Here is a 227,640-nt window from a genome sequence, read left to right as displayed (position 1 = left end):
TGGAGGCGCGCTGCGAATTGACCTCGGGCCCGCAGGTTTCGTTCAATTTCTCCGCCGATGCCGGGGCCATTCCGCTGGAAACGGATGTCGATTTCACAGTGACGCCCGAGGGGCTGAACCCCTCGGCCGTGCCGGCGACGACCCGCGCGACCGAGTTCATCGGCGGCGTTTTCATCGACCGAACACCCACCGACCCGTTCAACTTTGCACTGGTGGCCGCGCCGGTTCTGACCTGGGCGATCGACGGGCAGGCAAGCTTTACCGTCGATGCCAGCGTGAACCAGCATATCGCCGGGCGGTTCCTGTACGAATGCGCGCATTTCGGCAGCCAGCAGCCCGATCCGAACGGGGACATCCTGTTCCCTCTCGCTGCCGAAGCCAGTCCGGGCGGGGGCGATATGGCGGCTGCCTCGTCCGAGCCGGGGGCGATGTCCTGCGATCAGCTGGGGCAGGCCGTATCCACGGGCAGTGGCGCCCCTGTGACGGTGACCTTCGAGAATGCCAGCGATGGCGGGCGCGGCCTGTCCTGGGTGGCGAGCGATGGCAGCGTGCAGGATCTGGGCTTTCTCGACCCCGGCGCGAGCACCGCGTTTCAGACCTTCGTCGGCCATGTCTGGATGATCACGGACGGGCCGGGCAACTGCCTGGAGATGTTCAGCCCCGTCGCGGGGCAGGAGAGGTTCCGCATCACGCGGCCGGGTCAGTTTTTCGGAAACGAATGAGGCGGCGCGCGGCCGGTCACTCGGCCGCGTTATCAACTTGGGCGTCGGAAGCCCCGGCCATCAGCCGGTCGGCCTTCTTGCGGACCAGAACGCTGCGCAGATCGTGCATGGCCAGAAGCAGGCGGTCCGTGACCTCCTCCAGATCCTCGTCCGAGGCCCGGCTTTGCGCCCAATGGGTCGTGAGGTTCAGGTAGTCGATGGCGCGGTGGATGTCGTCTAGATCACGCTCGGCCAGCACGGCGCGGCGTTCCTCCATCCAGTCGGCGATGACCTCGTGTTCCTCGTCGGTCAGGACATGGTCGCCATGGGGTTTGACGCTGCCATTGCGGATGTTGATGACCGCGATCTCGTCCATCTCGATCCGGCGCTGCCGGTTCTCGGTCGATATGCGGAAGACGGCGGCCCCGTTTTCGCGGACGCGGAAATAATATTCGGGCAGGTCGGACATGAACCCTCGTGCTCTGCTCACGCGTTGCGGTGCGGCAAGTATGCCGTTTGGTCCCGCCCTGTCAAAGCCAAGCGTTCCCCATGGTCAATGGTTCGTTGCGCTATCGTTTTTCCGCGACGATCAGGCGGCCGGGCGGCGCGGCGGGGTAGGTGCCGGTCTCGATGATGGCAAAGCCCGCCCCGGTGATCTCGGCCTCAAGCCCTTCGGCGGTCACGAAGCGCATTTGCGGCACCACGCCGGCCCATTGCAACGCGGTGACGATAGCGCGGTATTTCAGCGATCCGCCAAGGCAGACGGTTTTCGAGATGAAGCGCCCGCCCTCCGGCAGGGCCGAATGGATCTGCGCCAGCGTACCGGGCAGGTCGGGCAGCAGGTGCAGCAGGTTGAAGGCGCAGACCACGTCGACGGGGCCGTGCGACAGGGCCTCGTCGACGCTGGCCTGAAGCGGGGTGACATTCGTCGCGCGGGCCTGGTCTATGCGTTCACCGGCGATGGCGCACATCTCGCCCGCGTAGTCGCTGGCGATGATCTGCCCGACATGGGGCGCGAGCTTGAGCGCCGTGGAGCCCGTGCCACAGCCCAGTTCAAGCATGCGGTCGGTGGGGGCCAGATGCGCGATGACCCGCGCCATGGCGGCCTCGTAGGCCTCGGGGTTGCCCATCTGCCGCTCGGCATAGCGGCGCGCGACGCGGTTCCAGAAATCGGGGGGCGAGGTGCGGGGCATGGCGGCCTTTCGAGCGGTGTGCGTTCGGCATACGCTTTTCCCGCCCGGTGGCAAGGTCGGCCGGGGGAGGCATGCTGTCTCTGTCCGGGGAGGGGCGGCGGGGCCTTGCCCCGGTGCCCGGTCGAGAAAGTGAAGCGGCGCCGCCTCGGGTTTGGCGGAGCGGTTCCTTGATGCCCCGGTCGTCAATCGGGGCGGATGCCGGCGGTGGTGCGGGGGATGCTCGGCCCTTTGAGGGGGCTGTCTGCGCAAAGACCCGCGCGAACCGTCCTCACGATGTGGCCACGGGGGAGTTGCTACACCGAAACGTTTAAGAAACCGTTAAAACGGCGCAGATTTCTCGAAGGCGCGCGCGATTACCCGGCGCTTGCGGTGAACACCTGGATGGTCACCGCCGCGCCGTAGATCGCGAGGATCAGGGCGCCTTCCCATCCCATGCGGCCCGGCCCTTCGCGCTGGCGCAACAGAAGGCCGCTGAGAAGGACGCCGGTCATCAGGATCGCGGTCAGCGTCCAGAATTGATCGCTGAGGCCCGCGGCATGGTAGAGCGACCCGTCGCGATAAGCGATGTCGCCTGCCGTCAGAAACAGCGTGTCGAAGGAATTGCCGCCGATGATGCCGCCCACGGCCAGTTGCAGCGCGCCCCGGCGCACCGCGGCGATGGTGGTGACCAGCTCGGGCAGCGAGGTTGCGACGGCGGTGGCCAGCGCCCCCACCAGCGATTGCGACAGCGACAGGCGGTCGGTCAATTCGCTGGCGGTCTTAGCGATGACCCAGCCCGCCATGCCCATGATCACCATGAGAAGCAGGAAGGTGGAAAACAGGCGCAGGGTGCTGATCCGCGCGGTGTCGGCGTCTTCCTCCTCCGGGGTGTCGGTGCGGGTGTCCGCGGTCGACACGGGCCGCCACATCGGGGCCTCGCGCAGCGCGCGCCCGCCGACCAGGGCCATGACGTAGATGATCGGGATCGCCATCGAGACGGGATGGATCGCGAAGAGGGTCACCTCGGGCTGCGAGGCGGCCAGAAGGGGCAGCGTCAGCAGGATCACCAGGACGACGGCCTGGAAGATATTGGTCAGGTCCGCCGCCGCGTGTTCGAGGTTGGCGCGGCGATAGACGGCATCGGCCACCGCAAGAAAGGCGGTTTGCGCCGCAATCCCGCCGATGCTGTTGGAATAGGCCAGCGACGCATAGCCATCGAGCGCCACGGTGATCGAAACGACCGAGCCGCCGAGGGAGGTGGCCGCGCCCAGAAGGACGGCGCCCGCGATGGCCTCGCCGATGCCGGTGCGGTCGGCCAGCCGGTCCACCAGCCCGGTGATCCGCACCCCGCTGGCCAGCACGACCAGAACGGCGGCCGCGAAAGCGGCGAGGATCATCGGAGTGGACCATTCGGCCAGCATCTTGCGCGACTGTTCCTTTCATCGGGGCCGCGCGCTGCCGGTGCGCCGTCGCCGCTCCTCGCGACAACGTGCCGATCCGTGAAACGTTCCGCAGCCGCCGCGCCCGAGGCGGGCGCGACGGGCGCGGGTCAGGTCAGCGAAGCGCAGAAATCCTGGATGCGGGTGCAGGCCTCTTTCAGGTTCTCGTCCGAGGTGGCGTAGCTGACGCGGAAACAGGGCGACAGGCCGAAGGCCCCGCCGAAGACCACGGCCACGCCTTTTTCCTCAAGAAGTGCGGTGGCGAAGGCCTCGTCGCTGTCGATGGTCACACCGCCGGGCGTGGTCTTGCCCATGCAGCCCTCGATGGACGGATAGACGTAGAAGGCGCCTTCGGGAACGGGGCAGGTCACGCCCTCGGCCGCGTTCAGCATCTCGACCACCAGGTCGCGGCGGCGCTTGAAGGTTTCGTTGTTCGGCGCGAGGAAATCCTGCGGCCCGGTCAGCGCCTCCAAAGCGGCCCACTGGCTGACCGAGGAAGGGTTCGAGGTCGATTGCGACTGGATCTTGCGCATCGCCTTGATGACCTCTTCGGGGCCTGCGGCGTAGCCGATGCGCCAGCCGGTCATGGCATAGGCCTTGGAGACGCCGTTGCAGGTGAGCGTGCGGTCGTAAAGGCCCGGCTCGATCTGTGCCGGTGTGACGAATTCGAACCCGTCATAGACGAGGTGCTCATACATGTCGTCCGACATCACCCAGACATGCGGGTGGCGCATCAGCACATCGGTCAAGCCCTTGAGTTCCTCGGCGGTGTAGCCCGCTCCGGTGGGGTTGGAGGGCGAGTTGAAGATGAACCACTTGGTTTTCGGCGTGATCGCGGCCTCGAGTGCGGCGGGCGTCAGCTTGTAGGCGGTGTCGGCGCCCGCCTCGGCGATCACCGGCTCGCCGCCCGCCAGCAGCACCATGTCGGGGTAGCTGACCCAATACGGCGCGGGGATGATGACCTCGTCACCCGGGTTCAGCGTGGCCATCAGCGCGTTGTAAAGGATCTGCTTGCCGCCGGTGCCGACGCTGACCTGCGCGGGCGTGTAAGTCAGGCCGTTGTCGCGCTGGAACTTGTCGCAGATGGCCTGCTTCAGCTCGGGGATGCCATCGACGGCGGTGTATTTCGTCTTGCCTGCGTCGATCGCGGCCTTGGCGGCGTCCTTGATGTTCTGCGGCGTATCGAAATCCGGCTCGCCCGCGCCGAGGCCGATGACGTCCTTGCCCTGCGCCTTCAACTCGGCGGCGAGATTCGAGACGGCGATGGTGGGCGAGGGCTTCACACGGGCCAGCGTGTCGGAAAGGAAGGGCATCAAGTCGCTCCGGGTTGGGCCTGACCCCGCCGATCGGGGTCGTTTGCAATAGGTCGGGCCCATGCTTAGGGTGCGCCCGCGCGGCAATCAAGCCGCCACCGAGAGGAGGAGCAATGTCCACCACCCCCGAGAACGGCCAAGAGACCGACGGCCCCGGCTGGTATGATGCCGAGGCCACCACCTTCGGCGACCGCGTGACCGGCGCCCGCGAGGCGGCGGGGCTGAGCCAGGCAGAGCTGGCCAAGCGGCTGGGCGTGAAGGTCAAGACGGTCCGAGGCTGGGAAAACGACCAGGCCGAACCGCGCGCCAACAAGCTCCAGATGCTGGCGGGCATGCTGGGTGTCTCGATCATGTGGCTGCTCAGCGGCGAGGGCGACGGGCTGGACGGGCCCGACGAACACCATATCCTTTCGGAGGACATGACGGCGGTGCTGACCGACCTGCGCAAGCTCAAGGTCCAGCAGGCGCGCATCGCCGAGGAAATGGGGCGGCTGGAAAAACGGCTGCGGCTGGTTCTGGCAAAGGATCTGTAAAGGACAAGATGGTCGAGGAAACACGAGAGATCCGGGTCAAGCGCCTGCGCATGCGGGCCTGGCACCGTGGAATCAAGGAAATGGACCTGATCCTGGGCGGTTGGGCGGATCGGCACCTCGACGGGGCCGACGACGCCACGCTCGATGCCTTCGAGGCGGTGCTGGCCGAGGCCGACCAGGACCTTTACGCTTGGGTCTCGGGCCAGTCCGAAGCGCCCGCCGATATCGCGCCGATGCTGTTGCGTGTGTCCAGCGAATTCAACGGCTTGCCAGGAGGGGCGGCCGCGGGGCGAGGCGCTTAACGACTTATTTCCATTTTTGACCGAATCTTCCCCGCAAGTCAGATTTGCGGAGTTGAAGATGAGTATGCATGCGCCCCTTGCGCCCTCTGCCCGGGCCGGATTCCTGGCCGGGTACCTGGAATCGCTGTTATTGGTCGAACGCCTGCACCGGCTGCTGCTCGATGTCATCAAGGATGAGTTCGAACGCCTCGGCATCCTCGACATCAATGCCGTGCAGGCGCTCTTGCTGTTCAACATCGGCGATCACGAGGTGACGGCGGGCGAGTTGAAATCGCGCGGCTACTACCAGGGCTCGAATGTCAGCTACAATCTCAAGAAACTGGTCGAGATGGGCTATATGCACCACCAGCGCTGCGAGATCGACCGCCGCTCGGTCCGGGTGCGCCTGACGGAGAAGGGGCGGCACGTGCGCGCCGCCGTGGCCGATCTGTTCGCCCGGCAGGCCGAGGGGCTGGAACGGCAAGGCGTGCTGGACACCGACGGCGTCGACCGCGTGAACCATTCCCTGAAACGGATCGAGCGGTACTGGTCGGACCAGATCCGCTATATTTACTGAGCGATGCGCGGCACGGTGGCCTTAGTCGGTCTCTGCACCAAGCTCGGGCAGATCGGGCAGGCTGTACCCGGCCTCGGCCAGCGCCGGCGCGATCTGGTTCGCGATCGAGCGGCGGGTGATCGGCCCGCGGAAATGCAGCACCACGGTGCCCTCGGGGTCGATGAAGAAGGTTTCGGGCATCGCCACGACACCCCAGTCACGTCCATTGCGCGCCTCGGGGTCGCGGCCCATCGCGTGATACGGGTTGCCCAGATCGTCGAGGAATTGCTCGGCCTGGGAAAGCTGGTCGCGGTAATTCACGCCGTAAAGCGTCACCCCGGCCTCGGCCAGCTCGGTCAGGTTCGGATGCTCGACACGGCAGGGCGGGCACCAGCTGGCGAAGAAATTCACCATGATGATGTCGTCATTGCCCTCCAGCATCTCGCGCGTCAGGAGCGGCGTGCCGTCCATTTCCTCAAGGGACAGCGGCGGCGCGGCACGACCTTGCTGGGCCGAGGGCAGGGCGGCGGTATCCACCCCCTGCTGGCGCGCATCCTGCGTGCTGAGCAGCTGGTAGCCCGCGATCCCGAAGAACCCCAGCGTCACCGCCAGCGGCACGATCATCAACCAGTTGATCTTCATCAGCCCTTCCCGCGCCGTTCTTCCACGGCATCCAGTTTGCGCGCGACGCGCCGGGCCTTCCAGATCGAACCGACCACCAGCACGATCAACAATGCGAGAGTGCCGGCATAGGACGAAAGGACCGGAACGGCGTAGGTTCCAAGATCGGGCATCATGCGGCCATCCTTTCCTGCGCGATCAGCGCCTTCAGGCGGCGGGCGCGAATCTCGGTCCGGGTGCGGTAAAGAACGAGGGTCAGGAACAGGAAACCGAACCCTGCCAGCGAGATGACCAACGGGTACCAGAACACGTCGGCGATGTTTTCCTCGGCATCCAGCGACAGGGTCGCGCCCTGGTGCAGGCCCTGGTTCCAGAACAGCAGCGCGTAGCGCGAGATGATCGCAAAGACCGAGCCCACGAGGCAGAGCACGCTTGTCAGGTCCGCCGCCGAATCCGGGTTCTCGACCGCCTCCCACAGCGCCATGTAGCCGAGGTAGAACAGGAACAGGATCAGGAACGAGGTCAGGCGCGGGTCCCATTCCCACCACGTCCCCCACATCGGCTGACCCCAGACCGCGCCGGTAAACAGCGCGATCAGGGTAAAGATCATGCCGACCGGCGCTGCGGCCTTGGCCGCCAGCGCGCTGACATGGTGACGCCGGATGACCCAAATGAGCGAGGTCACCAGCATCATCAGCCATGCGTTGATCGCCATGATCGCGGCGGGCACGTGGACATAGATGATCTTCACCGTCGATCCCTGGCGGAAATCGTTCGGCGTGAAGAAGAACCCCCAGACCAGCCCGACCACCAGGCAGATTACGGTGATCGCGGTCACCCACGGCAACAGCCAGGCCGAGGTGGCCATGAACTTGCGCGGATTGGCGTATTCCCAGAGTGAAGACATGGTCGCAGTTTTAGGCATGGATGGTCGGTCTCTCAATGGGGCAGGGCCGCGCGGGTCTAGCGCAGATTGACGCGGAGCGCGGCGGCGGCGGCGAAAGGCAGTACCGCCAGCGTGCCGAGGGTGATGCCGGCCAGAAGCGCCAGCGGTGTGGTGGCGTCCAGCCCCTCGGCCCCGCGGCTGACGGCCAGCGCGCCGAAGATCAGGGTCGGGACGTAGAGCGGCAGCACCAGAAGCGACAGCAGCAGGCCGCCGCGCTTGATTCCGACGGTCAGCGCCGCGCCGAAGGTGCCGATCGCGCTGAGCGCGGGCGTGCCGAGCGCGAGGGACGCGATCAGCCAGGGATAGGCGGGGCCGGGCAGGTTCAGAAGCATCCCCAGTGCGGGCGCCACGGCGACCAGCGGCAGGCCGGTGGTGATCCAGTGGGTCAGGGCCTTCATCGCGGCCAACCCCTCCATCGGGACGGGCGAGGTCGCGACAAGGTCCAGCGTGCCGTCTTCCCAGTCGAGCTGGAAGATCCGGTCGAGCGACAGCAGGCAGGCCAGCAGCGCGCCAAGCCACAGGATGCCGGGCGAAATGGTGCCGAGGATGCCGGTCGCCGGGCCAACGCCGAAAGGCACTAGCGTGGTGAAGATCAGGAAGAAGGCGAGGCTGAGGCCGAAGCCGCCGCCCGCGCGGATGGCCAGCGCGAGGTCGCGCTTGAGCAGGGCGATCATGGCTCCACCCCTTCGGCGAAAGGATCGTCGAGGCCCTGGGCGAACGGGTCGTCCGCCCGCAGGCGCTTGGCGATGAAGGGCGAGACATCGAGGCTGCGCGCCGCGGGCAGGCCAAGGTCGATATGGGTCGCGATCACGGCCGAGCCTCCGCCGTCGAGGTGGCGTTCCACGGCGGCCGCAAACCGCTGCACGTTCTCGGTGTCGAGCGAGACGGTGGGTTCATCGAGGCACCAGATGGGGCGACCGGTGACCAGAAGGCGCGCAAGCGACAGGCGGCGCTTCTGCCCGGCGGACATGTCGCCCGCGCGGCGGTCGAGCAGGCCTTCGAGATCGAAGGCATCGACGGCGCGCGTGATCGTGCCAGACGCGAAAACACCGGCCCAGAATTCGAGATTCTCCTGAACCGTCAGCTGCGCTTTCAGCCCGTCGGCGTGACCCGCGTAGGCGATCGCGTCAGGGGGGCAGTCGACGCGCCCCGCAAGCGGCGGGGTAAGGCCCGCCAGCGTGCGCAGAAGCGTGGTTTTCCCCGCGCCATTGGGGCCGCGCAGGATCAGCGCCTCGCCCGCCGCAACGGTGAAGCTGACATCGGCGAGGACCTGCGTGGAGCCTCGGGCACAGGAAAGGTCGGTGACGGTCAAGTTCATTGCGGCCAAGCGGTATCCGATTGCCGCGCGAAGGGGAAGCGCCGAGGCGCCGCGCCGCAATGCCGCGCTGTCCGGGCCCGCGACTCACCCCCGCCCGACGGGCATCAGGCGGGCATTCGACGAGCGGCCGGGCGCGGTCTGCGGGCATGTTCGGGCGCGAAATCGCGCAGCCAGTATGCGATTGCATACAAAAAATGTCGCAGAACCGCTGTGACCCCTTGATTGCGCCTCGCGTCAATGGCAACAGCAGGCCAATTCTGACGCAGCCACGACCGGATTAAGGGAGGCACCCATGCCCATTACCGTCGGCCACGACTCCGCCAAGACGCGCAAGACGCTCTCTGTCGGCGACAAGTCCTACGCCTATTATTCCATTGCCGCAGCCGAGGCCGCCGGGCTCGGCGACTTTTCCAAGCTGCCCGCCGCGTTGAAGGTGGTGCTGGAGAACATGCTGCGTTTCGAGGACGGCAAGACCGTCTCGACCGACGACATCAAGGCCTTCTCGGACTGGGCCGCAAAGGGCGGCAAGAACCCGCGCGAGATCGCCTATCGTCCTGCGCGCGTGCTGATGCAGGACTTCACCGGCGTGCCCGCCGTGGTCGACCTCGCCGCCATGCGCGACGGCATCAAGGCGCTTGGCGGTGACCCGCAGAAGATCAACCCGCTGAACCCGGTCGACCTGGTCATCGACCACTCGGTGATGATTGACGAGTTCGGCAACCCGCGCGCCTTCCAGCTGAACGTGGACCGCGAATACGAGCGGAACATGGAGCGTTACACCTTCCTCAAATGGGGTCAGAACGCGTTCAACAACTTCCGCGTGGTGCCGCCGGGCACCGGCATCTGCCACCAGGTGAACCTGGAATACCTGTCGCGCACCGTGTGGTCGGACACCGACCAGTCGGGCGAGATGGTGGCCTATCCCGACACGCTGGTGGGCACCGACAGCCACACCACGATGGTCAACGGCGCCGCCGTCCTGGGCTGGGGCGTGGGCGGCATCGAGGCCGAGGCCGCGATGCTGGGCCAGCCGATCTCGATGCTGATCCCCGAGGTCGTGGGCTTCGAGCTGACCGGCGAGATGATGGAAGGCACCACCGGCACCGACCTGGTGCTGAAGGTCGTCGAGATGCTGCGCGCCAAGGGCGTGGTCGGCAAGTTCGTCGAGTTCTACGGCGCCGGCCTTGATCACCTGCCGCTGGCTGACCGGGCCACGATTGCCAACATGGCGCCGGAATACGGCGCGACCTGTGGCTTCTTCCCGATCGACGACGAAACCCTGCGTTACCTCACCAACACCGGCCGCGACGAGGACACGATCGCGCTGGTCGAGGCCTATGCCAAGGAAAACGGCTTCTGGCGCGGCGCCGATTACGCGCCGGTCTATACCGACACGCTGTCGCTGGACATGAGCACCATCGTGCCCGCCATCTCGGGCCCCAAGCGTCCGCAGGACTACATTGCGCTCGACCAGGCGGCGAAGGCCTTTGCCGCCTATGTGAAGGGCGAGCGCGAGGGCAAGGACGCCACCCCGAAGGAAGAGGTCCGCTGGGAAGGCGAGGGCGGTGCGCCCGAACCGACCGAGATCCCGGGCGACGAGGGCCACCACCTGCGGGGCTATGTCCAGACCGAGAACGGCCATTACCAGCTGCATGACGGCTCGATCGCGATCGCGTCGATCACCTCCTGCACCAACACCTCGAACCCCTACGTAATGATCGGTGCGGGCCTCGTGGCACGCAAGGCGCGCGAGAAGGGCCTGACGCGCAAGCCCTGGGTCAAGACCTCGCTCGCGCCCGGCTCGCAGGTCGTGTCGGCCTATCTCGAGGCGGCCGAGTTGCAGGACGACCTGGATGCCATCGGCTTCAACCTCGTCGGCTATGGCTGCACCACCTGTATCGGCAACTCCGGCCCGCTGGAGCCCGAGATCAGCAAGTGCATCAACGACAACGACCTGATCGCGACGTCGGTCCTGTCGGGCAACCGCAACTTCGAGGGCCGCATCAGCCCCGACGTGCGCGCCAACTACCTCGCCAGCCCGCCGCTGGTCGTGGCCTATGCGCTGGTGGGCGACATGAATGTCGACATCACCCGCGAGCCGCTGGGCAATGACCAGGATGGCAACCCCGTCTACCTGAAAGACATCTGGCCGTCGCAGAAGGAGATCGCCGACCTGGTCGAGAAGACCGTGACGCGCGAGGCCTTCCAGACGAAATATGCCGACGTGTTCAAGGGCGACGAGAAATGGCAAGGCGTCTCGGTTCCGCAGCAGGAAACCTACGACTGGCCGGCCACCTCGACCTACGTCCAGAACCCGCCCTACTTCCAGGGCATGGGCGCCGAGCCGGGCACGATCTCGAACATCGAGGGCGCGCGCGTTCTGGCGATGCTGGGCGACATGATCACGACCGACCACATCAGCCCCGCAGGCTCGTTCAAGGACACCACCCCGGCGGGCAAGTACCTGATCGAACGCCAGGTGCCGGTGCGCGAGTTCAACTCCTACGGATCGCGCCGCGGCAACCACGAGATCATGATGCGCGGCACCTTCGCCAACATCCGCATCAAGAACGAGATGCTGGACGGGGTCGAGGGCGGCTACACGCTCGGGCCGGACGGGCAGCAGACCTCGATCTTCGATGCGGCCATGGCCTACCAGGAGCAGGGCACGCCGCTCGTCATCTTCGGGGGCGAGCAGTATGGCGCGGGCTCCAGCCGTGACTGGGCCGCGAAGGGCACCGCGCTTCTGGGCGTGAAGGCCGTGATCGCCGAAAGCTTCGAGCGTATCCACCGCTCGAACCTGGTCGGCATGGGCGTCATCCCGTTCGAGTTCACCGGCGGCGACACCCGCAAGTCTCTGGGCCTGAAGGGCGACGAGACGGTGGCGATCCACGGTCTGGAAGGCGATCTGAAGCCGCTTTCCGAAGTGCCCTGCACCATCACCTACGGGGACGGGTCGACCAAGGAGATCATGCTCAAGTGCCGGATCGATACCGCCATCGAGAAGGAATATGTCGAACATGGCGGCGTGCTGCACTACGTGCTGCGCGACCTCGCGAAAGCGGCCTGAGAGCTGCGCGAGGCACTCACTTCGAAGGGACAGTGAGGATGAAGGCCCCCGGTTTCGGACCGGGGGCCTTTTTCATGCGCGGCGAGATGGGCGGTCGACAAGTCGGTACGGGGGCGCGATGACTGCGGCCATGGAAAACCGCTCGATCACTTTCACCCACGCGCTGTGCCGCGCGCCCGCTGTCTCGGTCACCGATGGCCTGCGCGCTGTCGACCAGGGCGACCCGGACCCGGTGGCCTTTGCGCGCGAACACGCGGCCTACGTGGCGGCGCTGCGCGCGACCGGGGCGAGTGTCACCGTTCTGCCCGCGCTGGAGGACTTCCCCGATAGCGTCTTCATCGAAGACCCGGCGCTGGTGCTGACCGGGGTGGCGATCACCCTGCGCCCCGGCGCGCCCAGCCGGGCAGGGGAGGCGGCGGCGCTGCGCCTCGACCTGGTGCGCCATTGCGCCGGCGTGATCGATCTGCCCGAGGGGGCGGTCGATGGCGGCGACATCCTGTGTTCCGACAGCGAGGTCATGGTTGGCCTCTCGGCCCGCACGGATCGCGCGGGCATCGCGGCGTTGCGCCCGATCGTCGAAGATCTCGGCTATCGTCTGCGGCTGGTCGAGACCCCGCCCGAGATCCTCCATTTCAAAACCGAGTCGAGCCTCCTGGACCCCGAGACCGTCCTCGCCACGCCGCGCCTTGCCGCGACCGGCTGCTTCGCGGGCTACCGCGTGATCGAAACCGCCGAGGGAGAGGAGGCAGCGGCCAACGCCATCCGCTTCAACGCGCCGGTGTTCCTGAGCGCCGGTCACCCGCGCACGGCGGAACGGTTGGCCCAGGCGGGCTACGAGGTCGTGGAACTGGAAACGACGCAGGCCGCCTTGGTCGATGGCGGGTTGTCCTGCATGTCGCTGCGCTACTCCATGCCGGACGGGCAGGGGGGCGCATGATCCGCTGGTTGCTGGACGGGCCGCTCAAGGGCTTTCCCGATATCCCGCCGGTCTGGCTGAGCGTTTTCCTCGCCGCGGCCTGGGTCCTGAACGAATACCTGCCGCTGGTCACCGCCTTCGGGCTTGTCTTTCGCGCGGCCGGCGGGCTGCTGATCGGGGCCGCTTTCGGCGTGATCGCGTGGTCCGCGCTGTGGTTCTGGCGCAAGAAGACGACGATCGAGCCGCATCACGAACCCACCGCGCTGATCGTCGAAGGCCCCTATCGCTTCAGCCGGAACCCGATCTACCTTGGCCTTCTGGCGATCCTGACGGGCTATGTTCTCTGGCTTGGATCGCTCAGCCCGGTGCTGTTGCCCTATCTCTTCTACGAGGTGCTGACGCGTCGCTTCATTGAGCCGGAAGAAGAGGGGTTGCGGCGCATTTTCGGGACCGAGGCCAACCTCTATCTCAACCGCACGCATCGCTGGTTTTGAGCCGGACTGTAACGCGCTCTCGCAAAGGCTTGATTGGCAAGAGAGGGGGGATCGGCTTAGCTCTGGGTCAAGTTGGGGACGAATTGAATCATCTGGGGACCATCGCGCATGCGCCTGACACGCAGCTTCGCTTTCCTTTTGGCAGGGTTCGGGATCATGGCAGGCCCGGCCTCGGCACAGGACGGCCAGCCCGTCGTGGTCGAGCTGTTCACGAGCCAGGGCTGTTCTTCCTGCCCGCCAGCGGACACCCTGCTGGGCGAGTTGGCAGAGCGGGACGGGGTGATCGCGCTGGCGCTTCATGTCGACTACTGGGACTATATCGGCTGGGCCGACACCTTCGCCCGGCCCGAGTTCACGCAGCGCCAGCACGGCTATGGCGTCGCGGCGGGCTCGAACGTGGTCTACACGCCGCAGATGGTGATCGGCGGGATCGAGCATGTCGTGGGGTTCCGCCCGATGCAGGTGGCCGACGTGATTGCCGAACATGCCCGCCAGCCCGATCCGGTCGCGGTGCATGTCGCGCCCGATGGAGACGGCTTTGCCCTGACCGCCGAGTGGCGCGCGACACCGCCCGCGCCCGCGATGGTGGTGCAGCTTGTGGCCTATCTGCCGAGTGAAGAGGTCGAGATCACGCGCGGCGAGAATGCCGGGCGGTCGGTGACCTACCACAATATCGTGCGCGACTGGCAGGTGGTGGGCGAGTGGGACGGCGCCGAGCCGTTCTCGGCCCGTGTGGCGGTGTCGGAGGACATGCCGCATGTCGTGATCGTGCAGCACAGCGGCTACGGCGCGATCCTGGGCGCGGCGCGCGTCGACTAGTCGTGTGAGGCGGCTTTCTCGGCCGCGAGGCGTTTTCGCCGTTTCCGCTCAAGCCGCTCGGGCTTCCACCGGCGATGAATCCAGAACCACTGTTCGGGTCGCTTGCGGATCTGCGCATCGAGGCTGTCGTTCAGCGCCTGCGTCATCTCCTCGGGCGTGCCCTGTGGGATCGGCGCCTCGATCTCTACGGTGAAGCTCATTCCGCCCGGCCCGCGCGGGCAATAGATCGGCACCAGAAGGGCATCGTGGCGCAGCGCCATCTCCGCCGCCGACAGCGAGGTCAGTGCCGGCTTGCCCATGAAGCTGAGGAACGCCCCGTCCGAGACGAACTGGTCCAGCATCATCGCCGCTTGCCCGCCGCCGCGCAGGGTCTTGAGAAAGGCGGCCAGCCCGCGTCGGTCGCGGGAATAGGCCTTGCCGCCCACGGCCTCGACCGACCAGACGTAATGGGCATTGGCGTAGGGGTTGTTGAAGGGGCGATAGAGCCCCCCGATCTCGAACCCCTTGGCATTCAGCGCCACGCGCCCGATCTGCCAGTTCCCGAAATGGCCTGTCACGAACAGCATCGGGCGGTTCTGTTCGAGGGCGCGGGCGACGATCGGCCAACCCGGCCCCGTGGGCTCCAGATCCGCAAAGCGCGCGATCTGATCGCGGGGCGAGTAGTTCTCGATGATCGTGCGACCGATATTGTCGAGCACCGCCGTGGCGATCCTGCGCCGCTCCGCCCCGCCCATCTCGGGGTAGATATAGGCGAGGTTTTCCTCGGCGCGGCGGCGGTAGCCGGCCAACGGCCCGATCACGCGCGCCATCAGCGCCCCCATCATCGGAACGCGCCACCGCCACGGGATCAGCCGGATCGCCGCGATCAGCGTGCGCGCGGCGAGGTCGCTTAACCAGTCGATCCAGTTGATACGTTTGCGTTTGGACATCTCGCCGCTCGGCAGTGGCGCCTTCCGCCGCTTGGATCAGCGGGCAGCCGGGGCCTTGACCTCGGCCTGGCGGGCGCGGGTTTCGCGATGCCAGACATAGACGCCGGCCCCGATGATCACAAGCGCGCCAAGGCCCGAGAGCGCGTCCGGCGTTTCGCCGTAGAAGATCACGCCGTAGAGCGTCGCGAAGACCACCCCGGCATATCCGAAGGGGGCGACGGCCCCGGCCTCGGCCACGGTCAGCGAGCGGATCAGCAGGAACTGACCGACCGCGCCGACGGTGCCCAGCACCAGAAACAACAGCGCGTCGATGGGCGGCGGCGCCTGCCACGCGGTCGGGACCAGCAGGCTCGCCACCAGCGTTCCGATCAGCGCGGTATAGAGAAACGAGGTCAGGATCGGTTCATCGCGGCCAAGGAAGCGTGTCGCCAGCGCGTAGGACGCGAGGAAGATCCCCGCCGCCAGCGGCAGGAGCGAGGCGAGCGAGAAGATGTCCGAGCCGGGCCGTATGATCAGAAGCGCGCCGAACAGCGCCGCGCCGATTCCGATCAGGCGGCGGGGCCCAAGCGGTTCCTTGAGGATCAGGGCCGCGCCAAGCGTCAGCAGCATCGGATGCACGTTCAGAACCGCGGTCGCAGAGGCGATCTCAAGGTGACTGAGCGAGGTGAAGAAACACAGCGTCGCCGCGAAAAGCAGACCCGAGCGCAGCAGTTGCAGGCCAAGGTGATGCGTGCGGATCAGCAGGTGCAGCCGGGGCGCGAGAACCAGCATCACCACGGCGGTTTGTCCGGCATAGCGTGCCCAGACCACCTGCAACGGGTCGTATGTCGCGCTCAGCCCCTTGGCCATGGCATCCATGGTCGAGAACAGGAAGATCGCGCCGAGCATCATCACGATGCCCTGCGCGGTGGGCGAGAGCGCGCGCAAGATCAGCCCTGAGATTTCTGGGCGGCGTAGGCAACGAGGTTGGGGCGCAGCCAGTCAAGGCTCTGTCCGGCATCGCGGGCGCGGGTGAGGATTTCGTCGATCTCCATCTCTCCGGCCACGCCAAGCGCCCAGACGATGGTCGAGCGGTTGCCGGAGTTGCAATAGGCCACGACGGGCCCCTCGGACGATTCGATGGCCTCGGACTGTTCCTCGATGATCGGCTGGCTCAGCGCGCCGCCCACGGGGTTGAAGACGAAATTCAGCCCGGCGGCCTCGGCGGCCTCCTGCATGGCGGCGGCCTGGATCTGGGGCGGCACCTCGGCGTCGGGGCGGTTGCAGATCACCGTGGTGATTCCGTGCTCGGCCAGTTTTTCCATGTCCTGCGGCTGCAATTGTGGAGCGGTGTAATACCGGTCTGTGACCTGGCGAATGTCCATGTCGCGTGTCCTGCCTGTTCGCTAACTCAAACGGGGTCGTGTCTGGCGCGACCATGCCGGATGCCGCGCGCAGAGGGAAGGCCCCGCCTCACGGGTTCTTGATCGAGATCAAGGCTGCCGCCCCACGAACGGGACTACGCATATGGGAACGATCCGGCCCAGAGGAAGGCCGGACGCATTCGGAGGGCGTAAGAATGACCAAGGCCGACATGGATCTGGCGAAGCGTCGTGAACAGCTTGAACAACGGCTGTCCGACCTGACTGCGCGCTTGCACGAAATTGATGAAGAACTCGACAGCCACCAGTCCAAGGACTGGGAGGAACTGGCGACCGAGCGCGAAGGCGACGAGGTGCTGGAACGGCTGGGCGTATCGGGGCAGGCCGAGATCCAGCAGATCAAGGCGGCGCTGACGCGCATGGACGAAGGCGAATACGGCTACTGCGTGAAATGCGGCAAGGAGATCTCGGAACAGAGGTTGGACCTGCTGCCGTTCACGCCGTTCTGCCGGGAATGTGCATCTTAAAAGTGTGTAGGGAAACGCGCGAATACCACCCTACAGGGAGTTGACTATGGCGAGCCAAGTACGACCGGAAGACCTGGAGGACAAGATCGCCCGCCTGCTGATGACGCAGGTGGCGGGAAGCCAGGTTGCCGAGAGATTGAAACAAGCCGATGCCGGATGGCATGATCGCGCCGCGATGGCCGATCTGCGGTCCCGAAGGGTCGAGGCCCTTCGCGCAAAGGAGCTTGAAGCGCAGGACAACGTGATCGTTCTGCGCCGCGCCGCGGGGTAATCGGAGGGCCCGACCGGGCCATTTGGCACGATGCAGCGCCATGACTTGCACCAGGGAGGAGAGACCATTGAGTGACAAGGACGACGCCGCGCCGAAGGAAACGCCGGAGCAAGAGGAAAAGGCGCATACCGAGGTTCGACCCCATGGATCGGGAGAGGGGGCTTCGAAAAAGGGCCCACGTCCGAGATCCAAGGTCCAGCCAACCGACCCGGATGATGACGACGACCTGTTCAACGATATGCCGGTCTAGGCGGAGCAAAGCCGCCCGCAGCGGATCATGACGAAGACAGGGTGCAATGAAAAAGGCAGGATGCGCAGATCGCGTCCTGCCTTTTTCATATTGGATCCAAGCTCTGTCGCGAAACCGGGCAGGAATGGCAGCCCTGTCAGCCCAGGAACACGCCCATCACGACCGACATCAGCCCGAGTACCGAGATCAGGAGCGCGCCCATGTTGATCGCGACGATCCGTTGCAAGCGGCCGCGCAGCACGTCGTCCGGCAGGCCCGCGCGCTTGGCCGACATGGCCGCGAAGATGCAATAGACCAATGCAATCAGGCCGATGACCGTCAGTCCCGTGCCCACCCAGATCAGCCAATCCATGGCATGTCCCCTCATCGCTGCGCGCCGCTTGGGGCTAGCCCATCGCGACAGGTCAGGCAAGTCTTGCGGGCCGCGTTGGGCGCGGCTAGACCTCGGGCTCAGCCGGCGCGACCCCTCGCGCGGCGCGATCGCGGGTCACCGCGAGCCACATGTCACACGACCCTGCCCGAGGACCGCCAGATGGACGAGATGATCGAGACCGACGCCCGCCCCGACAGCTACCGCGTCACCGCCGACGAATTGCGCCAGTTCATCGAGCGCTACGAACGGCTGGAGGCCGAGAAGAAGGATATCACCGAACAACAGAAAGAGGTGATGGCCGAGGCGAAATCGCGCGGCTACGACACCAAGGTGATGCGCAAGGTGATCGCGCTGCGCAAGCGCGAGCCCGATGACATCGCCGAGGAAGAGGCGGTGCTGGAGATGTACAAGGAAGCCCTTGGCATGCGCTGAGGACGTATCAGAGACCAGTAAAAAGCGCTATGAATCAGAGATTTAGGGGGCGGTCTTGAAGCGGATCGCCCCCTTTTTCATGGATCGGACGAACCCAGCGGATCGTGGGTGCGCCGGCATGGATCACCTCACCGCTTCGCTGAAACCCGGCCTTTTCCAGCACGCGGCCCGAGGCCGGGTTGGCGGGTCGCACCAATCCGTAGATCGGCCCGTCAAGATCGGGCCAGGTGCAAGAGACGAGCTCCACCATGCCGCGCACGAGCCGCGAGGCGATCCCGCTGCCCCAACGGTCGGGCGTCAGATGGTAGGAGATGTTGAGCCCGGGCACCCCGTCGCGTCGGGTCAAGCCGCAAAAGCCGACGGGCGCGCCGCCATCCAACACGATCCAACGGCCCGTGCCATGGCGTGCCCAATGCGCGATATCCTTGGCGTGCTGGCGGGTGATGTCCCCCGCGCTGTCCGGGGTCGGGTCGGGTTTGTGCGCCGAAAGGGCCGGATCAGCGAACACCTCTTGGCGGAAGGGGAGGTCGTCGGCGCAGACGGCCCGCATGCGCAAGGGGCCGATAGTCCAGTCGCCGGGAAGGCCGCTCACGGCATCAGCAAGGTCACACCCGGAATGCGCGCGACCTCTTCCATGTCGCGGTCATAGGCGAGGGACAACTCGTCGATGAACCCTTCGTCCCAGCCTGGCAGATCCAGTTCCACCTCGACCTCGGTCTCCAGCGCATAGCGTTCGAGGAAGGCGGCCACGATGCGCCGCCGATGCCAGTCGGTCTCTGGCGGGTGGTCGGCGATATAGGCCTGCATCCGCTTGAACCCGGCGGGTTCCATGATCTTCTCGACCAGGTCGTCCACCCCCTCCAGCGACGTGGCCTCTCCGACGCCGGCCATCTCGCGCAGGATTTCCCCCCACAAAAGCGGCGTGTCCTCGTTGCACCAGACGGTGATCGGGCAATCGGGATGCGCCATGTTCAGCCGCCGCAGCATCTCGGACCAGGCGACGGCATGGGGCTGCATGTTTTCCGAGAATTCCGCGAAATTGTTGAAGCGCGACGCCTTGAACAGGGCCGGGATATGGGTGGCGGGATCGCGCATGCCGATGAAGAACTCGACCTGCGCCTCCGGAAAGAGCGCCCGCAGTTGCGCGGTTTGCCGGTCGATCATCGGCCAGATCTGCGCCCGCTGGATCACGAGGCGATTGATGCAGATGAAGCGCGGGTCCGACAGGATCAGCCGCTCGACGTCGAAATCGTCGAGGATCGCGTCCAGCAGCGCGCCCTGGATTTCCTCGCTGGCCGGATGCCCCTTGAGCGCGCGGGCGGTGTCGCGCACGACGGCACGATAGCGACCGGGTGGCGGCACGGACGTCCCCTCGGCCATCAGACGGTTGCGGTTCTTGAGCAGGGTCTGGATCAACAGATCGTTGTCGGTGCAGGGCGCCCCGAGATGAAACACAACCTCCATGATCGCAGATGCCCCGACTGCCCCGTCTGTTTTCCGGAACCCTATAGAAGGACGAAAGCACGTGCAAACGACCATTGCTGCCGCGCCCGGTGCTTGCGCAGCGTCATTTTGCGCAGTATCTGCACGTCAGCGCCCCTATAGCTCAGCTGGTAGAGCATCTGATTTGTAATCAGAGGGTCGGGAGTTCGAGTCTCTCTGGGGGCACCATCTGCGCCGAGAATTCATTCGGTTAAACGCCGCACCTCTGGGCATGGATCGGCATCGGGTCCTTCATGCGTTGCGGTCTTGGGGCGCGCTCCGAATATGGCTCCTCAAGTCCTCAGCCCATCCTCTCCCACAAGGTCGTGCAGACCGGCGGGATTCGTTCCTCGATCGCGCGCATGGCATCGACGATCAGGTCCTCGCGCCACCGTTGGCCCGCGATCTGAACGCCAATGGTCTGTGGGCCTTCGGGTAGATCGGCGATGTGGGTCGGCAGGTTGCCGGCGGGCAGGCCGGTGAAATTCATGATGAACGACCAGTGGGCCTGGCCCAAGGCGTCGCGGGCGCCGTCGAGGCCCTCGGCATCTCGCCCGGCATTGAAGAAGGGCTTGAGCAGGAAGGGCGTCAGGACCAACGGGTAGTCCTGGAGGAACAGGGACCACGCCCGCGCGTAATGGCTGCGTTTGGCCATCGCGCGCAGCAGGTCGGGGCCCTCGTAGGGGGGGAACAGTTCGAAATAGGCGTCAAAGATCGCGTTGACGGTCTCGGAGCCGTGGGTGGCGATGTCAGGGCCCATCAAGGCTTTGACCTCGCCGAGAAGGGTTCTGTAGCCCTCCTCACCGGTCTCGAAGGCAAGCGGCGGCTCGACCTCGGTCACGTCGTAGCCCGCGTCGGACAGCGCCGAGGCGGCCTTGTCGATCGCCGTCGCGACCTCGGGGTGCAGGCCGAAGCCGAAATCGTCCCGGGTGACGGCGACCTTGATCGGGGGGACGGGCGAGGCGCCACGCCACGGCAGCGGCACATGGAACGGGTCGCGTGCATCCGGCGCGATCAGCGCGGGCATCGACAGGTCGAGGTCCTTGGCCGAGCGCGCCAGCAGCCCCTGGACCGACATGCTTTGCGCCAGAAGACCACGCTCGGCGGTCTGGCTCGGGTTCCAGGCCGGCACCCGGCCAAGGCCCGGCTTGACCGTCACGGCCCCGTTGGCCGACGCCGGAAAGCGCAGCGATCCGCCGATATCGTTGCCATGGGCGAGGGGGCCGATGCCCGCCATTACCGCCGATCCGGCCCCGCCCGACGACCCGCCTGCCGACAGGTGCCGCCCCCAGGGGTTGTAGGTCCGCCCGTAGAGCGGATTGTCGGTATCGGCGCGAAACGAGAATTCGGGCGTGTTGGTGCGCCCGATGATGAGTGCGCCCGCCGCCTTGAGGTTGCGCACCACCGGCGCGTCGCCGGGGGCGATGAGGTCCTTCAGGGCGGCGACGCCATTCGTAGTGGCATGGCCTTCCTGGTCGACATTCACCTTGATGGTCACCGGCACGCCATGAAGCGGCCCCTTGGGCGCATCGCTGGCATCCAGGGCGGCTGCCTCGGCGCGGGCTTCTTCGGCGAGGCTTTCGACGACGGCGTTGAGCGCGGGATTGACCGCGTCCATCCGCGCGAGGACGGCTTCGGTCACCTCGCCTGCGGTGATCTCGCCGGCATGGGTCGCGCGGGCGATGTCGGTGGCGCTCCACTGCCACAAGGGTCTGGATGTCGGTTCGCTCATCTCCGGCCTGTCCTTGCGATTGTTGTCTTTGGCACCGGCCGCGCGGACGAGGCAGCGGTCGCTGGTGGCTCGGCGGCCACCTTGCTGCCTGCGTCGGCAGAGGACAAGGGCCGGACCAGTCTCGCAAGCATGCCGGTCGCTGCGGTCAGTCCCTCGGATTGGGCAGGGGGCGGGGCGAGGTGAGGGTTTCGCCGGTCATGATCACGAAATCACGGCCAGACTGGCGATCGGGCGTCGCGGCAAGGTCCGACACGACCAGCACGAGGCCGGGATGCAGCCGGGCCATCATCGCCTGCGAAAAGGCTTCCGGGACCCGCAGGCGATTGAGCACCTGCTCCTCCGGCCAAAGCGGATGATCGGGGTCGTGATGATGGGTGAGGCCCGTCCAGTGCAGCCCGGTCTCGCGGCTGCCCTGCATGACGAGGACATGTTCGCCCAAGGGGCGGTCGTCGTCGATCTCGATCGAGCTTTCGAACAGTTTTCTGCCGTCTTCCATGAGGATGATCTTGCGATCCGCACGGGTGGCGAGCACCGCAGTCACGGGATAGTCCGCGCCGCTTGTCCAGTCGGAGGGGTGGGAGCGCGCATCGAGGCCCGCGACGGCCTCTTCCATGTCTGCCTCGGCGAGGCCGCTGAGCACGAAGCCGGGATGGATCAGCTCCCACGGGTCGTTGCGTGCGCCCGAGATGATGACGGGCGTGCCGATATGGGTGACCTCGAACAGAAGCGCCGAGAACTCCAGCGGCAGGCGGATGCAGCCGTGGCTGGCCGGGTAGCCCGGCAGGTTTCCGGCATGCAGCGCGATCCCGCCCCAGGTCAGCCGGTTCATGTTCGGCATCGGCGCGTTGTTATAGGTCGAAGACCTGTGGTCGGCGTCCTTTTGCAGCACGGTGAACACGCCCGTGGGCGTTTCGTGCCCCGGGCGCCCGGTGGAACAGGTCGAGACGCCGATGCGGATGCCGTTGCGATAGACATGCACGCGCTGCTCGGGGATCGAGCAGATGACCGCGACCGCGCCCTGCGGCTCCCGTTCGGGGTGCCAGGTGAAATCGCCGGGCAGCATGTTGGCCACGTCGAAGACGACCTCTTCCTCCGCGTCGCTCTGCGCCCGGAGGGGGATCACGGGCAGGCCAAGGGCTGCGGCCAGCGACAGGGTGACGGTGCGGCGGTCTGTTTTCATGTCATGTCCTCAGGGTCTCTGACGCCTTAGCCGTCGCTCTCGCTCATCAGGTTCTGCATGAACTCCTCGCATTGCGCGACGGTCGTCGCTTCTGGCGTGGCGTCCATGGTTGCGCCGAGGTCGGCGGCGGCGCGGACCATGACCTGCTCGACCTGCTCGGCGGTCAGCAAACCCTCCTCGGTGGCGGCCATGACGGTGCTGCAAACGCCCGTCGTCATGCCGGTGGCGATCCCGACGCCGGCCGCCGTGCCGCCAAGGATGGCGCCGCCGAACAGCGCGCCGCCGATGAGGCCGAGGATCAGGCCAATGATGCCGAAAAGGATACGTCCCATGATGCGTGCCTTTCTTATTTGTCCGGCCCTACGGCCAGATGAGGTTGAAGATCAGGACGACCACGAAGATCGTCAGGAAAAGGGGCCAGCTGAACCGCGGGCCGCCTTTCTTGTGGGGGACATAAAGCCCCGCCTGTTCCATCCCGATAATTGTCAGGAAGATCAGGACGCCGGTCACCAGGGCGTGGGCGATATCGAAGGTCATGCAGAGCGTCCTTTCAGGAAGCGGCAGAGGCCCCATAGGATGGCGATGTTGAGCAGCGGGGTGAGCACGACAAGCACCGGCGCAGCCGTGTCACCGGCGCCGTCCAGCAGCAGCGACCACGGCAGGCCAAGCGGCAGGATAAAGACCCAGGACAGCGGGTCGCGATCCTGTCCGAACCAGCCATAGGTGCCGATCAGCCCGATGGCCAAGGCCGCCAGGTAAAGCAGGATCAAGACGATCATCAGGATTTTGCAGATGCGGTGGCCCATCCGTGGCCCTCACTCACGCCGGTGAAGGTGCACGGACCCGGAGACGAGGGGCCCCGGATCCGTGCGCAGCGTCATGTCAAAGGTACCCTTCGTTGGTCATCGACATGATGCCTGTGGTGGTGCCGTCGCGATAGGCGATGCAGCGCCATGTGCCGGTGCCGCCGACCAGCATGATGACCTCGGTGCCAGCTTCCGAGAAGGACGAGCTTTGGACCCGCACGTCGGGGTTGCCCGTTTCCGCCCGCGTGTCGCGGACACAGGCGGCGCGCGCGTCGGCCTCGGCCGAGTTCCCCGGGCCGGGGTCCATACCCATATCGCCGCCCATCTCCATGCAGCCGGCAAGGCTGAGTGCGGCAAGGGTGGCCGTGGCGATCGTCATTGGGGTTTTCATGCTGTTCCTCCTTCTGGTGTTGGGGGGCGTCTCGGCTGCTCAGTCGATGCCGAAGATGACGTTGTAGGACACGGTCCGGTTGGTGCGGTTGATCACCTCGACGACATGATCGCCGTCCTGCCAAAGCTGGCCGCGGTACTCCTGCCGGGACGGAACCATGTCGAGCAGGAAGGACCCGTCGGGGTTGAAGATCTGGTAGTCCAGCGATCCGCTCCATGGCGCGACGCGCACGTAAAGGAACTGGCCGTCGCCCGCGCCGAGCACGTAGCGACGGCTGGCGCCCGGGGGCAGGTTGTCGCTGAGCTCGGTGCCGCTGGTGCCGCGGTCGAACTGGACGCGCATGGTATCCGTCTCGCCTGCGCCCGGCGTGCCGCTGGCCGTGCCGCCGCCGCCCGACCCGCCACCGGAGCCGCTGGCCATGATCTCGCAATAGCCGCCCGCGCTGCCCGGCGGCTGGTAGCTGACCAGCAGGCCGCTCCCGTCGTCATTCTGGCTGATGGAATAGGTGACGCCGCGGGCGTAAACCTCGAAGTAGTTGCGGTTGAAGACGGTCACGCTGGCCACCGCGCCGTTGACGCGCACGGTGCCGTAACGATCCGCGTCGATGGTGTTGCCTTGCGGGCATTGCGCGGAGAAGACCGGCATGCTCGAGGTGCCGCCGCTGGCCGTCGCGAAAGAGGACTGGTCGTCGCCGTCGACGAAGAACTCGGTCATCCGCAGGCTGCCGCGGCTGAAGGCGCAGGCGATGTAGGGCGTGCGGCCATTGAGGTAGATTTCGCCACCCACCGTTTCGGTGCCGTCCACGCGGGCCCCGTTGTAGCGCATGTTCGTGCGGGCGCTGGTGGCGTTGAAGAAGCTGCGCGCGGTGTTGGCGCATTGCTCCAGGATCGAGCCGATATCGGCCTGGGCCTGGGCGGGAAGGGGCGCTGCAAGCGTCAGGGCGAGCGCGGCGAGGGCAGAACGTGTCAACATGGGCTTGAGCTTTCTGTTCGCGTGATGGGATGGGGTGGTCCGCCGGGCGCGGGCGCCCGGCGGATCGTGTCGGCCTATGCTCAGCCGCCGGTCATCACGGCCAGCGGGAAGACGAAGCGCGCCTCGCCCACGAAGACGGTGAACATGTCGCCGTCCTGCGTGACCGACATCTCGGCGCCGCCATCGGCCTCGGCCTCGTCGTAGTGATGCGGCCGGTCATTCTGGAAGTAGATGACGCGGCTGCCGCCTTCGGGCCAGAAGACCTGGATGTAACCGCTGCCACCGCCTTCGCGGACGACGCCCGCCTCGCACAGGGCCTCGGCGGCATCGCGGTCCCGCACGCAGGGGATCTGCGTGGTGGCGTTGAAGTTGGTGCCCGGCACGGTGGCGTCCTCCTCCATCGGCGGCGGCGCCAGCGGCAGCTGGACGGCGGCCCCCATGTCCTGGTGCGGCTGGAACAGCGACACCGGGATTTCGAAGCGCGCCTCGCCGATGCTGACGATCCACAGATCGCCCTGCTGCGCGACGATCATCGAGATGTCGCCATCGGCCTGGCTCTGGTCGAAATAGACGGGAACGCCGGCCTCGAAGCTGATCGCCCGGCCGCCATAGCCGCCCTCGGTGATCTGGAGGAAGCCATTGCCCGAGCCTTCGTGGACGGTGCCGTAGCTGCACTCGGCGGCGCTGGCGTCACGATCGGCGTAGCAGGTGAGCGTCCCGGTCATGTCGTAGCTCGGGCCGAAATCCTGCGGCGCCGGGTCTGCCGGTGCAGCGGGCGCTGCCGGGGCCACGGGGGCTTGCGGGGCCAGGCTCGGCAGGTGGGAGGCCACACCGGGTGCAGAGCCTTCGCGCAGGAAGTCGCCCGCGACCCAGCCCGTGGCATCGCCCGAGACCGAGCTGACATAGCACCAGCGGCGTCCCTCGCTCATCCGGCAGCCGCCCGCGTTGCGCAGGGTCGCACCGTCATGGAAGCGGGCGAAGATCGGCGCATGGGTGGAGGGCCGGGTGTGGACGCGCAGCGCGCTGCCCGAGCGGTTGAGGTCGACCTGCCACCAGTCGGGACCACCCGCCATGCCATCGGCGAAGTCGTTCATCACCGGGCGCGGCGCGCCGCTGCGGGTCGTAAGCGCCGCTGCCGGGGGATGGCCGTCGCGCAGGTATTCCGCCGCGACCCAGCCCGAGACGCCACCACCGGCCTGCATCACGTCGCACCAGGTGCGCCCGCCCGAGGCCACGCAGCCGCCGACATTGCGCAGGTCGGCCCCGTCGGGAAGGCGACCGACACGAACCGAGGCCGCGGACGGCTCGGCATGGACGTTCAGATGCCCGCCCGGGTTGGTCAGGTGCACGTGGAACCAGTCCGACGTGGTCGTGATGCCAGCGCGCGTCGGCGTCGCCGGCGTTTGGGGCAGGGCGGAGCCGCGGCGCGGCGGCGTCACCGGCGCGCCCCCGTGATGGCGGGATACCGGCGCAAGGAATTCGCGTGCGACATAGCCCGCAAGCCCGCCGTCATAGGCCATCACCTCGCACCATTCGCGACCGTCGTTCTGTTCGCAGCCGCCGATGTCACGCAGGACGGCGCCGTTGTCGTAGCGCCCGACACGGGGCGCGTCGGTGGATGGGCCCGTGTGCACGTTCAGATGGCCACCGCGCGCGCGCGTGCGAACCTGGAAGTAGCGCAAGGCCGCATCCGGATCGTCGGCATCGGTGGGTTGCAGCATGTCGAACTCGATGGAGTAGGGGGCCACTTCGTCCCGCCGGGCGGCGGCGCGCACCATGTAGACCACGACCTCGTACACACCCGTTTCGGGCAGGGTGCCGGAGAACTCGTTCAGGTCGAGCACCGGGCCGCCGATCAGGCTGCTGTTGGCAAGCGCTTCGTCGCCGGGGCCGTTGCCGGGCGTGTAGACGTTGAAATACGTGCCGGTATGCGGCGTGTTCAGCCGGATGGTCAGCGTGTTCCCCGCCACGCCCTGCAACTCGTAGCGGTCGAAATCACGCCCGACGATCTCGCCGTCGATGGCCGTGCCGGTCCAGCCCGCGAAATCAACGTGATTCCGGTTGAGCATCTGTTGGGCCGAGGCGGCCGTGGCCGTCAGCAGAAGTGCCAAAACGGCACAAAGCACCCTATTCATGATCCACAACTCCCTTTTGCGGCGTCTTGCCAATCACCAGCGCATGGTGCGTTCGGACGGCTGACCGGGGCGGCCTCACGACTGCTGCCAGCCTGGCATGAAGCCTAGACCGCCCCCTCCCGAAGTCGCTTCTGGTCGCCCGTTTTCCGGGTCGCGGATCGGCCATGCGCTCTATCGTTGTCATCGACAAGGATTGCGAAGGGCGGGAAAGGCGTCTATCCAAATAGCGAGGAGGATATCCAAATAGCGCTACCGAACAGCTTTTTTTCGTCCGCCTGCGCGTTCGATCCGCTGGACTGGGTCATGTCGGACGTGCCGCAGGCCGCGCCCGACCACCTTGTTCCCCAGGGCAGGGGGGGATTCCGGCTCAGCGCCGATTATGGCGGCGATGATTCGAAGCTTTACCGCCGTCAGTTCACCGGAAAGGCCGTGCTCGATCTGCACGCCCCCCTGACCGGTCGCGCGGTGGTGGCCATCGGCGACATCGGGTTGATGAGCCTCGCCTATATCCGCTCGACCGGGCATGACGTCATCCTGACCGAGTTGCAGCGACCCAACCTGCTGGTGGTCTTTTCGGGCAAGCTGGACAGCCGAAACCAGCACATGCATTGCGATAGCCTGGACAAACCCTGGCTTTTGACGGGGCGCGGCACGCGACAGACGCGGGTGACAGCGTCGCGGGATACGAAATACGAGGCCTTCGTGCTGTCGATGCCGCCGCAATTCCTCGGGCCGCGGCTGGCGCAGGTGGAAGCGCGGGGTGGCATGGTGTGGGGCACGGAGGCACGCGCAGAAGACCTGCATCTTGCGCGCCTTGTCATGGACCTCGCCGCGCAGGTGACGCTGTCGGGACCGCCCACGCTCGCCCGCAACGTGGCGGATGCGTGGACAACGGTCGTCACCGACCAGATCAATCGCTGTCTCGACGCGCAGCTTGGCTCGGATAGGTCCGATCTGCCGGACGACATCCACGAGTTGTCGCTGCGCCATGTCCGAAAAGCCGAGGAGCTGATCTACGAACGACCGGATGAGATCGGCAGCATTCGAGACATCGCCCGCCATGTCCGCGTGTCCGAACGGACCTTGCAGGCCGCTTTCCGCAAGGTGCGCGGCGCCACGCCCACGCAAGTGCTCGGTCAGGCGCGGCTGCATCGCGCCCGCCGCGCCCTGCTCGATCGCGAGGGTCCCGCCACCGTGTCCGACGTGTGCCGCCTGTGCGGGATCGAGCATCACGGGCGGTTCAGCCAGCAGTACAAGGATGCCTTCGGTGAAAACCCGGTCGCGACCTTGCACGCGCGGGGCAGGGGATAGACCGCGCATTTTCGGCGTGTCCCCGTCGCCCGCGGCCGCTTGCATCTCCGTCCTCATTGCAGGACCCCGCCGGGTCGGGGGCATCAACCTCGACCCAGCTGAACCGATCCTGCGCCAGCTGCGCCTTGCGTATTGCGACAAATTTCATCGGTTGTCATACTCCGGTTACGGAGGATCGGTAGGGACCGCCAGGTTCCACAACATCTTGGGGAGAATCATGAAAGCCTATACAACTCTTGCGGCAGTTGCCGCGCTTGCAGTCGCCTTTCCGGTACAGGCCGAATTCGCGCTCGGCGATCGTTTCACCGATGCCGATGGCGATCTCATCGCGGATATTCCGACCGATCCCGATCAGCTGATCGACCCCGATACCCTGATCTTCGCCTACACGCCCGTGGAAGACCCTGCCGTCTATGCCGAGGTCTGGGCCGATTTCCTCGACCATCTGTCCGAGGCGACGGGCCGCAACGTGCAATTTTTCCCGGTTCAGTCGAACGCCGCTCAGATCGAGGCGATGCGCGCGGGCCGTCTGCATATCGCGGGCTTCAACACCGGCTCGAACCCGCTGGCCGTGGCCTGCGCCGGCTTCCGCCCCTTTGCCATGATGGCGGCCGAAGATGGCTCTTTCGGGTATGAGATGGAGATCATCACCTACCCGGACTCGGGCATCACCGAAGTCGAGGATATCCGTGGTCAGCAGATGGCCTTTACCTCGGAAACCTCGAACTCGGGCTTCAAGGCCCCCTCGGCGATCCTGAATGACGAGTTCGGCATGACCCCGGGCGAGGATTTCGAAGCCGTCTTCTCGGGCGCGCATGACAACTCGATCCTCGGCGTCGCCAACCGCGACTACATGGCCGCCGCCGTCGCGAACTCGGTCTTGGGCCGGATGCTCGACCGCGAGGTCGTGACCGAAGACCAGATCGTGTCGATCTACACCTCGCAGACCTTCCCGACCACGGGCTACGGCACGGTCTACAATCTGACCCCCGAGTTGCAGGAGGCCATCCAGGAGGCCTTCTTCAGCTATGACTGGGAAGGCACCCCGCTGGCCGAGGAATTTGGCCGCAACGGTGAGTCGCAGTTCATCCCGATCACCTTTCAGGAGAACTGGGCCGTGATCCGCACCATCGACGAGTTCAACGGCGTCGAGTACGACTGCGACTGAACCTGTTTGCCAAAGGCGACACACGGGCGGCCCGGTGCCGCCCGTGTAACTTTGCGGGGGCTACCTGAATGTTGAAACTCGAAGGTCTGTCCAAGACCTACAAAACCGGCGACCCGGCGCTGTCGGACGTGACACTGAGCGTGCCCAAGGGCCAGATCCTTGGCCTGATCGGACCGTCGGGCGCGGGCAAATCCACCCTGATCCGCTGCATCAACCGGCTGGTGGAGCCGACCTCGGGCAAGGTGATGCTGGGCGATGTGAACCTTGTGGGCCTGTCGAAGGCCGACCTGCGCCGCCAACGCCGCCGCATCGGCATGATTTTCCAGGAATACGCGCTGGTCGAACGCCTGACGGTGATGGAAAACGTCCTGTCCGGCCGCCTGGGCTACGTGCCCTTCTGGCGCAGCTTCATGCGGAAATACCCCGCCGCCGATATCCAGCGCGCCTACCAGTTGCTGGATCGCGTGGGGCTTCTGGACAAGGCCGACAACCGCGCCGACGCCCTGTCGGGCGGTCAGCGCCAGCGCGTCGGCATCGCGCGCGCCCTGGCGCAAGACCCCGAATTGCTGCTGGTCGATGAACCCACGGCCAGCCTCGACCCCAAGACCAGCCGCCAGATCATGCGCCTTCTGACCGAGATCTGCGCCGAGCGTGGCCTGCCGGCCATCGTCAACATCCACGACGTGCCGCTCGCGCAGCAGTTCATGCAGCGCATCGTCGGCCTGCGCGCCGGGCGGGTGGTCTTCGACGGCACGCCTGACCAGTTGACCGAGTCCACCCTGACCACGATCTACGGCGAGGAAGACTGGCACGAGATGCGCCGGGGCGACCAGGAACAGCAGGAGGCCGAGGCGGAGGCGCGCGACCGCATGGCCGCGTTGGCCAAATGAGCGCGCCCGACCAATACCCCAGCACGTGGCGCAGGCCGCCGCAGATCGTCACCGACCGGCGCTGGCGGCTGGCCCTGCAAATCGGCATCGTCGTCTACCTCGTGCTGGCCATCGGCTCGGTCGAGGTGAACTGGTCCCGCGTCTACGAGGGGCTGGAGCGCGGACAGCGCTTCATCATGGGCTTCCTTCAACCCGATTTCGCCAGCCGCTGGCGCGATATCAGCCAGGGGCTCGTCGAAAGCCTGACCATGACGCTTACCTCGACGGTCGTGGGCGTCGCCATCTCGGTGCCCATCGGCATCGGGGCGGCCCGCAACCTTGCCCCGCGCTGGATCTACTACATCTGCCGCGCGATCATCGCGGTCAGCCGTGCGCTTCAGGAAATCATCATCGCGATCTTCTTCGTGGCGATGTTCGGCTTCGGCCCCTTCGCGGGCTTCCTGACCCTGTCTTTCGCCACCATCGGCTTCATCGCCAAGCTCTTGGCCGATGACATAGAGGAGATCGACGAAACCCAAGCCGAGGCGATCCGCTCGACCGGCGCGTCGTGGTGGCAACTGGTCAACTACGCTGTCCAGCCGCAGGTCATGCCGCGCCTGATCGGCCTGTCGCTCTACCGGCTCGACATCAATTTCCGCGAAAGCGCGGTGATCGGGATCGTCGGCGCGGGCGGGATCGGGGCCACCCTGAACACCGCCATCGACCGCTATGAATACGACAGCGCGGGCGCGATCCTGCTGATCATCATCGCCATCGTGATGGTAGCCGAATACAGCTCCAGCTATCTGCGGAAGTTCCTGCAATGACCGAGATCACCCATTACAGCCAGGTCTGGACCCATCGCACCCCGCGCAAGCGCCTGCTTCTCTGGGGCGGGTGGCTGGCGCTGGTCGCGCTGTTCGTGTGGTGCTGGCAACTGATGAACGAGAACACGATCTGGTTCTTCGTGGCCGACGCCCCGCGGCAGGCTGCCGATATCGGGGGCCGCATGGTGCCCCCGCGGTGGGAGTATTTCCCCGAGCTGATGCAGCCCCTGTGGGACACGATCAACATCGCCACGCTCGGCACCATCGGCGGCGTCATCATGGCCGTGCCGGTCGCCTTCATGGCGGCGCGCAACACGACGCCTTCGGCCACCATCCTGCGGCCCATCGCGCTGTTCATCATCGTGGCCTCGCGCTCGATCAACTCCTTGATCTGGGCGCTGCTTCTGGTGGCGATCATCGGTCCGGGCCTTCTGGCGGGGATCGTTGCCATCGCTCTGCGCTCCATCGGCTTCGTGGGCAAGCTGCTGTACGAGGCGATCGAGGAAACCGACGCCAAGCAGATCGAGGCGATCCAGGCCACCGGCGCCAGTGGCGCGCAGGTGCTGAACTACGGGATCGTGCCGCAGATCATGCCCGCCTTCTGGGGCATCAGTGTTTTCCGCTGGGACATCAACATCCGCGAAAGCACGATCCTCGGCCTTGTCGGCGCGGGCGGCATCGGGCTCAAGCTTCAGGCCTCGCTCAACACGCTGGCCTGGAGCCAGGTTTCCGTGATCCTGCTGTTGATCCTTGCCACTGTCGTGCTCAGCGAGTGGGTGTCGGCGCGGGTGCGTCACGCCATCATCTGACGGCCGCCGGGGCAAGGCATTCGGATAGAGACGAGACACAAAGGCGGGCGCTGATCTCCAGCGCCCGCCTTTTTCGCACTCGTGTCGCAGCGGCCGTCTCAGAGCCTTGGCAGGGCCTCTGTCATCGTCCGAAAGGCCGCGCTGTGATCGACCGCCGAGGTCCGCACGCCGAAGAGTTGCAGGATCAACTCGCCGGTTTCCGTGAACGCATCGATGCTCAGAGCCGGTCCGCGTTTGGTCGGCTTTTCGACCAGCCAGACCTCGGCCACGTGATCCAGCCGCAGATGCAGGTTGAAGCGCGGGTCGAGCACGTTTTGCCACGGCCCCACCTCTTTCAACATGTCGATCGGGCCGGAATGGATCTGGATGCACCCCCGGTTGCCGACGAAAAGCATGATCGGAACCGCCCCGTTCCCGCAGGCCAGAAGCGCGTCGTTCAGGGCCTTGGGCGGCAGCGCCGTGGCAAACGGCGCGCCTGCGATGCGGTAGGCCCCCAGCCGGTTCATCTTCATCTTGGCGACAAGGCGCAGGAACTGGTGCGTGTCGGTCATGCGCGACCACTCGGCGCGCAACGCCTCGGCCTTTTCGGGGCGGGATCGGACGCCCTCGGCCACCGGGGCGGGGTCGAGTGTCAGCGTGTCGCGCGTATCGCCGGTCGCCAAGCCCTCGACCGCCCGGTCCCAGGCGTCCAGATCGGTGCCGTCCTGCGAATACACCTTGTGGATCGCCTCGCCGCTGGCATCGAAGACTTGCAGGCTGCGCGCGGGGCCTTTCCCGCTGCCATTGCGCAGGGCGAAGCCATGCACCCAATGCTTGGGAAAGATGCGCAGGTCGATCTCGGGCCCGAGGATCATCCCGGCATGATCGCCCGGGTGCCAGTCGTCATAGGTGCCGGTCCGCTCGTGCACCGCGCTTTCATTGCGGGTCAGCGCCATGACCTCGCCCAGGGACCGGATCGCGGGCATCAGACGGTTCGGGTCGGCGGGAATGCGCGTGGCGCCATGGCCCACCTGCGCGGCGACCAGATCGGCCTCCGTCACGCCAAGGCTTTTCGCCAGATCGCGCGCCCGCAGGGTCGCATCCTCCAGCGCGGTGCGCAGGTCGGCGGCATCGGGCGTGCGGCGTGTGTCGGCAAGAGTATCGGACTCAGTCATGTCGAGGACCTTTGTTCGGTTCGAGGTGAGGGGGGAAAGGGCTGGGTCAGACCGGTAACCACCTCGGACCTGGCATTTGTTGACAGTTTTTATCGGTTTTCGTAGATGATGCAAGTCAGGCGATGGAAACCAAGCATCGCCCCACGCGCAAGCCCCTTCGGTGCCAGCCAATCATCCCAAAACTTCGACCGCACCGGAGGCTTCATGCGCACCCTCTGCCACCTGACCCTTGCGTTCACGCTCCTGTCCGCCCCCGCTCTGGCCCAACAGGCCGATCAGCCCCCGCGCCTTGGCATCGAGTTGAACCGGGTCGATCAGCTGGACGGCGCCTGCCGCCTGACCTTCATGGCCGAGAACGCCACCGGCGCGGACCTGTCGAGGCTGTCGCTGGAAACCGTGCTGATCGACACCGAGGGGCAGGTGGACCGCCTGACACTGTTCGACTTCGGCGCGCTGCCCGACGGCCTGCCGCGCGTGCGCCAGTTCGATCTGGGGGCGCTCGACTGTGCGCAACTGGGCCGGGTGCTGATCAACGGCGTGGCCGAATGCAGCGGCGGCGCGGATTGCGCGGGGGCGCTCGGCGTCTCCTCCCGCACGGATGTGGAGGTGATCGGATGAGCCTCCTCGACACCACTCTTGCGCGCGTTCAGGGCATCATCGACCTTGGCGGCCCGGTCATCGGCCTGCTGCTGCTCCTGTCGATCATCGCGGTTGCGACCGTGATCTGGAAACTGTGGCAATTCCAGGCGCTCGGCGTGGGCCGGCATGGCGGCATCGCCCGCGCGCGCGCGGCCATTGATGCGGGCCGCCCTGCCGAGGCGGCGCAGATCCTCGCCGGATGCCGAAGCCACCTTGCCCCCGTGCTGGCCATGGCGATCGAGGGCGCCGCCGACACCAGGGCGCGCCTGGTCGCCATGGCCGAGGATCGGCTGGGGCGCGTCGAACGCGGCTTTCGCCTGCTCGACAGCATCGCGCAGGTTGCGCCGCTTCTGGGGTTGTTCGGCACCGTTCTGGGCATGATCGACGCGTTCCGCGCCCTGCAACACGCGGGCGATGCGGTGGACCCGTCGGTTCTGGCGGGCGGCATCTGGGTCGCGCTGCTGACCACGGCGGCGGGCCTTGCCGTCGCAATGCCGACCACGTTGGCCCTGACCTGGTTCGAAAGCCGCGCCGCGCGCGAACGGGCCTGCGCCGATCTCGCTTTGGAGACCGCGTTCCACCCGATGTCGTCGCAAGGCAGGCCCGAGGTCGCGGCACAGCCTGCGCGGGTCGAGGCGATCCATGCCGGTTAGAACGCGCATCTGGCGGCGGCGACCGATCACCCTGACGCCGCTCATCGACGTCATCTTCCTGTTGCTGCTGTTCTTCATGCTCAGTTCCACCTTCACGCGCTTTGCCGAGGTGCCGTTGCAGAATGCCGGTGCCGGGGCCGCGCCAAGCCCGCGCCCGATCTTCCTGCAACTGGGACCCGAGGCGTTCCGCCTGAACGGCGCGCCCGTGGGCGATGCCGACCTCATCGACGCCCTGACCGCGCTGCGGCCCGACGAAGGGGAACCCACGACCCTTCTGGTGACGCTGTCCGAAGACGTCACATCGCAGCGCCTGATCGACCTGTTGGTGATGCTGCGGCCTGTGCCGTGGCTGGCCGTGGCCGTGCTCGGGTAACGCCATGGCCCTTGCCCCTTCGCGCAAACGCCGCCGCCCCGAGCCGATGATCGCGCTGATCAACGTCGTGTTCCTGATGCTGGTCTTCTTCCTGGTCGCCGCCAGCATCGCCCCGCCGATGGAGCGCGGGGTAACCCTCGTGCGCGCCGACCGGCTGGAGGGGCGCGCGCCGCCCGACGCCGCCGTGATCCGGGCGGACGGGACCATGGTCTATCGCGGTGCCGAGATCACCTCCGAGGCCTACCTCGCTCAACGCCTCTCCGAACGCGGGGCCGAGGTTGCGCTACGGCTTGTCCCCGACCGCGATCTGCCTGCGCAGGACCTCGTTGCCATCGCGCGCGAGTTGCGCGCAGCCGGTGCGGCCGAGATCTGGATCGTGACCGAGCGGGGCCTGCCATGAGGAGGCGCGCGCCCTTCGCAGTCGGCGTCGCGGCGCTGTTCTCCGTCACCCTGCATGGCACGGGCATCGTGGCGCTCGGCGGGGAGGAGCGCGAAACCCTGTCCGGTGGCCCGCCGCAGATCGCGATGATCGGCAACAGTTTCGAGGATGCCGTGGCTGGTGTCGCCACCCCCGTGCCGCCTTCCGAGATCACCGAAACGCCCGACCGGATCGACCCGACCGAGGTCGCACGGCCAGACCGGATCGCGCCGAGCGAGGCTGAGCCGGTGGAGCAGGCGACCATCGCCGAAACCCGCCCCGTAGATCTGCCCACCAATCCCAGTCCCGTAATGGCCGAGGTTACCCCGACGCAGCCGAGCGCTGTCGCCGCGACGGTCCCGGTTGCTGCGTCCCCCGTCACCCCCAGCACCGCGCAACCCGCGACCCGGCCCCAGCCGGAACGGGTCGAAGCGCAGCCCGATCCCGTGGTGCGGCGCCCCGAGGCCGACACGCCGCGCCCAACGCCCCGGGTCGCGCGCCCCGCGCCGCAGCCAACGCCTCAGCCGGCGCAACCCGCCCCTCAAGGCAGCGCCGCGACGACCACGCGGGCGGGCGATGCGGCAGGCCAGCAGACCGGGGCAGGGGCGCAAACCGCCGCCGGAGACACGGGCAGCAGCGCAAGCGACGGCCGGGCCGCGGCGCGTTATCCGAACCTCGTCAACCGCCAGCTGACGCGCCTGCGCCGTCCGAACACACGGTTCAGCGGCGCGGCGGTGATCGCCTTCACCATTGCGCCGTCTGGCGGGCTGGCCGCGATCTCGGTCGCGCGCTCCTCCGGCAGCGCCGAGTTCGACCGGATCGCGCTGTCCCACGTGCAGCGCGCGGCCCCGTTTCCGCCACCGCCGCCCGGCGCGCAGCGCAGCTACAGCGTGGCTGTGCGCGGCCGGTAACAGGCTGAGAAAAATCGCGATCTGCTTTCTTGACTAAAACAATCAGGAAATGTAGCGCAGCCTCACGAACGCGCCCCACCCGCAGGCAGGTCCCGCGACAGACAATGCCAAGGAAAAGGGGCAAATCATGCGTCGCACGTTGTTGCTTTTGACGACAGCGCTGGCCACCTCGGGTGCGTCCGCGCAAGCACAGGATCTGGGTTTCGTGCTCGATCCGATTCTCCTGGGGACCGCCTTCCGCGATGAACGCGCGGTGCTCGATACGCCGGCGGCGGCTTCGGTCATCGAGGGCGAAGACCTCGCCAATCGACAGGCCGGCGATTTCCAGGACCTGATCGGCGATCTGCCGGGCGTGTCCATCAACGGCGGCCCGCGTGGCATGTCGCAAGAAATCAACATCCGGGGCTTCTCCGACGACCAGATCGTGCTGCGCTTCGACGGCGGGCGGTTCAACTACAGCCAAGGTCACCGGGGCCGGTTCTTCGTCGATCCCGACCTGGTCGGCAGCGTCGAAGTGGTGCGCGGCGGCGGATCGACCCTCTACGGCTCGGGCGCGCTTGGCGGGGTCGTCTCGGTCGAGACCATCTCGGCGGCGGATCTGCTCGGCCCCGACCAGACCGAAGGCGGGCGCGTCACGCTCGGCTACAGCTCGAACGGCGAGCAGGTCAACGCCAACTCGATGGTCTATGCCGATTGGGGCGACTGGGATGCGCTGCTGTTCGTCGGCGGGCGCCAGATCAACGCCGATCTCGAAGCCGGTGGCGGCGACGACATCGCCTATTCGCAGGTCGACTCGGTAAACGGCCATGTCGCCATCGGGTTCGAGCCGTCGGCCGACAGCCGGTTCGAGCTGACGTTCTCCAGCTACCTGGACGAGGGGCAGATCCCGTCGAACTCCAACGGATCGGTCACCGGGTCGAACCCGCTGGTCGACCGCGAGGCGGAGGTCATCAACCTGCGCCTGTCGTGGGATTATGCCCCGGTCGACTCGGACTGGATCGATCTGTCGGTCCTGGCCTATGGCACATGGCTCGAGATCACCGAAGACCGCGTGACCGCGCCCCGTCTCGACGAAACGCGCTACGAGACGTTCGGCTTCGAGGTCACGAACCGCTCCAGCTTCGATCTCGGCGTGCCGGTGGACCTGGTCTACGGGTTCGAAGCCTTCCGCGACACGCAGGAAGGCGAACGTGACGGCGCCCCGCGCACGGCCTTCCCCGATGCCGAGGCCGACACGGTGGGCGTATTCATGGAGGCCACGGCCTCGGTCAGCCCGTCCTTCGACGTGATCGCCGGTCTGCGCTACGACCTGTACGAGCGCGATCCGAGTGACGCGACCCTCGACGAGGTCAGCGAAGAGTTCCTGTCGCCCCGTCTCGGCGTCAGCTACCGACCGACCGAGGAATGGCAGATCTTCGCGAACGTGGCCCGCGCCTTCCGCGCGCCATCGCTGACCGAGCTCTACAACAGCGGTCTGCACTTCGCGACCGGGGCACCGTTCCCGCCCGACAACTACTTCGTGCCGAACCCCAACCTCGACCCCGAGGAGTCGACGCAATTCGAGATCGGGGCGCGGTTCGAGCGCATGGGCGTGTTCAGCGCGGGCGACCGCCTGAGCTTTTCGGCCAATGCCTATTATGCCGAGGTCGAGAACTTCATCGAGATGGCCGTGAACATCTTTGCCGGCACCACGACCTTCACCAATGTCGATGCCGAGCTTTGGGGCTTCGAGGCCGAGGTCGATTACGACGCCGAGCGCTGGTTCGCGGGCGCAGGCCTCAGCACCGCGCGCGGCGAAGGGGCCGATGGCGACTGGCTGTCGTCGCTGCCGCAAGATCGCCTGACCCTGGAGGCCGGGTATCGCCCCAATGACGACTGGAGCGTCGGTGCCCGGGCGACCTTCGCCGCCGAGCCGATTGCCGACGACACGTTCGACGGCTACCAGACGCTGGACCTGTTCGCCTCCTTCGCGCCGGAAAACGGCGTGTTTGCAGGCAGCACGATCCGCTTCGGCATCGATAACGTCTTTGACGAAGACTACGTGATCTATCCCAACGGCCTGTCTCAGACCGGCCGCAGTTTCGAACTGACGGCGAGTTTCACCTTCTGACCGGATCGTCATTTCGCCAAAAAGAACCGCCGCGCTCCTTTCGGACCGCGGCGGTTTTTTCTGCTCGATTTTGGTTCGGGATCAGGCGGCGGCGTCGCGCGCGATGTGCTGGATCGCCGAAAAGCCCTCGAAACTCGGGCTGCCCTCGTGCAGTTTCGAGGTGGTGCCGGCATTGGCATGGGCCTTGCGGAACTCCTCGGACCGGGTCCAGGCGCGGAAGACCTCTTCGTTTTCCCACACCGTGTGCGAGGCATAGAGGATGGTGCCATCCTCCTTTTCCGGGCCCTTGAGCATGTGGAACTCGACGAAGCCCTCCATGTCTTTCAGGTGGCTGTCGCGGCCGAGCCACAGCGCCTCGAAGGCGTCGGCATTTTCGCTGCGCACTGTGAAGCGGTTCATGGCGAGATACATGGGGTCGTTTCCTTTCACTGTCTTGAAACTGGGTCAGCCCGCCCGGCGGGCCATGTGGGGCAAGAGGAACGTCGCAGCCTCGCCCGGCGTCGCGTTCACGCGCAGCTGGCAGCCATAGGCGTGGCTGAGGGCCGCATCGGTCAGGACAGCGGCGGGGGAACCCTGCGCCATCACGCGCCCGCCCGCAAGCATGGCGACCGATTGCGCGTAGATCGCGGTCAGGTTCAGGTCATGCATGACGGCCACGACGCCGCCGCCCTGCGCGGCGTAATCGGCCATCAGGTCCATCACCTCCAGCTGGTGCCCGATGTCGAGGCTCGACACCGGTTCATCGAGAAAAAGCCAGCGCGGCCCGTCATGCCCGACCGGGTGCCAGACCTGCGTCAGGACGCGGGCCAGTTGCACGCGCTGCTGCTCGCCGCCCGACAATTCCTGGTAATAGCGCCCCTCGAACCCGGCCAGCCCGACACGCTCCAGCGCTTCCGAGGCGCGATGCGGCGGGGCGGGGTCGGCGGCGGCCATCTGGCCAAGGCGCACGATCTCCAGCACCGTGAAGGGAAAGGCGATGCGGCTGGCCTGCGGCAGCACCCCGCGCCGCGTGGCCAGGTGCCAGCCGGGCATCTGCGCGATGTCGTCCCCGTCCAGCCGGATGTCCCCCTCGTAGGGCAGATCCTGCGTCATGGCGCGCAGAAGCGTCGTCTTGCCCGACCCGTTGGGGCCCACGATGCAGGTGACCTCGCCGGGCTGCGCGGTCAGGTCGACGCCGTGCAGCACGGGGCTCGCGCCCAGGTTCACCCGGATGTTCTTGGCGCTCAGCATGATGTCACACGTCCAGAAGGCTGCGGTTGCGCAGCAGGATCCACAGGAAGAACGGCCCGCCCAGCGTGGCCGTGACGATCCCGATGGGCAGTTCCGCCGGCGCTACGACACTGCGCGAGATCATGTCGGCCAGGATCAGCAGGCTCGCCCCCAGAAGCGCGGCATTGGGCAGCAGGAAACGGTGATCCGGCCCGATCACAAGGCGCAGCAGGTGCGGCACGACGATCCCGATGAAGCCGATGCCCCCCGAAACCGCCACCGCTGCCCCGGTCGCCGCGGCCACCATCAGGACGGCGATATTCTTCATTTTCTGCACCGGGATGCCCAGATGCGCCGCCGGTCCTTCGCCCAAGGCCAGCCCGTTCAAGGCACGCGCAAGAAAGGGCGAGGCCGCCAGCGCCAGCCCGATCAGCGGACCTGCGACCAGCAGCTTGTCCCATGTCGCCCCCGCCAGCGATCCCAGCCCCCAGAAGGTCAGGTCGCGCAGTTGGGCGTCATCGGCCAGGTAGATCAGGATACCCGACAGTGCGCCCGCGAGCGCGGCAATGGCGATCCCGCCGAGCAGCATGACCGCGACCGAGGTTCGCCCCCGCGTCGTGGACAAACGGTAGAGCAGCAGCGTGGTGCCCCATCCGCCCAGAAAGGCCGATACCGGCACGAGGTAGAAACCAAGGCTCTCCGAAACGGCCAGGGGCAACAGCCCGCCCAGCACGATGGCCCCGATGGCCCCAAGCCCGGCCCCGGCGCTGACGCCGACAAGCCCCGGATCGGCCAACGGGTTGCGGAACAGGCCCTGCATCACGGCCCCCGACACGGCCAGCGCCGCGCCCACAAGAATGCCGAGGCCGAGGCGCGGCAAGCGAATGTCGAGCAGGATCACCGCGTCGCGAGCCGCGATCTCCTCCCCCCGCAGAAGGTTGGAGAGCGCGTCCCACAGGCTGGTGCCGGACGCCCCGGTGCCGAGGCTCAGGACCGAGGTGACGAGCAAGAGCAGGCTCAGCGCCACCATGGCCTGCGCACCCCGCCGGCAGCGGTCGCCGGGCAGGGCGATACGAGCTTGTGCCGTCATGGCCTGCGACATCGCCAAGGTCAGCTCCCGGTGGTCTGGAACGCGTCGGCCAGCGCGCGCACCGCCTCGGGCGTGCGCGGGCCGAACCCCAGAAGGCGCGTCCCCGGCTGGCGGACGATGCGCCCGGCCTCGACCGCCGGGGTGTGGCGGAGGACCGGGTGGGCGCGCATGGCGTCATCGCCCATGGCGTGATCCCCGGTCCGGTCCATCATCAGGATCACGTCGGGTGCTGCCAGCAACACCGCTTCGTCGCTGATCTGCTGGTAGCCGCTGAACCCCTCCAGCGCGTTCACGCCACCGGCCAGTTCGATGATCCCCTGCGCCGCCGTGCTGGCCCCTGCGGCCATGATCCGTCCGCCCTGCATCGACAGGATGAACAGCACGCGCGGCGGGGTGTCTGTGCGGGCGGCCTCGACCGCTGCCGCCAGCTCCACCTCGACGTGGTCGGCAAGGGCTGCGCCGTCCTCGGACAGGCCAAGCGCCTCGGCCACGGTCTCGATCTTGGCGCGGATCGCGGGCATGTCGTAGCCTTCCGGCACCGTCACAAGCGGGACCGAGGCGCTGTCCAGCACCTCCAGCGTTTCGGGCGGGCCGCTGCCTTCGATGGCGATGATCAGGCCGGGATCGAGCGACAGGACCCCCTCGGGCGACAGGGCGCGGACATATCCGACATCGGGCAAGGCCAGCGCCGCCTCGGGCCAGGTTGAGGTCGTGTCGCGCCCCACCAGCCGGTCGCCCGCCCCAAGCGCATAGACGATCTCGGTCACCGATCCGCCAAGCGAGATGATGCGCCCGCGATCTTCCTGGGACTGCACCGGCCCCGGGAACATCATGAGGACAAGCGCGATGACGGCAAGAAGCGCGGACAATCCGCCGTGGCAATGTCCGGGCGTCAGGCGGAAGGCAAAGGAAAACGGGCGTGAAACCATGGCTTGGGCGATCTCTCGGCGAAGGGTGTCGGGGATCGCTGGCTCTGCAAGGGGGCAGGGCTGGCCAATGCGCGCGGCATTAGTTGATCGAATTAGTCGGAAAATGGATCGCGCGCAAGTGGGCACGCGCCCAAGGCCCGCCGTTCCGCGCATGCTTGCCCATGAAATGGACGGCGTACACAGTCCTGCACCAAACCGTGAGTAATGGGGGCTCAGCCCGCCATGATGGCACCGGGATGCCTGATGACCTCGGCTGCAAGCTCATGCCCGGCGGCCATGGCGCTGACCTCGTCCTGCCCGCGGGCAAGCGCGGCGAGATAGGCCGCGTTGAAACTGTCGCCGGCGGCGGTGGAATCGACCACCTCGACCGGGCTGCCAGCCGGTAGCGTCTGGCCGGTGGCAAGGTCGATCGGCCCCTGGTCGCCGCGTTTCAACGCCCCGCGCGTCGCGCCCAGGGTGTGCAGATGCGCCAGAACGGCGGCGCTGCCATCAAGGCCGGAGAGACGTTCTTCGTCGTCGAGCGAGGGCAGGGCGATATCGGCAAGCTGCCACATCCGGGTGTTGGCCGCTACAGCGGCCTCGGGGCTGTCCCACAGGCGGGGGCGGTAGTTGCTGTCATAGGCCAAGGTGCCGCCCAAGCGGGTGAACTGCTCGGCCCAGTCGAACAGGCGCGCGCGGGTGTGTTCGGGCAGAATGGCCAGCGTGATGCCGCTCAGGTAGACCAAGTCGAACCCGTCCAGTGCGGAAGGGCCAATCTCGCACGGCTCCTCGAACAGGCTCCGCGCCGCCGAGGTGGAGCGCCAATAGCTGAAACTGCGCTCGCCCCTGGCATCCGTGTCGATGGCATAGAGCCCCGGCATCATGCCAACCCGCCGTTCGACAAGGTCGCTTTCCACGCCTTGTCCGCGCAGCGCGTCCATGATCCGGTCGGAATAGGGATCATCGCCCAAGGCGGTCACGTAGCTCACATGAACGCCGCTGCCGCGCAGCGCCCGCACCAGGTAGACCGCCGTGTTGTAGGTGTCGCCCGCGACACCGATCCGGGCCGTGCCATCCGCGCGCGCGATCAACTCGATCATCACCTCGCCCACGCAGGCGATGCGGCGGATGGGGCGTTTGGGATCTGGCATGGCGGCCTCCTCTGGCGGGTCGTCTCGAAAGGGGTAAACGGGTTCCTCCATGTGTGAAACGACGAAAGGGCCATCACGTTCCCGTTTGGGGGATAGTCCTTGATTGACCTGCGCAGGGGGGACGGGGTTTCCTGACCCGGGACGGGAACGTGGCAAAGGGTGAAGCGCATGGGAAGACAGCTATTGGCCGTGGCCCTGGTGGTCCTGAGCGGCACGGGCATGGCAGCGGCGCAGATGGGGCATGGCGGCGGAATGCACCGGCATGGCGCGGGCGGCATGATGGCCCATGACGAGGTCACGATGCCCGGCCTGCGTGGCCTTGATGCCACGCCCGAGGAAAGCGCCGAGATGGCCGTCCTTTTCCGCAACTTCCAGAGCCTCAGCCGCGAGGTCGAAACGCTGCCCAACGGCATCCGCACCGTGACACGCGCCGCGGACCCGGAGGTGATGGACGTGCTTGTGCGCCACGTGGTCGGCATGATCGCCCGTGTCGACGAGGGGCGCGACCCTCAGGTCTTCATCCAGTCACCGACGCTGGACATCTTCTTCGCGCGCCCCGAGGTGATCGAAACGGAGATCGAGATCACCGAAGCCGGGATCGTCGTCACCCAGACCAGCACCGACCCCGAGATGGTGGCGGCCCTGCACATCCATGCGGTCGAAGTGACCGACATGGTGGATCGCGGCATGGCGGCGGTGCATGACCGCATGATGCGCCAGCAGGGGAACTGAACGCTTAGTCCGACCCGGCCCAGGCCTTCGCGACCGGTGGCGCGACGGCCAGCAGGTCCACCGCGCGCCCCGCGATCTGGCGGGCGATCTCGGACACGGTGGCATGGGGCAGGTAGAAGGGCGGGACGGGCGGCAGCACGATGGCCCCCATCTCGGTCACCGAGGTCATGTTGCGCAGGTGGGCCAGCGTCAGCGGGGCTTCCCGCGCCAGCAGGACCAGCCGACGCCGTTCCTTCAGTTGCACGCTTGCCGCGCGGGTCAGCAGGTTGTCGTCCAGCCCATGGGCGATGGCCGCCAGCGACCGCATGGAGCAGGGCGCCACGATCATGCCCGAGACGGGGACCGAGCCCGAGGCGATATCCGCCCCGATATTGCCGATTGCGTGGCAGCGGGTGGCCATGGCGCGCAACTCTCCGAACGCGTCGGGCCCGATCTCCTCGGTCAGGGTGCGTTCGGCGGCGGTGCTGGCCACGAGGTCGATCTCGGCCCCGATGCTGCGCAGGTGCCGCGCGGCCTCCAGCGCCAGAACGGCGCCCGACGCGCCGGCAACGCCCAGGATGATGCGCGCCGGGGTCATGCCGCCCCCCGCAGCCGCAGGCGCGTGACCAGGTCCTCGGCGAAAGCGGCATCCTCGGGCGCGGTTTTCATCACCGTCCCCCAGTCGCGCGTCGTCTCGGCCTCGATCTTGGTGGTGGCGTCGATCCCCATCTTGCCCGCCAGCCCCGGCTGCGGCGAGGCGAAGTCGAGGTAATCCATGGGCGAGTTTTCCAGCAGCATCAAATCGCGGCCCGGGTCCATCCGGGTCGCCAGCGCCCATGCGACATCGTCCCAGTTCTTCGGGTCGATATCGTCATCCACCACGATCACCATCTTGGTGTAGCTGAACTGCGGCAGCATCCCCCACAGCCCCATCATCACGCGCCGGGCTTGCCCGGGGTAGCGCTTGTCGATGGACACAACCGCGATGCGGTAGGAGCACGCGGCGGGCGGCAGCCAGAGGTCGCGGATCTCGGGGATCTGGGCGCGCATCGTGGGCAGTGCGAGGCGGTTGAACACCTCGCCGATGATGGCGGGCTCATCCGGCGGGCGGCCCGTGTAGGTGGACAGGTAAAGCGGATCGCGCCGGTGGGTGATGGCGGTGATCTCAACCACCGGGAAGGGCTCGGCCTTGTTGTAGTAGCCGGTATGATCGCCGAACGGCCCCTCGGGCGCGGTCTCGGTCTGCGACACCCAGCCTTCCAGCACGATCTCGGCCTCGGCGGGCACCATCAGCGGCACCGTCTTGGCGGGCACGAAGCGCGGGCGAGATCCGTTCAGGGCGCCCGCGAAGGTCAGCTCCGACACGGTCTCGGGCAGGGGCAGGGCGGCGGACAGCAGGCTGGCGGGATCAGACCCCAAGACGAGGGCCACCGGCGTCTTTTCGCCCGCCCGCCCCCATGTCCGGTGATGGGCGGCCCCGCCGCGATGTTGCAGCCACCGCATGATGACGCGATTTTTCCCGATCACCTGCACCCGGTAGATGCCGGCGTTATAGCGGTTCAGATCGCCCGGCGCGCTGTCTTGCGGGCGCGTGACGACGATGGGCCATGTGATCAGCGGCCCGGCATCGCCCGGCCAATGGGTCTGCACCGGGATGCGCGAGAGGTCCACGTCCGCGCCCTCGACCACCTCGTCCTGCACCGGCGCGCTTTTCACCGTCTTGGGCCGGGTCGAGAGCGCCGCTTTCAGCATCGGCCAGCGCGACAGCGCGTCACTGATCCCTTCGGGCGGAGTGGGCGCGCGCAGGGCGGCGAGAAACTCGCCAAGCCCGTCGATCCCGTCCAGCCCCATGCCAAGGCCCGCCGCCACGCGGTCCGTCGTGCCGAACAGGTTGGTGACGACCGGCATGTCGAGGCGCGTCGCCCCGTCCACCGGCGCATCGAAGCGCAGGACCGGGCCGCAATCCTCCAAGACACGGCGGTGCACGGCGGTCATGCGATGGCGGATCGGCACAGGCTCCGCGATGCGGGCCAACTGGTCGGTGGCTGCGCACCAGTCAAGGAAGCTGCGCAGGGTCGGAAAGGGGGGCAGGTTTCGCAACGGAGGGGCCTTCGATCGAATGCGTGGCTCTCCGCCTAGCAGCAAAAAACCTGCCCCGATTTGATGGATGTCAATTCAGGTTGACAGGTTCCGGCATAGGAAAGCCGCGTGAGCCCCCTTGTTGTCTTCGCGAAGAGGAAAACGCGTGCCTCCATCCGATGCCCCGATCCCCCGTTTCCCGCAGCCGCTCGCGCTGGGCCTGCGGGTTGCGCCGCTTCTGCCCATGTCGCTGTCGCTGACGGTCTATGCGCGGCGCATCGCGCAAAGCCATCCGGGCCTGTTCAAGCGCCTGGGCGAGTATGACAGCACGCCCTTCGTGCTGGACCCGACCGACCTGCCCATCGTGATCGAGTTGCAGCCCAACAAGGGCCGCCCCTCGGTCCGCGTGGTGCGCGGGGCCGGGCAGGGCGAGGCGCGCATCGCCGGGCCGCTGGCCGCGCTGCTCGGGCTGGTTCACGGGGCCTATGACGGCGACGCGCTGTTCTTCTCGCGCGATCTCGTGATCGAGGGCGACACCTCGGCCGCCTTGGCGCTGCGCAACGCCGTCGATGATGCCGAACTGGACCTGTCCGAGGAAATCGCCCGGCTCACCGGGCCCTTCGCCGCTCCCATCAAACAGCTGATGGCCATCGCCGAACGGCGCACCGGCGTCAGCCTCTCGCGACCCGAGGAGGTCGATCTATGGTAATGGAAATCGTCTGCCCCGCAGGCACCCCCGCCGCGCTGCGCGCCGCCGTGAAGGCCGGCGCGCATACCGTCTATTGCGGCTTCAACGATGAAACCAACGCCCGCAACTTCCCGGGCCTCAACTTCAACCGCGAGGAAATGCGCGAGGGCATCGCCTTTGCCAAATCGCACGGCGCCAAGGTGCTGGTCGCGATCAACACTTTTCCCCGCGCCGGCGGCGAGGAGATGTGGCACCGCGCCGTGGCCGATGCCGAGGCTTGCGGCGCCCATGCCGTCATCCTCGCCGATCTGGGGCTTCTGGCCTATACCGCGAAAACCCATCCCGGCCTGCGGCGTCACCTGTCAGTGCAGGCGGCGGCGGCCAATGCCGACATGATCAATTTCTACGGCACGGAATTCGGCGTGAAGCGCGTGGTGCTGCCGCGCGTCCTGTCGGTGCCGGAAATCGCTGCGATCAACAAGGAGACCGAGGTCGAGACCGAGGTCTTCGTCTTCGGCGGTCTTTGCGTCATGGCCGAGGGGCGCTGCTCGCTGTCCTCCTACGCGACGGGCCGCTCGCCCAACATGAACGGCGTGTGTTCGCCCGCGTCCCATGTCGAGTACGAGGACAACGGCGGCGTTCTGGATGCGCGTTTGGGCGGCTACACGATCCACCGCGTGGGCAAGGGCGAAAGCGCGCCTTATCCCACGCTCTGCAAGGGCTGTTTCAGCGCGGGCGAAAAGACCGGCCACCTGTTCGAAGACCCGGTCAGCCTGAACGCCGAGGCGCTGCTACCCGAGTTGCAGAAGGCCGGCGTCACCGCGCTCAAGATCGAGGGGCGGCAACGCTCGCGCTCTTACGTGGCCGAGGTGGTGCGCAATTTCCGCGCCGCCGTAGACGCGCTGGACGCGGGGCGTCCGCTGCCGACCGGCATGCTGGCGCGGCTGTCCGAGGGGCAGGCAACGACAACCGGCGCTTACAAGAAGACCTGGAGGTAAGGGCATGGAACTGACCGTCGGACCGAACCAATTCTTCTGGGAGGCCGAGCGCTGGGCGGCCCTCTATGACGATCTGGCCGCCGCGCCTGTCGATCGCGTCGTGCTGGGGGAGCTTGTCTGTTCCAAGCGGCTGCCCTTCTACCAGGATCGCATCCCGCAGGCTGTCGAGACCTTGGCGCAGGCCGGGAAAGAAGTGGTGCTGACCAGCCTCGCCCTCGTCACGCTGAAGCGCGAGCGCAAGTTGACCACCGAACTGGCCGAGGCGGGCGCCCTCGTCGAGGTGAACGACCTGACCGCGCTGGCCTACCTGCCCGAAGGCGCGCCCTTCACGGTGGGGCCACTGGTCAATGTCTATAACGAGACCACGCTGGCCTGGCTGGCCGAAAAGGGCGCGACCCGCGTCTGCCTGCCGCCGGAACTCCCGCTCAGCTCCATCGCGGTGCTGGCCAAGGCCGGGGCGGATCTGGGCGTCGCCATCGAGGTCTGGGGCCACGGCCGCGTGCCGCTGGCGATCTCGGGGCGCTGCTACCACGCGCGGATGCATGGCCGGACCAAGGACAATTGCCAATTCGCCTGCGAGGATGATCCCGACGGGCTGGACGTGCACACGATGGATGACCAGCCCTTCCTCGCCATGAACGGGGTGCAGACGCTGTCGGACAGCTACGCCTGTGCCGCGCCGCACGTGGCCGCGCTGGAAGAGGCCGGCGTGAACGCGCTGCGCCTGTCGCCGCAATCCTCGGGCTTTGCGCAGATCTGCGGCCTGTACCGCGAGTTGGTCGACGGCACGCGCGACGCACGGGCAATCACCGCCGAGATCCAGCAGGTCGAGCCGGGCCATTCGCTGTCCGACGGGTTCCTGTCGGGCGCGCGCGGCGTCGATTGGTCGGGCGCAACCCTGCACTAGGCGGGGCTGTCCCCCGGCATCTGGCCCGCCACGGGGGCGACGGGCAGGGGCGCCATGGCTGCGCGCATCTCCTCGCCCGCGTCCCGCACCAGTCCTGCCAGCTCGGTCAATTGCGGGGCCAGCGGGCTGGATTTGCGCCAGATCATCCCGATCTTGCGCGAGGGTTGCGGCCCGTCGAACCGCGCGACCGAGACCTGTGCCGCGCGGGTTTCGACCTCGACCGCCATTTCCGGGATCAGCGTCACGCCGATCCCGGCGCTGACCATCTGCACCAGCGTCGTCAATGAACTGCCATCCAGCAATTCACGCGGTGCGCTGCTGGCCATGTTGCAGAACGACAGCGCCTGGTCGCGGAAACAGTGCCCTTCCTCCAGCAGAAGCAGCCGCATCTCGCGCAGCATGTCGCGGCTGGGCACGGGTTTGTTCGCATCCGAGCCGGGACGCACCAGCACAAAATCCTCCGTGAACAGGTCCACCTCGGTCAAGGCGGGTTCCGAGACCGGAAGCGCGACAATGGCGGTATCCAGCCGCCCCTCGGACAATTCCTCGATCAGTTTCGGCGTCACCGTCTCGCGCACGCGGACATCCAGCGCGCCGTTGCCCTCGGTCAGGTGCGGGATGATGCGCGGCAGAAGATAGGGGGCGATGGTGGGAATCACCCCGATGCGCAGCCGCCCCGCCAGCCGGTTTCCCGTGCTGCGCGCCAGGTCGCTCAACTCCTCGACCCCGCGCAGGATGTCGCGAATGCGCGAGGCGACCTCCTCTCCGAATCCCGTCAGGCGGACCTGCCGCGCGCCCCGTTCGAACAGCGGCGTGCCCATCACCTCCTCCATCTCCTTGATCTGCATGGACAAGGCGGGTTGCGAGATTGCACAGGCATCGGCGGCATGCCCGAAATGGCCGTGGCGGGCCAGCGCCTCGAAATAGCGCATCTGTTTGAGGGTCAGGTTAAGCATAAGATGAACTTATCATGACAATCAGGAAATCCAACTAAAACTAATCGAATACTCATGCTAGAACGGTTCCAGAAAGTCGGGGTGCTGCGCCTCGACCCGTTCACCAACGGAAGGGAGCAAGAAGATGGATGGTAATGCCGTCGAAGGCCAATTGAATGACAGCACCCGGGGTTGCCCGGTCATGCATGGTGGGGCCACGCATCACAATTCGGACGTGATGGACTGGTGGCCGAATGCGCTGAACCTCGACATCCTGCACCAGCACGACACCAAGACGAACCCGCTGGGCCTCGATTTCGACTACCGCAAGGAGCTGGAAAAGCTCGACGTCGACGCGCTGAAGGCTGACCTGCACGCGCTGATGACCGACAGCCAGGAGTGGTGGCCGGCCGACTGGGGCCATTACGGCGGCTTCATGATCCGCATGGCGTGGCACGCCGCGGGCTCCTACCGTCTGGCCGATGGCCGTGGCGGCGGAGGCACCGGCAACCAGCGCTTCGCCCCCCTGAACTCGTGGCCGGATAACGCCAGCCTCGACAAGGCGCGTCGCCTGCTGTGGCCGATCAAGAAGAAATACGGCAACAAGATCAGCTGGGCTGACCTGCTCATTCTCGCCGGGAACGTGGCCTACGAGTCCATGGGCCTGAAGACCTTTGGCTTCGCCTTTGGCCGCGAAGACATCTGGCACCCGGAAAAAGACGTCTACTGGGGCGCCGAGAAGGAATGGCTGGCCCCCTCGGACGAGCGCTACGAGAACGTCGAAAAGCCCTCGACCATGGAAAACCCGCTGGCCGCCGTGCAGATGGGTCTGATCTACGTGAACCCCGAAGGCGTGAACGGTCAGCCCGATCCGCTGAAAACGGCCGAGCAGGTGCGCGAAACCTTCGCCCGCATGGCGATGAACGACGAGGAAACCGCGGCGCTGACCGTTGGTGGCCACACCGTCGGCAAGTGTCACGGCAATGGCGATGCCTCCGTTCTGGGCGCCGAGCCCGAAGCGGCCCCGGTCGAGCTGCAGGGCCTTGGCTGGGATAACCCGAACATGGGTGGCAAGGCGTCGAAGGCCGTGACTTCGGGCATCGAGGGCGCCTGGACGACCAACCCGACCGTGTTCGATGACGGCTATCTCAAGCTGCTCTTCGGCTACGAGTGGGAACTGCGGAAGTCGCCCGCCGGTGCCCAGCAGTGGGAGCCGATCGATATCAAGGAGGAGGACAAGCCTGTTGACGCGTCCGACCCCTCGATCCGGCACAACCCGATCATGACCGACGCCGACATGGCGATGAAGATGGACCCGGCCTATCGCGCCATCTGCGAGAAGTTCGCCGAAGACCACGAGTACTTCCGCGATTGCTTCGCCCGCGCCTGGTTCAAGCTGACCCACCGTGACATGGGCCCCAAGGCCCGTTGGTTCGGCCCCGAGGTTCCGGCAGAAGACCTGATCTGGATGGACCCGATCCCGGCCGGCACCACCGACTACGATGTCGACGCGGTGAAGGCCAAGATCGCCGATGCCGGTCTGTCGGTGGCCGAGATGATCTCGACCGCATGGGACAGCGCCCGCACCTTCCGCGGCTCGGACATGCGCGGTGGCGCCAATGGGGCCCGCATCCGTCTTGCCCCGCAGAAGGACTGGGAAGGCAACGAGCCTGCCCGCCTGCAAAAGGTCCTCTCGGTGCTGGAGCCGATCGCGGCGGAAACCGGCGCGTCCATCGCGGACGTGATCGTGCTGGCCGGTAACGTGGGTCTGGAGCAGGCCATCAAGGCGGCCGGCTTCGACGTCGCGGTGCCCTTTACCCCGGGCCGTGGCGATGCCACCGACGAGCAGACTGATGCCGACAGCTTCGAACCGCTCGAACCGCTGGCCGACGGTTTCCGCAACTGGCTGAAGGCCGACTATGTCGTCAGCCCCGAGGAAATGCTCCTCGACCGGGCGCAACTGTTGGGCCTGACCGCGCATGAGATGACCTGCCTGATGGGCGGCATGCGGGCGCTTGGCACCAACCATGGCGGCACCAAGCACGGTGTCTTCACCGACCGTGAGGGCGCGTTGACGACCGACTTCTTCGTCAACCTGACCGACATGGCTTACAAGTGGGTGCCGGCGGATAACAACCTCTACGAGATCGTCGACCGCAAGTCGGGCGACGTGAAGTGGACGGCCACCCGTGTCGACCTGGTGTTCGGCTCCAACTCGATCCTGCGGGCCTATGCCGAGGTCTATGCCCAGGACGACGCACAGGAGAAGTTCGTGAAGGACTTCGTCGCCGCCTGGACCAAGGTCATGGATGCCGACCGCTTCGACGTGAAGTGATCCGCTGAGAAGATCCCCATTGCGAACAGGGGACCGGGGCCGCGCGTCATGCGCGGCCCCTTTTCATTGCAAGGCCGCGCGCCATTCATCATGATAAATCACCCGATCCCCAGGTGACCGACGACAGCCATGACCGCCGCCTCCGCCGAAAAACCCCGCCGCTCGCGCCCCGTGCGCGTGGCCGACGCGATCAAGGACTGGGTGGTCGAGCGCAACCTGCAAAAGGGCGATCGTCTGCCGTCGGAGGCCGAGTTGATGGAACGCTTCGGCATGGCCAAGGGCACCATCCGCGAGGCGATGCGCATCCTCGAAGCCCAGGGGTTGATCGAAACCCGCACCGGCCCCGGCGGCGGCAGTTTCATCGGCGAGGTCACCGCCGACCGCGCCAAGGCTCTGCTTGCCAACTACTTCTATTTCAACGAATTATCGGTCGCGGATATCTACCAATTGCGCCGCGTGCTGGAGCCTGAACTGGCCGCCTCGCTCGCCGGTAAGCTGACCGACGACCAACTCGCCGCGCTCGAGGCCGTGGTCGCGCAATACCCCGAGCCCGCCAAGACCGCCGAGGAAGAACGCGACCAGCATGTCGCCTCGCTCGCCTTTCACCGGCGGCTGGCCAATTTCTCGACCAACCCGCTGTTGGCCTTCGTGGTCAGCTTCATGGGCCGGATCCTGACCGACCTGACCGTTTACCGGCAGCTCTACGACCCGCCCAACCCCGAACTGTACGAAAAGGGCCTCGCCTACCAGACCGACCTGATCGCCGCCCTGCGCGACGGACGGGCCGAGGATGCCCGTGCCATCATGCGCGCCCATATGGAAACCGCCGAGGCGCTGATGCAGCGGCAGGAGGCGCAGGTATTGCGCCGGTTCATCGCGGAATAGGGCAGGGGTCAGCGTTTCACGGCCGGTGAGGCCTCGACGATCGGCTCGGGCACCTCTGGCACCGCCTCGGAAGGCGGCGCGCGGTAGGGGTCGTCCAGCACCGGCACCACTTTGGTCCAGCCAAAATACGGGTCGGCATGGGCCACGCGATACAGATCGCCAAGCGCGGCCAGCGGCCGGTCGGAATGATCGATGCGCAGCGTCAGGGGCGCCGCACGGCGCGACACGACCAGCAGCGCCGCCGATTTCAGCCCGCGCGCATCGCCGCCCGCCTGCGCCGCGCCATCCAGCGCCACCAGCAGGCGCTCGGCAAAGGGGCGGTCCGCCGCCCCGAGATAGCGCGCCAGGGCGGTCTCGATCACCTCCGGCCCGGTCAGCATGTTGCCCGCGACCACGACGCCCGGCGCTTCCGTCGCATCTGCATAGGCAACGCTCTCGCCGCCGGTATGCGCGCCGGTCCCGCCCCTGGGGTCCAGCGCCGCCAATTGCCGATGCGCGCGGCCCGTGTCTGGCGCAACCATCCGCTCCACCGCATCCGAGGCCGAGGCGCCGTCCCGCATCAGGCGCAACACCCCGTCGCCCCACAGCGTCGAAGGCGCGGTGCCCTGGCTGGCCGACATGCCCGATTCGGCGTCGCCGCGCAGGACCCAACCGCCGACGCACAGGCTGCCTGTGGCCGCCGCGCCGCCCATCAGGCCTGTTTTTTCATCATATGCGAGGATCGAAATCGTCACGCGCCTGCCTCCGCTGCCATGAGCCTTGCATTTATCATGATAATTTGGCGTCATTCAATTTATCATGATCAATACGAGAATGTTTCGACAGGAGAGGTGAAGAAAATGGCTTTGTTGAACTGGACCCGCCGCGCGGTCCTCGCGGGTGGGGCCGCCGTTGCGCTTTCCCTCGCCGCGCTCTCGCCCGTGTCTGCGCAGACGCCGCCCGGTGTCCTGGTCGTGGGACAGGTGGCCGAGCCGCAGGCGCTCGACCCGCACGCGGTCACGGCGGTCAATGATTTCCGCATCCTGATGAACGTCTATGACGGGCTTGTGCGCTATGCCTCCGGCACGCTCGAGGTCGAACCGGCACTGGCCACCGACTGGGAGATTTCCGAGGACGGCACCGTCTACACCTTCAGCCTGCGCGACGGCGTCGAGTTTCACGACGGCACGCCCTTCAACGCCGAGGCCGTGGTCTTCAATTTCGAGCGGATGCTGAACGAGGATCACCCCTATCACGACACCGGCCCCTTCCCGCTGAGCTTCTTCTTCTCGGCGGTCGAAAGCGTGGAGGCCGTGGATGACATGACCGTGCGCTTCACGCTGAACGCGCCCTACGCGCCCTTCCTGTCGAACCTCGCCTATCCGACCGGCCTGATCGTCTCGCCCGCGGCGGTGATGGAGCATGGGGCCGAGTTCGGGCGCAACCCGGTCGGCACCGGGGCCTTCACCTTCGCCGAATGGCGCTCGAACGAAGCCGTGGTGGTCGAGGCGAACCCCGATTACTGGGACGGCGCGCCCGCGCTTCAGGCCGTGGTCTTCCGCCCCATCACCGACGCCAACACCCGTGTGGCCGAAATGCTGTCGGGCGGCATCGACATGATGGTCGAGGTGCCCCCGGTGGCCCTGTCCGAGTTCGAGGGCGACGCCTTCAACATCGTCGAACAGGCCGGCCCCCATGTCTGGTTCCTGATCCTCAACATGCGCGAAGGCCCGTTCACCGACCAACTCGTGCGGCAGGCGGCCAACTACGCGATCAACAAGACCGCATTGGTGGACGAGGTTCTTGAAGGCACCGCCGCCGTGGCCGCAGGCCCGACCCCGCCCGCCTTCGCCTGGGCCTATAACGAAGAGTTGGAGCCCTATCCCTACGATCCCGACCGCGCCCGCGCATTGCTGGCCGAGGCGGGCGTCGAGAACCCCGAGATCACCTTCTACGTGACCGAGGGCGGCTCTGGCATGCTCGATCCGGTCGCTATGGGCACCGCGATCCAGGCCGATCTGGAGGCCGTGGGCTTTGACGTGACCATTGAGACCTACGAGTGGAACACCTTCCTCGGCCGCGTGAACCCGGGTCTGGAGGGCGAGGCCGACATGGCCGAGATGGCGTGGATGACCAACGATCCCGACACGCTGCCCTATCTCGCCCTGCGCACCGAGGCCTGGCCCGAAAACGGCGGCTTCAACTCGGGCTACTACTCCAACCCCGAGGTCGACGCGCTCCTGGAAGAGGCCCGCACGGCCACCGATCAGGCGCGCCGCGCCGAGCTTTACCGCGAGATGCAGGTGATCGTGCAGGAAGACGCCCCGTGGGTCTTCGTCGCCAACTGGGTGCAGAACGCGGTCACCAGCGACCGGGTCGATGGCTTCGCGCTCGAGCCGTCCTTCTTCCTGCTGCTCGACGACGTGGTGAAGAACTGATCCCTTGGCCCCGGCGCGACAGGGTCGCGCCGGGGCCGACCCGGAATTCTCGAGAATTCCGTCCAGAAATTCTCGAGAATTTCTGCATGCCTGTATGCACAGGCTGTGTACGGGGTGTGTACGCCCTGTGACTCGCGTTTTTCGCCGGAAAGGGCCCGATGACCCGCTACATTCTCCGCCGCCTGCTCTCGGCCATTCCGGTCCTTCTGGGCATCTCGGTGATCGTCTTCGCGATCATGGCGATGATCCCCGGCGACCCGGCCACGGCGATCCTCGGCAGCTATGCGACGCCCGAAAACGTCGCCGCCCTGAACGAGGATCTGGGCCTCGATAAGCCCTTGGTGCAGCAGTATTTCATCTGGCTGGGCAACATGCTGCAGGGCGATTTCGGGCGCTCCTTCGCGCTGAACCGCCCCGTGCTGGACGAGGTGCTGGAACGCTTCAACGCCACGCTGGTTCTGGCCGGCACCAGCTTCGTCTTCTGCTCGGTACTCGGGATCATGGCGGGCGTGGTCTCGGCGGCCAATCAATACGGCGCGGCGGACAAGGCCATCACCTTCGTCGTCCTGCTAGGTATTTCTATTCCTTCGTTTTTTCTGGGAATGATGATGATCCTGACTTTCGCGGTGAACCTGCGCTGGTTCCCCGCCTCGGGCATGTGGCCCATCTATGGCGACCGCGATATCTGGGCGCTTCTGGATCACCTCGTCATGCCCGCTTTCGCCCTGTCGGTCGTCGCCACCGGCGTCATCGCGCGCCTCTCACGGTCCGCCATGCTGGAGGTCCTGCGGCAGGATTTTATCCGCACGGCACGGGCAAAAGGCGTTCCGGAGCGCGGGGTTATCTGGCGCCATGCGCTGCGCGCGGCCATGGTCTCGATCATCCCGGTTCTCGGCATCCAGGCAGGTTTCGTCCTGTCCGGCGCGGTCTATATCGAGGTCGTTTTCCAATGGCCCGGCATCGGGCGAATGCTGGTCGACGCGATCCTGCGGCGTGACATCCTGCTGGTGCAGGGCGGCGTGGTCATCGTCGCGGCCTGCTACGTGTTCTTCAACATCGTCGTCGATGTCGCCCAAAGCCTGCTCGACCCGAGGATCAAGACATGAGGGCGTTTCTGGGGCTGCTTGCGCGCAACCGTCTTGCGCTGGCCGGGCTGATCGTCATGGCGCTGGTGGTGTTTTTCGCCCTGATCACGCCGCTCCTGCCGCTGCCCGATCCGGATGTCACGAACACCTCCAACCGCTTCGTGCCGCCCTTTTCCGAAGGGGCTTTGCTGGGCACCGACCACCTCGGGCGCGACCTGCTCAGCCGGTTGATGTGGGGCACGCGCCTGTCGCTCGCCGTGGGCTTTGCCGCGGCGCTGATCGCGGCCACGATCGGGGCGGCCATCGGCATCATCGCGGGCTATTACGGCGGGCGCACCGACAACATCATCATGCGTGGCGTCGACATGCTGATGGCGTTTCCCTACATCCTACTCGCCTTGGCCATCGTCGCGGCCCTTGGGCCGGGCTTGCTGAACGCGCTGATCGCGGTGGCCGCCGTCAACATCCCGTTCTTCGCGCGCAACATCCGAGGCATCACCGTGGGGATTGCGAACAAGGAATTCGTCGATGCCGCGCGGCTGTCGGGCATGTCGGACGCGCGCATCATCCTGACCGAGATCCTGCCCAACGTCATTCCGGTCATCGTGATCGCCATGTCCACGACCGTTGGCTGGATGATCCTTGAAACCGCGGGCCTGAGCTTTCTCGGCCTGGGCTCGCAACCGCCGCAGGCTGATCTCGGCTCCATGCTGGGCGAGGCGCGCTCGGCGCTGATCACCAACCCGCATACCTCCATCGTGCCGGGGATGATGATCCTTGTCATCGTGATGGCGATCAACCTGTTGGGGGACGGCGTGCGCGACGCGCTGGACCCGCGCCTGAAATCCGGCGCGCTGAACCGCCCGCTGCCGGCCACGCTGGTGGCCCGCGACCGCAAGCCGGTCGAGCCGAAGCGCGAGGGCATCCTGACGCTGACCGACCTGGAGACGCAGTTTCGCGTCAAGGACCGCGTCTATCGCGCAGTGGGCGGCGTGACCCTTGGCGTGCGGCCCGGCGAATGCCTTGGCATCATCGGCGAAAGCGGGTCGGGCAAGTCGGTCACGGCGCTGTCGGTGATGGGGCTTGTCGCCTCGCCCCCCGGGATCGTTACCGGAGGGTCCGTGCATCTGGAGGGGGAGGACCTGATCGGCGCACCCTACCGCCGCTTGCGCACGCTCCGGGGCCGCAAGGTCGCCTATATCTTTCAGGATCCGCTGGCCACGCTGCACCCGCTTTACCGGATCGGCGACCAGTTGATCGAGGCGATTTCCGCGCATCGCGCCATCAGCGGGGCCGAGGGGCGCGCCAAGGCCATCGAGTTGCTGGAGGCGGTGCGCATCCCCAACGCCGCCAGCCGGATCGACAACTACCCGCACGAGTTGTCCGGGGGCATGCGCCAGCGGGTCGGCATTGCCATGGCGCTGGCCAATGACCCCGAGGTCATCATTGCCGATGAACCCACCACCGCGCTGGACGTGACCGTGCAGGCGCAGATCCTGTCGCTGCTGGACGATCTGCGGCGTGAACGGGGGCTGGCCATCGTCTTCATTACCCATGATTTCGGCGTGGTCGGGCAACTCTGCGACCGGGTCGCCGTCATGTATGCCGGCCGCATCGTCGAGGAGGGGCCGACGCGCGACATTCTCGACACGCCACGCCACCCTTATACCGCGCGCCTGATGGCCTGCGTACCCGAACTGGGCGGCGGGCGACGGCGGTTGGAGGCGATCCCGGGCCTGCCGCCTGCCGTGAACGACCTGCCGCCGGGTTGCGCCTTTGCCGAGCGCTGCACCCGCGTGCAGCCGGATTGCCGCAAGGGCGACATCGCCCTGGAGCCAAGCGGAGCCCGCGCCGTGCGGTGCCTGCATCCCGTGCCAGAACAGGAGGCCGCCGAATGACCGCCGCCCTGCGTCTCGAAGACCTGTCCAAGACCTTTCCGCTGGGGCGCAGGCTTTTCGGCCCCGAACGGCCGGGCGTGCGGGCCGTGCACCCGATCTCGCTGGAGGTCGCACCGGGGGAAACCCTTGGGATCGTGGGCGAAAGCGGATGTGGCAAGTCCACGCTGGCGCGGATGCTGGTGGGGCTGTTGGAGCCCACGACCGGCACGATCGAGATCGAGGGCGCGGCGCTCGACAATGCCGACCCGGCGGTCTTCGGCAAGCGTATCCAGTACGTGTTTCAAGACCCGATCAGCAGCCTGAACCCGCGCAAGACCATCCGTCAGATCATGGACGCGCCCTTGAAACTGTTGCACGGGATGGACCGGGCGGCGCGGGCCAAGCGGATTTCCGAGATCTTCGACATGGTCAGCCTGCGCGAGGACTTCCTCGACCGCTATCCGCACGAGTTTTCGGGCGGGCAGGCGCAGCGCATCGGCATCGCACGGGCGCTGGCCGCCGAGGCGCGCATCCTGATCCTGGATGAGCCGGTTTCGGCCCTGGATGTCTCGGTGCAGGCGCAGGTGCTGAACCTGCTGGCCGAACTCAAGGCCGAACTGGGGCTCACCTACCTGTTCATCTCCCACGACCTCGCGGTGGTCGAGGCCGTGTCGGACCGTATCGCGGTTCTGTATTTCGGGTCGCTGGTGGAACTGGGCCGGGCCGAAGACGTGTTCCGCGCCCCGCGCCATCCCTATACCAAGCTGCTGGCCGACAGCGCGCCGGTCGTGGGGCGTCCGCTGACCGCGCCCGAGGCCAGGGAAACCGAGTTGCCCGACCCGCTGAACCCGCCGACGGGTTGCGCGTTCCGTGCGCGCTGTCCCTACGCCACCGAGCGCTGCGCCAAGGAGGTGCCGCGCCTGGAAACCGGCGGCGCGGGGCAGGCGGCCGCCTGTTTCCACCCGTTGAACGGTGGCTGATCGAAGTTTTCGATTGAAAAACGATGATACGATTGCACTGTCGGGTGCATGATCAACAAGCTTGAAATGTTCATCGCCGTCGCCCGGGAGGGGCATTTCGGCCGCGCCGCCGAAAGCCTCGGCATCACGCAGCCGACGCTCTCTACAGGGATCAAGCAGCTGGAAGCGATGCTGGGCGTCCAGCTGATCTTTCGCGGCCATCGCTACGGCGGCCTGACGCCCGAGGGGCAACGCGCCTTGGTCTGGGCGCGTCAACTGGTCGGCGATGCCCGCGCCTTCCGCGAGGAGATGCGCGCCGCGCGGCACGGGCTTGCCGGGCATGTGCGCCTTGCCGTGATCCCGACCGCCCTGACATGGGCGGCGGCCTTGTCGGCGCGATTTGCCGAGGCGCATCCGAAGCTGCGCTTCACCATCCTGTCGCGTACCTCTGCCGAGATCCTGTCGATGCTGGAAAACCTCGAGATCGACGCGGGGCTGTCCTATCTCGACAACGAACCCCTGGGCCGGGTCACCACCGTGCCGATCTATACCGAGCGCTACACGCTGGTCTGTCGCGCGGATCACCCGCTGGCTGATCGGGACAGCGTCGGCTGGTCGGACCTTGCCGGGTGCCGCTTGTGCCTTCTGACGCCCGACATGCAGAACCGGCGCATCATCAACCAGAACTTCATGGAGGCCGGCGTCACCCCCGAGGCGCAGGTCGAAAGCAATTCCACTGTCGTTCTGGTGGCCCATGTGGGGCAGGGCGACTGGGTGACGATCCTGCCCGCCGAGATGGCGCGGTTCCTCGCCGAGGGCACGGATTTGCGAATCCTGCCCCTCGACCGGCAGCGCGCCGATCACGCTGTCGGGCTGGTCGCGCCCTTCCGTGAACCGCACACCCCAGTCACCGAGGCGCTGCTGAAAGAGGCCGAAAAGCTCGCCAGGACGGGGGAAACTGTCGCGTTTGCGCGCTGAGACGTCGTGGATGGTTCATTCATTATTTCTATTGCATAACGAAATAACGATATTGAAAACGCATTAAATCCGGTGGACCTTTGTATGCGAAAGTCGACCGGAGCCACGCATGCCTGCCAGCCAGACCGTTTCGCCCGCAGGGGTGGAGGAGATTATCGCGCGACACCTGCATCGCGAGGGGCCGCTGCTGCCCATTCTGCACGACCTTCAGGATCACTTCGGCTGCATCCCGGCCGAGGCGCGCCCGGCCATCGCGGCGGCGCTGAATATCACCCAGGCCGAAGTGCACGGCGTCATCAGCTTCTACCATGACTTCCGCGAGGAACCCGCCGGGCGGCACGTGCTGAAGATCTGCCGCTCCGAGGCCTGTCAATCCATGGGCGGCACGGCGCTTGGTGAGGCGGTTCTGACCCTTTTGGGCCTGGGCTGGGGTGAAACCTCTGCCGATGGGCGCATCACGGTCGAGCCGGTCTATTGCCTCGGTCTCTGCGCCTGTGCGCCCGCGGCGATGGTGAACGGCAAGCTCAAGGGCCGCGCCGAGGCCAAGGCGCTGGTGGCGGAGGTGTCGGCATGAAGCTCTACCTGTCACGCGATGCCGCCGCCAAGGCACTCGGTTCTGAAGAGGTCGCCGAAGCGATCCTGTCCGAGGCCGCCGCGCGCGGGATAGAGGTTTCGCTGACCCGCACAGGCTCGCGCGGGATGACCTGGCTGGAGCCGCTGCTGGAGGTCGAGCGCGACGGGGTGCGCCACGGCTACGGCCCCATGACGCCCGAGACGGTGCCGGCCCTTTTCGATGGCACGCTGGACGGGCTAGGCCCCGTCGAGGCGATCCCGTTCTTCGCCCGCCAGAACCGCCTGACCTTTGCCCGCGTGGGTTTGATCGACCCGCTGTCGCTGGCCGAATACGAAGCGCATGGCGGGTTGAGCGGGTTGCGCCGGGCGCTTGGCATGCGCGCGGAGCACATCATCGACGAGGTCAAGGAAAGCGGGCTTCGTGGACGCGGTGGCGCCGGGTTCCCGACTGGGATCAAGTGGGACACCGTGCGCCTCGCCCCGGTGGAGCGCAAATACATCGTCTGTAACGCCGACGAGGGCGACAGCGGCACCTTCGCCGACCGCATGCTGATTGAGGGCGATCCCCTCAGCCTGATCGAGGGCATGGTGATCGCGGGCCTCGGGACCGGGGCCACGCAGGGCTATGTCTACATCCGCTCCGAATACCCTGACGCGATTGCGGTTATGCAAGAGGCCATCGACATCGCCCGCGCCAATGGCGTGCTGGGCGACGTGATGGGCTCGGGCCGCAGGTTCGACATGGAGGTGCGCGTGGGGGCGGGCGCCTATGTCTGCGGCGAGGAAACCTCGCTGCTCAACAGTCTTGAGGGCAAGCGCGGCGTTGTCCGGGCAAAGCCGCCCCTGCCGGCGCTGGAAGGGTTCCTCGGGCGGCCAACGGTGGTCAACAACGTGCTGTCGCTGGCCACCATTCCCGTGATCTTCGAGAAAGGTGCCGCGCATTACGCAGGGCTCGGGCTGGGCCGGTCAAAGGGGACCATGCCGATCCAGATCGCCGGCAATGTCGCGCGTGGCGGGCTGTTCGAGACCGCCTTTGGCATGCCGCTTGGTGAGTTGGTCAAGGATGTCGCGGGCGGGACCGCCACGGGCCGCCCGGTCAAGGCGGTGCAGGTGGGCGGGCCGCTCGGGGCCTATTTCGCGCCCGGGCAGTTCGACACGCCCTTTGGCTACGAGGAATTCGACGGGGCAGGCGGGCTGATCGGGCACGCCGGGATCGTCGTCTTCGACGACAGCGCCGACATGCTGGGGCTGGCCCGCTTCGCCATGGAATTCTGCGCGGTGGAAAGCTGCGGGAAATGCACGCCCTGCAGGATCGGCGCGGTGCGGGGCGTCGAAACGCTGGACCGCGTGGCGAAGGGCGACGCGTCGGCCGTGCCGCTGCTGGTGGACCTGTGCGAGACCATGAAGGATGGCTCGCTCTGCGCGCTCGGGGGCTTCACGCCTTACCCGGTGCTGAGTGCGCTGCGCCTCTTCCCCGAGGAGTTCGCCGCGCAGCAGGAGGCGGCGGAATGAGCGGCCCGGTGGAGGGAGCGTTTTCCTCAAGGAAAACGGGCGCAAAAGCCAGCTTTTGCAAGACGGAAAACGCGCGTTTTCCGGCCCTTGGCAACCCGGTCACCCAGAAAGGGAGAGGGATATGAAGGATTTCATCATTCCGTGGGATGACGACCGCGACCTTGGCACGCCTGCCAAAACCGGCGCGCCGGTCACGCTGAGTGTTGACGGTGTCGAGGTGACGGTGCCCGCGGGCACCTCGGTCATGCGCGCCGCCGCACTGGCCGGGATCGGGGTTCCCAAGCTCTGCGCGACGGATAGCCTTGAGGCGTTCGGCTCCTGCCGGTTGTGCGTCGTCGAGATCGAGGGGCGTCGCGGCACGCCGGCCTCGTGCACCACGCCTGTGGCCCCCGGCATGGTCGTGCGCACCCAGTCGGAGAAGGTGAAGAAGATCCGGCGCGGGGTGATGGAGCTTTACATCTCGGACCATCCGCTCGATTGCCTGACCTGCGCGGCCAATGGAGATTGCGAGTTGCAGGACATGGCCGGGGCCGTGGGCCTGCGCGACGTGCGCTACGAGGCGCCCGAGAACGCGGCCCTCGCCAACCACGTGACCCCGCGCAACACCAGCGGCGAGGCCAACCCGCTCTGGCAGGCCAAGGACGAAAGCAACCCGTATTTCACCTATGACCCGTCGAAATGCATCGTCTGCAATCGCTGCGTGCGCGCCTGCGAAGAGGTGCAGGGCACCTTCGCGCTGACGATCGAGGGGCGCGGCTTTGACAGCCGGGTCAAGGCGGGCGGACCGCTGGACGATTTCCTGTCGTCGGACTGCGTCAGCTGCGGCGCCTGCGTGCAGGCCTGCCCGACCGCGACATTGCAGGAAAAAAGCGTGATCGAGTTGGGCACGCCCGAACGCTCGGTCATCACCACCTGCGCCTATTGCGGGGTGGGTTGTTCCTTCAAGGCGGAGCTCAATGGCGACGAGTTGGTCCGCATGGTGCCTCACAAGCATGGCGAGGCCAATCGCGGCCATTCCTGCGTGAAGGGGCGTTTTGCCTGGGGCTATGCCAGCCATCCCGACCGCATCCTGCACCCGATGATCCGCGACTCGATCGACGAGCCGTGGCGCGAGGTCAGTTGGGAGGAGGCGATCGGCTTTGCCGCGGCCCGCCTGCGCGGATTGCAGGAAAAGCATGGCCGCAAATCCATCGGGGTCATCACCTCGTCGCGCTGCACGAATGAGGAGACCTTCCTCGTGCAGAAACTGGCGCGCGGCGTGTTCCTGAACAACAACACCGACACCTGTGCGCGGGTCTGCCATTCGCCCACCGGTTATGGCCTCGGCCAGGCCTTCGGCACCAGCGCGGGCACGCAGAATTTCGACAGCGTGGAACAGTCCGACGTCGTGCTGGTGATCGGCGCCAACCCGACCGATGGGCACCCCGTCTTCGGCTCACGCCTGAAAAAGCGCCTGCGGCAGGGCGCCAAGCTGATCGTGATCGACCCGCGTCGCATCGACCTGGTGAAGACGCCGCATGTCGAGGCGGCGCATCACCTTGCCCTGCGGCCCGGCACGAATGTCGCCGTGGTGACAGCGATGGCACATGTGATCGTGACCGAGGGCCTATACGACGAGGCCTTCATCCGCGAACGCTGCGACTGGGACGAGTTCCAGGAGTATGCCGCCTTCGTCTCTGACCCGCGCCACGCGCCCGAGGCGGTCGAGGCGCTGACCGGCGTTCCGGCGGAGGAGCTGCGCGCCACGGCCCGCACCTTTGCCACGGGGGGCAACGGGGCGATCTATTACGGCCTCGGCGTGACCGAGCATAGCCAGGGCTCCACAACCGTGATGGGGATCGCCAATCTTGCGATGCTGACAGGCAATATCGGGCGCGAGGGCGTTGGCGTGAACCCGCTGCGCGGGCAGAACAACGTGCAAGGCTCCTGCGACATGGGCAGCTTCCCGCATGAATTGCCCGGTTACAGGCACGTCAAGAACGCCGATGTGCGCGCCATCTTCGAGCAGGCCTGGGGTGTCGAGATCGACCCCGAACCCGGTCTGCGGATCAACAACATGCTCGATGCGGCGACCTCGGGGCAGTTCAAGGGGCTCTATTGCCAAGGCGAGGACATCCTGCAATCGGATCCCGACACGCGCCATGTGGCCGCCGGATTGGCCGCGATGGAATGCGTCATCGTCCATGACCTGTTCCTGAACGAGACGGCGAATTACGCGCATGTGTTCCTGCCCGGATCGACCTTCCTCGAAAAGGACGGGACCTTCACCAATGCCGAACGCCGGATCAACCGTGTGCGCCGGGTGATGGCGCCCAGGAACGGCTATGCCGATTGGGAGATCACGCAGCTTCTGGCCAATGCCATGGGCGCGGGGTGGAGCTATGCGCATCCTTCGGAAATCATGGCGGAAATCGCGGCCACGACGCCCGGTTTCGCCAATGTGAATTACGAGATGTTGGAGGAGCGCGGCTCGGTCCAATGGCCCTGCAACGACGACACCCCCGATGGCTCGCCCATCATGCATGTCGACGGTTTCGTGCGCGGCAAGGGGCGGTTCATGATCACCGAATACGTCGCGACCGAGGAGCGCACAGGCCCGCGTTTCCCGCTGTTGCTGACCACGGGCCGCATCCTGTCGCAATACAACGTGGGCGCACAGACAAGGCGGACGGAGAACACCGTCTGGCACCAGGAGGACGTGCTGGAGATCCACCCCCACGACGCCGAAACCCGCGGCATCACCGAGGGCGATTGGGTCAAGCTTGCCAGCCGCTCTGGCGAAACCAGCCTGCGCGCGACATTGACCGACCGCGTCAGCCCCGGCGTCGTCTACACGACCTTCCACCACCCCGGAACGCAGGCCAATGTCATCACCACCGATTTCTCGGACTGGGCGACGAACTGCCCGGAATACAAGGTGACGGCGGTGCAGGTCAGCCCGTCGAACGGCCCGACCGCATGGCAGGAAGACTATGAAGACCGCGCGCGGCGCGCCCGCCGCGTGTTGCCCGCGGCGGAGTGAGGATGAGCGCGACCTCCCATAGCGCGCGCGGCTTGGCGCTTGGCCCCGACGGGGCGCGCGAGGTGGCGCGCACCTTGCCCGAGGAGATGCCCGTCGCGATCACCGTCAACGGCTCCACGCAGGCGGTGATGATGGCCACCCCCGCCGATCTTGAGGACTTCGCGACCGGCTTTGCCCTGACCGAAGGCATCGCGCGCCCCGACCAGATCGAGCGCATCGAGGTCATCGACCTGGAGCAGGGGATCGAGGCGCGGCTTTGGGTGGCGGACGAGATTGCCGAGGCCCTTGGCGCGCGGCGTCGGGCGATGCTGGGGCCTGTGGGCTGTGGCCTGTGCGGGATCGACAGCCTCGAGCAGGCCTTGCGCGCGCTTCCGCCTGTGGGTGAGGGCGCGCGTTTCGAAATGGCCGAGATCGCCGCCGCGACCGACCTGTTGCGCGATCACCAGCCGCTGCATGACCGCACCCATGCGGTTCATGCCGCGGGGTTTTTGCTGCCGGGGCAGGGGGTGGTGATGGCGCGCGAGGATGTGGGCCGCCACAACGCGCTGGACAAGCTGATCGGGGCGCTGTTGCGTGCGGGCCTCGACCCGGCGACCGGCGCCATTGTGCTGACCAGCCGTATCTCCGTCGAAATGGTGCAAAAGACCGTTCTTGCGGGATGTGCGACGCTCGTCGCCGTCTCGGCCCCCACCGCCCATGCGCTGCGCCTTGCCGAGGGCGCGGGGCTGACACTGGCCGCCTTCGCCCGTCGCGGCGCGGTCGAGATCTATGCAAACCCAACCCGTATCCGCAGGAGGGACACCGATGTCGCCTGACAAGCTTGTGCGCATGGCGAACCAGATCGCCACCTTCTTTCATTCTCAGCCGGGTCAGGACCAGGCCGAGCGGGTGGCGGGTCACCTCAAGGATTTCTGGGGGCCCGAAATGCGCGAGGAACTGAAGGTCTACGCGCAAAAAGGCCATGACAAGGACCTCGATGTGCTGGTGCGCCGCGCGTTGCCGATGATCTGACGGCTCAGAGCGTTTCGCGGTCGACCACTGGCACCCCGTCGCTGATCGCGTCGCTGGGGTGGGTGATGATGGCCTCGCCGGCCTCCAGCCCGCCGATGACCTGCGCCATGCGCGTGCCGCGCTGGCCGATCTCGATGATCCGCTCGCGGGCGATGCCATCCTCGACCACGAAGACCGCCCAATCCTCACCGCGCCGGAACAGCGCGCCGAGGGGCACCTGAAAGGCCGCGTCCGCCTGCCACTCCACGATCCGCAGGAAGACCGAGAAGCCATGGCCAAGGCCCGCCCGCGCCTCGGGCGGCGAGGCGAGGTCGAAGATCGCATCCACGCGCTGTTCCTCGATCCCAAGCGCCGAGACGCGGGTTTCGGCCGCCGGTTCGATCCGCGTCAGCACCGCGTCGAGATCGACGTCGCCGCCCCAACGCTGCACGATGGCGCGCGTGCCCGGCCCGATGCGCACAGCGTCGGAGGACAGCAGGTCTGCCACGATTTCCAGGTCGCCTGGATCGCCGATGGTTAGAAGCGGCGCGCCGGCCGTCACCGGATGTTCGCTGATCGTCGAGATGGACAGCACGACCCCGTCGGCGGGGGCAAGAAGTTCCACGCAGCAGTCGGTGGTCTGAGCCCCACCGGTTTCCGGGCCCACAAGGGCGGCTTCCGCGCGCTCCAGCGTGCCCTCGGCCATGGTGATGCGCGACCGGGCTGCGGCCACGGCGGCCTGCGCGACGGCGAGTTGCTGGGTGGCCGTTTCCAGCTGCGTCAGGCTGGTGACACCGCGTTCGACAAGGGCCTGCGTGCGGTCGAATTGCATCCGTGCGAAGGCCTCTTCCTCCTCGGCACGGGTCAGGTCCGAGCGCGCAACATCCAGGGCCGCCGCCGCCTCGTCCACCGCCGCCTCGGCCTGCGCCCGGGATCGCGCATCGAGAAGCGACGGGCTGATCGGTTCCACCCGCGCCACGACGGTGTCGCCCTGCACCACGAGGTCACCCACCGCCACCGGGGCGCGCCGCGCCGTGCCTGTGATGGGAGAGGCGACCTCGAAAATGTCGCGGATCCGCGTCTGCCCGTCGGCGTCGATGGTCACGGTCAGGGGGGCGCTTTCGACCTGGTGAAGATCGACGGCCACAGGCTCGGTCCGCGTGGCGACGTAGAAAAGCCCGCCGAGGGCTGCGGCGATCACGCCCATGGTCAGGATCGTCCGGGCATTCCAATGCATCGCGTCACTCCCGCGTTTTCATGACGGCCACCAGGTCCATGCGGTCGATCCGCTGCCGCACCACGAGGACCGAGGCGAGGCAGGCGAAAAGAACCACGAGACTGGCATAGGCGAAATTGTCGGCCTCGAGCACCAGGGGGATGCCGTAGAGGTCCGAGGTGAAAGCGTTCGACATGGCCCGCGCGATCCATGCCCCCAAAAGCCAGCCGACGGGCTGGGCGATCACGGCAAGCAGCATGATCTCGCCCACGAGGATGGCCGAAACCTCGCCGCGGGTGAAGCCAAGGATGCGCAGGCTGGCCAGTTCGCGCGCGCGCTCCGACATCTGGATGCGCGCCGCGTTATAGGCCACGCCCACCGTGATCAGGATGGCGATCGTGGCATAGACCCCGTTCACGATGACCACGTTTTCGTTGATCGTGTCCAGGAAGCCGCGCCGCGTGTCGGTCATCATGATGAGGCCCGACAAGGCCGGCAGGTCCTGCAAGCGCGTATGCAACGCGTCAAGCTGCGCCTCGTCGACGATCAGGTTGGCCACGTTCATGCGCGGCGACTGGCGGAAGGTCTCGTCGAGGAAGCCGGCATCGACATAGGCGCCGAGGCCGAAATACTGCTCCACCAGCCCGGTCACCAGCATCTCGTGCGTTTCGCGCCGCCCGGTCAGGAACTCCACCTCGACCGTGTCGCCCACCGCAAGCTCGAGATGTCCGGCCAGCCGTTCGGCCAGGAGGATGCCGCCCGGCGGCGCGATGATCGGCTGGCCGTCCGCCCCGATCACCCGGCTCAGGCTCGCGTCAGGATGGCGCGCCTCCAGCGAGACGGTCTTTTCGCGCGGGCCGTTGCGCAGAACGGCGGCGTGGAACTGCTGCGGCTCGGCCTGCAACACGCCGGGCAGGCGCTCCACCTCGGCAAGGGCGGTTTCCGGCAGGTCATTGGTGAACAGCACCATCGCGTCCTGCCGGTTCGCCTGGTAGAAGGCGAGGTCCATGATCTCGTCAAGCGCGTCATACATGAAGCTTGACGCCACGATGGATGACACCGCGCATGCCAGCCCAAGGGCCGTCAGGGCCGACCGCACCGGCCAGCGGATCATGCTGCGCAGCACCATGATGGTGCTTTGGCTCAGCCGCATCCCCCGCATGAGCCCATCGAAGGCCGAGCGTCGGAACCTCGGCGGGGCCGGGGGCTGCATCGCGATGGCAGGGGCAAGGCGCGAGGCGGCCAGCGCCGCCCGGACCGCCCCCAAAAGCGTCGTGACCAACGCCACCAGCCCCGACATGGCATAGACCCAGGCCGGCACCCGGAACAGCAGGTAGGGAAAGTCGAAGAACCGCGCGTATTGCAACGCCATGCCGCGCGCCATCAGCGTGCCCGCGCCCCAGCCGATCGCTATACCGAACAGCGCGATCAACCCGGCCAGCATCATGTAATGGGCCAAGACCTCGAGGTCGGAATAGCCCAACGCCTTCAAAAGCCCGATCTCCGACCGTTCCAGCGCCACGATCCGGCTCATCACCATGCCGACAAGGAAAGCCGAGATCGCGAAGAAGATCGGCGGCACCACCATCGCCATGCCGCGCAACTGGTCGATCTCGGCCGAAACGAAACTGTCCGATTGCTGGCGGTCGCGCCCATAGGCGCCCAGCCCGCCATAGGGTTCCAGCAACGTGTCCAGCCGGTCGAGCACCTCGGCCTCGCGCGCGTCGGCCCCCAGCCGCAGCGACACCGCGTTGAACGCACCCGCCATGTCGAAGGCGGCGGCGACGGCTTGCTCCGTCATCCAGATGATGCCGAACGCCTCGTTGTCCGGCATCAGCGCGCCGGGCCCGATGGTGTAGATGAACTCGGGGCTGAGGACCGTGCCCGTGATCGTCAGGTCCCGCGCCTGCCCGTTGATGTTCGCGGTGAAGCCATCGCCGATCTCGAACCCGTTGGCCTCGGCGAAGGCCTCGGTCACCATCACCTCGTCGGGCCGTTCGACGCGCGGCGGCACGCCCGAGCGCAGAAGCGGCACGTTCAGCAGCGGGTCGTCACCCTCGGGCCAGGACAGGATGCGACCGGTTGCCGTTTCCGTGCGCCCGGGCAGGTCGAGGATGGCCGCACCGGTGACCCGTGCCTCGGCCGTGACGACGCCGGGGATGGCCATGATCTCGGGCAGCAGGCTCTGCGGGGCGCGCCGCGCCTCGACGAACACATCGGCAAAGCGGTTGCGTTCGTAATAGGCGTCGCGCGTATCGGTCAGCGCGCTATGCATCCCGAAGGCCGTCAGCAGGATCGCCACGCCGCAGGCCAGAACCATCGCGATCGCCAGCGCCTGTAGCCAGAGGCGCCTGAAATCCCGCAGCAGTTTCTTGTCGAGCGCCTGCATCCCGCTCACCACGCGATCTCGTGCGGGGCGAGACGGGTCTCGTTCACCTCCAGCCCGGCGATCTTGCCATCGGCAAAGCGGATCACCCGATGCGCCATCTTCCGGATCATCGCGTTATGGGTGATGACCACGGTCGAGGTGCCGAATTGGTCGTTGATGGTCTTGAGCACCTCCAGCACCTGCACCCCGGTCTTGCTGTCCAGCGCGCCGGTCGGCTCATCGCAGAGCAGCACCTCGGGCCGCTTGGCGATGGCACGGGCTATCGCGACGCGCTGCTGTTCGCCGCCCGACATCTCGGCCGGGAAATGGTCCAGCCGATGCCCGAGGCCGACAAGGTCCAGCGCCTCGGCCGCCGGCATCGGGTTCGGCGCAACGTCGGTGACAAGTTGCACGTTCTCTCGCGCGCTCAGCGAGGGCACGAGATTGTAGAACTGAAAGACAAAGCCCACGTGATCGCGCCGGTAGCGGGTCAGCGCCCGATCGCCCAGGTCGGTCAATTCCAGATCGCGGAACCAGACCCGGCCGGAACTCGCGTGATCCAGCCCGCCAAGGATATTCAGAAGCGTGGATTTCCCCGACCCGGACGGCCCCAGCAGAACCGCCAACTCTCCCGCGAAGAGTTCCAGGTCCACGCCCGCAAGCGCGTGTACCTTCACCTCGCCGGTATCATAGCTCTTGGTGATCGCTTCGGTGCGAAAAACCGTCTCGGGCATGGGGCGGCTCCTGTGGGGCCAGACATCGCATGCACTGTGCCATGCCGACTTGACCTGTCTCAAGATTTGCTTGACCGCAGCGCAAAACCGCAACGTCACCCCATCTTTATCCCGAAAAATATGCCGGGGGAGCCGCCGAAGGCGGCGGGGGCAGAGCCCCCAACGCGGGCGAAGCCCGCGCGGGGCGGCGGGCCGGAGGCCCGGCGCAACCCCTCAGCGCTTCTTGATCGGCACGCCGTAAAGCTCGAGTTTGTGGCCCTTGAGCCGGTACCCCAGCTTCTCCGCGATCTTTTCCTGAAGCGCCTCGATCTCGGGGTCCACGAACTCGATCACCTCGCCGGAATTCATGTCGATCAGGTGGTCATGGTGGTCGCGCTCGGCATCCTCGTAGCGGGCGCGGCCGTCGCCGAATTCCAGCCGGTCGATGATGCCCGATTCCTCGAACAGCTTGACCGTGCGGTAGACCGTGGCGATCGAGATGCGCGGGTCGCGGGCCGTGGCCCGGGCATAAAGCTCCTCGACATCGGGGTGGTCCGAGGACGACTCCAGCACCTGCGCGATCACGCGGCGTTGCTCGGTCATGCGCAGGCCCTTGGCCTCGCAGCGCGCTTCGATCGTATCGGTCATCGGCCCCGTGTCTCGTCCGCCGCCCGGAACCGGATCCGGGCGGCGCAAAGGATTATGGGATTTGGCCGTGGGAGGGAACCCCGCGCGGGGCGTCAGCCCTTGCGATAGGGCCGTCCCTGTCCCGGCGTCCCCTGCATGGTCTTGCCATGGACCGGTCCGCCGCGCGTGGCCGGTCCCTTGGCATAGCTGTCACGCACGGGGGGCGGGCCCGCCTTTCCCCATGTCTCACTGCCGTAGTCGCGCGCCATGCGCTTGCCGACCGTGCCGCGCGCCTTCTGGTCCACGCCCAGTTCCTCGGCCAGTTCTTCGGCAAAGCGGCGCTCGGCCATGCTGTCGAGATCGATCGCGCTCATCGCGGCGGCGAAGACCTGGGCGCGCAGGCCGGGGTGGTTGGGCACGTCGCGGGCGAAATCGCGGATGTCGATACGCCGATCAAGTTCTTCCTCGACGAAGCGCCGCTCCTGCCGGTCGAGGTCGCCGAGGCGTGACAAGAGGCGTTCTCGTTCCGCCCCGTCGATCCGCCCATCGGCCTTGGCGGCCATGATCATGGCGCGGATCATCAGCGCGGCCATTTCTTCTTCCGCCTCGGTCGGCGGGTCGGAAGGTTCGCGCCCGGTGCGCAGCGACTCGTTCAGGCGCCGTCCGAAGGCATTCTCGCGCCCGCGCTCGCGCCCGCCGCCCAAAAGGCTCCCAAGTGTGCCGCCCGCCGCGCCGCCGGTCAGAAGACCGCCGGCGAGGCCGCCAAGCCCCCCAAGCGCGCCGGAGCCGCCCAGTTGGTCCATCAGCCCGCCAAGCCCGCCATCGCGGCGCGACCCGCCGCCCAGAAGCTCGCCCAAACCGCCGGTGTCGTCCCGGTCGTAGCGGCGCATGCTGTCGAGCAGGCCCTCTTGCTCGTCGTCGCGATCCCGGTCGGCGCGGTTCATCAGCGCGCCAGCGCCTCGCGCCGCGGCGACGCCCACGGCAACCGAGGCCAATGTTCGCAATAAGCTCATCGAAAAATCTCCCCGCCAGAATGAATAAGGTGGTTGGAGCATGGCACCCGTTGTGTCGATTGACCAAGGGGAAACCAACGGCGCAGGGTGCAACGGGCCGGAAGGAACGGGCGGATCGCCTTGACAGGCGGTCGTCCCGGGCGCAGGTCAGGGCACCTTCAGGATCGAGAGGCCCCCATGCCCCGCAAATCGCGCATCGACGCCTTCGGGGCGGTTTCCCTGACAGGGTTCGCAGTGCTCCTGGCCTTCAACCAGGTCGTCATCAAGGTCACGAATGACGGACTGCAGCCGATCTTCTTCGCGGGGCTGCGATCGCTTTTCGGAGCGCTGTGTATCTATCTCTGGATCAGGGCGCGGGGCCTGTCGGCGCGGATCGCGCCCGGGACGGTGCCCGCGGGGCTGTTGATCGGCACGCTTTTCGCGGTGGAGTTCATCTGCCTGTTCCTTGCGCTCGACTACACGACGGTGACGCGCGTCTCGGTCATTTTCTACACGATGCCGATCTGGCTGGCCCTGGCCGGACATGTCCTGATCGAGGGCGAGCGGCTGACCATGATGAAATCCGCCGGTCTGGCGCTGGCCTTCCTCGGCGTTAGCGTGGCCATCGTCAGCCGCGGCGGCGGGGACGGGGAGGCGTCGCTTCTGGGCGATCTGCTGGCGCTGGCCGCCGCGATGGGGTGGGCCGGGATTGCGCTCTGCGCCCGTGCGACCAAGCTCAAGGAGGTGCGGCCCGAGATGCAGCTGCTGTGGCAGTTGACCGTCTCCGCCCCGATCCTGCTGGCGCTCGCCCCGCTTTACGGCCCGCTCTTGCGCGATCCGCAGGCGATCCATTGGGCCGGTCTCGCCTTTCAGGTGGTGGTGATCGTGTCGGCGGGGTTTTTGTTCTGGCTGTGGCTGTTGTCGATCTTCCCGGCGGCCTCGGTCGCGGCGTTCTCGTTCCTGTCGCCGATCTTCGGCGTGGCGCTCGGCTGGGCGCTGCTGGACGAAGCGGTAGGGTGGGAAATCGGCGTGGCCCTGGTTCTGGTCTCGGCGGGCCTCATCCTGGTCAACCGGCCACCGCGCACAGCCAGGTAGGGGTTGCGCCGACTGCGTCGTCGCCGGGGGCAGAAAATTCGGAAATTTTCTGCGGCCTGCGGCCGAGGTGGCGCCAGGCGCCCGAACGGATGGGCATCGGTGACGCCGTCGGCAGGCATATTTGCAGGATAAAGATCGGAGCTGTTTGCCTGGGCGGCCTACGTGCCGCAGAAGGTGCGCGTGACGCGCTCGATCTCGGACGGGGGCAGGGCAAGGTCGGCCTCCGCCTCGCTCGGGGTGAAGGGTGTCGACAGGGCGGAGGTCAGCCGATGGAACGGCGCGAGATCGCCCTGCAAGGCCGCGCTGATCGCCTGTTCGACGCGGTGATTGCGCGGGATCAGGCCCGGGTTGGTCGCTTGCATGGCCGCGATGCGGGCCTCCTCGGGCCGCGTTTCCCGGCTAAGGCGGGCGCGCCAGCGGTCGAGCCATGGTTTGACGGCGTCCGGGGCTCGGAAGCCTTGGGCCATCGCCTCCGGCGTCGGGCCGGAGAGCGTTCGGAACGTGATGGTGAAATCCGCCTCCTGTTTCGCCATCAACTCCAGCAGGTCGAAGGCGAGGGGCAGGTCGTCGGCCTCCCCCTTGGCGAGGCCCAGCTTGGCCCGTAACACCGCGTGCCATGCCGTGTCGAACCGCTCGGAAAAGCCGTTCACCATCTCGGTGAAACGCTCGATCGCGGCATCCCGGTCCGGCATCAGCGGGAGAAGGGCCGTGGCCAGTTGCGCGAGGTTCCAGACCGCGATCTGCGGCTGGTTGCTGTAGGCGTAGCGCCCGTACTGGTCGATCGAGGAAAACACGGTTTGCGGGTGGTAGGCATCCATGAAGGCACAGGGGCCGTAATCGATCGTCTCTCCGGCGATGCTCATGTTGTCGGTGTTCATGACGCCGTGAATGAAGCCGACGCCCATCCAGCGGGCCACGAGTTCAGCCTGCGCGCCGATCACGGCGTCCAGCAGCCCCTCGGGCCCCTCGGCCTGAGGGTAGTGGCGCGCGATTACGTGCGCTGTGAGGGCAGAAAGCGCCTCGATATCCTGTCGTGCGGCGAAATACTGGAAGGTCCCGACGCGGATATGGCTTGAGGCGACGCGCGTCAGGATCGCGCCAGGCATCACGGCTTCGCGCAGGACATCCTCGCCGGTGGCGGTGGCGGCGAGCGCGCGGGTCGTGGGAATGCCGAGTGCTGCCATGGCCTCGGACACGATGTATTCGCGCAGGACCGGCCCTAGCCAGGCGCGGCCATCGCCCATGCGGCTGTAGGGGGTGCGGCCCGCGCCCTTCAGTTGCAGGTCGAAGCGGGCGCCGTCCGGGGCCACGACCTCGCCCATCAGGATCGCGCGACCGTCGCCCAGTTGCGGCACCCAGCCCCCGAACTGGTGCCCGGCATAGACCTGGGCCAGGGGCTCGGCGGCGTCGGGCAGGGTGTTTCCGGAAAAGACGTCGGCGATCTCGGCGTCGCTTTGCGGCAAGGTCAGGCCCAACTGCTCGGCCAGCGGGCGGTTGACCGCGATCAGGCGGGGGGCCTCGACCGGCTCGGGGCGTTGCCGCGTGAAGAACCGGTCGGGCAGGCGGGCGTAGGAATTGTCGAAGCGGGCTTGGAGGGTCATGGCGCGTCCTGTGTCTGTCCCACCAAACCTAGGTGCGCCGGGCCCGCGCCGCCACCCCGTCAGAGCCGCGCCAGACGTCCGGTCAGCAGGTCGAAGAACCCATCCGCATCCACATCCCCCATGAACATCGCGTTCTTCGGGCGATCCGTGACACCCCACCAATCGGCCACCGTCATCCCGCGCGTCAGCTCGGAGGCGGTCTCGATCTCGACATTCACGTGCCGCCCCGAGAAGAGGGTCGGCTTGATCAGGTAGGCGATCACGCAGGGGTCGTGCAGCGGCCCGCCTTCCGAGCCGTATTTCTCCATGTCGAACCGCTCGAAGAAGTCGGTCCATTCCGCCACGGCCCGGCCGACATCCGTATCGAGGTCGCGGAACGCCTCGATCCGGGCGCGCGTGGTCAGCGCCTTGTGCGTCACGTCGAGCGGCATGACCGTGATTGGCGCGCCGGATTTGAACACGATCTCAGCGGCTTCAGGGTCGACGTAAATGTTGAACTCGGCAGCCGGCGTGACGTTGCCCACCTCGAAATAGGCGCCGCCCATCAGCACGATCTCGGCCACGCGCGGCATGATGTCGGGCGCTTTCTGAAAGGCGGTCGCGATGTTCGTCAGTGGCCCGAGGGGGCAGAGCGTGACGCTTCCTTCAGGCTCGGTGCGCAAGGTCTCGATGATGAAATCGACCGCGTGACCGTCCTGCAGCGTCATGGTCGGGTCCGGCAGAACCGGGCCATCGAGACCGGTCTTGCCGTGGATATATTCCGCCGTAACAAGGTCGCGCCCCAGGGGCCGATCGCAGCCCGCGAAGACCTTGACGTCGCGTTTGCCGGCCAGTTCGCAGACGATCCGCACGTTCTTTGCGGTCAGCTCCAGCGGCACGTTTCCCGCGACGGCGGTGATGCCCAGGACATCGACCTCTTCGGGGCTGGCCAGCGCCAGAAGAATGGCCACCGCGTCGTCCTGTCCGGGGTCGGTGTCGATGATGATCTTGCGGGTCATGTTTGCATCCTCGTTTTCGGGCGACCCTTGCGCGGCTGCCGTCCGGGTGCAAGACGTTTGCGGACCGAAGCCCCCGGCATCGGTGTCTTTTCCCAACCCGACCGCAAAGGTGAGGCCGGCTGCATCTTTATCCTGCAAATATGCCCGCCGGAGGCATCCGCGTGCAGCCAAAGGCGCCGCCGAGATTGGCGACGGAGCGGCGCTTACCCCAGGCCGCAGAAAATTCCAGAATTTTCTGCCCCCCACGCGCGGGAAAAACCTGACCCATATCAAGGACGTGTTACGATGGGCACCTAATCTGCCGCCCGACCGGACCACATCACGAAAGACGCCGATGACCATTTTCAACGCCATTCCCTACGACCAGCTGGAGATCGGAATGGAGGCGCAGATCAAGCGGCTCGTCCGTGCCGATGACCTCTATGTCTTCGCCCATGCCAGCGGCAACCTGAACCCGATGCACCTGCCCAAGGAAGACGGCGATGGCGATGGCAAGCCCGAGGCCGTGGCCCCCTCGGCGTGGATTGCAGCGCTGATTTCGGGCGTGCTTGGCAACCAGTTGCCGGGGCCGGGGACGCTGTACTTGCACCAGGATACGGAGTTCTGCGGCCGCGCGCATGCCGGCGAAGAACTGACCGTGACCGTGCGGGTGGCCGAGAAACTCGAAGGCGGGGTCGTGCGCCTGAGCACGCTGGTCGAAGGGCCTTCGGGCGCGGTCGCCAAGGGCGAGGCCCGGGTTATCGCCCCGGATCACGCCCAAAGCTTTGACGGGGCCGATGTGCCGGGCCTGACCGTGCAGCGTCACGCCAATTTCGACCGTTTGCTGGCCCGTGCCGAGCCGCTGCCGCCCGTGAGCACTGTGGTCGTGTGCCCGGAATCGCCGGATGCCGTCGCCGGTGCGATCCTCGGGGCCGAGCACACGCTGATCGCGCCCATTTTCGTGGGCGCGCGCCCCAAGATCGAGGCCGCCGCGGAAGAGGCCGGGGTCAGCATTGCCGGGGTCGAGATCATCGACATCCCGGATCACCGTGCCGCTGCGCTGCGGTCCGTCGCGCTCGTGCATGAGGGGCGCGCACGCGCGGTGATGAAGGGGCATCTGCACACCGATCAGTTGCTCCATGCCATCCTCAAGAAAGAGGGTGGGCTTCGCACCAATCGGCGCCTGTCCCACGTCTTCGTGATGGATGTGCCCGGCCTTGACCATTTCCTTTTCGTCACCGACGCGGCGATCAACATCGCGCCCGACCTCGATTGCAAGGTCTCCATCGTCCAGAACGCGATCGACCTTGCGCGTTCGCTCGGGGTTGAGACGCCGAAGGTCGGCATCTTGTCGGCGGTGGAGACCGTGACACCCTCCATCCCGTCCACCATCGACGCGGCGGTCCTGTCGAAGATGGCGGACCGGGGCCAGATCACCGGCGGCCTAGTGGACGGGCCGCTGGCCATGGACAATGCCGTCGATCTGGGCGCCGCGCGGACCAAGGGGCTGACGGGCCTTGTCGCCGGGCGGGCCGATATCCTCGTCGCGCCGAACCTCGAATCCGGCAACATGATCGCGAAGGAGTTGACCTTCCTCGCCCATGCCGAGGCCGCGGGGATCGTGATGGGGGCGCAGGTTCCGGTGATCCTGACCAGCCGGGCCGATGACGACCGTGCGCGGCTGGCATCCTGCGCGGTGGCGGCGCTTTATGCCCATGCGCAGGCCGGGGATGCGGCATGAGCCGGGCGATCCTGACGCTCAATGCCGGGTCCAGTTCCATCAAGTTCGGCCTCTACCGGGAGGGCGACGACCCGGTGGAAGAGGCGCGGGGGCAGGTCGACGGGATCGGTCCAGATGCGGCGCTCGTTCTGGACGCGGGCGAGGGGGAAACCCGCGCGGCGGTCGCCGCGCCGGATCACCAGGCTGCGCTTACGGCCATCATCGCCGCGCTCAAACCCTTGCTGGCCGGGGACGAGATCGCCGGCATCGGGCATCGCTTGGTCCATGGCGGACCCTATCTCGACGGCCCGCGGCACCTGGACGACGACCTGATCGCCTATCTCAAGACGCTGTCGCCGCTGGCCCCGCTGCACCAGCCGCACAACCTTGCCGGGATCTCCGCCGCCCGCGCGGCCTTTCCCGGCGCGCCGCAGATCGCCTGTTTCGATACGGCGTTCCATCGTGGCCATCCTTGGGTGAACGACACCTTCGCGCTGCCCCGGCGCTTCCATGACGAAGGGGTGCGCCGCTACGGGTTTCACGGGCTCAGCTACGATTTCATCACCTCTAAGCTCAAGCAGGACTTTAGTAGCATCTCGCAGGGCAATGTAATTATTGCACATTTAGGAAATGGATCTTCGCTTTGCGCCACGAAAAAAGGCGTTTCGGTCGACTCGACCATGGGTTTCTCCGCGCTTGACGGGATGCCCATGGGGACCCGCTCGGGCCAGATCGACCCCGGTGTGCTGATCTACCTCGTCGATGCGGGATACGATGCCGCCGCGCTGACCAAGCTCCTTTACAAGGAAAGCGGATTGAAAGGCCTGTCGGGGATCAGCCACGACATGCGCACCCTGCTGGGCTCGACCGATCCACGCGCCGAACAGGCGGTTGCCTATTTCACGTCGCGACTGGCGCGCGAGATCGGGGCGCTGGCGGCGTCGCTCGGCGGTCTGGATGCGCTGGTCTTCACCGGCGGGATCGGGGAGCATGCGGCGCCGATCCGGGCGCGCGCGCTTGAGAAACTCGGCTTTCTCGGGCTGGCGGTCGATGCCAAGGCCAATGCCGCCAACGCCACACGGATCGAGTCGGGGCCGGTGCCCATTCTTGTTCTACCGACCGATGAGGAGCGCGTCATCGCGCGTGCCACCGCAGCGCTTTTGTAACCGATGCGCCCCGCACCAAAGACACCATCCCTTGACCGTCGCTTCCCGCACCCCACCTGAGGTTCCATGCGTATCCTGTTGATCATCGCCGCTCTCATCCTTATCGCCATCGTTGCTGGAGCGATCTATTTTCGCCAGGTCTCCATGCCGGCGGAGGATTGGCACGTCGAGCCGTCCGAGGTGACGCCGCCCTCGACGCCGAATTACGTGCTGTTGGTCGGGGACGACGCGCCGCGCAACGGCGGCTCGCTGTCCGAGACGGCCGCGATCCTCGAACAGGTTGCCGCGGCCGATAACGCGACGCTGATCGCGGGCGACTTGGCCGAGGGCCATGCCACCTACGTCGTGCGCACACCCCTGATGGGCTTTCCCGACGCGGTGTCGATCCGGTTGGTGCCGGAGGGCGATGCAACCCGGGTCGAGATCTTTTCACGCTCACGCTTCGGAACCTCCGACCTTGGCGCGAACCGGGCGCGCGTGACCCGCTGGACCGAGCCTCTGGCCCCCTGACCGCGCGTTGCGCCGCGTCAAGCGCTCTTGACCGCGCGGGCGCTGCACGGCACTTCCACATCCATGCAGCCCGCCAATCTCCCACTCGATCGCCTGCGCCAGATCACCGACCGGTTCGAGTATCTCGAAGCGCAGCTCAATGCCGGGCCCGACCCGGACAGGATCGCCGAAATCAGCCGCGAATACAGCGAGCTGAAGCCGGTCGTGGCGCAGATTGCCGCCCATGATGCCTTGCGCAACGGCATGGAGGAGGCCGAGGCGATGCTGGCCGATCCCGAGATGCGCGACCTCGCCGAGGAGGAAATCGCCCGCATCCGCGAAGAGCTGCCCCGCGCCGAACATGCGCTGCGCCTCGCGCTTCTGCCCAAGGATGCCGCCGATGCCCGCCCCGCGATGCTGGAAATCCGGCCTGGCACCGGCGGGGAGGAGGCCGCGCTTTTCGCGGGCGATCTGCTGCGCATGTACACCCGGTATGCCGAGGCGCGCGGCTGGACGGTCGAGATCGTGGATTTGCAGGAGACCGAGCTGGGCGGCATCAAGGAGGTCACGGCGCGGATCGTGGGCGAGGGGGTCTTTGCCCGGTTGAAATACGAATCCGGCGTGCACCGGGTGCAGCGTGTGCCCGAAACGGAGTCGGGCGGACGTATCCACACCTCGGCCGCCACCGTTGCCGTCCTGCCCGAGGCCGAGGCGGTCGAGATCGACATTCCCGCGCAGGACATCCGCATCGACACCATGCGGTCGTCCGGGGCCGGGGGGCAGCACGTCAACACCACCGACTCGGCGGTGCGCATCACCCATCTTCCCACCGGGATCGTCGTTACGAGTTCCGAGAAATCCCAGCACCGCAACCGCGAGATCGCGATGGGCGTGTTGCGGGCGCGGCTCTATGACCTGGAACGACGCCGCGCCGAGGAGGAGCGTTCCGCCGACCGCAAGGCGCAGGTCGGATCCGGCGACCGGTCCGAGCGCATCCGCACATACAATTTCCCGCAAGGCCGCGTGACCGATCACCGGATCAACCTGACGCTCTACAAGCTGGGCGAGGTGATGGGCGGCGATCTCGATGACGTCATCGACGCGCTGACCGCCGACGCGCAAGCGCAGATGCTGGCCGAGATGGAGGGGCAGGGGTGAAGGCAGGTCAGTACAGCGCCCCGTCGTGCCGCCGCCCCCCGGAGCCGAACCGGGCTGACCACCGGCGCGCGTTTGCAAGAGTCCGCCACGGTGGCGGGCGCAGGCCGGCCCCATGACGATGACGGGTGCAGTCTGGCTGCGGATGGCGGTCGCCCGTTTGGCCCCGTTGATCGGCCTGCCCGAGGCGCAGCGTGATGCGCGCCTGATCCTGCGTGCGGCAACCGGCTGGTCTGCTGCGCGTCTTCTCAGCGAGGCGGGCGACCCGCTTGCAGCCTCCGTCGAAGCGCAGGCAGAGGCGATGCTCGACCGTCGTGCCGCGCGCGAGCCGCTCGCCCAGATCCTCGGGCATTGGAACTTTTATGGACGCGAATTTGCCGTCAGCCGTGCCGTGCTTACCCCGCGTCCCGATACGGAAACGCTGATCGACGTTGCCCTGTCAGCCCCTTTCGCGCGTCTGATCGACCTCGGGACCGGGTCGGGCGCGATTGTTGTCACGCTTTTGGCCGAGCGTCCTGATGCGACCGGGCTTGCCACGGATGCCTCGCCCGAGGCCCTTGCGGTGGCCCGAAGAAACGCCGAGGCCCACGGCGTTGTCGATCGCCTGACCTTGCAGCAGGCCGATTGGTGGGAAGGCGTCGATGGCGCCTTCGACCTCATGCTGTCGAACCCGCCCTACGTGACCGCGCAGGAGTACGCGGGCCTCTCCCCCGAAGTGACCCGATATGAACCGCAGATGGCGCTGACGCCCGGCGGCGACGGCCTCGCGGCCTATCGCGCGATCCTGTCGGGCCTGGGTGCGCATGCCGCCAAGGGCGCCCGCCTGCTCTTTGAGATCGGCGAAAACCAGGGCCCTGCATTGCTGGACCTGATGGCCGGGGCGGGGCTTGCGGATTGTGGTCTCCACCCCGATATTAACGGAAAGGACCGCGTGGCCTCGGCCCGAGTGCCCTAGGGTTACGCGGCAAGCGGTGCCGATCCGACACGCGGATGGGCAAAATGCCGCTTCTCACGGCCAAATATGGCGAAAACGTCGTTTTGGCCTTGTTTCGCGCGGGTTTGCGTGCTTACTCGAGTCAAGCGGGCGACGCGGCCTTGGCCGCCGCCGGCGCATTTGCCAGAAATCGCGGACCTGTGTGCTTGCACGTCGGTTCGTCGCACCAGCGGATCGGGGCATGGGCCTCGTCCCTTTGCAAACCCAGGACAACTGGATCAAAGAACCAACATGAGATCATCTAAGAACCGTTCGCGGTCCAAAGGGAACCGCAACCGCTCGGTCGGCAACATCGTCAACCGTGTCTTTGACAGCTCCGGCCCCGAGGGGAAGGTGCGTGGCACCCCGCAGCAGATCATCGACAAATACAACCAGCTCGCGCGCGATGCGCAGCTGAGCAACGACCGGGTCGCGGCGGAAAATTTCCAGCAGCATGCCGAGCATTACCTGCGGATGCTGGCCGAGGCGCAGCGCGAGCAGGAAGCGCGCCGCGAGCAGCAGCAAAACCAGCAGGGCGGCAACCAGCAAAAGGGCCAGGGCGATCAACGCAAGGGCGATCAGCAGGCCGAGGGCGACGAGCCCAAACAGGACAGCAAGTCCGAAGCCAAACCCGAAGCCAAGAGCGAGGGCGATCAGCAAAAGCCGTTTGACGCCGTGATCGACAATTCGGACAACGACTCCGGCCTTGTCGAAACGCCCGAAAGCAAGCCCAAGCGCACGCGCAGCCGCCGCAAGCCAAAGGAAAGCGCCCCGACCGCCGAGGCCGGCGGCACCGAGGGCGGCGATCAACCGCCGCAAGAGGCCGCTGAATAAGCACAAGCGTCTGACCGGATTGAAAAGGCCGCCTCACGGGCGGCCTTTTTGGTCTCAGCCTTTTGCAATCTCGCGGGCGAGGGCGCAGAACCCCTCAAGGGGCACCTGCTCGGCCCGGTCCGTGGGCTTGATCCCGGCGGCACGCAACCGCTCCTCGATATCCGGGGCCACGCCTTTCAGGCTGGCGCGCAGCATCTTGCGCCGCTGGTTGAACGCCGCGGCGACTACCCGGCTCAACACGTCCGGGTCGGCTGGAAAGCGCGGCTCGGGCAGGGCGGTCAGGTGAACCACGGCCGAGCGGACCTTGGGGGGCGGGGTGAAGGCCTCGGGCGGCAGGCTCAGCGCGATCTTCGCCTCGGTCCGCCATTGTGACAGGATCGCCAGCCGCCCGTAAGCCTTCGACCCAGGCTGCGCCACGATCCGCTCGGCCACCTCGCGCTGGAACATCAGCGTCAGCGAGGTCCAGAGCGGCGGCCAGGCGGGCGGCGTCAGCCAGCGCACCAGCAACTCTGTCCCGACATTGTAAGGCAGGTTTGCCACCACCTTCACCGGCGGGGTCAGATGCGCGGCCCAATCGACCTCAAGCGCATCGGCGTTCAGAACCTCCAGCCGACCCGGATAGGCTGCCGCGATCTCTGCCAGTGCGGGCAGGCAGCGGGCGTCCTTTTCCACGGCCACGACGCGCCGCGCGCCTTCCGCCAATAGCCCGCGCGTCAACCCGCCGGGGCCGGGGCCGACCTCCAGCACGTCGGCGCCTGTCAAATCGCCCGCCACCCGCGCGATCCGCGCCGTCAGGTTCAGGTCCAGCAGGAAGTTCTGCCCCAGCGATTTGCGCGCGGACAGGCCGTGTGCCGCGATGACCTCTCGCAAGGGGGGAAGATTGTCGATGGTGCTCATGCGCCCAGATGCGCAGAAGCCGGTTCCCGGCGCAAGCATCTGCCCGCAGGCTCCAACCTGCTGAATCTTTATCCTTCAAATATGCAAGATGCCGAAGGCGTCTGCGCCGGAAGGGGCTCGATGCCCCTGACGGCGCGGTCCCTCGACGGGCCCTAGCGTCGCGCGCTGCGGGCGATGGCCATCTCGGCCGCCATCTCCAGCGCGGCGATCAGGCTGGCCGGGTCGGCGATGCCCTGGCCCGCGATGTCGAACGCCGTGCCATGATCGGGCGAGGTGCGAATGAAGGGCAGCCCCAGGGTCACGTTCACCCCCTGGTCGAAAGCCAGCGTCTTGATCGGGATCAGCGCCTGGTCGTGATACATGCAGATCGCCGCGTCATAGCGGGCGCGGGCCTTGGCGTGGAACAGCGTGTCGGCGGAATGCGGCCCCGACAGCGCCAGCCCCTCGGCTTTCAAGGTCTCGATCACCGGGCCGATCAACTCGATCTCTTCCATGCCCATCGCCCCGCCTTCACCCGCATGCGGGTTCAGACCGGCGATGGCCAGGCGCGGCGTCTCGATCCCGAAATCGTGCCTGAGCGCGGCGTCGGTGATGCGGATCGTATCCATCAGCAAGGGACGGGTCAGGGCCGCCGGCACGTCGTGCAGCGCGATATGGATGGTTGTCGGCACCACCCGCAGGTCGGGCCCGGCCAGCATCATCACCACGCGGTCGACGCCGCCCAGATGGGCGAGGTATTCCGTGTGGCCCGGGAAACGGAACCCGGCGCCGTCCTGCAAGGCCTTCTTGTGGATCGGCCCGGTCGTCAGCGCCCCGGCCTCGCCCCGCATCACCAGGTCGACGGCCCGCGCGATCGCGTCGATGACCGCAGAGGCATTTTCCGCCGATGGCCGCCCGGGCTCACGCGCGGCGGGAAAGGCATGAGGCAGGACGGGCAGGCCATGGAAGATCGCCGTGTCCGCCTCAGCCGCGGCATGGATCGGCGCGATGGGCACGCCGAGCCCTTCCAGGTGTTTCGGATCGCCCAGAACGAAAAAGGGCAGCCGACCGGACAGGCGGCTCCAGGCCGCGGCGGCGATCTCGGGGCCGATGCCGGCGGGTTCGCCCAGGGTCAGGACAATCGGGGCAGGCTGTGTCACCGACAGCGCCTCAGCCTTCGGTGTAGAAAATGATGGCGTCCGCGCGCAATTCCTGCAGGTAGCTGGATGCGAAGGCTTCCAGCCGCTGCGAGAACAGGGCTGCACGCACCTCTTCATAGGCGGCGTCCGGCACGTCGTAATTGCGCTCGCACAACATGGTCATCAACAAAACCGCGCCCTCTCCGCGTGTCACCTCGGTCGAGAACTCGTTCTCGTCGAGGCGCGACAAGGCCACGGCGATGTCGCTGGGGATCTCGCGCACGGCTTGGGTCACGCGCTCGAACCCGCCCGGCAGCACGCCGTAGAAATCGTCGCAGGTATCCACCTGGTCGCCGAGGCGCTGTGCCTCGGCCAGCGCCTCGGCGGTGCGCCCGCCGGGGATGGCGATGGTCAGGTAATCCACGGAGGACACCTCGGGAGCGGCCACGGTCGGCTCGCTCAGGCCGCGCAATTGGAACAACGCCACGGCGTTGCCAAGGTTGATCGGCTCGGTCACCTGCCCGACGGACATGCTCATCATCATCTGTTGCAATTGCGGCGGAAGGGCCGTCAGCGGGCGCCAATCGGTCAGGCCGCCATTCTCGCGCGAGGAGGCGGCGGAAAACCGGCTGGCGGCTTCCGAGAAGCGGCTGGTCGAGCCCTGGACCTGCGCGCGCAGCCGGTTCAATTCGCTGACGAGGTTCGCCTGGTTCTGCGCCGTGATCGGCACGATCAACTCGGCCAGTCGCACGCGCATTCCGCCGGTGTCGAACCCTGCGGCAACGGCGCGCTCGACTTCATCTTCGCCGACCTCGGCCTGACGTCTAAACCGCGCACCGACGACATTGCGCCAGGTGATCCCGTTCGCGACGAAATCCCGGAAGGTCTCGGGCGCCACGCCTTCCTCGGCCAGTGCGCGGATGAACTGCTCGGGGCCGAGATTGGCGCGGGCGGCGAATTCTTCGACGCCGGCCTCGATCTGTTCTGCGTCCGCAACCAGACCCATCATCTCGCCCGCTTGCCGCTTCAGGCGTTCTTCGATCAGGGTTTCCAGCACCTCGTCGGCGCTGGTGTTGGGGGCGTTGAGAACTTCGAGGAACTGCTGACGTTGCCGGATTTCATAATAGGTGACGATATCGTCATTCACACGCGCCGCCGCCGAGAACGGGCTTTGCGCCGTGACCGGCAGGGCCATCACGAGAAGCATCGCCAACCCCGCCGTCACAAGGGCAAGGAAGGGGATCGGCATGAAGCGCGGTGTCTGGTGAAACTGGGTCATACGGTCTGCTCTTCGTCTGCGGTGCGGCATCGGCCGGAGGCCTGGCCCGGGGCCGCGCCGGCGGTCTTGCGTTTCGTTCCTCGACACATGGCCCTGCAAGGGGGCGCTGTGCAACCCCTCATGACCCATGCGTCATTGTCGGCAGGCGCGCGCCTGACTGCGGCCCTCGCGCGTTGCGCCAAAGCCGCTCAATGATACGGTCAGCCCGAAGGACGTGGCCGGTTCCAGGTCGCTGGCTGTCGTATAGCGGCGTGACATCGTGAATTCGACGTCCACGCATTCGTTCTGGTAGCCGATGGACAACCCGGTGCGGGTCGGTTCACCTTCCTCGAAATCGTAGCGCCAATCGACACCGGCTTGCCAGAAATCGTCGATCCGGTAACTGGCATCGAGCGCCCATTCGGACAGGTCCTCGTCGCGCCCCTCGGCTTGATCGGCCTCAAGCCAGATATAGCTGGAGGCAAGATCGTAGTCCTCATTCGTCCATGTCAGGGCGATCTCGTTCGACGTGAAGTCGAAATCGCTGTCGAAAATCGCGCGGTTGATCAGGCGCCACTGGTCATCAAGGCCGACATGGGCCGCGAAGAGCCAGTCGGACTGCAACCCGTCAAGGCCCGACCCGGCGGTGAAAGGGTTGATTTCCTCTTCGCGCAGAACGAGGCCCGCCGTAATGCCAGCGGACCATCCCAGCGGGTCGGTGCGGGTGTAGTTGAGGCCGATATTGGCCCGTGTGCCTTCCTCGCGCCGGTCGGAGCCGGGGTAACGGTCCAGCGCAAAGAGATTCGCCTCGTCGAATTCCACGATGGCGCTGTCTTCCACGGGGACGCTGTCGCCTGTCGTGCGTGACCATGCCAGCTGAACGACCGGCTCCAACAAGTGGCTGACGCCGTTGGCTGTCACGTTCTGGGTCGGCCAGCGTAGTTCGATCTGACCGTAGGGCGTCACGCGCGTCGTGGTGCCGTTCAGCGCCGGATCTTCGGACACGCTGTAAAGATCCGCGAAGAGCGCGGCCTCGTAGGTCAGCAACAGGCCTGCGGGCAGGACGTGAGAGCGCTGCCAGTCGATGCCCGCCGTTAGGCGCGAAACGTCGGTGCCAAGCGGCGGCGTTGATGGATCGAGTGGGACGGTATAGCCGATCTCGTCAGACGGGCGGGCATAACTCATCGCTTCGAGGCTCAATTCGGCGATGCCGCCGATCAGGTCCGGACTAAAGCGGCGGGTGTAGCTGGCCTGGGCCACTTGGGTCGTCAACTCGTCGTTGTCGACGCCGTCGCGCAGGGAATTGTAGAGCGTGCCACCGGCTTCGAAATAGCTGTCCGCATCGACGCGGCTGATGCGCAGGAAGCTTTCCAGAAGGTCGGGGTCGTCGAAATCGTATGTCGTCAGGTAGCCGTCGTCGGTGACGGCCTCGAGCGCGAAATCCAGTTCAAGATCGCGCGGCAGGTCGAAATGGCCATAGGCGAACACGAAACCGCGCAGGTCGTCGTCGGTCAGGTCGTCGGCGGTGATCGCGCCCGTCGCGCTGATGCCGCCATTGCGGAAGGCATGCCGGTAGCGCAACTCCACCGTCTGGCTGTCGCCGGTGCCCAGCCATGGCGTCAGCGTCAGGTCGGCATGGTCGCCCAGCATGATGAAATAGGGCACCTGCAATTGCGTCCCGGTCACATCATCCGACCGGATCGAGGGCGCGAGGAAGCCGGTTGCCCGGTTCAGCGACGGATCCGGCAGACGCATCTGCGGCAGGTACATGACCGGCACGCCGATCACGCGGAACTGTGCGCCTTCGAAATAGAGCTGCTGTTCCTCGGCGTCATGGATCACGCGTTCGGCGCGGATTTCCCACAGCGGGGTCGGGTTGTCGAAACAGACTTCGCAAGAAGACGCGACGGCCTGGTACATCTGGGTGTAGCGCCCGTCGGTGCGGTCGATCTGCGTGGCCGCGATCTGCAACTGCCGATCCAGCACCAGCCGTGCCGATTGCAGCACGCCGTTTTGCAGGTCCGCCGAGAGGTCGGCGAAATCCGCGACGATAATCGTATCGCCCGTGCCGTCGATCAGGGTGATCGGACCTTCGACCGTGATCTGGTCACCGCTCTGGCTGTACGTGATGGCGCTGGCGCGCAGCCGGGTGCCCTGCCAGAACACCTCGACCCCGCCGCGTGCGGTAATGGCCTGTCCCACGCTGTCGAACTGGATGTCATCGGCGATCAGGGTTGCGGGCACGCCTTGAGCGCGCGTTCCGTCCAAGGGGGCGAACGCGATCAGCCCCGCGGCAAGGGCCGTCGTCACGATATGACGCGCGCGGCGTGTCATCCGTCCTCCGTATGCAACAACAGCCCCACTGCCAGCAGAATGGCAGCCACGGGGGGCGCCCAAGCGACCAGCGTGGCGGGCAGCTGTCCGGTCTCACCAAGAACTTCTGCGAAATCTCGGATAAAGAACACCCCGAATCCAAGTAAAACCGCACCCAAGACCATTATTCCCGTCTTGCCGAAGCGCGTATGCCGCATCGTGAAGCCGGCGCCGATCAGAACCATGGCCGATAGCATCAGCGGATTCGACAATTGCATCTGTAGCCAGATGCGATGTTGAACGGCGGCGAACCCGGCGGCGTTCAACTGCGAGATGAAGCCGGGCAACTCGTAGATCGGCACCGTCTCGGGCGCGCCGAAACTGTCGCGAATCTGCTCGGCCGTGAGCGTCGAGGGCAGGACGAGCCGTTCAAACCGCTCGGCGGCGGCCTGCGGGTTCTCGGCGCCCGCGATGGGCCAGAGCGTGACCCCCGTCAGGTCCCAGGCGCCGTCTTCGAGAAGCGCCTCGCGCGCGGTGATCCGCTGGGTCAGCAGGCCGTTGGCGTCGAACCCGTAAAAGGTGGCGCCGAACAGATGAGTGCCGTCCGAATTGGTCGCGTCGGCATGGATCACCGTCTGGCTGTCGGGCGTGCCCTGCCGCAGCCACAAGCCTTCGTCGCTGACCGAGAGGGTGCGCTCCTCCAGCCCGCGCATCCGGGCGAAGCTCAGATCGTATTGCCGCGTCGTGGCCGCCACGATCGGGTTAAGCACCGCAAGCGCCGCGACGCCCAGCAGGAAGGCCACCGCAACCGGCGAGGCGGCAGACCGAAGGGCCGAGCGACCTGCCGCGCGCACCACAACCAGTTCCGAGGTGCGCGCCAGCCCAAGGAACAAGAAAAGCGTTGCGATCATGACGAAAAGGGGCAGCCAGGCATAAAGCGCGCCAGGCAGGTTCAGCAGCGAAAGCTGGAACACCGCGCCCAGTCCGTTGTCAGGCCCGACGCGCCCCAGGTGTTCGGCAATGTCGATGGGCATCAGGATGCCCACGAAGACCGCCACGACAATGAAGAGCGCACGCAAGAAGCGACGGGCGATATAGAGATGCAGGATCATGCCGGCACCGCCCTGATGTGGCGCATCAAACCGCTGCGCCGCCGTCGGCTTAGCCCCGCAAGCACGAGCAAGGCCAAGGTGATCGCCGCGGCAAGCCCGGCCTGCAAATAGGCCAAGGGCCAGAGCGACGGATCGCGCGTGGCCGTCGCCTCGGACCAGTTCCAGACCACCTGCAAAGGCACGATGAGAACGACCGCGATCAGGATCTGCCGCCAGACCCCGAAGCGCGAGAAATGCCCCAGCATCAGCGTCGCGGCGGCGATCAGGGGCGGAAACATCACGAAGAGCGCGCGCCCGATCCGGTCATGCCCTTCGTAGAGCACATCGGCCAACGGGTCGCGCAGGGCCTCGGCCAGCGTTTCATCGGCGAAGATCAGCGTCAGCGTCGAAAGTTCCCGCGCATCAAGGCGCCGCGTCCCGCCATCGGCGATCAGGGCACCGATATCATAGGTGAAATCGGCAAATTGCACCGTCGAGAGGCGCCCCGTTTCACGGTCCAGCGACTGCGCCATCCCGTCGAACATCACAAGCCGCGGTCCGGTTTCGGACCGCACCAGAAGGGCGGTGGTGGCGGTGTAGGTCACCTCGACCGTATCGGCCGACGCATCTTGCAGGAACAGGTCACGAAACTCGCCCAACTCGGTGATCTCGCGGATGTAGACGGTCAGCCCGTCCGCCGGGTGGATGAACTGCCCCTCGCGCAGGAAACGGCCCGTGACATCCTCGCCCACTTCGGCGCGGCGGTCATTGTATTGGCCGCGTGCCGCCGGGGCGAGGACATTGGCGAGGATCAGCACGAGGATCGTCAGCATCATCCCGAACAGGAACACCGGGCGCAGCAACCTTGCCGCCGACAGGCCGGCGGTCTGCAACACCACCAACTCGCTTTCGTTGATCATCCGGTTGAAGACGTAAAGCGTCGCCACGAAGCTGGATACCGGCAGGACCATCAACATGATCTCGGGCAGGCTGAGTGCGGTGAATTCCAGGAACACCGACAGGTTCTGCCCGTCCGCGATCAGCGCATCGAACAAATCGATCGCCGCCTCGATCCAGTAGACGGAGACGAGGACGAGGCTGAAAAAGCCGAACAGCACCATAAGCTGCGCAAGGATATAGCGGTCATACCGCCCCACGCCGTTTCGCCCCCATCGTCTGGCACTTCCCTTCCTCGGATCGTCGGCACGTGGCGCAAGGACCCCAGATGATGCGCCCGGTGGCAGCCGAACGCGGTTATCTTGTTTTAATCCAATTCCATCGCCGCCGTAAGGGTGATCTGGCCTTCCGCCCATCGCCGCCCTAATGTCGCGACAAGAATGACACGCTGACCTGAGCAGGGGGCCTTGGCCATGACGACGCCGATCACCATCGACTTCACCGAAACCGATCTCGACGCGCTGAAGGACGCCGGGGGCACCCTGGCCGTGATCGTCACACCCGAAGGCAAGCTGGACCCCGCCGCGCGCCGCCTGAACCGCCTGACCAAGGGCATGCTGGCCCGGCTGGTCGAGGCCGATCGGTTCGCCAAGGCCAAGGAAGGGGATGCGATCACGATGGCGTTCCCCGCCGGGATGGCGGCCGACATGCTGGTGGTGCTGAAACTCTCGCGCCGCCCGTCGGTCGAGGACGCGCGCAAGGCCGGGGCATCACTGGCCAAGGTGCGCGGCAAGGGCGCGCTGACGCTCTGCGCCGGATCGACCAACAAGATCGAGGAACTGGCCCTCGGCCTCAGCCTGCGCAGCTACGATTTCACCGACCACAAGAGCGGTGACAGCGACCCTGCCGAGGGCGCGAGCATCATGGTCACCAAACCCGATGCCGCAACCGAGGCCTGGGCCGACAAGGCCGCGCTGGCCGACGGTGTGTTCTTCACCCGCGACCTCGTGAACGAACCCGCCAACGTTCTGACGACCGAGGAATTCGCCGAGCGCCTCAAGGCGCTGTCGGGGCTGGGGGTCGAGGTTACCGTTCTGGAGGAAGACGAGCTTGAAAAGCTCGGGATGCGCGCCCTTCTGGCCGTCGGGCATGGGTCCGAGAGCCCCTCGAAGGTCGTGGTGATGGAATGGAAGGGCGGCGGCGACGAGGCGCCGCTTGCGCTGGTTGGCAAGGGTGTCGTCTTTGACACGGGCGGGATCAGCCTGAAACCCGCGGGCGGTATGGAAGACATGACCATGGACATGGGCGGCGCGGGCGTCGTGGCGGGGGCCATGCGCGCCATCGCGCAGCGCAAGGCCAAGGCCAATGTCGTGGGCCTTGTCGGGCTGGTGGAAAACATGCCCTCGGGCCGGGCGCAGCGTCCGGGCGACGTGGTCAAATCCATGAAGGGCGACACGATCGAGGTCATCAACACCGATGCCGAGGGGCGCTTGGTGCTCTGCGATGTGATGTGGTACGCGCAAGAGAAATTCGCCCCCGCCGGCATGGTCGACCTGGCGACGCTGACCGGCGCGATGATCATCGCGCTGGGGCATGAGAATGGCGGCGTCTTCTCGAACAACGATGCGTTTGCCAATGCCTTCCTCAAGGCTGCTGCCGCCGAGGGCGAAGGCGCGTGGCGCTTGCCGATGGGACAGGCCTATGACGACCTGCTGAAAAGCCGCATCGCCGACATGAAGAACGTGGGCGGGCGCGCGGCGGGCTCGATCACGGCGGCGCAGTTCCTCGGGCGTTTCGTAAAGGAAGACACGCCGTGGATCCATCTCGACATCGCGGGGGTGGCCAGCGTGAAATCCGAAACGATGCTGGCGCCGAAGGGTGCGACGGGCTGGGGCGTTCTGGCGCTCGACCGGCTCGTGCGTGACAATTACGAAGGGTAGGGCGGTTGGGCGCGGCCTTTTTCTACCACCTGACGCGCCAGCCGCTCGACGTGACGCTGCGCAGCCTGTTGGAGAAGTCGCTCCAACAGGGGTGGCGCGTGGCCGTGCGGGGCCGGACCGACGACATGCTGGAGCGGCTGGATGCGCAGCTCTGGCTTGGGCCGTCGGGGGACGAGTTCCTGCCCCATGGACGGTCCGGCGGGCCGCATGATGCCGATCAGCCGATCCTTCTGACCACCGCAGAGGCGGCGGCCAACCAGCCCGATTGCCTCGTCTCCGTCGAAGGGGCTGCCGTGAGCGCACCGGAGGTCGCGGCCCTGTCGCGCGTCATGATCCTGTTCGACGGGCATGACCCGGCGGCGGTCCAGACGGCGCGCGAACAGTGGAAATCCCTGACCGACGCAGGGGCAGAGGCGAAATACTGGTCGGAAGAGTCTGGTCGGTGGGAAATGAAGGCGCAATCCGGCGGGCGAGACGGCGCCTGACGGGCGCGTCAGCGCTCCAGCAGCAAACGCCCGTCGGCAATCTCGATGCGGTCGAACCGTCGCAGGTAGCTCATCCCCAGCAGGCTGTCGCGCATCTCGGCGCCGTTCACCACGACGCGCACGCCGGTGTCCACCACGCCGCCCAGTTCCAGCGCATCGACCCGGACGGGCGAGGTTTCGACGATGCCATTCGCGGTATTGGCGCGGCCCGAGAAGATCAGCGAGTCGAGGTCGAGCCCCGCCCGTTCGGCATCCGATCGGCTGAGCACCACATCGCTTGCGCCCGTGTCGACGACGAAGCGCACCGGTGTGCCGTTCACCCCCAGGACCAGGTAGAAATGCCCGTCGGCGGCCTGCGGCACCTCGATCCGCGTGCCTTCCATCATCACCGATTGGCGCGGGGCAAGGTCGTTGCGGATATCGGTGAAGAGGCCCATGGCGACGATGGCACCGAGGAAAATGAAGATCCAGATCGCCGCGTATTGCGTCAGCTTCCCGATATTGCGGCGGTTCGAGGCCACAAGCCACCCCGCGATCGCCGTGCCCAGCAGGGCAAGGTAGATCAGGCTTCCGATTTGTTCGCCATTCAGCATCAGCACACCCCTTTGCCTAGCATATAGGGTGGGTGCGGCGTCAGATCACGGCCAGGTCGCGCAAACCGTCGATCACGAATTGCACCGACAGGGCGGCCAGCAGCATGCCCAAAAGCCGCGTCACCACGTTGATCCCGGTCTCGCCCAGCAGGCGTTCCAACCGCCCGGCCAACAGAAACAGCGTGAAGACCGCGAGCAAGACGATCGCCATGACCGCATGGATCAGCGCGATGTGCAGCAGGTCGCCCCCTTCCTGCCCGGTCAGCAGGATCATCGTCGCGATGGAGCCGGGCCCCGCGATCAGAGGGATCGCCAGCGGAAACACCGACGGATCGTCCGAATGCTCGGCCTCGGCCTGACCCTGCCGGCGCTGGCTGCGCCGCTCGAACAACATGTCTAGGGCCGTCAGGAACAACAGGATGCCGCCCGCCATGCGAAAGGCCGGCATGGAGATCCCGAGGAAGTTCAACACCGCTTCGCCCGCCATGCCGAACAGCGTCAGAAGGCCGAAAGCGACGAGGCAGGAACGGATCGCAACCTTGCGCCGGTGCACGGCATCCATCCCCGCCGTCAGCGCCACGAAAAGCGGCGCCATGCCGATCGGGTCGATGATGACGAAGAGCGCCACGAAGGCGGGGATATAGGCGGCCAGTTCCATGCTGCGACCCGTGCCGCGCGGGCGCGCAAAGGTCAATGCTCATGGGTCGAAAAAGGGCGGGTCGGGGCGCACGCCTCGGGTGCAAACAAGACACGCGCCCCGGCCCCTTCAGCGCATGAAATCTGCGCTGGTCACGGCGCCATCCCCGTCCTGGTCGATCTGATCGAGCCAGCTATCGGTTCCGGCGATGAACTCATCACGTGTGACGCTGCCGTCTCCGTCGGCATCGTTGGGGGGCAGGCCAAGCCCGTCGGCCACCATCTGCATCATCTCGCGGGCCGGTTCCGGTCCTTCGAAATTCTCCATGTCGGCATTCCGGGCCGCGTCGAAGGCGACGTATTCCTCAGCGCTCAGGACGCCGTCCTCATCGGCGTCGAACATGCCGAAGACGGTGCCGCGCATCTCTTGCAGTTCGGCCAATGTGGCGGTGCCGTCGGCGTCGAGGTCCCATGCGGTCATGAATTGCGATCCCGGCGCGGCGTGCGCATCGGCAAAGGCCGCGCCCGCGCCAATGGCCAGGATCAGAAAGGTCGTTTTCAGGGTGGTCATGTGTCTGTGTTCCTCGGGTCAGGCCACGGGATGTTTCATCCGGGCCATGACGTTGGTTTTCTGAACGAATTGCTGCACCAGCGCGCCCACGACATGGAGTGCGATCAGGGCCAGCAGAACGAATTTCAGGATGTTATGCGCCGTCGCGGCGCCTTCGGCCCCGCCAAACCACGCAACCGAACCCGAGATCGGCATCAGCAGCATCAGGGCATAAAACGCCCATTGCGTCGCGAGCGCCACCTTGGCCTTGCCGGGTGCGCTTTCGGTTCCCGCCGGGGCGGGGGCGCCGTGGCTGAAGCGCAGGGCGAGGCGCCAGATGGTCAGCAGGGCGACCAGCGCGCCCAGAAACACGTGCTGCGCGATCATCGGGTTGAAGGCGATCTCGGCCCCGTTCAACCAATCGGCCCAAGCCTGCGAAATCGCATCCTTGAAGACGTATTGCAGGGCGACGAGGCCCACGATGATCCAGTGAAGGCGGATCTGCGTCCGCGTGTATCCGGCGGGTGTGGCCATGACAGGGCTCCTTCAATTTGCACCTGTCAATAATATACATAAGCAATATATGTTTTGGAATGCGGCCTGCGCGCGGCACGCTGTCGCGCCGCGCGACCAAGACTTAAAACAATTTCCGAGGGTTAGTGGCGCGCTTTAACTCGCGTCCGCCTCTTCGAGACGTTCGGCTGCGGCCATCCAGAGCGCTTCGGCGCGGTCGAGGCCGTCCATCACCTCGGCGTATTTCCTCTGCCAAACCCCAAGATCGCCCGCGCGGTCGTCTTGGTAAAGCGCGGGATCGGCCAGTTTCGCAGCCAGTTTCTCGCGCATCTCCTCGATCTTCTGCACGCGCGCTTCGGCGCGGCGGACCTCGGCGCGCAGTTCCTTGATCTGGTCCTGACTGGGGCGCTTGGGTTTGGGCTTTTCCGCAGCTTTATCGGGCTTTGGCGGCTTGTCCTCGCCCTTCAACAGCATCTGCCGATAGCTGGCCAGATCGCCGTCATAAGGGGCCACGCGCCCGTCCTTCACCAGCCACAGGCGGTCCGCCACGAGGCTGAGCAGATGCATGTCATGGCTGACGAGGATCACCGCACCGGAATAGGCGGTCAGCGCCTCGACCAGCGCCTCGCGGCTTTCGATGTCGAGGTGGTTGGTCGGTTCGTCCAGGATCAGCATATGCGGCGCGTCCAGCGTCGCCAGCAACAGCGACAGGCGCGCCTTCTGCCCGCCGGACAACTTGGCCACCAGAGTTTCGGCCTGGTCCGCGCCAAGGCCGAAGCCCGCCAGACGTGCGCGCAGTTTCGGCGGTGCCTCGGTGGGGCGCTCACGTTGGATGTGCTGGAGCGGCGTCTCGTCGAGGTGCAACTCGTCCACCTGGTGCTGCGCAAAATACCCGACCCGCAGCTTGGACGAGGCGGTGACGCGCCCCTCCATCGTCTGCAACTTGCCCGCCAGCAGCTTGGAGAGGGTGGATTTCCCCTCGCCATTGCGGCCCAGCAGGGCGATGCGGTCATCCTGGTCGATGCGCAGGTTCAATCGCGCCAGAACGGCCTTTCCGTCATAGCCCACCGAGGCCCCTTCGAGGTTCACGATGGGCGGCGACAGCTGGTCCGGCTCGGGGAAGGTGAAGACGGTGCGCGCGGCATCCTCGGGCGCGCGGATCGTTTCCATCTTTTCCAGCATCTTGACCCGCGATTGCGCCTGTTTCGCTTTGGAGGCCTTGGCGCGGAACCGGTCGACGAAGCTTTGCAGATGGGCGCGCTGCACCTCCTGCTTCTTGGCGGCGGCGGCCTGCACCGCGCGCTGTTCGGCCCGGGTCCGGGCGAAGGTGTCGTACCCCCCGGAATAGAGCGTCAGCTTCTTGTCGGTCAGGTGCAGGATGTGCCCCACCGCCCGGTTCAGCAGATCACGGTCATGGCTGATGACCAAGACAGTGTGCGGATATTTCGCGAGGTAGCTTTCCAGCCACAGCGCCCCTTCAAGGTCGAGGTAGTTGGTCGGTTCGTCCAGCAGCAGGACATCGGGCTGCGCAAAGAGCACACCCGCCAGTGCCACACGCATGCGCCAGCCGCCCGAGAAGGCGGAACAGGGCATCTGCTGCTCGGCATCGGTAAAGCCCAACCCCTTGAGGATCGAGGCGGCGCGCGCCTCGGCCGACCAGGCGTCGATATCGGTCAGGCGCGTCTGGATGTCGGCCATGCGGTGTCCGTCTGCCGTTTCGGCCTCGGCCAGCAGGGCGGCGCGTTCGACATCGGCCTCCAGCACCGTGTCGATCAGCGACGTCTCGGACGACGGCACCTCCTGCGCGACGCCGCCGATGCGGGCGCGGGCGGGCACCTCGATGCTGCCGCTGTCCAGCGTCAACTCGCCCCGGATCAGGCGGAAGAGCGTCGTCTTGCCGGTGCCATTGCGGCCCACGATGCCCACCTTGTGCCCGGCGGGAATGGTGGCCGACGCCCCTTCCAGAAGGGACCGGCCTGCGACGGAATAGGAGATGTCTGAGATACGCAGCATGGGCGCGGTGTGACGCGCCGCGTGCGGGCTGTCAATCATCGCCTTTTCAACCCGCAACCCCCGTGTTAGAGGGCGCGCGATCCTTAACCCACCCCGTTTCAACGGAGCGAGACATGGCCATTCAGCGCACCTTTTCCATCATCAAGCCCGACGCCACCAAGCGCAATCTGACCGGCGCGATCAACGCCAAGATCGAAGCCGCCGGCCTGCGCATCATTGCGCAGAAGCGCATCCACATGACCCCCGCCCAGGCCGGCACCTTCTACGCCGTCCACAAGGAGCGCCCCTTCTATGGTGAACTGTGCGAGTTCATGGCCTCCGAGCCGGTCGTCGTGCAGGTGCTGGAAGGTGAGAACGCGATTGCGAAGTACCGTGAAGTGATGGGCGCCACCGACCCGGCCGAAGCCGCCGAAGGCACCATCCGCAAGGAGTTCGCGCTGTCCAAGGGCGAAAACTCGGTCCACGGCTCGGACGCACCCGAAACCGCAGCCGAGGAAATCGCGTATTTCTTCGCCGGGCTCGAACTGGTCGGCTAAACGTCGGCGATACCGGATTGCGAAGGGGCGGTTGCCGGGCTCGGCACCCGCCCTTTCTCGTGCAGGTGCTGCCGCAAGAACGCGATGTTGCGGCGGTTGGCCTTGAACCCGATGTCGAACACGTCGCCGAGCATGGGCACGAGGCCCACCGCGTAGTCCAGCGCATAGGTGCCGGTCATGCGCAGAAGGACGGGCGTCGAGGCCCCAAGCCGCCGCGCCGACAGCAGGATGTAGGCGGCGGGGGCGAGGGCGAGCGTATCGCCGACGCCCGGGATCAGGCCGATCAGCCCGTCATACCCGATGCGGATCCCGGTGAAGGGAATGCGGAACGCGCTGTCCAGTCGGGTCGCCAGGCGATCGAGCCGTTCCAACTGCCTTTGGGTCTCGGGGCCGGTCATCGGCTACACCGTGCGCGGCTGGTCGCGCAGGATGATGTACAGCGCGTGCACGATGCCGGGGATGTAGCCCAAAATCGTCAGAACGATATTGATCCAGAAATGCTTGGTCAGGCCGACCTCCAGAAACACGCCAAGGGGCGGCAGGATGATGGAGGCGAGGATGCGCAGGATATCCATGATGATCTCCCTGTGAAGCTGCATGATTGTCTGTGAAGGGGAACGGTCATGATCTGGATAGGTTCCGACGATCTCCAATTCGCGGGCCGTTTTGACCCGCGCGCGCATGGGCGTGTGGATTTGATGCATCTGCAACAAATCCGATAAATCAGATATCCCAAAAGAAAAGGCCGCCTCGCATGAGGCGGCCTTTGATCTTTTGGGGGACTGCGCGGGGGAAGCGCCCGTCGCAGTCCCCTGATCGGCGCCCGACCCGCCGGGAGGAGGGAGGGGAGAGTGCGCCGAAACGGGTGTTTACATCGGTTCGGGCAGCGGGGTGTCCGCGGTGCGCGTCGGCAGGACCGGGTGCACGACCTCGGGGATCTCGCCGGTCAGCGTGCGCAGGAAGGCGGCGATGTCCGAGATCTCCTGTTCGCTGAGTTCGGCACCCAGCTGGGCCACGCCCATGACGGCCACGGCTTCTTCCAGGTCCCAAACGGCGCCAGAGTGGAAGTAGGGGGCGGTCAGTTCGATGTTGCGCAGCGGTGCGGCGCGGAAGACGTAATCGTCCATCGCGGTTTCCGTCACGGCAAAGCGGCCGCGGTCGCCCTCGGGCAGAACGTTGGCGCCCGGACGCTCGACCAGGCCGAACGGGTAATAGTCCTGGCCACCCATGTTGACGCCCGCGTGGCAAGCGGCACAGCCTTGATCGATGAAGGCGTTCAGACCGGCCAGTTCCTGTTCATTGAGGCTATCGGCCCCCATCAGGAACTGGTCGAAGCGCGAGTTCGGCGTGGTCAGCGTGGCTTCGAATGCCTCGATGGCAAGCGCGAAATTGTCAAAGGTGACAGGATCTTCCTCGCCCGGGAAGGCCTCTTGGAAGGCGTCCACATAGGCCTGCATCGAGTTCAGCGTTGCGATCACGCGCTCGGGCGTGTTGTTCATCTCGACACCGGCCTGAACCGGGCCGGTGGCCTGCTCGGCAAGGTCGGCGGCGCGGCCGTCCCAGAACTGGGCGACGTTGAACACGGCGTTGAACACGGTGGGCGAGTTGCGCGGACCGGCCTGCCAGCCATGGCCAATCGAGGTTTCGAGGCCGTCTACCCCGCCCGTGCCGACATTGTGGCAGGACTGGCACGAGAACAGGCCCGAGCGCGACATGCGCGGATCGAAGAACAGCATCGCACCGAGATCGACCCGCTGGCGAGTGACCATGTTGCCGTTGTCTAGATCGGGGGTCGACAGCGGAATCGGCTCGAACAATTCGTTTGCGTATTCACGCAGCTCATCGTTTGCCAGCGCGGGACCTGCAAGGGCGGTTGCAAGGGCAACGCCGGCGGTGAGCGTGGTGCGGAACATGATCTGGATCTCCATTCGGTTTGCGCGCTTCCCGGAAGCCCGTTGGAATGATTCCAGAGTATGCGAAAGTGCACGGAAAAGTGTTTGACATAGGTCAACTTCCGTAGCGTCAAAAAGGTATTTTTTGGTTCGTTTTTTAACGGCGGGCGCCGGTCCCGATCCGGTCGAGGATGCGTTCGAGCTCGGGGTTGGCGCCGCCGCTTTCGCGGGTCCGTGCGATGATCGCGTCGAAGGTTTCGCGCAGCGCGGCTTTCTCGGCGCCCTTGCAATCGTTCCAGGGGCGTCCTTGCAGGCTCATGACCAAGACGTAGAACCCGATGAAATGCGGCCGGGTGCCGGTTTCGATCATGCGGGCGTAGGCGGTTTCCGCTCCGATCCTTTGCAGATCCGTCGCCGTGTGAATCCCCGCGCGGGCGAGGGCCTCGGCTTGGGCCGGTCCGATGTTGCGGATCGTGGTGACGGAGTCTTCCGCCGGGGTGTTGCTCATCTTCGGGACCTCCCGAAGATCAGCCTATCAGATGCTGGCCCAATCCTTGAAGCGGACCGGGGCCGGGCGCGGTTTTTCGGGCTTCTGGCCCTTCGCCGGGGTGGGTTGAGGTGTTGTTGGCATAATATTGCTCCAAACCGTCATGAAACGTAATTTCATGAAAGTCTTATTCTTGCCACAAATCGAGCAAAACCGGGGAAACAATGTGGCGGAATTGTGTCCGCCGCTGCAACGTTGCACGGCGGACACAGGGACAAGTGCCTGTCAGGCCTTGGATTTCAGCGCATCGTAATTCGCCTTGATCCGCTCGAGGATGTAGTCGCCGGCGGTGATCGGCGGGTATTTCCCGGCTGGGCCACGCAGGACGAAATCCTTGTTGGCCTGTGCGAAGAAGGGGATCGAATAGCGCGGTCCGAGATACTCGTCAGGGCGCGGCATCCGTACGCGGTGCGGGTTCGACAGCAGGCGGTCATCGGACCAGCGCATCAGCATGTCGCCGATGTTGCAGGTGATGATGCCGGTGACGGGCTCGACACTGGTCCAGGCGCCGTCTTCGGCGGCGTAGCCGGGGCAGACCTGCAACCCGCCCTGGCCGGTTTTCTGATGCAAGAGCGTCAGGCAATCGAAATCGGTATGGGCACCGGCGCGCCAGCCCTCGAAATCCTCGGGCTTGGCGTTTTCCATCGGCAGGTAGTGGATCAGGCGCAGCGTGGATTGATACTCGGGCGAGGCCGGGTCATGGGCGCGGGTGAAGAGATCCTCGGCAAACCCCAGTTTCAGAGCGAAGCAGGAGAGCACCTTCATCGCGACCTCCCAGTTGGCGCGCTCGAAGGCCAGCATCTTGTCCTTGAACGCGGGCAGCGCCTCTTCGGCTGGCCAGAGGCCGTCCATGCGGGGCAGGGTGATCTGGTAGCTTTCCTTCTGGTCCGGCGTACCGGTCGAGGGGCGAACCTGCGCCTTGAACTCCCAACCCGCGTTGGTGCCGGGGCGCAGCGGCATGGTTTCCTTCACCTCCATGGGCTGGGCGAAGAATTTTTCGGACAGCGCGAACGCTTCCTCGATCTGTTCCAGCGGGATGCCGTGCCCGGTCAGTTGGAACAGGCCCAATGTCGTCGCGGCCTCCCACAGCTGGTCGGCGATCTCGGCCTTGCGGGTCTCGTAATCGCTCAGGTCGATCAGGGCGACCTGATGCGTTCCCTCGGTGCCCATCCCGCCGATACGGGATTCCCGGTTCAATTCGTCGTAGCTGTAGCTGCCGGTCGATGCGGTCATGGTCGTTCTCCTGTTCCAGGGCCTGGACGGCCTGCGCGTGAAACGGGAGCAATGACCCGGACGCCCTTGCGCCCTGACTGCTTCTACTCCGCGAAAAAGCTGACGATCCGGCCAAGTGGAAGAGAGACGAGGAGGCGGATCGTCAGCCAGTCTTTTCGCGTCGGCGCCTTTGAGATCGGCAAAGGAAGGGAGGAGACTGATCCCGAGGCGTCCGACAATTTGAAGGTCGCACGGGGTCGGCGCTGCGCATAGGCAAAGCGCGCCGCTGCGCCGCGGCATTCGGCATTTGCACAATTCTTGAGCGAAACTTCTGGCGCTGCCCCGCGATATTGTGCGGTTTCGAAGCCGGTTTCGGGCGATCCCCGCGACTCGCAACGAAAAACGCCCCGCCCGAAAGGGGGCGAGGCGTTGACGTGCCAGGCGGGGTGAGCCGCCGGGCAGGCATCTCAGATGGCGAGGTATTCCTCGCGCAACTCGTTGTTATCCAGAACTTCCTTGGCGTCGCCGTCAAAGACGACCGAGCCGGTGTCGAGGATCACGGCGCGGTCGGCCAGTTCCAGCGCGGCCACGGCGTTCTGTTCCACGATGATGGTGGTGATGCCCTGGTCGCGGATCACGTTCAGGGTCTTGGCGATTTCCTGGACGATGACGGGCGCCAGCCCTTCGTAGGGTTCATCGAGCAGAAGGATCTTGATGTCACGGGCAAGCGCGCGGGCGATGGCCAGCATCTGCTGTTCGCCCCCGGACAGCGTGACCCCTTCCTGCTTGCGGCGCTCACCGAGGCGGGGGAACAGCTCGTAGATACGGTCCATCGACCAGCCGTGGGGCGGGGCGATCTGCGCGAGCTTGAGGTTTTCCTCGACCGTCAGGCCCGGGATAATGCGCCGATCCTCGGGCACAAGCGCAAGGCCGTTCTGTGCCGCCTGGTGGGCCTTCATCTCGTGCAGGGGCTGGTGGTCGAGCCAGATCTCGCCATGGCGCAACTCGGGGTCGTCCACCCGCGCGATGGTGCGCAGGGTCGAGGTCTTGCCCGCGCCGTTGCGCCCCAGAAGGGCGAGGATCTCGCCCTCGTGCACGTTGAAGCTGATGCGCTGGACGATGTAGCTTTCGTCGTAATAGGCGTCGATCTCCCAGACCGACAGGAAGGCCGGCGCATGGCTGGCGTGGTTGGCGTTCGGATCCCAATCCGGATTGACGTTCATCTTATTCCCTCCTGCCGGTCCTCAGACCTGCGCTTCGCCAAGATAAGCTTCGCGGACCTTCGGGTGGCCCTTGATGTTCTCGGGGATGTCCTCGACCAGCGGCGTGCCTTGGGCCAGGACCGTGATCCGGTCGGCGAGGCTGAAGACGACATGCATGTCGTGTTCGATGATCGCCATTGTGATGTTGCGCTTTTCCTTGATCTCCTTGAGCAGGTCGATCGTGTTGTTGGTATCGGCGCGCGCCATGCCGGCGGTCGGTTCATCCAGCAGCAGCAGCTTGGGCTTCTGCACGAGGCACATGGCCATTTCCAGCCGCCGCTTGTCCCCGCGCGAGAGCGAGGCGGAATGCATGTGCCGCTTGTCGAGCATGTTCACCTCGTCGAGCATGCCCTCGGCCTCGTCGAGCAATTCCCGCTCGTTTGCGATGGTCTCGTAGGCATGCAGGCGGAAGGTGCCGTCGCGCCGGGCAAAGACCGGCATCAGCATGTTTTCCAGCACCGTCAGATCGCCGAAGATCTCGGGGGTCTGGAAGACGCGGCTGATGCCCATCTGGTTGATCTCGTAGGGCTTGCGGCCAAGCACGCTTTGTCCCTCGAACGTGACCGTCCCGGTGTCGGGGATGAGCTTGCCCACGAGGCAGTTCAGCAGCGTGGACTTGCCCGCCCCGTTGGGGCCGATGATGGCGTGACAGGTGCCTTCCTGCACGCTGAGGTTCACTTTCCCCAGCGCTTGCAGACCGCCGAAGCGCTTGTTGACGTCCGTGACTTCTAGGATACCCATGGCCGTCTCTCCTCACTCGCCGGGTTTCGGGGCAGGGGTGGTCGTGCTGCTGGGGGGCGTTTCTTCGCGGCGCTTGCGGCGGAAGAGGTTGCCGATCCGCTTGCCGCCCTCGACGATGCCGCCGGGCAGGAAGATCACCACCAGCATGAACACGATCCCCAGCGTCAGGTGCCAGCCCTTGCCGACGAAGGGGTAGATGATGGCGACCACGAAATCCTCCAGACCGTCGGGCAGGAAGGCGAACCACTGGTGCAAGATGGTCGAGTTGATGGTCGAGATGATCGACTCGAGATACTTGATGACGCCCGCGCCAAGGATCGGGCCGATCAGCGTGCCCACGCCGCCAAGGATCGCCATCAGCACGACCTCGCCCGATGCGGTCCAGATCATCCGCTCGGCGCCGGCCAGCGGGTCCATCGCGACCATCAGGCCACCGGCGAGACCGGCATACATGCCCGAGATCACGAAAGCCGCCAGCGTGTAGGGCCGCGCGTTCAGGCCGGTATAGCTCATCCGGGCCTGGTTCGACTTGACGGCCCGCAGCATCAGGCCAAAGGGCGACCGGAACAGCCGGATGGCAAAATAGAAGGCGACCGCCATCACCACGGCGCAGAAGTAGTAGCCGGTATTGAAGGTGAACGACCATGCGCCCAGTTCCAGCGTGCTCGATGCGTTCATTTCGAGCCCGAAGAAATGTGGCACCGGGATATTGCCCTCGGCCGTCTGGCTGGTCCCCAGAACGCGCGGGTCATTCAGCGACAGGGTCAGGCCGGTCTCGCCGCCCGTGATCGGTGTCAGAACGGAATAGGCGAGGCTGTAGCACATTTGCGCAAAGGCCAGTGTCAGGATCGAGAAATAAATTCCCGATCGGCGCAGCGAGACATAGCCGATGATCACCGACAACAGACCCGCCGTCAGTACCGAGATGATCAGAGCGGGCACGACGTTCATGGTGAGCAGCTTCATCATCCAGACCCCGGCATAGGACCCGACCCCCAGAAAGGCCGCGTGGCCAAAGGACAGGTACCCCGTCAGCCCGAAGAGGATGTTGAAGCCGACCGCGAAGATCCCGAAGATCACCAGCTTTTGCAGCAAGTCCGGGTAGCCGCCGTTGAACTGAGCCAGGCCCGAACCTTCGGGGAAGGGGTTCATGATGAAGGGCGCGAAGATCAGCATCCCCAGAACGATCAGGTAAAGGCGCAGATCCGCCTTGTTCAATCCGAGCATGGGATCAATCCTCCATCACGCCCTTGCGGCCCATGAGGCCACGCGGACGGGTCAACAGCACGATGATGGCGACCAGGTAGATGATGACCTGGTTGATGCCGGGGATGAGGTCGATGACCTGCGACATGGACGCGAAACTCTGCAACACGCCCAGCAGGAACCCAGCCGCCACAGCGCCGCCAAGGCTGCCCATGCCGCCGACGACGACCACCACGAAGCTGAGCACGAGGAAATCCATCCCCATATGGTAGTTTGGCGACAGGATCGGTGTGTACATCACGCCCGCCAGCCCCGCGACGATGGCCGCGATCGCGAACATGGTGGTGAAGCGCTTGTCGATATCAATCCCGAGGATGCCCACGGTCTCGCGGTCGGCCATGCCGGCGCGCACCACCATCCCGAAGGTGGTGAATTGCAGGAAGGCAAAGACAGCGCCGATGACCACGGCGGCAAAGGCGAAATAGACGAGGCGCCAGTAGGGATACATGATTGCGAAAGGTTCAAATCCAAAGATCTGGCCCAGATCGAAGGACCCGACGAAAGCGTCGGGAGCAGGGGTGGGGATCGGGTTGGCGCCGTAAAAGGCCTTGATGATTTCCTGCAGCACGATCGCCAGGCCAAATGTCACCAGGATCTGGTCGGCATGGGGGCGCTTGTAGAAATGCTTGATCAGGCCGCGTTCCATCGCGATGCCGATCAGCGCCATGATGGGGATCGCCACGATGATGGCCAGTGGCACCGACCAGTCGATGATGGCGGCGCCCGTCTGAGTGCCGAACCAATGTTCGACATAGGGCACCTGCACCTGCATCGGGTTGCCGAGGAAATCTGTGCGGGTCTCGTCAATGACGGAGAATGACAGGTTCAGCACCCGGTTCAGCGTCACCGCGACGAAGGCGCCGATCATGAAGATCGCGCCATGCGCGAAGTTCACGACGCCAAGCGTTCCGAAGATCAGCGTGAGGCCAAGCGCGATCAGTGCGTAGGCCGAGCCTTTGTCCAGACCGTTCAGGATCTGCAGAATGATGGCTTCCATTTTGCGCCCTTGTGGATGTGTCTACGGGGGTCGTGCGCGCGCATCCGGGCGTGGCCGGTCTTGCGCGGTACGTCATGGAACCCGGGCGGTGCGTCGCCCGCCCGGGTCTTCAATCGGCACGTCAGGCCGCGTCAGGCGCCCGGGTTGCAGGTACCCAGCTCGCCGCCCGAGAACTGTGGGTGGTCGGGGGCATAGGTGACCTGGTCCACCGGCGTGACCTCGACGATTTCCAGAAGGTCGTACTCGCTGTCCGGGTTCTCCTTGCCGCGCACCACCAGAACGTCCTTGAAGCACTGGTGATCCTCGGCGCGGTAGAGCGTCGGGCCATTGCCCAAGCCGTCGAACTCGAACCCTTCGAGCGCCTCGACGACACCGCAGGGGTTGAAGGTGCCCGCGCGGCTGACCGCATCGGCATACAGCAGCGTCTGCACGTAGCAGGTATGCGCTGCCTGGCTGGGCGGGAAGCCGTATTTCTCGCCGAAGGAGCGGGTGAAGGCCTGGCTGCCTTCGTCCTGCAGCGACCAGTGCCAGTTGGTCGAGCCAAAGATGCCGCGGATATTCTCGCCTGCACCGCGCGCCATCAGGCGCGAGAAGAGCGGCACGACGATCTGGAAGTCGCGGCCATTGGCCTGGGCTTCGCGCAGGCCGAACTGCACCGCATTGGTCAGCGAGTTCACCATGTCGCCGCCGTAGTGCACCAGCACCAGCGTGTCGGCACCCGAGCCGAGTACCGGAGTGATGTACGAGCTGAAGTCGCCTGCACCCAGCGGGGTGCGCACGGTGTTGACCGTGTTCCAGCCCACGCCCTCTGTCGCTTCCTGGATGGCCTGCTCGGTCGTATAGCCCCAGTTGTAGTCCGCGGTCAGGTAATAGGCGTTGCGGTCTGTGCCATAGGCATTGGCCAACACCGGCGCCAGCGCCGCGCCCGACATGTAGGAGTTGAAGAAGTGACGGAACCCGTTGGCCTTGCGGTCCTTGCCGGTGGTGTCGTTCGAGTGCGTCAGGCCGGCCATGAAGATCACACCCGCCTCTTGGCAGAGGGCCTGCACGGCCACGGCCACTCCCGAGGACGAGCCGCCGGTGATCATGATCGCGCCGTCGCGTTCGATCATCGAACGCGCCGAGGAGCGGGCCGCATCCGACGAGGTCTGCGTATCGCCGGTCACGTACTCGACGCGGCGGCCGAGAATGCCGGTGCCGTCCAGAACCTGGCTGGAGAAGGTGTTGAGCATGCCGCCATCACCCTCACCGTTCAGGTGCTCGACCGCCAGCTGGTAGGCACGCAGTTCGTCCGCGCCTTCATCGGCATAGGCACCGGTTTGGGGCACGTTGAAACCGAGCGTCACCGAGGACGCGCCGGGCTCGTTGGTGAAGCCGTAGGCCTTGCTGGTGAAGATCGTCGGCAGCGACAGGGCGACGCCGGTAGCGGCGCCGGCCTTGAGTAGGCCACGACGCGAGAGATTCTTGTCAGACATATAATCCTCCCATGGATTTTTCGGCCCGGACCTCCCAATCCAGGCGTGGGCAACGGAGACCCACCCTTACGATCTGAGAGATGCAATTTATTATCCAGCGTGCCGTCTGGACGAAATTTAGTTTTGAAAAGAAATTTTCAGAATAGATGGGATTCTGAAAATATAAATATATATCAGCTATGTGGCCCCTTCTCGCGCAGCGGTTGAGTGTGCTGACTTATGCTAACGCCTGCGACGAATGCGGCCTGACACATTTCGACCGTGGTTGGAGAGGGGCTGATCTTGGCACGATTGCCCGCTCCTCACTGCACGATCCTGTATCAAAGAAAGATACCTCACGCGCTGGCGTACCACCCCATGATCGACGCGAAGGTCGGCGAGCGCTTTCGCTGCCGCTTGGCGCCCTCGCGACGAAAGCTGAAGAGGTTTCGATGTGAATATCCGGTGCCAGCCGTTTCCGCAGTACGAATGTTGCGAGACGGGTCCAAAGGGTCTCGTGTTGTCGCTCTCATTGATCGTCTTGCGGCTCTGGCGAAAGGACGTCACAGCTAGCTCATGTCCGAGTACCCTGATCCCGTCATCGTCCGTCACCGTCACCTGGAACAGATCGCGATGGCGTCGCTGGCCGTCGGGCGGTTGTTGATGGAGACGGGGGCCAAATCCTCGGTGGTCAAGACGGGGATGCAGAAGATCGCGGCGGGGCTGGGGGCGGAGTCCTCGCACAGCCGCATCGGCTATGCCTCGATCACAATGACGGTCACCCACGGCGCCAACACCATCACGCGCATGATCTCGATCGGGCATCACCGCGTCGACATGCGCCTGAACCACGCGGTGCGCGACCTCTGCACGCGGGCCGAGCGGGGCGGCATGTCGCCCGAGGATGTCTCGGCCGAGCTGGCGGGTCTGACGGGCCGGGTGCCTCACTATCGCAAACTCGCCATTGCGGTGGCAGCCGGGGTGGCTTGCGCAGCGTTCGGGCGTTTGCTGGGCACGGACTGGATCTCGGTCGCGCCGATCCTCGTGGCGAGCACGGTCGCGCAAGGGGTGCGCATGGCGCTGATCGCGCGCGGCACCAACGTGTTCGTCCTGATCGCTATCGTGGCCTTCCTCGCCTCGGCCATTGCCGGGGTGGGCAGCATCATGGCCGGTAGCGAGACGCTTGGCATCGCCATGACGGCAGCCGTGTTGCTGCTGGTGCCGGGAGTGCCGTCGATGAACGCGCAGACCGACATCATGGAGGGGTTCCCGACCCTTGGCAGCGCGCGCTTCGTGACAGTGGCGATGATCCTGATCTTCATCACCGTGGGCATGGGAGTGGCCCGCATGATCGTGGCGCCTGGGCTGGACAGCCTGCTGGCGCCGCCGGCCTCGCTGCTGCACCAGGCTGTGTTCGGCGGGCTGGCCGCGGCAGGCTTTGGCCTGATGTTCAACTTCGGGATCGGCACCTTGGTCTGGGCGGCGGTGGCGGGGACATTGGCGCTGGCGGTGCGCACGACGGGGCTGGAGTTCGGCTGGTCGCTGACGGCGGCATCTTTCGTCGGAGCGGTGGCGGTGGCACTGTGGGTCGAGATACTAGGGGAGCGGTTCCTGAAGGTGCCCCATGCGGGTCAGACCTTGGCCGTGGCAGGTTGCATCCCGATGGTGCCGGGCGGGGCAGCGGCGCAATGTATCACGGGTCTGCTCGAGATCTCGACCCTGTCGGCGGCCGAGGCGCAGGCCGCGCTGGTGGACTCGGCCAGCGCCGGGCTGGAGGTGGTCTTCACCCTCGGCGCGATCGGCGCGGGTTTGACCATCGTGTGGTCCTTGGCCCCGCGGCGCGAGTTTCCTTGAACGGTGGTCGGCAGGGTGCGAGAGAGGCGGTGAGATGCGAGTCGCTGTGGTCGTCGCCAAGGCCTTCCGTGCGAGCGACGCATGCAGACCGAACACCTCTTCCTAGGCGTAAGCCTGTGCTTCGGGCGGCGGTGGCAGCCATCAGCTTTCAGGAGGTTTGGCCATGTTGTCGCGGCATGCTTTTCCACGACTGTTGCGGATTGCCACTTTTGAAACACGACGTTCCTGTCCGTCGCCAAGTGCCATGACGGATGCCCGAAGGTTGCCCTCTCAGCATGTGGCTTCGCCGCTGCTACTATCGATTGGCTATGATTCCAGACCGAGGTCGATGTAGGTTTCTACCATGGATACCAAACCAAAGCTCAGCGAGATCATGGTTGGTGGCTTTACAGTCACCTACGTGGCGGCCTTCACCATCTGGTTCCTGTCCACCGGCAACTTCGAGTTCATTGTCTACGTCGCGACCATGGTGGCCTTGATGCTTCTGGTCGGGTTGTCGCTTCGCAAGGCCGAGTATCCCACGGCCATGCTTTGGGGCCTATCGATCTGGGGCCTGGCCCATATGGCCGGCGGCGGTGTGCCCGTGTCCGGTTCGGTCCTCTACAACCTGCACCTGGTTCCGATCGTCGACAATGAACGCATGTTCATTCTGAAATACGATCAACTCGTGCATGGCTACGGGTTCGGCGTCACCGCGTGGGTGCTCCATCACCTGTTGACCCGCCACTTTCCCGACACTCGGGGAACGGCGACGGCCTTGATTTATCCGGCCCTGGCCTCGATGGGGTTGGGAGCGGTCAACGAGATGATCGAATTTTCGGCTGTTCTCATGGTTCCCGACACCAATGTCGGCGGCTACATCAATACCGCTCTGGACCTTTGCTTCAACGCGTTCGGTGCGGTCCTCGCGATGATTATCGTCGCGTTCGCGCGTCGCTACGACCAAAGGAGCTAGAGCCGAGCGCATGCTGGCCCGTCGAAACTCGGTCGAGGCGCGAGGAAGAGCGTTTCTCGACGGATCGGACGCTGGGTGTGTGGGCTCTGTGTCAGCCTTGGACATCAAGGCACCATTTGCGGAGCGTGAATAGAACGAAAGATTTGGACCGTGAGCGCCGGTGCGTACACCTGAAGCTCAAGGTGAAAAGCGGTCGTTTGCTGCTTTTTCTCAAATGCCTGAGTGCGGATTAACCAGACACCCCTGTATGCGCTAGCCGTGATACGGTTGCAGCGCTTGTCCGACCCTTTTCATGTTTAAGGAACGGCTTGCAGCAACGTGCTCGTGTAGAGTGTCCATCCGCGCCATTGTGGCAGCCGGGCCACAGGCCGTCCCGAGTGGGATCGAAAATATTGAGTTGCAAAGGGCTTTCGAGGGCTTTGCGCGGCGAGGGGATGGATTGCCGGTTCTGCTGTTCGTTAGCTGCATAGGAGGACAGCGCGTCCAACTACGACGCCTGTTAATGTAAAAAACACTGTTCGTTTCCCCAATGGTTCACTGACTGTGCCGTGCCGGCTTGGTCCAAAGGAATTTGATGGGGTTTTTCCTGATGCTTGATTTCAAGAGGTTCCGAAGTGGCGTCGCGGCTGATACCGGCGGGGCGGCTGGCGACCTGTCAATGAATGTCCAATCGATCAGTTCTGATCGTCGCTGGCACAGCTGGTTGGCGGCGCGGTTCTCGATTTACGAGGATGGAACCGGTGACCTTGCCGAACGCAACGGCCGATTTGCCATCGCCCATGTCGGGGCAGATTACCTGGTCAACGAGGACCTCGCGATCGGTGTCATGGCTCAGGGGGATTGGTCCAGTGAGGATATTGACAGGTATAGCGATATCGAAGGCCGTGGCTGGATGATCGGCCCCTATGTCTCTGGTGCCTTCTCCGAGACCCTTTTCTTCACCGGGCGGCTCGCCTGGGGAGAGTCCACAAATGACGCATCGATCGATGTTTATGACGACGGAAATATCTGGAGCGGCACATTCTCCACCGAGCGGGTGCTGGCGGCAGCCTCCAATTATGGTGTTTATGAACTCGGCGAGGTGCAATTCTCGCCGCAGGTGGATCTCGCTTATATTGAAGAGAGCATCGCGTCTTACAGAGTTTCTGATGGAGCGGGTTCAGTCACGATTGAGAGTGATGATCTGAGCCTCTTGCGAATGTCGCTTTCAGGAGAGATCGAGTGGTTGGATGCCTTTCCTCTGATCGAGGCCTCGGCCTTCTTCATTCCCTCGCTTGATTGGGACATTGCATCCACAGGTTTGACGACGGGCGATGACGGAGTTCGTGGCGGCGTAGAATTTGGCTTGAGAAGCACTCAAGGCGCTGGCTGGCGCGGCGAGGCAAGCATCGCTTATGACGGCATAGGGCAGACCAACTTCAATGCCTGGACCCTACGCGTCGGCGCAGAGTGGCATTTCTGATCTGAATGTCGGCGAAGGATTGAGTGATCGGGAATCGCAGAACGCTTGAAATACAGATCTTTAAAATGTGGTCGGACCAAGCCGGTGTGATTTCGGCTGTTGCAGAGCTCACGAAATAAACCGCCATTCTTTTGTATGGAAAACGCCCGGATTGTTGAAGGACGAAAACGTAAGGAGTGCCTGTTGAAGATATGGTTGCCAGAATGCGGCCAAACAGGGACTCATAACGCGGCCATCGCCTAGCCGATCTTATCGAGGAGGCTCACCTGTCCGCTTCACACCGCTCAGAAGCTCTTGGTGCCCCGAAAAGCAAACCAAACGATCACTGTCTGCTTTGGAGACGCTGCACTGTAGCGATGATCGCCTGGGCCAAGGTCGGCTTTGGGCCGCAATGCGCCACGGCGGTGACATCGAGAGGGGCCGTAAGGTGCCAGAGCCTTGATCGGGAGAGCGAGGGCAGAAGAGCGGTCGTTCGCTGCGCTAGCCATAAAGCATGATCAAATCGCGTAAAGCCGCCATCCACAAAAGAAAACCGTGGCACCATCATTTTATCCCGCGACGCGTTCGTCCCCTAGTTTGGCCCGATCGAGACATGTCCTCAGGACCTGCCCCCGTTCGCCCAAAAAGTGTGCGAAGTACGCTTCTTCTTTGAAATCAGAGAGACCTCCAACTCAAGGATTGCTCTCGATCAAACCAGCAGCAACCGCGGATCGGCGATGAAATCGGCGTATCGCGAAAGGAATTTCGCTGCATCGGCGCCATTGATCACGCGATGATCGTAGGACAGGTCGAGGGGGACCATTGGCACAGGACGCGGACCATCTTCCTCCCAAACCGTCACCGTCTCGGTGCGTGTGATGCCGAGGATGGCCACCTCGGGCGGATTGACGATAGGTGTAAAGGCCGTTCCCCCGATGCCGCCGAGGTTCGATATCGTCATCGATGCGCCGCCCATTTCGTCCGGGCCGATCTTTCGCGATTGCGCACGCGCGGCCAAATCTGCGATTTCGGTCGAGATCTGCCACAGACCCTTGCGATCGGCATCGCGGATCACCGGGACCATCAGGCCGTGCGGCGTGTCCACGGCGATGCCGATGTGAACGTAGTTCTTCAGGATCAGCCTTTCGCCAACTGCCGACAGAGACGCGTTGAACCTCGGAAATTCCCGAAGCGTGCGCGCCAAAGCGGCAACGTGGAAAGCCAGAGCCGTCAGTTTCACCGACCGTGCGCGTGCCTCGGCTTTCCACGCACTGCGCAGATCCTCGATAGCCGAAACATCGGCGCGGTCGTGATGGGTCACCGCCGGAATAAGCGTTTGCGCCGCTGCGAGATTGCGCGCCGCCACCTGCGCAAAGCGGCTCATCGGCTCTTCGGTCACGGGTCCGTATTGGGCGTGATCGACATCCCAATAGGACGTGTCTCCGGACACTGAAGGGGCCGGCGCGCCGTCAAGGTCCTCCGGTCCGATGGTCGTGCGACCGAGCTTGCGCGCATGCGCTTCGAGGTCGACACCCTTTTGCAGGGCAAGCTTGCGGGTCGATGGGCTGGCGGAGATATCGCTCATGGGATCGGCCTCACCATTCTGCCGAGATGTACTGGGTCTCCATGAACTCCAGCATGCCTTCATGGCCACCTTCGCGCCCAAGGCCCGATTGCTTTGTGCCCCCGAAAGGTGCAGCCGGGTCGCTGACCAGCCCACGGTTCAGGCCAACCATGCCATAGTCCAGTTTCTCGCAGACCTGCATGGCGCGTTTGAAGTCGTCGCTGAAGACATAGGCGACAAGCCCGTATTCGGTGTTATTGGCGCGGCGGATCGCATCCTCTTCATCGGCAAAGGTCTGAATCGCCGCGACGGGGCCAAAGATCTCGTCCTGGACGCAATCGGCGGTCTCTGGCACGTTCGAGATGACGGTCGGCGGGTAGAAGTAGCCCGGCCCGTTCGACACCGTGCCGCCGCATTCCAGCTTGGCCCCTTTCGCCAGCGCATCCGAGACGAACTCGGCCACCTTGTCGCGCGTATCAGCATTGACCAAGGGGCCGACATCGACCGAGGGATCGGTGCCATCGCCCACCTTGAGCGCCGACATGCGCTGGGACAGCTTGGCGGTGAAGGCCTCGGCCAGATCTTCATGAACGTAGATGCGGTTCGCGGCGGTGCAGGCCTCGCCCAGATTGCGCATCTTTGCCAGCATGGTGCCCTCGATCGCGGTGTCCATGTCGGCGTCCTTGAGCACCAGTACGGGCGCGTTGCCGCCAAGCTCCATTGCCGGTTTCAGCACCTGATCGGCTGCGGATTTCAGCAGTTTGCGTCCCACCCCGGTCGAGCCGGTGAAGCTGACCACGCGGACCCGTGGGTCGTGCAGCATGTGATCGACAAGCGCGCCGGTCTTTTTCGAGGGCAGAACGTTGACGAGGCCCTTGGGCACGCCGGCCTCTTCCAGCAGCGGCATGAGCGCCAGCATGGTCAGCGGCGTTTCCGAGGCTGGCTTGATGATGACGCCGCAGCCTGCAGCCAAGGCCGGGGCGATTTTCCGTGTGCCCATCGCGGCGGGGTAGTTCCACGGGGTGACCAGCACGGCCAATCCGGCGGGCTTGTGCTGCACGACGATGCGCGCGCCGGAGGCGGGGGCATGGGTGATCATCCCATCGGCGCGCACCGCCTCTTCCGCGAACCAGCGGAAGAATTCGGCGGCATAGGTTGCCTCGCCCTTGGCATCCGCGCCGGCTTTGCCGTTTTCCAGCGTGATGAGATGGGCGAAATGATCGAGCCGCTCGGTCATCAACTCCCACGCGCGGCGCAAAACCTCGGAACGTTCGCGGGGTTTGCGTGCGGCCCAGTCCGCCATGGCGCGTTCGGCCGCATCGAGGGCCGCATCCGCATCGGCGATATCGGCCGAGGCGACCGAGGCCAGCACTTCTTCGGTGGCGGGATTGATCACGTCGAACCGCTCTGCGCCCTTGCGCCATTCGCCGTCGATATAGAGATCGGTGTAGTCCATGCGTGGCACTCCGTCTGTCAAAGCAGGTGGCGGAGCGGCTGCTCCATTCGGCCTGCGAATTCGGTTACTAGGTGGATTGCCGCGCTCGCGTCGAGCTGTGCGGCTGCGCATTCCAGCGTGATGGCAAGGCCAGCCCCGTCATCGGTGATCGACAAGACCGGCGTGGCCTCGGCCCCCATGTTCAGTGAGGCCAGCGATGTTCCCCGCAGGTCACGCACGATCAGCGCCGGGTCGTCATCGGTTTCCGAAACCGCGCTAAGGCTGCGACCGACCGGCACGTGGTAGGTTTGCCGGTTGCCAAAGCGCTCGATGGACACGCAAACCGCCTCGGCCCTTCCAAAGCTGGTCCCGGCAAAGCCTGCCAGAACCGCGTCCGGGTTGAGCGCCCGTGTCTCCCCGGCCCAGACGGCAAAGGCCGACAGCCCATCGGTCGAACACACCGCCGTCAGCCGGCGCGGGGCCTCGGACGGGGTTGCAACGGGTGCCGCCGTGGCGCGCGGCATGTTGCGCAACACCTCCAGATCGGCCACGTGGAAGGGCTGTGGATGGCCAGCCTCGGCCAGGCGGGCGAGGTCCAGCCCTTGTTCAATCGCGAGACGCCGCGCCTTGGGCGAGGCCAGGATGCGCCCGCCAGGGTTTGGCGACGCTGCCGCTGGGGCGACGGTTTCAGTTGGCTGCCCGGCGGTGGCTTCGGGGACTGATGGCGGTGGGGCCGATGTTTCAGCGCGCTTTGATTGGGTGTCCTTCACCGAACGCGCGACCGGCGCGTCGGGTTTGTCGCCCGAGATGATCGCCACCGGATCGCCCACCGGCACCTCTTCGCCGGCCTCGGCCAGCGTCGCGGCAAGCCAGCCGTCGCGGCCCGCCTCAACCTCCATGGTGCTCTTGTCCGTTTCGACCTCAAACAGGATGTCATCAGCCGAGACCCGATCACCCGGCGCCTTCAGCCAATTGACCAACAGGCCGGTATCCTGCGCCATGCCAAGCTGCGGCATGGTCACGGGGTGGCCCTCCGGGATCGTGTCATCTGCGGCGACTGGAGGGGCAGGGGCGGCCTGTGATGGGGCGGGGGCCGGGTCATCTTCGGCGCTGTCCGAGATGCGCGCGATGACATTGCCGACCGGCACATCATCGCCTTCGCCATAGGACACGCCCGTCAGGAACCCGTCTGCGGGGGCCTCGACCTCCATCACCGCCTTGTCGGTTTCGACCTCGAACAGGGCATCGCCCTTGGACACCGGATCGCCCGGCGCCTTGAGCCAGGACACGATCTTGCCCGCGTCCTGCGCCATGCCGAGTTGGGGCATGGTCACGTCATGCGGCATGGATCATCTCCCCCGCGCAGAGTTTACGCGCGTTTTCGACGACCGCCTCGGGCGTGGGGACGGTCAGATCCTCGAGCGCCGGGGAAAACGGCACCGGCACATCCATCGCCCCCATCCGCAAAACGGGTGCATCGAGATGGTAGAACGCCTTTTCATTCAGGCGCGAGGCAATCTCGGCGGTGACGCCATAGCTTTGATGCCCCTCGTCGATCACGATGGCGCGGCTGGTTTTCTTGACGCTGTCGAGAAGCGTCGCCTCGTCCAGCGGCACGATGGTGCGCGGGTCGATCACCTCGGCGTCGATCCCCTCGCTGGCCAGCATCTCGGCGGCCTTTTCGGCGACCTGCACCATCGAGGAGGTCGCGATCAGGGTAATATCGCGCCCCTCGCGTTTCACGTTCGCCTCGCCGAAGGGGATCAGGTATTCCTCTTCCGGGACCGGGGCCTTGTCCTGGTACATCAGCTTGTCTTCGAAGATGACGACCGGGTTGTTGTCGCGGATCGCCGTCTTCATCAGGCCCTTGGCCTCGTAGGCCGAAGAGGGCAGGGCAACCTTGAGGCCCGGAATATGCGCCACAAGCGCCTGCAACGATTGGCTGTGTTGCGCGGCCGAACGGCGCGTGGCACCGAGGTTGGTGCGCAGCACCATCGGCACCGTCAGCTTGCCGCCCGACATGTAATGCTGCTTGGCCGCCTGGTTACACAGCTGGTCCATCACGAGATAGATGAAATCGCCGAACATCAGGTCGACAACGGGTCGCGCGCCGGTCATTGCGGCACCGACGGCCATTCCGACAAATCCGGGTTCGGAAATCGGCGTGTCGACAACGCGGTCGGTGCCGAATTCTTCGACAAGACCGGACAGAACCTTGAAGGGGGTGCCGGCCTCGGCGACATCTTCGCCAAGGATGAAGACGCTCGGGTCGCGGCGCATCTCTTCGGCCAGCGCCTCGTTCACGGCTTGGGACAGGGTGATTTCTCGCATCGGTCTCTCCTCAGTCCGCGTACACGTGCATGTCGACCTCGTTGGCCGGCGGGTAGGGGGCCTGTTCGGCATAGGCCACGGCCTCGGTCGCGTTCTTCTCGATCTCGGCATTCATCGCCTCGATCTCCTCCTCGGTCGCGATCCCCTCGCTGACGAGGAAGGCGCGGAAGCGGATGATCGGGTCGCGATTGTCCTTCCAGTCCTTCTCTTCGTCCTTCGATCGGTAGTATTCGCGGTTGATGTCGCCGACATGGTGCCCGTGGTAGCGGTAAGTCATCAGTTCCATGAAGAACGGGCCCTCGCCCTTGCGGGCCCGCGCCACCAGCTTTTGCGTCAACTCGTTGACCGCCAGCACATCCTGCCCGTCGACCGTATGCGCCTCGATGCCGAACGCCTCGGCGCGGGCCGTGATCGAACCTGCGGCGATTTCCTCGGTCTTGGTGTATTCCGAATAGCCGTTGTTCTCGCAGGCGTAGATCACCGGCAGGTTCCAAAGGGCTGCCATGTTCATGACCTCGTACATCAGGCCCTGCGCCGTCGCGCCGTCGCCAAAGAAACAGACCGTGACGTCATCCTTTCCCATCAGCTTGGCGCGCAGGGCCGAGCCTGTGGCGATCCCCATGGACCCGCCGACGATGGCATTCGCGCCAAGGTTCCCGTGGCTCTGGTCGGCGATATGCATCGACCCGCCCTTGCCCCGGCAATAGCCCTCGGCCTTTCCGAGCAACTCGCAGAACATCTCCTTGAACTCGGCCCCCTTGGCGACGCAATGCCCGTGGCCGCGATGGGTCGAGGTGATGCGGTCGTCATCGGTCAGCGCCTCGCAGATGCCCACGGCGACGGCTTCCTCGCCGGAGTACATGTGGGTCAGCCCCGGCATTTTGGCCGACAGGTAGAGCTGGTTGGCATTGTCTTCGAAAGTGCGGATGCGAACCATCTGGCGATACATGCGCAGGTAGTCCTCGGTATTCGTCTTGGCTTTGGCCATGTGATCCTCCCGGGGTGGGCGGGGGCGGCGGGGTGAACCCTGTCCCAGGCGCGTTGCACCTTAGGGCGGGATTTATCCCGCCGCGCCTCAGTAGCGGTTCGCGATGGGCAGTTCTTCAGCCGGGAAGAGGCTGATCACTTCGCAGCCGGTTTCCGTGACCACGACCTCTTCCTCGATCCGGGCGGCGGAATAGCCGTCGCTCGCCGGGCAGTAGGTTTCCAGCGCGAAGACCATGCCGGTCTGGATCTCCATCGGGTGATCCAGCGACACGGCGCGGCTGATGATCGGGCGCTCGTGCAGGGCCAAACCCAGGCCATGGCCGAATTGCAGGCCGAATGCGGCGTCTTCGTTCGGGAAACCCAGGCTTTCGGCCGTCGGCCAGACCTCGGCCACCTTGTCGGTGGTGACGCCGGGCCGGATCATTTCGATGGACGCATCGATCCACTCGCGCGCCCGGATATAGGCGTCGGTCTGTGACGGTGTGGCACGGCCGATGTTGAAAGTCCGATAGTAGCAGGTCCGATAACCCTGGTAGCTTTGCAGGATGTCGAAGAACGCCTGGTCACCGGGGCGGAACAGCCGGTCGGTGAAGTTGTGCGGATGCGGGTTGCACCGCTCGCCCGAAATGGCGTTGATCGCCTCGACGTCGTCCGACCCCATCTCGTAGAGAAGCTTGTTGGACAGCGCGACGATGTCGTTTTCGCGGACGCCTGGTTTCAGCTCTTCGTAGATCATGTGGTAGACGCCATCGACCATGCTGGCCGCTTGGGTCAAAAGCTGGATTTCGTCCCAGTTCTTGATCTCGCGCGCCGACAGCATGATTTGCTGGCCGTCGACCACCTTGATCCCTTCTTCCTGCAAGGCATGGAACATCGCGGTTTCGGCATAGTCGACGCCGACCGGCATGCCGGCCATCCCGGCCTCCTTGATCAGGCGCGCGATTTCCTTGGCGTATTTCTTCATCAACCCGAACTCGGGCGGGATGGTGCCGCGCATGCCGACCACTCCGGCGAGGCAGTGGTCAGGCTCCAGCCAATCGGAGTACCGCTGGTGATGCACTGCGGCCGAGCCGAAATCCCAGACATAGGGGCTGTCATCGCCGGTCAGCAGGCAGAACCGGCACATCTTGTCCCGTTCCCACTCGCCGATCTTGGTGGCCGAGACGTAGCGGATATTGTTGACGTCGAACAAAAGCAGCGTGCCTGCCTCGGACGCCTGGAGCGCCTGCCGCGTGCGGGCAAGGCGGTAACGGCGCAGGCGGTCATGGTCGATGCGGCGTTCGAAATCGACCGAGGTATGGCCCCAGGCCGGCAGGCGTTCCCGCCATTCCCAATTGGGTTCCAGATCTTGCGGGGTCAGAAGGTTCGGCATCAAGGCGCGAGACATCATAAGCTCCTTTCGGGTGCGTTCTCGCGCACCCACTGAGGTCGGAAAATCAGGGTGTCGGCGATCTACTTCGTGACCCAGCCGCCATCGATGGAGATCATCTGGCCGGTCATGTAGTCGCTGTCGTCGGAAGCGAGGAACGAGGCGGTTCCGATGATGTCCTTGGGATAGGACACGCGCTTGATGACAAGGTTGTTCTCGACGATGTCGTCGTAGGCTTGCCCTTCGCGTTCCTTGAAGCCGATTTCGACGAGATCCTTGTCGAGCTGTTCCCAGAGCGGCGTGACGACCACGCCGGGCGCGTATCCGTTGACGGTGATGTTGTGCTCGGCAAGGCCGAGTGCGCCGCATTCGGTCAGGGCAAGGCAGCCGTATTTCGAGGTGCAATAAACGGTGACATCCACCAAGGGCTTGCGCGATGCGATCGAACCCACGTTGATCAGCTTGTAGGGCTTTTCCTGCGGGCCCTGGGCGATCATCTGCCGGGCGGTTTCCTGCATGCCCAGCCACATCGCCTTGGTATTGACGTTCATGATCATGTCCCAGTTGTCTTCATCGATATCCATGAAGAAACGGGGTTTGTTCAGGCCAGCGTTGAACAGGCCCACATTGATGCTGCCAAACGCATCCACCGTGACGCCGACCGCGTTGCGATTGTCCTCGCGCTTGGTCACGTCCATCTTGACGGCGATCGCCTTGCCGTTGCCGGCTGCATTGATCTTGTCCGCCATCGCCTGCGCTTCATCCCCGTCGAGATCGCCGAGGCAGACATTCGCGCCTTGGGCGGCAAACGCTTCGGCATTGGCGGCACCCATGCCGCGTGCGGCACCGGTGATCAGGATGTGCTTTCCCTTCAGGCGATTGGGGTCCATGGTTTCCTCCCTATTGGACTGATCTTTCAAGGATTTCCTCTGCCTGCGCCTGCAGGCGACGAAGCGCCTCCTCCGGCGCAACGATGCCGCGCAGCATGTCGTGCAATTCCATGCCGCAAAGGTTGATGATGTCGGAAATCTGCGGGATCGGCGGGCGCGGCCAGAATTGCAGCTCGTCGCGCCACGACATCTGGTCCACCAGTTCGAAAATCGGCGACAGGCGTCGCACTTCGGGGTCGGCGCCAACGGAGTAGCGCGGCGCTGTTCGGCTGCCATTCTGGATGTAGAGTTTCTGCGCCGATGGAGACGTGAAGGCGACAAGCGCCTCGACCGCATCATCGACACGTTCCTCACTCAGGTTTGCCGGGATGCACAGCGCATAGCCGCCCACAGGTGCAATCGGGGCGCCGTCGGGTCCGTGCGGGTGTGGCAGGTATCCTGTGTTGCCAAATGCCGGACAGGTTTCGTCCAGTTCGAAATACGGGGCCAGCAGCGTGTACCCGTAAGCCATCGCGACCTTGCCCCCGGCGAAGGGGCGCACGCGTTCGTACCACGACATCGACAGGATGTCGGGTGGAGAGAACTGCATCAGGTCCATCAGGTATTCGGCGGCGTCGCGGGTGCGCGGCGTATCTATCCGTGCCCTGTAATGGCCGCCGGCAAGGTCGCTTGCGTCGAACCCGCCTGCGACTTCGGGCAGTTCGATGATGGGCTGCCCAAAGGCCGCGCTTGTCATCATGAAGGTGTGCCCGAGCGCTGTGCCGCGTGCAGCATTCCAGGCGACCCCATACCGACCATTGCGCGGATCGTGGAAATGGCGCGCGGCGGCGATCACGTCGTCATGAGTGGCTGGCGGCGCCAGACCCTCGCGCGCGAACCAGTCCTTTCGATAGAACATCAATTCCGGTGTGGTCTGGCTTGGCACACCATAAGGTACGCCCCCCCAATGGGTTGCACGCCATCCCGCCGTGTGGAAATCGCTCGGGTCCAGCCGATCGACATCCATGATCTCGGGAAGCGGCCGGAGAACACCCTTGGACACAAACTCCCCGATCCAGGGCAGGTCGACCGCGATCAGGTCATAAGCACTTTTCTTTCGTTCGGCATTGCGCAGGGTTTCCTCGCGCAAACGGTCAATGGAGAAGGCGCGTTGATGAATGTCGGTTCCGACGATCTGTTCGAACTGGCGCTTGAGTGTATCCATGACCATGAAGGTCGGATCGCCATGAACGAGGATTCGAAGCCCTCCGGCCAGCTTGAGCGGCGACAACAGCGCGTTGGGCGGCGCGATTGCCGCTTGGCCTGGCACGTAGGAACCGCCGTAGAAGTAGTCACCGGCATGATCCTCGGCATCGAAGGCCTCGCGAGCGAGACGCCCGACGCGGCTTGCCAGCTGACTGAAGTGGTCCAGCAGGTCTGCACTGGGGTGAAGGGAAAAACTGCGACCAGTTTTCGTTCTGGGTCTTTGTTCGACATAGCCAGCAGACTGGATCTCGGCCAGCTTCCGCATCGCGGTTGCATAGGGAACTCCGGATGCGGACGCCATCGAGGACGCGGATACCAACCGCCCTTCCACATGCCCTCGCAAAAGGTGCAGCAGCATGTTCAAATGCGGGTTCGGCGTTGTAGGGTCGAGCGAGGTGTCCAGTTCAACGGTCAGGTCCGTCAAGAACCCGATGACCCGCGCGAGTTCGGCATCGGCCACGCCATTGGACGAAAAGGATCGGCTCGAGGCCGGACCTTGTCCATTTTGAATGGCGTTGGCAGCTTGACTGAGCATGGTCCCCTTGGCGCCTGACGGTGCGGTGCATATCGGTGGGCGTTTCACTGGATGTCCCCCTGAATTGTTCAAATTGAGAGTAGCTGCGGCCCTCCGAAGATATCCAATTCGGATAAAAAATCATCCAAAATGGATAAAAATGGGTCGTTTGATTGCGACTGAAAACACGCTCGATACAACGCAGATTGCACCGGGCGATTCCCGGGCTGGGAGGACAGCGGCAATCCGTTAGAAAACTGGGAGGAAGAATATGACCCGAATGACCAAGCTATCGCTTGCGTGTTCCACTGCACTCGTCGCCATGGGTGGCGCAGTAGCAGCACAGACCATCACGATCGGTATCACGCAGAACAACGTGGGCGTCGACAGCTACCAGACGACCTATGAGCAGGCCTTCATCGCTGCAGCCGAGGCCAACCCCGATGTCGAGGTTGTCGTGCTGGACGCCGGCGGCGACGTGGCGCGCCAGATCGCGCAGATCCAGGACCTGATCCAGCAAGAAGTCGACGCCATGATCATTTGGCCGACCAATGGTCAGGCTGTCATTCCCGCGGTGCGCGAGGCCTATCAGGCGGGTATCCCCGTCATCATCACCAACTCGAATATCGCCGAAGACGGGTTCGACTTCGTGCGCTCCTTCTCGGGGCCGGACAACATCACGCAGGGTGCCCGCGCCGCCGAGATTATGTGCGAACGGTTCACCGACATGGGGATTCAGGACGAAGCGCAGATTGTACAGATCACCGGCCAGCCGGGTTATACCACCGCGATCGAGCGCGCCGAGGGGTTCGAACAGCGTCTGCCCGAGGTCTGCCCGAACGTCACGCTGATGGAAAGCCAGCCCGGTAACTGGAACCGGGAAGATGCGCAGCGCGTGATGGAAGCGTTCCTCGTCCAATACGACGACATCGACGGTGTCTATTCGGGCGACGACAACATGGGCGTTGGTGCCTTGAACGCTGCATTGGCGGCAGGTCGAGCCGAAGACATCACCTTCGTCGGTGCCACGAATTTCGCGGTTGGCTACGATGCCATGGAGCGCGGCGAATACTGGGGCTCGATCTACCAGTCGCCGGTCGATGACGCCGAGGCGGCGCTGCAGACCGCGCTGGATATTCTTGCAGGCGAGGACGTGCCGTTCCTGAACTATTTCGACACGCCGAAGATCACGCAAGAGAACATGGGCGAATTCGATCGCCCGGTTTTCTAAGATCCTCCCTGTGCGGGGGTGGCCAGCCTGGTCGCTCCCGCATTTTTTCAAGAACAGTCAAGTTTCAGGGGGCGCACCGTGGTCGAACCTCGTGGTGTCGAAGGTCGTGTATGCATTGTAACCGGCGCAGCCAGGGGCATCGGTCGCGCCATCGGTGAGGCACTGCTCGCGGACGGGGCCAAGGTCTGTTTCGCCGATCTCAACGCCGGTCTGGCGGCCGAAGTGGCCGAAACGAATAAGGCACGCGCGGGCGTAGACGACGGTTCGGTAATGTCGGCGGGTGTCGATGTCCGGGACCGGGCGCAATTCCGCGCCATGGTGGAGGCAACCGTGGCAAGCTTTGGCAGGTTGGACGTCATGTTCAACAATGCCGGCGTGAACAAACCGATGAATTTCCTCGATGTGACCGAGGACAATTGGCATCTGATCATGGACGTGAATGGCCTTGGGTGTCTGATCGGTATCCAGGAGGCTGCCCGACAGATGATCGCCCAAGGGGGCGGGGGAAAGATCGTGAACACCGCCTCGATCGCGTCTCGTCAGGGGTTTGACAATGTCGCGCCCTATTGTGCATCGAAATGGGCCGTGGTCAGTCTGACGCAATCGGCGGCACGCGATCTGGCCAAGCATGATATCACGGTCACCGGATTTGCCCCGGGCGTTGTCGCGACCGAGATGTGGGAGCAGGTCGATCAGGACCTGATGGCCATCGGTGCGGCGGAGCGCCCCGGTCAGGCCATGGAGGAATTCTCGGCCGATATCCTGAAAGGGCGTGTCGCGCGGCCTGAAGACATCACGGGAACCACGACGTTCCTTGCGTCGCGCGCAAGCGACTACATGACCGGGCAAATCGTGATGATCGACGGAGGCATGACCTTGGTCTGATATCAATCCCCCGCCGTGGGAAGGGCGAGGGATCTAGTGGGAGGGGCGGCAATGCGCGCCCCAAAGGGAGGATCTAAATGGCCGATCAGGCTATGAAATCGCTTGGCAGTGTGTTGGCGCGACAGGGCATTCTTGTCGCCTTTATTCTGTTCATGGTGAGCTTCACGCTCTGGAACCCACGCTTTATCGATATCGATAATGTGTTCGGTGTGATCCGGTCTTCGGCAATCCTCGGGATCATGGCCCTGGGGGTTACCTTTGTCGTGATCGGCGGCAATCTCGACCTGTCGGTTGGGTCCATGCTGTCCTTTTCGGCCATCGTGGTGCTGGACCTGCACGAAAACCCCGCTTTCGGGCCGGCCCTTGCCATCCCTGCGATGTTTGCGATGACCCTTTGCCTTGGGGCGATCAACGGGTTCCTGATCGGGTATCTCAGGTTGAATTCTTTGATCGTGACGCTGGGGATGCTGTCGGCCATCCATGGCCTGACGCTGACCTACTCGGGCGGTCAGAACATGGATATCGCCAACCAGAATGAAACCTGGTTCGATGTCTTTGGCCGGGGAGAAGCCTTGGGCATCCCCGTTCCGGTGCTCATTTTCCTTTTGCTTGCGGCGTTCCTCGGCATCGTGCTCGCCAAGACCCCGTTCGGCCGCAAGGTCTATGCGGTCGGGGGCAACGGGACGGCGGCGACGTTTTCGGGCATACCGCGCGCCCGCGTGGTTTTCATGACTTACCTTATCTCAGCCTTTTGCGTGGCGACGGCCGGCCTGATCCAGGCCAGCCGCACCATGGGGGCCCAGAACACCGTTGGCCAAGGCATGGAACTGGAGGTTCTGGCCGCCGTCATTCTTGGTGGGGCGTCGTTGCTGGGCGGATCGGGCACGATCTTCAAGACGGTGATCGGGGTGCTCATCCTCGGATTTATCCAAAATGGACTGCTGCTGGCCGGGCTCGAGTTTTACGTCCAGTTCGTCGTCACCTGGATCATCATCATCCTGGCCGTCTGGCTCGATATCGCCACCAAGCGCGGCAAGCTTTGGTCGCCGATCGCCTGAGGAGGGCAGAACATGCAGAACGAGACCCTCAAGCGGCTGATCAAGAACGGTGCGATCTGGGCCTTTATCGTCATCCAGCTGGTTTTCTTCGAGGTGGCCGGTCGCTGGTGGTCGCTCAGTGACAGCGCCTTCATGGACCTCGACAACATGCTGTTGTTGCTCAAGCAGTCGGCCCCGATCGGCATTATTGCCATCGGCATGACGGTGGTCATGATCAACGGCAATATCGATCTCTCCGTGGGCGCGACTTATGCGCTGGCCGGGATTGTCATGCTCGACTCGATGAATTGGCCATTCATGGAGGCAATGGGCGACGCCGCGATCCCGCTCGCCTGGCTGTTCGCGTTGTTCACGGGGGCAATTCTGGGCCTGATCAACGGCGTGATCGTTTGGAAGACCGGGGTCGATGCCTTCATCGTCACGCTGGGTGCGATGTTGGGCTATCGCGGGCTTGTCTTCATGTATAACGGCGAGAACCCGACCTATCACCTGAACTGGACGATGGTCGATTTCGCCGAGGCGGACATACTGGGCCTCCAAACGCCTGCCTTGGTTTTCATCGCCGTTGTCCTGATCGTCTGGCTGATGATGACCCGCACGGTGCATGGGCGCAATGCCTATGCCATTGGCGACAACCGCGAGGCCGCCGTGAATGCCGGTATCCGCGTCGGGCCGCATATCGTCGTGAACTTCGTGTTGATCGGCTTCCTCGCCGCCCTGTCGGCCGTGGCGTTCTACTCGGGCAGCGGGTCGGTAAATCCAAATGACGGAATGCTGTTCGAACTGTGGGCCATCACCGCCGTCGTCTTGGGCGGCACCAAGCTGGCCGGCGGTCGCGGGTCTATCATCGGCACGCTTGGCGGTGTGATCGCCATCCAACTTTTGCGCAAGGGCCTTGGCCATATCGGCGCGGACACCGAGACCGTGAACCTTGTCATCGGCACCATCCTGATCGCGGTCCTGTTCCTGGACCGGCAGCTCAATCGCAAGGGCGCAGAGGAGTTGAAAGTATGACCGATCACACACCGGCACTTCGTCTCGAAGGTATCGTGAAGACCTTTCCCGGCGTTCGCGCCCTCGATGGCGTCAGCTTCTCGGTTCTTCCGGGTGAGGTTCATGCCCTCATGGGGGAAAACGGCGCAGGCAAGTCCACTTTGATGAAGGTTCTGGGCGGGATCTATCAGCCTGACGCCGGAAAGATCTTCATCGAGGAACGCGAAACCGAGATGCGCGGCCCGCTCGAGGCCAAGGCCAATGGCGTGATGTTCATTCACCAGGAACTCAGCCTTGCAGAGGAATTGTCGGTCGCCGAGAATATTTATCTTGGGGAGTTGCCCCGCAAAAGCTTCGGTCGTGTTGACTGGGCGACGCTTTATTCCCGAACCGACGCCATCCTCGAAAAGCTCAAGGTGGGCTTCAATGCCCGGACCTTGGTTGGAGACCTTTCCATTGCAAACCAGCAGATGGTTGAGATCGCCCGCGCCCTCACCGTGGACGCGAAGGCGGTGATCTTCGACGAGCCCACGGCATCGCTGACCGATGCCGAGAAGGTTGTTTTGTTCGACGTGATCGAGGGTCTGAAGGCACAGGGCGTGGGGATCATCTACATCTCCCATCGCATGGAAGAGATCTTCAAGATGACGGACCGCATCTCGGTTCTGCGAGATGGGGAGTATCGCGGCACACTCAACACCGCTGAAACGAACGAGGACGAGATCACGCAGATGATGATCGGGCGGTCTCTCGACATCAGCCGCAATGTCGAGCAGGTGGAGCTTGGGCCGGTCGCCCTGCGGGTCGAGAACCTGTCTTGCGGGCATCTTTTTGAGGACGCCACTTTCGAAGTCCGCGAGGGCGAAGTGCTGGGATTCTACGGCCTGGTCGGGGCAGGCCGCACCGAGATTGCCGAAACCCTGTTCGGCTTGCGCAAACCGACCTCGGGGCAGATCTATCTGAAGGGGGAGGCGGTCAAGATTACCTCGCCGATCGATGCGATAGCGAAGGGTATTTCCCTCGTCCCGGAAAGCCGGAAAGAGCAAGGCCTCGTGCTTGGCATGAATTGCCGTGATAACATGACGTTGCCGCAAGTTGGCGACCTGACAGCCGGCCCTTTCGTGTCCGATGGTGCAGAGATTTCGATCTACGATCAGTATCGAGACCGCCTATCCATCAAAAGCCCCAGCTGGAAAACGGCCGTCGGAAACCTGTCGGGTGGCAACCAGCAAAAGATCGTGATTGGCAAATGGCTGTCGATGCAGCCCGAGGTCCTGATCGTGGACGAACCGACGCGCGGTATCGATGTCGGGTCGAAATCCGAGATCCACAATCTGCTGCGCGGCTTGGCGAAACAGGGTTACGCCGTGATCGTGATATCGTCGGAAATGCCCGAGGTGCTACATGTCTCCGACCGGATCGTCGCCATGTACCATGGCCGTATCATGCGCGAGTTCTGCGCAACGGAGGTGACCGAGGACAGCCTTATCCAGGCGATCTCGGGCATCGAAGGGACGGCCGCATGAGGTACACGCAGCCTCACGAGTACGGCTGCTGACCTGTTGATGGGGTGGTTGGCAAGAGCGCGCTGACCCAGGCTCGCCGACGGCGATAGAAGCACGAGGGGCCAGCTTGGCCTGGAGCGCTGTCAGTTACCGCGATGAAGATGGCGGATAGGTCTGAGTACGGCGCGCAAGTCCGGGCGATCTCTCAGTGTTCCGGCAGCGGCGATCCGGGCCGTGTGGCAAGAAAGGACCTGATCGCGGCAAGCGTGGCCTCGGGTCGGTCCCAGGTGGTGTCGTGGCCGGCCCCCTCGATCACTTCCATCCGCGCCTCCGCGAACATCCGAACGTGCCGGGCCTGAAGCGGCGCGCCGGTCCAGTCGTTGCAGCCCCCTGCCAGGATCAGGACAGGGCCGCCGAAGGCGAGACCGGGGGCCATGGCGTCGAGCGCAGCAGCCGGGGCTTTCCAGAAAGCGTCGCTTGCGCGGCTGCCGAAACGCCAGGCGGGGGCGTCGTAGGCTTGTCCGGGGCAATGGTAGGGGTTCGCCGGATGATTGGCGAAGGCCTGCACGACGGTGCCGACGATGCTGTCCGCCGCCGCGTCCGCATCCCCCGTGACACCGCGCGCGCGGAAACCGGCCAATAGGCCGGCCCAAAAAACGCGCGGCGTGCGAGACAGCGCGGTGCGCCGGGCCTCGAATGTGGCGAGGCCCTCGGCGTCAAGGAAGCCGGGCTCGATCAGCACGGCGTGGGAAACCCCCTCGGGCCTGTGGCCAAGATAGGCTGTCGCCAGCATTGCCCCCCATGAATGACCGATCAGGGCGACAGGCCCGCCGCCATGGGCTACGATCACCGCATCCAGGTCGGCGAGGTGATCGGCCATACCCAACCGCTCGGGCGTCACCCGCTCGGACAGTCCGGCCCCGCGCTGGTCGTAGAAAAGGACACGATGGGTCCGGGTCAGCCCCTCAAGAGCCGACAAGGATCGGTGATCGCCCCCCGGTCCGCCGTGCAGAACCACGGCGAGCGGTGCACCCTCGGGCCCAGCGATACGGCCATGCAGCACTACTCCATGCCCTGCCAACCTTGGCAGCGCGGGATCGTCCGTCACGGTGGCCGGAACCCGCGGCGGCACCCGCGTGATCCAGGTAAGCCCGGCAAAGGCCAGGGCACAAAGAACGAGAAAACCGACGATCGTGCTCAGCATGGGATGCAGCATAGGGTTGTCCTTATGTCGTGTCCCGGCACATTCTGCCCGCGCGCGCCAAGGCGCTATGACCCGGCGCATCATCGTCTTGACCGCAGGAGACTGCCGCATGTCCGATCAGACCATGGCCGCCGGTTTTGCGACGGCGTTCCTTGACTACGCGGTGGCCGAAGGCGCGCCGCGGGACGGGTTGCTTGCGGCTTCGGGGCTGACGGAAGACGACCTGGCCGATCAGGATACGCGCATCCCCGTCGCCGCCTACCAGAGCCTCATCGCGGCGGGGATCGACGCGACGGGCGACACCTCGCTGCTTCTTCGTCACGTCTTGGAGACACGGCTGGACACGATGTCGATCGTTGGCCAGATCGTGCATACATCCGTGTCCTTCCCGCACAGCTTGAGCCAGTTGAACCGCTATGCGCGGCTGATGGCCGATGTCCCGATTCCGGGCGGCGGCGACCGGTTCGAGCTTGAACGCAGCGCAGACGCGGTTTGGCTGGTGGACAACCGGCCTTGTGACGGCAACTGGATGGCGACCGAGGCCAGCTTTGCGCGGTTCATCTCGGAATTCCGCCGGTCCGCGCCCGAACATCCCTTCGAACAGGCGCTGGAGGTGACCTACGCGCCGCCGCCCCACGCCAACCGCTACCCCGAGTTCTTCCGGGTGCCGATCACCTTTCGCGCGGCACGCAATGCGCTGCGCATCAATCCGGTCTGGCTGGACGAGGCGTTCGAGGGCGGCAAGGAGTATGTGTTCGGCGTTTTCACGCGCCACGCGGACGCGCTTTTGGCGGAACTGGCCACAAACGACACCGTGCGCGCCGCCGTCGAGACCCGGATGCTTTCGGACCTGCACGAGGGCACCCTGTCGATGGACCGGATTGCACGCGACCTCGGCATGAGCCGACAAACGCTCTATCGCCGGCTCAAGGACGAAGGCGTCACCTTTGCGCAGGTCCATGACGATCTGCGCCGCCGGATGGCGATGGACTACCTGAGCGCGCGCAAGGTGTCGGTCGGCGAAACGGCCTACCTTCTCGGGTTTTCCGAAGCATCGGCCTTCGTGCGCGCGTTCCGGCGGTGGACCGGGTCAAGCCCGACCGGCTGGCTGGCCGAGCGCTGAACGCCGAGTGATTGGTACCGGAGGTCAAACGGCTGATCCCTGCGGTCATGCCGCCGCCCGGTCGCGACGGGTAGATCCCCCTTCGACACCATTGAACGTCGAAGGAGAAATGAATGAAACCGATGCTGATCACCCCCCTTGCCCTGTCGATCCTGTTGGGGGCCTGCGCCGATCTGGGCACGAATGTGGACCCGATCCTCGATGGCGAACCGAACCCGCAATTCCAGAGTGACCTTGCCGCGTGTCGCACCCTTGCCCGTAATCAAACGCAGCTTGACCGCGAAACGATGGCGTCTGCCGCGATCGGCGCCGGAATTGGCGGCGTGCTGGGCGAGGTGGACGACGATGGCGACGCGCTTGGCGGGGCCCTGGCCGGGGCTCTTGCCGGTGCTGTTGCGGGCGGGGCAGAGGCCAGCGAACGCCGCGAGGCCATCGTTCTGAACTGTCTGCGTGGCCGCGGCCACGCGGTCGTGGGCTGAAGGGGGGGAACACATGCAACAAGCCATCCGCACCCGAATGGGTCGCCTGCATCGCCTGCTGACCGGAGGTGACAAGCAGGTGAGACCGCTTTGTGAATACCCGCCCCGACATCTTTGGGGCGATCTGGGCCGGACCGAGCGGCAGTCGCGCACGCTGCGCCCATGACCCAGATCCTTGCCTATGCCTATGCCTATGCCGGGTTGGCCGCGCTGCCCGTGACGATGCATCTGGCGGTCAGTGCAGGCGCCCCGCTGGGGCGCCTGACGGTGGGCGGCCGTTTTCCCGGCCGTCTGCCACCCGTTTGGCGGGGCCTTGCCTTGGTGCAGGCTGCGCTGCTTGTGGCAATGGCCGGGGCCGTGCTGGCGCGGGCCGGGGTGGGCGCGCCGCGACTTGCCGCGCTGTTCTGGCCTGCGGTCGGACTCACATTGCTGACGCTTGTCGCCAATGCAGCAAGCCCCTCGCGTCCGGAGCGCCGGCTCTGGACTCCCGTCATCGCCCTTATGTCCGCAGCCGCACTTGCCATAGGCTTCGCCTGACCCAAGGAGACAACCCATGCACGTTCTCGTCGCCGGCGCGACCGGCTATCTGGGGCGCTTTCTCTGCGCCGAATATGCAAGACGCGGGCATCACGTCACTGCGCTAGTCCGCAACACTGCGCGCGCCGAGGGCTTGGCAGACCTGCTGCTCAAGGCCGAAGCGACACGGCCAGATACGCTGTGTGGCGTCATGGATGGCGTGGACCTCGTCGTGTCATCTTTGGGCATCACGCGGCAGGCGGACGGGGTCGGATACTGGGATGTCGACTATCAGGCAAACTTGAACCTGCTGCGCGAGGCCGAAGCCGCCGGTGTGAAACGCTTTGCATATGTGCATGTCCTGCAGGCCGAGGCGATGGCGGGCGTGCCGCTGGTCGACGCCAAGGCCGCTTTCGTGACCGCTCTGCAAGCCTCTGACATGCCTGCGACGGTAATCGCGCCAAGCGGCTACTTCTCGGATATGAGCGAGATCCTGTCGATGGCGCGGGCGGGGCGCGTCTGGCTTTTCGGGGACGGAACGCAGCGCCTGAATCCCATCCACGGGGCCGATCTGGCGGCGGCTATCGCCGATGCGACTGACGCGGGGCGGGGCTGGGTGGAAATCGGCGGCCCAGACGTGATGACTCAGAACCAGATCGCGCGCGCGGCCTTCGCCGCCCTCGGCAAGCAGCCACGCATCACGTACCTGCCAGACGCCCTGCGCAGAACCACGCTCGCCGTTCTGCCGATCCTGCCGCGGCGCGCAAGCGGGCCCGCACGGTTCTTCTTGACGGCGCTGGGTTTGGACATGGTCGCACCCCGGTTCGGCACACGGCGCCTTGCCGATCACTTTGCAAGCCTCGCCGCCGAAGCCCCATGCCAAGAAAAAGGATCCCGCACATGACACTTCGCACAGCCGGCGGCCTTGCCGCCCTGACCTGCGCCGCAACCTACCTCGTGGGGTTCGCTCTGCTTGTCACCGTTCTTGCCCCGCTGGGCTTTGGAACTGACGAGGTCGACGCCCGGGCGGTCGCCGATTTCATCGCCGAGCGCCCGGGCGTGATGATCGCCTGGAACACAACGATCTACATCGTGAATGCTCTGGCACTCGTTGTCCTGGTCGTTGCGCTGCAGCGCCAAATCTCTCCAGTCATGCCTGACGCGGCCGCCCTGACCGGGGCAATCGGCCTGATCTGGGCCACCCTCGTCCTTGGTGCCGGAATGATCGCCAATGTCGCGGTCGAGCGCACCCTCGCAGTCGCCGCCGACCCAGAGGCGGCGGCCGCCCTATGGCAGACGCTCCACGCGGTTGAACTGGGCCTTGGCGGCGGCAACGAGATCGCCGGTGGTGAGTGGCTTCTGGCCGTCAGCGTCACGGGGGTTACGGCCGGAACATTCGGTCGCCTCACGGCCGGGATAGGCATCCTCAGTGGTCTTGCCGGGCTGGTGACCATCCTCCCGTCGCTGGGAGAGATCGCCGGCACCGTCTTTGGCCTCGGTGCTATCGTCTGGTTCATCGCTGTTGGGATCGTGCTCCTGCGCGGCGACCGCTCCGCTTTTGCAGCGGGCAACACCGCGTTGACCAACTTGACGCGGCAGTAAAAAACTGGCGTTCAAGCCCGCACTGCCAACCTGTGGCCGCCCGCAATGGTGTTACACGGATGAGTGGCCAGTTCGATGCACGGCTGGTGCCGGCGCCTGACGACGTCACGAGGGAACCCTGTAGTGGGGATTGATGGGCTGAGGCTGGACGCACTTGGCCGTCCGCGCATCACGCGGAGGTCTTGTGCGGCATCAGGGCTAGAGAGGAGCTGATCATGGAAAGATTGCCCGCTCATCGCTGCGCAGAACGATGGGATAGCAAGATACCTCAAGCACCGGGGTAAAACCCAGTGATCGACGCGAAGGCGTGCGAGCTTATCCGAGGTGCAGCATACGGCGGCGCGAGCGATCTCATGCTACGGCAAGCGGTTCCACAGGTAGACTTCATGCTGGGCGGCAGGGCCCCAAGCCCCACCGCCGCGTTGTGGTTCAATGGTCGTCTTGCCAGACCTCATCCATCACGACCGCGTCCAGTGGCAGGCGTTGGCGCCAGCCCTTGAGGGCTAGTTCGGGCGCGGGATAGAAGTCATCCACGAACCCGACACACAGGTAGGCCACGATCGCCACGTGGTCAGGCAGCGCGAGGATGCTGCGCAGGTCGGGCTCGTTGTAGATGCTCACCCAGCCCACGCCGACATTCTCGGCGCGCGCGGCAAGCCACAGGTTTTGTACCGCGCAAACCGAGGAATAGAGATCCATCTCGGGGTTGTGGGTACGGCCCAGAACCACCGGCCCGCAGCGGTCGCGGTCGCAGGTGACGGCGATGTTCAGCGGCGCTTTCAGGATCCCTTCGAGCTTGAGGCCGCGATAGGTGCTGCGGGTATCCTCTGGGAACATCGCCTCGGCCTCGGCATTCGCGGTCTCGAAGACGCGATGCACGGCGCGGCGGCGCCCGAGGTCACGGATGAGAATGAAATTCCACGGTTGCATGAACCCCACCGACGGCGCGTGATGGGCAGCGTCGAGGATGCGCCACAGGACGTCGTCGGGGATCGGGTCGGGGCGGAACTCATCGCGCACGTCTCGGCGATTGCGGATCAGGTCGTGGATCGTGTCACGTTCTTGTGGGGTAAAGCGGCGCGCAGGTGCGGGCGCCGCCGGGGCGGTGTCGGGCATGGTGGCCCTCCTGGTTTGACAGCGCCGCCTCGGGTTCCACGCGGGGCGGCCATCTTGCCGGGCCGGTCTTCTGGCTTCGGGTCATCTGCCCACAGGCGCCTTCCCGGATCGCTCCAGTGGCATCGTGCCTGCGGCATCCCCGTCACAGCGGCGGGCCCGCGCCGGTATCGCACCGACTTCCCGATTCTCCCCAACGTGGTGGGGCACCCGGCGGGCGCGGCATAATCGGGTGATGGGCGGCAGGCAAGATGCCGGCGCGGCCGCAAGACCCGTCAATGTGTGATCACGATGAAGTGGCGGCAGAAGGCCGCGGTTTTATCCGCCGACCTACACCACAAGCCGGGTTCGGCGCAGTTGCGATTAGGTGGCCCATTCGGCGCAAACGATGAATTCTTGCGCGCTGCCGCCGCGGCGGCCCTCCTCAAACTGGCCAAGATCGCTTCTGCACCTCAGAAGTTGCCGAAGGCTTGAGATCAAGGGCGTTTACGCCGTCGTAACTCGGTTGCCTCAACACCGTAGCGGACATACAGCCAAAATCACCCAGTTGAGCCATACTTGGTTTTCAAAGCGGGCGATGAAGCCGACCTTCGCCGCGCATCACACAGATGGCCGGGATGTACTATGGCGCGGCCTTTGAGCGCTCGGTCGGTCTGTCAACTGCCTTGGCTTGGCTGGCTTCTCCCGCGTCGTTAAAAGAAAAAGCGGTAAGCCAATGGAGCCGCATGGTTGCGACCCGGTGAAGCAAAACCGGTAGTTTCCTGTATGCACGTAGCCTGTTTCGTTTAATATTGTATGCAAGTAACGAGAGCTGGACATGACGTCAGATACCCCCAGGCGCTTACTGGGCCACTCGATCGCCGCCACCCTTGAGGAACGTATCCTGCTGGGAGAGATCGCGGCGGGCAGCAAGCTGGACGAGACATCTCTGGCGCGTGATTTCGACGTGTCCCGCACGCCGGTTCGCGAGGCGTTGCAGATCGTCGTGTCCCGCGGGCTGGCCGTGCGCATGCCATACAAAGGGGTGGTGGTCAGCGATATTACACGCGACAGGATCGATGACCTGTTCGAAGCCATGGGCGAGATCGAGGCCCTGTGCGGTCGTTTCTCGGCACAACGGATGTCGATGGAAGAGCGTGCCGTTTTGTTGGGCTTGCATGAAACGATGTCGGACCTCGCACTGCAAGGCGGGGCCGAGGCCTATGAAGCGGCGAATACCCGGTTTCACCAGGCGATCTATGCGGGCAGTCACAACTCGGATTTCGTCGAGATGGCCGAGGCGATGCGCCTCAAGCTGTCTCCGTTCCGGCGCTCTCAATTGGCCGACAGGGCACGTATCGAGCATTCGAATGCCGAACACGCCCAGATCGTCGAGGCGATCATCGAACGCGACGGACAAGCGGCGGAGAAGGCGCTGCGCCGTCATCTTCTGAGTGCGGCGCAGACCATGCTGGAGAAATGGACCCAGACACGCCCCGAGGTCAGCTCAACGCGGTCCAGAGCATCCTGAGAGAGGTCAGCGCAAGGAATACGGCGAAGGCCCGCTTGACCCATTTCGCGTCGAGCGCATGGGCGAGGCGCGCGCCTTGCGGGGCAAGGCTGGTCGAAATCGGCAGGATCAATGCCGCCGCCACGAGGTTCACGTAGCCGAGGGATAGGGGCGGTCGGCCCTCGACGTCGAGGCCCGCCACGATCAGGGCCACCACGGCGGGCACCGCGATGATCAGGCCGAAACTGGATGCCGTGCCGACGGCGCGGTGAACCGGAACGGAAAAAGCGGTCAGTGTCGGCACCCCCAAGGTGCCCCCGCCGATCCCCATCAGGGCCGAGACCGTCCCGATGGCAAAGGCAATCCCTGGCTGCCGCGCGTGGCCGTGCGGCAGGTCTGCTGCCACGACAAGGGTCTTGGGCAGCAGGAAATTCACCGAGACCGCCAAGCCGACAAGACCGAAGACCACCATCAGGGCCGAACTGTCCATCCCCCCCGCCAGCGCGCCGCCCGACAGGGCGCCAAGGGCCAGCCATGGGCCCCAGCGGCGCACGATGCTCATGTCCACCGCGCCGCGTCGGTGATGTGCCCGCGCAGACGAAAACGAGGTGGCGACGATCGTGGCCAGCGATGTCGCCACCGCCATGTGCATCGACAGGGCAGGATCGAACTGCGTGAAGGTAAAGACCCAGAACAGCACGGGCACGATCACGATGCCGCCGCCCACGCCCAGAAGACCGGCCAGCAGTCCGCCCAAGCCAGCTGCGATGATGACGCCGACGATCAGGAGGGCGATGTCTGTATGCGACAAGAGGGTCAAGGTCAGGATCCATTCGAGTGTCAGGAGGTGGTGGGGCATTCGGGCCGCGCCTTGCGCAGCCCGAATGCAGGGGCAGGGGCTTACCAGCCGATGGCTTCAGGCAGCCACAGCGCGAGCCCGGGAAACAGGAAGACCAGCAGCAAAGCGATAGCCTGCAACCCGATGAAGGGGATCGCGCCCTTGTAGATGTCCAGCGTGCTTACGCCCGGCGGGGCGACGCCTTTGAGGAAGAACAGGGCCCAGCCAAAGGGCGGCGTCAGGAACGAGGTCTGCAAGTTCAGGCAGATCAGAACGCCCAGCCAGACTAGATCGACCCCTTCGGCCATGAAGAACGGCAGGAACAGCGGCAGGGCGATATAGGTGATCTCGATCCATTCGAGGAAGAAGCCCAGAACGAAGATCAGGAGAAGCATGAACAGAAGTGCTCCGTTCACGCCGCCGGGCACCCATTCGAACATGCGTTCAACCAAGTGTTCACCGCCCAACCCCCGAAAGGCGAGGCCGAAGACCTGCGCGCAGATCAGGATGAAGAACACCATCGACGAGATCAGCAGCGTTGAACGGGCGACTGTTTTGAGCAGGTCGTAGGACAGGCGCCCGGATAGCGCGACGATCAGCAATGCGCCAACCGCGCCCATCGAGGCCGCTTCTGTCGGGGCTGCCACACCGCCGATGATCGACCCAAGCACCGCGATGACCAGACCGATGGGCGGGCCGACGACAAGGATGATCTTCTTGATCAGGGTGCCTGTGCTCATGGCGTCCCGCTCGGATTGCGGGATCGGAGGCATCAGGTCGGGCTTCCACGCGGCCAGTCCCAGGATGGCGACGATATAGACGGCCGACAGCGTCAGGCCCGGCACCATGGCCGCAGCGAACATCGTTCCCACGGACTCACCAAGGATCTCGGCCAACAGGATCAGCACCAGGCTGGGCGGAATGATCTGCCCGAGCGTGCCCGAGGCGCAGATCATGCCGGTCGCGATCGTCTTGGGATAGCCGCGGCGCAACAACGTCGGCAGGGTCAGCAGGCCAAGCGTGACGATGGTGGCACCCACGATGCCCGTGGCCGCGCCAAGCAAGACGCCCACAAGGATGATCGCCACCCCCATGCCGCCCGCAACGCGCCCGAACATGTGGCCGATGATGTCGATCAACTCTTCGGCCAGTCGCGATTTTTCCAGCATCACTCCCATGAAGACAAAGAGCGGGATCGCCATGAAGGTGTAGTTCGTCACCACCCCGTAGATGCGCGCGGGCAGCAGGTTGAACAGGGCCGGGCCAAAGCCGATGTAGCCAAATATGAACCCCGACGCCGCGATGGCGATGCCGACGGGAATGCCGATGATCAACAGGATGAAGAATGCGGCGACCATTCCGATCGCCAGAAGCTCGGTGGGAGACATGTTGATTGTCCTTGGCGTTAATGCCCGATGGTTTGGTCCGCCGTATCGGCGAGGGCGTCATGTGCGGGGTTCGGCAGGCCGAACCCGTGACGCAACGCATGCGCCAGACCTTGCAGAGACAGCAGGAAGAATCCCATTGGGATCAGGGCCTTAAGCACCCAACGCATCGGCAGGCCGCCGGGGTTGGGGGACGCCTCGTTGCGCATGTAGCTTTGCTCGACCCAAGGTAGGGACAGCTTCAGCACGTAGGCCGCGATCAGCATCAGGGCCAAGCCGCCGATCACCTCGAGCGTGCGGCACAGCCAGGGCGGAAAGCGTTCGAACAGAACGTCGACCCGCACCTGTTCCCCGCTATAGAGCGCGTAAGACATCCCAAACAATGCGATGGGCGAGATCAGGTGCCACTGAAGCTCCTGAAACCATACGGTGCCGGTGCGAAAGAGGTAGCGGACGAACACGTCGCCCGCCACCAGCAGCACCAGCGCCACGCAGGTCCAGGCAGCGATCCAGCCAAACAGCCGGACCGCCCCCTCGATCCCGTTCACAAAACGTGACACGGCGTTCATGGATCAGACCTTGAGAACAGAGCTGAGCCAAGGGCCTTCGCTGACGCCGGCCCACCGGTCGTGGTTGGCCTTGAACGCCATGTAGCTGTCATGAACCTCTTGCGTCAGCGGATCGGCTGCCGCGCGGGTGGCCAGCACATCGGCCGTCGCAGTCCGCAGTGCCTCGACAACCGGTTCGGGCAGAACGGCGGCGGTGACGCCGAAGTTCTCGACCAGATCGGTCAGCGCCTCGCCGTTCACCGCCTCGGACCACGTCACGCTTTCAAGGCAGGCGGCCATGCAGGCGGTTTTGACGATCTGTTGCAGCTCGGCGGGCAGACTATCCCACGCAGCCTTGGAGATCAGCAACTCACCCGTCGTCGCAGGTTCGTGCCAACCGGTCGTGTGATAGTAGCTGGCCGCGTTCTGCAGGCCCAGACGACGGTCCTGGTAGGGGCCGACGAACTCGGCCGCGTCGATCACGCCACGCTCGAGCGCCGGGAAGATCTCGCCGCCCGGCAAGACGCGGGCATCAACGCCAAGGCTGGCATAGACCTGTCCTGCGAGGCCGGGGATGCGCATGCGCAGGCCCTGAAGCTGGCTGATGTCTTCGATCGGTTCGCGGAACCAACCGGTCATCTGCACGCCGGTGTTGTTCATCGGAAACGCGACAAGGCCGAACGGCTCGTAGACGCGCTGCCACAATTCCAGACCGCCGCCATGGAACAGCCACGCCATGTGGCCCATGAAGCTCATGCCGAAGGGGACAGTGGTGAAATACTGCGCGGCAAAGGTCGTGCCCGACCAGAAATAGCTGTTGGCGGCGTTCATCTCGATCACGCCTTGCTGCACGGCGTCGAAGCCTTCCAGCGCGGGGATCAGTTCACCGGCGGCGAAGTGTTGGATGTTCAACCGACCGCCCGACATGGTGGCGATCTTTTCGATGATGTCGGTCGGGCTGCCCGGCCCAACGGTGTAAAAGGGCGAACCCGGCCCGTAAGCGTTCGTCATACGCCAGTTGAACGTGTCTTGCGCCTTGGCGCTGCGGGGTGCCGCAAGAGGGGCCGCGGCAGCGGCGGCGGCCGTTGCAGTCAGAAATCCGCGTCGTTTCATGTCAGACCTCGATGTGTCATCTGTCGGTGAAGCGCTATCCCAGTCTCGCGCCACACCGGAGTGACCTCCCTCGGAGATGAGGTCTAAGGCGACCGTCGGCGACGTATAGCGTCACGGTCGCGCCGAAAGCTCGAAGAAGCTATTTTGTATACAATTTCGCCTCGATTGGAATTTTTTGAACACAAAAGTGGCGCAATCGAAACCTGATCTGCCGCTTGATGGTCCGTGAAACCGTCGGGAGGCCAGACAACGGCCCTGAGTTCGTTGCCACGGCTGTGCGGGAATGGGTCGACGCGGTTGGCACCCTAACGGCCGATGTCGAGCCGGGATCACTCTGGTGGACCGGCTACTGCGAGAGCTTCAGCGCCAAGCTGAGAGACTAACTCCTCAACGACGAGATCTTCTACAGTCTGGCGAGGCCAAGATCGTGATCGAGATCTGGCGCAGAAACTACAACACCGGGCGCCCGCGCTCATCACTCGGCTAACGGCCGCCAGCGCCGGAGGTTTTGCAATGGCCGGCTCCGCCATCCGGAGCCGTTTCGCCGACTGCGCCTACCGTAGCGCCAAGCCACCGGTCATGCACTAAGGCTAAAACCGGACCACTCGATTGGGGCAGGTCAATTACACCAAGGGCACATTTCAGCCAGAAAAGGTTTGATTTTTGGCTCCGGCGGTAGGGGCAGGCGCCAGTGACATCAAGCCACTGATATAAAAGGAAAATTTTCCTCGAGTCCGGATCGAGTCCGACAGTGTGTCATCATGTGTGCCGTACCCTGTGCGCCAGGTCAACAGGTGTACTCAGCGGATTGAAAAGTGCCGGTCACGGCGGTCGGGTCGACTCTTGGATGTTGATACCGGAAAGCGTTCTTGGGCCATTCGTATTGACGTCCCATTCGGTGGCATCGCCGGACAGACCGGCGCGGGCCGCAATCCAGGTGAGGAAATTTCGGGAGGCATAGAGTTCCTCGACCAGCAAAAGGTCGATATCGCGCTCCGTTGCATGGCTCAGGGTCGGGATGTACTCATCCTCAATCATGCATTTCCTTCCTCTCGTTCACGTCCCGACAAGGGCGAACGGCCTTTGGCTCGGCCATTCACCGACCGTGGGCTACAACAGGTAGACACCTTGTGTGGCGATTGTTTGATCCAACGCCCCTTTTTTTGCCTGCCGAGCGCGGAAGGGCTTCAATCTGACAAAGGATCACATCGGTCGCAGGCTGATTTGAAGCTGTGACAAGTCGATGCCCGCTTGCGCAGCGTCGAGGCCCTGGAGAAACGAGATCAGGTCCTCCTGGCGAGGTTGGCCGAATGCCAGGCGATACAGTGCAACGGAGCGTTTGAGCCAACCGAGAAGCACAGCCTCGCGGCTGTAAGGAAGGGAAAGCGCGAAACGTTCGATGCAGGTCGGGCCATCGAGGAGCCAGAAAGGTTCCATGTCGCCCGGTCGAACGGCTTGATCATGCGCAGTACGGAACATGCTGCGCCATGGATCCCTGACGGGCGCCCCGTTTCGGAGGGTGTTCCCAAACTTCGTTGCGAGATTCAATCTGACAGCATGGTTCTTGTAGCGATGAATACGGCCTTCACGCTGCTCGAGGTCCACCGGGTTCGTGGGGAGATTCCAGTGCACGAGCCTGTGACAGTAGGGGTGGAAATCGAGCCCCTCCTGACCGACGGAGGTTGATGCAAGGACGAAGGGGCGGAATGGGGAGTTGAAGGCGGTTCGTACCGTGTCGGTGCGCTGGGCTCCTTCTTCCTGCGCCTGCTGCAAGAGACGCGTGGCGAACCGCCCACGCATCCGCAGTGCGGATGAAATTTCTATACGATCGCGCTTTGCGCGGTAGTGTTTGATTTCGATCTGTGCGGGCTTGAGAGACAGCGCCTCGTCAATGGTTTGTGCGAGTTCGGATACGGCACGGGATGGGTCCGCGTCCATCAGACCTTCGGACTCCATAAGGACATGGACATATTCGTCCATCACGGACTGCAGGTCATGCTCAACGCAGTGATGCAGGACCGATTGCCAATAGACGTCGTCGGATCCGGTCCGTAGCACGGCTTGGCTTTCCGGCTGGTTGAAAAGACTGCGGAAGGCCATGCCGATCCGCGTGGCCGCGTTGAGCATGGCGCGGTCGTCGAAGCGCAGATCGGGCGCCACGCGGTGCAGGGCTCGCAGGGCACAGGTGGCCGGGCTGCCAAGAGCGAGGTCCGTTAGGTGATCCGTAAGGATCTGGCGGTCGGGTCGCCCATGCAGGACATCGGCATCCGCAGCCTCGCCGAGAGCGTGAAGATGGTCGTGCCAGCCGTCTTGCCCGTCAGCCCTGACCACGTCCGTCAGGATATCTCCCGACGTGAGCCATCCGGCGAATGCACTCGACCGGAAATCGAGAGTAGCTGCGCAAGCCCAGTCCCAGGTCATTGCCCGTTCTGAATCTATCTCACCTGTTTCGTGTTCGGCCTCTGATGGACGTAAATGCGGCTCTCCTCTCTGCACCGGCCGAAGCCGTGCCTCAAGGTCGGACACAAGGTCTTGCAACAGCTCGGCCGCGTGCCCCCTCATGGCACCGGCATCGTTCAAGGGACCGTAGGAGCGAAAGATCTCGAGCGGATCAATCGCTGCCGCAAGGGTAGGGGACGGAATGACGAGGGGTAGGGCGCGCAGCCCCGTCAACCTGTCCTTGTTGCGTCGGAAGTTCAACAACTGGGGGTGGCGAGCCGTATAGCTCCGCCCGGTGTTTCCCATGCCCATTTCGCGTTCGCTTTCGTAAGACAGAAGCGCGGCAATTGCATCCGGCACCATTGCCCATTGCGAAAAGATCAGCAGTTTGCTCGCCGTGATGCGCGGACCGAAATAGGGCATGCTGGGCGGCATCCAGAGGCGTTTCGCCATGTCGTCCCTGAAGGCGATGTCCTTGAGCGCACGCATCCGGCCGTTGTTGTCCGGGATGGGTTGGTAGGTCTCGATGGCGTCGGTGTCGAGCTGGGCGCTCTCTGCCTCCCGGATAGCTTCCAGCAGGGCGTTGCCCGGCGCGTCCTTGAGCTGATCCAGGCGCTGGCCCAGCTTGTAGTCGCGCAGGAAACTCAGAAGGTAGGGCGCCGATTTCCAGTATTCCACTGTGCCAGGCGCATCGGCTGCATCCGCGACGCACGCTACCGCACGGGCTTCGATCAGGTCGGCGGGTTCGATGGTGACCGGAACATCCACGTCCCGCATCATGGCGTCCCGCTCGGCTGTCTCGGAGACACGTTCCGTTCGGGCGATAACGCTACGCAAAGTGCCTTCGATGTCGGCCTTGATCTTGCGGGCATCATCGAAGCTGCCTGGAAGACCTTGCATGGCAAGACGGTAGCGACGCATCTCGCCTTCAAGCTCTGCACGCACCGCGGGTCCGCGTTCTCCGAAAAGGAAACTCAGGACATCAAGGAACTCGCGGTAGTGATCTCCTGCATCCGCCTCGTCGTCGCGCAGGGACAACATCCTGTAGGGGGTCGCAGAGAGCAGCAGGACTTTCGACTGGTTTCCATCGGGATCGACGGCATCGAACAGCTTGCGGGCCAGGTCGGCGGCCTCGCCTTCGCCGTGCAGAAGCTCCGTGAACCTCTGGAATTCGTCCAGAACGATCAGGTCGGGCTCCAGCGCCTCGGCGCTTTCCCGGGCCAGGATCGTGCGAAGCTGACCGACAATGCTCTCTCGCCTGCGATTGAGATCGCTGTCGTTTCCGCGCAGGCCCTTGTAGCATTGCGCGCAGGCTTCGAGTTCGTGCAGGAGGTCGGGACGCCCTGCGACGGCGTCCTGGAAGCGCGACACTATCTGCGGCTCGAGGGGCTGCTGATCGATCCATGCTCGGGTTTCCCGCCATCCCGGTGCCCCCGCGTATCCCTGCAGCATCTTGGCCACGGCTCGACGATCTTCCAGCAGCTCCCAGATCAGGCGCAGGATCAGTGCGCGCTCCTGTTTCATGCCGCCGCCCTGCTTGAGGTCCAGCGAGGTTCCCGGGGTCAGGCTGAAGAAGTTCACGCCTTCCCGTTTGATGCCCCCGGACCTGGCTAACTCCAGGCAGAGCATGGTCAAGCGTGTCGGCAGAACCCGTGTGCGTTGGCCGTCCATGACATTCAGACGGGCGACGTTCTGTTTCGCGATGGCCCCGTTCGAACAGATGTAGACGATGTCGATCCGCGGCACGGTGTCCTGAAGTGCCTCGATAGTCCGCGCGATCACGCCTCGTGCCACCATTGTTTTGCCAAGGCCGACCTCGTCGGCGACGAGGAAATGGCGCACCGAGTCGGGATCGCTCAGCAACCTCTTGGCGACATAATCGACGGTCTTTCGCTGGAAGGCCTTGAGAGGCCGAAGCGCGTCGTCGGCCGTAAATCGATCAGTCATTGTGCCGGTCCTCCGGCATCACGGCGCGAAATGTTTCCCACAGATGAAGGAATTCATCTGGGATGATATCGCTTCGCCCCGTGTCAGGATCGCGCAAGCGTGTGACCAGGCGTTCGATATCGCGTAACTGCCGCCCGTCGCCCGCCAGCGCGCGCACCATGTGCTCGAGGATTGGCGCATCCTGGCTGGTGCCGAACGCTCCCGTAAGGCCGCCGCCCTGTCCGGCTGCAAAAAGCGCCTTGGCTGCCTCGGACACGTCGCCCAGCAGCAAACGGATGTAGCGTAGAAAGGCATCGCGGTTCTCGATCAGCGCGCGCAGGATCTCGGCCGTGCGCGCGTCGGGCAGATCTACGAGATCCGTTCCCAGCGTGAAGTATTGCTCAAAACCGGTCTCTTTATCCACGAGCTGGACACCGATCCAGCGCGTCACATCCCTGAGAGGTAGGCGACCGAGCAGGATTTCGTCGGCGCCAAGGGCCGTCAGGCAGATACAATGTTCGATGCCCGCGACGACAGGCCATATCCGCAGGCCGATCCCGTCGGGGATGACAACCTCCGTTTGTGCCGCGAGATGTAGTAGAATGCGCCCCTCGTCGTCTTCCTCGCAACGCAGGGCCGGTCCGGACGTGGCCATCTCACGACGCAGTCCTTCAAGGCGCGCCTCGGCGGCGTCTTCCTGAAATGCATCAACAGGCTCATACGGCACGAACTCCCGCAGGAAACGGCCAAGGCGTTCTGGTGATATCTGGTCTTCCATCGTGCCCAAATCTTCAGTGTAGCCGGTGAGGGTGGCAAAGACCTCGACATTGCTGCCATTGATGAGGGCAGGGGTGGTCGCATTGCCCGATCCCATGGTGATTTCGGTGCTCTTGTAACGTTCCGTGATGAAGATCTTGGCATGCAGCCCCCGGGCGGGGATCGGCCTGCCGGGCGGCTCATCGCTTTCCTCACCGTCCTCTGTTTCGGCCATTTCGTCCAGCACCAGCCGGGTTCCAAAACGGGCAAGCGTTTCGGGGGAAAGCAGCGCCAATTCCTCGGATCGACTGAGGAGGCAGGCATTGGCGGGGTCCACGCCCCGGCTCAAGGTCGACAAGGCACTATCCGTGACAAAGGGTGAAATGATGCCCAGCGTGCGGCCGGCCCGGGGACGCCAGACCTGATCGTTGAGACCGTTCACGGCAAAGCTGATCTTGTTGATGTTCCGGGGATGGTCCCACTTGGCGCGCGCAAGATCTTCGGCCAAGGACGTGACCATTGATGTGACATGCGCAGGAGCAGGCCGACCGGAGGCCATGCCGGGCAGGGCGCGGACAAGCTCGACCAGAGGCGTATTCTGATCGCGCGCGTGGGCGGTCACCATGCCGTCCAGCGAAAGCGACAGGTCCCACGACGCATCGGTCGTAAGGTTGCGCGATAGTAGGGCAAGCCTCAGGCGTGGCTGGCCGAGGCCGCCGATGGGCGAAAACCGCAGGAACCAGAGCTTAGGGTGAAAGGCGCCACCGCGCGGGGCCACGACCTCGGTCACGGTCTCTTCGAGCAGCGCCGTCAGGCGGTTGGCGCCCTTGGGGACGGACTTGATCCGCCCGGCTTCACAGAAGATCGCGATGCGTGCTGACAGGCGTTCCAGCCCTTCAAGCAAAGCGAGCGGCGTATCCAGTGTTTCCTGCCTGTTTTCGGCAGCATGAAAGGCCAGCGTCGCCGGGACCACCAGGGCTGTCTCGAAATCCAGCGTGTAGGTCGTCGACAGCGCGGCATCGAGATCATATCCTGCAGGCACCCGCAGGATCTCGGCATAGAGCGCACGGTTTTCGGGATCGAGCGCGGTTTTATCCTGCATCGACAAGATCCCTGACGTGGTTCGCAACAACCGGCTTCCAGCGGAAGTTGAGTGGCGCTGTCCCTGATGCGCCGCTCCACCTCATCAGCGCTCCGTCGTTGCGAAATCGGGATTTTGCACCTTTCAGGCGGGTTTCTCGGTCGCGGACAAGGGCGCGGGCGGATGGATCGCTCTGAACCTGCCCACGCGTTTCCCGCACGGTATCACGCCATGTCTCGATGAACCTGCGGCTGTGTGCTTTGACATCGTGGATGGTGCCATGCGCCAGAAGCCACAGGTCATGAAGGTCCCAATCGTCGAACAGATCCCTCGGGGTCTCGGTGGCCCAAGTATCGAGCATGGTTGAATAGGTTTCGATACGCTCATGCCAACTGCTGCCATCGGCCCCCTGCATGTGCGCCGCCTTCTCTGACAGCATCAGATTGTAGAGTAGGGAAGCGCCATGCATAAGGCGGGAAAACCGTTCGGCGTGACCGACGATCCTCTTGATGTGTTCGGGCCATTCCGCCCGCGCGGGGTGCTGCCAGATCATGTCGCAGTCTGCCGCAGTCGCGTGGCGGGACAAGAGAGTGAACAGACTTCGCGGCGCTTCCTGAGCCAGCCTGTCCCGAAGGAAACCGGCCTCTTCTGTCCTCAGCGAAAAGGTCGCCGTGCTGTCCGAGGATGACAGGAAATCCTCCGGCGCATGTGGCAGGCCGGCGGCCCAGAGCGCGGCGGCTTCACCTGGGGCCGCCTCGAGACAGGCATTGCGACTGCCCTGAAAGCGCCGGACGCCGAGGGTTAACAACCCTGCCCAGTATACGTCACTGGGCAGGCGTTTCAGCTTGTCCCGTGCCGCACTTCCGATAACGTTCTGTGTCTCTCCGCCTCGAACGAGGGCCTCGATGAGCCGGATCTCAAGGGCCCGCGCAAGCTCGCGTCGCGCGGTTGCCGTGCCTTTGTGCGCGCCGGCCATCCTGTAGGTCCATGGCACGAAAAGCATGTAGCGCAGCCTTGTCTGAATCGTCGAGGTGCCGGGAAACATCAGGTCCGCCAGTGCGTCGCGCACCGAGCCGAGGCCAAGTTCATCCCGGGTGTCTTCCTGTCCAAAAAGGTCCATGATCCGGCGGGTGCGATCCCGGTCGGCCTGGTCGAAGTCGATCCATGCGAGAAAGGACATCAGGCGGGCTCCGTGACCGAGGCGTCGGCAACACTCAGTGTGCCTTCGCTCATCCAGTGAATGGCCACAGCTTGCAACGGTTTGCCCGGCCAATGCCTTCGGGCCATCGCGGCATAGGCGGCCAGTTGCGGTAGATAGGTGGCAAAACGCGCAGTGGGATCGGGGCAGGGGCCGGATTTGTGGTCGATGATCATCAGGCCATGCGGTCCCTCGGCGAGGCAGTCGAGAATGGCGTTGGTTTCCGATCCGTCGTCGGCAGTTTCCTGCAAGGGCAGTTCGAAGTGCAGCCTGTCAAATCCCCGATCTGCCAGCCAGCGGGTCAAGGCCTGCGCCTGCGCAGCGATCTGGGTGATCGTGTTGTCAGGCAAGCCGGTGGCGGCCTTGAGGTCCTCCGCGAGATCTGGACGCTCTGCCGTGACGCGGAAGGCGAGGTGCCAGGCGGTACCGCGTTCAGCCGCGTTGCCGGTGCTGGTTTCGGCAACGCCCTCTGCCAGCTGAACAGTCTCCAGCGGGGCGACGAATGTCGGCTCCTGCGCGTCGAGGCTTGAAGGGCTGCGTCGCCAGAATGTGCGTGTGTTGTCCGGCAGGGCGCGCGGGAGTCCGAAGCGCGGGTAGGTTGCGGCTGCCGCGCGTTCAGGGCTATTCGGTTCATCCGCCAATCCCTCATCGACCTTTGCGGCAAAGGTCTGACCTGCGACGGTCAGCGTTTCCATGTCGGTCTCGAACCCGGCCCGGTCGCGCAGCAGGTCGACCATGCGTTCGGCGTGTTCACGAGGTTTGGTCTTTTCGAGCGGCAACACGAGGATCAGTCGGTCGCGCGCCCGCGTCAGCGCGACGTAGAGCTTGCGCGCCGCGTCGCGTTCGTCCTCGGGGCGCCGGGCCTCGGTGAAGGTTTCCTGATTCTCGGGGGCGGCGAAATCGGGCAGGTAGCCCAGCCCGGCGTGATCCAGCACATTGTCCAGATCGTCGAAGCCGTCGAACTCGGCCCGCATGGTGCCCGGGCGTTCAGCGATCTTCTGGTCAAGTCCAGCGACCACGGTGATCGGCCATTCACGGCCCTTGGCGGCGTGCCAGGTGCAGATTTCGATGCCCGAGGACGACCAGCCGTCAGGGTCTGGATGACGGTCCCAATCCTTGGCCGTCTGACCCGCGATCCATCCGAGAAAAACCTGCACCCCGGCCCCATGAAAGCCGGCGGCGGCACGCAGGTCCTGCGCCATGCTATCGAACTCCTGCGCCTCTGCCTCGAGGCGTGCGAGATCGGCCAGCGCCTGCGCGGGCTGCGTCAGCCCGGCGGCCCAGTCGGGTAGACCCGCCGCGCGCAACACCGAGGCGAGTGTTTCGGCCACCGGGTGCGCTGCGATGCCGTCGTTGACGGCCCGGAGAGGCCCCAGCGAGACATGGGTTTCCAGCACGCCATCGACGGCATTGCGCAAGGCGTCCTCCAAGGACATGCGCGGTGGGCCAAGCGTGAGCCATGTCAGTGCCGCGTGGGTGTCTGCGGGGTCAGCGGCAAAGGCCAGGGCGGCACGGGCGGCGCGCATCACGGGCGAGGTCAGCCAGCCGTCCTGCTGGATGCGCACCGGCAGACCGTGCGCCTCCAGCGCGGCAGCTGCGGCGCTGGCCTTTTTGTGGGTATAGGTCAGCACGGCTATGTCGGCGGGCCGGGCTGGGCGCATCTGCCTCAGCGCCTTGTCGTAGACAGGCGTCCCCGCCTCAAGGATGTCGGCCACGCGGTTCGCGATACACTCGGCCGTGGTGTCCTTGCGCCCCTTGGGCAGGTGCAGCACTTCGAGCGCGGTTTCACCGGTGACCTCGCGTTGTGGAGTCAGCGGATTGTAGGCATCGAAGAACGTGGGACCGAGCGCGTTGACCATCTGCATGATCCGAGGGTCGGACCGCCAGTTGCGATAGAGAGGGGTGACGGTTTCGGGATGCGCAGATTGCAGCGCCTCCGTCAGACGCGGGTCGGCGCCCTGAAAGCCCATGATGGATTGCTTGGTATCTCCAACGATCAGCGCCCTTTTCGCGCCGCGCGCCAACCGCCAGAGCAGGGCGAATTGCACGGGGTTTGTGTCCTGGAACTCGTCGATCACGACGCAATCGATCTCGCCCAATACGGACCGAAGGATTTCGGGGCGGGTGCGAAGAAGGCTCTCGGCCTCGGCGATCATGTCGGCATAATCGATAAGCCCGGCCTTGCGCTTGGCCTCATCATATGCGGACAGCACCTGCTGCGCGCCGGTGACGAGCGCGGTCAGATGGGCCTGCGCATCGGCGAGCGGACCGGGATGGCGGGGCAGGGCATTTGCCGCCTCCATGACGGCCGCGGCGAGGGCATCGTAGCCTTCGGGTGTGGGTGCACCGCGCTTGGACTGCCGCAGAACGCGCAATTTTTGCCAGAGCTTCCAATCACGCTCCAACACCCCGTCGCGTGCAGCGCGCTGCAGATCGCGATGGTTGGTGGAGAAATCCCTGACCGCCGAGGCGTTGTTCTCAAACAGTGGGGCAAGGTTGTCGGGAAAAGCCGCCAGAAGGTCATGCACTGCATGTTGCAGGGCTGCCGTCAGGGCGCCGCCATCCGGCTCGACCTCGCCATACCCCTCAATCAGCGCCTGTTGTGCAGGTGTCAGGATGTCCGGCAAATGCCCGCGCGCGCCGAGACCTCGGATCAGGTCCACCGTCCGCAGCAGGTCCGCGCGGAATTCATCCTCGGCGCTGGACTGGGTTGTGAAATTCCATGCGTAGCCGAACCGGCCGAGGTCCTCCATCAAGGGATGCAAAGCATCGCAGCGCGTCATCTCGAGCCGGATCAGCAGGTCACGTTCCGGCTCGGTCAACAGGCGGCTGTCGGGCGAGTGCCCGGCAGCGAAGGCATGTTCCGTCAGCAGGCGCTGCCCCAGTGCGTGAATCGTGCCCATGTAGGCGCGGTCGATCTCCAATGCATCGCCGAGGCGCCCGCGCGCCATCAGCTCGCCGCGCACGCGGTCACGCATCTCGGCTGCCGCCGCCTCTGTAAAGGTCACGGCGAGGATGCGGCCCGGGGCCACGTCGCCAGCCTCGACCCATTCCCCAAGGGTTTTCTGGATGTGGTAGGTCTTGCCCGCACCGGCGCCGGCGGGCACGAGGGACAGATCGGTCATTGTGCGTCCTCCTGTGCTTGCGCCTCCGGCAGGCTGAAAGCCGCCACAAGTGGGTTTTCCAAGGCGTAGGCCTTGATGCCGCGTTCCTTGTCGAAGGTCTTGGCATCCCCTTCGCGGTTCAGGCGGATTGTGCCTGCGCCGACTTCGGCCAGAACCATCGCCAAGTGCTCCATGGCCTTCACGGCGGCATCCTCGCCTGCCGTCTCGACCCTCGGCACATCGCCACCATGGGCGTCTGACAGGACAGTGCCGTCGCGCAGCATGTGGTAGGCGGTGACGACCTGCGCGCCCTCGGACACCAGCCGGGTCAATGCAGTCTCCTCCGATGGGCGTTCCAGCATGGCCCGATAAAGCGCGACCTGCAGGTCCCAACCCTTTGCCATGCGGTCACGCCGCCCGCCCGCGCTGGAGCGCTTGTGGTCGACCACAAGGATGCGCCCGTCCGGCAGCTGTAGCAGGCAGTCGGCCTTGCCATGCAGAAGCAGCCCACCATGATCGCCCTTCAGTGCGATCTCGTTGTGCAGGACCAAGGCGCCGGTGTCGCGCAGGAACCCGGCCCATGCGGTGCAGATATCCTTTGCCTCACGCAGCAGGCTGGCGCGTTCGGTGGCCCAGACGGCGTCAGTCAGCCAGGCGGCATGGCGGCGGATGGCCCGGTCAAGGGCGTCGGGTACGGTATCGGCAAGCGCAGCCGCGTCCGGTGTCAGAGCACCTTCGGTAAAGACCTCTTCCAGCACCTGATGCATCAAGGTGCCGAGGGTCATGACGTCGAGCGTTTCGGGCGCCCAGACGCGGTCTTTCGCGCCCAACTCGTCCAGAAGCCAACCCAGCGGGCTGACGAGCAGGGTTTCCAGCCGCGATGGTGAATGCGGTAAGGGGCCGTCCTCGGTCTCGCGCAGGCGCAGGAGGTCTAAGCCAGGTTTGTCCGGCGTGGCGAGGCCGCGCTGAATGTGGAGGAGGCCGGTCTCGGGTAGGGCCGGCGCGCCGCCACGCGGCACAGGATCCGGATGGGTGGCGGGCACGGGCCAGTCCTCGGGCGGCATGGCGCGCAGGTCGTGCACAAGGTTGGTCGGCTCTTCGGCCCCCATCATGTTGGCGATCAGGGCCAGCCCGGTCGAGGGTGTCAGCCGGTCCCCGTGCAGGTCCATCGCGGGCACCAGCAGGGTCAGCCCCTCGGTCGCCGCGCCAAGCTGTCGGCGGAACAGCTCAAGCCCGCGTGCCAGCTTCTGCTGGCGTCCTTCCAGCAACAGGCCGCTGTCGCGAATCTGGGTGATCTCGCCCTCGGTGAAGAAAGGGGTCGATCCAGGCAGGCGGGGCCAGTGCTGTCCGGCCATGCCCAGAACGATCAACTGGCGGGCTGGCCGCCAGGGCAGGGCGGTCTCCGTGAAGAGCGAGACCCCTTCGACGAAACGGTCGTGCCCCTCGGCGAAGAGCAACCCCGGCGCGGCGAGGCGGCGCAGCAAGGGCCAGTCGATACTCTTACTCGTGATGGCTTTCAGCGCTGCTATACGAGGGTGCAGATCTGCTTCAGGTGCGGCCCGTGCGATGGCTCCGAGCCGTGCCAACAGCTGCTCCGGCGTGTCACAGGGGCGAAGTGCGTCCAGGAGGTCCTTGGCTGGACCCTCCAGACCAGACGCCGTGCGCGACCAGCCCCGGTCAATCACCTCACGCGCCATCCTCCGACCGATCTCGGGCGGCCAGGGCATCCCCGGCGTGATATAGAGCGACGCCAGCGCCGTACGCGGCGCCGGACCTTGCAGAAGCACCAGCAGCAGCGAGAGAAGCTCGCCGGGCGCGTCGCGACGCACATCTTGGTCCGGCAGGCCGGAGAGCGGCAACCCAACCCTGTCGAAGGCGTCTCGCAATGCCCGCGTATATCCTGGGTCATCAGGCACCAGAAGGCCGATCTGAGCCGGGTTGTCCGTGCGGCCCTCATCAAGCATGGCCTGTGCCAAAGCGGCAGCGAACTCGGCTTCCTCGCGCGGGTCACGCAACCCATAGCAGGCGATGGAGGCATCCGGCGCGCTCTTGTCCGACCGTCGACCGAGATGATCCTGAAGGTGCCGTAAGGCGCTGCCCTCGGTCGCTTTTGTTGCTGCTGCGGAAGCCTCTGCCTGGCCATGATGGGCGCGCAGGGCTTGCGCCAACGCTGCTTCCGCCGGCGAGGCAAACGGGCAGTCATCGCCGATCGGGGGCAGTGGTTCCAGCGCGTCGCCGGCCCTGCTTTGCAAGACGTGCCGCCAAGTGTTCAACGGGCCAGGCAGCATGTCCAGGTCGCGCCACAAATCGCGAAGCGCAGTCAGATGGGTCCGGGCCCGTCCCTCAGGCAGGTTTTCGGGCACCACATCGGCGGGGTCGAGACGCGGCGTGGCATGCGCAAGGGTCAGCAGACCCGCTTCGACCGCCCGCGCGGTCTCCTCCGGGGCTGCATTCAGACTTTCGGACCAGGGAGCACCCGAGCCGAGGTGATCGGTGAGGGAAAAGGCTTGCCTGCGCGGTGCCAGATAAACCTCTGCCAGCAAATCTTCGGTAATATGGCGCTGCGCCCCAGTTACCGGAGAGCGGGTCATCAGGGGATCAATGCGCATGGAGAACCTTCTCGAATCGTTACAAAATCGTCTTAACCACCGTAAAGCCGCGGGGTGGCAAAAACTGACAGGGTCAGGGCAGAGCCGGAAAATCGGCGCGGCGATGGGCGGCCACCATGTCGCGCAGCGCCTTTGGGGCAAGCACCTCGACATCATCGCCCCACTGGTAAAGGTGCCAGGCCATCTCCAGATATCCCGAAGCATCGAACCGTACGATCAGCGACCCGTCGGGTTCGTCGGCCATCTCCTGTGACGGGTGAAAGACGAACGCGCGGGCGACAGGCGCGGCCTTTGGTGAAAAGCGCCATACGACAGGGCCATACTCGGCGGGGGAATGGAACGACCCAAAGGCCTGCGCCGAGAACCGGGTAAGGTCAAATGTTGGGTCGCGGGCAAAGCTGTTGCCGGTGATCTGCGCTTCGCCGATGCGGTCGAGCCGAAAACGCCGCATCTTGTCGTCGCCCCCGACGGGCCGGGCCACGAGATAGCGACGGATGCCCAGCAAAAGCCCGTAGGGTTCGAGCAAACGTTCGGACGTGCGGCCATCGGCCGAGGTATAGCTGACCTTGACTGTGAAAGGTGCGCGCAGCGCCTCGGTCAGCACACCGAGAAGCCGCGCGTTTGTTTCCACACGCGGCCCCGGACGAGAGGCGAACCCTTGCGCCTCCAGCAGCGCCTCGGCGTCCGCCTCTGTTCGGCGTGCCTGCGATGACGGCATCGCGGCAAGCAATCGGTCGCGAAGCCCCCGCAACCGCTTTGCATCATCGGGCGCCCCGTCACGCTCGGCCCGCTTCACGGCCATGTCCAAGGCAGCCAGCTCGCTGTCGCGGATGCCCTGCGCTTGCAGCCAGCGCGGATCGCATCGCGGTAGGCGCCACCGCCTACGACGATCGGCATCGTCCATCACCTCGGCTTGCGGAAAGGTGGCTTCGAACGCCCGTGTCATGCGCTGGGCCGTGCGATGGTCGCAACCGAACTCCTCGGCGATCTCTTGCAAGGATACCCCCTCGAAACGCGCAGTGGCCATATCGGCGAGGCGAAGCAGGTCAGCGGCTTTCGTGAAGGACATGCGGATCCCCAACGTGGGTGACGGATTTTGACATCCTTGTGTGTTTGATTGAAGCTGTCAACGAATCGGCGCGATGCCGGGAGGTTTTGTAGGTGATTTTGTATATGACACGCATGCGGTACGGGCTTGGTGGCCTGTCGGTGTCTCGGACCAAAGGCCCAACGGCATGAAGTTTCTGCATGTGGCCGATCTCCACCTCGACTCTCCGCTCAGAACCCAGGCTGCCCGCGACAGCGCCATGGGCGACAGCCTGCGCGGGGCCTCGCGACAGGTTTTGACACGTCTTGTAGATGCGGCTGTGGCCGAAGACGTGGATGCCGTGCTTTTCGCCGGAGATACGTTCGATAGGGACGTGGCCGATGTCGCAAGCCGGGCCGCGCTGGCCACCGAGCTGTCGCGCTTGGCCCGCGCCGGTATTCCGGCGGTCCTGATCCAGGGCAACCACGACGCGCTGCTTGATCTCGACCGTTACGGCCCGGTGTCAGAGGCGCTTACGGTTCTGACGCCGGACGCGCCCACCTTCCGCCTTGGAGAGGCGTCGTTCCACGGCATCGGGTTCACCACGCCACATATCGCCGAGAGCTTGCTGCCCCGCTATTCACGGCCCGAGCCGGGGCGCTGGAACATTGGGCTGATGCACACCTCGCTGGACGGGGCGGCCGGGCACGACCTCTACGCGCCTTGTGCCTTGGCCGATCTGGTCGGGCACGGCTATGACTACTGGGCGCTTGGGCACATCCACAAACGCAGTGTTCACGAGGCCGACGGGACACTGGTTGTCATGCCGGGCATCCCCCAGGGCCGTAGCATTCGCGAGACCGAGGGCGGGTCGGCCACCTTGGTAGAGATCGACCTGCAGGGCGTGCGCGCCCGGGAGATCCCACTTGAACTGTTGCGTTTCGCGCGGGTGCCGGTCGATTTCTCAGGGGTCGTGGATCAGGCGGGCCGCGATGCGCGGCTGCGGGCCGCCTTGGAGGCTGTGGCTGGTGGCGACGTGATGATCGCAGCCCGGCTGGAGGCGGCCGGTACCCCCGTCGAACTGGGCGATCCCCAGATGCTGGAAGCGCAGGCACGCGAAGCGGCAGAGGCCGTTTCGCGGCTCTTCGTGGACCGCGTCAGACTGCGTCCGACGACCCGGCCGCTGGATGCCGATGCCGCCGAGGATCTGGCCACATTGATGCGTGACGATGCCGCCACGCCAGGGTTCCGCGACGAGGTGCTGGCGCAGATTGCAGAACTTCGCGCGGCACTGCCGGTCGAGATCCGCGACGTTCTTGCCGACGAACGCCTCGACGATCTGATCGAGGCCGGGGTGGAGACGATGGCGTTGCGCCTCGGCATGGGGAGGTCCGAGCCATGAGGCTGCGCCAGCTCGATCTGATCCGCTATGGCCGTTTCACCGATCGCCGGCTGGATTTCGGGCCCGGCGGCGGCGAGACCGACGTGACCATCGTCTACGGCGCGAATGAGGCAGGCAAGAGCACCGCGTTTTCGGCCTGGCTTGATCTGCTGTTTGGCCTGCCGCTTCAGCACCCCTACGATTTCATCCATGCCCGCAAGGACCTGATGGTAGGTGCGACGCTCGACACGGATGATGGCCCGCTGACGCTGTGCCGAACGGGTCAGCGGCAGGGCTCGCTGACCGATGAGAACGGGCGCGCGGTGGACGAGCGGCGCCTTTCCCTGCTGCTCCACGGTCTCGACCGGGACGGCTATCGCACCCGCTTTTCCCTCGATGACGAGGTGCTCCGCCAAGGGGGCGAAGAGATCGCACGTGCCAAGGGCGATCTTGGCCAGCTTCTCCATGCCGGAACCTCGGGCCTGTCCGGGTTCGCCGATCTGCTGAAACAGGCCGAGGGCGAGGTGGAGGCCTTCCACAAGCCGCGCGGTCGGACCACGACCCTTGCCGAGGGGCGTAACCGCCTGCGCGAGATGGATGAGGCCCTGTCAAAGGCGCGGCTGGATCCCCGCAAATTCGACGCCTTGCGCCAAGCCTTGGAACGCGCAGAGCGGGCCTGTCGAGACGTGACACGGGTCCGCGACGACGCAAAGCGCCATCTCGCGGTGCGAGAGGCGGCCGATCGTCGCCGAGACCTGGCGCGTCGCATTGATGAGGCGGAGACGGCGCTCCCGCGTTGTCCTGACGGCCCGACGTTGCCACATGATGCCCTCACGCGGGTGAGCGTGGGGGTGGACGCGGCCGCACGCGCCGAAGAGGCGAAAGCAGAGGCCGGGACCGATATCGAAAGGGCCGAGGGTCTGCTCTCCGAGATGTCGCCAGACCCTGAAGGGATCGCGATCGGCCACATGCTGGCCGAGCTTGAAGCGGCCGAGTTCGACGATGGCGAGTCGCTGGTCGCCCGCGCCAGTCTGGCAGATGCCGATCTTGGCCGGCGCCGTGACGAGCGCGACAAGACCCGAACAGAGGCCCGGCAACTTGCCGCCACCCTCGCTGGTGCAGGCGCCGATCCCGCCGAGGTGGTCCTGCCACGCGACCTGCGCACCGGCATCCGGCAGGCGGCGCAAGACGTCCGCCAGACCGCCCGAGATCTGGATCAGGCGCAAACCGCCCTTGAGGATGCACGCGGCGGTCTGGGCGAGCCTGAAGACATGCCGGAGGGAGCAGAGGCTCTGGCCGATGCGCTCGACGCGTTGGATGACCTCCGGGATGATCCTGAGGAAATGGCCCGCGATCTAAAGGACCGCGAGGCCGAGGCGAGCCGTAGAGCTGCCGGGTTGCCGCCGGCATGGCGCGAATTGGCGGATGCGGGGCTTCCGACCGCAGCTGAATTGCGGGAGGCCGAACGGGCGCTGAAAGCGGTGGATGATAAGATCGCCGAGGCGCAGGACAGGCTGCATGAGGCGGAGGAGAAACTGGCGGCCTCAGAGGCCGTCCTGGACGGCGAAAGGTCGGCTGCCGCGGTGGTGACCGACGACGAGATTGCCGACACACGCGATGCGCGTGAGCGGCTGTGGTCCTCGCACCGTGCCACGCTTGACGGACATTCGGCCGAGGCGTTCGAGGCCGCGATGCGCCATGACGACGATGCCCGCAATCGCCATGTGGCAAGTGCAGAGAGCCGCGTTCGTCTTGCGCGCATGGGGGCGGAACGCATGGTGATCGCGGCTGAGCTCGACCGGCGCCGGGCCGCTGCAAAATCTGCGCACGACGCGCGCAAATCCCCGGCAGAAGCGGCCTCGCGGCTCGCCGCGCGGCTTGGGTTGGAGGCCACGACCCCGCCTGCTGTCTTCGGTGAACGGCTCGACGCGATGCAGGCCGCGCTGGAGGCGACGCTTTCGGCCGAACGCGTGATGGGGGATCTACGCGCCGCGCAAGAGAGGCGGGCGAAAGCCGAGGGCCGTGTCCGCCGCGCGGCAACGGAGATCAACGGCGACCCGCCTGCCGGACAGGATGCTGTTGCCGCTGCCCGGCGCCTGCACAAGGAGCTGGAGGCGCGACGGGCCCGGATCGCAAGTCGGCACGAGTCCGAGAAACTGGTCCGTGGCCTTGAGACACAGAAAAAGGCGAAGGAAAAAGCCAAAACAGATGCTTTAGCCGCCTACCGGAGGCTTGTGTCCGGTCTGTGGTGCGCCGAGCTGCCCGTCGAAACGGTCCTCGGGTTTTCCGACGACCTTGCCGACCTGTCCGAAATGCACGGCAAGGCGCGAGATCTCGACCGCCGGGTGAGCCGACTGGAAGCCGCCCGACGCGCATTTGACCAACGGGCGGCAAAGCTGCGCGACACACTCGGGCTGGGCGAGGAGATCGCAGTGGACGACACGCTGCGCCTTGCCCGGGGCCGCGCCCGGACGGCGGCGGAAGTAGCCGGCCGGATCGAGAAGGCTCACAACGCGCAGGAGGAGGCGAAGCGGATGCGCAACCGCCAGGCCCGCGCGGTGCAGAAGTCCGCCGAAGAGATCGGCACGGTCTTTCGTGGTCAGGGGGTCGATCCCGGCGACGACCCGCTAAGCGCCTTGCAAGTGCTTCTGGAACGGGACCGGCTGCGGGCCGAGCGCGCGGCGCTGGAGGCCGAGCGCGCCAAGGTCGCCGAGGGATTGGACGCAAAGGCGCTTGCCCAAGAAGAGGCCGACACGGACCCGATCCGCACCGAAACCCTGCGCGAGGCCGTAAAGGAGGCCGAGGCGGACCGGGAGAAGGCCATCGGCCATCGGGGCGAGGCGCGACAGGCTTTCAATGCCGCTCTTGCAACCGATGGTGGGGTCGATCAGGGGCAGGCGCGCGCCGCCCTTCTGGAGGAGTTGCGCGAGGCCGCACGCCATGCTGTGGAGACCCGGATCGGCCTGTTGGCTGCGTCCGGTGCACTGAGCCGCCTGCGCGAAGACCGCCGTGGCCCCATGATCGCCGCTGCCGAAAGGGCCTTTGCGCGCATGACTGACGGTGAATGGCCCCGTCTTGAGGCGCAGCCTGCGGGTGCCGGCGAACGCCTCGTTGGCCTAAAGAATGGACACCCTGTTGCCGCCGACGCCATGTCGACCGGGACGCGCGGCCAACTCTATTTGGCGCTTCGGGTGGCTGGCCACGCGGATTTTATCACCCGCTACGGGGCGCTTCCGTTCCTGACCGATGACATCCTCGAAACCTTTGACGACACCCGCGCGGCTGCGGCTTTGTCGCTGACCGCCGAGATGGGACGGACCGGGCAGGCGATCATGTTCACTCACCACCGCCATCTCGTCGATCTGGGGCGTGAGGTGATCCCGGACCTGCATGTGGTGGCATTGGATTGATGTCGGCGATGCAGGCACTCATCCGATGTTGCCGGCGAGTTGGCCTGTGGGGGAGGCGATGCGTCGTAATACATAACACGGCAATACTGAGCCATGCATGAATTGTTTCAGGGTCAATGTCGGTTTCACTTTTGCCATCCTTGGAGTGAAAAAAGAGTATGCGCCTTGTTTCGCTATCGTCGTTTGCTTTTCGACCAAGGACTGAGTGTTTGGCATGAATGTATTTACAAAACCGATCTTGTGTTTCCGCAGATCTGTTGACACGATCGGCTGATGAGGCAGGAAAGTATAATGAGTAGTATTAAAGATTTAAACTCCCTTTGCGGAATTCAGCCCGATGGCCGTCCTTTGCATGCATATCGCTTGGATGAAGAGGACTATGCGCAGCTTGAAATGACAATCGGACAAGGACTAAAGCATAATCGCTTTCGATCAACGGCTGCGCCCTTTGTCCTTTGGGCTGCGGAAAGATATCGCAAGGATTACGATGGCGGGGTATTGTCGTGGGATTTCCTCACACAACCACTGGGCGTTTCGCTTTCTCAGCAGCAGCTGCGTGAAATCACGCGCGAGGGTCTGGTGGGAATGGGGCGCTCTGTTCGGCGGCTGGACAGTGGCGTGCAATATCTGCGCACCATCGCGGCCGAAGGCGGGATTCCGATCCGGCTGCTGAGCGATGAAAAAGGTGGCTATCGTAGCGCACTTGTGGGTTTGGTCGCAGATCTGTCACGTATTGGGTTGGGCTGCCCACGTGATGTGGCCTTGGGGTTTGCCGCACAGCGCACCCGCCGCCTTCCGGTCGGGTATCGCACACAAGAATATTTCGCGCTGTTCGTCGACTTCGCTTTTGAGGTGCTCGAGCTGCGCGAATTGGCGCCCGAGAACATGTCGCGGCAGGATGTCGAATCTTTTCTTGACAGGGTAAAACCGGGTTGGCGCGATCGTCTGTCGCTACGCCTCGATGGGGACGCCGCGCGCAGCCTGCTCTCGGATGCGGTGCTTGTGTCAGCACGACATGGGTTGGTGACAGATCCCATGACGCGGGTGCTGCGCCGGCAGGACGGAGAAGCCTGGGTGCCATGGATCGAAGTCGAGGAGGCAGCGGAAATCGCACCTCAGCTGGTTCAAGGCGTGGACCCGGATCGACGCCGATTGCGCCTCGCGCCGGTGGGTCCGCTTGCCACCGCCGCGCCGGATTTGTTGTTTGCCCTTGATCGAGAAGCACCTGACAGGCCGTGGGAGAGTCGCCGGATCAGCGGTCGGCGCACGGCACGTTTTCGCTTTCCGTTGGATGTCGGAGCGGAATTGATGGCCATGGCTGATGGTGCGTTTTTCGGTCGGGTGCGGCTCGCCGGAGGTGAGGGGATCGAGATCGGTGCTGGGCCGACATTTTGGCGGCTGGCGGAAATGGGTGAGACTGGGGCCGATGCGCTTGCCTATGCGGGTAACGCCGCCTTGCGGACCCGTGATCCGCATGTCTGGCTGCTGGCGGAGGAAGGCAAGACGCCTGAATGCACTGACACTCTTGTCGCTGAACCGGATGGATCGGTGCCCGGTGGGGCGATCTGGCGGCTGTCGGGCAAGGGGCGTGTCCTGGTTGCAGGTGGTAATGCGCGTATTGAAACCGGGGCAGAGGATGATGCTCGCGAAGAGATCCAAGCTAATGGGTCGTTGGAGTATCGCCTGCTCGATGGCCGTGGCTCGCCAGTCCATCGTGGGGTTCCCGAGATCCTTCATCGACATCCCGGTCGTGGTTTTCGACAATTGATAGGAGCACATCTTCGGCATCGGCGGGCAGGGAGCCTACTTTGGCAGAACGGTGCGCCCCCTGACCTGGCGATGGGCCGCTTCACCTTCGCCATTCGTGAGGGTGCCACGGTTGGTGCACGGATCACCGTGAACATGGTGCCTGCAAGCTTCTCTGTGCGGGAGGTGACGCGCGGGGATGATTCGCATCGGCAGATCCGCTTTGAGGGCGTGCCGGAGGGGTGGGTGTTTCGGGTTGCAACAGGCAAGCCCCAGCGACCCGATGCGGATGGCATCGTAGACGTACAGCTGGACGCCTCAACCGCCGAAAAGGCTCGATTGCCCCTGACCTTGGCGTCGCCGGATGGCGCACCGCCTTTGAGTTGGGTGCTGAACCTGCCACGTCCACGTGGCGAGTTTCAGACCGTCGTGGGTGAGGTCTTGGCGGCGGACAGAGACATCTCCATGCAGGCTTTGAAGGATTGGCGGATCGTTCCGGCGGACGGAAGGGCGACGGATCTGCAAATCCGCCTCCACAGTCGGTCTGCCAAAGGGGCGCCCATCGTCGGCAAACGGGTCACGGTTGATCAGCCGCTTTCCGCTTTTCGGCCACTCCTTGAGGAAATGCTGGTGACCGGCGGTGCGGATGCCGAGCTGCGTCTCAGGGTAATCACGCAGGGCGACCAGTCACCGCGGTTACGCCTTCGGCATGGATCTGGGGAAACCCAGCTCTCCGGCGAAGACGTCTTTGTCTTGCATGACCGAACGCCCGTGTACGATCCCGAGCTCGAAATCATCGCGGTCGATCTCGATGATCCCGCTCGGGTGGTCGAGACCGGTGCCAGCGGTCTTTCGCATCTGGGCAATGGGCGTTGGTTCTTGTTGCCCCGCCGATGCGGCGTGCCGATGCGGCCACCGCGCCCTTTTGTATTGCCTGAGCCCGATGAATTGACTGGCAAGAATGCGCCACGCCAAGCTGACCGCATCGCCTACTTTGCACAAAGATTACAGGATAACGACGTTGCAAAGGATCTCTCTCGTTTAGCTAAATTAATGGAAACGCTGCTGGCAAATGGCGTTTCGCCCTCCGCGCTGGACGAGGTGCAGGCCTTAGGACAGGTGCCCTCAGCTGCAATTCGACTGCTTTTTCGGGTTGCGCCGTCCGATCTTGAGGATGCGCTTTCCTTGGAGTTGCATGGTGGGCCGCGATGGTCCTTCATCCACCCCGATGACTGGGCAAAAGCCTTTGCCGAAGAGGCGGAGGCCTTGCGTGTCACTTTGGCGGCACTGCCCGCTCTCGCTGACCAAGCTGATCAACAGGCCCGCGAGGCGGTGACTGCCCGTGCCGCAGACATTTTGCGGTTGCGTCCGGCCCTCGAGGGGCATGTTGCCCTTGCGCTGCAAAGGGTCGATCCGATGGCCGTCGGAACTCTTGCGCAACACCTTGGAGGATTGTCTCGAGGGCTTCAGAGGCCCGAGGCAACGCTGCTGGAAACCGCGCGGGCGATCGTCAGTCGGCAAGCCTCGGAGCCGCCGAAGTTGCATGAACTGGCAGCGCGGCGTCGTCCCGCCAAATATGACCAGTTCCACCCGGATATGCACGGCCTCATCAATGCACCTCTCGTTGTGGCCGAGATTGCCTTCGGCTTGCGTCCGCCACCGACGACCAGAGAGAGGGTTGAGCTTCTGCTCGCGGTACACGCGGATCAGGCCGGATACGAAGCCGCGTTGCCGGCTGCAATCGCTTGGCTGGCACAAGACGGACTCTGAAAGGACGGACCATGACCGATGAAAGCCCTTTGCCGCGATCCGGGTATGACGAAATCCTTGCTCGTGTAAATGATCGCGCAGCCGATGCAGTTTTGGGCAAGGGGCGCGTGCAGTCACGCAGCCTACGCGCCGATCTCTCGGCGCGGTTGCACGGACAGGCGGGCGGGCCTGACTCCTTTGTCGCTGATCCGATCTTTGAAGCGGCGCGCGTGTGGCAGCGGGCGGATAAAAGCCTCGACGATTTGGCTGGCGGTATGTTGGAGGAGGACCTTGTCGCCGCTCTGGACTGCGAAACGCGAAAAGACGGCACGAAAAATGACCGCCGCTGGCCGCGTCGCGGCGATGATGTCGCGCCGTATCTGCATCAGATGCGGGCCTGGGAAGCGGCCGCGGCCGGGCGCAGCTTCATGGTCACAAGCGGAACAGGGTCGGGCAAGACCGAATGCTTCATGATCCCGATGTTGAACGACCTGTTGCGCGCCCACAAACCGGGTGACGCTGGTGTTCGGGCCATCGTGCTCTATCCGCTGAATGCCCTGATCGACAGTCAGAAAGAACGCTTGGGCGCGTGGATGGACCCGCTGTCGAACCGTCTGTCCTATGCACTCTACAACCGTCACATGCCCGATACCGTGCCGGGCCAGAAAACGCGTGGTGCCCAAGTTCTGGAGCGCCGTTTCATGCGCCAGGCGCCACCCTCTCTTATGGTGACGAACGTCACCATGCTTGAATACATGTTGATGCGTGCACAGGACCGGCCAATCCTTGAGAAGTCTCAAGGTACGCTGCGCTGGATCGTGTTGGACGAGGCGCACAGCTATGTAGGCGCACAGGCGGCAGAAATGGCCCTTCTTCTGCGACGGGTGCGCACTGCTTTCGGGGTGCGCCCGGAAGATGTCCGCCTTGCCGCGACGTCGGCAACCATCGGCGAAGGTTCCGAAAACCGCGAGACCTTGCGAAAATTCGTCGCCGATCTGGCTGGGTTAAGCCCGGCACAGGTCGAGGTGGTCGAAGGGCAGGAGCGCGAACCCCAGTTACCACCTCAAGGCGTGGACGAACCGCTCGATCCCGAGGAGATGCCTTCTGCGCCGGATGCGTTGTGGCACAAGCTCGCCGCCAACCCGCGGTTGCGAAAGGTGCGCGCGGCGATGCGCGATAGTGGGATTGGCTTGACGACTGCGGCCACCATGCTGGGGCGCGATGGGGATACCAAAGGCACATTGCGCCTTCTTGAAGCTGCGGCGCAGGCGGTTGATCCAGAGACCGGTGTCGCGCTCGCCCCTTGGCGTCTTCACGTATTTCACCGCGCACAAGGCGGGTTGTGGACCTGCGTCGATCCGGATTGTCCCAAACGCGGCGAAACCCTGATGCAGGAGGGTAGGGATTGGCCCTTTGGAAAGATCCACTTCCACGAGCGAGAGAAATGCGACTGCGACGCACCTGTGCTCGAGATCGCGGCCTGCGACGAATGCGGCACTCCATGGTTGCGTGCCGAGGTCGCCAACGACGGGCCGCACCGTTCGTTGCGATTGGCAAGAGCGGATGGTGTGGATGACGACTACATCCTTGATGTCGAGCCCGACAATGATGGGGCCGAGCAGTCCACATCGCTCCTGTCCGAAAGCGTGGTCGTCGGCCCCGGCAAGGGCGCGGGCGACGAGTTTCTTCGGCTCTCCGATGCGCATCTCTTCGAGATCCCTCAGGATGGCGATCGTGTGCTCGCACTTACCATTGTTACAGAAGAAGATCGTGGGTGTTGCGAACGGGCTGGGCACAAGGGCGTTTCCGTGCGCCCGCAACGGTTCGGCGCGCCTTTCTTAATGGGCAACGCCATGCCGCTTTTGATCGAGGCGGCAAAGCCCAGTTCTCATGACCATCCGGTGCCGTTCGGGGGGCGGCGCCTTTTGTCCTTCACCGACTCCCGCCAAGGGACCGCGCGGTTCTCTGCCAAGCTCCAACAGGATGCGGAGCGCACCCTGACGCGTGCGATCGTGTACCATGCGGTCCAGACCCGAGAGGGCGATCCGGAGAAAGCCGAGGCGTTGCGCAAGGAAATTTCGGCGCTCGAACAGGTCGTTTCGACCAGTCCAGCCCTCGGCGGAACGCTTGAAGAAAAGCGCCAGGCGCTCAATGAAGCCGAAGGATCGCCGAAACCGGTGCCATGGTCCGAGCTTGTGCAGCGCATTGCGCAAAATGAAGAGTTCCGCAATTTTGCCCGACCTGTCTGGCGAAACCGACCGTCGAAGGGGGATGACGCTCTGACCAGCCACCCCACGGCACTGGCCGAACTTTTTCTATACCGCGAATTGTTCCGGCGTCCGCGCCTGCAGAACAACGTGGAAACCATGGGTCTTGCCCGCCTCCTGTTTCCGGAGCTTGTCGCCCAAGCGCGGCTATCCGTACCCGGACCTTTGCGGGAGGCGACGCATGACGAAACGGTTTGGGCAGATTTGTTGCATGCGGCTGTGGATCTCACGTTCAGAACGAACCTCGCCATCCGCCTTCCGCAAGAGCCTGCCGACGTCCGGCACTGGATTTCACCCCGAAGCGCAGTGGCCGTTGTCGTTGAGCCGGGCCTGTCCAAGGAAGATGTTTCTGGCGTCGACAATCCGCGCTTCTTCCCTACGGCGCATTCGGAGCGTTCAAACCTTGTTCGGCTCGTCTATCGCCTGATCGACGGCAGCCCGGATCATGCAGTGGATGTCGAACGGGCCGCATCCGTCCTTGCGGCGATCTGGAACACGTTGCGAAAGGCAGGCGTAATCGTTCAGGTTGCTCCCGGCGCGTGGCGTCTTGAGCTGAAGAAAGCGTCGATTGCACCGATTGAAACAGCGTTCGAATGCCCGGTGACCCGCCGCCTCTTGCCCTACGGCCCGGCTGGCGTATCGCTGAACGCGATAGCCGATCCGATGACCGCCCGGCCGATCGCGATGCCTGCGTTGCCCGACGCGGCGCCGATGGGCACATCGCCGGTGCAGCGCAAGAACTTGCGCATATGGGTGCAAAACGACCCGAATATCGCGTCCCTCCGCCTCGACGGGCATTGGACAAACTTGCATGATCGAACGGTCGAGTTCACGCCTTTCCTGCGCGCGCAGGAACATTCCGCGCAAATCGATCGGCCCAGCCTGCAAACCTACGAAAACGACTTTCGGGACGGTAAAATCAATGTGCTGAACTGTTCAACCACGATGGAAATGGGCGTCGACATCCCCGATGTGGGGCTCGTGGTGAACACCAATGTTCCGCCATCTCCGGCCAACTACCGTCAACGCATCGGTCGCGCCGGTCGGCGGGGAGAGCCATGGGCGATGGCGTTTACCTTCTGCAAGGATCTGCCGCTCGACAATATGATCTTCCGCGAGCCCACGCGGTTGCTCGGCGCGCAAGTGGCCGCGCCGCAGGTTCGACTCGACTCCGCGATCCTCGTGCAGCGCCACGTCAACGCGGCCTTGCTGGCCCAATTTCTTCGTGAAGGGGGCGGGACAAGCGTGAGAACCAACATGGCATCGTTCATGGGCGCGACCGAGGTGACAGACGCCCCGTTTCTGCCTGACAGCGTAGCCGATAACTTCCTTGCCGCGCTTAAGGGCGATTGGGGTGCGCAGGACAGCGTCACGCAAGCTTTGGACACATTGGTCAAGGCAACATGCCTGGAGGATCACAACGGGTTGGTTTCGCGTGCGGAAGACGACTTCGCCACGATGCGCAATCGCTGGCGCAGCGAATATGAACAGCTTGTCGAGGCACAAGCTGCCTATGGCGACACGGATCCGGCCCATTGGCTCTACCGTAAACGTGCCAAGCGCATGCGGGAGGAGTTCATGATGACCGAGCTTGCCCGCCGGGGCTTCACCCCGTCGTACGGTTTCCCGGTGGATGTGGTCTCCTTCGATCATGCCGGGAAAGGCGGCGGCGAGCCGGGGCCATCACGCCCGTTGGACATGGCGATCCGGGAATACTCGCCGGGATGCGAGGTGGTGATCGACGGGCTGGTGCACCGATCGGAGGGCGTTCTGCCCACGTGGGGAAACCGCAACGATCCCGGCTCGGTGGAGGATCTCCGGACGCTGTTCACCTGCAAGTCATGCAATTTGTTTGGCACCACGCGGCATGAGGCGGCGGATTGTCCGCGCTGTGGTAAACCGCTTGAGCGGACGGAACTGCTGCGACCGGCGGGTTTCCTTGGAACCCGGCGGCCGCACAGCGCCTATGAGCAACTGGCCTACGTGCCGCCTGATCCGCCGCGTGTCTCGGCCGAGCCCGAGGCGTGGGTCTCGCTGCCCGATCCAGAGGTGGGCCGCCACCGGACGGCGCGGCAGGGGCGCGTGCTGGTTACGGCGTCGGGGGACCACGGTGACGGCTACGCGGTTTGCATCGCCTGCGGGCGCGCCGAGGCCGAGGTGGGAGATCATGGATCCCCCTTACCTGCGGGCATGGTTGGGCACCGGCCATTGCAGAAGCTGCGTGACAACCCGCGCCACGACGGGCTTTGCCCGGCGAATGATGACGCCTCTCGCAAGATCCGGCGGCATGTAAAGCTCGGGACCGAGATGGTCACCGACGTGTTCGAGCTGCAGCTTGATGCCGTGCCAATCACCGACACGGGCAAGGCACAGGCCGCGGCAATAGGCGCCGCGCTACGCGAGGCCCTTGGCGCACGGCTTGGTGTCGATGCCGAGACGATGGGGCTTGCGGTTGCACCCAGCCTCAGGCCCGACGAGGCACGCCGAAGCTCTGTGTTTCTATATGACAAGGCCTCTGGCGGATCTGGATTTGCCTCTGCGGCGGATCGCGATCTGCCCGGCCTTTTGCGCAATGCGGCGGAACGGCTCGACTGTTCAGCCAACTGCGCCTCGGGATGCCCGGAATGCGTATTACGGCGTGATTTGCAGTTCGGGACTGCCATGGATCGGTCCGGTGCCTGGGATATCTTGGTCAATGAGATCCTGCCACACCTCCATCTGCCGGAAGAACTTCAGCTTTTCGGTCCTGAAACACAGGTGGTGACACGTCCGCTTGACGATTGGATTGGACGCCAGTTGGCAGTCGGTGCGATCGGACGATTGACCCTGTTCCTGACGGACTCGCCTTCTGGCTGGGATGTCGCGGAATGGCCCGGCGCTCGGGTCGCCGAGGAGGCAGGCCGCGTCGGCTTGCCGGTCGCCGTAGTGATGCGATCCGCCGACGTGCATAGTCTTGAAATGTCGCAAAAGCTGGACTTGGTTCGCCTCGTGACCCGGGCCAACGCGACTTTGCACCTGGCCGATGTGCTGCCTTCGGTCCGCGATGCGGCGATCCTCGCTGAGGTGTGCCTCGACGGACAGGATGTGGCGATCGCCTCACCCGACGATCGCGCGGGCCATATCGACCGCCATTGGGGTGACGTAACCCGTGCCCCGGCGCTGTACGGGGCTTGCACACCGTTGGCGGTCAGCGCAGCGCTGTCTTTGGAAAAGGTCACGGCCTATGGCGAGGGCAACTCTGCTCAAAAAGACGTCTCTACAGAGCTGGACGGGCCGGTCGAACAGTTCGGTCGCCGTCTCTGGGGCATCGCGAAGAGCCTGCGTCCACAGCTCTTTGCCGGGTCCGCGCGTTTGGAGAAGGTTACTTATAATGACCGGTATCTCCGCAGTCCTTTCACGGCGCGGCTTCTATTTGAGGCTTGGCGCACGCTGCCATTGCGCGACGACGCCACGCGTCTGGAGATCGTCTCGGAAGCGATTGGGGCCGCCGAACGTCCAGGTTATCTGCTGTGGCACAATTGGGAAACAGACGCGCTACGTCGTGATGTGTTGTCGGCGCTGTTCCCTGGCTCCTCGGTGGTCCTCGGTACAAAATCGGATTGTGCCCATGCACGTTTCTTTCGCTTTACGTTCGAGGATGGATCCGAGGTTTCGTTCTTTCTCGACCAAGGCTTCGGCGCATGGCGCGAAGCATCTCGGCGAACCGCCCGTTTTGATCACAACGCCTACCCCGAGGCACAGGCCCGCGCGCTTCGGGACCTGCGTTTCGACGTGGGGATGCAGGATGGCGGGCGCTTCCCTTCCCCTGTTTGGCTGCGCTGGTAGTGTCCGATCCGGATCAGGAGTCACTTGATGTCACAGAGTTTTTTCGACGCTCCCATTTTGAATTCCCCCTACCGTGTTCCCGAGCGGAATTGGGAATTGGACAAGGATGGGCGCCCGACCGATCGCATCATCGAGCGGCGCAGGAAATCGGATCTGATTTCCGCCATGCCGGGGGCGAAGGCCAAGGGCGGCTCTCAGGCGAGTCTGACATTCGATGACTTGTCGACAGGGGAGGTGGACTACAACCCAACCCCCTACATCAACGAGTTGCGGGATGCCGTCGATACGTGGCGCAAGCTTCCCAATCCGTCGCAATGGCGGGTTTCGCCCATAACGCAACGGCTTTTACAGCATTGGCGGGCGATACAGGCGGACGAGACGGTTCCGATCCGGCCGTTCTTTTGCCAGCTCGAGGCCGTTGAGGTTGCGATATGGCTGGCAGAAGTGGCGCCGAAAGATGGCAAGCGCGGAAAGCGATTCCTCGAATGGCTGAAGGCTTCGAATGCTGCAGCCAACCCTGATCTATTCCGTATCGCTCTCAAGCTTGCGACCGGGGCGGGCAAGACCACGGTCATGGCCATGCTGGTGGCGTGGCAGGTCCTGAACGCCGCGCGTGCACCGTCATCCAAGAATTTCGGAAAAGGCTTTCTGATCGTCGCGCCTGGCATCACGATCCGCGATCGCCTGCGTGTTCTCAAACCCTCGGAGCCTGACAATTACTATGATCGCCTGAACCTTGTTCCATCCGATCTGATGACGGACATGCAGACCGCCAAAATCGTCATCACCAACTATCATGCGTTCAAGCTGCGGGAGAAGGTGGCCTTGGCCAAGGGCACGCGGGCGGCGCTGTCCGGCCATGGAGACGGCCTCCAGACGCTGGAGACCGAAGGCCAGATGCTGGCCCGCGTGATGCCTGAACTGATGTCTTGCGGCCCGATCACGGTGATCAATGACGAGGCGCATCACTGCTACCGTGAACGTCCTGACGCCGAGCAGGAAAAGTTGACCGGCGATGCGAGGAAAGAGGCCGAAGAGAACAGCGAAGCGGCAAGGCTCTGGATATCCGGCCTTGAGGCGGCCAAGCGCCATCTGGGTATCCGCACGGTCTATGACCTATCGGCGACACCCTTTTTTCTTTCCGGGTCTGGTTGGGTCGAGGGTACGCTCTTTCCTTGGGTGGCCAGCGACTTCTCTCTTATGGATGCCATTGAATGCGGGATCGTGAAGCTGCCCCGTGTCCCCGTCGCCGACAACGTGGCAGGCCAGCCCGAACCGCTCTACCGCAACCTGTGGAAGGCCATCGGGAAGAAGATGCCGAAAAAGGCGCGCGGCGAAAAGAAGCCTGACCCTCTGAAGCTGCCGCTGGAGCTACAGACCGCCATTGACGCGCTCTACGGGCACTACGAGAAAACCTATCGCGAATGGGAGAAAGCGCAGGTCGGCATTCCTCCGGTGTTTATCGTGGTCTGCAACAACACCACGAACTCCGAACTCGTCCGAGACTACATCGCCGGATTTGAGCGGGAGGATGAGAACGGCGTTATCGACACCGTTCGGGGCCGCTGCGCCCTGTTTCGAAATTACGCCGATGACGGGGAACGCCTTGATCGGCCCCGCACCATCCTGATCGACAGTGCCGCCATCGAGTCCGGAGGTGAGGTCGACAAGGCCTTTCGCGAGGCTCACGCCGCCGAGATCGAAGCGTTCCGCCGCGATAAGGCCGCGCGCGGCGAAGGGGCCGACCAGATCGACGAGTCCGAAATTCTGCGCGAGGTGATGAACACTGTCGGCAAGAAAGGAAAGCTCGGCGAACAGGTGCGCTGCGTGGTATCCGTTTCCATGCTGACCGAAGGTTGGGACGCCAACAACGTCACCCACATTCTCGGTCTGCGCGCCTTTGGCACGCGGCTGATCTGCGAACAGGTCGTCGGCCGTGCCCTGCGCCGCCTGTCCTATGACGTGAACGAACAAGGGCTCTTCACCACGGAATACGCCGACATCATGGGCATCGACGGGCTGAATTTCTCGGATGGCCCGCGCGTCGCCCCGCCCACGCCGCCACGCGAGGTCGTGCAGGTCCGCGCCATCTCGCCCGAGCGCGACCATCTTGAGATCGTTTTCCCAAGGGTCGAGGGCTACCGCACAGATCTGCCCAACGACACGCTCGCCGTCGATTTTTCCAAGGTCGAACCCTACGAGTTGACCCCGGCCAAGGCTGGCGCGACCGAGGTCACAATGCAGGGTATCGTTGGCGAACCCGCGCACATCACGCTGGAGCATCTCGGCCAGATGCGGCCGTCAGAGATCGCGACCAAGATCGCCTCCCACCTTGTCATGCACAAACTGCGCGATGCCGGCGAGGCGCCGAAGACCCACCTTTTCCCGCGCGCCAAGCGCATTGTGCGGCAATGGCTCGACAGTGACCGCCTGATCCTGACCGGTGGCACGCAAAAGGCGCAACTGACATACAAGCAGATCGCAGACGAGGTCTGCGACACGATCCTGCATGCTCTGACCGTGGACCGCGATGGCAGTGCCGTCATCCGCGCCGTGCTGGAGCCCTACACGCCCACCGGCTCGACCATGGACGTGTCGTTCAACACGTCCAAGACCAGCCGCTTCTGGCCGCGTCCGGACCGGTCGCACATCAACTGGATCATCACCGACAGCGATTGGGAGGCAAAGCTTGCCCAGGTGATCGAGGATCACCCGATGACCCGCGCCTATGCCAAGAACCACAACCTCGGCTTCGAGATCCCCTATCTGGTCGAGGGTGAACCGAAACGTTACCGTCCCGACTTCCTGATCGCGCTTGATGCGCCCGAGCCGACCACCCTGATCGTCGAGGCCAAGGGCTTTCGCGATGCCAAGGACCGGCTGAAGGCCGAGACGACGCGCCATCAATGGGTGCCGGGCGTCAACACCCTGGGGCGCTACGGCCGATGGGCCTATGCGGAGCTGCTCGACCCCTACAGATACGCCGAGGATCTCGACAGGCTGATCGGCGAAACTCTCGGAGAACGCGCATGACCGATATCGAATTTGGGCGCCTGAGCGATTTGCCCCTGCGAGAGGCATGGAAACACGAAGCGCATGACTTCACCCCCTGGCTCGCCGAGAATATCGACCATCTGTCCGAGGCGATCGGCATCCCGCTGGAACTGACCGGCACCGAGGTTGCGGTGGAAAGCTTCTCGGCCGACATCCTTGCCCGCAATCCGATGGATGACAGCGTCGTGCTGATCGAGAACCAGCTGGAAACGACGGATCACACCCACCTTGGCCAGATCATGACCTACCTCGCCGGGCTCGAGGCGCAGACGGTGGTCTGGATCGCCCCCGCCTTCCGCGAGCCGCACCTGTCGGCGATCCGCTGGCTCAACGAACACACCGCAGACGGGTTTTCCTTTTTCGCGGTGAAGGCGCGTGTGGTGCGCATCGGGGATAGCCCCTTTGCCCCGATTTTCGAGGTCGTCGAAAAGCCCGACGGTTGGTCGCGCGCGCTGACGGCAACCCGACGTCAGGCGACGACAGCGGGCGATCAGCACACCGAAACGCGCACGGCCTTCTGGACCCGGTATCTTGAACGCCACCCCGAGGCTGCAACACATGGGGTCAAGGCCCAGAAGGGCTGGAATGCCTATACCGTGCTGGCCGGTGGGGACGTGCGCGTCGCGATCTGGATCGGCGAAAAAACCTCTGGGATCTACGTGCGCGGGGGCTGGGGCGACAACAAGCTGTCGGCGGAACGCCTCCTGATGCCGTATGCCGATCAACTCGAACAAGAGCTGGGTATCGAAGGCATCACCCCGCAACCCAACGGCCATCTCTTCGGGGAGCGGTTGTCGAAACCCTACACCGACCCGGACAACTGGCCGGAGATCATCGACTGGCTGGAAAGCCGCAGGGCGGCCTATGTCGCCGCCATTTCTGACGTGCTGGATCAAGACCAATGACCGACAAGAAAACCCCCATCGCCCCGATCACCCATGACGAGAGCCGCGTGAACATCCCCACGCCGGAACTTGCGCCCTTGATGGACCCCGACGATGCCAGGCCGATCAAGGTCGCCTACGAGGCGCGCAACCCCGACCTCGACCCGCAACTGATCTGGCGCGGCAAGGATATCGACCAGACCGCGATCACCATCGATGCGCCGCCGATCTACCTGCAGGAACAGGTCCACCCCAAGGCGATCATCGAGGATTTGAGGGCAGGGCGCCAACGCAACGGGCAGGGGGGCGGCGTCGACCTGTTCGACCATTTCGGCCTCACCGAAGAAGACCGCGAGGCCGAGATCGAGTTCTACAAACACCAGCAGCGCTGGTCGAACCGGATGATCCTGGGCGACGGGTTGCAGGTGATGGCGTCCCTGGCCGAGCGCGAGGGGCTGAAGGGCCAAGTGCAGGCGATCTATATCGACCCGCCCTATGGCATCAAGTTCAACTCAAACTTCCAGTGGTCCACCACCTCGCGCGATGTGAAGGACGGCAAGCTGGAGCATCTGACCCGCGAGCCCGAGCAGGTGAAGGCCTTTCGCGACACCTGGCGCGACGGCATCCATTCCTACCTGCAATACCTGCGGGATCGGCTTGTGGTGGCCCGGGAATTGCTGACCGAGAGCGGGTCTTGTTTTGTCCAGATCGGGGACGAAAACGTCCACCGGGTGCGGGCGCTGATGGATGAGGTGTTTGGGGAGGAGAATTTTGTGGTCATGATCAACTATGTGACCACAAGTGGCTTCCCGAGCAAAGCTTTGACGCGGGTCGGTGACCACATCGTTTGGTATGCGAAAAATTCTGACAAGCTCAAATACCGGCAACTCTACGAAATGAAAGGGGCCGGAGATGATAGTGCTAAGGAATACAAATGGCTTTTCATGCCGGACGGAACAACGCGAAACCTCAAACCTGAGGAATACAGCGGCCAGAAACCCATTCCGGAGGGCGGAAAGCGTTGGCGATACGGCCCTCTGACTTCTTCAGGTGCGTCGGAAGCGGGAACCGTCGACTATTTTTACGAAGGCCGCATATTTCACCCTGGGAAAGGCAACCACTGGAAAGTGACCACACGCGGCCTCGATACCGTGAAAAAATCTGGGCTGCTGATCGCGAGGCGGAACAGTATCGCTTACTATCTCTTTGCGGAGAACTACCCCGTGAAGCCTATTACGAACAATTGGGGAGATACGAAGTGGGGCTTCGACGCTGCATCGAAGATGTACGTCGTTCAAACCAACTCGAAGATCATTGAGAAGTGCCTCCTCATGACCACCGACCCTGGCGACCTCGTGCTCGATCCCACCTGCGGCTCCGGCACCACCGCCTACGTCGCCGAGCAATGGGGGCGGCGCTGGATCACCATCGACACGTCTCGTGTGGCCCTGGCCCTCGCCCGCGCCCGGATTATGGGCGCGAAATACCCTTGGTATCTGCTGAAGGATTCCGAGGCCGGGCAGCGCAAGGAGGCCGAGGTCACCCGCTCCGCCCCCTCGACCGCGCTCACCTATAACGACATCCGCCACGGCTTTGTCTATCAGCGCGTGCCCCACATCACGCTGAAATCCATCGCCAACAACACCGAGATCGACACGATCTGGGAGGCGATGCAGCCCGCCGTCGAAGACGCGCTGACCCTGCTGCGCGCGGCCCTCAGCCGTCACCCGACGCCCTTCACCGTCGAAACCGGCGGCCGCAAGGGCGACCAGATCGACTTCACACGCACCGGCGAAGAGGTCGAATTGCCCAGCGGAGAGATGGCCCCCGCCGACGGCTTCATGGAATGGGAGGTGCCACGCGACGCCCCCGAGGATTGGCCCGACGCCGCCAAATCCGCGTTGGAGGCGTTCTGGCAGGCCCGCATCGCCCGCCAGAAAGAAATCGACGCCTCGATCGCGGCCAAGGCCGATTATGAATTCCTCTATGACAAGCCCTACGAGGACCGCAAGCGCGTCCGCGTCGCCGGGCCCTTTACCGTTGAAAGCCTGTCGCCCCACCGCACGCAGGCGGTGAACGAACATGGCGAGCTGATCGAAGAACATGACGCAAGCCAGGGCAAGCGTGCGGCCAATGCGCAAGAGGCCGAGAATTACCGCACAGCGATCCTCGACAACCTGGGCAAGGCGGGGGTTCAGCAGGCCGACAAGGCCGACAAGATCACCTTCACCTCGCTGACCGCCTGGCCCGGCGAATGGCTGGCCGCCGAAGGCCGCTACATGGAGGGCGAGACCGAGCGCCGCGCCGGCATCCTGATCGGCCCGGAATACGGCACCTTGCAGCGCGCCGACCTGACCGCCGCCGCGCGCGAGGCGGTGGATGCGGGGTTCGACATCCTGATCACCTGCGCCTTCAACTACGACGCCCACACCGCCGAGTTCCGCAAACTGGGCCGCCTGCCGATCCTGCAGGCGCGGATGAACCCCGATCTGCACATGGCGGGCGATCTGAAATCGGGGGGTGGGAACCTGTTCGTCGTCTTCGGCGAGCCGGATATCGAGGTGAAGCAGGAGGGCGACAGCCTGCGCATCGCGTTGCTGGGGGTCGACATCTTCAAGCCCGCGACCGGCGAGGTCGTGTCATCCGAGCCCGACGACATCGCCTGCTGGTTCATCGACACCGATTACAACGAGGCGTCCTTCTTCGTCCGCCACGCGTATTTCCCGGGGGCGGAGATCCCCTACAAGCAGTTGAAGACGACGCTGAAAGGGGAGGTCGATGAAGAGGCGTGGGAGTCGTTGAAGCGCACGGTGTCGCGGCCGTTTCCGAGGCCGAAATCGGGCCGGGTGGCCGTGAAGGTGATCAATCATCTGGGGGATGAAGTGATGAAGGTGATTGGGGTTTGACGGATGGGAAAGGGTGGCTATCTCGGCGGATCAACCGTCATTCGCGCGTATCCGAAACTGTCTGGACGTAAGGGCCCGAGGAAGGGGGCTCTCGAATCTTGGGTTGAGGACGCGCGCAACTCCGGGGTCTCGATGCCCGAGGGGATCCGCCTGCAGCCAATCGGTCCAGTCAAGTCTGGCGAAGGGGCCTCGAAGAAGAAATTTGTCAAACAGAAGAACAAAAAGCTGAAATCGAAAGCCAAGAAGTCAGCTAAACGAAGACCGAACGAGCCCCTGCCAGAGTATGCGGATCTTGTGCAAGCGCTTCGCGAAAAGTACGCGAAATGACCTTCCGCATCGCCGACACCTTCTCTGACGCGCTGATCAAGCTTTCGGGGCAAGAACAAAAGGCCGCCAAAACTGCAGCTTTCGACGTCCAGATGAACCCCGAAAACCCGGGCCTCCAGATGCACCGGGTCGCCCGGGCCAAGGACCCTCATTTCTGGACGGCCCGGGTGAACCGCGACATTCGGCTTGTCCTGCATAAAAGGGACGGTACCACACTCCTTGCCTGGGTCGGTCACCATGATGACGCCTACGCTTGGGCCGAGCGGCGCCGGATCGACGTTCACCCCCGAACAGGTGCGGCGCAGATCGTCGAGATCCGTGAAACGGTCGAGGACGTGATCATTCAGCGGTATGTCGAGGAGGCGGTGAAAAAGCCGCGGCTTTTCGCTGAAGAGGATGACGATACGCTGCTGTCCTGGGGTGTGCCCGAGGATTGGCTGGGCACCGTGCGTGACGCCACCGAGGACACGGTGCTGGACATTGCCGGCCATCTACCGGTGGAGGCTGGCGAGGCCCTGTTGCAGGCAGCCACGGGTGAACGACCCGCACCCGCACCGCAAGCCGATGATCCCTACGACCACCCCGACGCCGCGCGCCGCTTCCGCCTCACGACGACAGAGGCAGATCTTGCTGCCGCTCTGGAGGCACCGTGGGAGAAATGGACGGTCTGGCTGCATCCCGCGCAGAAAGAATTCGTGGACCGGGACTTCAATGGCCCTGCGCGCGTGATCGGCTCGGCCGGAACAGGCAAGACGGTTGTCGCCTTGCACCGTGCGGCCCGGTTGGCCCGCGAGGATGCTGAGGCGCGTGTCCTGCTCACTACCTTCAACGCGCGTCTCGCTGAAGGGCTTGCATCAAAGCTACCCATGCTGTTGCCCGACAAGGCGGTTCGAGACCGCATAACAACAAGGGCACTGGGGCCTCTTGCGCGCGAACTTTACGTAGACACCTTTGGCCCGGTCGAGGAAGCCACGCCCGCGCATGTTTCTGAGATCATTGCAGAAGCTGCCGCCGCAGCAGAAGTAACCGTGGCGCCAAGTTTTCTCGAGGATGAATGGCGACTCGTTGTGGATGCATGGGCGGTCGCCGATCGTGATGCCTACAGGGATCTGCCGCGCTTGGGGCGGCTCACACGGATGGCAGCGTCACGCCGCGATATGATCTGGGACGTTTTCGCGAGAACGCGATCCGAACTGCAGGCCCAAGGCAAGCGCACTCGGGCGCAGATGTTCCACGCGCTCGCGGCTCACTACCATGGGGGAGCGCCGCGACCATTCACCCACGCGGTTGTGGACGAGGCCCAGGACATATCCGTGCCCGAACTGCATTTTCTTGCGTCACTCGCTGGCGACCGGCCGAACGGGTTGTTCTTTGCCGGTGATATCGGCCAGCGCATCTTCCGCGCTCCATTTCCATGGAAGGCTGCGGGGGTAGAGGTACGCGGCCGCTCTCGGAGCCTGAGGGTGAATTACCGGACGTCCCAACAGATCCGCATCCAGTCAGATCGTCTGCTGCCACCCAACCTGACGGAGGCAGATGGAAACGAAGATCGGCGCACTGGGGTTGTGTCGTTGTTCGATGGTCCGCCCCCGGAGATCAGCGAATTCAAGGATGCGGAGGATGAAGCAAAGGCCGTTGCCACCTGGCTTGCCGGGCTGATTGGCGAGGGGTTCCGTGGCTCCGAGCTGGCGCTGTTGGTTCGTAGCGAGGATGAACTGCCACGCGCCAACGCGGTCCGAAAAGAGTTCCGATCTCTGGTAGGCAATAATGCTGACCCAGAAATCAGGGTCATGCACGATGCGAAAGGCTCCGAGTATCGGGCGGTCGCGGTCATAGCATGTGATGAGGACGTAATTCCCAAAGAAGAACGCCTTCTTGAGGCTCGCGACGAGGCGATGATCGAGGAAATGATGGCGACAGAACGCCACCTTCTTTACGTTGCCGCAACGCGCGCCCGTGAGCGGTTATGGGTCTCGGGTGCATACCGCATTTCGGAGTTCCTTGAAGATCTCGTCTGATCTTCTTCGGCCAGCGGCTTTGGTGCGGGATCATCCAGGCGAGGCATCTGGGAGACCGCATCTATGGCTTGCTAATTGAGCGAATAGCAGGCGCGAATCGCAAAATTAGCAGCCCTACTCTCGCCGATCTCGGCTGCATTTTCGCTGGGCCACCAAAAACAACGCATCCGCGTTTGGGCACTGTCTGCCCGGGGCGTAGGTCCTTCTCGTAGCCATGAGGAGACCTTGATGTCCGAAGATGAAAGTAACGAGGAATATCTGACAATTGCGGAGGTCGCCAAAAAACTGCGACGCCATCCGCGGACGATCCGCGACTGGATCGTGAAAGGGACCGTGACTGAACGCGGCAGAGTTTTTCTGGACGGCACCAAGGCTGGCAAGAGCTGGCTCGTGCACCCCGATTGGCTGGCACTCTTCGAGCATCGGATCCGCCCCGTGCGGAGGGCGGATCTCGATCTCGAGTGAGCCCTAAGCCACGCACGGGAGTGATGCCATGACGGTTCAAGATCAAATCCGGGACTATCTCGACGAAACCGGAGTCACCAGGCACGCGCTGGCCTTGCAGGCCGGTCTGAATCCGAAGGCCGTGAAGAACATTCTCGAGATCCCGGGAATCCGACCGGACAGGAAAACCCTCGATGCGCTCGGTGAAGTGATGGGCATTCATCTGTCAACGCCCACGGGTCAGATGACGTATTCTCGGTTGATGAAGGACCTTTCACTCCCGACCGGAGATGAGAACAGCGATCGCCGGAACCGTGTGCTGATCTCACGCCTGAAGAAGTTCGTGAAGGCTTCAGGCTGGGTTGCCGAGACCGAGATCGTGGACCGTCGGCGCGCGATCAAGAAATTATCCAGCTGGTCGGCCGCAACCCTGGACGTGACGGAAAAGAGTTTCAGTACTTACAAGTCCGACATCCTGGCGGCCATTTCCTGCCACGGTGGTCGAAACCGGCCATTTGGAATTCGAGACGTCACGGGCATTTATCGAGACATCCACGATTTGCTGTCGGAGTCCGATTGTCCAGATGACCTCAAGCTGATCTCGGGGACGTTCTTCCATTTCCTCCACAAACGGGAAATTTCACCTGAAGAAATCTCAACAGAGGTTCTCCACGAATACTATCTGCACCGGCTCGCGGTCAGCCCGAAGAGCGAGGCGACTTGCAAGAAGCACGTGCAACGTATCTCGGCGCTTTGCAGGCGCCTCGCCGCCGATGCAGATTTCGACTCCTATGGGTTCAGCGTGGTGGAGCACCCGTTCCCGGACGGGAGAAACAAGTATGGTGTCGAGGCCTCGGTCTTTTCCGTGCTGCTGTCCGATTTCGACGGGCCCGTCAGCAGCTGGCTGAGGGGCGAGGCATCTCGTGATGGGTTGTCGGAAGAAGAGTTCCTCGCACAGTTGGACGCCGCCGAGACCACGCGTCCGGTGGACCCGAAGAAGGCCCTTCTGAAAAAGAAGAACAGGGGACGCAAGCGCACTGAGGAAGAGCGGCAGTCGGCTGGTTTCCTCCTGCCCGGACAGACATGGAGCGAGAGGACGCTCGAGAACCGGCGCTACCAGCTGATCGCGGGGGCGAAGGCGCTCTACGCGGCGACAGGGTATCGGATCGAGGATCTCACCGAGTATACGGATCCGGATGTCGTCGAGAGCGTCCTCGATGCGTTGAGCTCGGGGAATTCCGACGACGAGTTTCCCAGCAGCTATGCCGAGTCCGTCGGGAAGACGCTGAAGAAGCTGGCGCGGGACTACATCGGTCGAAGCGCCGACGACGTGAATGCCATCGCCGGGCATATCAAGGAACACGCGATCGGCGAGATGGGCATCTCGCGTCGTAACAAGGCCCGGCTCCGGCAGATCATCGGTGACCGCCAGCAGCGGTTGATCGATCTGAGCGACATCCTGACCGACGAAGTCAACTCGATCATCGACAAACGGAAACGGAAGTGCCGCGGGAAGATCAGGATGGACCTGCTCGGTCCTGAAGAGGCCCGGGACATCATGGCCGCCATCGCCAGCGACATTCTCTTGGCGCGAGCACCGCGGCGGGCGAACATCACCGGTATCCGTCTGTCGTGGATTTCCTGGGCGGGTGGAACGGCGCGCATCATTGTTCCGAATGTGCAGGTGAAGGGGCGCGACAGCGATGATCCGGATCTTCATATACCGCTCGATGAGCATGCTTCGGCCCGGTTGAAACTGTTTGTCGAGAAGGTCCGGTCGAAGGCTCTGCGATCAGGCGACGACGACAACCCCTTCCTCTTTCCGGCGCAGGGAGAGACCGCGCAACCTGGACAGCCCTATGCCGGGCTTCTGGAGCGTCTCGTCCGGCACACGAAACGAATTGTGGGCTTCAAGATGAATCCACATCTTTATCGGCACTTTCTGGGCTGGCTCTGGCTCAAGGAAGATCCGGGCCGGCTGCCTGATGTCCAGCGTCTCCTCGGTCACAAGCGGTTGGAGACGACGCTCGCTCACTATGCCGAGATAGACGAGGACCTCGCTCTCGACCGGTGGAGCAAATACTTGGCCGACCGGAAATCCCGACAGCCCGAAGATACCAGAAAGAAAAGGTGAATAGGATGAAAACCCCAAACCAGAAGCGCTGCGATCTCGGACAGCGATTCCGCAACCGAAAGGACGCAACCCTCGACCAGTATGCTTGTCTCGTAGACGATCGTGAATCGGGCTCCGGGCCCACCTGTCTCGCCCTTCAACCCGCAGGATCGGAACGGCCAGCAGATGCAGAAAGCAGGGAGACCTTCTGATGCAGGCCACGAAATCTCGGTCGGGGTGGGCCGCGCCGCGTTCGCCGGAAGAATTCCGCATTGCCTTCGGCCGGGATCGGCCAGGCGTCGATCCTGCGCCCGTACTCCGCTCGGTGCGCGGTTTTTCGGAATGGCGCGGCGACATGGGCTGGCCAATGCCTATGCCCGACCAAACGGAGATATCCTGCTATCTTGAGGCGCTCTGCGCGCGTCTCGACGAGCAATACGCAACGGCTGAGCTCGCCTATATCCAGATCGGCGCCCCTCTCCTTTGGGGCGCTCCAATCGCCGGCATGATCGGCAAGGTCCTGCGACACAGCCGGTGCGGCCCGAAGGTCGCGGCGAAGTCGATGGACGCCCAGGCACGATCGGCAATCGCATCGCTTCCGGAGGAGTGGCAGCGGAATCTCATCGTGAAATTGAGTAGCGAACCCGGACGCCTCTCGGAGAAATGGAGCGCCAACCATGTCCAGTCGGTGGCCTTTTCCTTGGCACGATGGCATCGCGCTTCGGTCATTTCCGGACGCGATATCCGACCCACCGGCACCGCGTTCCACGCCTATGCGATGGATCTGAAAGACGATGGCGTAGCTGACCGCAGCGTTGCCGACTATCTGTCGCGCATCGTCTCCGGCTTCCGCGTCGCAGCCGATCCCGACTTCCACAGCACAGGGTGCGAGTATGTCATCGCGCGGCATCACGCCCTCGGCAAGGTCGCCGGCCGGTCGACAAAGACCGGTGAGCAGATCGTCGGGGCATCGAGGATCTTCGATCTCGGCATCGATCTCATGGACACGGCGCGGGTGAAGGGCCCACGCGGCCTCCACGTCGCGCGGGACTTCCGCAACGGCCTGTTGTTGTCCTTTGCCGCGGTCCTGCCGCAGCGAGCACGGGCACTTTCACACCTGGCTATGGGGACGACCGTATTTCTCCTTGAGAAACCCCACGTTCATGTCGTGCTGCCAGGGCGTGTGCTGAAAATGCGTGAGGCGAAGAAGCGGTTCGCGGGCTACGACAAGGTCTTGATCAACCCCGTTCTGTGGTCAGCTCTCGACGACTACCAGCGGAGTTTCCGGCCGCTCTTCGATGACGGGCCGGCGCTCTTTCCGAGCATGGTCGACATGGGCGCGGCGATCACGTCGGCGCAACTCGGCCGTCTGGTTGGCAATCTGACCTTCAAACACCTCGGCGTGCGCGTGAGCATACATCGGGTCAGAGACAATGCCGCGACCGAGGCCTCAGAGGAAATTCAGAGCGGCGGATACCTGGCGCCAGCCCTCATCGGCAACAAGAGCGCCGCCACGACCATGGATAGCTACGATCACGCGCAAGGGATGAGAGCCGCACGAGAGCATGGCGCACGCATTGCCGGCTTGAGGTCGTCCCCCACGACCTTGCGCGTGTAACCCGTGGGCCGGCTTCCCTAGCGTCGGGGCACTCTGACCAACGAGACGTCGAAAGTCCCACCCTGAAGGAAAAGGCCGACATGGATGCCGAAAGGGAGGGCGTACGTTGCCGGCTCCTTCCCGGTGAACCTGCTACCGGGAGCCGGGCATGAACGATCAGGAAGGAATTGATGCACGATTGCCCTCAAAGGTCTCCCGAAACTCTTGCTCCCATGGAAAGAACCCAGGCGGCGGTGTTGCAACTCGAGACTGACGCTCTCGCCGTGGCGATCTGGCTCGAGGCCCGGGGGCGCCGGGATTTCTTGTCCGCCTCGAGATCCAGCGGCATCATAGCTGCGAAGACCACGAGATCGCGCATGTCGTGCGCCGCGTGACGGAACGGGAGACACGTCAAAAACTGCGGGCGACGGCCGAAAAAGCCCTGCTGGCATTGGGATGGACTCTGAAGCCGGAAGGGCGGGATGTCCGTTCGATATACGTTCGTGGCGCAGGGCGCGTGCCCTCCGCCCATCAACGCCTCGCGGCAATTTTGAGGGTCGAAGACGCCATGAATGCAGCCTTGATAGGGGCTACGGAGTGGCCATCGACATGCGGACATGATGATGCCGGTCCCTGACCGGCGGTTGTAGGAGGGCCGCCGCTCACCACCGCAAAATACCGTAATATCTGCATTTTTCCTGTGCAATTGAAAACGGGTCCTTTTCATCCCCATGGGGTGGAATGAATCCATTCTCAATTTTCTCCGCTTTCTGCCGCAGCATGTCGCAACATCCAGATCAAGTTTGAGAAATTTACAATTTTGATCCGATGGTCGACTGCTGATGATCTGCCCCCTGCCGATCCCTCATTCATAACGAGAGACTGCGGGCCTGTGGTCTGATCACAGCCTTTAGCGGGTTCTCCATCTGTAATTCATGCATAGGGGGTCCGCCATTCGGTCGGCCCCCTATCAATTCTTGTCGGCCATCATGTCTGAGAATGCTGCAGTATAACCTCTGTGCTTCTGTCAGTCTCAATCGCTCGGCGATTCTACAACCGTTGCCCGTGGCGAGGTTTGGGACGGGCTTGTATGGGTCGTTCTACCGCATTCGACTCCAGGCGGGGTTCGCAATCACGCCTTCGGGCTGAGCCTGTAAGCCTTACGCCGTTTCTTGCCGTCGATCTTTGTGCCGGTGGGAAGCTCGTTGACCCAGCCATGTTGCTTCAGGATCTCAAGCATCCTGTTCAGGGCCTTCGCGCGGCGGGAATGGACCGGTCCGAATTGCAGGATCCGGTCGGTTGCGAAGCTTTCGCCGGGTTGCAGGTTCTTACGAAGCCAGTCCAGAAGCGTCTGGGCGTGCGAGATCTCGGTCTCGTTTGTCGCCGCGATGCAAAGGTATTTGTACTGGCCGAGGTAGTATTTAACCATCTGGCAGGCTGCCTCCATGATATCGGCCGACACCATGTCGGCGTCCCTCTCCTCAAACAGCGTCATGATCGCGGCGAGTCGGCATGCGTGCTCCGGCGCCTTCGAGGCGAACCCCGAAATGTCCGCGGCCCAGCCGCCGCGGCCGAGCTCGGCTTCTACGTTGTCGTGGAACTCGACGCAGATAGCCAAGGCGTCCTCCGAGAGCGCGAGAAACCGCTCTGTTGAGTCGGCCAGCGTGTTTGTCAGGGCAGACTCGACTTCGTCATGGAAGCGATCTGCGGCGGCCTCGTCCTCTTCGGTCGGCCGCCGATATTTGCGGTTCCCCATGGCGCTCTCCGGCCAGCAGGGCAGCATCCGGGCGAGAAGGCCCTGACCAATCAGGAATTCGTCGCCGTATGTGTCACGGATGAGCGTCGGCTGGAACATGAGGTTAATTGTGGTAGCTGTGGGCGGCACGTAGCCATCGCCATCCTGGCCGACACGGGGCCGGAAAAAGTAATCGCCGTCCCAGAATTTCGACACGATGCCGCTTGTCTTCAAGCGCTGGTCTTTCGACATCGAATGGCCTCCCCAGAAGCTGGCCGCTTCGTCGGTGAACCAGCCCAGAAACCCGCATCCGGACGCGATTGCTTTGAAGGCGCCTTCGATCGTGGGTTCTGTCACGAGGAAGCTCGGGCAAACAGGGGCTGTGGGTTTCTCATCTCCGCGCCCGATGCTTGCGAGGTCCGCTTTATGGCGCGCCATGGCGATTTCGTGTTCCTTCCGGAGACGCATGATCACCCGGTCGATGCCGGTCTTTGCGATCTTGTCCGCGGCACTCTTCCGTTCGCCCGACAGAGCGATCGTGACAAAGGCTGCGGTCGCATTCGCAGGCGATCCAAGGGTTTGGACTTTCGCCCGGCTCCCTGCGACAAGCGAGGCCACCGACAGGACAGATTGCGCCGCAAGGGCGGCTGGACCCTGGGTTTTCCGAACGATCGCGTCTGCGGCGCTGCGCAGCTTCGGCGTCAAGCATTCCAGCGGAAAGCCGGCGGTTGACGGTTCCGCATGGGGCAGCGGCGTGGGTTCCGTGGGCGGAGGTGTCGTCCCCCCGGACGGGACTGAAAAGTTCGGCTTTGACATGGTCGCGTCATTCCTGCCGACAAGGGATTTGATGCGGGCAAACATTCCTGATCTCCGTTGCTGCTCGGTGTGATCAGGAAATCGGTCGATCGATTTTTCGGCGGAAACGGCAGAAAGTGGAATCTTGCGGCGGTGTTTTTCTACGTATGCGGCGTCATTCTCAACAATCCGCCACGCAAGGGCGACTTCGTTTCATGGCGGTTCGGCGAATAGCTCAGCCGTGAAAACGACGTGACCTGGCGTGCGGGCTGGGAACAGGAGAAATCAGGACGCGAGACGGAAACCGGGGCGATGTGGCCGGAGATTTGCGACATCCTGGATGAGTGGATTCTCGGCGGCCGCCCCGAACGCCTCGTTCACCTGCGCTACAACGAGCTTGTTGGGCGGAATTGGCTGTCTTTCGATGACACCGAGCCCTATCGCAACCTCCCGACCGAGCTGACGAAGGCCGCAATTGGGGTTCCGTCCCACGATCTGAGGACACTCGCCGCAGATTACCTGCGGCTTCATGATCCAGCACATGCCGCGGATGTCATCGCCACGCACCTCGGGCATGGCGACCGCAAGTCGACCGAGGCCTACCGCGCCGAGTGTGGCGCGGCGGCCTCGCAGGCAATCTGGCAAGAAGTACGCGCGGTCATTGCCCAGCGCTGAAACGGTGATTGATGTCGAGTGTTCAGCACGACCGAAGCCGCATCTGTCATGCCCCCTCATGGGGGGATGTTGCATGTTCAGCACGGCCGAAGCCGCATCTGTCCTGACCCCTCATGGGGGGATGTTGCATGTTCAGCACGGCCGAAGCCGCGACTGTCGTGCCCCCTCATGGGGGAAGTAGCATGTTCAGAACGGCCGAAGCCGCATCTGTCGTGACCCCTCATGGGGGATGTTGCATGTTCAGCACGGCCGAAGCCGCATCTGTCCTGACCCCTCATGGGGGAATGTAGCATGTTCAGCACGGCCGAAGCCGCGACTGTCGTGCCCCCTCATGGGGGAAGTAGCATGTTCAGAACGGCCGAAGCCGCATCTGTCGTGACCCCTCATGGGGGGATGTTGCATGTTCAGCACGGCCGAAGCCGCATCTGTCGTGACCCCTCATGGGGGGATGTTGCATGTTCAGCACGGCCGAAGCCGCATCTGTCCTGACCCCTCATGGGGGGATGTTGCATGTTCAGCACGACCGAAGCCGCATCTGTCATGCCCCCTCATGGGGGGATGTTGCATGTTCAGAACGGCCGAAGCCGCGACTGTCGTGACCCCTCATGGGGGATGTTGCAAGTTCAGCACGGCCGAAGCCGCGACTGTCGTGACCCCTCATGGGGGGATGTAGCATGTTCAGCACGGCCGAAGCCGCATCTGTCATGACCCCTCATGGGGGATTTTGCATTTTCAGTCGGGCCAAAGCGGCGACTGTCCTGACCCCTCATGGGGGGTAAGCGAAGCACGAGCGATATGATGCGATGCAGATCTGCGAAACACCTCGGCTCGTTGGCCCCGCTACAGGAGAAATGGTTCTCTTCGGCCATTCACAAAATCGAAAAGCCGAAAAAAGTGAAAAAATGGCCCGCGGCGGATAACATTGATGTCCCGCCCTCCGGATAACGTCGCCAGCCCCCTGGATGGGAGCATCGCAAACATTCATGATCTCCAGCCATTTGGCAACTTCGTCTCGGAGATCCACCGCCCCCTCATCAGCCCAGGTTGCTATGCGCGCAGAAGAAAGGTCGGGGCGCCGTTCGACCAGCTCTTGGCGCCGCTTGCCTGTAACCGTCGTTCCCGGATGCAAGTGCATCTCGGCCACGGTCTGTGCCTCGTGCCCTTTGGCCGCTTCCTGCTGCGCGCTCCTCTTGATGAGAGCGCGCAGCAGGGAAGCGGGCTCAACGAAAGGGTCTTCGCCTGTGAAGCCCTTTAACGCGGAAAGGAGGAGACCTGTTTCTGACGCTGCCGATGGGGCAGCATTCCTTGGAGATCAAGATGCAGAAATTTCCGAAAACCAATGGACATGGCACAGCACTGAACAGGGATGTTGTTGCGCGAACCCGCCGGTTTCTCAACGAATACGGGTCTGCACTTCAGACTTGTGCCGCCGCCCTTGGAGGAGACCGGTGGCAACGCCGCGCATTGGCGCTGTGTGAAGCGGTCAAAGGCGGATCCCTCTCAAGCAAATCCTGCCTCAAGGAACTCAATGCTTTGCTCGCACTTCTCAGCCTCGAGCGGGTGGGGCAGCTTGAGCCGGACGAATGCGGTTACTTCGGGCTTGTCGAGCCGGACGACCCGCGTGTCCATGATCTGTGCCTTATGTCAGATCGATTGGAAGACTTCGTCCAGTCGTTGGAGGCATCGGACGAAATCGTGCAAGCATCCATGGCGGCGTGATTTCTCGGCCCCTGCCACGACAGGGGCCGCTTCTGACGAGTTGGCGAAGTGTCAGCTCAGCACAGAAAGGGTTATTCCGTGCACCATATCGATGACCAAAACCTCGAGACAATCGTCGCCGCCGCGCATCACCGAAAAAGAATGTTCGTGGATGCGGTGCGCCTGATCGCACCTGGCTCGGCCGCAGAGCAATCGACAACAATGCGATGCCTCACCGACCTCGAAAATGGCGATCTTCTCCGGGAGAGCGTCAGCGGCGCGATCGCGGCCCTCAGTGACATCATCTCAGCCGAATTGGCAACAGAGCGTCACGGCCACAGACGGGTGTTCGATGGCCACTACGATCCGGAACTCGGTGCGGTCGGCGATGTGATTGATCTGCCGATCCTCACGGAAAGAGGGGAAGAGCTTGATCGATTGATGGGCTTGCTGCGGGATTTCGAAAATGCCCGAAACTATGCCCTGGACCGCCTGCGCGCTGAACAATCGATCCGGCGACACCTCTGAGCGCAGAAATAATATAGGCTTTCGGCACGGGCGCTATCAGCGCCCGTGTCAATAAACAGCCGGCGCCTCCTGCTGACGGCCCCGGAACACCGCAAATGCTTCCGACAATCAGTACGATGACGGTCTTCGAACTTTTTCCGACACATGGCGGATGGACGCCTCGGTCGGCAACCCGCTTTCAATCCGTCATGTCGGCTTGGGCGCCTGTGCGACGCTGTCCGTGTCGACAACACAGGCATGTTCAGGCGAATTGTCTCGGTGACCCTGTGCCGGCGGATGGGTGATAAAGCCGCCGCGATCTTCTCCAATTCTGGACTTCACCCCGCAGATCTGTTGGACTCCGACACGGCAAGGCAGTCGTCTTGACCGCCGGCAGCACCGCGATGATCACACAGGAGTACGTTTTCCTCCTGTCCGACACTGTCATCAGGATGCTGTCCTGGGGGCAGCGCGATGTCTCGGCATTGCACCGGACTGGAGGGACCCGGTGACCATCCTTCTGACCGCAGATGACCTTGTGCCTATCCGACGACCCGGAGCCCGTGCTCCTTCGCGCGGGCATTGACGACCGCGCCTGGGGTGTCGAAGGGCCGCCTGATCATCGAAATGTCAACATCAACGGATTTCATCCGCTCCGCGAGCGTCTTGATCCCAAGATTTTGCCCGTAGGAGCGGTCGCCTTCGTCGGTGTAGGTGTGCCCCATGAGGCGACACCGAATGGCGTCCGATTTATCATCCCCCAGAAGGTCATGGTGAAAAGTCGTACGCAAGGCGTGGAAATCGAGGCCCGGCCAGTAGCAATCATTGGTCTTGCGATAGTATTGGAACTTCTTTGTAAAATTCGCGGAGAACGTGCCTTTCTGCTTCCCCCGAGTGATGGATGGGAACAGCCGGATATGGCCTTTTTCCCTGCGCAAAGCGACCAGTTTCAGAAGTCCAAGGTCAATCAGATGCGGATGGATCGGCAGGGTCCGCGCGCTGCTGAGGGTCTTGACGCCATTGATGATGGTATGGCGAATGCTCAAATAGGGAATTCCATTGTCGGTTCCGAAATCATCCGGTCCAAGCTGCAGGATTTCTTCCATCCTCATCCCCTGGTGCCGCGCGATGAGCGGTGCCCAGAACAGCGGTTCGCCGATATCCTTGAGGGGCTCCTGGTAAATGCGGGAGTTCCATAGCGCGTTGATCCGATCGTCCCACGCCTGGCGTTTGCGTCCGCCCTCGGTGCTTTTCAACTCCCTCACGTCCTGGTTCGTCCAATTGCAGACAGCGAAGGGGTTTTGATCGACAAGCTGCATGTCCATGAGCATCCGACCGACGTTGCCCAAGACGCGACCATGGTTGATGTAGGTCGTAATCGAGATGCGCGGCGTGTGTCTTGCAAGGCGCAATTTGTCGATCTCCTCCGCACTGGCACCGCGGGCGACCGCAGTCTCGATGTCTCGCTCGAGTTGGGCATCCTTTGCATCAGCTTTTTCGATCAACTCGATCAGGCTGTATTTGCCGCGATCCTTTTCGGATCGACCATGGTGGGCCGGCACGCCCCAAAAGCGCTCGAGGCCATCGTTGACATCATCAACCGCGATTTCATCGACAGGATCATCGCCAAAAATGGCTGGCCAGAAGTCTTTGGCGAGGCGGTACTTGCCGAGGTAGTTCTGACCAAGTCGATCTTCGAGCATCGCGTTCTTCAGGTCGTCTGACACTTTCCGTCGCTTTTGGTGATTGTCGAACGGCGGGCGGTAGCCCCAGCTGAGCAGCTCGAAATAAAGCTCGATCGCCTCCGACGTGGTGATGCCGCGAGGCTTGTCCAAAGCCGCCCGCGACGCCTCCGACAGCAGCGTCCGATCGACCAGGATCCGCGGCGGGCGGGCTGCGACGCGCGCCTCCTGCCAGCGCGCGTCATCGTATCCTTCGGGGCGGTCGAGCCCAGCCGGCACAACCACCCTGGCCGCGGATGTGGTGGGGCGCGGAACCGGCGCGCCAACGGATGGTGCGGGCCGCGATGGCGTGGCGTGTTGCGATGGAGACACACGCGGCTGCGGAGCCGCTGGGTGCGCGACCGGCGGCGCCCCGCAGGTTTCCGTCTCAAACATGGTCGGAGCCGGCGCCGCTTGCGCCGCCGGGGCTTGCTCGGTCGCGAATGCGGCGGGCGTATACATGGGCGGTGCAGCCATCACGCGGTGCGGCACGGAGGCCGGGTCCGCCGTGTGGATTGCACGGCGGAAAAACACGGTTGGCTGGTCATAGTGGCCTTGCTGGCGGCGGGTCCGCTCCTGGCTTACGTCGAGCAGAACCTTCGTCGCCTCGTAGGCGAGGGCAGGCCAGTCCTCGTCCGCCTCGTCCAGCTTGACCCCAAGACGCTCCGCCACATGCCGCAGCGGGCGCTGCGCCACTTCCCGGTCGCCAAGATAGAGCGCCTGGCGCAAGGTCGCCTGGAGGGCCTCTTCCCGCTGAAGGTCCATCGCGGCCACCTCGGGGCTGCGCCATCCGGCGGCCGCCCGCGCACGCTCGAAGGCCTCGATCTCGAAGCGGGCGAGGGTTTCGAGCAACGTCGCTTGAATGTCGGCCGCAATCGCCATCGTGGTCTCCGCACCTGCGGCGAAGACGAGGTCGCTCATCTCGGTGAGGCGGCGGGCCAGGGTCTTCGCGTCGGCCGGGACATGGGTGCGAAGGGAAAAACACAGGAACATCTTTTTCGATGCGGGGCAGGGTTTTTTCCCAGAGCTGTCGTCGACGGTCTCGCCGCAGCCTCTCAGGGAGCGGGGAAGGCGTCTGCGCCAGTAATAGCCGGTCCGGCGGGTTTCGAGATGGGGCGGCAGGCGCCGATTCCGGGGCATGGACATGCCCTCCTGTGCACAGGTTGTGCACTGCCGGGTGCACACAATGTGCACCTCATCGAACGAGCTCCGATTCCGGATCTCGGAAATCCTTAGATTTCAGTCGCTTGCTTGATTTTTGGCTCCGGCGGTAGGGATCGAACCTACGACCAATTGATTAACAGTCAACTGCTCTACCGCTGAGCTACGCCGGAACTGGCGGTGCGTATAGCAAGACAGTTTTTGCCCGTCCAGAGGGGTTGGCGAGAAAAAATGACTGTTACGCCCGGGCAATGCGAAAGCGCATGCCCGGGTGCGGAGGGTCGAGCGCCTCGACCTCCGTTTGTTCAAGCATATCAATGAGATGAGCCAGGACATTGCGGGCGGCGGCCGGGATCAGCTCGGGGGCGATATCGTCGTAGATGCGGCGCGCGAGCGTGGTGGCATCGGCCGTTTCAAGCTCCGACAGCGCCGCGTGGATCTGGGTTTCGCGGTTGCGCCGGTGGGCCAGCAACTCTTGTGCGCGGTCCTGGGGCCGGGGCACCGGATCGCCATGGCCGGGGTAGTAGATGCGGTCATCGCGCGCGGCCAGCCGAGAGACCGAGTCCATGAAGGCCGTCATGTCGCCATCGGGCGGCGACACGAGCGAGGTGGACCACCCCATGATCAGGTCCCCCGAGAACAGGGCGCCGTTCCACGCGAAACTAAGGTGGTTCGCCATGTGGCCCGGCGTTTCCAGCACGTCGATCTTGCCCCAACGCCCAACGACAGTCGCGCCCTCGCGGATAAAATCGTCCGGTGTAAAATCGGGATCGACACCTTCGCCACCGCCGATCTCTCCGGTCCTGGCGAGTTCCTTCATGATCGCTCGCCGCCCCCAATCCGAGGGACCGGCTGCAAGAATCGGGGCGCCCGTGGCGCGAGCAAGATCGCGGGCAAGGCCGGAATGATCCTTGTGCGAATGGGTGACGAGGATGGTGGAAATGCGCTCTCCCTCGTCAAGGGCGCCGAGGATGGCCTCCAGATGCTCGGGCAGGGCAGGGCCTGGGTCGATCACCGCCACCTCTCCGGTCCCGAGGAGGTAGGTGTTCGTGCCCTTGAAGGTCATCGGCGAGGGGTTGGGGGCGAGGATCAGTCGCAAATCGTCCTCCAGCCGCATCGGTCTGCCCCTTTCCATCGCATCGGTCGCGCGTTTAGATGCCGTCATGTCGCCCTTCTCCTGGATCAAGCGTTTCCTGCCCCGCGGTCTTTATGGCCGGGCGGCGCTGATCCTGGTCGTCCCCGTTCTCGGGGTGCAGCTTGTCGTGTCGTCGGTCTTCATTCAACGCCATTACGAGAATGTCACCGAACAGATGGCCCGGGCATTGGCTTTGGACATGAACCTGGTGCTGGAGCGTTTTGCCTCGGGCGGCGACGCCGCCGGGCGTGCGACGGCCGAGGCGCTTGAGATCGAATTGACCATCCCGCCGCAGTCAGAGCCAGGGGACCGTCGGCTGTTCTACGACCTCTCTGGTGTGGTGATGATCGACGTGATGCGGTCGAACGTGCCGGGCGTCACGGCTGTCGATCTCGTCAATATCGACGATGACGCGACGATCTCGGTCGCTGCGGGGGCAGGGCACCCGGCCATGGACATGACCGTCAGCCGCCGGCGTGTCTCGGCGTCCAACCCGCACCAGCTTCTCGTGATCATGGGGTTCACCGGCATTTTCATGACGGCCCTGGCCTATCTCTTCCTGCGCAACCAGCTGCGCCCGATCCGGCGTCTGGCCAAGGCGGCCGAGGCCTTCGGCAAGGGGCGGCGGGTCGAGTACCGACCGGCGGGCGCGACCGAGGTGCGCAGCGCGGGGCGCGCCTTTCTCGACATGCGCAACCGGATCGAGAACCAGATCGAACAGCGCACGCTGATGCTGTCAGGGGTCAGCCACGATCTGCGCACGCCGCTGACCCGGATGCGTCTCGGGCTGAGCATGATGGAGGACGAGCAGGGCGCAGCCGATCTCATTCGCGATGTCGAGGAGATGGAGGTCCTTCTCAACACTTTCCTCGATTTCGCGCGAGGCGAGGCCCTGGATGATCCGGTCGAGACGGATGTCGTCGCGCTGGCCAACCGGGTGGTGGACAATGCAAAGCGGGCAGGGGGGCAGGTCACCTACGATGGACCCGAACGCGGCGATCAGGTCTTGATGCGCCCGGATGCGGTGCATCGCGCCCTGACCAACCTGATCGGAAACGCACTGAGATACGGGGACAGGGCGGTACTCTCCCTGACACTGCTGGAGGGAGCCCTGCGCTTTACCATAGAAGATGACGGGCCCGGCATCCCGCCCGAGGATCGCGCGGCGGCCGTCCGGCCCTTCACACGGCTCGATTCAGCCCGCAACCAGGACCGCGGTACGGGCGTGGGCCTCGGTCTTGCCATCGCGACCGACATCGCCCGGCGTCACGGTGGAACCTTGCGACTGGGCGAAAGCGCGCGTCTGGGGGGCTTGCGGGTCGATCTGGTGCTGCCGCGGTAGCGGGGCGACGGGGCGGGCAGGGGCGCCGTGCGCCCATGGTAGGCCCGGAGGGACTTGAACCCCCAACCAAGGCGTTATGAGCGCCCTGCTCTAACCAATTGAGCTACAGGCCCGCCAGCCAGACGCTTAGCAGACCGCCCACGCCCGTCAAGCCATGTGCTGGATCGCGCGCTTGCCCGCATGCGGCCCGTGGCCTATTCCCGGTGTCAGGACTGTTCCGAACCCCCGGTGACTGCATGCCGTCTCTGACATCTCTTGGTCTTCGCTACCTCGTTTGGCTCGTCGGTTTGCGGCTGGTCTTCGCGGCACTGGTGGCTTTCGCGGGGCTGCCGAACTCGCTGGCCGCGGGCGTGATCCTTGCCTCGGTTCCGGCCGTGGATATCGGCATGCGCGCAGCACGGACGGCCGACCGGCTTCTGTCGTTGAAAGACTGGGCGGCTGTCTGGGGCGTGATGATCGGGCCGTACCTTGTGCTGAACGTCGTGGTGCCCGCCGTGCTCATCCCAGAGGTGCGGCAGATGCTGTCCGAGCCGCAGGGGCTTGGGAATACCTTCTTCCTGGCCGCATCGACCGGGCTGATGCTGGCGCTGTTCCTGTCCATCGGCAAGCGGGCGGCCGGTGCCTCCGCGCCGGGAAACGGGGGCAACCGGACGCCGTGACCGTGCCAGAGGTCAGGCGGCCTCGCGACGCGGGAGCGGGTTGGCGAATTCCGGCAGATACTGCTTCATCCGCTTGCGCTTGATGTGCGGGAAAAAGGTCTGCGCGAACTGCTCGATGCCATCGGGCCCGATCAGGGCATGCAACTCCGCAAGCGCATTGCGGGCGTGGTCGGCGTGCTGCCAGAGAACCCCGATATTGTGGTAGTGTACGATGTCGGCGGCGCTCGCAGGTGCGGCGCCGAAGGCCTGGATGTTGAAGTTCATCCGTTGCGCCAGCTTCTTGACCGGAGCTTCGATCTTGTAGCCCAGGATCGGTAGGGCCAGTTGATCGATAAAGGTGCGGTCCGCCACGGCGTCTCCGGCCTTCTCCAGCAACAGGGACGCATCAAGCCAGCTGCGCCCGATCCCCGTCGGATCGCCATTCGCATCGGCCTCGCGGAAGATGACCAGTCCCGCGTTGAAATAGGGCAGGGTGGTCAGGCGGCGGCCGCCGCGCAACCGGACACGCTGCTCGGGCAGGTCAAGGCCGAAAAGGGCGTAATGCGCCCGCCAGCTGTCCGCGTCGGTGCCGGGGCTTGCATAGTCCGAGACGCTGGCCGCGATCTGAGCCCGCCCAAGCTCCCTTGCGAAATCCACGGGCCGCGCCAGAACCATGTCGGTATCCATGAAGACCGAGATCTCGCAGTCCCGCTCATCCGCAGCCGCCAATAGCTTGTTTCCTTGCGGGTAGGGCGCTGACCACGGCAGGTGCCCGAGATGGGTGTGCGGGATCTCGCGCAGGGAAATGCCCGAGCGCTCCAGAACCTCGGCGGTCAGGGGATTGATCTTGTCGATATAGTCGCTGCGGACATAGGACACCGCGCGCTGGCTGCGCGCATCGAGATGCGCCTTGAGCGTCGGGGCCAACAGGCAGGCCTGAGCCTCCAGACGCGGACCATCGACCACGAAAAATACTTCGACTCCCGCGGAGTTCGCCATGCTGCCTGCCTCGATTGTTTTCTTTTCGTGAAAGAATCGACGAGAATTGTGTCGAAATTGGGGCAGGGTCCCACGCCGCATGGACGAACGCGCAAGGCCCTGCTAGGGGCCTGCCAGGAAATATGGAGGCGCTGACATGGGCGATCGCAAACCGGGCCTGACCTATGCCGAGGCAGGGGTCGATATCGATGCAGGCAACGCGTTGGTCGATGCCATCAAGCCCGCCGCAGCGGCGACACGGCGGCCCGGCGTGGTCGATGGGCTTGGCGGGTTCGGGGCGCTCTTCGACCTCAAGGCCGCAGGCTACGGCGATCCGGTGCTGGTCGCCGCGACCGACGGCGTGGGCACCAAGCTCAAGATCGCAATCGAGACCGAGGCCTTCGACACGATCGGGATCGACCTTGTCGCGATGTGCGTCAACGACCTCGTCTGCCAGGGGGCGGAACCGCTGTTCTTCCTCGACTATTTCGCGACCGGCAAGCTGGAGGTTGGGGCCGCGGCCCGGATCGTGACCGGCATCGCCGAGGGGTGTCGCCTGTCTGGCTGCGCCCTGATCGGTGGGGAGACGGCCGAGATGCCGGGCATGTATGCGCCGGGGGATTTCGACCTTGCGGGCTTTGCCGTGGGCGCGATGGAGCGCGGACAGGGCCTGCCGGCTGGTGTGGCCGAGGGCGACGTGCTTCTGGGGCTGGCCTCGGACGGGGTGCATTCGAACGGCTATTCGCTGGTGCGCAAGGTGGTGGACCGCTCCGGCCTCGATTGGCAGGCGCCGGCCCCTTTCGCTTCGGAGCAAAGCCTCGGCACAGCCCTTCTGACGCCCACGCGGCTTTACGTGAAGCCGGTCCTTGCAGCCGTTCGCGCGGGCGGTGTGCATGCGCTGGCTCACATCACCGGCGGCGGCCTGACCGAGAACCTGCCCCGTGTTCTGCCCGAGGGGCTGGGGGCCGAGATCGACCTGTCCTCCTGGACCTTGCCGCCGGTTTTCGCATGGCTGGCCGCCGAAGGCGCGCTGGAAACGCCGGAACTGCTCAAGACCTTCAATGCCGGGATCGGCATGGTTCTGAGCGTTGCCGCCGACCGCGCCGATGCGGTCGCAGACCTCCTGTCCTCCGAGGGCGAAACGGTCTGCCGGATCGGGCAGGTGGTTGCCGGGCAGGGCGTGCGCTACTCCGGGGCGCTTTCGTGACGAAACGCGTCGCGATCCTGATTTCCGGCGGCGGGTCCAACATGGTGGCCCTTGCGCGCTCCATGACCGGGGATCACCCGGCGCGTCCCTGCCTTGTCCTTGCCAATGACCCGGAGGCCGGTGGCCTGACGAAAGCCGCCGAAATGGGTATCCCGACAGCGGCCGTCGATCATCGCCCCTTCGGCAAGGATCGCGCGGCCTTCGAGGCAGCGCTGTCCGAGGCCATTACCCCGCACGCCCCTGACATCCTTTGCCTTGCCGGGTTCATGCGGGTTCTGACCGAAGGTTTCGTCAGCCAGTGGCAGGGAAGGATGCTGAACATTCACCCCTCGCTCCTGCCGAAATATCGCGGGCTGCATACCCATGCCCGCGCGATCGAGGCGGGCGATGCCGAGGCGGGATGCACGGTGCACGAGGTGACGCCGGCGCTCGATGATGGCCCCATCCTCGGGCAGGCGCGGGTGCCGATCCTGCCCGGTGACACGCCCGACGACCTCGCCGCCCGAGTGCTGGAACAGGAACATCTGCTCTATCCCGCCGTGCTGCGCCGCTTCGCTGCCGGGGATCGCCGCCCGATCTTCCTGCCGGAACCGGCGGGCTAGGGCGCACCCTCTCTTTTCTTTCCTCGACCGCTCGCCTATCACCGCGAGATGCCAAGATGTGCCATGAACGGATGACCCGTGCCTGAGACCCTGACCACCACCGACGCGCTGGCCGCCTTTTGCGCCCGCGCCGCCCACGCCCCCTACGTCACCGTCGATACCGAGTTCCTGCGCGAACGCACCTATTTCGCGCAGCTGTGCCTCGTGCAACTGGCCCTGCCGGGCGAGGATGACAGCGATGCGGTTCTGGTGGACCCGCTGGCCGACGGCATGGATCTTGCCCCGCTTTACGAGCTGTTTCGCAACCCCAGCGTCGTAAAGGTGTTTCACGCCGCGCGGCAGGACCTCGAGATTTTCCATGTCGAGGGCGATGTGGTGCCCGCGCCGCTTTTCGATACGCAGGTCGCGGCGATGGTCTGCGGTTTCGGTGACCAGGTCGGCTACGAGACACTGGTGCGCAAGATCGCCAAGGCGAGCCTCGACAAGTCGTCCCGCTTTACCGACTGGTCGCGCCGCCCGCTCAGCGATGCGCAGAAAACCTATGCGCTGGCCGATGTGACCCACCTGCGCCAGATCTATGAATACCTGTCCGACCGCCTCAAGACATCCGGCCGTACCCATTGGCTGGAAGAGGAACTGGCCAGCCTGACCGATGCCGAGAATTACGTGGTGGAGCCGGAGAACGCGTGGAAGCGTCTGAGACTACGCTCCTCCTCTCCGAAACTCTTGGCCGTCGCCAAGGAACTGGCCGCCTATCGGGAGCGGACCGCGCAGGAAAAGAACATTCCGCGCAACCGCATCCTCAAGGATGATGCGCTGATGGAACTGGCCTCGACCAAGCCGAGATCGGTGCAGGACCTGTCGAAATCCCGCCTGCTGCTGCGCGATGCGCGCAAGGGGGCGATTGCCGAGGGGCTGGTCGCCGCCGTCAAGCGCGGGCTGGAGATGAAGCCTGAGGACATGCCGAAACTGCCCAAGGCGCGTGACCGATCGGGCCTCAACCCGGCCCTTGCCGACCTGTTGCGCGTCCTTCTGAAAGCCAAGGCGGAAGAGGCCGGCGTGGCGGCCAAGCTGATCGCCTCCTCCTCGGATCTCGACGACATCGCCAATGGCGAGCATGACGGGATCTGGGCCACCGGCTGGCGCCGCGAGGTGTTCGGCGAAGACGCCCTGCGCCTGTTGCGGGGCGAGGTCGCGCTGTCCGCCGTCGGTCAGAAGGTCAAGATCGTTCCGGTCTAGGCGGGTTTAGCGGCGGGTGACCGACCGACGGTTGGCCTGCCCGATCACCAGGATGGACCGCACGCCTTCGAGGTCGCCGCGCCCGAGTGCGGTGGCGGCGATGATTTCGCGGGTGGCCGGGCTCCCGGTGGGTTGCGGCGTGTCGGGCGGGGCGGCGCGGAATTCAAAGATCAGGGTGCCGTCTTCGCGGCCGGCAGGCACCAGTTCAGCCTGCCAGTAGCCTTGGGTGGGCACCACCCCGGTGGCGCGCGCGATGGCCCCCGATGTCGTAGCCTCGACGCTGAGGGCGATGACCTCGGTCACCAGCGGGCGCGGATCGGAGGAGGTGACCTCTTCGCCTTCGACGACACGCACGCGTTCCTCCTCGTCGCCCCCGAACCAGTTCATCGGGTTGAGGCGGCTTCCACAGGCCGACAGCGAAACGATCAGCGACAGGACGACAAGGGCGCGCAGCATGGGGCAATCTCCGGGCTTCGATTGCGGCGATGTCTATCCGATTGGCCCTGCGATGAAAAGCGCCACTGGACTGTCGCGGCCAGCCCGCCTACCTCAGGGGCGTAGCAGCGAAAGGGGCAGATCATGGCGACCGAAGCCTTCGAAGAGATCGCGGAGACGTTCGACTTCCTCGAAGATTGGGAAGAGCGCTACCGCCATGTCATCGAGATGGGCAAGGCAATGCCCGCGCTGGATGACGCGGTGAAGGTGCCCGCGACCAAGGTCGAGGGCTGCGCCAGCCAGGTCTGGATCTTGCCCCGGATCGAGGGCGAGGGGGCTGATGCGACCTTCGATTTCGAAGGTGACAGCGACGCCATCATCGTGCGCGGCCTGATCGCCATTCTGCACGCCCTTTACGCAGGCCTCACGGCTGCCGAGGTGCTGAAGGTCGACGCGCAGGCCGAGCTGGGGCGGCTGGGTCTGGATGAGCACCTCTCGTCACAACGCTCGAACGGGGTGCGGGCGATGATCGGACGGATTCGCGACCTGGCAGCAGAGCGTGCCGCCGCTTGAAGATCGCGCCATAAGCTTTTGAAACAAAAAGGCCGCCCGAAACGGGGCGGCCTTTTCGATTGCATCTGTCGCGCTGTCAGCGGTTCTCGATCTCGACATAGTCGCGATAGGTTTCGCCGGTATAAAGCTGGCGCGGACGACCGATTTTCATCGCCGGATCGGTCAGCTGTTCCTTCCACTGGCTGACCCAGCCCACGGTGCGGCTGACCGCGAAAATCGGCGTGAACATCGAGGTCGGGAAGCCCATCGCCTCGAGGATGATGCCCGAGTAGAAATCGACGTTGGGGAACAGCTTCTTCTCGGCGAAATACGGATCTTCCAGCGCCTGCTTTTCCAGTTCCTTGGCGACCTGGAGGATCGGGTTGTTCTCGATGCCCAGAAGGTCCAGCACCTCGTCGGCCGATTCCTTCATCACTTTCGCGCGCGGGTCGTGGTTCTTGTAGACCCGGTGCCCAAAGCCCATCAGGCGGAACGGATCGTTCTTGTCCTTGGCGCGTGCGATGAACTCGGGGATGCGGTCGGGGCTGCCGATTTCCTTCAGCATTTCGAGGCAGGCCTGGTTCGCCCCGCCATGCGCCGGGCCCCAGAGGCAGGCGATACCGGCCGCGATGCAAGCGAACGGGTTCGCGCCCGAAGACGAGGCCAGACGTACCGTCGAGGTCGAGGCGTTCTGCTCGTGGTCGGCATGCAGCGTGAAGATGCGGTCCATCGCGCGGCTGAGGATCGGGTCGACCTTGTATTCCTCGGCAGGCACCGCAAAGCACATGCGCAGGAAGTTCGACGCGTAGTCCAGATCGTTGCGCGGATAAACGAAGGGCTGGCCGATCGTGTATTTATAGGCCCAGGCCGCGATGGTCGGCATCTTGGCGATCAGGCGATGCGAGGCGATCTCGCGCTGGCGCGGATCGTTGATATCGGTCGAGTCGTGGTAGAAGGCCGACATCGCGCCAACCACGCCCACCATGACCGCCATCGGGTGGGCATCGCGGCGGAACCCGCGGAAGAAGTTGCCCATTTGCTCGTGGATCATCGTGTGATGCGTGATCGTGGTCTCGAACTTTTCCAGTTCGGCCGCGCTCGGCAGATCGCCGTAAAGCAGCAGGTAGCAGACCTCCAGGAAATGCGATTTCTCGGCCAGCTGGTCGATCGGGTAGCCCCGGTGCAGCAGCTCGCCCTTGTCGCCGTCGATGAAGGTGATCTTGCTTTCGCAGGACGAGGTCGAGGTAAAGCCGGGGTCATGCGTGAAGACGCCCGCCTGCGCGTACAGCTTGCCGATATCGACCACGTCCGGCCCTGCACTGGGCGAGCGCACCTGCATCTCGTAGGTGTTGCCGTCGATGGTCAGTGTCGCGGTTCTGTTTTCTGACATTGTCGTCCCTTCTCCAACTGAACTGCCGCGGGCTGCGCCGCAAGCAGGGGGGTCGGGGTCGGACGCTCCGGTCACGGACCCCACGCTGAGTGTGCGACCCCCCGCGTCACTCGGGGCGGGAGGCGGCGTCCGTCAGGCGGGCGATGGTTTCGTCCCGACCGATGACGAGCATCATGTCGAACACGCTGGGGGTGACACTCCGCCCCGCAAGGGCCGCCCGAAGGGGGCCTGCGAGCTTGCCGAACTTCACCCCGTGGGTGTCCGCGGCGGCGTTAAGCGTGGTCTCCAACGTCTCTCGCGTCCAGCTAACATTCTGCAACTGCGCAGTCAATTCTCGCAGTATACCACGGGATACAGGGTCAAGCGCCTTGGTGGCCTTCTCATCGGGCTCGATGGGGCGTGACGCGAGGACAAACTCTGCCTTTTCAATGAGATCGGGCAAGGACTTCGCGCGTTCTTTCAGGCAGAACATCGCGTCGGACAATCCGTCTTTCTGCGATTGCGAAAGCGGCTCGTTCTGCGTCAGCGCAAGGAACCGCTCCACTTCGCTTACAATTTCATCATCCGCCATCCGCGCGATGTGCCACCCGGCGACATTCTCAAGTTTTTTCATGTCGAGCCGGGCCGGAGACTTGCCGATTCCCGACAGGTCGAACCATTCGGTCGCTTGCGCGTCGGTGAACAATTCGTCATCGCCATGCGACCAGCCGAGGCGGGCGAGGTAATTGCGCATCGCGGCGGGCGGGTAGCCCATCTGCGCGTATTCCATCACGCCGAGGGCCCCGTGACGCTTGGACAATTTCTTGCCGTCGGGGCCGTGAATCAGCGGGATATGCGCCCAGACCGGCTCGGCCCAGCCCATTGCGTGGTAGATCTGCGCCTGCCGGGCCGCGTTGTTCAGGTGGTCGTCGCCGCGAATGGCATGGGTCACGCCCATGTCGTGATCGTCCACAACCACGGCCAGCATGTAGGTCGGCGTCCCGTCCGAGCGCAGCAGCACCATGTCGTCCAGCTGTGCGTTCTTCACAGTTACGCTGCCCTGCACCGCGTCCTCGATCACCGTCTCGCCGTCGCGCGGGGCCTTCAGGCGCACCACGTAAGGCTGGCCGGCCGGATGGTCCGCCTCCGCTGCGTCGCGCCACGGGCTGAGGAACAGGGTCGAGCGCCCCTCGGCCTTGGCCGCATCGCGAAAGGCCTGGATTTCCTCCTGCGTCGCAAAACACTTGTAGGCGTGACCCGCAGCCAGCATCTCCTGCGCGACCTCCGCGTGACGCTCATGGCGCGCGAACTGGCTGATCACCGGCCCGTCATGGTCGAGCCCAAGCCATTCCAACCCGTCAAGGATGGCCTGCGTCGCCTCGGGCGTCGACCGGGCGCGGTCCGTGTCTTCGATCCGCAGCAGGAACTTGCCGCCGCGTCCGCGCGCATAGAGCCAGTTGAACAGCGCGGTGCGCGCGCCGCCGATATGCAGGAAGCCGGTGGGCGAGGGGGCGAAACGGGTAACGACGGTGTCGTGATCGGCCATGTGATCCCTTCCGGGCGCGCATCCAGGCGCCCGCGTTAACCAGTTGGAAACCTTGTCTTGGCTAGACAGGGGGGACTTACTCGACTGCGATGGAGGGGTGCAAGGGTGCGCGCGTGGCCGATCCTCGCCGCCGTGAACGCGGTGCAGCAGGGCCAGCGCGGGGCGCTGATGCCCTGGTCACCCGTCGCGCTGGCGCTCGGCGTCGCGATCTATTTTGCCCTGCCTGTCGAACCGACGGCCAATGCCTACCTGGCTGCTGCCCTTGTGGCCGTCCTTGGCATGGCGCTCGTCGTCGTTCGGCGCGAGGCGTTCGGGCCTTTCGGCTTCGCCCTGATGCTGGTTGCGGCGGGCCTGTTGCTGGCCGGGGCGCGGGCCCATTCCGTCGCCGGTCCGGTCCTCGATTTCCGCTATTACGGGCCGATCGAAGGCCGCGTCGTCGGCATAGACCGCTCCGCCTCGGACGCGTTGCGCCTGACACTTGCCGATGTCTGCCTCGAGGACATGCGGCCCGAGCGGGTTCCGCGCCGCGTCCGCGTCGCGCTCCATGGCGATCAACGCTGGCTGGACCCGGCGCCGGGGATGCGGGTCATGATGACCGGGCATCTCTCGCCGCCCTCCGGCCCGGCCGAACCCGGTGGCTTCGATTTCCAGCGTCACGCGTGGTTCCTGTCGCTCGGGGCGGTCGGCTACACGCGCACGCCGGTCCTTCTGGCGGCGCCGCGCCCGCCTGGAGAGGCGCCGCTGTTCCATCTCCGCATGCAGCTCAGCGCAGCCATCCGTGCGCAGATCGACGGTCAGCCGGGCGCCTTCGCCGCCGCCGTTCTGACCGGCGATCGTTCGGGCCTCGAAGCAAGTCCGGTCGAGGACATGCGCGCCGCCAATATCGCGCATCTTCTGGCCATTTCGGGTCTGCACATGGGGCTTTTGACCGGGTTCGTCTACGCGGCCTTGCGCGCCGTTCTCGCCCTGATCCCGGCACTGGCCTTGCGCTACCCGATCCGAAAATGGGCGGCGGTCGCGGCGCTTGCTTCCGGCGCTTTTTACCTTGCGCTTTCCGGGGGAAACGTCGCGACCGAACGCGCCTTCATCCAGGTGGGCGTGATGTTCGTGGCGGTTCTGCTGGATCGGCGCGCGGTGACGCTCCGGTCCGTGGCCATCGCGGCGCTGATCGTTCTGGCGCACCGGCCCGAGACGCTGATGTCGCCGGGGTTCCAGATGTCCTTCGCCGCGACGACGGCGCTGGTGGCCGTATTCAACGCGCTGCGCGGGGTGGAGGGGATGACCGCGTGGCCGAAATGGGCGCGGTGGGTGGCGGCGCTGGTGCTCTCCTCCGCCGTGGCGGGGCTGGCGACCGCGCCCTTCGCGGCCGCGCATTTCAACCGGATCGCGGTCTACGGGCTGGCGGCGAACCTGTTGACGGTGCCGGTGATGGGCAGCCTGATCATCCCGGCGGCGGTCGTCGCCGCGCTTCTCTGGCCAGCCGGGGGGGCGCCGCTTGCCTTTGCCGTGATGGAGCCAGGGCTGACATGGATCCTGTCGGTGGCCGCGCGCATCGCGGCCATGCAGGGTGCGACGCGCGCCGTGGTCACGCCGCCCGCAGGCGTCCTTGGCCTGATCAGCCTGGGCGCGCTTTGGGTGATCCTGTGGCAGGGGCGGGCGCGCTGGCTGGGCCTTTTCCCGGCGCTGCTGGCCTTTGCGCTGTGGACGGGCGCGTCCCGCCCGCAGGTGCTGATCTCTGACACCGGGCGGTTGGTCGGCGTGATGACAGAGGCGGGCCGGGCCCTGTCCCGATCCCGGGGCGACGGGTTCGTTGCGGGGATCTGGCTGGAGAATGACGGCGATCTCGCCGATCAGGAGGCGGCCCATGCGCGCGACGGATGGCGGCCTGAGGGGGCCGGCATGTCGATGGTGGTGGAGGGCGTGCGCCTCTGGCATGGATCGGGGCGCCGGGCCTTGCCGGATGCGGTAGCGGCCTGCGCGACCCATGACGTGATCGTCCTGTCCGAACCCGCGGAAGAGGCGGACCCGCCGCTGACCTCCGCGATCCTGCCCGTTTGGCAAAACCACCCGCCCGGCATGGCACGTGCCTCGGGCCTGCCGCCGCAGTGCCAGGTGATCGACGCACCACTCCTGCGCCGAACCGGGGCCATCACCCTGTCCATCGCGGCGGGCGATGTCTCAATTGAAACAACCTCCGCCCGGCAGGGGCAGAGGCTGTGGTCATCCAGGCCGTAAGGGCCGGTCGATCAGTAGGTGCGGATCAGGCCCACCAGTTTGCCCTGAACGGCCACCTGGTCCTCTCGCAGCACGCGGGTTTCATAGGCGGGGTTGGCCGCCTCAAGGGCGATCATGCCGCCGCTGCGCCGGAACCGTTTGAGCGTCGCTTCGTGCCCTTCGACGAGGGCGACGACGATATCGCCATTGTCCACGGCAGAGCTTTCCTCGATCACGACGATGTCGCCGTCGTTGATCCCCGCTTCGATCATCGAGTCGCCCCGCACTTCGAGGGCATAGTGGCTGCGGCCCGAACTCAGCATCTGTTGCGGGACAGCGACATGCGCCGCGACCTCGCTGATCGCCTCGATCGGGGTGCCAGCGGCGATCCGGCCCATCACGGGCAGATCGGTCGCCGTGGCCGCGACGGGCATCGCGCCTGAGGGCGGCGGCGCATCGGGGCGGTCGCCATCGATCACGCGCGGGGTAAACCCGCCGCTTTCCATCGCCTCTGGCATTTTCACGATCTCGATCGCGCGCGCCCGGTGGGCGAGGCGGCGGATGAAACCGCGTTCTTCCAAAGCGGTGATCAGCCGGTGAATGCCCGATTTCGAGCGCAGATCCAGCGCCTCTTTCATCTCGTCGAAGGACGGGGGCACCCCGTCGCGCTGCACCCGCTTGTGGATGAATTCCAGAAGGTCGCGCTGTTTGCGTGTCAGCATGATCCAGCCTCCTTGCCTCGCGGGGTTGCACCGCCCGCCTGCTCACATTCGTTCACCTTGCGTTCTACACGTGTTCCCGCTGTGTGTCAACGAATCGGAACAGATCAGGTGATGAGCGGCCCGAGGGGGAGGTATTCGACGATCTCGCCCGCGCGTCTGCGCCCGTCGTCGACGGGGCGGACGAGGAGCGCGTTGGCCCGGCTGAAGATCGACAGGAGCGAACTGTCCTGCCTGTCGAAGGGCGTGATCTCGGGCAGGTCGGCGCCGGGAACGACCTCGGCGCGCATGTAGTGTTCGCGCGGCCCGTTCGGGTCGAGATCGGCCATCAGGCGGGCGCGACGGCGGCGGCGCGCGCCCGCGGGCAGCCCAAGGAAGGCCCGCAGCATCGGCACGAGGAACAGGTGCCCGCACACCATGGCCGAAACCGGGTTTCCGGGCAGGCCCAGCAGGGCGGCCTCGCCAAGGCGGCCCGCCATCAGCGGTTTGCCGGGGCGCATCGCGATCTTGTAGAACGCGCGTTCAAGGCCCAGCCCGGTCGCGACCTCGGCCACCAGGTCATGGTCGCCCACCGATGCCCCGCCCACCGTCACGATCAGGTCCGCATCGCTGGCCAGTGCAAAGACCGTCTCAAGGCTCTCGCGATTGTCCCGCGCGATCGGCAAGAGGCGCGCATGGCCGCCCTCGGCCTCGATCAGCGCCTTCAGGCCATAGGTGTTCGAGGCGATGATCTGGTCGGGGCCGGGGTCTTCGCCGGGGCTGACCAGCTCGTCGCCGGTCGCGATCAGGGCAACCTCGGGGCGGCGCGTGACCGAAAGGGTCGGCGCGTTCATCGCGGCGGCCAGGGCGATATCGGCCGGTGACAGGCGGCGCGGCGCCTCGATCCGGGCGCCTTCGCGGAAATCTGCGCCCGAGGGACGCAAGTGTGGGCCGTGATCCAGCGTTTTTCCCAGGGTGATCGTATCGCCATCCACGGTCACGTCTTCCTGGATAACGATGCGGTCCGCGCCCTCGGGCACGGGCGCGCCGGTGAAGATCCGTAGGGCCTCGCCCGGTCCGATCCTTCCGGCCCAAGCCCGGCCAGCCGGGGCCTCGCCCACGACCCGCAGGCGGCGACCGGGGATCGCCTCGATATCGCGCACGGCGTAGCCATCCATGGCCGAGGCGGCGAAGGGCGGCTGGTCACGCTTGGCGAAGACCGGGTCGGCCAGAACGCGCCCCGCGCCTTCGGCCAGCGGCACGGTCTCGGCCTCCAACGGGCGGGTCAGCGCAAGGCAGGCAGAGAGGGCTTCCTCGACGGTGATCATGCGCGCGCCCCGGCCTCGTACCGCCCCGATTTGCCGCCATCCTTCAACACGACGCGCAAGCCGCCGATTTCCATGGATTTCTCGGCAGCCTTCAGCATGTCATAGACGGTCAGCGCGGCGGTCGAGGCGGCGGTCAGCGCCTCCATCTCGACGCCCGTTTGCCCGGTGGTCTTGACGGTCGCCTCGATCCGCACGCCGGGCAGGTCCGCGTCCGGGGTCAGGTCGACCGTCACCTTGGTGACGGGCAGGGGGTGACAGAGCGGGATCAGCTCGGCGGTTTTCTTCGCCCCCATGATCCCGGCCAGACGGGCCACGCCCAGCACGTCGCCCTTCTTGGCATCGCCCGTGGTGACGAGGGCCAGCGTCTCGGGCTGCATCCGCACATGGCATTCGGCCACGGCGATCCGCGACGTGACGGCCTTGTCGGACACGTCGACCATATGCGCCTGCCCGCCGGCATCGAAATGGGTGAGCTTGCCTGACATCACGCCTCCACCGGCAGGGGATCGGCGAGCAGGGCGCGGGTGGCCTCGGTCACATCCGCCTGCCGCATCAGGCTTTCGCCGATCAGGAAGGTGCGCGCCCCGCAGCGGGCCATCTCGGCCAGATCGTCGGGCGTGAACAGGCCCGATTCCGAGATCACCATCCGATCCTCGGGCACCCGCGCAGCCAGAGTCCGCGTGGTTTCGAGCGTCGTCTCGAACGTATTGAGATTGCGGTTGTTGATCCCAAGAAGCGGGCTTTTCAGCTTCATCGCGCGGTCCAGCTCGGTCCCGTCATGCACCTCGATCAGGGCATCCATGCCCCAGTGCCGCGCGGCGTCTTCAAGCTCGGCGGCTTGCCCATCCTCGACAGACGCCATGATGATCAGGATGCAATCCGCGCCCCAGGCCCGTGCCTCGGCCACCTGGTAGGTGTCATAAAGGAAATCCTTGCGCAGGCAGGGCAGGTTGGAGGCCGCGCGCGCGCGGCTCAGGTATTCCGGCGCACCCTGGAAGGACGGCGTGTCGGTCAGCACCGACAGGCAGGTCGCGCCGCCGGCCTCGTAGGCCCGGGCCAGCACGGGCGGGTCGAAATCTTCGCGGATCAGACCCTTGGACGGGCTGGCTTTCTTGATCTCCGCGATCAGGCCATAGCCGGTGGCCGAGGCCGCGCGGAGCGCGTCGCCGAAGGGGCGGATGCGCGGGGCTGCGCGCGCGGCCTCTTCCACCGTGCTGCGCGGGCGCGCCGCCTTTGCGGCGGCGATCTCTTCCAGCTTGTAGGCCTTGATCTTGTCGAGAATGGTGCTCATGCGGCCCCTCGTTGACGATGGCCCGGATGCCCGGGCGGGGGGTGCGCCGTGGCGCACCGTCTCAGGTGATTTCAGGCGGCCGATGTCACGCGCGCCAGCGCCTCGACCGCGGATTTGGCACGTCCGGAATCGATGCTGTCAGCGGCCATCTCGGCCCCCTCGCGCAGGCCGGTTGCCTTGCCTGCCACCAAAAGCGCAGCGGCGGCATTCAACAGAACGGCATCGCGGTAAGCCCCCGGCGCGCCATCCAGCAGGGCGCGGAAGGCGGCGGCATTCTCAGCGGGCGTGCCGCCAAGGATATCGCGGAACGGGTGTTCGGGCAGTCCGGCCTCTTCGGGATGCACCTCGCGGCCGGTGATTTTGCCGTCCTTCAACTCGGCGACCGAGGTCGCACCCGAGATAGAGATCTCGTCCGTTCCGTCCGAACCATGGACAAGCCAAGCGGCCTCGGACCCAAGCGCCTGCAACGTCTCGGCCATGGGAAAGATCAGGTCGATGGTGAAGGCCCCGGTCAACTGCCGCTTGACGCCCGCCGGGTTGGTCAGCGGCCCGAGGATGTTGAAGATCGTCTTGCAGCCAAGCTCCTGCCGGACGGGCATGACGTGTTTCATGGCCGGGTGATGCATGGGCGCCATCATGAAGCCGATCCCGGCCTCGGCAAGGGCGCGTTCGACAACCTCTGCGCCAACCATGACGTTTACGCCCATCTCGGTCAGGGCATCCGCCGCGCCGGATTTGGAGCTAAGATTTCGGTTGCCGTGTTTGGCCACGGGCACGCCCGCCCCCGCCACGACAAAGGCCGTCGCCGTCGAGATGTTCAGCGTGCCGCGCCCGTCGCCACCCGTGCCGACGATGTCCATCGCGCCCTCGGGCGCTTTGACCGGGGTGCATTTGGCGCGCATGACGGCGGCAGCAGCGGCATATTCGGCGACCGACTCGCCCCGTGCGCGCATTGACATCAAAAGGCCAGCGATCTGTGCGGGGGTCGCGCGGCCTTCGAACAGTTCTTCGAAGGCATGCTCGGCCTGCGCGCGCGACAGCGGCCCCTCGGAGGCCGCGTAGATCAGGGGTTTCATCGCATCGCTCATGCCGGAACGGCCTCCTTGGCCATGTCGAGGAAAGTCTTCAGCATCGCGTGGCCGTGCTCGGACCGGATGCTTTCGGGGTGGAACTGCACGCCTTCGATGGGCAGCGTCTTGTGGCGCAGACCCATGATCGTGCCATCGTCGAGTTCTGCCGTGATCTCAAGCTCATCGGGCAGACTGGCGCGCTCGACCACCAGCGAGTGATACCGCGTCGCCAGAAGCGGCGAGGGGAGGCCCGCGAACACGCCTTTGCCCTCGTGGCGGATCTCACCCATCTTGCCATGCACGATCTCGGAGTGGCGGACCACCTTGCCGCCAAAGGCCTCGCCGATCGTCTGATGGCCAAGGCAGACGCCAAAGAGCGGCACACCCGCCCCGGCGGCGGCGCGCGTCAGCGGCACGCAGATGCCGGCCTGCGCGGGGTCACAGGGGCCGGGCGACAGCACGATCGCCTCTGGCTGCAGGGCCAGTGCATCCTGCACGCTCAGCGCGTCGTTGCGCACGACCTTCATTTCGGCACCCAACTCGCCCAGGTAATGGACCAGATTGTAGGTGAAGCTGTCGTAATTATCGATCAGCAGCAACATCGCGCCAGCCTTTCGCGAAAAGGGGTGAAGGCGCGCCGCGCCCGTTGTATACATCTCCCAAAGCCGCGCTTCGGGGTCAAGGCAATGACGACCGGACAAGACGGCGCGGACGGGGCAGATGGCGCCGGGATGAAACGCAGCCCGGCAAACGGCATGAGCAGGAAGGACTTCGAATGGGGCGCGGCATCTTTCTGGGCGTGATCTGGGGGGCGCTGGTGGCGCTGATCGTATCGGTGGCCGTGTCGCTGTCGACGCCGCTGCCCGAACGGGGGCCACGCATGGCCGCGGCCCCGGCCCCGGAGGGTGAAAGCGAGTCTTCAACCGCGGTCGGCACGGGCGCGGGGCAGGGCGACACCCCCGCAGAGGACGAGGCTACGCCCGACGAGGCCGAGGCGGACGCCGCCGCGCCTGAAACGGCGCCCGAGTCCGCCGAGGCTCCAGCGCCCGAACCGGCCCCCACGCCCGAACCCGACAGCGACCAGCCCGACGCCAGCGGTCCCGCCACCGAGATCCCTCTGCCCTCCGGCAGCGAGTTCAATCGCCCGCCGCCCGAGGAAGAAGCCGCGCTGCCCACGACCGACGAAGCCCCCGCCGCCGCCGCGCCGCGCGCCTTGCCTGCGCCCGATGGCACCAGCCCGCAAGCCCTCGACACCGCGCCGGCACCGCAACCCGATATCGCGACCGTGCCCACCGCGCCCGCGCCGGGTGCGTTCGCCACACTCGACCTTGCCCCGCCGTCCATGGGGGCGGGCGATGCGGCCAGCCCGGCGCGACCGCAGCCCACCGTTCTGCCCAGCCAGGGCACCGAGGCCGCGCCGATCCCGTCCACGCGCACCGCGCCTTTGCCGCAGGTTGCCCCGCCCGAGCCGGACGCGGCGGTCGAGGCTGACGTGGCTGACGTGGCCCCCGAAACGGCAACAGACCCCGCCCCGGTGACTGAGGAGGCCGCCGCTGTCGACCCGGCTCCGACGACGCCCGAGGGGCCGGTTGCCGATGAGGAAGCCCCCGCCTCGCCAGAACCGGTGATCGACCCCGACGCGCCTCTGCCGCCTGTTCGCCGCCTCGTGCAGCCAGAGGGCAGCGCGCCGGTCGGCCTCGTGACCGAGGACGACCTGAGCACGCCCTCGGTGATCCCGACCGCGCCGCCACCTGCCGTGCCGCAGCCGCCCGTCGCGACCGCCGATCCGGCGCCGCAGGTCGACGCGCCACGAGAGGACGACGTCGCGTCCGACGCCCCGGTTCAACCGAGGCGGTTGCGCCCCGGTGAGAGTGGGACCTTGCCTCAGATCACGGCGCCCGCCCCCGAGGCGTCCGAGCCTATGGCAGACGAGGAGACATCCACGCCCGAGCCGGAAGCCGAGGCAGCGACCGGCGCGCTTGCCGCCTATTCCGTGCCCTACGACAGCAGCGAGACCCGCCCGTTGATCGCCGTCATCCTGATCGACGATCCCGAGGCGGGCCTCGACATCCCCACGCTGACACGGTTTTCCTTCCCTGTCGCGTTCGCCATCGACCCGCTGCGCCCCGATGCCGCCATGCGCGCCGCCGCTTTCCGCGAAGCCGGGTTCGAGGTGCTGATGCTGGGCACGGCGGTGCCCGCCGACGCGACGGCGCAGGATGCCGAGGTCGCGCTGTCCGTCGCCTCCGAGGCTGTGCCCGAGGCCATCGCCATCCTCGACACGCCTGACAGCCGCATCCAGTCGAACCGTCCGGCGCTCGATGCCGTGGTGGGGCGGGCTGGCGCGGCGGGGCAGGGATTGCTGGCCTTTCCGCGCGGGTTGAACGCCGCCGAGCAAAGCGCGCTCAGGGCCGATGTGCCCGCCGCGACGCTGTTCCGACTGCTCGATGACGAGGATCAGCGCGCGACCGTCATCACCCGCTACCTCGGGCGCGCCGAGTTCGCCGCGCAGCAGGAAGGTGCGGTTGTCGTCGCCGGTCGCACCCGGCCCGATACGGTTACAGCACTGTTTTCCTGGGCGTTGTCAGGTCGTGACGAAGGGGTCGCCGTTGCGCCCGTTTCCGAGGTGCTGCGCCGTTCCGTGCAGGACTGACGCATAACCCAGGAAAAGCCCCGGATGCTCAGCTGTTGCCGCGCCCTGTGAAATGGCCCGCATCCTCGGCCGCCTTGCGGATGGCGCGGGACTTGTTCACGGTTTCCATGAACTCGGCCTCGGGGTCGCTGTCATAGACGACGCCGCCGCCCGCCTGGATGTATAGCTTGCCATCCTGCACCACGGCGGTGCGCAGCGCGATGCACATGTCCATGTCGCCCCCGGCGCTGAAATAGCCCACGCCGCCACCATAGACGCCGCGCTTTTCCGGCTCCAACTCGTCGATGATCTCCATCGCGCGCACCTTGGGCGCACCCGACACCGTGCCTGCGGGCAGACCGGCCAGAAGCGCCGACAGCGCGTCATGCTCCTCGCTCAACTCGCCCACGACGTTGGAGACGATATGCATGACGTGGCTATAGCGCTCGACGATGAATTCCTCGGTCGGATGCACCGTGCCGATCTTGGCGACGCGGCCCACGTCGTTGCGGCCCAGGTCCAGCAGCATCAGGTGCTCGGCCAATTCCTTTTCGTCGGCCATCAGGTCGGCCTCCAGCGCGCGATCCTCTTCGGGGGTCGCGCCGCGGGGGCGGGTGCCCGCGATGGGGCGGATCGTGACCTCTCCGCCGAAGACCCGCACGAGGATCTCGGGGCTGGCGCCGATCACCTGGAAGCCGCCGAAATTGAAATAGAACATGAAGGGCGACGGGTTCGTGCGCCGCAGCGCGCGGTAGAGCGCGAAGGGCGGCTGCGGGAAGTCGAGCGTCCAGCGCTGCGAGGGCACCACCTGGAAGATGTCGCCCGCGCGGATATAGTCCTTGGCGGTTTCCACGGCGGCGAGATAGTCGGCCTTGGCGAAATTCGAGACGGGCTCGCCCACCTCCAGCGCCGCGCCCATCTCGCGCGCGGCGGCGGGCGGCGCGCGTTCCAGGTCGCGCAGCGCGTCCGAGACACGCTCGGCGGCCTGCGCATAGGCGGCGCGTGCCGACAGGCCGGACGAGGCCCAGGCGGGCGCCACGACCGTCACCTCGCCCTTCACCCCGTCCAGAACCGCCACGACCGAGGGGCGCATCAGCACCGCGTCGGGCAGGCCGAGCGGGTCGGGGTTCACGTTCGGCAGATGCTCGACCAGCCGGATCATGTCATAGCCGAGATAGCCGAACAGCCCTGCGGCAGCGGCGGGCAGGTCGGCAGGCATGTCGATGGCGGATTCGGCCAGCAGGGCGCGTACGGCTTCCAGCGGTGGCGCGTCGCAGGGTTCGAACGCCTCGCGATCGTAGCGCGCGGCGCGGTTCAACCGGCTTTCCTCGCCCCGGCATTCCCAGATCAGGTCGGGTTTCATCCCGATGATCGAGTAGCGCCCGCGCACCTCTCCACCGGTGACGGATTCCAGGATGAAGGCATCGCGCCCGGCCTCGGTCAGCTTCAGCATGAGCGAGACGGGCGTGTCGAGATCGGCCGCCAGCCTTGCATAGACCAGCTGGTTCTTTCCGGCGGTCCAGCCGGCCTCGAAACTCTCGAAATCCGGGGTCAGGGCCATTACGGGAACGTCGCGTGCACGGCGTTGATCACGCCTTGGTCAAGCTCGATGCCGGCCTGCACCTCAAGCGCCTGCCCGTAGCTTTCGAAAATGTCCTGCGCCAGCGATTGCGTCACGGTCTGGGACAGGATCTGCAACAGGATCGAGGTGTCGGGCGCGTCGCGCGCGGCGGGGTTGATCGCGTCGAGGCGCACGATATGCGCGGCCTCGGCGGCCGGAACCATGACGATATCGCCCGGCTCGTCCAGCTGGAACGCCTGCGCCACCATCGTGGGGGGCATGTCGGGCACGAAATCCTGACGGCGGATGAGGCGTTCCTCGGCCACGGCGCCCAGATCTTCCAGCGCGGCGCCCTCGGCCAGTTCGGTCACCATGTCCGAGGCGCGCTCGGCCACGGCGGCGCGCAGCGCGGTGGCGCGCCAGGCTGCGGAAACCTCGTCCTCGATCTCGTCGAGCGGCGGCAGGCTCGGCGGGATCACCTCGTCAAGGCGCAGCGCGAAAAGCCCGCCATCGGAGAGGTCCAGCAATTCGGGGAAATCGCCTTCGCGCACGGCATCGGCGGCGTCCCGGAAGGCGTCATAGGCCGCGATCTCGTCCTCGGACGTGGCGACGTATTCGATCTGCCCAAGGGTCATCGCGGTCAGGTTCGCCAGTTCTTCCAGCGTCGCGCCAGAGGCCAGTTCGTCGTCGATCATCTCGCGCATGTCGTCGATCTGACGGCGGGCGGCGTCTTCGGCCAGTTCCTGGCGCAGGTCGTCGCGGGCCTCTTCGAACGGCACCTCGGTCGCCTGCAACACGGCGTTCACGCGATAGATCGCGGGGCCGAGCGTCGAGGGCAGGGGCCCGAGGATCTCGCTCTCGGTGTCGTTGAAGATCACCTCGGCGGCGGCGGTGGGCAGATCGCCCTCGGCCACCTCGCCGATATCGACGTCTTCCAGCGTCAGTTCCCGCTCGGCGACCAGCGCGTCGAAATCCGTCTCCCCGGCCGCGATCGCGTCGACGGCCTCTTGCGCGGCCTCTTCGGTGCCGAAGACCAGCCGCTCCAGAAGGCGGCGTTCGGGCTGGACGTAAAGCTCGATCCGCTCGTCATAGAGGCCGCGCAGGGTGTCTTCGTCGACCTCGACATCGTCCATGATCTGCTCGGGCGTGATCCAGGCATAGGTAATCGCCTTGGCCTGCGGGCGGGTGAACCGTTCGGGGTTTTCGTCGTAATAGGCGGTCAGGTCCGCGTCCGTCGGCTCGGGCAGGCCATCGGCCAGATCGCTTTCGGTCACGCTGACGATCGAGAAATCGCGCGTCTCGCCCTGAAAGGCAACAAGCGTCTCGGCATAGACGGCAGGGGCCGAAAGGCCGCCCACAACCGCCATTTGCAGGATCGAGCGGGCGGTGTCCTCGCGCACGTCCTCTTCGAACTCGGCCGGGTCGAGGCCCTGCTGCGACAGCACGAATTCATAGCTTTCACGGTCGAATTCCCCGTCCACGCCCGCGAAGGCGTCGATCTCGGTGATCTGGCGCGCGACCTCTTCATCGCCGACCGACAGGCCCATCTCCATCGCGGCGTTCGACAGCGCGGCGCGGGCGACCATGGCCTGCAGCACGGCGGTGTCGATGCCCTGCGCCCGCAGATCGGCGAGGTTCACCGGCTCGCCCGTCTCGGCGATGCGGGCGCGGATCTCGTTTTGCAGCGCGCGGGCATAGTCATTTGCCGTGATCTCGACATCGCCCACCTGGCCCACGCGCGTGGCCGAGCCGCCGAAGGACCCGATGCCAAAGCCGGCAAGGCCGATCATCAGAAGGCCGAGGATGATCCAGACGAAGACGTTGGAGGCTTTCTTCACAGCCGATTTCGCCATGGGGTTTTTCGTCCTTTCATCGTCGCAATTCCGCCTGTCCGACTTACGCGGAAGGCCGGGGCGGGGCAAGGGTTGCTCAGGGGGTGATCGCGGCCAGTCTCTGCGCCACTTCGGCAAGGCCCTCGGCATCGGCATTGGCGAAGGCGATCCGGAGCGTCGCCTCGGCCTGTCCGCTGCCACCCTCGGGTTTCAGCGGGCCGAACATGGTGCCCGGCAGGGTCAGAAGGCCCGCGTCATCCACCAGCTGCTTGGCGACCGTGTCCGAGGGCGCGTCGAACGGGTGGCGGACATAGGCGAAATAGGCGCCGCAGCCCAGAAGCTGCCAGTCGGGCAGGCGCTGGAACCCCGCGATCAGGGCATCGCGCCGCGCGAGGATCTCCAGCCGTTCGCCGGCCAGCCACTCGGACAGGTTCCGCATCCCCCAAAGCGCGCCGACCTGGCCCACCTGCGGCGGGCAAATCGCGACCGTGTCGAGGAATTTCTCGACCTCGGCCAGCCGCGCCTCGGAGGCCATCAGGGCGCCGACGCGGTGGCCGGTCAGGCGGTAGGCCTTGGAGAAGGAGTAGAGATGGACCAGCGTCTCGTCCCAATCGGGATCGGTGAAAAGGTCATGCGGCGCGTCGGTCGAGGAGTGGAAATCGCGGTAGGTTTCATCGACCAGCAGCGCGAGGCCATGGGCGCGGGCGAGGTCGCGGAAAGCGGCGATCAGTGCGGGCGGGTATTCGACGCCAGCTGGATTGTTGGGCGTGACCAGAACGATGGCGCGGGTGCGCTCGGTGATGAGGTGCGCGGCGCGCTCGGGGTCGGGCAGAAGGTCGTCATCGGTGGGCAGGCCGACGGTGGCCACGCCCTGCATGTCCAGCCACATCTTGTGGTTGAAGTAATAGGGCAGCGGCAGGATGACTTCGTCACCGGGGCCTGCGATCGTCGCCATCGCGGCGCAGAAGGCCTGGTTGCAGCCTGCGGTGACGGCGACCTGCGCGGGGCGGATCGTGCCGCCATAGGCCTTGGACCATTGGCTGGCGAGTTCGTCGCGCAGGTCCTGGTTGCCCAGGACCGGCCCGTAGAGATGGGTGGCGTCATACTCCATCACGGCGCGGGCCATCGCCTGTTTCAGCGCCTCGGGGGGCGGGTCCACGGGCGCGGCCTGGCTGAGGTTGATCAGCGGGCGGTCGGGCGGAAAGCTTTTGCCCGCGATCCAGCGGCGCGCCTCCATCACCGGTGGCGGAAAGGTGCCCCTCACGTTCGGATTGATCGGCTGCATCGCCCCATCCCCGGCCCGGCGCAAAGCGCGCGGAGCCCTCATGTCAAATAGTCGTGGTACCTGGACGCATCCCGCCTCAGAACGGGATCTCGTCATCCATGTCGTTGCCACCCGACGGGCCGCCATAGCCGCCGCCCGGAGGGCCGCCGCGATCATCGGGGAAGCTGGAGCCGCCGCCGTAGCCGCCGCCCGAGGCGCCGCCGCCATACCCACCGCCGCCGCCACCCTGGCCGCCGTCACGCCCGTCGAGGAAGGTCAACTCGCCCGCGTAGGGGCGCAGCACGACCTCGGTCGAATACCGGTCCTGACCGCTTTGGTCCTGCCATTTGCGGGTCTCCAGTTTGCCCTCGATATAGACCTTGGAGCCTTTGCGCAGGTACTGCTCGGCCAGTCGTGCGAGGTTCTCGTTGAAGATCGCGACCGAGTGCCACTCGGTCCGCTCGCGCCGTTCGCCCGTGTTGCGGTCCTTCCAGGTCTCGGAGGTGGCGATGCGCAGATTGCACACCTTGCCGCCGTTCTGAAAGCTGCGCACCTCGGGGTCGCGGCCCAGGTTGCCGATCAGGATCACCTTGTTGACGGAACCGGCCATCTTCGTCCTCCACGCCTTTGCATCAGTCATGCCGCGGGCACGGGACGATTCCCGCCGCGGCTCGGTTTCAGCGTTTAGATCACCACAAAAACTTTAATAAAAGGCTTATCGGCGCGGTATTTTTCGCCGCGTCCCTGCGCGGCGAATGGCCGACGCGGTGGCCTGACGCGGCGCAGGCTGGAAATTCCGCGCAAAATCCGTATATTCCGCCCGGTTTTGACGGGGATGGAGAGATCGGATGCGCTTTCGGGGAAGCTTTCGGGTGATCGTGGCCGCGGTCGTCGCGGCGGTGCCTGCCGTGGCGTCGGCGCAAGGCCTGCCCGACCGGTTCGGCAGCGCGTTTACGCTGCTTGATAACCGCGCCTCCACGCAATACCAGTTTTCCGCGCGCCTGCGCCCCGATGCCGAGCGTCGCGATGGGATTCCGGCCTATGCCGGCGGGTATTCCGGCCCGTGGCTGGACGTGGCCCGCAGCGCCGCGCGCCGCCATGGCATCCCCGAGGACCTGTTCCTGCGCCTCGTGCACCAGGAAAGCGGCTGGAACCCCGAGGCGGTCAGCCATGCAGGCGCGATCGGTCTTGCGCAACTGATGCCGGACACGGCCAGCCTTCTGGGTGTCGATCCGACCGACCCGAGCGCCAATCTGGATGCGGGCGCGCGCTATCTGGCGCAGCAATATCGCGATTTCGGTCGCTGGGATCACGCGCTTGCGGCCTATAATGCGGGCCCCGAGGCCGTGCGGGCGCATGACGGCATTCCGCCTTATGCGGAAACGCAGGATTACGTGCGCATCATTCTTGGCACCGGCTGAGCGCGCCTAGGGGATATCCGCCCCGATCTCGACCAGTTTCGCGCGCAGGACAGGCGCGCGCGGGTCACCGGCCTCCAAGGCGAAGACGAAGGCGTGGGTCAGGTAGAAGGCGGCGGCGGTGCCGTCGCTGATCTCGGCCGCCTCGGCATAGAGGCGGATCAGCGCGTCGCGGTCCTTCATCGCGTGCGCGGTCAGGAGCGCCGCATCGAGCGCCGCGCGCGCCGGATCGGGCGGGACCGGCCCGCAATCGGGCAGCCAGGCCTCCGGCGCGGCGCTCATGCCGTGCCCTCGCGCAAGGCCTCCAACCGGCCAGCGACCCAGGCGTGGAAGCAATGCGTCGGCCCGTCCATCGCGGGCGAAAACCGCCCGCCGTCGAAGCCGCTGGCAAAGCGGCCACGCTGCATCCCCTCGACCACGAAGATGTCCTCGACGAAAACGCCTTTCCATTGCGTCGCGTTCTTGGCGCGCATCACCTCGTCGGTCTGCGGCTGCGCGTAGTAGATATGCACATGCTCGCGCGTGCGGTCATGGGCGACGGGTTCCAGCACGATGGCGAAGGTGTGGTCGCGATGCACGCCCAACAACAGGTTGGGATAGACGGCCACGTATTCCGCGCCCGTGTCCCACTTGTCCGACAGCCCGTCGAAATCGGGAAAGACCTCTTCCATGGTGCCGCGCAACTGGCGGTAGACGAGGGTGCCCTGGCCTGAATACTGGCCCGGTTGCTCGATATGGTAGTGATCCTCCAGCCGGGAATAGCTGTTCAGGCCGGGATGGACCCAGGGCAGGTGGTAGCTTTCGCAGTAATTCTCGACGGCGAGTTTCCAGTTGGTGTGCACCTCCAGAATGAAGGTGCTGTCCGCGCCGCCGTGATAGAGCGGGCGGTCGAACTCGGCCCAGCGGGCGATCAGGTCGGCGTGCACCTCGGCGAACTCGGGCGCGTCGCCAGAGAGGTTGATGAAGACGACATCCATCCAGACATGGCTGCGGACCTCGACCAGGCCGAGGGTCGCGCGCTCGATGCCCGGGTGGGCGTTCTGGCCCGGCCCGCCGACATGCGGCGTGGCGACCAGGCGGCCATCCTTGGCGTAGCACCAGGAATGATAGGGGCAGCGGATCGCGCCTTCGATCTTGCGCGGCTCCTCGACCAGGATCATGCCGCGATGGCGGCAGATGTTGTAGAACACGCGAACCGCGCCGGCGTCGTCGCGCAAGAGCAGAAGCGGCTGGCCAAGGAACTCCATCGGTTTCGCATCGCCTGGCTCCGGCACGTCGGCCCCCACCGCCAGTGCGGCCCATGTGGTTTCCAGGACGGCGCGGTTTTCCTCGGCGATGGTCGCGGGGTCGATGTAATGCGCGTTGGGAAGGCCGTTGGCGCGGTCGATCGGGGCGCGGACGCGGTCGAGCGGGGCGGGGTGGATATCCTCGGGCATGTCGGCCTCCGTTGTCAGTCGGGCGGGTGGCCGAAACGGTGGACGGAGGGGGCGGGGGCGTCTTGCCCGCGGGCGACATGGGGCATGTCGGGATTGGGCCTTGGTGGTGGCGTCAGCGCGGGCCGAGCAAATCGGTGACCGACGCGCCTTCGGGCAGGTCGAGCGCATCGCGCAGCGCGGCGCGGCCCCGGGCCATGCGCGAGGTGACGGTGCCCATGGGCAGGCCGGTGACCTTGGCGATCTGCGCATAGCTCAGCCCGTCGACGGCACGCATGCGAAGCAGGCGGGCCTGTCGGGGCGGCAAGCGGTCGAGGGCGGCCAGCGCCTCGGACACGGCCAGGCGGTCGGTGCCCTTGGGCGCTTCCCCCTCGGCGTGGTTCACCAGCGCGGGCGGCGGCGGGGCAAGGCGGTGGCTGTCCGGCACGGGGCGCAGGCCCTGGCCGTGGCGCGCCGTGGCGCGGCCGCGCAGCGTGGCGAAAGCGTAGGCGCGCAGGTCTTCGACCGGCTTGGCGTCGGGAGTGCCGCGCCGCGCTTCTTCCAGCCGAGCCCAGACCCGCAAGAGCGTGTCCTGAACGAGGTCGTCGGCATCCTCGGCACTGCGGGCCAGCCGCTGCGCGTGCCGCCTGAGGTCGGGAAGAAGGGCCGCGAAGGCGCGCGGGTCGGCCACCGGGGGCGGGGCCAGATCGACCGGGACGAGATCGACAGGGACGGGGAGGGCGGTTTCGTCGTCGTCGCTGGTCATCATCTGAGGCGGTCCCGAAACTGGTGGCACTCGCGCAAGGCTGAGCCTGCGCCCCGCATCCCGTCCAGACCCGCCGTGCCGCGCGCGCGGCGCCCCGCCGATGGCGGACGGCGATGGGCGAGGCCTTGCCACGCGCGATTTGGATGCGCGGAGGGACGCCGAGCGAAACCGCCCCGGCGCGCGGGGCCATGCCGATGCCAAGGCCGGTGGGCCGGGACAGGGAAGAAACGCGGCGTTCGGCTGTCTTCCTTTACGGGTGCGGCAGAGGCCGTGAGCCCAAGCGACCCTGTAATGAGGAGAGATGACACATGACCGAGATGCTTCTGACCCCGCGCCGCGGATCCACGCTCGCCGTTCTGACCGGGGCTTTCACCGCGCTGATCGTGGGGGCGGGCCTTGCCATGGGGCAGGCCGAAAGCCTCGACGCCGACGGTGACGGGATGGTCAGCTACGAAGAGGTTCTCACCGCGATGCCGGAGATGACCGAAGAGGAATTCGCGGCCCTCGACGCCGATGGTGACGGCATGCTGAGCGCCGAGGAAATCGCGACGGCCGAAGAGGCTGGCCTGATCCCGGCGGGCTGATCGCCCGGGGGATCGGTTCGGGCGCGGGGCCACGCAGACACCTCGTGCCCGGGCCGGCATCCGGGGAACGTCCCCAGTTACCCCGCGTCGGGACGGCGGGCCCTGCTCGTCCCGGCGTCGTTTCCCGGATGCGTTTTCGTCAGTCGCCGGTGAACGGGTCGGCGATGGGCGCATAGCCCTCGATCCGGCCCCGGTTGGCGCCCCAGATCAGGTCGAGATAGGGGCCGTGCCCAAGGATCACGGAATCGAGCAGGGCCGCCCCGGCGGTTTCGGGGCTGGCCTCGGCCAACGGCATGATGGTGACGAAGGAGACGACGGCAGTGCCGCCCTCGATCTCGTAGCTGTGGAAGAAGGCGGCCATGTCGCCGGCCGCCGCGGCGCGGCCCCGATCCTCGAAGACGATGCCTTCGGACCCGAACCGCGCGACCAACTCCGCCTGCGTGGTTTCGCCGAACACCATGCCGGGAACGGGGGCGGGCCTTGCGCCGCCCGCGTCATTCCAGATCTCGGCGTAATAGACCGCGCCCGTTTGCGCGTCGGCGGTGGCCGACATGGCCGTGCCGTCCTCAAACTGCCAGAGCGTGTAGGCGAAGGGGCCCTGCACCTCGCTGCCCACGGGATCGGGCAGGGTGCCGGGAAGCGGCGCGTTCAGGGTGACGCCGCCCATCTCTTGCGCGACCAGCGGCAGGGCCAGCCCGAAGGCCAGCCCGGCGGCGAGGGATGCGGCCCGGATCACAGCCCGCGCGCGATGGCCGCGACGCCGGTGCGGGCCAGGCGGACATCGCCAAGCGGGCGCATCAACTCGCAAAAGGCATCGACTTTTTCGGGCGTGCCGGTGATCTCGAACACGAAGGACTCCAGCGTCGAGTCGACCACGTTGGCGCGGAAGATCTCGGCGATGCGCAGCGCCTCGACCCGGTGCTCGCCCTTGGAGACGACCTTGATCAGCGCCAGTTCGCGGCTGACGAAGGGGCCTTCGACGGTCAGGTCGGAAACCTCGTGGACCGGCACCATGCGTTCGAGCTGCATGCGGATCTGCTGGATCACCTGCGGCGTGCCGCTGGTCACGATGGTGATGCGCGAACGGTGCCCCTCGCGGTCGACTTCGGCGACGGTCAGGCTCTCGATGTTGTAGCCGCGCCCCGAGAACAGGCCGATGACCCGTGCCAGCACGCCTGCCTCGTTCTGCACCAGGACGGCGAGGGTATGGGTTTCAACCTCGTCCGACATGTGGCTGCGGAGGTCGTAGGCGGAATGGCTGGTGGAGCCTTTTTCGATATTGAGCGGCGACATGAACCCGGGTCTCCCTTTGCGGTCCGCCCTGAATACACATGCCCCCGCCGGGATCAAGCGCGATCCCGGCGGGGGCGGTGATTGGTCCGTGATCCCAGGTGTGGATCAGGTGTTGGCGCGTTCCGACTGAAGCCCGCGGAAGATCGCCCAGCACATCAGCAGAAGGACGACCGTGAAGGGCAGGCCGGTCGAGATCACCATGGATTGCAGCGAGGCAAGCCCCCCCGCCGAGAGCAGCAACACGATGGCGACCGCGCCCTCGAAGGTGCACCAGAACACGCGCTGCGGCACCGGCGCGTCGATCTTGCCGCCGGCGGTGATCGTGTCGATGACCAGCGAGCCGGAATCCGACGAGGTGACGAAGAACACGATCACGAGGATGATCCCGACGAAGGAGGTGATCGCCGACAGCGGCAGCTCTTCCAGCATGTAGAAGAGTTGCAGCGGCAGATCGGCCTCCTGCGCGGCGGTGTAGCCATCCTGCACGACCTGCTGGATCGCGACGCCACCGAAGACCGACATCCACAGCACGCAGACCAGCGAGGGGATCAGCAGGACGCAGATGATGAACTCGCGCACGCTGCGGCCCCGGCTGACGCGGGCGATGAACATGCCGACGAAGGGCGACCAGGAGATCCACCACGCCCAGTAGAAGGACGTCCAGCCCTGCATGAAGTTGGTGTCTTCGCGCCCGACCGGGTTCGACAGCGCGGGCAGGTTGACGACATAGGCCCAGAGGTAATCGGCAAAGCCGGTCAGGATCGCGATGGTCGGTCCGGCCAGCAGCACGAAGAGCAGCAGCACGAAGGCCAGGCCCATGTTGATCTCGGAGAGGACCTTCACCCCGCCGTCGAGGCCGCGCAGCACCGAGATCAGCGCCACGGCGGTGATCGCCGAGATCAGGATCACCTCGGTGGTGTTGCTGATCGGCACTCCGAACAGGTGGTTGAGACCGGCATTGGCCTGCGTCGCGCCGAAGCCGAGCGAGGTGGCAAGACCGAAGAGCGTGGCAAAGACCGCCAGCGTGTCGATGACATGGCCCCACCAGCCCCAGACGCGTTCACCGAGGATCGGGTAGAAGGCCGAGCGGATCGTCAGCGGCAGGCCCTTGTTGTAGCTGAACAGCGCCAGCGCCAGCGCCACCACGGCGTAGATAGCCCAAGGGTGCAGCGCCCAGTGGAAGATGGTCGCGGCCATGCCAAGGCGAATGGCGGCCTGTTCGTCGCCCGCGGCCGCGCCAAGCGGCGCCCAGTCGGTGCGGGCGCCCCCCTCGGCGGCCGTGCCGCCCATCGAGGAGGAGAAGTGGCTCATCGGTTCGGACACGCCGTAGAACATCAGGCCGATGCCCATGCCAGCGGCGAACAGCATCGCGAACCAGCCCGCATAGGTATAGTCGGGCCGGGCATCGACGCCGCCCAGGCGGACCGATCCCAGCGGCGTGAAGATCAGCACGAGGCAGAAGATGACGAAGATGTTCGCCGCCCCGAGGAAGAACCAGTCAAAGCCCTGCGTCACCTGCGCGAAGAGCCATGAGAAAAGCTCGCCCGACTGTTCCGGCAGCGCAAGCGTGTAGAACACAAAGGCCACGACCGAGAGGCCGGAGATCAGGAAGACCGGGTTATGAATGTCAAAGCCGAAGGGACCGACGGTGCCTTCGATATTGTCCTGTCCGATATTGTAATCGGTGGAGATCAGGTCCGCGTCGCCCTCGGGCGCGGGGATCCCCTGCATGTCCGTATTTTCTTCTGTCATGCGTGTTCCCTTTGATGTGGGCCGCCCGCCGCCGGGATCCGGCGTGTGAGGGGCGGTCTTTCGTGGGGTCTTGGTGTTGGCGTCGCGATGGCCTACGCGTCGTCGCGCACGATCATCACCGAGTGATGGCTCAGCGCCGCGAGATGCCCGCCATGGCTGCGCATGTCGAAGCGACGCGGGATGTGCGAGCCCATGACGATCAGGTCGGCGCCAAGGTCTTCGCCCGTTTTCGCCAGCGTCTTGTCGAGGTCGATCGACGGGTCATGCACCGTGATCGGGTCCGAGGCGACATCCTCGATGCGGCGCACCTCGGCCTGCGCGGCGGCAAAACGCGCCAGTTTCTCGGCAAATTCGCGGGGCGTGTGGGCAACCGAGCCCGGTTGCGGTGACGTGACGCCGACATAGGTCACGCGCGCCTTGTAGTGGCGCGCGAGGTCCGCAGCGACGCTGAGTGCACGATCGAGTTTCTCGACATGGCCGAGATCGACCGGAACCATGATGTGTCTGAACACGTGTCCCTCCGGTTTTCGTTTTTTCTGCTGTTCGCCAACCCATGGGGCCGGGAAAGGTTCCAACACAACATGTCGAGGGGCGACTTGAAAGGGTGAAAAGCGACATTTTTCATGTCGCTTTCGGGCCATGAACCGGCGCACTTGGACGGCAAGGCCGCTAAGGGTCGGGCGGCAAAGAAAAAGGCGGGCCGAACCGGGCCCGCCTTCCAAACATGCTTTCATGCGCCGTCAGACGAGAACGGCGCCGCCTTCCTGGATGACGCCCTGCGTCTCGGCCTCGCCCAGGAGCATCTCGTTATGGGCCTTGCCCGAGGGGATCATCGGGAAGCAGTTCTCGTGCTTTTCGACCACGCAGTCGAAGATGACCGGACCGTCATACTCGAGCATTTCCATGATCGCATCGTCCAGATCGGCCGGATCGGTGCAAAGGATGCCCTTGCAGCCGAAGGCCTCGGCCAGTTTCACGAAATCGGGCAGCGCCTCGGACCAGCTGTGCGAGTATCGCTCGCCATGCAGAAGTTCTTGCCATTGGCGCACCATGCCCAGGCGTTCGTTGTTGAGGATGAACTGCTTGACCGGGGCGCGATACTGCACCGCGGTGCCCATCTCCTGCATGTTCATCAGCCACGAGCCTTCGCCGGCCACGTTGATGACCAGCGCTTCGGGATGGGCAATCTGAACGCCGATCGAGGCCGGGACGCCATAGCCCATGGTCCCCAGGCCCCCGGATGTCATCCAGCGGTTCGGGTCCTCGAAGCCCAGGAACTGCGCCGCCCACATCTGGTGCTGGCCCACCTCGGTCGCGATGTAGCGGTCGCGGCCCTTGGTCAGCGCCTCGAGGCGTTCAAGCGCGTATTGCGGTTTGATGACCGTCTCCGAGTTGGTGTAGCGCAGGCATTTCACCGCGCGCCACTGGTCGATCTGCTCCCACCACTTGGTCAGCGCCTCGGACTGGGTCTTGCGCCCGCGCGCCTTCCAGATGCGCAGCATGTCTTCCAGCACATGCGCCACGTCGCCGATGATCGGGAAATCGGCGTGGATCACCTTGTTGATCGAGGACGGGTCGATATCGATATGCGCCTTGCGCGAGCCGGGGCTGAAATCGGCGATGCGGCCGGTGATGCGGTCATCGAACCGGGCGCCGATATTGATCATCAGGTCGCAGTCATGCATCGCGAGGTTGGCCTCGTAGAGACCGTGCATGCCCAGCATCCCCAGCCATTTGTCACCCGAGGCCGGGTAGGAACCCAGGCCCATCAGCGTCGAGGTGATCGGGAACCCCGTCGCCTCGACCAGTTCGCGCAACAGCTGGCTGGCCTTGGGGCCCGAGTTGATGACGCCGCCGCCGGTGTAGAAGATCGGGCGCTCGGCCTGTTCCATCGCCTCGACCAGCGCTTCGATCATGGCGGTGTCGCCCTTCACGCGCGGCTGGTAGTGGCTTTTGACCTGCGGCTTCGAGGTGTAGGTGCCCGTGGCGAATTGCACGTCCTTGGGCAGGTCGACCAGAACCGGGCCGGGGCGGCCTTCGGTGGCGATGTGGAAGGCCTCGTGGATCGTGCCCGACAGCTTGTCGGTGTCTTTCACCAGCCAGTTCATCTTGGTGCAGGGGCGGGTGATGCCGACGGTGTCGGCCTCCTGGAAGGCGTCCGAGCCGATCATGAAGGTCGGCACCTGCCCGGTCAGCACGACCAGCGGGATCGAATCCATCAGCGCATCGACCAGGCCCGTGACCGCGTTCGTCGCGCCGGGGCCGGAGGTCACCAGAACGACGCCGGGCTTGCCGGTCGAGCGGGCATAGCCCTCAGCGGCATGCACCGCGCCCTGTTCGTGACGCACGAGGATGTGGCGGATCTCGTTCTGCTGGAAGATCTCGTCGTAGATGGGGAGCACCGCGCCGCCCGGGTAGCCGAATACCGTATCGACACCCTGCTCCTTGAGGGCTTCGATCACCATCTTCGCGCCTGTCATCTGGCGTGTCATCGCGGATGTCCTTCCATTGCTAACTTACCGCTCTCTTCCATTGGCCCCTTGGCCTTGCGTTCCGGCATAAAAAAGCCCCCGGCGGGTGTCCGAGGGCGCATGGGGTTCCGATATGGCTGTCGTCACCGACCCATGCGCATCCGATCTACCATTACAAGAATAAGGTGAAGCACCTTCAGGCTCCTGTCCGAAACTGCGCGGGACACTAGGAAGGCGTTATGGGGCCGTCAACCGAGAAAACGCCCGATCCGGCCATTTTTCTGAACAATATGTCGCACGGGAACCCTCTCGCGAAACTTTCGGTCTGCGGTCCGCGCTCTCAGGTGATTTTGCGACTCTGGCGTCGCCGCGCAGGTGCGGCCAACGGCAGAGTCGCGCGGGCATGCAGCCTCGCGGCGCAACCACAGGTTGACTGCCCGCAAAACAGGCGATTTTGGTAAGGAAATTTTACAAAAATGTGCCGTTCGGATGCGGAAAGGTGTTTTCTGCGCCCAATGCCTTCGCTAACGTGCCGCCATTCGAAGCAATAACCCGAGGTCCGAGGGGGGCCGCGGGACATCCTAATGGGGAGGATACCTGAATGGATCGTCGTTCATTCCTGCGCACGTCGGCACTCGGCGGCGCGGCGGCAGCATCCGCAACGCTTGCAGCACCGGTCTACGCACAAGGCCGCCGCGAGCTGACGCTCGTGACGTCCGTGCCGGACGGGTTCGCCATCTTCGACGACGCGGCCCAGATGGCCGTTGACTACATCGCCGAGATGACGGACGGCCAGCTGACCATCAACAAGAACCCGGCCGGCACGCTCGTGGGCGCGTTCGAAGTGTTCGACGCCGTGTCTTCTGGCCAGGCCGATCTCTACCACTCGGCTGAATACTACTTCCTGAACCAGCACCCGGCCTTCGCGTTCTTCACCGCCGTGCCCTTCGGCATGACCTCGCAGGAGATGGCCAACTGGTATTACCGCCGCGGCGGTCAGGACCTGCACGACAACCTGTCGTCGCTGTTCAACCTCAAGCCGTTCATGTGCGGCATGACCGCAATGCAGCCCGGTGGCTGGTTCAACATCGAGATCAACTCGGCCGACGACCTGCAGGGCCTGCGTTTCCGCATGCCGGGTCAGGGTGGCCAGGTGCTCGGCCGCCTCGGCGCATCGGTGCAGAACATCCCCGGCGGCGAGATCTACCAGGCGCTGTCCTCGGGTCAGATCGACGGTGCGGAATGGATCGGCCCCTACGCGGACGAGCGCATGGGCTTCCAGGAGGTCACGTCGAACTACTACACCTCGGGCTTCCACGAGCCGGGCTCGGCGCTCTCCCTGGTGTTCAACCTCGAGGTCTGGGAATCGCTGACGCCGCAGCAGCAGAAGATCGTCGAAGTCGCCACTCAGGCCACTCACGCGCAGAACACCGCGCTGTCGCTGGCCGAAAACGGTGCTGCTCTGGCCCGTCTGCAGGCCGCTGGCGTGCAGGTGCGCGAATTCCCCGAAGACGTCTGGGATGCGTTCGGTCGTGCCTCGGCCGAGGTCCGCGAAGAGAACATGGGCGATCCGATCTACGCGGAAATCGCCAACAGCTACTTCGCCTCGCTCGAAGAGTCGGCGAATTGGTACGAGATCGGCGATGGCGAGTACATGCGCCAGCGTAACCGCGTGAACGCGGCCTGATCCGAACCTGACGCTTCGTCCCGCCCGGGCCGCTCTGGCACCGGGCGGGATATTTGCTTGCGACCAATCCGAGTGTCGACGCTGCCCGGGGCAGGGCGCGTCCGGGGGACCACCGCATGATCGACTTCATCCTGTGGGTGCTACAGAATATCGCTCTGGCGCCGTATCACCTGTTTCTCGCCATCACCAATCCCGGTGCGTGGCTGGACTGGAGCAACCCTGAATCGCTGGTGCGGTTCATCTATTACGGTGGCTCGGTCGAGTTCTTCTTTGTCGTTTTCACCACCTTCCTCGTGATCACCGCGCTTGGCATGGCCTGGAAGCGCGAGATCCTCTGGACCAGCGTGCGCGGGCTCGAATGGTTCGCCAACGGCATCGGGCGCATCGTGTCCTGGGCCGGCCTTCTGATGGTCTTGCAGCAGGTCATGATCGTGTTCCTGCAACGGATCTTCCGGGTGGCCGAGATCCAGCTCGGGCCGCTCGGCACCGCTTTCGTGCAGGACCTCAGCTGGTGGGGCGAAGAGCTGAAGCTTTACAATGCGATGGTCGTGACGCTTTGCGTCAGCTACACCTTCGTGCAGGGCGGCCATGTTCGGGTCGACCTCGTCTACTCGGCGGTCAAGTTCCGCACCAAGCGCATGATCGACATGGTCGGCAGCATCATCTTCATGATGCCCGCCATCGTTCTGACCTACCTGTATGCCTGGTTCTTCATGTGGCGGCACCTTGTCGTGCCGAACCCGTCGGCCTCGGCCGAACTGGACCGGATGCTGATGCAGGCGCGCGTCCTGCGCTGGAACGTCGAAACCATCGGCTTCAGCCCGAACGGTTTCAACGCCTACTTCCTGTTCAAGATCCTGCTCGTGGCCTACTGCGTACTGGTCTTCCTGCATGCCATGTCCTTCTTCTGGCGCTCCTACCTCGAATGGCTCGAAGGTGAGGAGAGCGAGGGCAAATACCTCGACCGTGACGTCATGGGGGACGAGGCCGAGGACCTTGAACACGCCATTCACTCGGGTTCGACCTGATCCGACATCATAAGACGCGGGCGCCAAGCCCGCGCAGCTAAGGGGACATCAGAGAGATGCTTTTCGGTTTGGATGGGGTCGAGATCGGTCTGATCATCGTCTTCCTGACTCTCTTCGCGGGGATCATGACGGGCTTCCCGGTGGCCTTCGCCATCGGCGGCGCCGGCGTCATTTCCTTCGGCATCATCGCAGCCCTCGACTCCGCAGGGCTGCTGATCCACCAGGCCATCGACACCGGGTCGGCGGAATATTCGGCCCTCGTGGCCGAAGGAGTGGCCCGAGATGCCATATCCGTCTTCCGATACCCGGACTTGCCAAGGGTCGAGGAAGCCTTGTTCCCCGGCGGCTGGGAACAGGCGATGGACCGCAACATCTCGTTCATCGTGAACCGCATGAACGAGCGCGTGATCGCGGGCCAGTCCATCGAGACGCTGCTGGCGGTTCTGATGTTCGTGATGATGGGCATCACGCTGGAACGCTCGAAGATCGCCGAGGATCTGCTGACCACCATGGCGCGCGTTTTCGGCCCGCTGCCGGGTGGTCTGGCCGTGTCCATCGTGCTGGTGGGCGCGTTCCTCGCCGCTTCGACCGGGATCGTCGGCGCAACCGTGGTGACCATGGGCCTGCTGGCCCTGCCGACCATGTTGCGTAACAACTACTCGCCCGAGCTTGCCACGGGTGTGATCGCGGCCTCGGGGACGCTGGGCCAGATCATCCCGCCCTCGATCGTGATCGTTCTTCTGGGCACGCTGGTCGGTGACCTCTACGCCACCGGTCAGGAAACCCGCGCCCAGCTTGCGGGCTGTTCCGACGCGCTGACCTACCTCGGCGAGCCGGCGGTTCTGTCGGTCGGCACGCTGTTCCAGGCCGCGCTTTTGCCTGGCCTGTTCCTTGCCTTCCTCTACGGCGCCTATGCGTTTGGCTTCGCCCTGTTCCGCCCGTCCAGCGCGCCGCCGGTCCAGTTCGCGGCCAGCTCGGGTGAGCCGGTGACGCGCAACGAAGCGTTGACCTGGTATCTCTACGCGCCTGTGGGTCTGATCCTTGCCGTCGTCCTCGCGGTCTCTGCCGGGATCATCGGCAGCCAGAGCGTGATCGTCTCGGATTATGCCGAGCAGGAGCGCAACAACACGCTGCGCACCAACGTTTCGGAACAGTGCCAGATGGCGATGATCGAGCTGCACGGCCAAGAGGCGTGGGACGAGGCCGTTGCCGCGCGCGAAGCCAACGCCGCCGCCGGGACGAGCGATGGCCCGGTCGAACTGACCGAGGAAGAACTGGTCGAAGCCCGCGCCGCGGCGCTGGAGAATGCGCCGCCGATCGGGTCGGGCGTGGCCACGATCTTCACCTTGCTGGCGCTTGTGCTGATCATCGCCCGCGGTGTTTCGCCCTCGTCCAGCCCGACGCCGCTTCTGGTGGGTGGTGCAGGGGTGGTCCTTGCGCTCATGGCCGATATCGCTTTCATCGGGCCGTTGACGGGGTCGGGGGCGACCTTCCTGATCCTCGCCATCCCGACGATCCTGACGCTCTATGGCTGCCGGATCGCGATGGGGCGGCTGGGGCAGAACGAGCTTCTGCGCGTGGTCTTCCCGCCGCTGGTGCTGATCGTGGCGGTGCTTGGCTCCATCCTGGGCGGCATCACCAACCCGACGCCGGCTGCGGCGCTTGGGGCGGCTGGCGCCATCATGCTGGCGGCCTACCGCAAGCTGAAGGAAGAGGACGGGTGGTCCAAGCTGATCATCTGGGCGTCCTTCGCGCTGGTCATCATGATCCTGATCGGGGTCAATTTCGACTTGCGCATCACGCGCGAGACCGTGCCCTTCCAGGACTGGGTGGCCTATATCATCGCGCAGGGCGCCTATCACTTCGCCTTCTTCGGCCTGCTCTATGCCTGCTGGGTGCTGTTGCGGATGAACATCCTGGGCCCGGTGGTGCGCGAGACGGCGAAGGTGACGTCGATGGTCTTCACCATCCTGATCGGCTCGCAGCTGCTGAACCTCGTGCTGATCTCCTTCGGGGGCGAGCACTACATCCAGCAGTTCCTGCGCGCCTTCGACAATGAATGGGCGGTGTTCCTGCTGGTGATGCTGATCCTGTTCATCCTCGGCTTCGTGCTCGACTTCCTCGAGATCATCTACATCGTGATCCCGATCGTCGGTCCCGTCATCTACGGCGGCACGCTCGATCCGAAATGGGTGACGATCATGATCGCGGTGAACCTGCAAACGTCGTTCCTGACGCCGCCGTTCGGCTTCGCGTTGTTCTACCTGCGGGGTGTCGCGCCGAAATCGGTCACCACCGGGCATATCTACCGCGGCGTGATCCCCTTCGTGGGCATCCAGGTGATCGGCCTTGCGTTGCTGTGGTTGTTCCCCGGCATCGTGACGATCATCCCGGACCTTCTGCCGTAACCGGCATTGGGCTACGTGAAATCAGGAAGGGGGCCGCGGGGCCCCCTTTTTCGTGTCGCGCAAAGCGTTATGCGTGTCGCGGGTCCGTCGCGCTTGGCGTGTCAGTCGTCGCCGCGCAGGTCGGGCAGGTTGATCTGCGCCACCTGCTGCGCGATCGGGTCGATCGACAGGGGATGCGTCTGGTTGGAATAGTCTTCCGGGTCGCCAAGCGGTTGCCAGCCGCCGTCGACATAGACCTCCAGCCCCGAGAACAGGGCCTTGTAGCCCATCTTGGCCGAACCGGGCACCCAGTAGCCGAGATAGACAAAGGGCAGGCCGACCTCGCGGGCCAGCGTCACGTGGTCGAGGATCACGTAAGTG

Annotated in this window: 199 protein-coding genes, 3 tRNA genes, 2 pseudogenes and 1 riboswitch (2 of these 205 cut by a window edge); of the genes and pseudogenes, 94 read left to right on the top strand and 110 right to left on the bottom strand. The window is 65.0% G+C overall.

The features are described from left to right. On the top strand, positions 1-722 hold the 3' portion of the coding sequence (locus KUV65_RS04880) for a VHL beta domain-containing protein (protein WP_222188057.1). It extends 175 nt beyond the left edge of the window; the window shows 722 of its 897 coding nt (coding positions 176-897); its start codon lies beyond the left edge, outside the window; its stop codon occupies positions 720-722. 16 nt (positions 723-738) lie between these two features. On the opposite strand, the gene KUV65_RS04875 is transcribed toward KUV65_RS04880, so the two are convergent. The 4 genes from KUV65_RS04875 to KUV65_RS04860 all read right to left on the bottom strand — a co-directional run bounded on the left by KUV65_RS04875 (position 739) and on the right by KUV65_RS04860 (position 4,625). Further along, complete coding sequence (locus KUV65_RS04875; protein ID WP_222188055.1) at positions 739-1,170, bottom strand: hypothetical protein; 432 nt, start codon at positions 1,168-1,170, stop codon at positions 739-741. Between the two features lie 100 nt (positions 1,171-1,270). Continuing rightward, positions 1,271-1,894 (bottom strand): class I SAM-dependent methyltransferase, encoded by a 624-nt coding sequence (locus KUV65_RS04870; RefSeq protein ID WP_222188054.1) that lies wholly within the window; start codon positions 1,892-1,894, stop codon positions 1,271-1,273. Between the two features lie 353 nt (positions 1,895-2,247). After that, positions 2,248-3,294 carry a sodium:calcium antiporter gene (locus KUV65_RS04865; RefSeq protein ID WP_222188052.1) on the bottom strand — a complete coding sequence of 349 codons (1,047 nt, stop codon included), beginning with the start codon at positions 3,292-3,294 and terminating at the stop codon, positions 2,248-2,250. A 128-nt stretch (positions 3,295-3,422) separates the two neighbouring features. Continuing rightward, positions 3,423-4,625, bottom strand: coding sequence for a pyridoxal phosphate-dependent aminotransferase (locus KUV65_RS04860; RefSeq protein WP_222188050.1), 1,203 nt, complete (start codon positions 4,623-4,625; stop codon positions 3,423-3,425). Positions 4,626-4,738: 113 nt separating this feature from the next. Between KUV65_RS04860 and KUV65_RS04855 the strand changes: the two genes are divergently transcribed. The 3 genes from KUV65_RS04855 to KUV65_RS04845 are packed head-to-tail and all read left to right on the top strand — an operon-like array spanning position 4,739 to position 6,016. Further along, positions 4,739-5,158 carry a helix-turn-helix domain-containing protein gene (locus tag KUV65_RS04855; RefSeq protein WP_222188048.1) on the top strand — a complete coding sequence of 140 codons (420 nt, stop codon included), beginning with the start codon at positions 4,739-4,741 and terminating at the stop codon, positions 5,156-5,158. Positions 5,159-5,166: 8 nt separating this feature from the next. After that, on the top strand, positions 5,167-5,460 hold the full coding sequence (locus KUV65_RS04850) for a succinate dehydrogenase assembly factor 2 (RefSeq protein WP_222188046.1): 294 nt from the start codon (positions 5,167-5,169) through the stop codon (positions 5,458-5,460). Between the two features lie 58 nt (positions 5,461-5,518). Then, positions 5,519-6,016, top strand: coding sequence for a MarR family winged helix-turn-helix transcriptional regulator (locus tag KUV65_RS04845; protein ID WP_222188044.1), 498 nt, complete (start codon positions 5,519-5,521; stop codon positions 6,014-6,016). Positions 6,017-6,037: 21 nt separating this feature from the next. Here KUV65_RS04845 and KUV65_RS04840 read toward each other — a convergent pair whose 3' ends face one another. The 5 genes from KUV65_RS04840 to ccmA are packed head-to-tail and all read right to left on the bottom strand — an operon-like array spanning position 6,038 to position 8,880. Continuing rightward, on the bottom strand, positions 6,038-6,637 hold the full coding sequence (locus tag KUV65_RS04840) for a DsbE family thiol:disulfide interchange protein (protein WP_222188042.1): 600 nt from the start codon (positions 6,635-6,637) through the stop codon (positions 6,038-6,040). Continuing rightward, positions 6,637-6,792 carry a heme exporter protein CcmD gene (ccmD, locus tag KUV65_RS04835; protein ID WP_222188041.1) on the bottom strand — a complete coding sequence of 52 codons (156 nt, stop codon included), beginning with the start codon at positions 6,790-6,792 and terminating at the stop codon, positions 6,637-6,639. The genes KUV65_RS04840 and ccmD overlap by 1 nt, the downstream gene beginning before the upstream one ends. After that, positions 6,789-7,523, bottom strand: coding sequence for a heme ABC transporter permease (locus KUV65_RS04830; protein WP_222188040.1), 735 nt, complete (start codon positions 7,521-7,523; stop codon positions 6,789-6,791). The genes ccmD and KUV65_RS04830 overlap by 4 nt, the downstream gene beginning before the upstream one ends. Before the next feature lie 56 nt (positions 7,524-7,579). Continuing rightward, positions 7,580-8,236, bottom strand: a complete 657-nt coding sequence (gene ccmB, locus KUV65_RS04825) for a heme exporter protein CcmB (protein ID WP_222188039.1) — start codon at positions 8,234-8,236, stop codon at positions 7,580-7,582. Further along, positions 8,233-8,880 (bottom strand): heme ABC exporter ATP-binding protein CcmA, encoded by a 648-nt coding sequence (gene ccmA / locus KUV65_RS04820; RefSeq protein WP_222188038.1) that lies wholly within the window; start codon positions 8,878-8,880, stop codon positions 8,233-8,235. Before ccmA ends, ccmB begins: the two co-directional genes overlap by 4 nt. Before the next feature lie 292 nt (positions 8,881-9,172). Between ccmA and acnA the strand changes: the two genes are divergently transcribed. The 4 genes from acnA to KUV65_RS04800 all read left to right on the top strand — a co-directional run bounded on the left by acnA (position 9,173) and on the right by KUV65_RS04800 (position 14,179). Continuing rightward, a complete protein-coding gene (gene acnA, locus KUV65_RS04815) occupies positions 9,173-11,950 on the top strand; it encodes an aconitate hydratase AcnA (RefSeq protein ID WP_222188037.1) in 2,778 nt (925 codons plus the stop codon). Between the two features lie 118 nt (positions 11,951-12,068). Then, positions 12,069-12,887, top strand: a complete 819-nt coding sequence (locus KUV65_RS04810) for a dimethylarginine dimethylaminohydrolase (protein ID WP_261331592.1) — start codon at positions 12,069-12,071, stop codon at positions 12,885-12,887. Beyond that, positions 12,884-13,360, top strand: a complete 477-nt coding sequence (locus KUV65_RS04805; protein WP_222188036.1) for a methyltransferase family protein — start codon at positions 12,884-12,886, stop codon at positions 13,358-13,360. Before KUV65_RS04810 ends, KUV65_RS04805 begins: the two co-directional genes overlap by 4 nt. Positions 13,361-13,468: 108 nt before the next feature. Further along, positions 13,469-14,179, top strand: coding sequence for a DUF1223 domain-containing protein (locus tag KUV65_RS04800; protein ID WP_222188035.1), 711 nt, complete (start codon positions 13,469-13,471; stop codon positions 14,177-14,179). Here the strand turns inward: KUV65_RS04800 and KUV65_RS04795 are convergent. Genes KUV65_RS04795 through KUV65_RS04785 form a run of 3 tightly spaced genes read right to left on the bottom strand, consistent with a single transcriptional unit; the run spans position 14,176 to position 16,472 of the window. Next, positions 14,176-15,108, bottom strand: coding sequence for a lysophospholipid acyltransferase family protein (locus KUV65_RS04795; RefSeq protein WP_222188034.1), 933 nt, complete (start codon positions 15,106-15,108; stop codon positions 14,176-14,178). The two genes, KUV65_RS04800 and KUV65_RS04795, sit on opposite strands and share 4 nt — an antisense overlap. A 36-nt stretch (positions 15,109-15,144) precedes the next feature. After that, positions 15,145-16,035 (bottom strand): DMT family transporter, encoded by an 891-nt coding sequence (locus KUV65_RS04790; protein ID WP_222188033.1) that lies wholly within the window; start codon positions 16,033-16,035, stop codon positions 15,145-15,147. A gap of 2 nt (positions 16,036-16,037) precedes the next feature. Further along, entirely contained in the window at positions 16,038-16,472 is a 435-nt protein-coding gene (locus KUV65_RS04785; protein ID WP_222188031.1) for a TIGR01244 family sulfur transferase, read from the bottom strand. Positions 16,473-16,666: 194 nt separating this feature from the next. Between KUV65_RS04785 and KUV65_RS04780 the strand changes: the two genes are divergently transcribed. The 3 genes from KUV65_RS04780 to KUV65_RS04770 all read left to right on the top strand — a co-directional run bounded on the left by KUV65_RS04780 (position 16,667) and on the right by KUV65_RS04770 (position 17,517). After that, complete coding sequence (locus KUV65_RS04780) at positions 16,667-16,996, top strand: TraR/DksA family transcriptional regulator (RefSeq protein WP_261331591.1); 330 nt, start codon at positions 16,667-16,669, stop codon at positions 16,994-16,996. Between the two features lie 46 nt (positions 16,997-17,042). After that, positions 17,043-17,267 carry a hypothetical protein gene (locus KUV65_RS04775; RefSeq protein ID WP_222188029.1) on the top strand — a complete coding sequence of 75 codons (225 nt, stop codon included), beginning with the start codon at positions 17,043-17,045 and terminating at the stop codon, positions 17,265-17,267. A gap of 67 nt (positions 17,268-17,334) precedes the next feature. Then, a complete protein-coding gene (locus KUV65_RS04770; protein ID WP_222188027.1) occupies positions 17,335-17,517 on the top strand; it encodes a hypothetical protein in 183 nt (60 codons plus the stop codon). A gap of 136 nt (positions 17,518-17,653) precedes the next feature. Here KUV65_RS04770 and KUV65_RS04765 read toward each other — a convergent pair whose 3' ends face one another. Next, positions 17,654-17,869, bottom strand: a complete 216-nt coding sequence (locus tag KUV65_RS04765) for a hypothetical protein (protein ID WP_222188025.1) — start codon at positions 17,867-17,869, stop codon at positions 17,654-17,656. 180 nt (positions 17,870-18,049) lie between these two features. Here KUV65_RS04765 and KUV65_RS04760 point away from each other — a divergent pair, with 180 nt between their 5' ends. After that, the gene (locus tag KUV65_RS04760; RefSeq protein WP_259546496.1) at positions 18,050-18,322 is read left to right on the top strand and encodes a DUF2312 domain-containing protein; all 273 of its coding nucleotides are present in this window, start codon (positions 18,050-18,052) and stop codon (positions 18,320-18,322) included. A gap of 34 nt (positions 18,323-18,356) precedes the next feature. On the opposite strand, the gene KUV65_RS04755 is transcribed toward KUV65_RS04760, so the two are convergent. Next, complete coding sequence (locus KUV65_RS04755) at positions 18,357-18,914, bottom strand: GNAT family N-acetyltransferase (RefSeq protein ID WP_222188024.1); 558 nt, start codon at positions 18,912-18,914, stop codon at positions 18,357-18,359. Further along, a complete protein-coding gene (locus tag KUV65_RS04750) occupies positions 18,911-19,786 on the bottom strand; it encodes a hypothetical protein (RefSeq protein ID WP_222188023.1) in 876 nt (291 codons plus the stop codon). Before KUV65_RS04750 ends, KUV65_RS04755 begins: the two co-directional genes overlap by 4 nt. Before the next feature lie 131 nt (positions 19,787-19,917). Here KUV65_RS04750 and KUV65_RS04745 point away from each other — a divergent pair. Then, positions 19,918-19,993 (top strand) — tRNA-Thr (locus KUV65_RS04745). Between the two features lie 112 nt (positions 19,994-20,105). On the opposite strand, the gene KUV65_RS04740 is transcribed toward KUV65_RS04745, so the two are convergent. From KUV65_RS04740 to KUV65_RS04705, 8 genes are all read right to left on the bottom strand, one after another. Beyond that, the gene (locus tag KUV65_RS04740; RefSeq protein WP_222188022.1) at positions 20,106-21,536 is read right to left on the bottom strand and encodes an amidase family protein; all 1,431 of its coding nucleotides are present in this window, start codon (positions 21,534-21,536) and stop codon (positions 20,106-20,108) included. Positions 21,537-21,681: 145 nt separating this feature from the next. Then, positions 21,682-22,716 carry a L,D-transpeptidase gene (locus KUV65_RS04735; protein ID WP_222188021.1) on the bottom strand — a complete coding sequence of 345 codons (1,035 nt, stop codon included), beginning with the start codon at positions 22,714-22,716 and terminating at the stop codon, positions 21,682-21,684. A gap of 26 nt (positions 22,717-22,742) precedes the next feature. Then, a complete protein-coding gene (locus tag KUV65_RS04730) occupies positions 22,743-23,048 on the bottom strand; it encodes a hypothetical protein (protein ID WP_222188020.1) in 306 nt (101 codons plus the stop codon). A 28-nt stretch (positions 23,049-23,076) separates the two neighbouring features. Then, positions 23,077-23,253 carry a hypothetical protein gene (locus KUV65_RS04725; RefSeq protein ID WP_222188019.1) on the bottom strand — a complete coding sequence of 59 codons (177 nt, stop codon included), beginning with the start codon at positions 23,251-23,253 and terminating at the stop codon, positions 23,077-23,079. Continuing rightward, positions 23,250-23,495: a hypothetical protein gene (locus tag KUV65_RS04720; protein WP_222188018.1), complete on the bottom strand. Its 246-nt coding sequence runs from the start codon at positions 23,493-23,495 to the stop codon at positions 23,250-23,252. Before KUV65_RS04720 ends, KUV65_RS04725 begins: the two co-directional genes overlap by 4 nt. A 103-nt stretch (positions 23,496-23,598) precedes the next feature. Further along, on the bottom strand, positions 23,599-23,913 hold the full coding sequence (locus KUV65_RS04715; RefSeq protein WP_222188016.1) for a hypothetical protein: 315 nt from the start codon (positions 23,911-23,913) through the stop codon (positions 23,599-23,601). A gap of 39 nt (positions 23,914-23,952) precedes the next feature. Further along, positions 23,953-24,885, bottom strand: coding sequence for a hypothetical protein (locus tag KUV65_RS04710; protein WP_222188014.1), 933 nt, complete (start codon positions 24,883-24,885; stop codon positions 23,953-23,955). A gap of 80 nt (positions 24,886-24,965) precedes the next feature. Beyond that, positions 24,966-27,020: an SH3 domain-containing protein gene (locus tag KUV65_RS04705; protein WP_222188012.1), complete on the bottom strand. Its 2,055-nt coding sequence runs from the start codon at positions 27,018-27,020 to the stop codon at positions 24,966-24,968. Between the two features lie 303 nt (positions 27,021-27,323). Here KUV65_RS04705 and KUV65_RS04700 point away from each other — a divergent pair, with 303 nt between their 5' ends. The 5 genes from KUV65_RS04700 (at position 27,324) to phnE (KUV65_RS04680) (ending at position 32,004) form a co-directional block, all read left to right on the top strand. Beyond that, positions 27,324-28,331 (top strand): helix-turn-helix transcriptional regulator, encoded by a 1,008-nt coding sequence (locus tag KUV65_RS04700; RefSeq protein ID WP_222188010.1) that lies wholly within the window; start codon positions 27,324-27,326, stop codon positions 28,329-28,331. A gap of 217 nt (positions 28,332-28,548) precedes the next feature. Next, positions 28,549-29,499 (top strand): phosphate/phosphite/phosphonate ABC transporter substrate-binding protein, encoded by a 951-nt coding sequence (gene phnD, locus KUV65_RS04695; protein ID WP_222188008.1) that lies wholly within the window; start codon positions 28,549-28,551, stop codon positions 29,497-29,499. A 68-nt stretch (positions 29,500-29,567) separates the two neighbouring features. After that, positions 29,568-30,389 (top strand): phosphonate ABC transporter ATP-binding protein, encoded by an 822-nt coding sequence (gene phnC / locus KUV65_RS04690; RefSeq protein ID WP_222188006.1) that lies wholly within the window; start codon positions 29,568-29,570, stop codon positions 30,387-30,389. After that, entirely contained in the window at positions 30,386-31,195 is an 810-nt protein-coding gene (gene phnE / locus KUV65_RS04685) for a phosphonate ABC transporter, permease protein PhnE (protein ID WP_222188004.1), read from the top strand. The genes phnC and phnE (KUV65_RS04685) overlap by 4 nt, the downstream gene beginning before the upstream one ends. Then, positions 31,192-32,004 carry a phosphonate ABC transporter, permease protein PhnE gene (gene phnE / locus KUV65_RS04680; RefSeq protein ID WP_222188002.1) on the top strand — a complete coding sequence of 271 codons (813 nt, stop codon included), beginning with the start codon at positions 31,192-31,194 and terminating at the stop codon, positions 32,002-32,004. Before phnE (KUV65_RS04685) ends, phnE (KUV65_RS04680) begins: the two co-directional genes overlap by 4 nt. Before the next feature lie 98 nt (positions 32,005-32,102). Here phnE (KUV65_RS04680) and KUV65_RS04675 read toward each other — a convergent pair whose 3' ends face one another. Beyond that, a complete protein-coding gene (locus KUV65_RS04675; protein WP_222188000.1) occupies positions 32,103-33,158 on the bottom strand; it encodes a hemin-degrading factor in 1,056 nt (351 codons plus the stop codon). Positions 33,159-33,362: 204 nt separating this feature from the next. Here KUV65_RS04675 and KUV65_RS04670 point away from each other — a divergent pair, with 204 nt between their 5' ends. The 6 genes from KUV65_RS04670 (at position 33,363) to KUV65_RS04645 (ending at position 38,262) form a co-directional block, all read left to right on the top strand. After that, positions 33,363-33,776, top strand: a complete 414-nt coding sequence (locus KUV65_RS04670) for a hypothetical protein (protein ID WP_222187998.1) — start codon at positions 33,363-33,365, stop codon at positions 33,774-33,776. After that, entirely contained in the window at positions 33,773-34,450 is a 678-nt protein-coding gene (locus KUV65_RS04665; protein ID WP_222187996.1) for a MotA/TolQ/ExbB proton channel family protein, read from the top strand. The genes KUV65_RS04670 and KUV65_RS04665 overlap by 4 nt, the downstream gene beginning before the upstream one ends. After that, on the top strand, positions 34,440-34,823 hold the full coding sequence (locus KUV65_RS04660; RefSeq protein ID WP_222187994.1) for a biopolymer transporter ExbD: 384 nt from the start codon (positions 34,440-34,442) through the stop codon (positions 34,821-34,823). The genes KUV65_RS04665 and KUV65_RS04660 overlap by 11 nt, the downstream gene beginning before the upstream one ends. 4 nt (positions 34,824-34,827) lie before the next feature. Further along, positions 34,828-35,223 (top strand): ExbD/TolR family protein, encoded by a 396-nt coding sequence (locus tag KUV65_RS04655; protein WP_222187991.1) that lies wholly within the window; start codon positions 34,828-34,830, stop codon positions 35,221-35,223. Continuing rightward, positions 35,220-36,152 (top strand): cell envelope integrity protein TolA, encoded by a 933-nt coding sequence (locus tag KUV65_RS04650; protein WP_222187990.1) that lies wholly within the window; start codon positions 35,220-35,222, stop codon positions 36,150-36,152. The genes KUV65_RS04655 and KUV65_RS04650 overlap by 4 nt, the downstream gene beginning before the upstream one ends. Positions 36,153-36,279: 127 nt before the next feature. After that, positions 36,280-38,262 (top strand): TonB-dependent hemoglobin/transferrin/lactoferrin family receptor, encoded by a 1,983-nt coding sequence (locus KUV65_RS04645; protein WP_222187987.1) that lies wholly within the window; start codon positions 36,280-36,282, stop codon positions 38,260-38,262. A gap of 81 nt (positions 38,263-38,343) precedes the next feature. Here the strand turns inward: KUV65_RS04645 and KUV65_RS04640 are convergent, their stop codons facing one another. From KUV65_RS04640 to KUV65_RS04620, 5 genes are all read right to left on the bottom strand, one after another. Continuing rightward, positions 38,344-38,673, bottom strand: coding sequence for an antibiotic biosynthesis monooxygenase family protein (locus KUV65_RS04640; protein WP_222187985.1), 330 nt, complete (start codon positions 38,671-38,673; stop codon positions 38,344-38,346). Positions 38,674-38,706: 33 nt separating this feature from the next. Further along, positions 38,707-39,492, bottom strand: coding sequence for a heme ABC transporter ATP-binding protein (locus KUV65_RS04635; RefSeq protein ID WP_222187983.1), 786 nt, complete (start codon positions 39,490-39,492; stop codon positions 38,707-38,709). A 4-nt stretch (positions 39,493-39,496) separates the two neighbouring features. Next, complete coding sequence (locus KUV65_RS04630; protein WP_374107054.1) at positions 39,497-40,561, bottom strand: FecCD family ABC transporter permease; 1,065 nt, start codon at positions 40,559-40,561, stop codon at positions 39,497-39,499. Between the two features lie 20 nt (positions 40,562-40,581). Further along, positions 40,582-41,430, bottom strand: a complete 849-nt coding sequence (locus KUV65_RS04625) for a heme/hemin ABC transporter substrate-binding protein (RefSeq protein ID WP_222187981.1) — start codon at positions 41,428-41,430, stop codon at positions 40,582-40,584. 272 nt (positions 41,431-41,702) lie between these two features. Beyond that, positions 41,703-42,620, bottom strand: a complete 918-nt coding sequence (locus KUV65_RS04620; protein WP_222187979.1) for a sugar kinase — start codon at positions 42,618-42,620, stop codon at positions 41,703-41,705. 168 nt (positions 42,621-42,788) lie between these two features. Between KUV65_RS04620 and KUV65_RS04615 the strand changes: the two genes are divergently transcribed. Continuing rightward, complete coding sequence (locus tag KUV65_RS04615; protein ID WP_222187977.1) at positions 42,789-43,352, top strand: hypothetical protein; 564 nt, start codon at positions 42,789-42,791, stop codon at positions 43,350-43,352. A gap of 4 nt (positions 43,353-43,356) precedes the next feature. Here KUV65_RS04615 and KUV65_RS04610 read toward each other — a convergent pair whose 3' ends face one another. Both KUV65_RS04610 and KUV65_RS04605 read right to left on the bottom strand, forming a co-directional pair. Continuing rightward, positions 43,357-43,929, bottom strand: a complete 573-nt coding sequence (locus KUV65_RS04610; protein ID WP_222187974.1) for a UbiX family flavin prenyltransferase — start codon at positions 43,927-43,929, stop codon at positions 43,357-43,359. Then, on the bottom strand, positions 43,926-45,431 hold the full coding sequence (locus tag KUV65_RS04605; protein WP_222187972.1) for a UbiD family decarboxylase: 1,506 nt from the start codon (positions 45,429-45,431) through the stop codon (positions 43,926-43,928). The genes KUV65_RS04610 and KUV65_RS04605 overlap by 4 nt, the downstream gene beginning before the upstream one ends. Before the next feature lie 145 nt (positions 45,432-45,576). Between KUV65_RS04605 and ubiT the strand changes: the two genes are divergently transcribed. Genes ubiT through ubiV form a run of 3 tightly spaced genes read left to right on the top strand, consistent with a single transcriptional unit; the run spans position 45,577 to position 48,003 of the window. Next, on the top strand, positions 45,577-46,119 hold the full coding sequence (gene ubiT / locus KUV65_RS04600) for a ubiquinone anaerobic biosynthesis accessory factor UbiT (RefSeq protein WP_308124517.1): 543 nt from the start codon (positions 45,577-45,579) through the stop codon (positions 46,117-46,119). Beyond that, complete coding sequence (gene ubiU, locus KUV65_RS04595; protein WP_222189605.1) at positions 46,119-47,096, top strand: ubiquinone anaerobic biosynthesis protein UbiU; 978 nt, start codon at positions 46,119-46,121, stop codon at positions 47,094-47,096. The genes ubiT and ubiU overlap by 1 nt, the downstream gene beginning before the upstream one ends. 4 nt (positions 47,097-47,100) lie before the next feature. Beyond that, on the top strand, positions 47,101-48,003 hold the full coding sequence (gene ubiV, locus KUV65_RS04590; protein ID WP_222187970.1) for a ubiquinone anaerobic biosynthesis protein UbiV: 903 nt from the start codon (positions 47,101-47,103) through the stop codon (positions 48,001-48,003). Here the strand turns inward: ubiV and KUV65_RS04585 are convergent. After that, positions 48,000-48,959 (bottom strand): hydrogen peroxide-inducible genes activator, encoded by a 960-nt coding sequence (locus KUV65_RS04585; RefSeq protein WP_222187968.1) that lies wholly within the window; start codon positions 48,957-48,959, stop codon positions 48,000-48,002. The two genes, ubiV and KUV65_RS04585, sit on opposite strands and share 4 nt — an antisense overlap. A 124-nt stretch (positions 48,960-49,083) precedes the next feature. Here KUV65_RS04585 and katG point away from each other — a divergent pair, with 124 nt between their 5' ends. Then, the gene (katG, locus tag KUV65_RS04580; protein WP_222187966.1) at positions 49,084-51,273 is read left to right on the top strand and encodes a catalase/peroxidase HPI; all 2,190 of its coding nucleotides are present in this window, start codon (positions 49,084-49,086) and stop codon (positions 51,271-51,273) included. A gap of 129 nt (positions 51,274-51,402) precedes the next feature. Beyond that, positions 51,403-52,158, top strand: a complete 756-nt coding sequence (locus tag KUV65_RS04575; RefSeq protein ID WP_222187964.1) for a FadR/GntR family transcriptional regulator — start codon at positions 51,403-51,405, stop codon at positions 52,156-52,158. A gap of 8 nt (positions 52,159-52,166) precedes the next feature. Here KUV65_RS04575 and KUV65_RS04570 read toward each other — a convergent pair whose 3' ends face one another. Next, on the bottom strand, positions 52,167-52,892 hold the full coding sequence (locus KUV65_RS04570) for a DUF1028 domain-containing protein (protein ID WP_222187958.1): 726 nt from the start codon (positions 52,890-52,892) through the stop codon (positions 52,167-52,169). Positions 52,893-52,997: 105 nt separating this feature from the next. On the opposite strand from KUV65_RS04570, the gene KUV65_RS04565 reads away from it, so the two are divergent. The 10 genes from KUV65_RS04565 to KUV65_RS04520 all read left to right on the top strand — a co-directional run bounded on the left by KUV65_RS04565 (position 52,998) and on the right by KUV65_RS04520 (position 65,592). Continuing rightward, entirely contained in the window at positions 52,998-54,575 is a 1,578-nt protein-coding gene (locus KUV65_RS04565) for an ABC transporter substrate-binding protein (protein ID WP_222187957.1), read from the top strand. A gap of 158 nt (positions 54,576-54,733) precedes the next feature. Continuing rightward, positions 54,734-55,681, top strand: a complete 948-nt coding sequence (locus tag KUV65_RS04560; protein ID WP_222187956.1) for an ABC transporter permease — start codon at positions 54,734-54,736, stop codon at positions 55,679-55,681. Beyond that, positions 55,678-57,558 carry a dipeptide/oligopeptide/nickel ABC transporter permease/ATP-binding protein gene (locus KUV65_RS04555; RefSeq protein ID WP_222187955.1) on the top strand — a complete coding sequence of 627 codons (1,881 nt, stop codon included), beginning with the start codon at positions 55,678-55,680 and terminating at the stop codon, positions 57,556-57,558. The genes KUV65_RS04560 and KUV65_RS04555 overlap by 4 nt, the downstream gene beginning before the upstream one ends. Then, a complete protein-coding gene (locus tag KUV65_RS04550) occupies positions 57,555-58,517 on the top strand; it encodes an ABC transporter ATP-binding protein (RefSeq protein ID WP_222187954.1) in 963 nt (320 codons plus the stop codon). Before KUV65_RS04555 ends, KUV65_RS04550 begins: the two co-directional genes overlap by 4 nt. Positions 58,518-58,565: 48 nt before the next feature. Then, the gene (locus tag KUV65_RS04545; RefSeq protein ID WP_222187952.1) at positions 58,566-59,474 is read left to right on the top strand and encodes a LysR family transcriptional regulator; all 909 of its coding nucleotides are present in this window, start codon (positions 58,566-58,568) and stop codon (positions 59,472-59,474) included. 109 nt (positions 59,475-59,583) lie between these two features. Next, positions 59,584-60,048, top strand: a complete 465-nt coding sequence (locus KUV65_RS04540) for a formate dehydrogenase subunit gamma (protein ID WP_222187950.1) — start codon at positions 59,584-59,586, stop codon at positions 60,046-60,048. After that, on the top strand, positions 60,045-61,559 hold the full coding sequence (locus tag KUV65_RS04535; protein ID WP_222187948.1) for a formate dehydrogenase beta subunit: 1,515 nt from the start codon (positions 60,045-60,047) through the stop codon (positions 61,557-61,559). Before KUV65_RS04540 ends, KUV65_RS04535 begins: the two co-directional genes overlap by 4 nt. A 121-nt stretch (positions 61,560-61,680) precedes the next feature. Next, positions 61,681-64,581 carry a formate dehydrogenase subunit alpha gene (fdhF, locus tag KUV65_RS04530; protein ID WP_222187946.1) on the top strand — a complete coding sequence of 967 codons (2,901 nt, stop codon included), beginning with the start codon at positions 61,681-61,683 and terminating at the stop codon, positions 64,579-64,581. Between the two features lie 2 nt (positions 64,582-64,583). Further along, a complete protein-coding gene (fdhD, locus tag KUV65_RS04525; RefSeq protein WP_261331589.1) occupies positions 64,584-65,396 on the top strand; it encodes a formate dehydrogenase accessory sulfurtransferase FdhD in 813 nt (270 codons plus the stop codon). Further along, positions 65,386-65,592, top strand: coding sequence for a formate dehydrogenase subunit delta (locus tag KUV65_RS04520; protein ID WP_222187943.1), 207 nt, complete (start codon positions 65,386-65,388; stop codon positions 65,590-65,592). Before fdhD ends, KUV65_RS04520 begins: the two co-directional genes overlap by 11 nt. A gap of 4 nt (positions 65,593-65,596) precedes the next feature. Here KUV65_RS04520 and KUV65_RS04515 read toward each other — a convergent pair whose 3' ends face one another. The 5 genes from KUV65_RS04515 to KUV65_RS04495 all read right to left on the bottom strand — a co-directional run bounded on the left by KUV65_RS04515 (position 65,597) and on the right by KUV65_RS04495 (position 71,508). After that, on the bottom strand, positions 65,597-66,808 hold the full coding sequence (locus tag KUV65_RS04515; protein ID WP_222187941.1) for an efflux RND transporter periplasmic adaptor subunit: 1,212 nt from the start codon (positions 66,806-66,808) through the stop codon (positions 65,597-65,599). A 4-nt stretch (positions 66,809-66,812) separates the two neighbouring features. Next, positions 66,813-69,176 carry an ABC transporter permease gene (locus KUV65_RS04510; protein WP_261331668.1) on the bottom strand — a complete coding sequence of 788 codons (2,364 nt, stop codon included), beginning with the start codon at positions 69,174-69,176 and terminating at the stop codon, positions 66,813-66,815. 5 nt (positions 69,177-69,181) lie between these two features. After that, positions 69,182-69,889 (bottom strand): ABC transporter ATP-binding protein, encoded by a 708-nt coding sequence (locus KUV65_RS04505; protein ID WP_222187937.1) that lies wholly within the window; start codon positions 69,887-69,889, stop codon positions 69,182-69,184. Positions 69,890-70,102: 213 nt separating this feature from the next. Next, on the bottom strand, positions 70,103-70,516 hold the full coding sequence (locus KUV65_RS04500) for a Fur family transcriptional regulator (RefSeq protein WP_222187935.1): 414 nt from the start codon (positions 70,514-70,516) through the stop codon (positions 70,103-70,105). 92 nt (positions 70,517-70,608) lie between these two features. After that, positions 70,609-71,508 (bottom strand): DUF533 domain-containing protein, encoded by a 900-nt coding sequence (locus tag KUV65_RS04495; protein ID WP_222187933.1) that lies wholly within the window; start codon positions 71,506-71,508, stop codon positions 70,609-70,611. A gap of 177 nt (positions 71,509-71,685) precedes the next feature. On the opposite strand from KUV65_RS04495, the gene KUV65_RS04490 reads away from it, so the two are divergent. Then, positions 71,686-72,582 carry a DMT family transporter gene (locus tag KUV65_RS04490; RefSeq protein WP_222187931.1) on the top strand — a complete coding sequence of 299 codons (897 nt, stop codon included), beginning with the start codon at positions 71,686-71,688 and terminating at the stop codon, positions 72,580-72,582. Between the two features lie 158 nt (positions 72,583-72,740). Here the strand turns inward: KUV65_RS04490 and KUV65_RS04485 are convergent, their stop codons facing one another. Then, positions 72,741-74,183 carry a protein adenylyltransferase SelO gene (locus KUV65_RS04485; RefSeq protein ID WP_222187920.1) on the bottom strand — a complete coding sequence of 481 codons (1,443 nt, stop codon included), beginning with the start codon at positions 74,181-74,183 and terminating at the stop codon, positions 72,741-72,743. A 59-nt stretch (positions 74,184-74,242) separates the two neighbouring features. Next, a complete protein-coding gene (locus KUV65_RS04480) occupies positions 74,243-75,181 on the bottom strand; it encodes a nucleoside hydrolase (RefSeq protein ID WP_222187919.1) in 939 nt (312 codons plus the stop codon). Positions 75,182-75,515: 334 nt separating this feature from the next. On the opposite strand from KUV65_RS04480, the gene KUV65_RS04475 reads away from it, so the two are divergent. The 6 genes from KUV65_RS04475 (at position 75,516) to KUV65_RS04450 (ending at position 81,497) form a co-directional block, all read left to right on the top strand. Further along, the gene (locus KUV65_RS04475) at positions 75,516-76,901 is read left to right on the top strand and encodes a bifunctional enoyl-CoA hydratase/phosphate acetyltransferase (protein ID WP_222187918.1); all 1,386 of its coding nucleotides are present in this window, start codon (positions 75,516-75,518) and stop codon (positions 76,899-76,901) included. Continuing rightward, the gene (locus KUV65_RS04470) at positions 76,898-78,046 is read left to right on the top strand and encodes an acetate/propionate family kinase (protein WP_222187917.1); all 1,149 of its coding nucleotides are present in this window, start codon (positions 76,898-76,900) and stop codon (positions 78,044-78,046) included. The genes KUV65_RS04475 and KUV65_RS04470 overlap by 4 nt, the downstream gene beginning before the upstream one ends. A gap of 66 nt (positions 78,047-78,112) precedes the next feature. After that, complete coding sequence (locus KUV65_RS04465; RefSeq protein WP_222187916.1) at positions 78,113-78,556, top strand: DUF1499 domain-containing protein; 444 nt, start codon at positions 78,113-78,115, stop codon at positions 78,554-78,556. A gap of 63 nt (positions 78,557-78,619) precedes the next feature. After that, positions 78,620-79,693 (top strand): peptide chain release factor 1, encoded by a 1,074-nt coding sequence (gene prfA, locus KUV65_RS04460; protein WP_222187915.1) that lies wholly within the window; start codon positions 78,620-78,622, stop codon positions 79,691-79,693. A gap of 112 nt (positions 79,694-79,805) precedes the next feature. After that, positions 79,806-80,645, top strand: a complete 840-nt coding sequence (gene prmC, locus KUV65_RS04455; protein WP_222187914.1) for a peptide chain release factor N(5)-glutamine methyltransferase — start codon at positions 79,806-79,808, stop codon at positions 80,643-80,645. Positions 80,646-80,915: 270 nt separating this feature from the next. After that, the gene (locus KUV65_RS04450) at positions 80,916-81,497 is read left to right on the top strand and encodes a DUF4167 domain-containing protein (RefSeq protein WP_222187913.1); all 582 of its coding nucleotides are present in this window, start codon (positions 80,916-80,918) and stop codon (positions 81,495-81,497) included. A 54-nt stretch (positions 81,498-81,551) separates the two neighbouring features. Here KUV65_RS04450 and rsmA read toward each other — a convergent pair whose 3' ends face one another. From rsmA to lptF, 6 genes are all read right to left on the bottom strand, one after another. Next, on the bottom strand, positions 81,552-82,394 hold the full coding sequence (gene rsmA, locus KUV65_RS04445) for a 16S rRNA (adenine(1518)-N(6)/adenine(1519)-N(6))-dimethyltransferase RsmA (protein WP_222187912.1): 843 nt from the start codon (positions 82,392-82,394) through the stop codon (positions 81,552-81,554). 152 nt (positions 82,395-82,546) lie between these two features. Then, positions 82,547-83,539, bottom strand: a complete 993-nt coding sequence (pdxA, locus tag KUV65_RS04440; RefSeq protein ID WP_261331667.1) for a 4-hydroxythreonine-4-phosphate dehydrogenase PdxA — start codon at positions 83,537-83,539, stop codon at positions 82,547-82,549. Positions 83,540-83,543: 4 nt separating this feature from the next. Continuing rightward, the gene (locus KUV65_RS04435) at positions 83,544-84,791 is read right to left on the bottom strand and encodes a peptidylprolyl isomerase (protein ID WP_222187908.1); all 1,248 of its coding nucleotides are present in this window, start codon (positions 84,789-84,791) and stop codon (positions 83,544-83,546) included. Between the two features lie 132 nt (positions 84,792-84,923). Further along, positions 84,924-87,104 carry an LPS-assembly protein LptD gene (locus KUV65_RS04430; protein ID WP_222187906.1) on the bottom strand — a complete coding sequence of 727 codons (2,181 nt, stop codon included), beginning with the start codon at positions 87,102-87,104 and terminating at the stop codon, positions 84,924-84,926. Beyond that, the gene (gene lptG / locus KUV65_RS04425) at positions 87,101-88,195 is read right to left on the bottom strand and encodes an LPS export ABC transporter permease LptG (protein WP_222187894.1); all 1,095 of its coding nucleotides are present in this window, start codon (positions 88,193-88,195) and stop codon (positions 87,101-87,103) included. The genes KUV65_RS04430 and lptG overlap by 4 nt, the downstream gene beginning before the upstream one ends. After that, positions 88,192-89,331 (bottom strand): LPS export ABC transporter permease LptF, encoded by a 1,140-nt coding sequence (gene lptF / locus KUV65_RS04420; RefSeq protein WP_222187892.1) that lies wholly within the window; start codon positions 89,329-89,331, stop codon positions 88,192-88,194. The genes lptG and lptF overlap by 4 nt, the downstream gene beginning before the upstream one ends. Before the next feature lie 213 nt (positions 89,332-89,544). Between lptF and KUV65_RS04415 the strand changes: the two genes are divergently transcribed. Together KUV65_RS04415 and KUV65_RS04410 are read left to right on the top strand one after the other, a co-directional pair. Next, positions 89,545-91,011: a leucyl aminopeptidase gene (locus tag KUV65_RS04415; protein ID WP_222187890.1), complete on the top strand. Its 1,467-nt coding sequence runs from the start codon at positions 89,545-89,547 to the stop codon at positions 91,009-91,011. A gap of 5 nt (positions 91,012-91,016) precedes the next feature. After that, on the top strand, positions 91,017-91,496 hold the full coding sequence (locus KUV65_RS04410) for a DNA polymerase III subunit chi (protein WP_222187887.1): 480 nt from the start codon (positions 91,017-91,019) through the stop codon (positions 91,494-91,496). A gap of 8 nt (positions 91,497-91,504) precedes the next feature. Here KUV65_RS04410 and KUV65_RS04405 read toward each other — a convergent pair whose 3' ends face one another. The 5 genes from KUV65_RS04405 to KUV65_RS04385 all read right to left on the bottom strand — a co-directional run bounded on the left by KUV65_RS04405 (position 91,505) and on the right by KUV65_RS04385 (position 95,801). Further along, a complete protein-coding gene (locus KUV65_RS04405; protein WP_222187885.1) occupies positions 91,505-92,089 on the bottom strand; it encodes a retropepsin-like aspartic protease family protein in 585 nt (194 codons plus the stop codon). 40 nt (positions 92,090-92,129) lie between these two features. Next, a complete protein-coding gene (locus KUV65_RS04400; protein ID WP_222187883.1) occupies positions 92,130-92,747 on the bottom strand; it encodes a MarC family protein in 618 nt (205 codons plus the stop codon). A gap of 108 nt (positions 92,748-92,855) precedes the next feature. After that, a complete protein-coding gene (locus KUV65_RS04395) occupies positions 92,856-93,296 on the bottom strand; it encodes an EF-hand domain-containing protein (protein WP_222187881.1) in 441 nt (146 codons plus the stop codon). Between the two features lie 18 nt (positions 93,297-93,314). Then, positions 93,315-93,809, bottom strand: a complete 495-nt coding sequence (locus KUV65_RS04390) for a cytochrome b (RefSeq protein ID WP_222187879.1) — start codon at positions 93,807-93,809, stop codon at positions 93,315-93,317. A 135-nt stretch (positions 93,810-93,944) separates the two neighbouring features. Continuing rightward, positions 93,945-95,801 carry an ABC-F family ATP-binding cassette domain-containing protein gene (locus KUV65_RS04385; RefSeq protein ID WP_222187877.1) on the bottom strand — a complete coding sequence of 619 codons (1,857 nt, stop codon included), beginning with the start codon at positions 95,799-95,801 and terminating at the stop codon, positions 93,945-93,947. A 113-nt stretch (positions 95,802-95,914) separates the two neighbouring features. Here KUV65_RS04385 and ndk point away from each other — a divergent pair, with 113 nt between their 5' ends. Then, positions 95,915-96,337 carry a nucleoside-diphosphate kinase gene (ndk, locus tag KUV65_RS04380; protein WP_222187875.1) on the top strand — a complete coding sequence of 141 codons (423 nt, stop codon included), beginning with the start codon at positions 95,915-95,917 and terminating at the stop codon, positions 96,335-96,337. Here ndk and KUV65_RS04375 read toward each other — a convergent pair. From KUV65_RS04375 to KUV65_RS04330, 10 genes are all read right to left on the bottom strand, one after another. Further along, on the bottom strand, positions 96,334-96,735 hold the full coding sequence (locus KUV65_RS04375) for a DUF4112 domain-containing protein (protein WP_222187873.1): 402 nt from the start codon (positions 96,733-96,735) through the stop codon (positions 96,334-96,336). The genes ndk and KUV65_RS04375 overlap by 4 nt on opposite strands. 3 nt (positions 96,736-96,738) lie before the next feature. Further along, complete coding sequence (locus KUV65_RS04370; RefSeq protein ID WP_222187871.1) at positions 96,739-96,912, bottom strand: YqaE/Pmp3 family membrane protein; 174 nt, start codon at positions 96,910-96,912, stop codon at positions 96,739-96,741. A gap of 294 nt (positions 96,913-97,206) precedes the next feature. Next, complete coding sequence (locus KUV65_RS04365; RefSeq protein WP_222187869.1) at positions 97,207-98,265, bottom strand: cytochrome-c peroxidase; 1,059 nt, start codon at positions 98,263-98,265, stop codon at positions 97,207-97,209. 121 nt (positions 98,266-98,386) lie between these two features. Beyond that, on the bottom strand, positions 98,387-98,737 hold the full coding sequence (locus KUV65_RS04360) for a TfoX/Sxy family protein (protein ID WP_222187867.1): 351 nt from the start codon (positions 98,735-98,737) through the stop codon (positions 98,387-98,389). Positions 98,738-99,001: 264 nt separating this feature from the next. Further along, positions 99,002-100,009: an isopenicillin N synthase family dioxygenase gene (locus tag KUV65_RS04355; RefSeq protein WP_222187865.1), complete on the bottom strand. Its 1,008-nt coding sequence runs from the start codon at positions 100,007-100,009 to the stop codon at positions 99,002-99,004. A 446-nt stretch (positions 100,010-100,455) separates the two neighbouring features. Next, the gene (locus KUV65_RS04350; protein WP_222187863.1) at positions 100,456-101,211 is read right to left on the bottom strand and encodes an ABC transporter ATP-binding protein; all 756 of its coding nucleotides are present in this window, start codon (positions 101,209-101,211) and stop codon (positions 100,456-100,458) included. A gap of 21 nt (positions 101,212-101,232) precedes the next feature. After that, positions 101,233-101,991: an ABC transporter ATP-binding protein gene (locus KUV65_RS04345; RefSeq protein WP_222187861.1), complete on the bottom strand. Its 759-nt coding sequence runs from the start codon at positions 101,989-101,991 to the stop codon at positions 101,233-101,235. 12 nt (positions 101,992-102,003) lie between these two features. Continuing rightward, entirely contained in the window at positions 102,004-103,218 is a 1,215-nt protein-coding gene (locus KUV65_RS04340; protein WP_222187859.1) for a branched-chain amino acid ABC transporter permease, read from the bottom strand. A gap of 4 nt (positions 103,219-103,222) precedes the next feature. Beyond that, entirely contained in the window at positions 103,223-104,254 is a 1,032-nt protein-coding gene (locus KUV65_RS04335; protein WP_222187857.1) for a branched-chain amino acid ABC transporter permease, read from the bottom strand. Between the two features lie 131 nt (positions 104,255-104,385). After that, a complete protein-coding gene (locus KUV65_RS04330; protein ID WP_222187855.1) occupies positions 104,386-105,729 on the bottom strand; it encodes a substrate-binding protein in 1,344 nt (447 codons plus the stop codon). Positions 105,730-106,284: 555 nt separating this feature from the next. On the opposite strand from KUV65_RS04330, the gene KUV65_RS18055 reads away from it, so the two are divergent. The 3 genes from KUV65_RS18055 to KUV65_RS04310 all read left to right on the top strand — a co-directional run bounded on the left by KUV65_RS18055 (position 106,285) and on the right by KUV65_RS04310 (position 109,979). After that, a complete protein-coding gene (locus tag KUV65_RS18055; protein WP_261331587.1) occupies positions 106,285-107,562 on the top strand; it encodes a threonine/serine exporter family protein in 1,278 nt (425 codons plus the stop codon). A 343-nt stretch (positions 107,563-107,905) separates the two neighbouring features. Next, the gene (locus KUV65_RS04315; protein WP_222187853.1) at positions 107,906-108,517 is read left to right on the top strand and encodes a DUF2238 domain-containing protein; all 612 of its coding nucleotides are present in this window, start codon (positions 107,906-107,908) and stop codon (positions 108,515-108,517) included. Between the two features lie 574 nt (positions 108,518-109,091). After that, positions 109,092-109,979 carry an autotransporter outer membrane beta-barrel domain-containing protein gene (locus tag KUV65_RS04310; RefSeq protein WP_222187851.1) on the top strand — a complete coding sequence of 296 codons (888 nt, stop codon included), beginning with the start codon at positions 109,092-109,094 and terminating at the stop codon, positions 109,977-109,979. Between the two features lie 688 nt (positions 109,980-110,667). Here the strand turns inward: KUV65_RS04310 and KUV65_RS04305 are convergent. The 8 genes from KUV65_RS04305 to KUV65_RS04270 form a co-directional block, all read right to left on the bottom strand. Beyond that, positions 110,668-111,543: a 2-oxo acid dehydrogenase subunit E2 gene (locus KUV65_RS04305; RefSeq protein WP_222187849.1), complete on the bottom strand. Its 876-nt coding sequence runs from the start codon at positions 111,541-111,543 to the stop codon at positions 110,668-110,670. 10 nt (positions 111,544-111,553) lie between these two features. Beyond that, on the bottom strand, positions 111,554-112,978 hold the full coding sequence (locus tag KUV65_RS04300) for an NAD-dependent succinate-semialdehyde dehydrogenase (RefSeq protein ID WP_222187847.1): 1,425 nt from the start codon (positions 112,976-112,978) through the stop codon (positions 111,554-111,556). Between the two features lie 17 nt (positions 112,979-112,995). After that, positions 112,996-114,303: a biotin/lipoyl-containing protein gene (locus KUV65_RS04295; RefSeq protein WP_222187845.1), complete on the bottom strand. Its 1,308-nt coding sequence runs from the start codon at positions 114,301-114,303 to the stop codon at positions 112,996-112,998. Further along, a complete protein-coding gene (locus KUV65_RS04290; protein ID WP_222187844.1) occupies positions 114,293-115,288 on the bottom strand; it encodes an alpha-ketoacid dehydrogenase subunit beta in 996 nt (331 codons plus the stop codon). Before KUV65_RS04290 ends, KUV65_RS04295 begins: the two co-directional genes overlap by 11 nt. Before the next feature lie 10 nt (positions 115,289-115,298). Continuing rightward, a complete protein-coding gene (locus tag KUV65_RS04285) occupies positions 115,299-116,276 on the bottom strand; it encodes a thiamine pyrophosphate-dependent dehydrogenase E1 component subunit alpha (protein WP_222187843.1) in 978 nt (325 codons plus the stop codon). Between the two features lie 87 nt (positions 116,277-116,363). After that, the gene (locus KUV65_RS04280) at positions 116,364-117,662 is read right to left on the bottom strand and encodes a M24 family metallopeptidase (RefSeq protein ID WP_222187842.1); all 1,299 of its coding nucleotides are present in this window, start codon (positions 117,660-117,662) and stop codon (positions 116,364-116,366) included. 65 nt (positions 117,663-117,727) lie between these two features. Beyond that, positions 117,728-118,534, bottom strand: a complete 807-nt coding sequence (locus KUV65_RS04275; protein ID WP_222187841.1) for an SDR family NAD(P)-dependent oxidoreductase — start codon at positions 118,532-118,534, stop codon at positions 117,728-117,730. A gap of 10 nt (positions 118,535-118,544) precedes the next feature. Then, positions 118,545-120,239 carry an ABC transporter substrate-binding protein gene (locus tag KUV65_RS04270; RefSeq protein WP_308124509.1) on the bottom strand — a complete coding sequence of 565 codons (1,695 nt, stop codon included), beginning with the start codon at positions 120,237-120,239 and terminating at the stop codon, positions 118,545-118,547. Positions 120,240-120,573: 334 nt separating this feature from the next. On the opposite strand from KUV65_RS04270, the gene KUV65_RS04265 reads away from it, so the two are divergent. The 5 genes from KUV65_RS04265 (at position 120,574) to KUV65_RS04245 (ending at position 125,986) form a co-directional block, all read left to right on the top strand. Then, positions 120,574-121,524 (top strand): sugar ABC transporter substrate-binding protein, encoded by a 951-nt coding sequence (locus KUV65_RS04265; RefSeq protein ID WP_261331586.1) that lies wholly within the window; start codon positions 120,574-120,576, stop codon positions 121,522-121,524. 78 nt (positions 121,525-121,602) lie between these two features. Next, entirely contained in the window at positions 121,603-122,409 is an 807-nt protein-coding gene (locus tag KUV65_RS04260; RefSeq protein WP_222187839.1) for an SDR family oxidoreductase, read from the top strand. Positions 122,410-122,486: 77 nt separating this feature from the next. Next, on the top strand, positions 122,487-123,467 hold the full coding sequence (locus KUV65_RS04255; protein WP_222187838.1) for an ABC transporter permease: 981 nt from the start codon (positions 122,487-122,489) through the stop codon (positions 123,465-123,467). A gap of 12 nt (positions 123,468-123,479) precedes the next feature. After that, positions 123,480-124,481: an ABC transporter permease gene (locus tag KUV65_RS04250; protein WP_222187837.1), complete on the top strand. Its 1,002-nt coding sequence runs from the start codon at positions 123,480-123,482 to the stop codon at positions 124,479-124,481. Further along, positions 124,478-125,986 (top strand): sugar ABC transporter ATP-binding protein, encoded by a 1,509-nt coding sequence (locus KUV65_RS04245; protein WP_222187835.1) that lies wholly within the window; start codon positions 124,478-124,480, stop codon positions 125,984-125,986. Before KUV65_RS04250 ends, KUV65_RS04245 begins: the two co-directional genes overlap by 4 nt. A 184-nt stretch (positions 125,987-126,170) precedes the next feature. Here the strand turns inward: KUV65_RS04245 and KUV65_RS04240 are convergent, their stop codons facing one another. Continuing rightward, positions 126,171-127,169: an alpha/beta fold hydrolase gene (locus KUV65_RS04240; protein WP_222187833.1), complete on the bottom strand. Its 999-nt coding sequence runs from the start codon at positions 127,167-127,169 to the stop codon at positions 126,171-126,173. A gap of 109 nt (positions 127,170-127,278) precedes the next feature. Between KUV65_RS04240 and KUV65_RS04235 the strand changes: the two genes are divergently transcribed. The 5 genes from KUV65_RS04235 to KUV65_RS04215 all read left to right on the top strand — a co-directional run bounded on the left by KUV65_RS04235 (position 127,279) and on the right by KUV65_RS04215 (position 130,889). Continuing rightward, positions 127,279-128,292, top strand: coding sequence for an AraC family transcriptional regulator (locus KUV65_RS04235; RefSeq protein WP_222187831.1), 1,014 nt, complete (start codon positions 127,279-127,281; stop codon positions 128,290-128,292). Positions 128,293-128,405: 113 nt separating this feature from the next. Then, positions 128,406-128,771, top strand: a complete 366-nt coding sequence (locus tag KUV65_RS04230) for a hypothetical protein (protein ID WP_222187829.1) — start codon at positions 128,406-128,408, stop codon at positions 128,769-128,771. A 162-nt stretch (positions 128,772-128,933) separates the two neighbouring features. Continuing rightward, positions 128,934-129,308: a hypothetical protein gene (locus tag KUV65_RS04225; protein WP_222187828.1), complete on the top strand. Its 375-nt coding sequence runs from the start codon at positions 128,934-128,936 to the stop codon at positions 129,306-129,308. A 16-nt stretch (positions 129,309-129,324) separates the two neighbouring features. Further along, on the top strand, positions 129,325-130,191 hold the full coding sequence (locus tag KUV65_RS04220) for an SDR family oxidoreductase (protein ID WP_222187827.1): 867 nt from the start codon (positions 129,325-129,327) through the stop codon (positions 130,189-130,191). Continuing rightward, the gene (locus KUV65_RS04215; RefSeq protein ID WP_222187826.1) at positions 130,188-130,889 is read left to right on the top strand and encodes a DUF4386 domain-containing protein; all 702 of its coding nucleotides are present in this window, start codon (positions 130,188-130,190) and stop codon (positions 130,887-130,889) included. The genes KUV65_RS04220 and KUV65_RS04215 overlap by 4 nt, the downstream gene beginning before the upstream one ends. Positions 130,890-131,318: 429 nt before the next feature. Here the strand turns inward: KUV65_RS04215 and bluB are convergent, their stop codons facing one another. Next, the gene (gene bluB, locus KUV65_RS04210; RefSeq protein ID WP_222187825.1) at positions 131,319-132,005 is read right to left on the bottom strand and encodes a 5,6-dimethylbenzimidazole synthase; all 687 of its coding nucleotides are present in this window, start codon (positions 132,003-132,005) and stop codon (positions 131,319-131,321) included. A gap of 43 nt (positions 132,006-132,048) precedes the next feature. Further along, positions 132,049-132,231, bottom strand: a riboswitch (cobalamin riboswitch). Positions 132,232-132,819: 588 nt separating this feature from the next. On the opposite strand from bluB, the gene KUV65_RS04205 reads away from it, so the two are divergent. Beyond that, complete coding sequence (locus KUV65_RS04205) at positions 132,820-133,512, top strand: GntR family transcriptional regulator (RefSeq protein ID WP_222187824.1); 693 nt, start codon at positions 132,820-132,822, stop codon at positions 133,510-133,512. Here the strand turns inward: KUV65_RS04205 and KUV65_RS04200 are convergent. From KUV65_RS04200 to KUV65_RS04185, 4 genes are read right to left on the bottom strand one after another with little or no spacing between them, the layout of a single operon-like run. Then, on the bottom strand, positions 133,484-134,350 hold the full coding sequence (locus KUV65_RS04200; RefSeq protein WP_222187823.1) for a sulfite exporter TauE/SafE family protein: 867 nt from the start codon (positions 134,348-134,350) through the stop codon (positions 133,484-133,486). The two genes, KUV65_RS04205 and KUV65_RS04200, sit on opposite strands and share 29 nt — an antisense overlap. Positions 134,351-134,391: 41 nt before the next feature. Further along, the gene (locus KUV65_RS04195) at positions 134,392-135,717 is read right to left on the bottom strand and encodes a TRAP transporter large permease (RefSeq protein ID WP_222187822.1); all 1,326 of its coding nucleotides are present in this window, start codon (positions 135,715-135,717) and stop codon (positions 134,392-134,394) included. Positions 135,718-135,734: 17 nt separating this feature from the next. Next, positions 135,735-136,283: a TRAP transporter small permease subunit gene (locus tag KUV65_RS04190; RefSeq protein WP_222187821.1), complete on the bottom strand. Its 549-nt coding sequence runs from the start codon at positions 136,281-136,283 to the stop codon at positions 135,735-135,737. A 3-nt stretch (positions 136,284-136,286) separates the two neighbouring features. Then, positions 136,287-137,375: a TRAP transporter substrate-binding protein gene (locus tag KUV65_RS04185; RefSeq protein ID WP_222187820.1), complete on the bottom strand. Its 1,089-nt coding sequence runs from the start codon at positions 137,373-137,375 to the stop codon at positions 136,287-136,289. 239 nt (positions 137,376-137,614) lie between these two features. Here KUV65_RS04185 and KUV65_RS04180 point away from each other — a divergent pair. Beyond that, a pseudogene (locus KUV65_RS04180) lies at positions 137,615-137,963 on the top strand (integrase core domain-containing protein); the annotation flags it as partial. 234 nt (positions 137,964-138,197) lie between these two features. Here KUV65_RS04180 and KUV65_RS04175 read toward each other — a convergent pair. The 7 genes from KUV65_RS04175 to KUV65_RS04145 form a co-directional block, all read right to left on the bottom strand. After that, positions 138,198-138,413, bottom strand: coding sequence for a hypothetical protein (locus KUV65_RS04175; RefSeq protein WP_222187818.1), 216 nt, complete (start codon positions 138,411-138,413; stop codon positions 138,198-138,200). Positions 138,414-138,578: 165 nt separating this feature from the next. Further along, the gene (locus KUV65_RS04170) at positions 138,579-141,761 is read right to left on the bottom strand and encodes a helicase-related protein (protein ID WP_222187816.1); all 3,183 of its coding nucleotides are present in this window, start codon (positions 141,759-141,761) and stop codon (positions 138,579-138,581) included. Next, on the bottom strand, positions 141,754-143,598 hold the full coding sequence (locus KUV65_RS04165) for a phospholipase D family protein (protein WP_222187813.1): 1,845 nt from the start codon (positions 143,596-143,598) through the stop codon (positions 141,754-141,756). The genes KUV65_RS04170 and KUV65_RS04165 overlap by 8 nt, the downstream gene beginning before the upstream one ends. Then, the gene (locus KUV65_RS04160) at positions 143,588-144,757 is read right to left on the bottom strand and encodes a DUF6361 family protein (protein ID WP_222187803.1); all 1,170 of its coding nucleotides are present in this window, start codon (positions 144,755-144,757) and stop codon (positions 143,588-143,590) included. Before KUV65_RS04160 ends, KUV65_RS04165 begins: the two co-directional genes overlap by 11 nt. Continuing rightward, on the bottom strand, positions 144,757-147,900 hold the full coding sequence (locus KUV65_RS04155) for a UvrD-helicase domain-containing protein (protein ID WP_222187801.1): 3,144 nt from the start codon (positions 147,898-147,900) through the stop codon (positions 144,757-144,759). The genes KUV65_RS04160 and KUV65_RS04155 overlap by 1 nt, the downstream gene beginning before the upstream one ends. Then, positions 147,897-150,488 carry a PD-(D/E)XK nuclease family protein gene (locus KUV65_RS04150; RefSeq protein WP_222187799.1) on the bottom strand — a complete coding sequence of 864 codons (2,592 nt, stop codon included), beginning with the start codon at positions 150,486-150,488 and terminating at the stop codon, positions 147,897-147,899. The genes KUV65_RS04155 and KUV65_RS04150 overlap by 4 nt, the downstream gene beginning before the upstream one ends. Positions 150,489-150,561: 73 nt before the next feature. Further along, positions 150,562-151,557, bottom strand: coding sequence for a helix-turn-helix transcriptional regulator (locus KUV65_RS04145; RefSeq protein WP_222187788.1), 996 nt, complete (start codon positions 151,555-151,557; stop codon positions 150,562-150,564). Between the two features lie 166 nt (positions 151,558-151,723). Between KUV65_RS04145 and KUV65_RS04140 the strand changes: the two genes are divergently transcribed. The 12 genes from KUV65_RS04140 (at position 151,724) to KUV65_RS04085 (ending at position 179,257) form a co-directional block, all read left to right on the top strand. Further along, positions 151,724-152,917 (top strand): metallophosphoesterase family protein, encoded by a 1,194-nt coding sequence (locus tag KUV65_RS04140; protein ID WP_222187786.1) that lies wholly within the window; start codon positions 151,724-151,726, stop codon positions 152,915-152,917. Beyond that, positions 152,914-156,306, top strand: coding sequence for an AAA family ATPase (locus KUV65_RS04135; RefSeq protein ID WP_222187783.1), 3,393 nt, complete (start codon positions 152,914-152,916; stop codon positions 156,304-156,306). Before KUV65_RS04140 ends, KUV65_RS04135 begins: the two co-directional genes overlap by 4 nt. A gap of 291 nt (positions 156,307-156,597) precedes the next feature. After that, on the top strand, positions 156,598-159,822 hold the full coding sequence (locus KUV65_RS04130) for an STY4851/ECs_5259 family protein (RefSeq protein ID WP_222187781.1): 3,225 nt from the start codon (positions 156,598-156,600) through the stop codon (positions 159,820-159,822). An 11-nt stretch (positions 159,823-159,833) separates the two neighbouring features. Beyond that, entirely contained in the window at positions 159,834-165,893 is a 6,060-nt protein-coding gene (locus KUV65_RS04125) for a DEAD/DEAH box helicase (protein ID WP_222187779.1), read from the top strand. A gap of 27 nt (positions 165,894-165,920) precedes the next feature. Next, positions 165,921-168,926 (top strand): BPTD_3080 family restriction endonuclease, encoded by a 3,006-nt coding sequence (locus KUV65_RS04120; RefSeq protein ID WP_222187778.1) that lies wholly within the window; start codon positions 165,921-165,923, stop codon positions 168,924-168,926. Next, the gene (locus KUV65_RS04115; protein WP_222187776.1) at positions 168,923-169,852 is read left to right on the top strand and encodes a DUF4268 domain-containing protein; all 930 of its coding nucleotides are present in this window, start codon (positions 168,923-168,925) and stop codon (positions 169,850-169,852) included. The genes KUV65_RS04120 and KUV65_RS04115 overlap by 4 nt, the downstream gene beginning before the upstream one ends. Beyond that, complete coding sequence (locus KUV65_RS04110; protein WP_222187774.1) at positions 169,849-172,737, top strand: site-specific DNA-methyltransferase; 2,889 nt, start codon at positions 169,849-169,851, stop codon at positions 172,735-172,737. The genes KUV65_RS04115 and KUV65_RS04110 overlap by 4 nt, the downstream gene beginning before the upstream one ends. A gap of 132 nt (positions 172,738-172,869) precedes the next feature. Next, the gene (locus tag KUV65_RS04105) at positions 172,870-173,064 is read left to right on the top strand and encodes a hypothetical protein (protein ID WP_222187772.1); all 195 of its coding nucleotides are present in this window, start codon (positions 172,870-172,872) and stop codon (positions 173,062-173,064) included. Next, a complete protein-coding gene (locus KUV65_RS04100; protein WP_222187770.1) occupies positions 173,061-175,082 on the top strand; it encodes a 3'-5' exonuclease in 2,022 nt (673 codons plus the stop codon). The genes KUV65_RS04105 and KUV65_RS04100 overlap by 4 nt, the downstream gene beginning before the upstream one ends. A gap of 228 nt (positions 175,083-175,310) precedes the next feature. Next, on the top strand, positions 175,311-175,547 hold the full coding sequence (locus KUV65_RS04095; protein WP_222187768.1) for a helix-turn-helix domain-containing protein: 237 nt from the start codon (positions 175,311-175,313) through the stop codon (positions 175,545-175,547). A 28-nt stretch (positions 175,548-175,575) separates the two neighbouring features. Further along, on the top strand, positions 175,576-177,660 hold the full coding sequence (locus KUV65_RS04090; RefSeq protein ID WP_222187766.1) for a site-specific integrase: 2,085 nt from the start codon (positions 175,576-175,578) through the stop codon (positions 177,658-177,660). Between the two features lie 190 nt (positions 177,661-177,850). Then, entirely contained in the window at positions 177,851-179,257 is a 1,407-nt protein-coding gene (locus tag KUV65_RS04085) for a hypothetical protein (protein WP_222187765.1), read from the top strand. A gap of 1,111 nt (positions 179,258-180,368) precedes the next feature. Here KUV65_RS04085 and KUV65_RS04080 read toward each other — a convergent pair. After that, positions 180,369-181,832, bottom strand: a complete 1,464-nt coding sequence (locus KUV65_RS04080) for a YfjI family protein (RefSeq protein WP_222187763.1) — start codon at positions 181,830-181,832, stop codon at positions 180,369-180,371. A gap of 186 nt (positions 181,833-182,018) precedes the next feature. Here KUV65_RS04080 and KUV65_RS04075 point away from each other — a divergent pair, with 186 nt between their 5' ends. The 4 genes from KUV65_RS04075 to KUV65_RS04060 all read left to right on the top strand — a co-directional run bounded on the left by KUV65_RS04075 (position 182,019) and on the right by KUV65_RS04060 (position 184,667). Then, on the top strand, positions 182,019-182,441 hold the full coding sequence (locus KUV65_RS04075) for a hypothetical protein (protein WP_222187761.1): 423 nt from the start codon (positions 182,019-182,021) through the stop codon (positions 182,439-182,441). A 925-nt stretch (positions 182,442-183,366) separates the two neighbouring features. Continuing rightward, positions 183,367-183,696, top strand: coding sequence for a hypothetical protein (locus tag KUV65_RS04070; RefSeq protein WP_222187759.1), 330 nt, complete (start codon positions 183,367-183,369; stop codon positions 183,694-183,696). A 50-nt stretch (positions 183,697-183,746) separates the two neighbouring features. After that, on the top strand, positions 183,747-184,160 hold the full coding sequence (locus tag KUV65_RS04065) for a hypothetical protein (protein ID WP_222187757.1): 414 nt from the start codon (positions 183,747-183,749) through the stop codon (positions 184,158-184,160). Between the two features lie 78 nt (positions 184,161-184,238). Then, positions 184,239-184,667 (top strand): hypothetical protein, encoded by a 429-nt coding sequence (locus tag KUV65_RS04060; RefSeq protein ID WP_222187755.1) that lies wholly within the window; start codon positions 184,239-184,241, stop codon positions 184,665-184,667. Between the two features lie 521 nt (positions 184,668-185,188). On the opposite strand, the gene KUV65_RS04055 is transcribed toward KUV65_RS04060, so the two are convergent. From KUV65_RS04055 to KUV65_RS04045, 3 genes are all read right to left on the bottom strand, one after another. Beyond that, positions 185,189-187,507, bottom strand: coding sequence for a DUF6538 domain-containing protein (locus KUV65_RS04055; RefSeq protein ID WP_222187753.1), 2,319 nt, complete (start codon positions 187,505-187,507; stop codon positions 185,189-185,191). Between the two features lie 119 nt (positions 187,508-187,626). After that, positions 187,627-187,701: transfer RNA gene (locus KUV65_RS04050), tRNA-Asn, on the bottom strand. 65 nt (positions 187,702-187,766) lie between these two features. Next, complete coding sequence (locus KUV65_RS04045; protein WP_222187751.1) at positions 187,767-188,693, bottom strand: MBL fold metallo-hydrolase; 927 nt, start codon at positions 188,691-188,693, stop codon at positions 187,767-187,769. Here KUV65_RS04045 and KUV65_RS04040 point away from each other — a divergent pair. Beyond that, a complete protein-coding gene (locus tag KUV65_RS04040; RefSeq protein WP_222187750.1) occupies positions 188,692-190,005 on the top strand; it encodes an ATP-binding protein in 1,314 nt (437 codons plus the stop codon). The genes KUV65_RS04045 and KUV65_RS04040 overlap by 2 nt on opposite strands. A gap of 36 nt (positions 190,006-190,041) precedes the next feature. Here the strand turns inward: KUV65_RS04040 and KUV65_RS04035 are convergent. Continuing rightward, positions 190,042-190,118: transfer RNA gene (locus KUV65_RS04035), tRNA-Ile, on the bottom strand. Between the two features lie 123 nt (positions 190,119-190,241). Between KUV65_RS04035 and KUV65_RS04030 the strand changes: the two genes are divergently transcribed. Next, entirely contained in the window at positions 190,242-190,664 is a 423-nt protein-coding gene (locus KUV65_RS04030; protein WP_222187749.1) for a hypothetical protein, read from the top strand. A 12-nt stretch (positions 190,665-190,676) separates the two neighbouring features. On the opposite strand, the gene KUV65_RS04025 is transcribed toward KUV65_RS04030, so the two are convergent. Then, the gene (locus KUV65_RS04025) at positions 190,677-191,642 is read right to left on the bottom strand and encodes a hypothetical protein (RefSeq protein ID WP_222187748.1); all 966 of its coding nucleotides are present in this window, start codon (positions 191,640-191,642) and stop codon (positions 190,677-190,679) included. Positions 191,643-191,778: 136 nt separating this feature from the next. Between KUV65_RS04025 and purM the strand changes: the two genes are divergently transcribed. From purM to rnd, 3 genes are all read left to right on the top strand, one after another. Further along, positions 191,779-192,828, top strand: a complete 1,050-nt coding sequence (gene purM / locus KUV65_RS04020) for a phosphoribosylformylglycinamidine cyclo-ligase (RefSeq protein WP_222187747.1) — start codon at positions 191,779-191,781, stop codon at positions 192,826-192,828. Beyond that, positions 192,825-193,430, top strand: coding sequence for a phosphoribosylglycinamide formyltransferase (gene purN, locus KUV65_RS04015; RefSeq protein ID WP_308124507.1), 606 nt, complete (start codon positions 192,825-192,827; stop codon positions 193,428-193,430). Before purM ends, purN begins: the two co-directional genes overlap by 4 nt. Positions 193,431-193,508: 78 nt before the next feature. Next, complete coding sequence (gene rnd, locus KUV65_RS04010) at positions 193,509-194,669, top strand: ribonuclease D (protein ID WP_222187746.1); 1,161 nt, start codon at positions 193,509-193,511, stop codon at positions 194,667-194,669. A gap of 6 nt (positions 194,670-194,675) precedes the next feature. Here the strand turns inward: rnd and KUV65_RS04005 are convergent, their stop codons facing one another. Then, positions 194,676-195,125, bottom strand: a complete 450-nt coding sequence (locus tag KUV65_RS04005; protein WP_222187745.1) for a hypothetical protein — start codon at positions 195,123-195,125, stop codon at positions 194,676-194,678. A gap of 123 nt (positions 195,126-195,248) precedes the next feature. On the opposite strand from KUV65_RS04005, the gene KUV65_RS04000 reads away from it, so the two are divergent. Further along, positions 195,249-195,677, top strand: a complete 429-nt coding sequence (locus tag KUV65_RS04000; RefSeq protein ID WP_222187744.1) for a SufE family protein — start codon at positions 195,249-195,251, stop codon at positions 195,675-195,677. Between the two features lie 76 nt (positions 195,678-195,753). Here the strand turns inward: KUV65_RS04000 and gltA are convergent, their stop codons facing one another. Beyond that, on the bottom strand, positions 195,754-197,046 hold the full coding sequence (gene gltA / locus KUV65_RS03995) for a citrate synthase (protein WP_222187743.1): 1,293 nt from the start codon (positions 197,044-197,046) through the stop codon (positions 195,754-195,756). 106 nt (positions 197,047-197,152) lie between these two features. Beyond that, positions 197,153-198,571, bottom strand: coding sequence for a glutamate--tRNA ligase (gene gltX, locus KUV65_RS03990; RefSeq protein ID WP_222187741.1), 1,419 nt, complete (start codon positions 198,569-198,571; stop codon positions 197,153-197,155). Between the two features lie 105 nt (positions 198,572-198,676). Here gltX and KUV65_RS03985 point away from each other — a divergent pair, with 105 nt between their 5' ends. Continuing rightward, positions 198,677-200,806 (top strand): ComEC/Rec2 family competence protein, encoded by a 2,130-nt coding sequence (locus tag KUV65_RS03985; protein ID WP_222187740.1) that lies wholly within the window; start codon positions 198,677-198,679, stop codon positions 200,804-200,806. A gap of 11 nt (positions 200,807-200,817) precedes the next feature. Here the strand turns inward: KUV65_RS03985 and lexA are convergent, their stop codons facing one another. The 6 genes from lexA to KUV65_RS03955 form a co-directional block, all read right to left on the bottom strand. Further along, positions 200,818-201,507: a transcriptional repressor LexA gene (gene lexA / locus KUV65_RS03980; RefSeq protein WP_222187739.1), complete on the bottom strand. Its 690-nt coding sequence runs from the start codon at positions 201,505-201,507 to the stop codon at positions 200,818-200,820. Positions 201,508-201,611: 104 nt separating this feature from the next. Further along, a complete protein-coding gene (locus KUV65_RS03975; protein ID WP_222187738.1) occupies positions 201,612-202,811 on the bottom strand; it encodes a molybdopterin molybdotransferase MoeA in 1,200 nt (399 codons plus the stop codon). Next, positions 202,808-203,296: a cyclic pyranopterin monophosphate synthase MoaC gene (moaC, locus tag KUV65_RS03970; protein ID WP_222187737.1), complete on the bottom strand. Its 489-nt coding sequence runs from the start codon at positions 203,294-203,296 to the stop codon at positions 202,808-202,810. Before moaC ends, KUV65_RS03975 begins: the two co-directional genes overlap by 4 nt. Beyond that, on the bottom strand, positions 203,296-204,102 hold the full coding sequence (gene trpC / locus KUV65_RS03965) for an indole-3-glycerol phosphate synthase TrpC (RefSeq protein ID WP_222187736.1): 807 nt from the start codon (positions 204,100-204,102) through the stop codon (positions 203,296-203,298). Before trpC ends, moaC begins: the two co-directional genes overlap by 1 nt. A 71-nt stretch (positions 204,103-204,173) precedes the next feature. After that, entirely contained in the window at positions 204,174-205,190 is a 1,017-nt protein-coding gene (trpD, locus tag KUV65_RS03960; RefSeq protein WP_222187735.1) for an anthranilate phosphoribosyltransferase, read from the bottom strand. After that, positions 205,187-205,774, bottom strand: coding sequence for an anthranilate synthase component II (locus KUV65_RS03955; protein ID WP_222187734.1), 588 nt, complete (start codon positions 205,772-205,774; stop codon positions 205,187-205,189). The genes trpD and KUV65_RS03955 overlap by 4 nt, the downstream gene beginning before the upstream one ends. A 173-nt stretch (positions 205,775-205,947) precedes the next feature. Between KUV65_RS03955 and KUV65_RS03950 the strand changes: the two genes are divergently transcribed. Further along, positions 205,948-207,825 (top strand): divergent polysaccharide deacetylase family protein, encoded by a 1,878-nt coding sequence (locus KUV65_RS03950; RefSeq protein WP_222187733.1) that lies wholly within the window; start codon positions 205,948-205,950, stop codon positions 207,823-207,825. 28 nt (positions 207,826-207,853) lie between these two features. Here the strand turns inward: KUV65_RS03950 and trpE are convergent, their stop codons facing one another. The 4 genes from trpE to ssb all read right to left on the bottom strand — a co-directional run bounded on the left by trpE (position 207,854) and on the right by ssb (position 213,071). Continuing rightward, complete coding sequence (trpE, locus tag KUV65_RS03945) at positions 207,854-209,365, bottom strand: anthranilate synthase component I (protein WP_222187732.1); 1,512 nt, start codon at positions 209,363-209,365, stop codon at positions 207,854-207,856. Beyond that, positions 209,365-211,218, bottom strand: coding sequence for a peptidylprolyl isomerase (locus KUV65_RS03940; RefSeq protein WP_222187731.1), 1,854 nt, complete (start codon positions 211,216-211,218; stop codon positions 209,365-209,367). Before KUV65_RS03940 ends, trpE begins: the two co-directional genes overlap by 1 nt. 76 nt (positions 211,219-211,294) lie before the next feature. Continuing rightward, entirely contained in the window at positions 211,295-212,482 is a 1,188-nt protein-coding gene (locus tag KUV65_RS03935; protein ID WP_222187729.1) for an aminotransferase, read from the bottom strand. A 76-nt stretch (positions 212,483-212,558) separates the two neighbouring features. Beyond that, positions 212,559-213,071, bottom strand: coding sequence for a single-stranded DNA-binding protein (gene ssb / locus KUV65_RS03930; protein ID WP_222187727.1), 513 nt, complete (start codon positions 213,069-213,071; stop codon positions 212,559-212,561). Between the two features lie 238 nt (positions 213,072-213,309). Here ssb and KUV65_RS03925 point away from each other — a divergent pair, with 238 nt between their 5' ends. Next, positions 213,310-213,882 (top strand): lytic transglycosylase domain-containing protein, encoded by a 573-nt coding sequence (locus tag KUV65_RS03925; protein WP_222187725.1) that lies wholly within the window; start codon positions 213,310-213,312, stop codon positions 213,880-213,882. A 6-nt stretch (positions 213,883-213,888) separates the two neighbouring features. On the opposite strand, the gene KUV65_RS03920 is transcribed toward KUV65_RS03925, so the two are convergent. From KUV65_RS03920 to KUV65_RS03910, 3 genes are all read right to left on the bottom strand, one after another. After that, positions 213,889-214,161: a hypothetical protein gene (locus tag KUV65_RS03920; protein ID WP_222189695.1), complete on the bottom strand. Its 273-nt coding sequence runs from the start codon at positions 214,159-214,161 to the stop codon at positions 213,889-213,891. Beyond that, on the bottom strand, positions 214,158-215,315 hold the full coding sequence (locus tag KUV65_RS03915) for an aromatic ring-hydroxylating oxygenase subunit alpha (RefSeq protein ID WP_222187723.1): 1,158 nt from the start codon (positions 215,313-215,315) through the stop codon (positions 214,158-214,160). Before KUV65_RS03915 ends, KUV65_RS03920 begins: the two co-directional genes overlap by 4 nt. Positions 215,316-215,427: 112 nt before the next feature. Then, complete coding sequence (locus KUV65_RS03910) at positions 215,428-216,060, bottom strand: RNA polymerase sigma factor (protein WP_222187721.1); 633 nt, start codon at positions 216,058-216,060, stop codon at positions 215,428-215,430. Positions 216,061-216,365: 305 nt separating this feature from the next. Here KUV65_RS03910 and KUV65_RS03905 point away from each other — a divergent pair, with 305 nt between their 5' ends. Further along, on the top strand, positions 216,366-216,641 hold the full coding sequence (locus KUV65_RS03905) for a hypothetical protein (protein WP_222187720.1): 276 nt from the start codon (positions 216,366-216,368) through the stop codon (positions 216,639-216,641). A gap of 139 nt (positions 216,642-216,780) precedes the next feature. Here KUV65_RS03905 and KUV65_RS03900 read toward each other — a convergent pair whose 3' ends face one another. From KUV65_RS03900 to KUV65_RS03880, 5 genes are all read right to left on the bottom strand, one after another. Next, positions 216,781-217,377, bottom strand: a complete 597-nt coding sequence (locus KUV65_RS03900; protein ID WP_222187717.1) for a hypothetical protein — start codon at positions 217,375-217,377, stop codon at positions 216,781-216,783. Next, positions 217,374-217,934 carry an acetolactate synthase small subunit gene (ilvN, locus tag KUV65_RS03895; protein ID WP_222187715.1) on the bottom strand — a complete coding sequence of 187 codons (561 nt, stop codon included), beginning with the start codon at positions 217,932-217,934 and terminating at the stop codon, positions 217,374-217,376. The genes KUV65_RS03900 and ilvN overlap by 4 nt, the downstream gene beginning before the upstream one ends. 105 nt (positions 217,935-218,039) lie before the next feature. Next, positions 218,040-219,686: a BCCT family transporter gene (locus tag KUV65_RS03890; RefSeq protein WP_222187713.1), complete on the bottom strand. Its 1,647-nt coding sequence runs from the start codon at positions 219,684-219,686 to the stop codon at positions 218,040-218,042. A 92-nt stretch (positions 219,687-219,778) separates the two neighbouring features. Then, on the bottom strand, positions 219,779-220,198 hold the full coding sequence (locus KUV65_RS03885) for a universal stress protein (RefSeq protein WP_222187711.1): 420 nt from the start codon (positions 220,196-220,198) through the stop codon (positions 219,779-219,781). Between the two features lie 228 nt (positions 220,199-220,426). Further along, on the bottom strand, positions 220,427-222,178 hold the full coding sequence (locus KUV65_RS03880) for an acetolactate synthase 3 large subunit (RefSeq protein WP_222187709.1): 1,752 nt from the start codon (positions 222,176-222,178) through the stop codon (positions 220,427-220,429). Positions 222,179-222,758: 580 nt separating this feature from the next. Between KUV65_RS03880 and KUV65_RS03875 the strand changes: the two genes are divergently transcribed. From KUV65_RS03875 to KUV65_RS03865, 3 genes are all read left to right on the top strand, one after another. Beyond that, on the top strand, positions 222,759-223,844 hold the full coding sequence (locus tag KUV65_RS03875) for a TRAP transporter substrate-binding protein (protein ID WP_222189600.1): 1,086 nt from the start codon (positions 222,759-222,761) through the stop codon (positions 223,842-223,844). A 116-nt stretch (positions 223,845-223,960) separates the two neighbouring features. Further along, positions 223,961-224,872, top strand: a complete 912-nt coding sequence (locus KUV65_RS03870; protein WP_222187707.1) for a TRAP transporter small permease subunit — start codon at positions 223,961-223,963, stop codon at positions 224,870-224,872. Between the two features lie 56 nt (positions 224,873-224,928). Continuing rightward, positions 224,929-227,280, top strand: coding sequence for a TRAP transporter large permease (locus KUV65_RS03865; RefSeq protein ID WP_222187704.1), 2,352 nt, complete (start codon positions 224,929-224,931; stop codon positions 227,278-227,280). Between the two features lie 185 nt (positions 227,281-227,465). Here KUV65_RS03865 and KUV65_RS03860 read toward each other — a convergent pair. Further along, a pseudogene (locus KUV65_RS03860) lies at positions 227,466-227,640 on the bottom strand (arginyltransferase); its annotated part runs 560 nt beyond the window's last position; the annotation flags it as partial.

The organism is Maritalea mobilis (assembly GCF_019800885.1).
Classification (GTDB): Bacteria; Pseudomonadota; Alphaproteobacteria; order Rhodobacterales; family Rhodobacteraceae; genus Roseibacterium; species Roseibacterium beibuensis.
This window is presented reverse-complemented; position numbering and strand designations above follow the sequence as displayed.

What these genes read in the sequence shown, in the direction of transcription:
- KUV65_RS04875 (WP_222188055.1), bottom strand. Translation starts at nt 1,170, where the DNA reads ATGTCCGACCTGCCCGAATATTATTTCCGCGTCCGCGAAAACGGGGCC.
- KUV65_RS04870 (WP_222188054.1), bottom strand. Translation starts at nt 1,894, where the DNA reads ATGCCCCGCACCTCGCCCCCCGATTTCTGGAACCGCGTCGCGCGCCGC.
- KUV65_RS04865 (WP_222188052.1), bottom strand. Translation starts at nt 3,294, where the DNA reads ATGCTGGCCGAATGGTCCACTCCGATGATCCTCGCCGCTTTCGCGGCC.
- KUV65_RS04860 (WP_222188050.1), bottom strand. Translation starts at nt 4,625, where the DNA reads ATGCCCTTCCTTTCCGACACGCTGGCCCGTGTGAAGCCCTCGCCCACC.
- KUV65_RS04855 (WP_222188048.1), top strand. Translation starts at nt 4,739, where the DNA reads ATGTCCACCACCCCCGAGAACGGCCAAGAGACCGACGGCCCCGGCTGG.
- KUV65_RS04850 (WP_222188046.1), top strand. Translation starts at nt 5,167, where the DNA reads ATGGTCGAGGAAACACGAGAGATCCGGGTCAAGCGCCTGCGCATGCGG.
- KUV65_RS04845 (WP_222188044.1), top strand. Translation starts at nt 5,519, where the DNA reads ATGAGTATGCATGCGCCCCTTGCGCCCTCTGCCCGGGCCGGATTCCTG.
- KUV65_RS04840 (WP_222188042.1), bottom strand. Translation starts at nt 6,637, where the DNA reads ATGAAGATCAACTGGTTGATGATCGTGCCGCTGGCGGTGACGCTGGGG.
- ccmD (WP_222188041.1), bottom strand. Translation starts at nt 6,792, where the DNA reads ATGATGCCCGATCTTGGAACCTACGCCGTTCCGGTCCTTTCGTCCTAT.
- KUV65_RS04830 (WP_222188040.1), bottom strand. Translation starts at nt 7,523, where the DNA reads ATGTCTTCACTCTGGGAATACGCCAATCCGCGCAAGTTCATGGCCACC.
- ccmB (WP_222188039.1), bottom strand. Translation starts at nt 8,236, where the DNA reads ATGATCGCCCTGCTCAAGCGCGACCTCGCGCTGGCCATCCGCGCGGGC.
- ccmA (WP_222188038.1), bottom strand. Translation starts at nt 8,880, where the DNA reads ATGAACTTGACCGTCACCGACCTTTCCTGTGCCCGAGGCTCCACGCAG.
- acnA (WP_222188037.1), top strand. Translation starts at nt 9,173, where the DNA reads ATGCCCATTACCGTCGGCCACGACTCCGCCAAGACGCGCAAGACGCTC.
- KUV65_RS04810 (WP_261331592.1), top strand. Translation starts at nt 12,069, where the DNA reads ATGACTGCGGCCATGGAAAACCGCTCGATCACTTTCACCCACGCGCTG.
- KUV65_RS04805 (WP_222188036.1), top strand. Translation starts at nt 12,884, where the DNA reads ATGATCCGCTGGTTGCTGGACGGGCCGCTCAAGGGCTTTCCCGATATC.
- KUV65_RS04800 (WP_222188035.1), top strand. Translation starts at nt 13,469, where the DNA reads ATGCGCCTGACACGCAGCTTCGCTTTCCTTTTGGCAGGGTTCGGGATC.
- KUV65_RS04795 (WP_222188034.1), bottom strand. Translation starts at nt 15,108, where the DNA reads ATGTCCAAACGCAAACGTATCAACTGGATCGACTGGTTAAGCGACCTC.
- KUV65_RS04785 (WP_222188031.1), bottom strand. Translation starts at nt 16,472, where the DNA reads ATGGACATTCGCCAGGTCACAGACCGGTATTACACCGCTCCACAATTG.
- KUV65_RS04780 (WP_261331591.1), top strand. Translation starts at nt 16,667, where the DNA reads ATGACCAAGGCCGACATGGATCTGGCGAAGCGTCGTGAACAGCTTGAA.
- KUV65_RS04775 (WP_222188029.1), top strand. Translation starts at nt 17,043, where the DNA reads ATGGCGAGCCAAGTACGACCGGAAGACCTGGAGGACAAGATCGCCCGC.
- KUV65_RS04765 (WP_222188025.1), bottom strand. Translation starts at nt 17,869, where the DNA reads ATGGATTGGCTGATCTGGGTGGGCACGGGACTGACGGTCATCGGCCTG.
- KUV65_RS04760 (WP_259546496.1), top strand. Translation starts at nt 18,050, where the DNA reads ATGGACGAGATGATCGAGACCGACGCCCGCCCCGACAGCTACCGCGTC.
- KUV65_RS04750 (WP_222188023.1), bottom strand. Translation starts at nt 19,786, where the DNA reads ATGGAGGTTGTGTTTCATCTCGGGGCGCCCTGCACCGACAACGATCTG.
- KUV65_RS04740 (WP_222188022.1), bottom strand. Translation starts at nt 21,536, where the DNA reads ATGAGCGAACCGACATCCAGACCCTTGTGGCAGTGGAGCGCCACCGAC.
- KUV65_RS04735 (WP_222188021.1), bottom strand. Translation starts at nt 22,716, where the DNA reads ATGAAAACAGACCGCCGCACCGTCACCCTGTCGCTGGCCGCAGCCCTT.
- KUV65_RS04730 (WP_222188020.1), bottom strand. Translation starts at nt 23,048, where the DNA reads ATGGGACGTATCCTTTTCGGCATCATTGGCCTGATCCTCGGCCTCATC.
- KUV65_RS04725 (WP_222188019.1), bottom strand. Translation starts at nt 23,253, where the DNA reads ATGACCTTCGATATCGCCCACGCCCTGGTGACCGGCGTCCTGATCTTC.
- KUV65_RS04720 (WP_222188018.1), bottom strand. Translation starts at nt 23,495, where the DNA reads ATGATCGTCTTGATCCTGCTTTACCTGGCGGCCTTGGCCATCGGGCTG.
- KUV65_RS04715 (WP_222188016.1), bottom strand. Translation starts at nt 23,913, where the DNA reads ATGAAAACCCCAATGACGATCGCCACGGCCACCCTTGCCGCACTCAGC.
- KUV65_RS04710 (WP_222188014.1), bottom strand. Translation starts at nt 24,885, where the DNA reads ATGTTGACACGTTCTGCCCTCGCCGCGCTCGCCCTGACGCTTGCAGCG.
- KUV65_RS04705 (WP_222188012.1), bottom strand. Translation starts at nt 27,020, where the DNA reads ATGAATAGGGTGCTTTGTGCCGTTTTGGCACTTCTGCTGACGGCCACG.
- KUV65_RS04700 (WP_222188010.1), top strand. Translation starts at nt 27,324, where the DNA reads ATGTCGGACGTGCCGCAGGCCGCGCCCGACCACCTTGTTCCCCAGGGC.
- phnD (WP_222188008.1), top strand. Translation starts at nt 28,549, where the DNA reads ATGAAAGCCTATACAACTCTTGCGGCAGTTGCCGCGCTTGCAGTCGCC.
- phnC (WP_222188006.1), top strand. Translation starts at nt 29,568, where the DNA reads ATGTTGAAACTCGAAGGTCTGTCCAAGACCTACAAAACCGGCGACCCG.
- phnE (WP_222188004.1), top strand. Translation starts at nt 30,386, where the DNA reads ATGAGCGCGCCCGACCAATACCCCAGCACGTGGCGCAGGCCGCCGCAG.
- phnE (WP_222188002.1), top strand. Translation starts at nt 31,192, where the DNA reads ATGACCGAGATCACCCATTACAGCCAGGTCTGGACCCATCGCACCCCG.
- KUV65_RS04675 (WP_222188000.1), bottom strand. Translation starts at nt 33,158, where the DNA reads ATGACTGAGTCCGATACTCTTGCCGACACACGCCGCACGCCCGATGCC.
- KUV65_RS04670 (WP_222187998.1), top strand. Translation starts at nt 33,363, where the DNA reads ATGCGCACCCTCTGCCACCTGACCCTTGCGTTCACGCTCCTGTCCGCC.
- KUV65_RS04665 (WP_222187996.1), top strand. Translation starts at nt 33,773, where the DNA reads ATGAGCCTCCTCGACACCACTCTTGCGCGCGTTCAGGGCATCATCGAC.
- KUV65_RS04660 (WP_222187994.1), top strand. Translation starts at nt 34,440, where the DNA reads ATGCCGGTTAGAACGCGCATCTGGCGGCGGCGACCGATCACCCTGACG.
- KUV65_RS04655 (WP_222187991.1), top strand. Translation starts at nt 34,828, where the DNA reads ATGGCCCTTGCCCCTTCGCGCAAACGCCGCCGCCCCGAGCCGATGATC.
- KUV65_RS04650 (WP_222187990.1), top strand. Translation starts at nt 35,220, where the DNA reads ATGAGGAGGCGCGCGCCCTTCGCAGTCGGCGTCGCGGCGCTGTTCTCC.
- KUV65_RS04645 (WP_222187987.1), top strand. Translation starts at nt 36,280, where the DNA reads ATGCGTCGCACGTTGTTGCTTTTGACGACAGCGCTGGCCACCTCGGGT.
- KUV65_RS04640 (WP_222187985.1), bottom strand. Translation starts at nt 38,673, where the DNA reads ATGTATCTCGCCATGAACCGCTTCACAGTGCGCAGCGAAAATGCCGAC.
- KUV65_RS04635 (WP_222187983.1), bottom strand. Translation starts at nt 39,492, where the DNA reads ATGCTGAGCGCCAAGAACATCCGGGTGAACCTGGGCGCGAGCCCCGTG.
- KUV65_RS04630 (WP_374107054.1), bottom strand. Translation starts at nt 40,561, where the DNA reads ATGACGGCACAAGCTCGTATCGCCCTGCCCGGCGACCGCTGCCGGCGG.
- KUV65_RS04620 (WP_222187979.1), bottom strand. Translation starts at nt 42,620, where the DNA reads ATGCCAGATCCCAAACGCCCCATCCGCCGCATCGCCTGCGTGGGCGAG.
- KUV65_RS04615 (WP_222187977.1), top strand. Translation starts at nt 42,789, where the DNA reads ATGGGAAGACAGCTATTGGCCGTGGCCCTGGTGGTCCTGAGCGGCACG.
- KUV65_RS04610 (WP_222187974.1), bottom strand. Translation starts at nt 43,929, where the DNA reads ATGACCCCGGCGCGCATCATCCTGGGCGTTGCCGGCGCGTCGGGCGCC.
- ubiU (WP_222189605.1), top strand. Translation starts at nt 46,119, where the DNA reads ATGGAAATCGTCTGCCCCGCAGGCACCCCCGCCGCGCTGCGCGCCGCC.
- ubiV (WP_222187970.1), top strand. Translation starts at nt 47,101, where the DNA reads ATGGAACTGACCGTCGGACCGAACCAATTCTTCTGGGAGGCCGAGCGC.
- KUV65_RS04585 (WP_222187968.1), bottom strand. Translation starts at nt 48,959, where the DNA reads ATGCTTAACCTGACCCTCAAACAGATGCGCTATTTCGAGGCGCTGGCC.
- katG (WP_222187966.1), top strand. Translation starts at nt 49,084, where the DNA reads ATGGATGGTAATGCCGTCGAAGGCCAATTGAATGACAGCACCCGGGGT.
- KUV65_RS04575 (WP_222187964.1), top strand. Translation starts at nt 51,403, where the DNA reads ATGACCGCCGCCTCCGCCGAAAAACCCCGCCGCTCGCGCCCCGTGCGC.
- KUV65_RS04565 (WP_222187957.1), top strand. Translation starts at nt 52,998, where the DNA reads ATGGCTTTGTTGAACTGGACCCGCCGCGCGGTCCTCGCGGGTGGGGCC.
- KUV65_RS04560 (WP_222187956.1), top strand. Translation starts at nt 54,734, where the DNA reads ATGACCCGCTACATTCTCCGCCGCCTGCTCTCGGCCATTCCGGTCCTT.
- KUV65_RS04555 (WP_222187955.1), top strand. Translation starts at nt 55,678, where the DNA reads ATGAGGGCGTTTCTGGGGCTGCTTGCGCGCAACCGTCTTGCGCTGGCC.
- KUV65_RS04550 (WP_222187954.1), top strand. Translation starts at nt 57,555, where the DNA reads ATGACCGCCGCCCTGCGTCTCGAAGACCTGTCCAAGACCTTTCCGCTG.
- KUV65_RS04545 (WP_222187952.1), top strand. Translation starts at nt 58,566, where the DNA reads ATGATCAACAAGCTTGAAATGTTCATCGCCGTCGCCCGGGAGGGGCAT.
- KUV65_RS04540 (WP_222187950.1), top strand. Translation starts at nt 59,584, where the DNA reads ATGCCTGCCAGCCAGACCGTTTCGCCCGCAGGGGTGGAGGAGATTATC.
- KUV65_RS04535 (WP_222187948.1), top strand. Translation starts at nt 60,045, where the DNA reads ATGAAGCTCTACCTGTCACGCGATGCCGCCGCCAAGGCACTCGGTTCT.
- fdhF (WP_222187946.1), top strand. Translation starts at nt 61,681, where the DNA reads ATGAAGGATTTCATCATTCCGTGGGATGACGACCGCGACCTTGGCACG.
- fdhD (WP_261331589.1), top strand. Translation starts at nt 64,584, where the DNA reads ATGAGCGCGACCTCCCATAGCGCGCGCGGCTTGGCGCTTGGCCCCGAC.
- KUV65_RS04520 (WP_222187943.1), top strand. Translation starts at nt 65,386, where the DNA reads ATGTCGCCTGACAAGCTTGTGCGCATGGCGAACCAGATCGCCACCTTC.
- KUV65_RS04515 (WP_222187941.1), bottom strand. Translation starts at nt 66,808, where the DNA reads ATGCATTGGAATGCCCGGACGATCCTGACCATGGGCGTGATCGCCGCA.
- KUV65_RS04510 (WP_261331668.1), bottom strand. Translation starts at nt 69,176, where the DNA reads ATGCAGGCGCTCGACAAGAAACTGCTGCGGGATTTCAGGCGCCTCTGG.
- KUV65_RS04505 (WP_222187937.1), bottom strand. Translation starts at nt 69,889, where the DNA reads ATGCCCGAGACGGTTTTTCGCACCGAAGCGATCACCAAGAGCTATGAT.
- KUV65_RS04500 (WP_222187935.1), bottom strand. Translation starts at nt 70,516, where the DNA reads ATGACCGATACGATCGAAGCGCGCTGCGAGGCCAAGGGCCTGCGCATG.
- KUV65_RS04495 (WP_222187933.1), bottom strand. Translation starts at nt 71,508, where the DNA reads ATGAGCTTATTGCGAACATTGGCCTCGGTTGCCGTGGGCGTCGCCGCG.
- KUV65_RS04490 (WP_222187931.1), top strand. Translation starts at nt 71,686, where the DNA reads ATGCCCCGCAAATCGCGCATCGACGCCTTCGGGGCGGTTTCCCTGACA.
- KUV65_RS04485 (WP_222187920.1), bottom strand. Translation starts at nt 74,183, where the DNA reads ATGACCCTCCAAGCCCGCTTCGACAATTCCTACGCCCGCCTGCCCGAC.
- KUV65_RS04480 (WP_222187919.1), bottom strand. Translation starts at nt 75,181, where the DNA reads ATGACCCGCAAGATCATCATCGACACCGACCCCGGACAGGACGACGCG.
- KUV65_RS04475 (WP_222187918.1), top strand. Translation starts at nt 75,516, where the DNA reads ATGACCATTTTCAACGCCATTCCCTACGACCAGCTGGAGATCGGAATG.
- KUV65_RS04470 (WP_222187917.1), top strand. Translation starts at nt 76,898, where the DNA reads ATGAGCCGGGCGATCCTGACGCTCAATGCCGGGTCCAGTTCCATCAAG.
- KUV65_RS04465 (WP_222187916.1), top strand. Translation starts at nt 78,113, where the DNA reads ATGCGTATCCTGTTGATCATCGCCGCTCTCATCCTTATCGCCATCGTT.
- prfA (WP_222187915.1), top strand. Translation starts at nt 78,620, where the DNA reads ATGCAGCCCGCCAATCTCCCACTCGATCGCCTGCGCCAGATCACCGAC.
- prmC (WP_222187914.1), top strand. Translation starts at nt 79,806, where the DNA reads ATGACGATGACGGGTGCAGTCTGGCTGCGGATGGCGGTCGCCCGTTTG.
- KUV65_RS04450 (WP_222187913.1), top strand. Translation starts at nt 80,916, where the DNA reads ATGAGATCATCTAAGAACCGTTCGCGGTCCAAAGGGAACCGCAACCGC.
- rsmA (WP_222187912.1), bottom strand. Translation starts at nt 82,394, where the DNA reads ATGAGCACCATCGACAATCTTCCCCCCTTGCGAGAGGTCATCGCGGCA.
- KUV65_RS04435 (WP_222187908.1), bottom strand. Translation starts at nt 84,791, where the DNA reads ATGACCCAGTTTCACCAGACACCGCGCTTCATGCCGATCCCCTTCCTT.
- KUV65_RS04430 (WP_222187906.1), bottom strand. Translation starts at nt 87,104, where the DNA reads ATGACACGCCGCGCGCGTCATATCGTGACGACGGCCCTTGCCGCGGGG.
- lptG (WP_222187894.1), bottom strand. Translation starts at nt 88,195, where the DNA reads ATGATCCTGCATCTCTATATCGCCCGTCGCTTCTTGCGTGCGCTCTTC.
- KUV65_RS04415 (WP_222187890.1), top strand. Translation starts at nt 89,545, where the DNA reads ATGACGACGCCGATCACCATCGACTTCACCGAAACCGATCTCGACGCG.
- KUV65_RS04405 (WP_222187885.1), bottom strand. Translation starts at nt 92,089, where the DNA reads ATGCTGAATGGCGAACAAATCGGAAGCCTGATCTACCTTGCCCTGCTG.
- KUV65_RS04400 (WP_222187883.1), bottom strand. Translation starts at nt 92,747, where the DNA reads ATGGAACTGGCCGCCTATATCCCCGCCTTCGTGGCGCTCTTCGTCATC.
- KUV65_RS04395 (WP_222187881.1), bottom strand. Translation starts at nt 93,296, where the DNA reads ATGACCACCCTGAAAACGACCTTTCTGATCCTGGCCATTGGCGCGGGC.
- KUV65_RS04390 (WP_222187879.1), bottom strand. Translation starts at nt 93,809, where the DNA reads ATGGCCACACCCGCCGGATACACGCGGACGCAGATCCGCCTTCACTGG.
- KUV65_RS04385 (WP_222187877.1), bottom strand. Translation starts at nt 95,801, where the DNA reads ATGCTGCGTATCTCAGACATCTCCTATTCCGTCGCAGGCCGGTCCCTT.
- ndk (WP_222187875.1), top strand. Translation starts at nt 95,915, where the DNA reads ATGGCCATTCAGCGCACCTTTTCCATCATCAAGCCCGACGCCACCAAG.
- KUV65_RS04375 (WP_222187873.1), bottom strand. Translation starts at nt 96,735, where the DNA reads ATGACCGGCCCCGAGACCCAAAGGCAGTTGGAACGGCTCGATCGCCTG.
- KUV65_RS04370 (WP_222187871.1), bottom strand. Translation starts at nt 96,912, where the DNA reads ATGGATATCCTGCGCATCCTCGCCTCCATCATCCTGCCGCCCCTTGGC.
- KUV65_RS04365 (WP_222187869.1), bottom strand. Translation starts at nt 98,265, where the DNA reads ATGGAGATCCAGATCATGTTCCGCACCACGCTCACCGCCGGCGTTGCC.
- KUV65_RS04360 (WP_222187867.1), bottom strand. Translation starts at nt 98,737, where the DNA reads ATGAGCAACACCCCGGCGGAAGACTCCGTCACCACGATCCGCAACATC.
- KUV65_RS04355 (WP_222187865.1), bottom strand. Translation starts at nt 100,009, where the DNA reads ATGACCGCATCGACCGGCAGCTACAGCTACGACGAATTGAACCGGGAA.
- KUV65_RS04350 (WP_222187863.1), bottom strand. Translation starts at nt 101,211, where the DNA reads ATGAACGTCAATCCGGATTGGGATCCGAACGCCAACCACGCCAGCCAT.
- KUV65_RS04345 (WP_222187861.1), bottom strand. Translation starts at nt 101,991, where the DNA reads ATGGGTATCCTAGAAGTCACGGACGTCAACAAGCGCTTCGGCGGTCTG.
- KUV65_RS04340 (WP_222187859.1), bottom strand. Translation starts at nt 103,218, where the DNA reads ATGCTCGGATTGAACAAGGCGGATCTGCGCCTTTACCTGATCGTTCTG.
- KUV65_RS04335 (WP_222187857.1), bottom strand. Translation starts at nt 104,254, where the DNA reads ATGGAAGCCATCATTCTGCAGATCCTGAACGGTCTGGACAAAGGCTCG.
- KUV65_RS04330 (WP_222187855.1), bottom strand. Translation starts at nt 105,729, where the DNA reads ATGTCTGACAAGAATCTCTCGCGTCGTGGCCTACTCAAGGCCGGCGCC.
- KUV65_RS18055 (WP_261331587.1), top strand. Translation starts at nt 106,285, where the DNA reads ATGTCCGAGTACCCTGATCCCGTCATCGTCCGTCACCGTCACCTGGAA.
- KUV65_RS04315 (WP_222187853.1), top strand. Translation starts at nt 107,906, where the DNA reads ATGGATACCAAACCAAAGCTCAGCGAGATCATGGTTGGTGGCTTTACA.
- KUV65_RS04310 (WP_222187851.1), top strand. Translation starts at nt 109,092, where the DNA reads ATGGGGTTTTTCCTGATGCTTGATTTCAAGAGGTTCCGAAGTGGCGTC.
- KUV65_RS04305 (WP_222187849.1), bottom strand. Translation starts at nt 111,543, where the DNA reads ATGAGCGATATCTCCGCCAGCCCATCGACCCGCAAGCTTGCCCTGCAA.
- KUV65_RS04300 (WP_222187847.1), bottom strand. Translation starts at nt 112,978, where the DNA reads ATGGACTACACCGATCTCTATATCGACGGCGAATGGCGCAAGGGCGCA.
- KUV65_RS04295 (WP_222187845.1), bottom strand. Translation starts at nt 114,303, where the DNA reads ATGCCGCATGACGTGACCATGCCCCAACTCGGCATGGCGCAGGACGCG.
- KUV65_RS04290 (WP_222187844.1), bottom strand. Translation starts at nt 115,288, where the DNA reads ATGCGAGAAATCACCCTGTCCCAAGCCGTGAACGAGGCGCTGGCCGAA.
- KUV65_RS04285 (WP_222187843.1), bottom strand. Translation starts at nt 116,276, where the DNA reads ATGGCCAAAGCCAAGACGAATACCGAGGACTACCTGCGCATGTATCGC.
- KUV65_RS04280 (WP_222187842.1), bottom strand. Translation starts at nt 117,662, where the DNA reads ATGTCTCGCGCCTTGATGCCGAACCTTCTGACCCCGCAAGATCTGGAA.
- KUV65_RS04275 (WP_222187841.1), bottom strand. Translation starts at nt 118,534, where the DNA reads ATGGACCCCAATCGCCTGAAGGGAAAGCACATCCTGATCACCGGTGCC.
- KUV65_RS04265 (WP_261331586.1), top strand. Translation starts at nt 120,574, where the DNA reads ATGACCAAGCTATCGCTTGCGTGTTCCACTGCACTCGTCGCCATGGGT.
- KUV65_RS04255 (WP_222187838.1), top strand. Translation starts at nt 122,487, where the DNA reads ATGGCCGATCAGGCTATGAAATCGCTTGGCAGTGTGTTGGCGCGACAG.
- KUV65_RS04250 (WP_222187837.1), top strand. Translation starts at nt 123,480, where the DNA reads ATGCAGAACGAGACCCTCAAGCGGCTGATCAAGAACGGTGCGATCTGG.
- KUV65_RS04245 (WP_222187835.1), top strand. Translation starts at nt 124,478, where the DNA reads ATGACCGATCACACACCGGCACTTCGTCTCGAAGGTATCGTGAAGACC.
- KUV65_RS04240 (WP_222187833.1), bottom strand. Translation starts at nt 127,169, where the DNA reads ATGCTGAGCACGATCGTCGGTTTTCTCGTTCTTTGTGCCCTGGCCTTT.
- KUV65_RS04235 (WP_222187831.1), top strand. Translation starts at nt 127,279, where the DNA reads ATGTCCGATCAGACCATGGCCGCCGGTTTTGCGACGGCGTTCCTTGAC.
- KUV65_RS04230 (WP_222187829.1), top strand. Translation starts at nt 128,406, where the DNA reads ATGAAACCGATGCTGATCACCCCCCTTGCCCTGTCGATCCTGTTGGGG.
- KUV65_RS04225 (WP_222187828.1), top strand. Translation starts at nt 128,934, where the DNA reads ATGACCCAGATCCTTGCCTATGCCTATGCCTATGCCGGGTTGGCCGCG.
- KUV65_RS04220 (WP_222187827.1), top strand. Translation starts at nt 129,325, where the DNA reads ATGCACGTTCTCGTCGCCGGCGCGACCGGCTATCTGGGGCGCTTTCTC.
- KUV65_RS04215 (WP_222187826.1), top strand. Translation starts at nt 130,188, where the DNA reads ATGACACTTCGCACAGCCGGCGGCCTTGCCGCCCTGACCTGCGCCGCA.
- bluB (WP_222187825.1), bottom strand. Translation starts at nt 132,005, where the DNA reads ATGCCCGACACCGCCCCGGCGGCGCCCGCACCTGCGCGCCGCTTTACC.
- KUV65_RS04205 (WP_222187824.1), top strand. Translation starts at nt 132,820, where the DNA reads ATGACGTCAGATACCCCCAGGCGCTTACTGGGCCACTCGATCGCCGCC.
- KUV65_RS04200 (WP_222187823.1), bottom strand. Translation starts at nt 134,350, where the DNA reads ATGCCCCACCACCTCCTGACACTCGAATGGATCCTGACCTTGACCCTC.
- KUV65_RS04195 (WP_222187822.1), bottom strand. Translation starts at nt 135,717, where the DNA reads ATGTCTCCCACCGAGCTTCTGGCGATCGGAATGGTCGCCGCATTCTTC.
- KUV65_RS04190 (WP_222187821.1), bottom strand. Translation starts at nt 136,283, where the DNA reads ATGAACGCCGTGTCACGTTTTGTGAACGGGATCGAGGGGGCGGTCCGG.
- KUV65_RS04185 (WP_222187820.1), bottom strand. Translation starts at nt 137,375, where the DNA reads ATGAAACGACGCGGATTTCTGACTGCAACGGCCGCCGCCGCTGCCGCG.
- KUV65_RS04175 (WP_222187818.1), bottom strand. Translation starts at nt 138,413, where the DNA reads ATGATTGAGGATGAGTACATCCCGACCCTGAGCCATGCAACGGAGCGC.
- KUV65_RS04170 (WP_222187816.1), bottom strand. Translation starts at nt 141,761, where the DNA reads ATGACTGATCGATTTACGGCCGACGACGCGCTTCGGCCTCTCAAGGCC.
- KUV65_RS04165 (WP_222187813.1), bottom strand. Translation starts at nt 143,598, where the DNA reads ATGCAGGATAAAACCGCGCTCGATCCCGAAAACCGTGCGCTCTATGCC.
- KUV65_RS04160 (WP_222187803.1), bottom strand. Translation starts at nt 144,757, where the DNA reads ATGTCCTTTCTCGCATGGATCGACTTCGACCAGGCCGACCGGGATCGC.
- KUV65_RS04155 (WP_222187801.1), bottom strand. Translation starts at nt 147,900, where the DNA reads ATGACCGATCTGTCCCTCGTGCCCGCCGGCGCCGGTGCGGGCAAGACC.
- KUV65_RS04150 (WP_222187799.1), bottom strand. Translation starts at nt 150,488, where the DNA reads ATGCGCATTGATCCCCTGATGACCCGCTCTCCGGTAACTGGGGCGCAG.
- KUV65_RS04145 (WP_222187788.1), bottom strand. Translation starts at nt 151,557, where the DNA reads ATGTCCTTCACGAAAGCCGCTGACCTGCTTCGCCTCGCCGATATGGCC.
- KUV65_RS04140 (WP_222187786.1), top strand. Translation starts at nt 151,724, where the DNA reads ATGAAGTTTCTGCATGTGGCCGATCTCCACCTCGACTCTCCGCTCAGA.
- KUV65_RS04135 (WP_222187783.1), top strand. Translation starts at nt 152,914, where the DNA reads ATGAGGCTGCGCCAGCTCGATCTGATCCGCTATGGCCGTTTCACCGAT.
- KUV65_RS04130 (WP_222187781.1), top strand. Translation starts at nt 156,598, where the DNA reads ATGAGTAGTATTAAAGATTTAAACTCCCTTTGCGGAATTCAGCCCGAT.
- KUV65_RS04125 (WP_222187779.1), top strand. Translation starts at nt 159,834, where the DNA reads ATGACCGATGAAAGCCCTTTGCCGCGATCCGGGTATGACGAAATCCTT.
- KUV65_RS04120 (WP_222187778.1), top strand. Translation starts at nt 165,921, where the DNA reads ATGTCACAGAGTTTTTTCGACGCTCCCATTTTGAATTCCCCCTACCGT.
- KUV65_RS04115 (WP_222187776.1), top strand. Translation starts at nt 168,923, where the DNA reads ATGACCGATATCGAATTTGGGCGCCTGAGCGATTTGCCCCTGCGAGAG.
- KUV65_RS04110 (WP_222187774.1), top strand. Translation starts at nt 169,849, where the DNA reads ATGACCGACAAGAAAACCCCCATCGCCCCGATCACCCATGACGAGAGC.
- KUV65_RS04105 (WP_222187772.1), top strand. Translation starts at nt 172,870, where the DNA reads ATGCCCGAGGGGATCCGCCTGCAGCCAATCGGTCCAGTCAAGTCTGGC.
- KUV65_RS04100 (WP_222187770.1), top strand. Translation starts at nt 173,061, where the DNA reads ATGACCTTCCGCATCGCCGACACCTTCTCTGACGCGCTGATCAAGCTT.
- KUV65_RS04095 (WP_222187768.1), top strand. Translation starts at nt 175,311, where the DNA reads ATGTCCGAAGATGAAAGTAACGAGGAATATCTGACAATTGCGGAGGTC.
- KUV65_RS04090 (WP_222187766.1), top strand. Translation starts at nt 175,576, where the DNA reads ATGACGGTTCAAGATCAAATCCGGGACTATCTCGACGAAACCGGAGTC.
- KUV65_RS04085 (WP_222187765.1), top strand. Translation starts at nt 177,851, where the DNA reads ATGCAGGCCACGAAATCTCGGTCGGGGTGGGCCGCGCCGCGTTCGCCG.
- KUV65_RS04080 (WP_222187763.1), bottom strand. Translation starts at nt 181,832, where the DNA reads ATGTTTGCCCGCATCAAATCCCTTGTCGGCAGGAATGACGCGACCATG.
- KUV65_RS04070 (WP_222187759.1), top strand. Translation starts at nt 183,367, where the DNA reads ATGTCCCGCCCTCCGGATAACGTCGCCAGCCCCCTGGATGGGAGCATC.
- KUV65_RS04055 (WP_222187753.1), bottom strand. Translation starts at nt 187,507, where the DNA reads ATGCCCCGGAATCGGCGCCTGCCGCCCCATCTCGAAACCCGCCGGACC.
- KUV65_RS04040 (WP_222187750.1), top strand. Translation starts at nt 188,692, where the DNA reads ATGTCGCCCTTCTCCTGGATCAAGCGTTTCCTGCCCCGCGGTCTTTAT.
- KUV65_RS04045 (WP_222187751.1), bottom strand. Translation starts at nt 188,693, where the DNA reads ATGACGGCATCTAAACGCGCGACCGATGCGATGGAAAGGGGCAGACCG.
- KUV65_RS04030 (WP_222187749.1), top strand. Translation starts at nt 190,242, where the DNA reads ATGCCGTCTCTGACATCTCTTGGTCTTCGCTACCTCGTTTGGCTCGTC.
- KUV65_RS04025 (WP_222187748.1), bottom strand. Translation starts at nt 191,642, where the DNA reads ATGGCGAACTCCGCGGGAGTCGAAGTATTTTTCGTGGTCGATGGTCCG.
- purM (WP_222187747.1), top strand. Translation starts at nt 191,779, where the DNA reads ATGGGCGATCGCAAACCGGGCCTGACCTATGCCGAGGCAGGGGTCGAT.
- KUV65_RS04005 (WP_222187745.1), bottom strand. Translation starts at nt 195,125, where the DNA reads ATGCTGCGCGCCCTTGTCGTCCTGTCGCTGATCGTTTCGCTGTCGGCC.
- KUV65_RS04000 (WP_222187744.1), top strand. Translation starts at nt 195,249, where the DNA reads ATGGCGACCGAAGCCTTCGAAGAGATCGCGGAGACGTTCGACTTCCTC.
- gltA (WP_222187743.1), bottom strand. Translation starts at nt 197,046, where the DNA reads ATGTCAGAAAACAGAACCGCGACACTGACCATCGACGGCAACACCTAC.
- gltX (WP_222187741.1), bottom strand. Translation starts at nt 198,571, where the DNA reads ATGGCCGATCACGACACCGTCGTTACCCGTTTCGCCCCCTCGCCCACC.
- lexA (WP_222187739.1), bottom strand. Translation starts at nt 201,507, where the DNA reads ATGCTGACACGCAAACAGCGCGACCTTCTGGAATTCATCCACAAGCGG.
- KUV65_RS03975 (WP_222187738.1), bottom strand. Translation starts at nt 202,811, where the DNA reads ATGATCACCGTCGAGGAAGCCCTCTCTGCCTGCCTTGCGCTGACCCGC.
- moaC (WP_222187737.1), bottom strand. Translation starts at nt 203,296, where the DNA reads ATGTCAGGCAAGCTCACCCATTTCGATGCCGGCGGGCAGGCGCATATG.
- trpC (WP_222187736.1), bottom strand. Translation starts at nt 204,102, where the DNA reads ATGAGCACCATTCTCGACAAGATCAAGGCCTACAAGCTGGAAGAGATC.
- trpD (WP_222187735.1), bottom strand. Translation starts at nt 205,190, where the DNA reads ATGAGCGATGCGATGAAACCCCTGATCTACGCGGCCTCCGAGGGGCCG.
- KUV65_RS03955 (WP_222187734.1), bottom strand. Translation starts at nt 205,774, where the DNA reads ATGTTGCTGCTGATCGATAATTACGACAGCTTCACCTACAATCTGGTC.
- KUV65_RS03950 (WP_222187733.1), top strand. Translation starts at nt 205,948, where the DNA reads ATGGGGCGCGGCATCTTTCTGGGCGTGATCTGGGGGGCGCTGGTGGCG.
- trpE (WP_222187732.1), bottom strand. Translation starts at nt 209,365, where the DNA reads ATGGCCCTGACCCCGGATTTCGAGAGTTTCGAGGCCGGCTGGACCGCC.
- KUV65_RS03940 (WP_222187731.1), bottom strand. Translation starts at nt 211,218, where the DNA reads ATGGCGAAATCGGCTGTGAAGAAAGCCTCCAACGTCTTCGTCTGGATC.
- KUV65_RS03935 (WP_222187729.1), bottom strand. Translation starts at nt 212,482, where the DNA reads ATGCAGCCGATCAATCCGAACGTGAGGGGCACCTTTCCGCCACCGGTG.
- ssb (WP_222187727.1), bottom strand. Translation starts at nt 213,071, where the DNA reads ATGGCCGGTTCCGTCAACAAGGTGATCCTGATCGGCAACCTGGGCCGC.
- KUV65_RS03925 (WP_222187725.1), top strand. Translation starts at nt 213,310, where the DNA reads ATGCGCTTTCGGGGAAGCTTTCGGGTGATCGTGGCCGCGGTCGTCGCG.
- KUV65_RS03920 (WP_222189695.1), bottom strand. Translation starts at nt 214,161, where the DNA reads ATGAGCGCCGCGCCGGAGGCCTGGCTGCCCGATTGCGGGCCGGTCCCG.
- KUV65_RS03915 (WP_222187723.1), bottom strand. Translation starts at nt 215,315, where the DNA reads ATGCCCGAGGATATCCACCCCGCCCCGCTCGACCGCGTCCGCGCCCCG.
- KUV65_RS03910 (WP_222187721.1), bottom strand. Translation starts at nt 216,060, where the DNA reads ATGATGACCAGCGACGACGACGAAACCGCCCTCCCCGTCCCTGTCGAT.
- KUV65_RS03905 (WP_222187720.1), top strand. Translation starts at nt 216,366, where the DNA reads ATGACCGAGATGCTTCTGACCCCGCGCCGCGGATCCACGCTCGCCGTT.
- ilvN (WP_222187715.1), bottom strand. Translation starts at nt 217,934, where the DNA reads ATGTCGCCGCTCAATATCGAAAAAGGCTCCACCAGCCATTCCGCCTAC.
- KUV65_RS03890 (WP_222187713.1), bottom strand. Translation starts at nt 219,686, where the DNA reads ATGACAGAAGAAAATACGGACATGCAGGGGATCCCCGCGCCCGAGGGC.
- KUV65_RS03880 (WP_222187709.1), bottom strand. Translation starts at nt 222,178, where the DNA reads ATGACACGCCAGATGACAGGCGCGAAGATGGTGATCGAAGCCCTCAAG.
- KUV65_RS03875 (WP_222189600.1), top strand. Translation starts at nt 222,759, where the DNA reads ATGGATCGTCGTTCATTCCTGCGCACGTCGGCACTCGGCGGCGCGGCG.
- KUV65_RS03870 (WP_222187707.1), top strand. Translation starts at nt 223,961, where the DNA reads ATGATCGACTTCATCCTGTGGGTGCTACAGAATATCGCTCTGGCGCCG.
- KUV65_RS03865 (WP_222187704.1), top strand. Translation starts at nt 224,929, where the DNA reads ATGCTTTTCGGTTTGGATGGGGTCGAGATCGGTCTGATCATCGTCTTC.